Source organism: Labrenzia sp. VG12 (assembly GCF_002237595.1).
Classification (GTDB): Bacteria; Pseudomonadota; Alphaproteobacteria; order Rhizobiales; family Stappiaceae; genus Roseibium.
In genome coordinates this window covers 1-230,686 of record NZ_CP022529.1, presented here as the reverse complement: position 1 = coordinate 230,686, position 230,686 = coordinate 1, and the positions used below count along the sequence as shown (strand labels likewise).

General features: G+C 59.8%; 199 protein-coding genes, 2 tRNA genes and 2 pseudogenes (1 of these 203 cut by a window edge). 94 read left to right on the top strand and 109 right to left on the bottom strand.

Annotated elements, in window-relative coordinates:
• The 4 genes from CHH27_RS01005 to CHH27_RS00990 all read right to left on the bottom strand — a co-directional run.
• A protein-coding gene (locus CHH27_RS01005; RefSeq protein WP_094069919.1) for an adenylate/guanylate cyclase domain-containing protein crosses the window boundary here: on the bottom strand, positions 1–336 show its beginning. 1,545 nt of this gene lie to the left of the window's left edge; 336 of the gene's 1,881 nt are visible here — the first part of the coding sequence; the start codon lies at positions 334–336; its stop codon lies beyond the left edge, outside the window.
• 94 nt (positions 337–430) lie between these two features.
• Entirely contained in the window at positions 431–1,015 is a 585-nt protein-coding gene (locus CHH27_RS01000; RefSeq protein WP_094069918.1) for an NUDIX domain-containing protein, read from the bottom strand.
• A 15-nt stretch (positions 1,016–1,030) separates the two neighbouring features.
• The gene (locus tag CHH27_RS00995; protein ID WP_094069917.1) at positions 1,031–2,221 is read right to left on the bottom strand and encodes a CaiB/BaiF CoA-transferase family protein; all 1,191 of its coding nucleotides are present in this window, start codon (positions 2,219–2,221) and stop codon (positions 1,031–1,033) included.
• Positions 2,222–2,249: 28 nt separating this feature from the next.
• Positions 2,250–2,747 (bottom strand): class I SAM-dependent methyltransferase, encoded by a 498-nt coding sequence (locus tag CHH27_RS00990; RefSeq protein WP_094069916.1) that lies wholly within the window; start codon positions 2,745–2,747, stop codon positions 2,250–2,252.
• Between the two features lie 219 nt (positions 2,748–2,966).
• Between CHH27_RS00990 and pepN the strand changes: the two genes are divergently transcribed.
• Positions 2,967–5,609 carry an aminopeptidase N gene (gene pepN, locus CHH27_RS00985; RefSeq protein WP_094069915.1) on the top strand — a complete coding sequence of 881 codons (2,643 nt, stop codon included), beginning with the start codon at positions 2,967–2,969 and terminating at the stop codon, positions 5,607–5,609.
• Positions 5,610–5,766: 157 nt separating this feature from the next.
• Positions 5,767–8,115 carry a PAS domain-containing sensor histidine kinase gene (locus CHH27_RS00980; RefSeq protein ID WP_094069914.1) on the top strand — a complete coding sequence of 783 codons (2,349 nt, stop codon included), beginning with the start codon at positions 5,767–5,769 and terminating at the stop codon, positions 8,113–8,115.
• 282 nt (positions 8,116–8,397) lie between these two features.
• Here the strand turns inward: CHH27_RS00980 and CHH27_RS00975 are convergent, their stop codons facing one another.
• The 5 genes from CHH27_RS00975 to CHH27_RS00955 all read right to left on the bottom strand — a co-directional run bounded on the left by CHH27_RS00975 (position 8,398) and on the right by CHH27_RS00955 (position 16,069).
• Positions 8,398–11,388 carry a bifunctional [glutamine synthetase] adenylyltransferase/[glutamine synthetase]-adenylyl-L-tyrosine phosphorylase gene (locus CHH27_RS00975; protein WP_094069913.1) on the bottom strand — a complete coding sequence of 997 codons (2,991 nt, stop codon included), beginning with the start codon at positions 11,386–11,388 and terminating at the stop codon, positions 8,398–8,400.
• Entirely contained in the window at positions 11,348–12,799 is a 1,452-nt protein-coding gene (locus CHH27_RS00970; protein WP_094069912.1) for a HAMP domain-containing sensor histidine kinase, read from the bottom strand. The genes CHH27_RS00975 and CHH27_RS00970 overlap by 41 nt, the downstream gene beginning before the upstream one ends.
• Complete coding sequence (locus tag CHH27_RS00965; RefSeq protein WP_305773790.1) at positions 12,783–13,469, bottom strand: response regulator transcription factor; 687 nt, start codon at positions 13,467–13,469, stop codon at positions 12,783–12,785. Before CHH27_RS00965 ends, CHH27_RS00970 begins: the two co-directional genes overlap by 17 nt.
• A gap of 268 nt (positions 13,470–13,737) precedes the next feature.
• Positions 13,738–15,264 (bottom strand): Do family serine endopeptidase, encoded by a 1,527-nt coding sequence (locus CHH27_RS00960; RefSeq protein ID WP_094069911.1) that lies wholly within the window; start codon positions 15,262–15,264, stop codon positions 13,738–13,740.
• Between the two features lie 154 nt (positions 15,265–15,418).
• Entirely contained in the window at positions 15,419–16,069 is a 651-nt protein-coding gene (locus tag CHH27_RS00955) for a glutathione S-transferase (protein WP_094069910.1), read from the bottom strand.
• 129 nt (positions 16,070–16,198) lie between these two features.
• On the opposite strand from CHH27_RS00955, the gene CHH27_RS00950 reads away from it, so the two are divergent.
• Both CHH27_RS00950 and CHH27_RS00945 read left to right on the top strand, forming a co-directional pair.
• Positions 16,199–17,197, top strand: coding sequence for a DUF2336 domain-containing protein (locus CHH27_RS00950; RefSeq protein ID WP_094069909.1), 999 nt, complete (start codon positions 16,199–16,201; stop codon positions 17,195–17,197).
• Between the two features lie 261 nt (positions 17,198–17,458).
• Entirely contained in the window at positions 17,459–18,538 is a 1,080-nt protein-coding gene (locus tag CHH27_RS00945; protein ID WP_094069908.1) for a DUF2336 domain-containing protein, read from the top strand.
• 19 nt (positions 18,539–18,557) lie between these two features.
• On the opposite strand, the gene CHH27_RS00940 is transcribed toward CHH27_RS00945, so the two are convergent.
• The 13 genes from CHH27_RS00940 to CHH27_RS00880 form a co-directional block, all read right to left on the bottom strand.
• Positions 18,558–19,790 (bottom strand): bifunctional alpha/beta hydrolase/OsmC family protein, encoded by a 1,233-nt coding sequence (locus CHH27_RS00940; RefSeq protein ID WP_094069907.1) that lies wholly within the window; start codon positions 19,788–19,790, stop codon positions 18,558–18,560.
• 121 nt (positions 19,791–19,911) lie between these two features.
• Entirely contained in the window at positions 19,912–20,397 is a 486-nt protein-coding gene (locus tag CHH27_RS00935) for a cytochrome c-type biogenesis protein (RefSeq protein WP_094069906.1), read from the bottom strand.
• Between the two features lie 3 nt (positions 20,398–20,400).
• Positions 20,401–22,386 carry a heme lyase CcmF/NrfE family subunit gene (locus CHH27_RS00930; RefSeq protein WP_094069905.1) on the bottom strand — a complete coding sequence of 662 codons (1,986 nt, stop codon included), beginning with the start codon at positions 22,384–22,386 and terminating at the stop codon, positions 20,401–20,403.
• 37 nt (positions 22,387–22,423) lie between these two features.
• Positions 22,424–22,873 carry a cytochrome c maturation protein CcmE gene (gene ccmE / locus CHH27_RS00925; RefSeq protein ID WP_094069904.1) on the bottom strand — a complete coding sequence of 150 codons (450 nt, stop codon included), beginning with the start codon at positions 22,871–22,873 and terminating at the stop codon, positions 22,424–22,426.
• Between the two features lie 61 nt (positions 22,874–22,934).
• Positions 22,935–24,068 (bottom strand): c-type cytochrome biogenesis protein CcmI, encoded by a 1,134-nt coding sequence (gene ccmI, locus CHH27_RS00920; protein WP_094069903.1) that lies wholly within the window; start codon positions 24,066–24,068, stop codon positions 22,935–22,937.
• Between the two features lie 81 nt (positions 24,069–24,149).
• Positions 24,150–25,625 (bottom strand): hypothetical protein, encoded by a 1,476-nt coding sequence (locus CHH27_RS00915; protein WP_094069902.1) that lies wholly within the window; start codon positions 25,623–25,625, stop codon positions 24,150–24,152.
• A 114-nt stretch (positions 25,626–25,739) separates the two neighbouring features.
• A complete protein-coding gene (locus CHH27_RS00910) occupies positions 25,740–26,177 on the bottom strand; it encodes an RT0821/Lpp0805 family surface protein (protein ID WP_094069901.1) in 438 nt (145 codons plus the stop codon).
• A gap of 169 nt (positions 26,178–26,346) precedes the next feature.
• On the bottom strand, positions 26,347–27,774 hold the full coding sequence (locus CHH27_RS00905; RefSeq protein WP_094069900.1) for an ATP-binding protein: 1,428 nt from the start codon (positions 27,772–27,774) through the stop codon (positions 26,347–26,349).
• Positions 27,764–28,432 carry a response regulator transcription factor gene (locus CHH27_RS00900; protein ID WP_094069899.1) on the bottom strand — a complete coding sequence of 223 codons (669 nt, stop codon included), beginning with the start codon at positions 28,430–28,432 and terminating at the stop codon, positions 27,764–27,766. Before CHH27_RS00900 ends, CHH27_RS00905 begins: the two co-directional genes overlap by 11 nt.
• A 78-nt stretch (positions 28,433–28,510) precedes the next feature.
• Positions 28,511–28,789 (bottom strand): PepSY domain-containing protein, encoded by a 279-nt coding sequence (locus tag CHH27_RS00895; RefSeq protein ID WP_208988412.1) that lies wholly within the window; start codon positions 28,787–28,789, stop codon positions 28,511–28,513.
• A 159-nt stretch (positions 28,790–28,948) separates the two neighbouring features.
• Positions 28,949–30,244 carry a glycosyltransferase gene (locus CHH27_RS00890; protein WP_094069898.1) on the bottom strand — a complete coding sequence of 432 codons (1,296 nt, stop codon included), beginning with the start codon at positions 30,242–30,244 and terminating at the stop codon, positions 28,949–28,951.
• Positions 30,245–30,350: 106 nt separating this feature from the next.
• Positions 30,351–31,088: an HAD-IIB family hydrolase gene (locus CHH27_RS00885; RefSeq protein WP_208988411.1), complete on the bottom strand. Its 738-nt coding sequence runs from the start codon at positions 31,086–31,088 to the stop codon at positions 30,351–30,353.
• The gene (locus CHH27_RS00880; RefSeq protein ID WP_094069896.1) at positions 31,085–32,623 is read right to left on the bottom strand and encodes a glycosyl hydrolase; all 1,539 of its coding nucleotides are present in this window, start codon (positions 32,621–32,623) and stop codon (positions 31,085–31,087) included. The genes CHH27_RS00885 and CHH27_RS00880 overlap by 4 nt, the downstream gene beginning before the upstream one ends.
• Before the next feature lie 218 nt (positions 32,624–32,841).
• Here CHH27_RS00880 and CHH27_RS00875 point away from each other — a divergent pair, with 218 nt between their 5' ends.
• Positions 32,842–33,498, top strand: a complete 657-nt coding sequence (locus CHH27_RS00875) for a DUF1194 domain-containing protein (protein WP_247646174.1) — start codon at positions 32,842–32,844, stop codon at positions 33,496–33,498.
• Between the two features lie 14 nt (positions 33,499–33,512).
• Here CHH27_RS00875 and CHH27_RS00870 read toward each other — a convergent pair whose 3' ends face one another.
• On the bottom strand, positions 33,513–34,691 hold the full coding sequence (locus CHH27_RS00870) for a phytanoyl-CoA dioxygenase family protein (protein WP_094069895.1): 1,179 nt from the start codon (positions 34,689–34,691) through the stop codon (positions 33,513–33,515).
• 85 nt (positions 34,692–34,776) lie between these two features.
• Between CHH27_RS00870 and CHH27_RS00865 the strand changes: the two genes are divergently transcribed.
• A complete protein-coding gene (locus tag CHH27_RS00865; protein WP_094069894.1) occupies positions 34,777–35,799 on the top strand; it encodes a LacI family DNA-binding transcriptional regulator in 1,023 nt (340 codons plus the stop codon).
• A 15-nt stretch (positions 35,800–35,814) separates the two neighbouring features.
• Here CHH27_RS00865 and CHH27_RS00860 read toward each other — a convergent pair whose 3' ends face one another.
• Complete coding sequence (locus CHH27_RS00860) at positions 35,815–36,402, bottom strand: TetR/AcrR family transcriptional regulator (RefSeq protein WP_094069893.1); 588 nt, start codon at positions 36,400–36,402, stop codon at positions 35,815–35,817.
• Positions 36,403–36,728: 326 nt separating this feature from the next.
• Between CHH27_RS00860 and CHH27_RS00855 the strand changes: the two genes are divergently transcribed.
• Positions 36,729–37,781, top strand: a complete 1,053-nt coding sequence (locus CHH27_RS00855; protein WP_094069892.1) for a S9 family peptidase — start codon at positions 36,729–36,731, stop codon at positions 37,779–37,781.
• A 131-nt stretch (positions 37,782–37,912) separates the two neighbouring features.
• Here CHH27_RS00855 and CHH27_RS00850 read toward each other — a convergent pair whose 3' ends face one another.
• A complete protein-coding gene (locus CHH27_RS00850; protein ID WP_094069891.1) occupies positions 37,913–38,614 on the bottom strand; it encodes a YafY family protein in 702 nt (233 codons plus the stop codon).
• Positions 38,615–38,656: 42 nt separating this feature from the next.
• The gene (locus CHH27_RS00845; protein ID WP_094069890.1) at positions 38,657–39,031 is read right to left on the bottom strand and encodes a VOC family protein; all 375 of its coding nucleotides are present in this window, start codon (positions 39,029–39,031) and stop codon (positions 38,657–38,659) included.
• Between the two features lie 408 nt (positions 39,032–39,439).
• Here CHH27_RS00845 and CHH27_RS00835 point away from each other — a divergent pair, with 408 nt between their 5' ends.
• From CHH27_RS00835 to CHH27_RS00820, 4 genes are all read left to right on the top strand, one after another.
• Complete coding sequence (locus tag CHH27_RS00835) at positions 39,440–41,080, top strand: EAL domain-containing protein (RefSeq protein ID WP_094069888.1); 1,641 nt, start codon at positions 39,440–39,442, stop codon at positions 41,078–41,080.
• A gap of 131 nt (positions 41,081–41,211) precedes the next feature.
• Complete coding sequence (locus CHH27_RS00830) at positions 41,212–41,466, top strand: YdcH family protein (protein WP_094069887.1); 255 nt, start codon at positions 41,212–41,214, stop codon at positions 41,464–41,466.
• Between the two features lie 388 nt (positions 41,467–41,854).
• Positions 41,855–42,295: a hypothetical protein gene (locus tag CHH27_RS00825; protein WP_157738636.1), complete on the top strand. Its 441-nt coding sequence runs from the start codon at positions 41,855–41,857 to the stop codon at positions 42,293–42,295.
• A gap of 54 nt (positions 42,296–42,349) precedes the next feature.
• Positions 42,350–43,102 (top strand): SDR family NAD(P)-dependent oxidoreductase, encoded by a 753-nt coding sequence (locus tag CHH27_RS00820; RefSeq protein ID WP_094069885.1) that lies wholly within the window; start codon positions 42,350–42,352, stop codon positions 43,100–43,102.
• A gap of 8 nt (positions 43,103–43,110) precedes the next feature.
• Here CHH27_RS00820 and CHH27_RS00815 read toward each other — a convergent pair whose 3' ends face one another.
• The 3 genes from CHH27_RS00815 to CHH27_RS00805 form a co-directional block, all read right to left on the bottom strand.
• Positions 43,111–43,407, bottom strand: a complete 297-nt coding sequence (locus CHH27_RS00815) for a hypothetical protein (protein WP_094069884.1) — start codon at positions 43,405–43,407, stop codon at positions 43,111–43,113.
• A 113-nt stretch (positions 43,408–43,520) separates the two neighbouring features.
• Entirely contained in the window at positions 43,521–43,946 is a 426-nt protein-coding gene (locus tag CHH27_RS00810; RefSeq protein ID WP_094069883.1) for a secondary thiamine-phosphate synthase enzyme YjbQ, read from the bottom strand.
• A gap of 119 nt (positions 43,947–44,065) precedes the next feature.
• Positions 44,066–44,806: an ABC transporter substrate-binding protein gene (locus CHH27_RS00805; protein ID WP_094069882.1), complete on the bottom strand. Its 741-nt coding sequence runs from the start codon at positions 44,804–44,806 to the stop codon at positions 44,066–44,068.
• A gap of 275 nt (positions 44,807–45,081) precedes the next feature.
• Here CHH27_RS00805 and CHH27_RS00800 point away from each other — a divergent pair, with 275 nt between their 5' ends.
• Positions 45,082–46,377 (top strand): glycosyltransferase, encoded by a 1,296-nt coding sequence (locus CHH27_RS00800; protein WP_094069881.1) that lies wholly within the window; start codon positions 45,082–45,084, stop codon positions 46,375–46,377.
• A gap of 12 nt (positions 46,378–46,389) precedes the next feature.
• Here CHH27_RS00800 and CHH27_RS00795 read toward each other — a convergent pair whose 3' ends face one another.
• The gene (locus CHH27_RS00795; RefSeq protein ID WP_157738635.1) at positions 46,390–46,998 is read right to left on the bottom strand and encodes a substrate binding domain-containing protein; all 609 of its coding nucleotides are present in this window, start codon (positions 46,996–46,998) and stop codon (positions 46,390–46,392) included.
• Positions 46,995–47,261: a LysR family transcriptional regulator gene (locus CHH27_RS00790; protein ID WP_094069879.1), complete on the bottom strand. Its 267-nt coding sequence runs from the start codon at positions 47,259–47,261 to the stop codon at positions 46,995–46,997. The genes CHH27_RS00795 and CHH27_RS00790 overlap by 4 nt, the downstream gene beginning before the upstream one ends.
• Before the next feature lie 110 nt (positions 47,262–47,371).
• Between CHH27_RS00790 and CHH27_RS00785 the strand changes: the two genes are divergently transcribed.
• Entirely contained in the window at positions 47,372–47,743 is a 372-nt protein-coding gene (locus CHH27_RS00785; RefSeq protein ID WP_094069878.1) for a VOC family protein, read from the top strand.
• Between the two features lie 89 nt (positions 47,744–47,832).
• Complete coding sequence (locus CHH27_RS00780; protein ID WP_094069877.1) at positions 47,833–49,494, top strand: FMN-binding glutamate synthase family protein; 1,662 nt, start codon at positions 47,833–47,835, stop codon at positions 49,492–49,494.
• 46 nt (positions 49,495–49,540) lie between these two features.
• On the opposite strand, the gene CHH27_RS27505 is transcribed toward CHH27_RS00780, so the two are convergent.
• From CHH27_RS27505 to CHH27_RS00750, 6 genes are all read right to left on the bottom strand, one after another.
• Complete coding sequence (locus CHH27_RS27505; RefSeq protein WP_198338323.1) at positions 49,541–50,401, bottom strand: hypothetical protein; 861 nt, start codon at positions 50,399–50,401, stop codon at positions 49,541–49,543.
• A gap of 483 nt (positions 50,402–50,884) precedes the next feature.
• On the bottom strand, positions 50,885–52,729 hold the full coding sequence (locus tag CHH27_RS00770) for a flotillin family protein (protein WP_094069875.1): 1,845 nt from the start codon (positions 52,727–52,729) through the stop codon (positions 50,885–50,887).
• Positions 52,730–52,785: 56 nt separating this feature from the next.
• Positions 52,786–53,541 (bottom strand): YqiJ family protein, encoded by a 756-nt coding sequence (locus CHH27_RS00765; protein WP_094069874.1) that lies wholly within the window; start codon positions 53,539–53,541, stop codon positions 52,786–52,788.
• A gap of 2 nt (positions 53,542–53,543) precedes the next feature.
• The gene (locus CHH27_RS00760; RefSeq protein WP_094069873.1) at positions 53,544–54,227 is read right to left on the bottom strand and encodes a PspA/IM30 family protein; all 684 of its coding nucleotides are present in this window, start codon (positions 54,225–54,227) and stop codon (positions 53,544–53,546) included.
• A 164-nt stretch (positions 54,228–54,391) separates the two neighbouring features.
• Positions 54,392–54,898: a hypothetical protein gene (locus tag CHH27_RS00755; protein ID WP_094069872.1), complete on the bottom strand. Its 507-nt coding sequence runs from the start codon at positions 54,896–54,898 to the stop codon at positions 54,392–54,394.
• Positions 54,899–55,120: 222 nt separating this feature from the next.
• Complete coding sequence (locus CHH27_RS00750) at positions 55,121–55,966, bottom strand: helix-turn-helix domain-containing protein (protein ID WP_094069871.1); 846 nt, start codon at positions 55,964–55,966, stop codon at positions 55,121–55,123.
• A gap of 299 nt (positions 55,967–56,265) precedes the next feature.
• On the opposite strand from CHH27_RS00750, the gene CHH27_RS00745 reads away from it, so the two are divergent.
• Positions 56,266–57,357, top strand: coding sequence for a hypothetical protein (locus tag CHH27_RS00745; protein ID WP_094069870.1), 1,092 nt, complete (start codon positions 56,266–56,268; stop codon positions 57,355–57,357).
• Between the two features lie 9 nt (positions 57,358–57,366).
• Here CHH27_RS00745 and CHH27_RS00740 read toward each other — a convergent pair whose 3' ends face one another.
• Positions 57,367–59,250, bottom strand: a complete 1,884-nt coding sequence (locus CHH27_RS00740; RefSeq protein ID WP_094069869.1) for an ABC transporter ATP-binding protein — start codon at positions 59,248–59,250, stop codon at positions 57,367–57,369.
• A 27-nt stretch (positions 59,251–59,277) separates the two neighbouring features.
• Positions 59,278–59,904, bottom strand: a complete 627-nt coding sequence (locus tag CHH27_RS00735) for a metalloregulator ArsR/SmtB family transcription factor (RefSeq protein ID WP_094069868.1) — start codon at positions 59,902–59,904, stop codon at positions 59,278–59,280.
• A 380-nt stretch (positions 59,905–60,284) separates the two neighbouring features.
• Here CHH27_RS00735 and CHH27_RS00730 point away from each other — a divergent pair, with 380 nt between their 5' ends.
• Both CHH27_RS00730 and CHH27_RS00725 read left to right on the top strand, forming a co-directional pair.
• The gene (locus CHH27_RS00730) at positions 60,285–62,282 is read left to right on the top strand and encodes a bifunctional diguanylate cyclase/phosphodiesterase (RefSeq protein WP_094069867.1); all 1,998 of its coding nucleotides are present in this window, start codon (positions 60,285–60,287) and stop codon (positions 62,280–62,282) included.
• Between the two features lie 9 nt (positions 62,283–62,291).
• Entirely contained in the window at positions 62,292–62,603 is a 312-nt protein-coding gene (locus CHH27_RS00725; RefSeq protein ID WP_094069866.1) for a DUF2293 domain-containing protein, read from the top strand.
• A gap of 37 nt (positions 62,604–62,640) precedes the next feature.
• Here the strand turns inward: CHH27_RS00725 and CHH27_RS00720 are convergent, their stop codons facing one another.
• Together CHH27_RS00720 and CHH27_RS00715 are read right to left on the bottom strand one after the other, a co-directional pair.
• Positions 62,641–63,033: a RidA family protein gene (locus CHH27_RS00720; RefSeq protein WP_094069865.1), complete on the bottom strand. Its 393-nt coding sequence runs from the start codon at positions 63,031–63,033 to the stop codon at positions 62,641–62,643.
• A 44-nt stretch (positions 63,034–63,077) separates the two neighbouring features.
• Complete coding sequence (locus CHH27_RS00715; RefSeq protein WP_094069864.1) at positions 63,078–63,692, bottom strand: MOSC domain-containing protein; 615 nt, start codon at positions 63,690–63,692, stop codon at positions 63,078–63,080.
• A gap of 242 nt (positions 63,693–63,934) precedes the next feature.
• On the opposite strand from CHH27_RS00715, the gene CHH27_RS00710 reads away from it, so the two are divergent.
• On the top strand, positions 63,935–64,624 hold the full coding sequence (locus CHH27_RS00710; protein ID WP_094069863.1) for a type IV pili methyl-accepting chemotaxis transducer N-terminal domain-containing protein: 690 nt from the start codon (positions 63,935–63,937) through the stop codon (positions 64,622–64,624).
• A 116-nt stretch (positions 64,625–64,740) separates the two neighbouring features.
• The gene (locus CHH27_RS00705; protein ID WP_208988410.1) at positions 64,741–65,511 is read left to right on the top strand and encodes an ABC transporter substrate-binding protein; all 771 of its coding nucleotides are present in this window, start codon (positions 64,741–64,743) and stop codon (positions 65,509–65,511) included.
• A gap of 18 nt (positions 65,512–65,529) precedes the next feature.
• Here CHH27_RS00705 and CHH27_RS00700 read toward each other — a convergent pair whose 3' ends face one another.
• The 3 genes from CHH27_RS00700 to CHH27_RS00690 form a co-directional block, all read right to left on the bottom strand.
• The gene (locus tag CHH27_RS00700; protein WP_094069861.1) at positions 65,530–66,399 is read right to left on the bottom strand and encodes a hypothetical protein; all 870 of its coding nucleotides are present in this window, start codon (positions 66,397–66,399) and stop codon (positions 65,530–65,532) included.
• Positions 66,400–66,590: 191 nt separating this feature from the next.
• A complete protein-coding gene (locus CHH27_RS00695) occupies positions 66,591–67,412 on the bottom strand; it encodes a hypothetical protein (RefSeq protein ID WP_094069860.1) in 822 nt (273 codons plus the stop codon).
• Positions 67,413–67,569: 157 nt separating this feature from the next.
• Positions 67,570–69,672, bottom strand: coding sequence for an FUSC family protein (locus CHH27_RS00690; protein ID WP_094069859.1), 2,103 nt, complete (start codon positions 69,670–69,672; stop codon positions 67,570–67,572).
• Positions 69,673–69,727: 55 nt separating this feature from the next.
• Between CHH27_RS00690 and CHH27_RS28455 the strand changes: the two genes are divergently transcribed.
• The 3 genes from CHH27_RS28455 (at position 69,728) to CHH27_RS00680 (ending at position 70,825) form a co-directional block, all read left to right on the top strand.
• Positions 69,728–69,850: a hypothetical protein gene (locus CHH27_RS28455; RefSeq protein WP_256386418.1), complete on the top strand. Its 123-nt coding sequence runs from the start codon at positions 69,728–69,730 to the stop codon at positions 69,848–69,850.
• Positions 69,847–70,179: a DUF2834 domain-containing protein gene (locus CHH27_RS00685; protein ID WP_094069858.1), complete on the top strand. Its 333-nt coding sequence runs from the start codon at positions 69,847–69,849 to the stop codon at positions 70,177–70,179. The genes CHH27_RS28455 and CHH27_RS00685 overlap by 4 nt, the downstream gene beginning before the upstream one ends.
• 118 nt (positions 70,180–70,297) lie before the next feature.
• On the top strand, positions 70,298–70,825 hold the full coding sequence (locus tag CHH27_RS00680; protein WP_094069857.1) for an RICIN domain-containing protein: 528 nt from the start codon (positions 70,298–70,300) through the stop codon (positions 70,823–70,825).
• Positions 70,826–70,944: 119 nt separating this feature from the next.
• Here CHH27_RS00680 and ettA read toward each other — a convergent pair whose 3' ends face one another.
• Together ettA and CHH27_RS00670 are read right to left on the bottom strand one after the other, a co-directional pair.
• Positions 70,945–72,594 carry an energy-dependent translational throttle protein EttA gene (gene ettA / locus CHH27_RS00675; protein ID WP_094069856.1) on the bottom strand — a complete coding sequence of 550 codons (1,650 nt, stop codon included), beginning with the start codon at positions 72,592–72,594 and terminating at the stop codon, positions 70,945–70,947.
• 179 nt (positions 72,595–72,773) lie between these two features.
• Positions 72,774–73,754 (bottom strand): acyl-CoA desaturase, encoded by a 981-nt coding sequence (locus tag CHH27_RS00670; protein ID WP_247646172.1) that lies wholly within the window; start codon positions 73,752–73,754, stop codon positions 72,774–72,776.
• 222 nt (positions 73,755–73,976) lie between these two features.
• Here CHH27_RS00670 and CHH27_RS00665 point away from each other — a divergent pair, with 222 nt between their 5' ends.
• The 4 genes from CHH27_RS00665 (at position 73,977) to CHH27_RS00650 (ending at position 80,069) form a co-directional block, all read left to right on the top strand.
• Positions 73,977–74,342 carry a metalloregulator ArsR/SmtB family transcription factor gene (locus CHH27_RS00665; protein ID WP_094069854.1) on the top strand — a complete coding sequence of 122 codons (366 nt, stop codon included), beginning with the start codon at positions 73,977–73,979 and terminating at the stop codon, positions 74,340–74,342.
• 186 nt (positions 74,343–74,528) lie between these two features.
• On the top strand, positions 74,529–75,668 hold the full coding sequence (locus CHH27_RS00660) for a serine hydrolase (RefSeq protein ID WP_157738633.1): 1,140 nt from the start codon (positions 74,529–74,531) through the stop codon (positions 75,666–75,668).
• 118 nt (positions 75,669–75,786) lie between these two features.
• Positions 75,787–76,737, top strand: a complete 951-nt coding sequence (locus CHH27_RS00655; RefSeq protein ID WP_094069852.1) for a 2-hydroxyacid dehydrogenase — start codon at positions 75,787–75,789, stop codon at positions 76,735–76,737.
• Positions 76,738–76,973: 236 nt separating this feature from the next.
• Positions 76,974–80,069 carry an EAL domain-containing protein gene (locus CHH27_RS00650; RefSeq protein WP_157738632.1) on the top strand — a complete coding sequence of 1,032 codons (3,096 nt, stop codon included), beginning with the start codon at positions 76,974–76,976 and terminating at the stop codon, positions 80,067–80,069.
• Positions 80,070–80,246: 177 nt separating this feature from the next.
• Here the strand turns inward: CHH27_RS00650 and bla are convergent, their stop codons facing one another.
• Positions 80,247–81,143 (bottom strand): class A beta-lactamase, encoded by an 897-nt coding sequence (bla, locus tag CHH27_RS00645; protein ID WP_094069850.1) that lies wholly within the window; start codon positions 81,141–81,143, stop codon positions 80,247–80,249.
• A 157-nt stretch (positions 81,144–81,300) separates the two neighbouring features.
• Here bla and CHH27_RS00640 point away from each other — a divergent pair, with 157 nt between their 5' ends.
• On the top strand, positions 81,301–82,185 hold the full coding sequence (locus tag CHH27_RS00640) for a LysR family transcriptional regulator (protein ID WP_094069849.1): 885 nt from the start codon (positions 81,301–81,303) through the stop codon (positions 82,183–82,185).
• A gap of 21 nt (positions 82,186–82,206) precedes the next feature.
• Here CHH27_RS00640 and mnmD read toward each other — a convergent pair whose 3' ends face one another.
• Positions 82,207–82,935, bottom strand: coding sequence for a tRNA (5-methylaminomethyl-2-thiouridine)(34)-methyltransferase MnmD (gene mnmD / locus CHH27_RS00635; protein ID WP_094069848.1), 729 nt, complete (start codon positions 82,933–82,935; stop codon positions 82,207–82,209).
• A gap of 122 nt (positions 82,936–83,057) precedes the next feature.
• Between mnmD and CHH27_RS00630 the strand changes: the two genes are divergently transcribed.
• Together CHH27_RS00630 and CHH27_RS00625 are read left to right on the top strand one after the other, a co-directional pair.
• On the top strand, positions 83,058–84,218 hold the full coding sequence (locus tag CHH27_RS00630) for an FAD-binding oxidoreductase (protein ID WP_094069847.1): 1,161 nt from the start codon (positions 83,058–83,060) through the stop codon (positions 84,216–84,218).
• A 539-nt stretch (positions 84,219–84,757) separates the two neighbouring features.
• Positions 84,758–85,234, top strand: a complete 477-nt coding sequence (locus tag CHH27_RS00625; protein ID WP_094074437.1) for a YbaK/EbsC family protein — start codon at positions 84,758–84,760, stop codon at positions 85,232–85,234.
• A gap of 9 nt (positions 85,235–85,243) precedes the next feature.
• Here CHH27_RS00625 and CHH27_RS00620 read toward each other — a convergent pair whose 3' ends face one another.
• Positions 85,244–86,257 (bottom strand): NAD-dependent epimerase/dehydratase family protein, encoded by a 1,014-nt coding sequence (locus tag CHH27_RS00620; protein ID WP_094069846.1) that lies wholly within the window; start codon positions 86,255–86,257, stop codon positions 85,244–85,246.
• Positions 86,258–86,451: 194 nt separating this feature from the next.
• On the opposite strand from CHH27_RS00620, the gene galE reads away from it, so the two are divergent.
• The gene (galE, locus tag CHH27_RS00615; protein ID WP_094074436.1) at positions 86,452–87,441 is read left to right on the top strand and encodes a UDP-glucose 4-epimerase GalE; all 990 of its coding nucleotides are present in this window, start codon (positions 86,452–86,454) and stop codon (positions 87,439–87,441) included.
• A 27-nt stretch (positions 87,442–87,468) separates the two neighbouring features.
• On the opposite strand, the gene cysN is transcribed toward galE, so the two are convergent.
• From cysN to cysQ, 3 genes are read right to left on the bottom strand one after another with little or no spacing between them, the layout of a single operon-like run.
• The gene (cysN, locus tag CHH27_RS00610) at positions 87,469–89,403 is read right to left on the bottom strand and encodes a sulfate adenylyltransferase subunit CysN (RefSeq protein WP_094069845.1); all 1,935 of its coding nucleotides are present in this window, start codon (positions 89,401–89,403) and stop codon (positions 87,469–87,471) included.
• 1 nt (position 89,404) lies between these two features.
• On the bottom strand, positions 89,405–90,334 hold the full coding sequence (gene cysD / locus CHH27_RS00605; RefSeq protein WP_247646171.1) for a sulfate adenylyltransferase subunit CysD: 930 nt from the start codon (positions 90,332–90,334) through the stop codon (positions 89,405–89,407).
• Positions 90,335–90,391: 57 nt separating this feature from the next.
• Positions 90,392–91,234, bottom strand: coding sequence for a 3'(2'),5'-bisphosphate nucleotidase CysQ (gene cysQ, locus CHH27_RS00600; RefSeq protein ID WP_094069844.1), 843 nt, complete (start codon positions 91,232–91,234; stop codon positions 90,392–90,394).
• A 321-nt stretch (positions 91,235–91,555) separates the two neighbouring features.
• On the opposite strand from cysQ, the gene CHH27_RS00595 reads away from it, so the two are divergent.
• Positions 91,556–92,056 (top strand): PilZ domain-containing protein, encoded by a 501-nt coding sequence (locus CHH27_RS00595; RefSeq protein WP_094069843.1) that lies wholly within the window; start codon positions 91,556–91,558, stop codon positions 92,054–92,056.
• A gap of 89 nt (positions 92,057–92,145) precedes the next feature.
• Here the strand turns inward: CHH27_RS00595 and CHH27_RS00590 are convergent, their stop codons facing one another.
• The gene (locus CHH27_RS00590) at positions 92,146–92,742 is read right to left on the bottom strand and encodes a glutathione S-transferase family protein (protein ID WP_094074434.1); all 597 of its coding nucleotides are present in this window, start codon (positions 92,740–92,742) and stop codon (positions 92,146–92,148) included.
• A gap of 79 nt (positions 92,743–92,821) precedes the next feature.
• Between CHH27_RS00590 and CHH27_RS00585 the strand changes: the two genes are divergently transcribed.
• Complete coding sequence (locus tag CHH27_RS00585) at positions 92,822–93,529, top strand: YafY family protein (RefSeq protein WP_094069842.1); 708 nt, start codon at positions 92,822–92,824, stop codon at positions 93,527–93,529.
• A 32-nt stretch (positions 93,530–93,561) separates the two neighbouring features.
• On the opposite strand, the gene CHH27_RS00580 is transcribed toward CHH27_RS00585, so the two are convergent.
• Positions 93,562–95,484: an acyl CoA:acetate/3-ketoacid CoA transferase gene (locus CHH27_RS00580; RefSeq protein WP_094069841.1), complete on the bottom strand. Its 1,923-nt coding sequence runs from the start codon at positions 95,482–95,484 to the stop codon at positions 93,562–93,564.
• A 398-nt stretch (positions 95,485–95,882) separates the two neighbouring features.
• On the opposite strand from CHH27_RS00580, the gene CHH27_RS00575 reads away from it, so the two are divergent.
• Entirely contained in the window at positions 95,883–98,045 is a 2,163-nt protein-coding gene (locus CHH27_RS00575; protein ID WP_094069840.1) for a methyl-accepting chemotaxis protein, read from the top strand.
• Between the two features lie 323 nt (positions 98,046–98,368).
• Positions 98,369–99,775, top strand: coding sequence for a phosphatidylserine decarboxylase family protein (locus CHH27_RS00570; RefSeq protein ID WP_094069839.1), 1,407 nt, complete (start codon positions 98,369–98,371; stop codon positions 99,773–99,775).
• Between the two features lie 56 nt (positions 99,776–99,831).
• Here the strand turns inward: CHH27_RS00570 and CHH27_RS00565 are convergent, their stop codons facing one another.
• On the bottom strand, positions 99,832–100,374 hold the full coding sequence (locus CHH27_RS00565; protein WP_094069838.1) for a dihydrofolate reductase family protein: 543 nt from the start codon (positions 100,372–100,374) through the stop codon (positions 99,832–99,834).
• 60 nt (positions 100,375–100,434) lie between these two features.
• Here CHH27_RS00565 and CHH27_RS00560 point away from each other — a divergent pair, with 60 nt between their 5' ends.
• Positions 100,435–101,001, top strand: a complete 567-nt coding sequence (locus CHH27_RS00560) for a TetR/AcrR family transcriptional regulator (RefSeq protein ID WP_094069837.1) — start codon at positions 100,435–100,437, stop codon at positions 100,999–101,001.
• A gap of 635 nt (positions 101,002–101,636) precedes the next feature.
• Here the strand turns inward: CHH27_RS00560 and CHH27_RS00555 are convergent.
• Positions 101,637–101,711 (bottom strand) — tRNA-Gln (locus CHH27_RS00555).
• Positions 101,712–102,085: 374 nt separating this feature from the next.
• Between CHH27_RS00555 and CHH27_RS00550 the strand changes: the two genes are divergently transcribed.
• Positions 102,086–102,162: transfer RNA gene (locus CHH27_RS00550), tRNA-Pro, on the top strand.
• 259 nt (positions 102,163–102,421) lie between these two features.
• Positions 102,422–103,228 (top strand): ABC transporter substrate-binding protein, encoded by an 807-nt coding sequence (locus CHH27_RS00545; protein WP_157738631.1) that lies wholly within the window; start codon positions 102,422–102,424, stop codon positions 103,226–103,228.
• A 35-nt stretch (positions 103,229–103,263) separates the two neighbouring features.
• Here CHH27_RS00545 and CHH27_RS00540 read toward each other — a convergent pair whose 3' ends face one another.
• Both CHH27_RS00540 and CHH27_RS00535 read right to left on the bottom strand, forming a co-directional pair.
• Positions 103,264–104,520 (bottom strand): diguanylate cyclase, encoded by a 1,257-nt coding sequence (locus CHH27_RS00540; RefSeq protein ID WP_094069835.1) that lies wholly within the window; start codon positions 104,518–104,520, stop codon positions 103,264–103,266.
• Positions 104,521–104,864: 344 nt separating this feature from the next.
• Positions 104,865–105,707 carry a glutathione binding-like protein gene (locus CHH27_RS00535; protein ID WP_157738630.1) on the bottom strand — a complete coding sequence of 281 codons (843 nt, stop codon included), beginning with the start codon at positions 105,705–105,707 and terminating at the stop codon, positions 104,865–104,867.
• Positions 105,708–106,351: 644 nt separating this feature from the next.
• Here CHH27_RS00535 and CHH27_RS00530 point away from each other — a divergent pair.
• From CHH27_RS00530 to CHH27_RS00510, 5 genes are all read left to right on the top strand, one after another.
• A complete protein-coding gene (locus CHH27_RS00530) occupies positions 106,352–107,425 on the top strand; it encodes a GGDEF domain-containing protein (protein WP_157738629.1) in 1,074 nt (357 codons plus the stop codon).
• A gap of 433 nt (positions 107,426–107,858) precedes the next feature.
• Positions 107,859–108,521 (top strand): hypothetical protein, encoded by a 663-nt coding sequence (locus tag CHH27_RS00525; protein WP_208988409.1) that lies wholly within the window; start codon positions 107,859–107,861, stop codon positions 108,519–108,521.
• A complete protein-coding gene (locus CHH27_RS00520) occupies positions 108,514–109,536 on the top strand; it encodes a hypothetical protein (protein ID WP_094069831.1) in 1,023 nt (340 codons plus the stop codon). Before CHH27_RS00525 ends, CHH27_RS00520 begins: the two co-directional genes overlap by 8 nt.
• An 11-nt stretch (positions 109,537–109,547) precedes the next feature.
• Entirely contained in the window at positions 109,548–111,251 is a 1,704-nt protein-coding gene (locus CHH27_RS00515; protein WP_094069830.1) for a peroxidase, read from the top strand.
• Positions 111,252–111,278: 27 nt separating this feature from the next.
• Positions 111,279–112,622, top strand: a complete 1,344-nt coding sequence (locus tag CHH27_RS00510) for a cytochrome P450 (RefSeq protein WP_094069829.1) — start codon at positions 111,279–111,281, stop codon at positions 112,620–112,622.
• Positions 112,623–112,629: 7 nt separating this feature from the next.
• On the opposite strand, the gene CHH27_RS00505 is transcribed toward CHH27_RS00510, so the two are convergent.
• Complete coding sequence (locus CHH27_RS00505; RefSeq protein WP_094074433.1) at positions 112,630–113,673, bottom strand: LacI family DNA-binding transcriptional regulator; 1,044 nt, start codon at positions 113,671–113,673, stop codon at positions 112,630–112,632.
• Positions 113,674–113,787: 114 nt separating this feature from the next.
• Here CHH27_RS00505 and CHH27_RS00500 point away from each other — a divergent pair, with 114 nt between their 5' ends.
• The 4 genes from CHH27_RS00500 (at position 113,788) to CHH27_RS00485 (ending at position 117,338) form a co-directional block, all read left to right on the top strand.
• A complete protein-coding gene (locus CHH27_RS00500) occupies positions 113,788–114,345 on the top strand; it encodes a gluconokinase (RefSeq protein WP_094069828.1) in 558 nt (185 codons plus the stop codon).
• Positions 114,346–114,375: 30 nt separating this feature from the next.
• Positions 114,376–115,398, top strand: a complete 1,023-nt coding sequence (locus CHH27_RS00495; RefSeq protein WP_198338322.1) for a TRAP transporter substrate-binding protein — start codon at positions 114,376–114,378, stop codon at positions 115,396–115,398.
• Positions 115,399–115,470: 72 nt separating this feature from the next.
• Positions 115,471–116,022 (top strand): TRAP transporter small permease subunit, encoded by a 552-nt coding sequence (locus CHH27_RS00490; protein WP_208988408.1) that lies wholly within the window; start codon positions 115,471–115,473, stop codon positions 116,020–116,022.
• 53 nt (positions 116,023–116,075) lie between these two features.
• Positions 116,076–117,338: a TRAP transporter large permease subunit gene (locus CHH27_RS00485; protein ID WP_094074430.1), complete on the top strand. Its 1,263-nt coding sequence runs from the start codon at positions 116,076–116,078 to the stop codon at positions 117,336–117,338.
• Between the two features lie 77 nt (positions 117,339–117,415).
• Here the strand turns inward: CHH27_RS00485 and CHH27_RS00480 are convergent, their stop codons facing one another.
• The 9 genes from CHH27_RS00480 to hmgA form a co-directional block, all read right to left on the bottom strand.
• Positions 117,416–119,299, bottom strand: coding sequence for a sensor domain-containing diguanylate cyclase (locus CHH27_RS00480; protein WP_094069827.1), 1,884 nt, complete (start codon positions 119,297–119,299; stop codon positions 117,416–117,418).
• A 245-nt stretch (positions 119,300–119,544) separates the two neighbouring features.
• Positions 119,545–121,986, bottom strand: a complete 2,442-nt coding sequence (locus CHH27_RS00475; protein ID WP_094069826.1) for a methyl-accepting chemotaxis protein — start codon at positions 121,984–121,986, stop codon at positions 119,545–119,547.
• Positions 121,987–122,287: 301 nt separating this feature from the next.
• Positions 122,288–122,479: a DUF2783 domain-containing protein gene (locus tag CHH27_RS00470; protein ID WP_094069825.1), complete on the bottom strand. Its 192-nt coding sequence runs from the start codon at positions 122,477–122,479 to the stop codon at positions 122,288–122,290.
• The gene (locus CHH27_RS00465) at positions 122,476–124,095 is read right to left on the bottom strand and encodes an FAD-dependent oxidoreductase (protein WP_094069824.1); all 1,620 of its coding nucleotides are present in this window, start codon (positions 124,093–124,095) and stop codon (positions 122,476–122,478) included. The genes CHH27_RS00470 and CHH27_RS00465 overlap by 4 nt, the downstream gene beginning before the upstream one ends.
• 24 nt (positions 124,096–124,119) lie before the next feature.
• Positions 124,120–124,644, bottom strand: coding sequence for a DinB family protein (locus tag CHH27_RS00460; RefSeq protein WP_094069823.1), 525 nt, complete (start codon positions 124,642–124,644; stop codon positions 124,120–124,122).
• A 2-nt stretch (positions 124,645–124,646) separates the two neighbouring features.
• Complete coding sequence (locus CHH27_RS00455; RefSeq protein WP_094069822.1) at positions 124,647–125,606, bottom strand: MBL fold metallo-hydrolase; 960 nt, start codon at positions 125,604–125,606, stop codon at positions 124,647–124,649.
• A gap of 194 nt (positions 125,607–125,800) precedes the next feature.
• Positions 125,801–126,814: a fumarylacetoacetate hydrolase family protein gene (locus CHH27_RS00450; protein WP_094069821.1), complete on the bottom strand. Its 1,014-nt coding sequence runs from the start codon at positions 126,812–126,814 to the stop codon at positions 125,801–125,803.
• Between the two features lie 7 nt (positions 126,815–126,821).
• The gene (locus CHH27_RS00445; protein ID WP_094069820.1) at positions 126,822–127,691 is read right to left on the bottom strand and encodes an MBL fold metallo-hydrolase; all 870 of its coding nucleotides are present in this window, start codon (positions 127,689–127,691) and stop codon (positions 126,822–126,824) included.
• On the bottom strand, positions 127,688–128,992 hold the full coding sequence (gene hmgA / locus CHH27_RS00440; RefSeq protein WP_247646360.1) for a homogentisate 1,2-dioxygenase: 1,305 nt from the start codon (positions 128,990–128,992) through the stop codon (positions 127,688–127,690). The genes CHH27_RS00445 and hmgA overlap by 4 nt, the downstream gene beginning before the upstream one ends.
• A 563-nt stretch (positions 128,993–129,555) precedes the next feature.
• Between hmgA and CHH27_RS00435 the strand changes: the two genes are divergently transcribed.
• Positions 129,556–129,873 (top strand): hypothetical protein, encoded by a 318-nt coding sequence (locus tag CHH27_RS00435; RefSeq protein ID WP_094069818.1) that lies wholly within the window; start codon positions 129,556–129,558, stop codon positions 129,871–129,873.
• Positions 129,874–129,928: 55 nt separating this feature from the next.
• Here CHH27_RS00435 and CHH27_RS00430 read toward each other — a convergent pair whose 3' ends face one another.
• Positions 129,929–130,399, bottom strand: coding sequence for a DM13 domain-containing protein (locus CHH27_RS00430; protein WP_094069817.1), 471 nt, complete (start codon positions 130,397–130,399; stop codon positions 129,929–129,931).
• A gap of 215 nt (positions 130,400–130,614) precedes the next feature.
• Here CHH27_RS00430 and CHH27_RS00425 point away from each other — a divergent pair, with 215 nt between their 5' ends.
• Positions 130,615–131,022 (top strand): GFA family protein, encoded by a 408-nt coding sequence (locus CHH27_RS00425; protein WP_094069816.1) that lies wholly within the window; start codon positions 130,615–130,617, stop codon positions 131,020–131,022.
• A gap of 14 nt (positions 131,023–131,036) precedes the next feature.
• On the opposite strand, the gene CHH27_RS00420 is transcribed toward CHH27_RS00425, so the two are convergent.
• Together CHH27_RS00420 and CHH27_RS00415 are read right to left on the bottom strand one after the other, a co-directional pair.
• Positions 131,037–131,405 (bottom strand): hypothetical protein, encoded by a 369-nt coding sequence (locus CHH27_RS00420; RefSeq protein ID WP_094069815.1) that lies wholly within the window; start codon positions 131,403–131,405, stop codon positions 131,037–131,039.
• Between the two features lie 99 nt (positions 131,406–131,504).
• Positions 131,505–132,980, bottom strand: coding sequence for an ATP-binding protein (locus tag CHH27_RS00415; RefSeq protein ID WP_094069814.1), 1,476 nt, complete (start codon positions 132,978–132,980; stop codon positions 131,505–131,507).
• A gap of 393 nt (positions 132,981–133,373) precedes the next feature.
• Here CHH27_RS00415 and CHH27_RS00410 point away from each other — a divergent pair, with 393 nt between their 5' ends.
• Positions 133,374–134,189: an ABC transporter substrate-binding protein gene (locus CHH27_RS00410; protein ID WP_094069813.1), complete on the top strand. Its 816-nt coding sequence runs from the start codon at positions 133,374–133,376 to the stop codon at positions 134,187–134,189.
• A 149-nt stretch (positions 134,190–134,338) separates the two neighbouring features.
• Complete coding sequence (locus CHH27_RS00405; RefSeq protein ID WP_094069812.1) at positions 134,339–134,995, top strand: cupin domain-containing protein; 657 nt, start codon at positions 134,339–134,341, stop codon at positions 134,993–134,995.
• 10 nt (positions 134,996–135,005) lie between these two features.
• Here CHH27_RS00405 and CHH27_RS00400 read toward each other — a convergent pair whose 3' ends face one another.
• The 3 genes from CHH27_RS00400 to CHH27_RS00390 all read right to left on the bottom strand — a co-directional run bounded on the left by CHH27_RS00400 (position 135,006) and on the right by CHH27_RS00390 (position 137,257).
• Entirely contained in the window at positions 135,006–135,539 is a 534-nt protein-coding gene (locus tag CHH27_RS00400; RefSeq protein ID WP_094074429.1) for a DUF2867 domain-containing protein, read from the bottom strand.
• A 128-nt stretch (positions 135,540–135,667) separates the two neighbouring features.
• Positions 135,668–136,252 (bottom strand): nitroreductase family protein, encoded by a 585-nt coding sequence (locus CHH27_RS00395; protein ID WP_094069811.1) that lies wholly within the window; start codon positions 136,250–136,252, stop codon positions 135,668–135,670.
• A gap of 87 nt (positions 136,253–136,339) precedes the next feature.
• Positions 136,340–137,257 (bottom strand): DMT family transporter, encoded by a 918-nt coding sequence (locus CHH27_RS00390; RefSeq protein WP_094069810.1) that lies wholly within the window; start codon positions 137,255–137,257, stop codon positions 136,340–136,342.
• Positions 137,258–137,327: 70 nt separating this feature from the next.
• On the opposite strand from CHH27_RS00390, the gene CHH27_RS00385 reads away from it, so the two are divergent.
• Together CHH27_RS00385 and CHH27_RS00380 are read left to right on the top strand one after the other, a co-directional pair.
• Positions 137,328–138,290, top strand: a complete 963-nt coding sequence (locus CHH27_RS00385; RefSeq protein WP_094069809.1) for a LysR family transcriptional regulator — start codon at positions 137,328–137,330, stop codon at positions 138,288–138,290.
• 98 nt (positions 138,291–138,388) lie between these two features.
• Positions 138,389–139,744 carry an MFS transporter gene (locus CHH27_RS00380; RefSeq protein ID WP_094069808.1) on the top strand — a complete coding sequence of 452 codons (1,356 nt, stop codon included), beginning with the start codon at positions 138,389–138,391 and terminating at the stop codon, positions 139,742–139,744.
• A 45-nt stretch (positions 139,745–139,789) separates the two neighbouring features.
• On the opposite strand, the gene CHH27_RS00375 is transcribed toward CHH27_RS00380, so the two are convergent.
• Entirely contained in the window at positions 139,790–141,301 is a 1,512-nt protein-coding gene (locus tag CHH27_RS00375) for a malonyl-CoA synthase (protein WP_094069807.1), read from the bottom strand.
• A 223-nt stretch (positions 141,302–141,524) separates the two neighbouring features.
• Between CHH27_RS00375 and CHH27_RS00370 the strand changes: the two genes are divergently transcribed.
• Positions 141,525–142,178, top strand: coding sequence for a hemolysin III family protein (locus CHH27_RS00370; RefSeq protein ID WP_094069806.1), 654 nt, complete (start codon positions 141,525–141,527; stop codon positions 142,176–142,178).
• 68 nt (positions 142,179–142,246) lie between these two features.
• Here CHH27_RS00370 and CHH27_RS00365 read toward each other — a convergent pair whose 3' ends face one another.
• Positions 142,247–142,984: a L,D-transpeptidase gene (locus CHH27_RS00365; RefSeq protein ID WP_094069805.1), complete on the bottom strand. Its 738-nt coding sequence runs from the start codon at positions 142,982–142,984 to the stop codon at positions 142,247–142,249.
• Between the two features lie 160 nt (positions 142,985–143,144).
• On the opposite strand from CHH27_RS00365, the gene CHH27_RS00360 reads away from it, so the two are divergent.
• Positions 143,145–144,209 carry a dipeptidase gene (locus CHH27_RS00360; protein WP_094069804.1) on the top strand — a complete coding sequence of 355 codons (1,065 nt, stop codon included), beginning with the start codon at positions 143,145–143,147 and terminating at the stop codon, positions 144,207–144,209.
• A gap of 376 nt (positions 144,210–144,585) precedes the next feature.
• Entirely contained in the window at positions 144,586–145,353 is a 768-nt protein-coding gene (locus CHH27_RS00355; protein ID WP_198338321.1) for a GntR family transcriptional regulator, read from the top strand.
• A 170-nt stretch (positions 145,354–145,523) separates the two neighbouring features.
• On the opposite strand, the gene CHH27_RS00350 is transcribed toward CHH27_RS00355, so the two are convergent.
• The 5 genes from CHH27_RS00350 to CHH27_RS28035 all read right to left on the bottom strand — a co-directional run bounded on the left by CHH27_RS00350 (position 145,524) and on the right by CHH27_RS28035 (position 151,600).
• Positions 145,524–147,149: an ABC transporter ATP-binding protein gene (locus tag CHH27_RS00350; RefSeq protein WP_094069802.1), complete on the bottom strand. Its 1,626-nt coding sequence runs from the start codon at positions 147,147–147,149 to the stop codon at positions 145,524–145,526.
• A gap of 9 nt (positions 147,150–147,158) precedes the next feature.
• Positions 147,159–148,283 (bottom strand): ABC transporter permease subunit, encoded by a 1,125-nt coding sequence (locus CHH27_RS00345; RefSeq protein ID WP_094069801.1) that lies wholly within the window; start codon positions 148,281–148,283, stop codon positions 147,159–147,161.
• A gap of 13 nt (positions 148,284–148,296) precedes the next feature.
• Positions 148,297–149,220, bottom strand: a complete 924-nt coding sequence (oppB, locus tag CHH27_RS00340; protein ID WP_094069800.1) for an oligopeptide ABC transporter permease OppB — start codon at positions 149,218–149,220, stop codon at positions 148,297–148,299.
• 91 nt (positions 149,221–149,311) lie between these two features.
• On the bottom strand, positions 149,312–150,898 hold the full coding sequence (locus CHH27_RS00335) for a peptide ABC transporter substrate-binding protein (RefSeq protein ID WP_094069799.1): 1,587 nt from the start codon (positions 150,896–150,898) through the stop codon (positions 149,312–149,314).
• Between the two features lie 222 nt (positions 150,899–151,120).
• Complete coding sequence (locus CHH27_RS28035) at positions 151,121–151,600, bottom strand: BA14K family protein (protein WP_208988407.1); 480 nt, start codon at positions 151,598–151,600, stop codon at positions 151,121–151,123.
• Between the two features lie 202 nt (positions 151,601–151,802).
• Here CHH27_RS28035 and CHH27_RS00325 point away from each other — a divergent pair, with 202 nt between their 5' ends.
• Positions 151,803–153,614, top strand: a complete 1,812-nt coding sequence (locus CHH27_RS00325; RefSeq protein WP_094069798.1) for an ATP-binding cassette domain-containing protein — start codon at positions 151,803–151,805, stop codon at positions 153,612–153,614.
• Between the two features lie 12 nt (positions 153,615–153,626).
• Here CHH27_RS00325 and CHH27_RS00320 read toward each other — a convergent pair whose 3' ends face one another.
• The 4 genes from CHH27_RS00320 to CHH27_RS00305 form a co-directional block, all read right to left on the bottom strand.
• On the bottom strand, positions 153,627–154,127 hold the full coding sequence (locus tag CHH27_RS00320) for a GNAT family N-acetyltransferase (protein WP_094069797.1): 501 nt from the start codon (positions 154,125–154,127) through the stop codon (positions 153,627–153,629).
• A 53-nt stretch (positions 154,128–154,180) separates the two neighbouring features.
• The gene (locus CHH27_RS00315) at positions 154,181–154,738 is read right to left on the bottom strand and encodes a helix-turn-helix domain-containing protein (protein ID WP_094074428.1); all 558 of its coding nucleotides are present in this window, start codon (positions 154,736–154,738) and stop codon (positions 154,181–154,183) included.
• Between the two features lie 450 nt (positions 154,739–155,188).
• A complete protein-coding gene (gene fabF, locus CHH27_RS00310; RefSeq protein ID WP_094069796.1) occupies positions 155,189–156,451 on the bottom strand; it encodes a beta-ketoacyl-ACP synthase II in 1,263 nt (420 codons plus the stop codon).
• A 90-nt stretch (positions 156,452–156,541) separates the two neighbouring features.
• Entirely contained in the window at positions 156,542–156,961 is a 420-nt protein-coding gene (locus CHH27_RS00305; protein ID WP_094074427.1) for a MarR family winged helix-turn-helix transcriptional regulator, read from the bottom strand.
• A gap of 149 nt (positions 156,962–157,110) precedes the next feature.
• Here CHH27_RS00305 and CHH27_RS00300 point away from each other — a divergent pair, with 149 nt between their 5' ends.
• The gene (locus tag CHH27_RS00300; RefSeq protein WP_208988406.1) at positions 157,111–157,674 is read left to right on the top strand and encodes an HdeD family acid-resistance protein; all 564 of its coding nucleotides are present in this window, start codon (positions 157,111–157,113) and stop codon (positions 157,672–157,674) included.
• A gap of 256 nt (positions 157,675–157,930) precedes the next feature.
• Positions 157,931–159,049 (top strand): TauD/TfdA family dioxygenase, encoded by a 1,119-nt coding sequence (locus tag CHH27_RS00295; protein WP_094069795.1) that lies wholly within the window; start codon positions 157,931–157,933, stop codon positions 159,047–159,049.
• Between the two features lie 52 nt (positions 159,050–159,101).
• Here the strand turns inward: CHH27_RS00295 and CHH27_RS00290 are convergent, their stop codons facing one another.
• The 7 genes and pseudogenes from CHH27_RS00290 to katG form a co-directional block, all read right to left on the bottom strand.
• Positions 159,102–159,803 carry a pseudouridine synthase gene (locus CHH27_RS00290; protein WP_094069794.1) on the bottom strand — a complete coding sequence of 234 codons (702 nt, stop codon included), beginning with the start codon at positions 159,801–159,803 and terminating at the stop codon, positions 159,102–159,104.
• A gap of 324 nt (positions 159,804–160,127) precedes the next feature.
• Positions 160,128–161,171, bottom strand: coding sequence for a class I SAM-dependent methyltransferase (locus CHH27_RS00285; protein WP_094069793.1), 1,044 nt, complete (start codon positions 161,169–161,171; stop codon positions 160,128–160,130).
• 56 nt (positions 161,172–161,227) lie between these two features.
• Complete coding sequence (locus CHH27_RS00280) at positions 161,228–161,800, bottom strand: GDYXXLXY domain-containing protein (RefSeq protein ID WP_094069792.1); 573 nt, start codon at positions 161,798–161,800, stop codon at positions 161,228–161,230.
• Positions 161,797–163,158 carry a DUF2157 domain-containing protein gene (locus tag CHH27_RS00275; protein WP_198338319.1) on the bottom strand — a complete coding sequence of 454 codons (1,362 nt, stop codon included), beginning with the start codon at positions 163,156–163,158 and terminating at the stop codon, positions 161,797–161,799. Before CHH27_RS00275 ends, CHH27_RS00280 begins: the two co-directional genes overlap by 4 nt.
• Before the next feature lie 403 nt (positions 163,159–163,561).
• Positions 163,562–165,873 (bottom strand): annotated as a pseudogene (locus CHH27_RS00270) (DUF3141 domain-containing protein).
• A gap of 333 nt (positions 165,874–166,206) precedes the next feature.
• Positions 166,207–166,971: an enoyl-ACP reductase FabI gene (gene fabI / locus CHH27_RS00265; protein WP_094074424.1), complete on the bottom strand. Its 765-nt coding sequence runs from the start codon at positions 166,969–166,971 to the stop codon at positions 166,207–166,209.
• A gap of 418 nt (positions 166,972–167,389) precedes the next feature.
• Positions 167,390–169,564 carry a catalase/peroxidase HPI gene (katG, locus tag CHH27_RS00260; protein ID WP_094069791.1) on the bottom strand — a complete coding sequence of 725 codons (2,175 nt, stop codon included), beginning with the start codon at positions 169,562–169,564 and terminating at the stop codon, positions 167,390–167,392.
• A 278-nt stretch (positions 169,565–169,842) separates the two neighbouring features.
• On the opposite strand from katG, the gene CHH27_RS00255 reads away from it, so the two are divergent.
• The 6 genes from CHH27_RS00255 (at position 169,843) to CHH27_RS00230 (ending at position 178,328) form a co-directional block, all read left to right on the top strand.
• Positions 169,843–170,754, top strand: a complete 912-nt coding sequence (locus CHH27_RS00255) for a LysR substrate-binding domain-containing protein (RefSeq protein WP_094069790.1) — start codon at positions 169,843–169,845, stop codon at positions 170,752–170,754.
• A gap of 235 nt (positions 170,755–170,989) precedes the next feature.
• Positions 170,990–172,366, top strand: a complete 1,377-nt coding sequence (locus CHH27_RS00250; RefSeq protein ID WP_094069789.1) for an SWIM zinc finger domain-containing protein — start codon at positions 170,990–170,992, stop codon at positions 172,364–172,366.
• The gene (locus tag CHH27_RS00245; protein ID WP_094069788.1) at positions 172,359–173,780 is read left to right on the top strand and encodes a DUF5691 domain-containing protein; all 1,422 of its coding nucleotides are present in this window, start codon (positions 172,359–172,361) and stop codon (positions 173,778–173,780) included. The genes CHH27_RS00250 and CHH27_RS00245 overlap by 8 nt, the downstream gene beginning before the upstream one ends.
• Positions 173,777–174,853 (top strand): AAA family ATPase, encoded by a 1,077-nt coding sequence (locus CHH27_RS00240; RefSeq protein WP_094069787.1) that lies wholly within the window; start codon positions 173,777–173,779, stop codon positions 174,851–174,853. Before CHH27_RS00245 ends, CHH27_RS00240 begins: the two co-directional genes overlap by 4 nt.
• Before the next feature lie 21 nt (positions 174,854–174,874).
• Positions 174,875–177,151 (top strand): DUF5682 family protein, encoded by a 2,277-nt coding sequence (locus CHH27_RS00235; RefSeq protein ID WP_094069786.1) that lies wholly within the window; start codon positions 174,875–174,877, stop codon positions 177,149–177,151.
• Positions 177,144–178,328 (top strand): VWA domain-containing protein, encoded by a 1,185-nt coding sequence (locus tag CHH27_RS00230; RefSeq protein WP_094069785.1) that lies wholly within the window; start codon positions 177,144–177,146, stop codon positions 178,326–178,328. Before CHH27_RS00235 ends, CHH27_RS00230 begins: the two co-directional genes overlap by 8 nt.
• Before the next feature lie 6 nt (positions 178,329–178,334).
• Here the strand turns inward: CHH27_RS00230 and CHH27_RS00225 are convergent, their stop codons facing one another.
• The 3 genes from CHH27_RS00225 to CHH27_RS00215 all read right to left on the bottom strand — a co-directional run bounded on the left by CHH27_RS00225 (position 178,335) and on the right by CHH27_RS00215 (position 181,053).
• On the bottom strand, positions 178,335–179,501 hold the full coding sequence (locus CHH27_RS00225) for an MFS transporter (RefSeq protein WP_094069784.1): 1,167 nt from the start codon (positions 179,499–179,501) through the stop codon (positions 178,335–178,337).
• A gap of 84 nt (positions 179,502–179,585) precedes the next feature.
• Positions 179,586–180,260 carry a class I SAM-dependent methyltransferase gene (locus CHH27_RS00220; protein WP_094074423.1) on the bottom strand — a complete coding sequence of 225 codons (675 nt, stop codon included), beginning with the start codon at positions 180,258–180,260 and terminating at the stop codon, positions 179,586–179,588.
• A gap of 16 nt (positions 180,261–180,276) precedes the next feature.
• Complete coding sequence (locus tag CHH27_RS00215) at positions 180,277–181,053, bottom strand: class I SAM-dependent methyltransferase (RefSeq protein ID WP_094069783.1); 777 nt, start codon at positions 181,051–181,053, stop codon at positions 180,277–180,279.
• 227 nt (positions 181,054–181,280) lie between these two features.
• On the opposite strand from CHH27_RS00215, the gene CHH27_RS00210 reads away from it, so the two are divergent.
• On the top strand, positions 181,281–182,192 hold the full coding sequence (locus CHH27_RS00210) for a LysR family transcriptional regulator (protein WP_094069782.1): 912 nt from the start codon (positions 181,281–181,283) through the stop codon (positions 182,190–182,192).
• Positions 182,193–182,237: 45 nt separating this feature from the next.
• Here CHH27_RS00210 and CHH27_RS00205 read toward each other — a convergent pair whose 3' ends face one another.
• From CHH27_RS00205 to CHH27_RS00195, 3 genes are all read right to left on the bottom strand, one after another.
• A complete protein-coding gene (locus CHH27_RS00205; RefSeq protein WP_094069781.1) occupies positions 182,238–183,359 on the bottom strand; it encodes a serine hydrolase in 1,122 nt (373 codons plus the stop codon).
• A 216-nt stretch (positions 183,360–183,575) separates the two neighbouring features.
• Positions 183,576–183,914 (bottom strand): hypothetical protein, encoded by a 339-nt coding sequence (locus CHH27_RS00200; protein WP_094069780.1) that lies wholly within the window; start codon positions 183,912–183,914, stop codon positions 183,576–183,578.
• A gap of 153 nt (positions 183,915–184,067) precedes the next feature.
• Positions 184,068–184,976, bottom strand: a complete 909-nt coding sequence (locus CHH27_RS00195) for an alpha/beta hydrolase (protein ID WP_094069779.1) — start codon at positions 184,974–184,976, stop codon at positions 184,068–184,070.
• Between the two features lie 378 nt (positions 184,977–185,354).
• Between CHH27_RS00195 and CHH27_RS00190 the strand changes: the two genes are divergently transcribed.
• The 4 genes from CHH27_RS00190 (at position 185,355) to CHH27_RS00175 (ending at position 189,451) form a co-directional block, all read left to right on the top strand.
• On the top strand, positions 185,355–186,059 hold the full coding sequence (locus CHH27_RS00190; protein ID WP_094069778.1) for a ParA family protein: 705 nt from the start codon (positions 185,355–185,357) through the stop codon (positions 186,057–186,059).
• Between the two features lie 355 nt (positions 186,060–186,414).
• A complete protein-coding gene (locus CHH27_RS00185) occupies positions 186,415–187,371 on the top strand; it encodes an HlyD family secretion protein (RefSeq protein WP_094069777.1) in 957 nt (318 codons plus the stop codon).
• Entirely contained in the window at positions 187,368–188,306 is a 939-nt protein-coding gene (locus CHH27_RS00180) for an ABC transporter ATP-binding protein (RefSeq protein WP_198338318.1), read from the top strand. The genes CHH27_RS00185 and CHH27_RS00180 overlap by 4 nt, the downstream gene beginning before the upstream one ends.
• Positions 188,303–189,451, top strand: a complete 1,149-nt coding sequence (locus tag CHH27_RS00175; RefSeq protein ID WP_094069776.1) for an ABC transporter permease — start codon at positions 188,303–188,305, stop codon at positions 189,449–189,451. The genes CHH27_RS00180 and CHH27_RS00175 overlap by 4 nt, the downstream gene beginning before the upstream one ends.
• A 433-nt stretch (positions 189,452–189,884) precedes the next feature.
• Here the strand turns inward: CHH27_RS00175 and CHH27_RS00170 are convergent, their stop codons facing one another.
• Together CHH27_RS00170 and CHH27_RS00165 are read right to left on the bottom strand one after the other, a co-directional pair.
• Positions 189,885–190,805: a DMT family transporter gene (locus CHH27_RS00170; RefSeq protein ID WP_094069775.1), complete on the bottom strand. Its 921-nt coding sequence runs from the start codon at positions 190,803–190,805 to the stop codon at positions 189,885–189,887.
• Positions 190,806–191,027: 222 nt separating this feature from the next.
• Entirely contained in the window at positions 191,028–191,360 is a 333-nt protein-coding gene (locus tag CHH27_RS00165; RefSeq protein WP_157738628.1) for a hypothetical protein, read from the bottom strand.
• 344 nt (positions 191,361–191,704) lie between these two features.
• Between CHH27_RS00165 and minC the strand changes: the two genes are divergently transcribed.
• The 3 genes from minC to minE are packed head-to-tail and all read left to right on the top strand — an operon-like array spanning position 191,705 to position 193,659.
• Positions 191,705–192,523 (top strand): septum site-determining protein MinC, encoded by an 819-nt coding sequence (gene minC / locus CHH27_RS00160; RefSeq protein ID WP_094069773.1) that lies wholly within the window; start codon positions 191,705–191,707, stop codon positions 192,521–192,523.
• A 57-nt stretch (positions 192,524–192,580) separates the two neighbouring features.
• Entirely contained in the window at positions 192,581–193,402 is an 822-nt protein-coding gene (minD, locus tag CHH27_RS00155; protein WP_094069772.1) for a septum site-determining protein MinD, read from the top strand.
• Positions 193,399–193,659 (top strand): cell division topological specificity factor MinE, encoded by a 261-nt coding sequence (gene minE, locus CHH27_RS00150; protein WP_094069771.1) that lies wholly within the window; start codon positions 193,399–193,401, stop codon positions 193,657–193,659. Before minD ends, minE begins: the two co-directional genes overlap by 4 nt.
• 53 nt (positions 193,660–193,712) lie before the next feature.
• Here the strand turns inward: minE and CHH27_RS00145 are convergent, their stop codons facing one another.
• The 5 genes from CHH27_RS00145 to CHH27_RS00125 form a co-directional block, all read right to left on the bottom strand.
• Entirely contained in the window at positions 193,713–195,185 is a 1,473-nt protein-coding gene (locus tag CHH27_RS00145) for a diguanylate cyclase domain-containing protein (RefSeq protein ID WP_094069770.1), read from the bottom strand.
• Positions 195,186–195,473: 288 nt separating this feature from the next.
• Positions 195,474–196,754: an MFS transporter gene (locus CHH27_RS00140; protein WP_094069769.1), complete on the bottom strand. Its 1,281-nt coding sequence runs from the start codon at positions 196,752–196,754 to the stop codon at positions 195,474–195,476.
• Between the two features lie 184 nt (positions 196,755–196,938).
• Entirely contained in the window at positions 196,939–197,784 is an 846-nt protein-coding gene (locus CHH27_RS00135) for a metal-dependent phosphohydrolase (protein WP_094069768.1), read from the bottom strand.
• A 117-nt stretch (positions 197,785–197,901) separates the two neighbouring features.
• Positions 197,902–198,372 (bottom strand): GNAT family N-acetyltransferase, encoded by a 471-nt coding sequence (locus CHH27_RS00130; RefSeq protein WP_094069767.1) that lies wholly within the window; start codon positions 198,370–198,372, stop codon positions 197,902–197,904.
• A gap of 7 nt (positions 198,373–198,379) precedes the next feature.
• Positions 198,380–199,981, bottom strand: a complete 1,602-nt coding sequence (locus CHH27_RS00125; RefSeq protein ID WP_094069766.1) for a peptide chain release factor 3 — start codon at positions 199,979–199,981, stop codon at positions 198,380–198,382.
• A 186-nt stretch (positions 199,982–200,167) separates the two neighbouring features.
• Between CHH27_RS00125 and CHH27_RS27500 the strand changes: the two genes are divergently transcribed.
• Both CHH27_RS27500 and CHH27_RS00120 read left to right on the top strand, forming a co-directional pair.
• The gene (locus CHH27_RS27500; RefSeq protein ID WP_157738627.1) at positions 200,168–200,686 is read left to right on the top strand and encodes a hypothetical protein; all 519 of its coding nucleotides are present in this window, start codon (positions 200,168–200,170) and stop codon (positions 200,684–200,686) included.
• 57 nt (positions 200,687–200,743) lie between these two features.
• Positions 200,744–201,298, top strand: a complete 555-nt coding sequence (locus CHH27_RS00120) for a DUF2585 domain-containing protein (protein ID WP_094069765.1) — start codon at positions 200,744–200,746, stop codon at positions 201,296–201,298.
• Positions 201,299–202,099: 801 nt separating this feature from the next.
• Here the strand turns inward: CHH27_RS00120 and CHH27_RS00115 are convergent.
• The 3 genes from CHH27_RS00115 to CHH27_RS00105 all read right to left on the bottom strand — a co-directional run bounded on the left by CHH27_RS00115 (position 202,100) and on the right by CHH27_RS00105 (position 205,713).
• On the bottom strand, positions 202,100–203,716 hold the full coding sequence (locus CHH27_RS00115) for a di-heme oxidoredictase family protein (RefSeq protein ID WP_094069764.1): 1,617 nt from the start codon (positions 203,714–203,716) through the stop codon (positions 202,100–202,102).
• 292 nt (positions 203,717–204,008) lie between these two features.
• Positions 204,009–204,683, bottom strand: coding sequence for a GntR family transcriptional regulator (locus CHH27_RS00110; protein ID WP_094069763.1), 675 nt, complete (start codon positions 204,681–204,683; stop codon positions 204,009–204,011).
• On the bottom strand, positions 204,676–205,713 hold the full coding sequence (locus tag CHH27_RS00105) for a Gfo/Idh/MocA family protein (protein ID WP_094069762.1): 1,038 nt from the start codon (positions 205,711–205,713) through the stop codon (positions 204,676–204,678). The genes CHH27_RS00110 and CHH27_RS00105 overlap by 8 nt, the downstream gene beginning before the upstream one ends.
• Before the next feature lie 184 nt (positions 205,714–205,897).
• On the opposite strand from CHH27_RS00105, the gene CHH27_RS00100 reads away from it, so the two are divergent.
• The 8 genes from CHH27_RS00100 (at position 205,898) to CHH27_RS00065 (ending at position 212,887) form a co-directional block, all read left to right on the top strand.
• On the top strand, positions 205,898–206,911 hold the full coding sequence (locus CHH27_RS00100; RefSeq protein WP_094074421.1) for a TRAP transporter substrate-binding protein: 1,014 nt from the start codon (positions 205,898–205,900) through the stop codon (positions 206,909–206,911).
• A gap of 67 nt (positions 206,912–206,978) precedes the next feature.
• The gene (locus CHH27_RS00095; protein WP_094069761.1) at positions 206,979–207,509 is read left to right on the top strand and encodes a TRAP transporter small permease; all 531 of its coding nucleotides are present in this window, start codon (positions 206,979–206,981) and stop codon (positions 207,507–207,509) included.
• Positions 207,506–208,789 carry a TRAP transporter large permease gene (locus tag CHH27_RS00090; RefSeq protein ID WP_094069760.1) on the top strand — a complete coding sequence of 428 codons (1,284 nt, stop codon included), beginning with the start codon at positions 207,506–207,508 and terminating at the stop codon, positions 208,787–208,789. The genes CHH27_RS00095 and CHH27_RS00090 overlap by 4 nt, the downstream gene beginning before the upstream one ends.
• A 14-nt stretch (positions 208,790–208,803) precedes the next feature.
• The gene (locus CHH27_RS00085; protein ID WP_094069759.1) at positions 208,804–209,094 is read left to right on the top strand and encodes a putative quinol monooxygenase; all 291 of its coding nucleotides are present in this window, start codon (positions 208,804–208,806) and stop codon (positions 209,092–209,094) included.
• Positions 209,091–209,888 carry an N-acyl homoserine lactonase family protein gene (locus CHH27_RS00080; RefSeq protein WP_094069758.1) on the top strand — a complete coding sequence of 266 codons (798 nt, stop codon included), beginning with the start codon at positions 209,091–209,093 and terminating at the stop codon, positions 209,886–209,888. Before CHH27_RS00085 ends, CHH27_RS00080 begins: the two co-directional genes overlap by 4 nt.
• Positions 209,885–211,117 (top strand): 3-oxo-tetronate kinase, encoded by a 1,233-nt coding sequence (gene otnK, locus CHH27_RS00075; protein ID WP_094069757.1) that lies wholly within the window; start codon positions 209,885–209,887, stop codon positions 211,115–211,117. Before CHH27_RS00080 ends, otnK begins: the two co-directional genes overlap by 4 nt.
• Positions 211,114–211,761 (top strand): 3-oxo-tetronate 4-phosphate decarboxylase, encoded by a 648-nt coding sequence (gene otnC / locus CHH27_RS00070; RefSeq protein WP_094069756.1) that lies wholly within the window; start codon positions 211,114–211,116, stop codon positions 211,759–211,761. Before otnK ends, otnC begins: the two co-directional genes overlap by 4 nt.
• Before the next feature lie 10 nt (positions 211,762–211,771).
• Complete coding sequence (locus CHH27_RS00065) at positions 211,772–212,887, top strand: isocitrate/isopropylmalate dehydrogenase family protein (RefSeq protein ID WP_094069755.1); 1,116 nt, start codon at positions 211,772–211,774, stop codon at positions 212,885–212,887.
• A gap of 42 nt (positions 212,888–212,929) precedes the next feature.
• Here CHH27_RS00065 and CHH27_RS00060 read toward each other — a convergent pair whose 3' ends face one another.
• Positions 212,930–213,964 (bottom strand): LacI family DNA-binding transcriptional regulator, encoded by a 1,035-nt coding sequence (locus tag CHH27_RS00060; protein WP_094069754.1) that lies wholly within the window; start codon positions 213,962–213,964, stop codon positions 212,930–212,932.
• Between the two features lie 203 nt (positions 213,965–214,167).
• Between CHH27_RS00060 and CHH27_RS00055 the strand changes: the two genes are divergently transcribed.
• The 12 genes and pseudogenes from CHH27_RS00055 to CHH27_RS00005 all read left to right on the top strand — a co-directional run bounded on the left by CHH27_RS00055 (position 214,168) and on the right by CHH27_RS00005 (position 230,651).
• On the top strand, positions 214,168–215,691 hold the full coding sequence (locus CHH27_RS00055) for a sugar ABC transporter ATP-binding protein (RefSeq protein ID WP_094069753.1): 1,524 nt from the start codon (positions 214,168–214,170) through the stop codon (positions 215,689–215,691).
• A gap of 2 nt (positions 215,692–215,693) precedes the next feature.
• Entirely contained in the window at positions 215,694–216,710 is a 1,017-nt protein-coding gene (locus CHH27_RS00050) for an ABC transporter permease (RefSeq protein ID WP_198338315.1), read from the top strand.
• Between the two features lie 108 nt (positions 216,711–216,818).
• On the top strand, positions 216,819–217,775 hold the full coding sequence (locus tag CHH27_RS00045; protein WP_094069752.1) for a substrate-binding domain-containing protein: 957 nt from the start codon (positions 216,819–216,821) through the stop codon (positions 217,773–217,775).
• Positions 217,776–217,861: 86 nt separating this feature from the next.
• Positions 217,862–218,916 (top strand): annotated as a pseudogene (locus tag CHH27_RS00040) (sugar phosphate isomerase/epimerase family protein).
• 470 nt (positions 218,917–219,386) lie between these two features.
• Positions 219,387–220,547 (top strand): Gfo/Idh/MocA family protein, encoded by a 1,161-nt coding sequence (locus tag CHH27_RS00035; protein WP_094069751.1) that lies wholly within the window; start codon positions 219,387–219,389, stop codon positions 220,545–220,547.
• Between the two features lie 637 nt (positions 220,548–221,184).
• Complete coding sequence (locus CHH27_RS28575) at positions 221,185–225,249, top strand: LamG-like jellyroll fold domain-containing protein (protein WP_157738626.1); 4,065 nt, start codon at positions 221,185–221,187, stop codon at positions 225,247–225,249.
• The gene (locus tag CHH27_RS28235) at positions 225,203–225,766 is read left to right on the top strand and encodes a hypothetical protein (protein WP_198338317.1); all 564 of its coding nucleotides are present in this window, start codon (positions 225,203–225,205) and stop codon (positions 225,764–225,766) included. Before CHH27_RS28575 ends, CHH27_RS28235 begins: the two co-directional genes overlap by 47 nt.
• A complete protein-coding gene (locus CHH27_RS00020; RefSeq protein WP_094069748.1) occupies positions 225,714–226,061 on the top strand; it encodes a hypothetical protein in 348 nt (115 codons plus the stop codon). The genes CHH27_RS28235 and CHH27_RS00020 overlap by 53 nt, the downstream gene beginning before the upstream one ends.
• Positions 226,058–228,157 carry a LamG-like jellyroll fold domain-containing protein gene (locus CHH27_RS28570; protein WP_371681868.1) on the top strand — a complete coding sequence of 700 codons (2,100 nt, stop codon included), beginning with the start codon at positions 226,058–226,060 and terminating at the stop codon, positions 228,155–228,157. The genes CHH27_RS00020 and CHH27_RS28570 overlap by 4 nt, the downstream gene beginning before the upstream one ends.
• Positions 228,157–229,548, top strand: a complete 1,392-nt coding sequence (locus tag CHH27_RS00010) for a LamG-like jellyroll fold domain-containing protein (RefSeq protein WP_094069746.1) — start codon at positions 228,157–228,159, stop codon at positions 229,546–229,548. The genes CHH27_RS28570 and CHH27_RS00010 overlap by 1 nt, the downstream gene beginning before the upstream one ends.
• 359 nt (positions 229,549–229,907) lie before the next feature.
• Positions 229,908–230,105, top strand: coding sequence for a hypothetical protein (locus tag CHH27_RS28590; RefSeq protein ID WP_371681802.1), 198 nt, complete (start codon positions 229,908–229,910; stop codon positions 230,103–230,105).
• Positions 230,106–230,288: 183 nt separating this feature from the next.
• Positions 230,289–230,651 carry a hypothetical protein gene (locus tag CHH27_RS00005; RefSeq protein WP_094069745.1) on the top strand — a complete coding sequence of 121 codons (363 nt, stop codon included), beginning with the start codon at positions 230,289–230,291 and terminating at the stop codon, positions 230,649–230,651.
• Positions 230,652–230,686 lie beyond the last annotated feature (35 nt).

Sequence of the window (230,686 nt, the reverse complement as noted above, 5' to 3'; positions counted from 1 at the left end):
CGTGGTGATGTCGCTGTTGGACTTGAGCGCAATGGTCAGGTCCTCGAGCGTCCGCTCCGGGCGCTCGAAGCCGATCGTGCCATTGTCGAAATAGGGTTTCAGGCCGACGATGGCGTTTTCGATCGAGGAGAAATGCGTACGCAGCTGGGTTTCAAGCGCCTGGGTGCTCAGGATCGTCTTGTCGTTGAGGAGCGAGAAGGTGTTCTTGAAATTCGCAGAGACCGACAGTGCGAGCACAAGACCGATGGCGACGGCGACAAACGCACCGAAGCTCAGCCCGACGATGGTCGTCAGGGTCAGCTTGATCCGCTGGCGGCTGCGCTTGTCTTCCTTCATCGGGTCCGGGCCCTTGTTGTCTCCTGGCAGATTACCTGCCAGAGGCTTAGCGTCAAATTAAGGCAGGTGCCGCCAATCCAACGTGAAACAGCTGTCAGAGGCCGGCCTGCCGCAATGCCAGCTCCTGCAGGAGCACAACTGTTTTGGCGTCCGCGATCTCTCCAGAGCGAATCATGGCAAGCGCGTCCTTGAGCGGCACATGCATCACTTCGATGTCCTCGCCTTCGCTTTCTTCGCCGCCACCTTCCGACACCTTGTCCTTCAGATGGTAGGTTCCGGTGAAAAATGCCAGATATTCCGTGACCGACCCCGGGCTCATCAACAGATCATAGAGATGTTCCAGTTCGGAGATCTGGAAGCCGGTCTCCTCGATCAGCTCGGCCCGCATGCGCTCGTCCGGGTTCGCTCCTTCCAGCAAACCGGCCGGCGCTTCGATAACAAAGGGGGGCTTGCCGCTGAACCAGACCGGCAACCGGAACTGGCGTGTCAGAAGTACACAGCCGGTTTCCGGATTGTGGAGAAGACAGGCAGCGCCATGTCCGCGGTCATAGACTTCGCGGATCTGGTCCTGCCACGTCCCGTCCCGCCTGCGGTACCGGATCTTGTATTGGGTCAGCGTCCCCCATTGCCTGGACAGAACTTTGCTCTCGACGATATCCAGAAAGTCCGCTTCCTTCATTGGGCGCACTCCGGTTCAGTCTGAAACAGGCGTTTGCGGAACAAGCCCGAGTTCCGCCAGTATTTCATCGGTGTGCTCACCAAGTGCCGGCGCAGCGCGTTGCAAGACCAGTTCCCCGTTCTTGAACCGGATCGGCGTGCGCACGGATGCGACGGTGCCTTCTTCTGTTCCCGTCGCCGGCAGGTCGACCTTGAGCCCGCGGTGTTGAACCTGAGCGTCCTCAAACACGTCCTCGACGGAGTTAATCGGCCCGGCTGGGACGCCTTCGCCTTCCAGCGCGGCCAGAAGATCGTCACGGCTGCGCGTTTCCGTCTCGGCCGTCAGGATCGGCACGAGTTCGGTGCGGCAGGCGACCCGGGCAGCGTTGGTGGCGTATCTCGGTTCTTCTGCAAGATCCGGCCGGCCAAGCACGCCGCAAAGCCTCCGGAACTGGCCGTCATTGCCGACAGCAATGATCAGGTGGCCGTCGCTGGCGGGAAACACCTGATAGGGCACAATGTTGGGATGGGCATTGCCGAGCCGCCTGGGCGCCTTGCCGGAGACGAAGTAATTCAGCGCCTGGTTGGCCAGGACACCGACCTGGGCGTCGAGCAGGCCCATGTCGACCCACTCGCCTTCCCCGGTCTGATCACGGCGGCGCAGGGCCGCCAGAACGCCAATGACGCCGTAAAGACCGGTAAAGATGTCGGCAAAGGCAACGCCGATCTTCTGCGGAGCCCCATCCGGCTCACCCGTCAGATCCATGATGCCGCCCATGCCCTGGATCATGAAATCGTAGCCCGCGCGATGGGCGTAAGGACCGTCCTGGCCGAACCCGGTAATGGAGCAGTAGATCAGCTTCGGATTGACCCTGGCGAGGCTTTCATAGTCGAGGCCGTATTTTGCGAGACCGCCGACCTTGAAATTCTCGACCAGAATGTCCGCATCGGCCACGAGGCGGCGAACAATGTCCTGGCCTTCTTCCGTGCGGAAGTCGACCGTGATGGAGCGTTTGCCGCGGTTGCAGGCATGGAAATAGGCCGCATCCCGGTCTGACCCGGCGTCGTCTTTGACAAAGGGCGGGCCCCAGCCTCGGGTGTCGTCGCCCTGGGGGCTTTCCACCTTGATGACATCGGCGCCCAGATCCGCGAGCGTCTGCCCGGTCCAGGGGCCTGCGAGGATGCGGGCAAGCTCGACAACCTTGATGCCTGCAAGTGGCGCACTCATGAGATTCGTCCCTTGGTGAGCAGAAGAATCAGGCTTCGCCTGTCTTGCGGTAGACGTGGTAGCGGCCCGGGTGAATGCCTTCCGGCTTTTCCAGAGTCTCGAAATTGGCGAGGTCCAGCTCCAGAGCCGTCAGGACAAATCCACCGACCGCCATGCGCTGATCGATCAGCGGGGCCAGCCAGTTGACGATCGCCAGGTCGTTGGTCGGATCGGCCGAACCGATATCGATATGGGCAAAGGAGGCCTTGGCTTTCACCCGCGGTTCGCAGAAGGCCAGCGTGTCGCGGATATCCCCGAGGATCATGTGTTCTGCATCCGGAGCGCAGCTCGGGTGGCAGTTCATGGCAAAATCAAAAACGAAAATTTCCTTGTTCGGATAAATCTCGCGCAGATGGTCATAGGTCCGGCCGTTGCCCAGTCCGAGCTCAAGAACGGGGCCTTCAACTTCGTTGACCTTGTCGACCAGGTGTTCCAGCAGGATTTTCTGCGACGTCATGCGGCGGATAAAACTGTCCAAGCGGCTCATTCAGAAGGTCCCTGTAACTGATGTCGCTCCTCACATAGACAATGCCCTGCCCAAGGTCAAAACCCCCATGCTCGATTGACATGCGTCATTTGCAACGGGCGGTCAGAACTGTCACGACAGTCCAACAGCCCTTTGCCCCATTCCGCGATCATGGTAACGCGTAAGCCTTGCCCGCCAGGCTTCGGGTTTGAGGGCAAACCGACTTATCAGGAGACCAAGATGCATTCCGAAACGGCGCCGGCCATCCGGCTGGAAGATTATCAACCACCCGCCTATTGCATCGAACAAGTACACCTGACCGTTGACCTGGCTCCGAAGGCGACCAGGGTGACGGCTGTCCTGTCGGTTCGCAAAGAACCGGATACGGCCAACGGCACGCCTCTTGTCCTCGACGGCGACGATCTGAAACTGAAAACGATCCGGCTCGATGGGAACGCACTCGCCGAAGGCGCCTATGCAGCAACCGTTGACCGACTGGAGGTGCACACGCCGCCGGAAACCCCGTTCGAACTGACGCTGGAAACCGAACTCGATCCGGACAGCAACACCAAGCTGATGGGGCTCTACCGCTCTTCGGGCACCTATTGCACACAATGCGAAGCGGAAGGCTTCCGCAGGATCACCTATTTCCTCGACCGGCCGGATGTCCTGTCGGTCTATACAACACGACTGGAAGCGCCGAAGGCGGACTGTCCGGTGCTATTGGCAAACGGCAACCTAGCGGAGACCGGAGACCTTGAGCACGGACGTCATTTTGCTGTCTGGCACGACCCGCATCCCAAGCCCGCCTACCTGTTTGCGCTGGTTGCCGGCGATCTCGCCGAGGTTTCCGACCGTTTCACGACGGCCTCGGGCGAAAGCGTTGCCCTGAATATCTATGTCGAAAAGGGCAAGGAAGACCGCTGCGCCTGGGCGATGGATTCCCTGAAGCGGTCAATGCGCTGGGACGAAGACGTCTTCGGCCTCGAATATGACCTGGACGTTTTCAATATTGTTGCCGTTTCCGACTTCAACATGGGCGCGATGGAGAACAAGGGCCTCAACATCTTCAACGACAAGTATGTTCTGGCCGATCCGGAAACTGCCACCGATCAGGATTACGCCAATATCGAAGCCGTGATTGCCCACGAATATTTTCACAACTGGACGGGCAACCGGATCACCTGCCGCGACTGGTTCCAGTTGTGCCTGAAGGAAGGTTTGACCGTCTTTCGCGACCAGGAATTTTCATCAGACATGCGCTCGCGTGCGGTGAAACGGATCACGGATGTGCGGCTGTTGAAATCGCATCAGTTTCCGGAGGATGCGGGCCCGCTCGCCCATCCGGTGCGCCCTAGAATTTACCACGAAATCAACAACTTCTATACGGCAACGGTTTACGAGAAAGGCGCCGAGGTCGTCAGGATGCTGAAGACCGTTCTCGGTCCGGAGGGCTTCCGGGCCGGGCTCGACCTCTATTTTGACCGGCATGACGGCGAGGCCACGACCATCGAGGCGTTTCTTGCCTGCTTCGAAGAGGCGACCGGCACCGACCTCACCCAGTTCTCGCTCTGGTACGAACAGGCCGGCACGCCCGTCGTCAGTGCTGAAACCGAATATGATCCGGACCGCAAGACCTTCACCCTCTCGCTCAATCAGGAAATACCGCCGGTCCCGGGCCAGAAGTCCAGCAAACCGGCCGTGATCCCCCTGCGCTTCGGCCTGATCGGCCCGAATGGCAACGACCTGGACATCAGCGCTGCAAAAGGCGCTGAAGTGTCCGGAGACGTCCTGATCCTCAACAAGAGCCACCAGGACGTGACTTTCGAAAACATCGCCTCGCCGCCTGTCCTGTCCCTGCTGCGCGGGTTTTCCGCGCCGGTTCGCCTCAACCAGCAGCTGGAACCGCAGGAACTGGAATTCCTTGCCGCAAAGGATGCCGACCTCTTCAACCGCTGGCAGGCGGTCCAGACACTGGCCATGCTGGATCTCGTCCGGACCACAGGGCTCTACAGCCAGAACCAGCAGCTGACCTCTACGCAGACCCTGATCGATGTCTTCGGCGCGATCCTCAACGACAGCACCGTGGACGACGCCTTGCGGGCACAGGCTCTCACGTTGCCAAGCGAGGCCGACATCGCTCAGGAAATCGGCAAAAACGTCAACCCGGACGCCATTCACGCAGCAAGAACCTTCCTGCGCAAGGAAATCGCGACGGCACATGACCCGGTCTTGCGCAGACTTGCCACTGACCTCTCGCCTCCGGGGGCCTATTCCCCGGACGCTGCTTCGGCCGGAAAGCGCGCACTGGCCAACCGGGCACTCTATTATGTCGCCGTCGCAGACGATACGGCTGCTTCCGACATCGTCTGGCAAAGGTTTTCCAACGCCGACAACATGACGGACCGCCTGGCTGCCTTGACGCTTCTTGTTCACGACGACATGCCCAGGACGAATGCCGCCCTTGAGGACTATCTGGCCCGTTTTGAAGGCAACTCCCTTGCCATGGACAAGTGGTTCATGACCCAGGCAACCGCCCCGATATCGAATGCCGTTGCCCGCGTCCGGCAGCTCATGACACATCCCCTTTACGATGCCGGCAATCCCAACCGGGTGCGATCCCTGCTGCAGTCCTTTGCCACCGGCAATCCGACGCAGTTTGCGAAACCGGATGGCACCGGTTTCGAACTGGTTGCCGAATCAGTTCTGGACATCGACAGGCGCAATCCCCAAGTTGCCTCTCGGCTTTTGACCAGTTTCCGCTCGTGGCGCGCACTTGACCCACAGAGATCTGCCCTTGCTGAATCTGCTCTCCTGAGGGTTTCCGCATGCGAAGAACTGTCGAGAGACAGCCGCGATATCGTTGATAGAACACTGCAATAGTGTGCAATACTGAAAGAGGTTAACGCGAGACCAGAAAAACCGCGCCCGCGTTAACCATTTTATTCTTGGCCAGGTCTGGACAAAAACAAACGATTTGATTCAAATGGAAGTGATTCGGGGCGAGCTCCGAAGCGGCGGTTTTTGAGGCACACTTCCTATGGCGCGAGCATTGGCTAGCGACGCATCCACGCGGCGCGGCGATAAGGAGTCAGAACTTGAGGCAGGCACGGCCCCGTCAGGCCTGACCCTGCGCACTCTGACCAGTTCGTTCCGCAGCAGCCTCAATCGCTCCGACGGCGTCATGCGCCGCCTCATTCCAGGCCTTGCCATCGTTTTCATCATCGTCCTGGCCCTGTTCCGTGCCGGCGAGCTGGCTGGCGACTATTCCGAGACGCAGAGTACAGCCGAGACAACGCTTAGCCTGATGGCAAGCGTTGTTGCCGGTGGACTGATGTCTTCGGAAGAAACCCTGCCCGAGACCGGCTACCGAACGACACTGAAACGCATTCTCGCCGACAGCCTGCCGGCCGGAGCGACCAGCCAGGGCCGGATTTTCCTGGTCACGGACAACGCCGGTACGATCGTCGCCTCGGCACCCATCCAGCCTTCGCTTGAAAGCCGCCCCATCAGCGATCTGCTCGCCCCTTCCCAGCCGCTGACCGTGTTCGGAGCGCGGGCCGGAGTGCTTTCGGTGCCGGTCGTCTTTTCAACCGGGGGCGACAGCGAGCAATCGCTTGCCACGGTGCACCACCTGGACGGCCAGCTCGGCATGATCGCCGTGCTGCAGCCGGAAAGCGCCGTCTATGCAGACTGGCGTGATGACCTGTCGGCCAACGTGACCCTTTTTGTCGGCACCTCGCTTGTGCTGCTTGCGGTTATCTATGGCTTCTTCAGCCAGGCCAGCCGCGCGGAGACGGCCGACGACATGTATGCGGCAACGCGTGGACGCATCGACACGGCGCTCACCCACGGCCGTTGCGGCCTCTTTGACTGGGACCTTTCCCGCGGCCGCATGTTCTGGTCGTCCTCTCTTTATGAGTTGCTAGGACGGGAACCCAAGGACGATATCCTGAGCTTTGCAGACGTCTCGGACATCACCCACCCGGATGACATCGACCTGCTCGGCCTGGCCGAACACCTTCTGGAAAGCGGCGAGACCCTGGTCGACGAAACCTTTCGCATGCGCCACGCAGACGGCAGCTGGATCTGGCTGCGCGCCCGCGGTGAAATCCAGTCGGAAACCGGCCGCGCCGAACCGCATCTGATCGGGATCTGCATTGACATCACCGAGCAGCATGAGCTTGCAGAGCAAAGCCGCATGGCGGACCTGCGGCTCCGGGACGCGATCGAAACCATCTCGGAGGCTTTCGTACTTTGGAATGCCCGCAACGAGCTGGTGATCTGCAACTCCAACTATCAGTCTCTGCACAGTCTGCCGAATGCCGTGATCAAGTCCGGCACCCCCTACAAAGACGTGATGGCCGCTGCCGCCAACGCTGAAGTCGCCCCGCAGCCCGTCACTGTGCGTCAGCGCGGCGGTGCACCGGAAGGATCCTATGAAGCGCAGCTGGAAGACGGCCGCTGGCTGCAGATTTCAGAACGGCGTACAAAGGACGGCGGCTTCGTCTCTGTCGGCACCGACATCACGGCACTGAAAAAACACGAAGAAAAACTGATGGAGTCGGAGAAGCGGCTGAAAGCCACCGTGTCCGACCTGCAGAAGTCCCGCCAGACCCTGGAAATCCAGGCCCGCCAGCTTGTCGAAATGGCCGACAAGTACCAGGAAGAAAAAACCCGCGCAGAAGCCGCCAACCAGGCCAAATCCGAATTCCTGGCCAATATCTCCCACGAGCTCAGAACACCGCTCAACGCCATTATCGGCTTTTCCGACATCATGACCCAGGAAATGTTCGGGCCGCTCGGCACCAACCGCTATGCCGATTACTGCAAGGACATCTATTCTTCCGGCACCTATCTCCTGAACGTGATCAACGACATTCTCGACATGTCCAAGATCGAAGCCGGACGCATGTCCATCGAAACGGAGACGGTCAGCGCCGCGGCTGCAGCCGACGATGCCAGCCGGATCGTGACGGGGGCAGCCACGGAAAAGAACATTACGGTGATTGCGAAGGTCGCCGACACTCTCATGGTTCAGGCCGACAAGCGCGCCCTGAAGCAGATCCTGCTCAATCTTCTTGCCAATGCCGTCAAGTTCACACCGGACAACGGCACGGTCACCCTGACGGCCAGCCCGCGCGGCGACAAACTGCGCTTTGAGGTCAACGATACCGGCATCGGGATCTCGGAACGAGACATCGAGCGGCTTGCCCAGCCATTTGTGCAGGTCGAAAACCAGTTCACCAAGACCCATCAGGGTTCCGGACTGGGCCTTGCGATTGCCCGCTCCCTGGTGGAGTTGCATGGCGGCAAGCTGACCATTGAATCGAAGGTCAAGAAGGGCACGTCCGTGAGTTTCACGCTGCCTCTGTCGGATACCAAGTGATGGCGACCTACAGAATTCCAGCTTGAGATAGCGCCTGCAAACCGGTTGGCCCGGCAGGAAAGACCTCGTTCGACACGAGGTGCAAGGCGACAGGAAACTGTCCGGTTTTCAGAGATTTGCAGCAGCGCTGGCGGGCACAGTCACCTGATCCTGAAGGGCACAACGGCCACGACGTGCATCCCCAAACCGCATTGCCAGAACAAATTACCTGACTGTCGCGCTTTTTCTTGCAGTTTTTCGTGGTTTTCTGTGCCACTTCAGTGAAAGAGGCGCGTCCAGCCCCTACGAGGTCTCCACGACCTCGACTTCTCCAATCAATCGCACAAATGTCTGCCGCACTTTGCCCTGCAACTCCGCCAGCTCAACCTCCAGCCGGGAAAAAGTCGGGCTGCCGGAAGCCTGAACCAGCAAATCGAGCACGCCACCAGGGGCTTCTGCCGGCACGAATTTTCCGGAGAGCGTCAACCGCAGAACCTGGGTCAGGCGGTGGTAGAGCCGCAGCGCTTCCAGAAGCAGTTCGGCATCATCGAGCGGCAGCAGGCCGGCGTCCCGGGATTGTTCCAGAGCCCGTTCCGTCCCCTGGGCAAGTATGGCCGGATTGTCATGGGCGTTCGCCAGCTGCAGGAACTGGGCGATGAATTCTATGTCCACCAGGCCGCCGGGGATCTGCTTCAGGTCCCAGATATCCCTGGTGCCTTTTTCCTTCTCGATTTTCGCACGCATGGACCGGACATCGTCGGCAAGCTTGGCCCTGTCGCGCTGCTGAACCAGCGTGCCGCAGATACTGTCGTAGATCTTCTGGGCAAATTCCGGTGTGGTGCAGGCAATCACCCGCGCCCGTGTCAGCGCCATGTGTTCCCAGGTCCAGGCCTCGTTTTTCTGGTAGGAGATGAAGCCGTCCAGGTTGGTGGCGAGCGGCCCCGCGTTGCCGGAGGGGCGCAGGCGGAAATCAACCTCGTAAAGCAGCCCCTCGGCCGTCGGCGCAGACAGGGCCGTCACCAGGCGCTGTGTCAATCGGGTATAGTATTGCGTGATCGCAAGCGGCCTTTTCCCGTCCGACTGTTTGACCTCTTCGGGCGCCTCATAGAGCAGGATCAGATCCAGATCGGACGCGGCCGTCATTTCACGGCCCCCGAGCTTGCCCATGGCCAGAACCGCGACATTGCCCCCCGGCACCAGGCCGTGGCTTTCGGCAACATGTGCAATCACCTGCGAAAGCAGACGATCCACGACAACTTCTGCCAGCCGGGCCAGCGCAAAGCCGACACGATCAGCCGACAGGGTGTCGGATATGAGCCTCAAGCCGATGAGAAACTGCTGTTCCTGAGTGAATATCCGGGCCCGATCGAGCGCTTCTTCATAGAAACGGGACTGGGACAGGGTTCTGTCGATCCCATGCCGGAATTCCTGGACGCTCGGCATTGCGCCGAAGAAGGCGGGATCGAGAACCGCATCCAGCACATGGACTCGTTTCGACACTGTCTCGGCCATGCGCGGCGCAGCGCCCATCGTCGTTGCGAGCAAGGTGAGCAGCTGCGGATTGGATCGCAACAGCGAAAACAGCTGCACCCCGGCCGGCAATTTCGACAGGAACCCGTCAAACGCCCTGAGGGCCGCATCCGCGTTGTCGGTTGCCGCCAGGGCTCCGATCAGCGACGGGTGCATCTCCGTCAGCCGTTCGCGGGCCTTGGTCGAGCGCGTACAGGGATATCTCCCGAAATGCCAGGACTTGACGATAGCAGCCGCTTCGGCCGGCTGCTTGAAGCCGAGCCGCGCCAGTGTTTCCAGGGTGCCGGGGTCATGGTCATCCCCCGTGAACACGAGATTGCCGAGCTCTGAAGAGAGGCCCGGCTCGTCCTCGAAGAGTTCGGCATAATGATGCTGGACCTTTCGCAGGTGGTCGAGAAACGCGGCTTCAAAAGCCTCCAGGCTGTCAAATCCCATCAGCGAGGCGATCCGGGTCAGGCCGGCTTCATCCTTGGGCAACAATTGTGTCTGCTCGTCATTGAGCATCTGGATGCGGTGCTCCACATCCCGCAGGAACTTGTAGGCCGCCGCCATGTCGTCGCGCGTGCGTGCCCGGATCCAGTCGGCTTCACACAAGGCTTCCAGCATCTCGAGCGTGCGCCGCCCCCGCAGCGCCGGATTGCGTCCCCCCGCAATCAGCTGCTGGGTCTGGACAAAAAACTCCACTTCCCGAATGCCGCCGCGGCCCAGCTTCACATTATGACCGGCGACCGCGATGGTGCCATGGCCCTTGTGCATATGGATCTGGCGCTTGATCGACTGGACATCGGCAATGGCGGCGAAATCCAGATATTTGCGCCAGATGAACGGGGCGATTTCACGCAGAAAATCCTCGCCTGCGGGCAGATCACCGGCACAGGGCCGAGCCTTGATCAGGGCCGCCCGTTCCCAGTTCTGTCCAAGGGATTCGTAATAGACAAGCGCAGCAGGCACGGACATGGCGAGCGGCGTTGCCCCAGGATCAGGCCTGAGCCGGAGATCCGTCCGGAAAACGTAGCCGTCCTCGGTCCGGTCCTGCATGATCTTCACCAGGCGCCGTGTCAGGCGCACAAATTCAACGGGTGCTTCCGCCGACCCGGCCATCGGTGCCTTGGCCGGGTCGTAGAGCACGATCAGGTCGATGTCCGATGAGTAGTTCAGTTCATTGGCGCCGTGTTTGCCCATGGCAAGCACAATCAGACCGCTGTCGACTTCCGGCGCCTCCGGATCCCTGGGGGCAAACTTGTTGCGGCGGGCCAGATCCGTGAGGCAGAAGCGGATGGCCGCCGTCAGGGCTGCGTCGGCAAACCCGGCGAGCGCATTGGTCACCCGGTTCAGGCCGATCGCGCCGCAGATGTCTGCCAGGCCGAGTGTCAGCGCCAGATCGTGTTTCAGGTGCCGCAGGTTGCGCATGATGCCGGCTTCATCTTCGGCACGGGCGCTTTGCGCGTCTTCCAGAAGCCGCTTCAGCCGGGTTTCCGGCGCTTCCTGCAACAGGTCAAGCAGCCGCTCCGGGTCTGCCAGCATCAGGTCACGCAAATAGGGGGAGTTGCCAATGATGCCCGACAGAAACCCTTCCAGGTCGGGCTTGGACTGCATCAGGGCCTTCAGCCCCGCACCGGCACTTTCGTGATCCAGCAGATCCTTCAGGAAGAGCTGGGCACGCTCCGGGTCAGGGGCAACCGGGACAACAGCGATCCGGTCGGCGAGAATGCCCGCACCGCCGTCATCGCTGTTCCGGGTCTCCGGTGATGCCGCCTTGTTCATGCCCGCTCCTGCTGCTGGCCGGTGTCACCGGCTTGAGATCGACACGGGCGCTCAGGCCCTGTGCCTCATTCTTGAAGCGCAAGTCTCCCCCATGCAAGCGGGCAACCGCCTTGACGAGGCTCAATCCAAGGCCTGTTCCAGGTTCCGAACGGCTTTCTTCCAGACGGACGAACCGCTCCAGTACACGGCTCATGTCCTTGTCCGGGATGCCAGGCCCGTTGTCGCTGACGGCGACGATGACCCTGCCCTCCTCTTCCAGGGCGGTCAGCCGGATTACAAGTTCGCCGTCGGCCGGACGGCCATATTTCAGGGCATTTTCGATGAGATTGACCAGCACCTGGCTGATCAGGTCGCGGTTGCATTCGGCCTGCAGTCCCTCCGGAACGCCTGTCTCCAGCCGTCCGCCTTCATCTTCGACCAGCGGCTCGTACAGTTCTGCAATTTCGCCCAGCAGCCGGCTCAGGTCGGTTGCTTCCATCACCGACCCGGGCGCCATCGATTCTATCCGGGCAATGTGCAGAAGCGCGTTGAAGATGCGCAGCAGCTGGTCGGATTCGTCGAGCGTTGCTTCCAGCGCGGTGCGATAGCCTTCTTCGCCACTGGTTTCACGCAGTGCGGTTTCAATCCGCGTCTGCAAACGCGTCAGCGGCGTCTTCAGATCGTGGGCAATGTTGTCGGTCACATCCTTCATCGACTGCATCAGCAACTCGATGCGATCGAGCATGGCGTTGAGGCTGACGGCCAACCGGTCGAATTCGTCATTGGTGCCGGCAATCGACAGGCGTCCTGACAGATCTCCCTGCATGATGGTCTGGCTGGTGGCGGAAATGTCGTCAATGCGCTTCATCACCCGCCGGCTGACAAAGAGCCAGGTAATAGCCGCCATCACGATCACCACGATGAGCCAGAGCCGCAACGCATTGCCGAGCAGGTTGGAAAAGCGCAACTGGTCACCGAGGTCACGGCCGACCAGAAGACGAAAGCCGCCGCGCAATTCAAACGTGCGCACCATGGCCTGGCGTTCGACGTCTTCTGAATCCTGACCGAGCCGCGTATAGCGCACCCGGCGCAATCCGCCGTCGGCTTCTTCCAGAACCGTTGTCGGCAGACGGGCAATGTTGCCGACCAGGGCGTTGCCGGCAAAATCCGTCAGAAGATAGAGACTGGCATCCGGATGCCGGGATCGCCGGTCGATGGTCTCGACCAGGTCCCGCACCCCGCCGCGCACATAGACGTCGGCGAGGCCCTTGAGTTCGGAATCGACGGACTGGACCACCTGTTCGGACATTAGATGGTCGGTGTTTTCCGCGACATAGACAAGCAGAAAGCCGGACATCACCGTAAAAACGGCGATGTACAGCAGGGACAGCTTGAACGCTGTCGTTCGGATGAACCTAGTGAGCCGCGTCACGGATCGTGTATCCGGCTCCCCGGATTGTGTGCAGGAGCGGTGTCTCGAAACCCTTGTCGATCTTGCCGCGCAGACGCGAAATGTGAACGTCGATCACATTGGTTTGCGGATCGAAATGATACTCCCAGACATTCTCCAGAAGCATGGTGCGCGTGACCACCTGACCGGCATGCTGCATCAGGTATTCCAGAAGGCGGAATTCCCGCGGCTGCAGCGGAATGTCGATCTCGCCGCGGCGGCAGGAATGCGCCATCCGGTCCAGGGTCAGATCGCCGACCTTGTAGGTGGTCTCGATCTGGTTTGCCGATTTCGGGCGCCGGGCCAGGGCTTCCACCCGCGCCTGAAGCTCCGTAAAGGCGTAGGGCTTGGGCAGGTAGTCGTCGCCACCGGCCTTCAGACCCTTCACGCGGTCATCAACCTGACCGAGTGCCGACAGGATCAGCACTGGCGTGTGATTGTCGTCCCTGCGCAGCTCCTGGATGACCGAAAGGCCATCAAGTTTCGGCAGCATGCGGTCGACGATGAGAATGTCGTAACTGCTGTCGAGCGCCATTTGCAGGCCGGTCTGGCCGTCGCCGGCCTGATCAGCGGTGTGGCCGAGTTCGCTCAGTCCCTTGACGAGGTAGCTGGCAGCTTCCGGATCATCTTCAATGACAAGAATCTTCAACATGTAACCCTTTTACCTTGAGTTGCGTTCTAGGGCCAATCGACATTCCTGCAAGAATTAATGTCCGATACTCGGCTGTTTCAAATAGGCTGGCGGCGGCGATGGATGTGGGACGCCGCCGCCAGTCTGTCAGGGTTTGGGGCAAAACCCTTGGTCTATCCATTTGGAAGGCGGACAGAACCTTGGCGATGACCGGCCCGTCGGGGTTTGGGGGCAGAGGGCAGGCCGGTCACGCCGCACAGTTTCCGGTCCGGGCTGAACCGGAGACTGATCAGGCAAGGTTCATGGGCAGTGCCACGAACCGGGTGGTGTTGTTGCTCTCGATGCGGAACAGCACGGCCTTGCGGCCATCTTCTTCCGCCTTCTCGAGTGCTTTCATGACGTCGGCCGGGCTGTTCACCTTCATGCCGGCAACTTCCAGGATGACGTCACCATTGCTCAGGCGTTTCTCCGCCGCCGGGCTGTCCGGATCGATATCGGCAATCACGACACCCTCGCCGTCCAGACCGGCATCCGCCTTGGTGGTCAGTACCAGGCCGAGTTCATCCAGACTGGTCTTGACGTCTTCGGCTGCAGGCTGGACGGCAGCCGCCTGTTCCTGGTCCTGCAGACGGCCCAGGGTGACGGAAATGTCCTGCTCCTCACCATCGCGCCAGACGGTGATGTCGACCTTGGTATCGGGCGAATAGGCGGCAATGATCTTGGACAGGTCGCGCGGACCATCCACATTGGTGCCGTCGACCGCCAGAATGGTGTCGCCTGAGCGCAGGCCAGCCTTCTGAGCCGGGCTGTTTTCCTGCGCTTCCGCGACGATGGCGCCGCGGGCCTCCTCAAGGCCAAGGCTCTCCGCGATGTCGGCCGAAACGTTCTGAATCTGAACGCCAAGCCAACCGCGGACGACCTTACCGTCATCCTTCAGCTCCATGATCACGTCCTGGGCGGTGGAGGCCGGGATCGCGAAGGCGATGCCGACATTGCCGCCGGACGGCGAGAAGATGGCGGCGTTCACGCCGATCACTTCACCGTTCATGTTGAAGGCCGGACCGCCGGAATTGCCGCGGTTGACCGGGGCATCGATCTGGATGAAGTCGTCATAGGGACCGGCGCCGATGTCGCGGCCTCGGGCCGAAACGATGCCTGCGGTCACAGAACCGCCGAGGCCGAACGGATTGCCGATGGCGACGGTCCATTCGCCGACTTCCGGAGCATCATCAGCAAAGTCCACATAGGTGAAGGTCTTGTCGCTGTCGATCTTCAGCAGCGCAAGGTCCGTACGCTTGTCCGCACCGATCAGCCTTGCGTCATATTCGTCACCATTCTGGTCGATGACCGTGAATTCGGTTCCCTTGTCGATGACATGGTGGTTGGTGACCACATATCCGTCCCCGGTGATGAAGAACCCGGAGCCCTGGGACAGGCCGTACTGACGCGGCTGGCGGCGCTGCTGGTCGCCATTTTCGCCCTGTCCGCCAAAGTCGCGGAAGAAGCGTTCGAACGGGTGGCCATTCGGCAGGCCCTTGAAGAAGTCTTCAAACCCGTCCTTGCCGCCGAAATTCATCATGCGCGGCTCGGCAGCCTGTTTCACCTGCACGCTGACCACGGCCGGGCTGACGGTGCGCACGACATCGGAGAAATCCGCGGGAGCTGCCGCTTCGACACGGACCGGCTCGGCAAACGCCATCTGGCTGGGGACCATGGTCTGGGCGGTCAACAGACCGGCTGCGCCAAGTGCGACCACTCCTGCCAGCAATTTGGCGCGGCGAGACCGCAAAGGAGAGACAGAGCGTCGGTTTTCCATATTATCTTCCTCTATCGACTTTCGAACTGAAGGCCATTTTCTTGAAACGCACAGGGGGACTCGCGTTCCAGGTTCGAGGAAGAAAGTAGGTGACCCAGCCTTACAGGCGCCTGTCGGTCAGATTAAGGATTTGTAAGATTGACCTTTCCCCCAGTCAGGCGGCGGGAAAGCGCTTTGGCGTATCGCCAGACCGCCATTTCGGCCATTTGGGCATGACCGATTGAAACAGATCCGAGGCCTCGAACGCCTCCAGCCAGGCGCGCGTTGCGGTCCAGTTTTCCTGGTCAAACCAGCTGCGATCCGCGTTTGCGAACTGGCGCACGAAGGGCAGGATCGCAAAGTCGGCCAGGGAGGCCCTCGCCCCAAACAGCCAGGGCTGTCCCTGGAGGCGCGCTTCAAGCAAGCGGACAAACTCCGATGCCAGGGCCCGCTCCTGAGCGCGGTCTGCATCGGTATAGCGCGTGTCATACTTGTAGCGGTCGAGATGACGCTTGAAAGGACCGTCGCATTCGCCGACGAGATCAAGCGCCGCTTCCGGGCTTTCAAGTTCAGGCTGCAGCCAGCCGTCGGGATCCGATTTCCTGAGCGCCCAGATCATGATGTCGAGACTTTCATCGAGCACGGTATCGCCTGTTTTCAGGCAGGGCACCGTCGCCGAGGGGGACGTTTCCAGAAATTCCGGAGCCTTGTCCCGCAATACGATCTCGCGCAGTTCCACGGCTTCACCGGCCACGGCAATGGCCAGTCGGGCCCGAATGGCATAGGGACAACGGCGGAAGGAATACAGGATTGGCAGCTCGCTCATGCCCGTCACATGACGCAAGGACGCAAACACGTCAACACGGGGCCTATGCCGTGGTGTCAACAATCCGATAACCATCTTTCACCGGTTGTAAAGAAAATTTGGCGAAACTCCGGGCAATAAGGTAGCCCAATGACCGACTCTCTTCTTCAGCTTGCCAAGAAAAGTTCGACGGAAAAAAAGCACGAGCTCGCGGAGCACGTCACCGGTCTGCTGACTGCCCGCGCAGACGATGCCGGGTCCGAAGAAGCTCATCTTCTCAACAACATGCTCGAAGGCGTCTACGATTCCCTGGCCCACGAGGCCAAGGTGAAGATGTCGTCTGAGCTGGCCGAAGTCGATGCCACTTCCGCAAAGTTGGCAGCCGCCATGGCGAGCGACGAATTGCCGATCGCGCAAGCCATCCTCGAACGTTCGAAGTCTCTGACGGAGGCTGATCTCAAGAAAATCGCCGAAACAAAGGATCAGGGTTACCTGCTCGCGCTGGCGAAACGCGATCACGTCAGCAAGGACCTCAGCAGCATCCTGATCAAGCGTGGCGGAACGGAAGTCAAGCATGCGGTAGCCGCGAACCTGGGCGCCGAGATCACGATGCCGGTGTTCGAATCCCTGGTCAAGGACATGCCCAAGCAGCTGGGCGACCGTATCCGGCACCTGCGCAAATCGAATGAAGAACTGATCGAAGACCTGTTCAAGGATGACGGCGAGATTGCAGCTGGAACAGAGCTGGAAAAACGTCCCTCCAAGATCAGCCCCAAGGCCTGGGTCATGGGCATCCGCATGGGCAAGGCAACCCTGAACAAGGCCGTCTACCAGCTGGCACTGGAACACAATCTCCTCGATGTTGTTGCGTTGCTGTCCTTCTTCTCCGGCCTGGAGATGAAATACGTTCACAATCTGATGGTTCGGTACGATTCAACCGGCATCGCGACGGTATGCCGGGCATCGGGCATCGGTGCGATGGAGTTCCAGGCGATCTGCAAGGAACGCTGCAAGCATCTGAAGTTTCCCGAAAGCACCGGCAGCAAGTGGCTGACAAACTATCACATGCTGGACGACACCGACGCCCGCCGTCTCCTTGCGCTGATGAAGATGAAACTCAAGGCGGCCAAACAGGAAGAGGCGGCCTGAGTTTCGGACCTTCCGGGCCTTGTCCACACTCCCTGCCAGAACCGGTGCCATCGACACTCAAGAACGACCGCTTTCGGCCAGCCAGAACCGCATTCCGGTAGAGTAAAACCGCAACCACTACCAGTAATTATCCAGCCAACTTTCCACACCTGTAATTTATATCAATACTCTACAAGATTAATCCAATTTTTCAATCGCGCTTTAGACACTTGTAAACTGTCTCTGAGGTAGGTCTATGCATACAAAAACGGACGGCCTCAAATGATCAATGACCTTCTAAGTCTTGCACAGGACAGCACCCCGGAAAAACGTCATCAACTGGTGGAGCATGTGACAGAACTTTTTGTCACCGGCGCCGACAGTTACCAGACGGAAGAGATCACGCTCTTCAACACGGTGCTGGAAGGCATGCTCCCGACAATGGAGCCGGAGCAGAAAAAAACGATCTCGGAGCAGCTCGCTCCGATCGACAGCACGTCCAACAAGGTCGCTTATGAACTGGCCCGGGAAGAGATCGATATCGCCCGGCCGATGCTGACATCGTCCAATGCTCTCAAGACCGAGGACATCCTGCGACTTGCCAAGACAATGGGCCAGGGACACCTGCTCGCCATTTCCAAACGCAAGCATCTGGAATCCAATGTCACCGACGTGTTGCTGGAGCGCGGAGAAAGCCCGGTCAAGCAATCGGTCGCAGCCAATGACGGCGCCCAGATCTCGGATTGGGGGTCACGATTGCTGATCAAACTGGCCGAGCGCGACGAGAAGATCCGCGACGCCATGATGGAACGGGCCGACGTCACCGAATCCGACTATGACAGGCTGATCGAGCAGATGCCGTCCCAGCAGCAGGCCAAGATCCGCCAGATGCGCAAGGACAATGAGGACCTGATCAACGACCTGTTCCACAAGGCCAGCAAGGTTGTTGCCAGTTCCAAGCTGGAGCGCAAGGCCACCCGGATCAACGCCAAGGCGACGTTGAAGGAAATCCGGGCCGGTCAGCGTACGCTCGGCAAGGCGATTACCCAGCTGGCCCTTTCCAACAACCTGTTTGACATCTGTTTCCTCCTATCAGAGATGGCCGGCCTTGAACAGAAATACGTGACCAATGTCATGGTCCGATACGATTCCACCGGTGTTGCCGTCCTGTGCCGTGCCATGGGCGTTGAAAACAGCGACTATCATGCCCTTTGCAAGGCGCGCGCCATGCACAACAAGCAGCCGCAATCAACCGCCGAGAACTGGGCCAACGATTACCAGTCCCTGTCGGACCGGGACGCACGTCGCCTGCTCTCCTTCATGAAGATCCGTCTGCAGACCCTGGAAACCCAGGCGGCCTGAGACCGCCTGCTTTCAGTCTTCAGGTGGCCGGGCCTACTTCCCGCGTCACAACGGCGGCACCGGTCTCAAGCGTCCTGTGCACCGGACATTTGTCAGCGATTTCCAGCATCCGGGTTCTTGTGGCCTCGTCAAGATCCCCCTCCAGCGTGATCAGCCGCTCGAACCGGTCTATCCGTCCACCCTTTTCCTTCAATTCGTCCGTGCAATCGGCGGCATGAACCTTGCCATGCAGGACCTGCGTGCCGATCCGGTCGACCTGAAGCCCTTTCCGGTCCGCATACATGCGCAAGGTCATGACCGTACAGGCCCCAAGCGCTGCCGACAGGAAACCGTAGGGCGACAAGCCACTATCGAGGCCGCCATAATCCACTGGTTCATCCGCAAGCAACCGGTGCCCACCGCAGGCGACCATCGCCTGGAATTTCCCCTGCCCCGTCTCGACAACATCGACGCCTGCCTTTTCCGCTTTGTCTCCTCCTGACGCTTCTTCATCCAGGTATCCGCTTGCCCAGCCGGCGATCACGCGGGCTGCATAGGCGGCATCCACACCTCGCGACAGAAGGTGATCGGCCTTGTCCAGGGACACGAAACTTTTCGGATGTTTGGCCGCGACGAAGATATTGGTCGCGTTGTCGATCCCGACCGTATCATCCAGCGGCGCATGCATGACCAGAAGAGCCTTGCCAAGACGGGCAACCTTGTCACGAACCGACTGCTGTTCCAGATCGTCCAGGAATTCCTTGCGAATGGTGAAGGAGCGACCGGCCAGGTCGACTTCGCCAGCCCCGTCGCGACGGATCGCGTCCTCGGCTCCCTTGAAGTTATGGATCACATGATCGGCGTCGGACGGTGCGCCAATCGTGACAACGGCGCGCGCTTCCGGGATCTCGCTTGCTACAGACAGGACTGCGGCACCGCCGAGGGAATGTCCGATCAGCAGCTGTGGCGCCTGGAAGTTCTGCCGCAGGAAGTCCGCGGCCCGCTTCAGGTCTTCCACATTGGAGGAAAAGCCGGTGGACGAAAAATCACCACCACTGCCGCCGAGGCCGGTGAAATCGAACCTCAAGACCGCTATGCCTTCTGCGGCCAGCGCACCGGCGATGTGCCTTGCCGCCGGGATGTCCTTGGAACAGGTGAAACAGTGCGCAAAGAGTGCGAAGGCCCGGACCTTGCCGGCCGGAAGATCCAGCCGGGCTGCGAGCCTGGCGCCGTGAGCGCCATCGAATTCCAGTTTCTGCGGGCGATTTGCCATCTTCAATCCCTCCAGCTTCTGCTTGGCCAGAGGTAAGCATGAGGGCAAGTCATGCAAGTCACGCCTTGGTGTGAACACTGTGACCACAGCTCGTGGACGAAGCCAGAGCAAGGTGCTGGCGTCAGTCGTCCTTGTCCAGAAGGGCCTGCAAGCGGTGTTCTTCTTCCTCGGAAAGTTTTGCCACCGGTTCCGACTGCGCCCCTGCCAGGCGGGCCGAGCGTCCGCGCAGCGCCATGAAAATGGCTATCAATCCCGCAATCAGTGCCAGTGGCCCTGCGGCCCAAAGCACCAGCGTATGCCAGGCAAATCTCGGTTTGAGCAGCACGAATTCGCCGTACCGCGACACGAGGTAGTCGATCACCTGGCCATCGCTGTCACCAGCCACGAGCCGTTCACGCACAAGGACCCGCAGATCCTTGGCCAGAGGCGCATCGCTGTCGTCGATCGACTGGTTCTGGCAGACCATGCAGCGCAACTCGGCCGACAATGCCCTGGCACGTGCTTCAAGTGCCGGATCATCCAGAATTTCGTCCGGGGCCACCGCCAGTGCGGGTGACGCAACCAGGCCAAACGCAAGGATCAGACAGGAAAGGAAAGAACGGAACATGGTCTACTCCGCGGCTGCCGGCGATGCCTGCCGCTTGCGCGCCGGTTTCGGCGCCCCGATCCTCAAACGCCGGTCGGCCATGGAGAAAACCGCGCCAAGCGACATGATCACGCAGCCGATCCAGATGAGGGTGATCAGGGGCTTGTAGTAGACCCGCACGTCTACAGCGCCGTCTCCCCGGCTCTCGCCCAGAGACAGGTAGAGCTGAGAGAACCCGACCGTGTGAATGCCGGCTTCCGTGGTCGGCATCTGCCGCGCCGTGTAGACGCGCTTGGACGGATCGAGTTCCGCGACCACCGTTCCGCCCTGCCGGATGGTGAAATGGCCGACCTCTTCGGTGTAGTTCGGCCCTCGCCTCGGCGCTGCACCGTCGAAGGTGAACTGGTAGCCCGCCACCTTAACCGTTTCGCCCGGGCGCATCGTCAGCACCTGCTCTTCCTGGAAGGCCGAAGCGGTGACAATGCCGAGCACGGTGACTCCAACACCGAAATGGGCGACAGCCGTGCCCCAGGCGGAGCCTGGCAGACCGACCAGCCGGGCGACCCCGCGCTTCGGACCGATCTCGAAGAACTTGACGCGAGTGATGATCTCCGAAACGGCACCCGCCATGACCCAGACACCCAGACCGACACCCAGCGGCGCGAGCACCATGTCGAGCCCCCAGGCCCAGAAGGCAACCAGCGTCATCACGAGCGCAAGACCTAAGGCCGCGTAGAGCCGTTGGCAGGCAGCTGCCAGATCACCGCGTTTCCAGGACAGCACCGGCCCGAAGGGGATGGCCAGCAGAAGCGGCACCATCAGCGGACCGAAAGTCAGATTGAAGAACGGCGCACCGACCGAGATTTTTTCTCCGGTGATGGCATCGAGCACAAGCGGATAGAGCGTGCCGACAAAAACCGCTGCGCAGGCCGCCGTCAGAAACAGGTTGTTCAGGACCAGGCCGCCTTCACGGCTGATCGGCGCAAACAGCCCCCCCTGCTTGAGAAGCGGTGCCCGCCAGGCGTAAAGCGACAGGGACCCGCCGATGAAGAGGCAGAGCAACGCCAGGATGAACACACCGCGCGCCGGATCGGTGGCAAAGGCATGCACGGAAGTCAGGACACCGGAGCGCACGAGGAACGTGCCGAGCAGCGACAGCGAGAAGGTGAAAATCGCCAGAAGCACGGTCCAGACCTTGAGTGCTTCGCGTTTTTCCATGACGATCGCCGAATGGAGAAGTGCGGTGCCGGAAAGCCAGGGCATGAAGCTGGCGTTTTCAACCGGATCCCAGAACCACCAGCCACCCCAGCCGAGTTCGTAATAGGCCCAGTAGGAGCCCATGGCGATGCCGAGGGTCAGGAAACACCAGGCGAGCAACGTCCACGGCCGGACCCACCGCGCCCAGGCGGCATCAATGCGCCCCAGAATAAGCGCCGCCACCGCAAAGGAGAATGTGATCGAAAAGCCGACATAGCCGACATAGAGCAACGGCGGATGGATCGCGAGGCCGATGTCCTGCAGGATCGGATTGAGGTCCGCCCCCTCAAGCGGCGGATTGGCAATCCGGTTGAACGGGTTCGAAGTGGCCAGCAGGAACAGGAGGAAGCCGGCCGTGACCCAGGCCTGCACAGACAAGGTCACCGCCCTGAGATCTGCAGGCAAGTTGCGACCGAAGGCGCCGACCAGTGCCGCGAAGAAGACCAGGATGAGCACCCAGAGCAGCATCGAGCCTTCGTGGTTTCCCCAAACGCCGGTAAACTTGTAGATGAGCGGCTTTGCCGAATGCGAGTTCTCAACCACATTCTGGACCGAAAAGTCGGAATTGAGATAAGCGGCCGTCAGCGCGACGAAGGACAGAAGCACAAGGAAGAACATTGTCACGGAGACAGGTGGCGCGATCGCCATCAGCCGGTCGTCCTTCGACAACGCGCCCCAAAGGGGCAGAACGGACTGGACCAGCGCCAGGGCAAATGCCAGCACCAGAGCGTAGTGACCGAACTCGACAATCATGCGCGTCCCTCAATTCCCCTGCAAGCAGTCTAAAGCCTTAATTAGCGGTCTCTTCGCCGCCCTGCCAGTGCCCTTGATCCTTGAGCGCTTCGGCAACTTCCTTGGGCATGTAGTTTTCGTCGTGCTTGGCAAGGACGCTGTCGGCGACAAACACCCCATCAGGCCCGATGATGCCCTCGGTTACAACGCCCTGCCCCTCGCGGAACAGGTCCGGAAGGATGCCCTTGTAGGTGACGGCCACTGCGTTGGCGGTGTCCGTGACCCGAAACCGAACTTCCGCATTGTCCGAACGCACGACCGACCCTTCCTCGACCAGCCCGCCAAGCCGGATCCGCTGGCCATCAGGGATCGCCTGTTGCGTGATATCGGTGGGGCTCTGGAAAAACACGATCTGATCATTGAGGGCAAACAGGATCAGGCCCAGCGCAACCGCCAGAACCGCACCGGCAGACCCGATAAGTGTCAAACGTCTTTGCTTGCGTGTCATTTTTCAAACCGTCCGAAATTCAATCCTGACGCCCCGGTACTTGCACCCGTCCGGCTCGTCTTCAAGAGCCAGATAACCCGAGCTGACCAGCCGCGTCCTTGATCACCGACAATTGCTCCGGGCTTTCTTTGTAGGCTGCTAGAGCCTTCGCAAGGGCCGCTTCGGCTTCCGGCTTGTTGCCCAACACCATATAGGCGTTGATCAGGCGGTTCCATTCCTCCACTGAGCCGCCGTCACTGTCGAGACGCGACGCAAGACCATCGACCATGTTCATGATCATGGCCTGGCGGTCTTCCGCTGTCATGTCGCCGGCCGCGGCGATGTCTTCCCGCGAAGAGCCAGGTCGGCTCTCCCCTTCCGGTCCCTGCCAGGTGAGTGCAGCCAGTTCCTGGCGCGCTGCCGGCACCCAGATTTCCGTTTCATCCGCGCCCTCGAGCAAGGCCTGCCAGGCCGCCACAGCGTCTTCCTTGCGGCCTTCCTGGCCAAGCGCAATGGCAAGGAAGAAGCGGGGTTTCACAGCGGTTGGCTCGAGCTCCACAGCCTGTTCAAACGCCCGGCGCGCGTCCGCAGTCACCAGACCGCGGTTCGCAATCGTGATCGCCTCGCCCATGTCGGTCAGCCAGTCCTGCCGGGGTCCCAGCAGACGCAATGCGTTGGCATAGGCATTTGCCGACGCTTCCGGTTGTCCGCGCCTGAGGTAAACGGGCGCAATGACAGCCCATCCCTGGCCGTCTTCCGGATCGTTCGCAAGATGTCTTTCAACGCGCGCCACCAGCACGTCGACTGACTGGCCTTCCGCAGGAGCGGACAAACGCGCCTGCAGCGGCTGGTCGGGCTCGCCGGGAGAACCGAGAAACAGATACAGGCCACAGGCGGCAACCGGGAGAACAAGGAGCGCCACGCCCTGTGCCGCTCTCAGGCGTGCACCTTGATGAGATTGCCGGGGTTCGTCTGCCGCGCGCTGGTTTGCAGCCAAAAGCCGACGGGCTGTTTCGGTTCGCGCAGCTTCCGCAGTCTCGGCATCAATGAAGCCGCGCTCAAGTTCCGTTTCGATGGCGTTCAGCTGGTCGCGATAGACCGCCTCGTCCGCCTTTGCTGCCTCGGCAGTGTGCTGGCGGCCGCTCCGCGCCAGCGGCACCAGAACCGAGAGGGCGGCCAGAGCCGTCAGACATGCTATCAGAATCCAAAATACCATGAGCGCACTATAGAACGCTCAATGACGGCAAAAGCAAGAAGGCTATGATGTGACCGGCGGTCGCGGCTGCGTTTGTCCGCCCTAACGGCGCCCGAGGGCGTTCGCCACCAGTTTGCGTTCCGGATTGGAAACTGTTTCCGCGGCCCCCTTGTTGGCCTTGGACACTGCCGACTGCCGGCTTCTGCGAAGCTGGGCCGCATATTCATCGCCGAAATAGATTTCAGACAACAGAATCGCGACGTCCGCGGCGGCCATCTGGGCCTCCATCTGCGGTCCGCGGGCCTTGCCGATATCCGTGATCAGCGAACGTGTCAGGATTTCGAGTGTCTGTTCAACGGCCTGACGCGTCCGCTTGCCGATCTCGTTCACCGCGAAGGTCTCGGAAGCATTGCGCACCATTGTGACCACCCGCAGGGCTCTGACCGCGTCGTCAATTGCGACCTGATCTTTCTGAAGCGTACCGTTCTTGTCGAACTTCGGCACTTGCAGGGCCCGGCGAACGCTGCCATGCGCACTGTTGAGCTCACGCGTGACAACATTAGAAATGCTGCGCTTGGTCTCCGCAAGCTGCTTGTGCCACTTGCCGGTGACCGACAGATCCATGTCGCGTTCCACGCCCCTGACAAGCAGGTGGTATTCCGACAGGGCCTGGGAAAAGGCAACCGGATCCGGATTGTGATTGCGATGTTCCAGCGCAAGGATCTGCAACCGCTCCGCTTCACTCATTACCACATCGACGAACGGCGCGAATTGCGAGTTCGCGATGGCTTTCGGGTCGCTGTCGCCGTTGAGACGACCGGCAAAGGCACACAGGGCCGACGGCGCGTCGGCACGTTCCACAAGAGCAGCGGCGACGACAGGGACATGGTCTGGAAAGCGTGTCGAACACTTGTCGACCAGACGCAGGACATCCGTGTCCCGTTTCAGCCTGTGTTCGTTGATCCGCTCCGGAATGGTCTGCAGAAACGGCACCAGCCAGCGTTCCGCCGCGAAGATCTTCTGAATGTCCTTCAGCTCCGCCATGCCGCGGGCTCCACCCAGCTCGGCGGCAATCCGGCGATGTTCCTTTTCCGAGACTTCGGCCCGATGCAGCTTTTCGCCAATGGCTTCCACTGCGCGCGTCCGCAGGGCCTGAACCAGCGCGTCGATGCGCTCACCGCTGACAGAGGCGTTGCCGGCCTGCTCGAGAACGATGCGCACATCGGCAGCCATGACGTCCCTGCCGAGCCATTTCCAGACACGGTCGAGCATACCGCGGTAAATGCGCCCTTCCTGGCGGTGAGGCAGCATTTCGTTGATGAGGAAATCGTCGAGCGGCGCAAAGAACATGCGCTGGATCTGGCCGCGCCGCTGGTCCCCACCCGGCAAATCGGGTGTGACCGGCTGCGGCTTGCGCAACAGGGTGACGGCCGCCGACAGGATCAGCTGAATATGCGGGTCGGCGTCCTTTTGAACCTTTGCCCGCTCAAGGTTACGAACCAGGGCCTCAACCGCTTTTGGGCTCAGGCTGCTCAGGTAGTTCTTCAGTTTTGTTTCAAGCTGGTCCGAATAGGTCATTCACAGCGTCAACATCGCGATCGATAACCCGGCAATATTAACGCTGTAACACTTAAACAAGTGTTGAGAAAAAATGCAGAGATTTGAATGACCTTTGAATGATCAGGCGTCTGCTCAGCCAATCACTTGCCAGTTGCCACGTTCTGTTTCGCAAGCGGCGCCCCGCGCCTTGAGGACCCGGCCGTTCAGCACCATTTCATGGGTAAATTCTCGGCAGCTGGTGTCATTGACAAAATAGACCGGCCCCGGCCTGACCTGCCCGCTGCGCCCGGTGCGCTCGTTCTGCCAGGCGACGGACACACCGACACCCCGTGCACGCAGCGCCCGGTCCTGTGCCGCTTCGGCAGCCTTGCGGTCCGAAGGGTCCAGCGCGTCGCCGAACTCGTTGTTCACAAGCACCGATATCGCTGTGTTCGCTTCGGTTCCGGACACATTTGCATTGGGGTCGCCAAAAAAGGATCCCCAGCCGCCCGCATCCCTCGAACCGGATGTCATCGAACAACCGGCAAGGATCGTGGCAAGAGCAACACATGTGGCACCGCGCAATGGCATGCTGAACAGCTCCCAATGGGTGTTTGGACCGGCGATGCCGGTGGGTGAATCAGTGATATTTTCAATTTGTGGCCGAACTTGGCCACAACCTAGCCTTTATTCCTGTGATCTGCGTCACATTCTATCACAGTCCGGTCAACAGACGCTCCCGTGATCCATTTCCCATCCCCTATTCCCTGCGCAAGGCCGGAAGCACCAGGCGGGCCTTCAATCCACCCAGGTCCGATCCGTCAAGCGTGAAACTGCCGCCATAGAGCGCCGCCAGATCGGCCACGATCGACAGGCCCAGCCCGGTACCAGGGACGGTTTCATCAAGGCGGCGGCCGCGTTTCACGGCTTCGGCACGCTGGTCGGGGGTCAGTCCCGGTCCGTCGTCTTCAACAATGATCTCGAACATGTCCCGGTTGGTGGCGGGATCGTCCAGTGCAGCGACCCGAACACGGACCCGGGAGGCAGCCCATTTGCAGGCATTGTCGATGAGATTGCCGCTCATCTCTTCAAGATCCTGGGCTTCGCCTCGAAACCGGATGGAGGTTGCCTGGTGAAACTCCGGCTCGATGCCCTTGTCGCGATAGATCTTGCCCATGGCGCGAATCAGCCGGGCGAGAACCGGCTCGGTGTCGCAGGACACCCCGATGACCCGGCGCTGTGCAGCCATGCGTGCGCGTTCCAGGTGATGCTGGATCTGGGTCGACATGATCGTTGCCTGTTCGGAGACCTTTTCCGCCAGGGGGCCTCCGGAGGCGCGTGCCTCGTTCGAAATCACGGAGAGCGGCGTCTTCAGACCGTGGGCCAGATTGCCGACATGGGTCCTGGCACGTTCGACAATTTCCCTGTTGGAGACAATCAGGGCGTTCAACTCCACAGCCAAGGGTGCGATTTCCCGCGGCAGCGCCTCGTCAATCTTGTCAGCGTCGCCCTGGCGCACGGCCGCAAGCGACGCCTTCAGGCGAAACAGTGGCCGCAGCCCGACCTTGACCTGAAAGAAGATTGCCAGGATCAGGCCGAGACCGACAAGGCACAAGGTCAGGGTAACGAGGCGGGCGAATTCGGAAATGTCTGCCCAGAACCCGGCCGTCGCTGCACCAACCGCAATGACATAGGGCGTTTCCTCGATCGAAATCTTTTGTTGCAGGACACGGATTTCATCTCCGGTCGGCCCGGCAATAAAGCCTGCGCTTTCCTCCGCTTCGCCCATGGCCGGTGTGTTCAACGGATCGCCGACAAGTGAATCGGAGGCATAAAGAATGGCCTGGCTGTCGCCTTCCCGAACCGTCCAGTACCAGCCTGACAGTGGCAAGGAGAAGCGCGGATCACCACGATAGGTAGGTTCCGTGACGGTCGTCTTGGCGACACCCTTTACAAACGTCGTGTCGGTTTCGAGCATCTCCGCAATGAGGGCCTTGATATGCACGTCGAGCTGGGCATCGAACGCCCGCTCGCTCGAGCGCTGATAAAGGCTCACCAGGAACACACCGGCCAGGGCCAGGGCGATGATGGACCAGACCGCGGCCACGACGACCAGACGGGTGGCAAGTGACCGCTGCGGCCGGGCTGCCGTCCGGTTCGCGTCTTCTCCTGTAGGGTCAGTCGTCACTCGCCGCTCCGAGGCGATAGCCGAGGCCGCGAATGGTTTCGATCATGTCGGAGCCGATCTTCTTGCGCAGCCGCCCGACAAACACCTCCACCGTGTTGGAATCACGGTCGAAATCCTGGTCGTACAGATGCTCGGTCAGCTCGGTTCTGGAGATCACCTTGCCCTGGTGGTGCAAGAGGTAGGACAGCAGCCGATACTCATGCGAGGTCAGCTTCACGGAACTGCCGTCAACGGTGACCTTGCCGGCCCGCAAGTCAAGGCGAACCGGCCCGCAAGTGAGTTCGTTGGACGCATGGCCAGCAGCACGCCGGACAAGGGCGCGCACCCGCGCCAGGATCTCTTCCATGTGAAACGGCTTGGCGACATAATCGTCAGCACCGGCATCGATGCCGGCGACCTTGTCCGACCAGCGGTCACGCGCCGTCAGAATGAGAACCGGCATCGTGCGTCCGTCCCGGCGCCAGTTCTCCAGAACCGACAGACCGTCCAGCGTCGGCAGGCCGAGATCGAGGACGACCGCGTCATAGGGTTCGGTATCCCCCAGGAAATGGCCGTCTTCGCCGTCCGTCGCACTGTCGACCACGTAGCCCGCCTCTTCGAGCGCGGTGACAAGCTGGCGGTTCAGGTCGGTATCGTCTTCAACAACAAGGATGCGCATAAGGTCAAACTTTTCAATGAACTGGGCTGAAACCGGAGATCTTCCGACGGATGAGCGGGTACCTGACGTCCTTACAGGTTATCTGCTGGCATTGACTGTGACAGTTGTCACCTTGCTACCATTCTTGACCGAAACCACGTAGACGTAACCGCCTCCCTGCTGGCACAGTTGAGCCTTGAGGACCTCCCCCTTGACGCGGCCGCGCACGGCGCCAAATGTCGCCGCCTTGCCGCTTGCCACAACCTGCTGGGCTTCTCCCTGCGACAGGCATGCAGCCTGGGCGGGCGTGATCAGGGCAAAGATCAATACGAAAAAGGCGACAATCTGTTTCACGATGGTGATTCCGGTTCTGCTCACGAAGTCTTGTGCAAGGTGTATTCAATTCCACCTGAACGCAAGCTGAACCAGCCCTTCGATCTGTCGAAGAAGGTCCCCCATACGGGTCGAAGAATACGGTTTCGGGACAGAACAGGTTTCCCCTGAGCCCAATGACATCTGAACGCTCGCCCGTGTCTTCTACCCCAGCATGATGTCATCGGTCCTGAGATCATCGTAGCGGCCCTTGAAGTGCTCGAACACTTGCAACGTCCGGCGGGCGATCCCCGTCCAGCCGAAGACACGCCGGGCGAAGCGGGCTCCTTCAACGGAAAGCTTCTCACGCAGCCATGAGTATTGCATCGGCATGTTCAGCATGGCAGCGAACTCGTCCGGGCGCTTCGGATCGGCAACCAGGGCATGGCGGCCAAACTCGATCTGCTCGAACAGGCCCCCGTGGATGGTCACGACCGTGGGCGTGCCGCAGGCCATGGCCTCCACGGCCGTCATGCCGAAGGGTTCATAGCGCGATGGCAGCGCAAAGATCCCCGGACCGCGGTAATAGTCTGCCAGATCTTCATCCGCCACATAGCCACGCCAGCTGATCGCGTCCGAGACGCCCTTTTCTGCAGCGACCTGCTTCCACTGCGCCAGAAGCGCCTTGTCACTTTGCGAATTCGCCCCGGCAGCAAGCACCAGCCGCGCATCCGGCTGCAGCTTCAACAGGCTCGGCAGGGCCTCAATGACCAGATCATACCCCTTGTTCTCGGCCGCACGCCCGACAACATAGATGTCCGTCTCGCGAAAATCGTGCTTGCGACGCGCAGAGGCGACATTGTCCGGTGTCGCCGGCGTGAAACGGCCTTCGTCGATGCCCGGCGGGATCATTGTGATGTGATCCCGCGGCATCTGGTAGTGTTCAACGATCAGGTCTGTTTGCTGCTCTGTCGTGGCGATGACGTGATCGCAATTGCGATAGAGCACGAATTCCTTCTGTATCCGCTCCTCGAAGCGATACCCGGCCATTTCCTCGGCCCCCGCCCCGGCCATGTCATGCTGTTTCCACCAGCCCAATGAATGCGGCGTGTGGATATGGGGAACCTGCAGTTCCTCGGCGATCTTCTGGCCCGCAACACCTGCATCCCAGTAGTGGGAGTTGATGACATCATATTCCAGCTTGCGATGGCGGATCATGGCAAGTGCATTGGTCACGAAGTCACCGTACCAGTCATGCATGTCTTCCTTGCGGATGAATGCCTTGCCGCCAAAGGGAATCCGCACCACCCGAAGGTTCTCGTTGATGACATCTTCTGCGGGTTGATCCTCGAACTGCCGGGTCAGCACATCGACCCGATAGCCGAGCCGGGCAAAGCGCTTCGCCAGTTCGAGCACGAAGACAACCTGGCCACCCGTGTCCGGTTTGCCGAGCTCCGGCGACCCCGCCACATAGCCGTGCAGCGAGATCATCAAGAGCGATCCGATGTTCTGTTTGGTCATGCCAGTCAACCTTTCCTGTGAGCGTTGATCTCCGTCTTCCCAGGCAGTCTTGTTTGGCTCGATGTCTCCCGCCCGTTGCCGGCGGGTTTGGTCATCTCTTGGCGAATTAGGGCAGAATGCCGAGTGCAGTCAGCCCTTCTTCAACTCCGGCGGCGTGATGCGCCTTTGCCAGATAGGTCTTGTCTTTCGGCAGACTCGAGAGCAGTTCGCGCCGCGCATTGCCAACCGCAATGGCCTTGCCGGCAGCTTCGAACAGCGCAAGATCATTGCCGGAATCGCCTGCCGCCACCGTCAGTTCAACCGGAATGCCGAGCTGATCAGCCAGATAGCGCATGGCGACGTCCTTGCCAGCGCCCGGTGCCAGAATGTCGAGGTCGCTCCTGCCGGAGTAGATCGACCTGAAGTCGATGCCCGCTCTACGCAGGCTTTCCAGAACACGGTCGACATCGTCTTTTCCCGGGACAGCGAAACTCGCCTTGCCGCCTGTCTGGAAGATATCGTCGTGTGGAGCGTACCCCAGTTCCGTGACGATCCTGCGCACCTCCTTGTCGGGCCAGTCGGCAAACTGTTGCTGCCAGCCTTCCAGATGAGATCCCCCCAGGCGTATTTCGGTTCCTAGACCGGTGATCACCGCATCGGGCTGAAAGCCATCGGGGAAGTCATCCGCGAGCGTCTTATCAACACTGACCGCCGGACGGCTCGAGTTCAGGGCAAGCCGCAACCGGTCCTTCCGGGCTTTCAGGCTCTGCCACAGTCGATCCAGCGCCGCACGGTCACCGGTCAGCGTATCGTCGATGTCGCTGACAAGGAGCCATGGCCCGTCTTCGCTGCCGGGCTCCCTCACCAGCCTTCCGCCTCCGGGTCAGGGGCTCTGCGGGTCGCCGTATAAACTGCTTCCACGGCGTCTTCGGTGACGGGGCGGCTGAGCGTTTCGACATGCAGGTCCTTCAGGCAGACCGCGGCGCTTTCGGTGTAAAACCCGATCCCGCCTTCGGCAAAGCTGTCATCGACCAGCGACAGGACGACATATCCGTCGATGGAAAATTCGAGATACATGCCGTGGGCGACAACCTCGATCTGCCACGGGCCGTGGTCGCTGCCGCGGAAATGGGCCTCCTGGAGCGGCACGTAACGGAAAGCATGTTCGAATTCGGGTGTCGGATTGGCGCCCCAGGCGCGGATCTGGGCAATGCCGTTCACCAGGTCGAGCGACAGGTAATAGCCATCACCCTCGTCGTTCATGCGCAACACCAGTCCGGTCTTGCCAAGGCCCTCGAGCATCAACATGGATCTGAGGCGGAAATCCTCGTGCTGCCCCGGCAGGATGAAAGCCTCGTAGCCGCTCTTGCAGGACAGGTGCAGGCCATCGGGACGGTCGACGGCGTTGGCATGCGGGTTGTCATAGAGATATTTGACCTGGTAGGTCGCCGTGACGATTTCGCGTCCGGTGACCAGAGCGTCAAACCCCGAATTGGACTTCAGCTTCAGGCGCCCTGCCCTGTCTGTTGCCAGTTCCTTCGGTGGCGGCAGAAGTTTCTTGACCACTTCGCGACCGTAGACATGTTCGGTCTTGGAGAAGAAGTTGAACAGCAACAGACGGTCTTCGGCCTGGCAGATGCGGCCGGCATAGTTGCCCGTAGGCAGGATGACATTGTCGAAGAAATTCTGGTAGGGCCCTTCGATCGCTTCGGCATACCAATAATGGATCTTGGTGTCCTCGCGGATCGACCCCATCAGGTAGTAGCGTCCGTCGAGCTGAAACAGGTTCGGCACCTCGACATCGTCGTAAAGACCCGGCCGATACAGCGGCGCTTCGAAGGAAAACACGTCGGGAGCTGTTTCCCGCGCCAGTCCGACACATCCGCGGCGGATGACCGGCCCATCCTTGACCCGCGCGGCACTCAGCAGCAAGCGCTCGCCCGTCTGCGGATCCTGATAAAAGAAAGGGTCCCGGAAACTGACCCACTTCCGGCCTTCGTCAATCGAGCTTTCGTAATGGGGCGCCGGAATCTCAAGCGGATAATGGCCGTGGTTGCAGCGTTCCCACTGATAAAGATCGCTGGATCGCGCCAGGCCAACCCGCTGCACGCGGCCGTATTCCGACCGGGCCAGACCGGTATAGAACATGCGCCAGTCACCCGGCCTGTCGGGATCCGGCGTGACATGCATGGTCCAGAGCATGTCGTCGTCCCACTCACCCGGCTCGCCGACAAAAAGCGCGTTCTTGACCCGGCGCCAGGTCATGCCGTCCGTGCTGACCGCATGGGCTATGAAATCGTGATTGGGCAGCACCAGATGAAACAGATGATAGAGGCCGTCATGGAAAACGACATCGACGTCCCCGATGTCCGACCGCAGGAATCCGTGTGATGCATACATGCCCTCACCCTGCCGAGTTGTCCGTTCAGGTTCAAGGGTCAACCGGAAAAAATTTGCAGTGCAACATGACACTTTCCGGCAGAGGCGGCTTCTGAGTTTGCCAAGCCGGGTAACGGCCCTAAAATCAGGCCATGACGTTCTGTATGCAAATGCAAAGCCCGGAGCGTAGCGCTTCTTTTCTTCTTCGGTCCCTTGCGGCCGGACGGTTGCTTTGCCTTGTGACAGCCCTTCTGTTTCTTCTGCCCAATCCGGCCCGGGCCTGTTCGCTGGCGCTGGTGCTGGCGATGGACGGCTCGGCCAGTGTCGATGCGCGCGAACATGCGCTGCAGCTGAACGGGCTTGCAGACGCATTGCGCGACCCGGATGTCGTTCAGGCAATCGAGGCCGTGGGTGGCATCTGGGTCACAAGCTTCGAGTGGAGTGGCCGTTACCAGCAACTGCAACAGCTCGGCTGGAGCCATCTCACCGATCTGCAAAGTGCTGCGGTCGCGGCGGAGACCATCCGCAGGTCACCGCGCGGTTATACCGAATTTCCAACCGCCATCGGCTATGCGCTCGGACACGCCGCGGTGCAGCTTGGCGCCGCACCGCAGCCCTGTGCCCGCAAAGTCATAGACGTGGCCGGTGACGGCATCAACAATGACGGCTTCGGACCGGCAAGCGCTTACAAGGCCTTTGATTTTGAAGGTGTCACCGTCAACGGTCTGGTGATTGCCGGGCCGGACGCGGCGCCTGTGCGTTACTACCGCGCGAATGTCATCCGGGGCCCGGGTGCCTTTATCGAGACCGCCGCCACCTATCGGGACTATGCCGCTGCCATGAAACGCAAGTTGCTGCGTGAAATCTTCGGCAACGGCTATGCCTCGGTCCGGTAGGTCCGCGAAGTCTTTCAGGCCCGGCGCCGGTCCTGTTGAGCGTTCAGGGCCGTTTCAAACGCGTCTGCCGACATCCCTTCCTCAAGTGCCCTGAGAAACAATTGCTTCTGTGTTTCAGGCGCAAGGCCGCCCACCGGCGGATCCCGATCGAGATTGGTCGGGAAGGAATATCCTTCCGCGCAGGCGGAAAGGGTGGCCAGCAAACTGCTTCTACCCAGATCCCCTTTCGCGACGCGTGCCAGAAGAACCGGATAAAGCGCCTTGCACATGCTCTGCCGATCGACCGTCTCCATGGCACGACCGAAGGCAGAAGAGACCTGAAGCAGGTTGGCCATGCGCTGGATGTCACTGCTGGTATTCGCGCCGGCGGCATGAAACAGGGCCGGGTTGAAAAAGACGGCGTCCCCCTTGGCGAGCGGCAACTGGACACAGCGCTCTTCAAAGAGATCCTTGAAAGCCTCGAGGCGATAAGCGGCATAACCCGGCCGATACATCTGGGAAAACGGCAGCAGCTTGGTTGGACCGCTTTCAACCGGCATGTCGGTATGGGCGACCGCTCCCTGCAGGGTCATGACCGGCGACAGGTCGTGGACATGGGCCGGGTACCGGGCACAGGTCGCTTCGGACTGAAATCCGAGGTGATAGTCCCTGTGAGCCTGCTGAGCCTGACCGCCCGGCCGCACCAGATTGACCTGTGCCGTCATCTGGTAGTTCGGACCCAACCAGGCTTCGCAGACCGTGTCGATGGCGGTGTTGGCAAAATAGTCCGCAAAGACATCCGGGGCGCGAAGACATAGCTTCTGCAGGGAATTCCAGACACGATCATTCGCGCCGGCAGCAGCAAAATGATCGGCACCGCCCGCCGAACCGGCTTTTTCCTCGGCAATGACCTGCTCATAAACGGCGCTTGCCCGATCGATTGGCCCTGTGTCGGCATAGGCACCTTCCAGAACGAGCACACCGGACTTGTCCTTCAGGACCGAGGCCCACTCTGCCATCAATGAACGGCGCCCTTCTACTCCCGCCAAAAGGTCTCCAAGATCTGCGACCTTGTAGACAGGCACGTTTGCAACGATACGTCCGGCTTGCGGCGCGTCCTCGGGCTGCAAACTCCGCGAAATCAGTTTTTCAAAGTCGTCAATGTGGCAGCTGCCAGCATCGAAATAGGCATTTGCACGAACAAGTTGATCCATGGCCGTCCTCCCGGGCTGTGTTGTCTTCAAGGCTAGCAAAAAACGCGTTTGACGCTGACGGTAAAACCCATCAAAAATCCATCAAATGACCCATCGTTTTCCAGTCAAGGAGATCGCTCTCCAGTCGGGATTGAGCACGGCGACCATAGATCGTGTTCTAAACGACCGGCCCAATGTCAGTCCGCAAACGCGGCGGCGGGTGCAGGATGCGATCCGGGAACTGATTGCGCAGGAAGGACAGCTTTCCGCCAGGGGCCGCCGGCTGTTCTTCGACATCGTTGTGGAGGCTCCCAACCGATTCAGCCGGGAAATCCGGAAGGCCACCGAGACCATTTTGCCTGACCTGCATCCGGCAGCCATCCGGCCCCGCTTTGCCTTTGCCGAGACACGGAAAGAAGCGGATCTGAAAAGTCTCTTCAACCGGATTTGCAAGAGAGGCAGCCAGGGCGTCTGTCTCAAGGCCCGCAACACAGATGCCGTCCGTGAAGCCATCACTGCGCTGCGGCAAAAGAACATCCCCGTCGTCACGATCTTTACCGACTGTCCGGGCTCGGAGCGGATCGCCTATGCCGGGCTCGACAATTCAAGTGCGGGCCGGACAGCCGCCTATCTGATGCACAAGCTTCTGGGCACGCGCCCGGGCGCCGTGCTGATCACTCTCAGCCAACACGCCTTTCAGGGCGAAGAGGAACGCTTTCGCGGGTTTCGCGCAGAACTTCAACGGCTGCGCCCCGGTCTCGCAATCCTGGATGCCAGCGGCGGTGGCGGCCTTAATCCGGAGACAAGGGCCGAAGTTTCCCAACAGTTGGAAAACACGCTTGAAATCAGTGGTGTCTATTCCATGGGCGGCGGAAATCTGGCGGTTCTTGGAGCGCTTGATCGGGCAGGTGTAACGCCGGACGTCTATGTCGCGCATGATCTTGATGAAGACAATCTGGAGCTGCTGCAGGACGGCCGGCTGACCTTTGTGCTGCACCATGACCTGAAGGCAGACATGCGCGCAGCCTTTCGCCATCTGCTGGCCTATCACCGGCTCGGAACGGCCCCGGCCTCTTCTTCCAGCGACATTCAGATCATCACCCCTGCGAACCTGCCAAGGAAAACCTGAGCGACCACGCCAATTTCAGGCAACCTTCACGGCCCGCTCCACGAAGCCAAGCAGCGCCTGGAGCATGATGTCCTTGTCCTGGCCCTTCTTTCCGACCGCGTTCAGGCCTGCGCTTTCCACCAGGCTGATCACAAGCTCTGCTTCCGCTTCGCCCAGCGCGTCCGGCAGGCAGCTGCTGACTGCTGCGATCAACCGCATGCGCGACGCCTCGAAGGATACCGCGACGACCGGATTGCGAAACAGTTCCGCGATGATCTCGGCACTCAGGGCGGCATAGGCAGGAGACGAGGTCAGCTGAAAATAGCGTTCGACAAAATCCGAAAGCAGGTCCGGATCCGCCTTGCCAGCCGCTTCGAGCGGGCGCAACAGGGGCTCCAGTTCCTCCGCTTCCACATCCGCGATCGCGACGATGATGTCGCCCTTGCCTTTGAAGTGATTGTAGAGATTGCCAAGACTGATGCCGGCCCTGCCGGCGATGTCTCGCATGCCTGTTTGGTGAAAGCCCTTCTCGATGAAGAGCGCCGCCGCGGTTTCCACGATATGCGCGCGTCTCTCAGCGAGTTTTTCCGAACGGACGGAGTGTTTCAGGTCTTTTTCCGGCATCAATCTCTTTCAGGTTCCGCAACTCGATTGAAGGCCCTCTTTCACGAATACCAACCGACGATTGGCATTGGCGGGGAAGAGAGACCCGTTTCACGAATGGTCATTTCAGGTTCGCCCTGCTCTTGCAATTCAAAAACACTTCCCCAAGTAGAGAGCGAACACTCGTTCACTCAAGTTTAACATGGGTTCGAAGGCCGCGACAGCAAAGCCTTCCATGAGCCCGACCAGTGACGCTTGTGTCGGCGGGCTGCAAGACGTCTCAAGGCGAGGCAGCCTGGAGATCCGCGCTTTCCTGTGCCTTTGGTCAATTTTGTCCGGGAGCTTTCATGAAGATCAGCCTCTTTTTTGCAACGGTGTCCGGCTACATGGCCGCCTTCGGCATGATCGACCGGCCGCAAACACCTCAGCAGCGGGACTATATCGTCGAAGCCGTCAGTCTGCCCGGAGGGGCTGACGGTGTCCTGCTGGACGCCGAACTGACACTTCCAAAAGGCGATGACAAGGTCCCCGCGATCGTTCTGATTACCGGCTCAGGGCCCCAGAACAAGGATGAGGAGCTCGTTGGGCATAAACCTTTCCTGGTTCTCTCCGATCACCTCACGCGCGCGGGATATGGCGTCCTCAGATATGACGACCGCGGCCATGGCAAAAGCACCGGCGACTACGCGGCGGCGACCGCGTCCGATTTTGCCGCCGATGCCGCTGCCGCGCTGGCTTTTCTGCAGTCCCACCCACGGGTGAATGCGGACCGGACGGGGTATCTCGGCCACTCGGAAGGTGGCTACATCGCGCCCTTGGCCCAAATGCACACACCGGCCAGTTTTCAGGTGTTTCTAGCCGGCCCTGCCCTGCCGCTGCTGCCGGATGTCATGACCACCCAGGTCGCCGATATCGCCCGGTCGGAAGGTCTGGACGAAGAGACCATTTTGAAAGAGGTCAATCTCATCAGGGATCTGACGGAAGCGATACGGGCTGCAAAGACACCTGCGGAGCTTCACGCGACTCTGCCGCCGCTACTGAAGGAAGCGGGGGCGAACAAGGCCACAACAAAAGAGAACCTCGCCGCCTGGGCGACCCCATGGGCCATCGAATATGCCGACTACGACCCCCGGCCGTCTTTGAAGTCACTTGATGTGCCGGTTCTGGCCCTGTTTGGAGAACACGATCTCCAGGTGTCGGCATCTCAAAATGCACCGGTTATGCAGGCACTGCTGCAGCATCCAAGTTCGGAAACCCTCATCCTGCCTGGCTTGAACCATCTGTTTCAACCGACAACGACCGGACGCATTTCGGAGTATCTTCAGATCAAAACCACCATCGATCCCTCAGCACTGGAGGCCCTGACCTCCTGGCTTGACGAGGTGACGAATTCCCCTTGAAAAGCGGGACCTTAAAAAACTTGAACCGTACCGACAGGCAACGCATGTCAGATACGGTTCAAATTCCTGCAACAGAGGCTCGCGGCAAGGATGGTCATCTCAATGCAGCGGCCATGTCCGGTGCGAGAGGGTCAGCTACCAAGGCGCTGATACCCGTCTTGCTCCATGGATCTGTAGAAATCCTTGAGGGTCTTTCCCGGCTCGGCCTCGAACCTGTCGCCAAGGTCACGAAGTTCCGAGATCCGGTCCAGCCGGAACATGCGGAAGTCCTGACGCAGCTCGCACCAGGCCACCAGCGTCCAGACCTTGCCCCAGAACCAGAGCCCGAGAGGCCGGATGGAGCGGTGGCTCGGTTCACCCTTGCCGTCGCAATAGGCAATGGAGAGCCGTTTGCGTGCGTCCGAAGCTGTTTCGAGGAAATCGATATGCGCCCGCACCTGCGGTGTCATTTCGGGCGCAAAGGCATGGATTTCGACCTCGTTCTGCCGCACCCGCATCTTGTCGGGCAGAACCGCATCGATCTTGATCATGGCCTCTTCGGCCGCCCTGGCCATGGCCGCACCTCCCCAGGCGCGGATAAGCCTCGCGCCTGCCAGAAGGGCAACAATTTCATCGCGGGTAAACATGAGCGGGGGCAGCTCATAACCATCGCGCATGATATAGCCGACACCGGCGGCACCTTCGATCGGAACCCCTGACGCCTGAAGGTCGGCGACGTCGCGGTAGATGGTGCGTTCGGATACTTCCAGCCATTCGGACAACTGACGTGCCCTGACGAGCCGGCCGCCGCGCAGGTACTGCACGATCTGGAACAAGCGGTCGGCGCGCCTCATGCTGCCAGCTCCTTCAGGAGCTGGCGAGCTGCCCGGTCCCCGTCAGGCCGCGAACAGGCCGATCGAGTTGCCGTCCGGATCGATGCCGTAGGCAAATCGGCCCGCCGGAATGGCGACCGGATCGGAAATGACTTCGCCGCCTGCATTGGCAAATCGTTCCATGGTTGCTTCGAGGCTGTCCGGGCAGGCCAGATGGATGGTCGGCCCGGTTCCCTTTTCTGCCGGCTTTCCAGGGTAAAGATGACCGGCAACTCCACCCTGCTCTTTCGCAGGGAAGATTGCAAATTCGTTTGGTCCCATGTCAGTGACACGTCTAAGCTCCGTTTTGAAAACGTCATTATAAAAGCTGACCGCCCTGTCCAGATCCGAGACCGGAATCTCCATCCAGACGTTGAAGTGATCGGGTGTGAAAGTCATGGAAAGTCTCCCTTCGTGCTGTGATGAGGATCACCTTATCACCCCCCTGCTGACAGCCTTCTGTCAGGAGAAAGACACCTTTTCACTTTCCCCAAGGTCAAGTAATCACAAATAAAGACGGGTCTGATTTCTTTAGGAAAGATCTAGGATCAGGACCTTGTCCTCCCCTTGTCGTCCCTGCCAGATCAGAAACAGGCCGGAAGGAACCAGGGTCTGGCGTTCACAGGAGGCGAGCTTTTCATCGAGATTGCGCAGCGCATCACCGGAAAGTCGGCTTCTTACGACGAAAACCTGCAATTCGACCGAGCCGGGATACAATTTCCGGAGGTTAAGCATCGTTAATGCTACCAATTGACCTGATCTTAATCAGATAGGCGTTAGCTGGTTTTCCGAAAAGCTGGCAGATACATGACACGCCTTGGAAGAACGTTCATAAACCGACCGAAATTGACAGGCGTGCTCGCAGGCCTGGCGACGGTTGCCGTGATGATGGTTATGGCCTGGACGGGTCTGGCATTTGATGCGCAACGGGAGCTGCGCCAGCAGACCGCGGCGCTACTGGACGTCTGGCTCGCCAATATCGACCGCGGCAACCAGCTCTACGCCCATCTGGAAAAGCTGTCCGACGCAGATTGCGGCCCCGCTCATCTGAAGAAGCTCAACACGCTTGTCTTCAAGGACAATCATATCACCAATATCTGGTTTTTCCCCGACGGCGGCACCCGGGTAGCGTGCTCGTCAAGCTTCGGCCGGTTTGACCCGCCTCACGACTTTGGTGCGCCGGAAAAGGCGGTTCTGTTCAAGGACGGACGTGAAACCTGGTACCGCGTTCCTTTCAGCCATGCGGACGGTGTCGACAGGGTCACCCTGATCAAGAAGGGGCGCTACGGCGTGTCCTTTTTCCAGACCGGAAACCTGGCGACCGCCGAAGACGACCTCTTTTACGTCTCCGAGAAGGCCGATCCATATTCCGTGCGCTATCTTGCCAATGGCAATCCCGGGCTGCTGACCCATTATGGCAACAGTTTCGGGCCGGCATTCGGCCATGTCTACGCCCAGGCCTGCGGCCCCGGAGACATCAGGCTTTGCTACCTTACGATGGTTCCCGCCAGCCGGGTCTTGAAGGAAAATGGCCTGCTGCTCGCGATCTTCGCGATCTTCAGTTTCGTCACCGGATATCTCGTTTGCCAAAGAGTGAGCCGCACGATCCGCCTGCACAACAGTCCGACCGGCCGCATTCGGCGCGCGATTCGAAATGGCGGCAAGGGTTTCGAGCCGCATTTCCAGCCGATCGTGACACTCGCAACGATGAAATGTGACGGCTGCGAAGTCCTGGCCCGTTTCGAGGATGCGCAGGGCAAGCTTTTCCCGGACGAATTCATCTCCATAATCCAGGATCAGAACCTGACCTGGGAGTTCACCGAGATCATCATTCAAAAGGCGCTGGAGAACCTTATCCCCCTGCTTGCCGGGAGACCGGGATTCAAGGTCGGTGTCAATTTCTTCCAGGCGGACCTGGATGACGAGCAGATCCAGACCGTGATTCAGTCGCCGGTCTTCCAGACCGCAACCGATGCGCAGATTTCCCTGAACTGCGAAATTCTCGAGACCGGAATCGGAACCGGCACCAGCATTGCCAAATCGCTGGAATATCTGCGCAGCATCGGCTGCCTGATCTCGATTGACGATTTCGGCACCGGGTATTCCAATCTGGCCCAGATCAAGGCGCTGAACCCGGATCTCGTCAAGATCGACAAGATGTTCGTGGATGACCTTGGGTCGACCCTGGAAAGCACGCGCGGCGCCATAATCCATGCGATTCTGGACATCGCGGACGCCCATGGCATGCGGGTCTGCGCGGAAGGCGTTGAAACTTTTGAACAGTTGACCTCATTGCGGAACCGTAAGGTGGACTACGCGCAAGGCTATTATTTCGCCAAGCCGATGCCGATCCGGGATTTCTCGCTTTATCTGCTCGAGCAGAGTCTCAAGGAAAAAATGCCCGCCGAAGGCAGGCTGCCAAAGCTGTCCCCCGTACAGAACACGTGAGATTGCCGCCGCTGGCTGTTCACGCATGCCCCCCTCTGGAATTCACACGAGGGAATACGTCTCCGATTGATCTGTCTCAAGGTGCTTCAAAGCCGTTGGCGGCACTTTGAGGGTCTCAAAAGGAGGCAAGAATGAGCCACGTGCCACACGAACTTCATGAAGAATTCCCGGAAGCCGCAGAAGCTCTGCATCATCTGAAAGTAAATGATGCCCACTTCGCCCGGCTCGCAGATGAGTACCACACGATCAACCGCGAGGTGCACCGGATCGAGACGGATGTCGCGCCGGCATCGGACGAGGTCCTGGAGGACCTGAAAAAGAAGCGACTGCACTTGAAAGATCAGATTGCTGCCCTTCTGGCGGCTGCGGCTAACACCGCGTCCTGAGCCCCTCCTTTTCAGGCCGGTGTTAGAGCCCGCGCCGTCCCCGTCCGACGGCGCGGGCCACCACCTTCACCCCTCCACGACAAAGCCCCTGCCGTCCGAGATGCGCGGTGGAGTCTGATCTGCGGCAGGCGGAAACCTGCTCCGGGCGAAGCCTACAACAACTCGGCCGGCCAAAAAAGAAGGCGCCGAAGCTTTCACGAAAGCCCGGCGCCAGTCTGGGGAGGAACGACCCTCATCGTTCATGAAGAGATGTGGGAACGCCCGTCAATACTTACAAGGCAAGTGTGCGTGAAGCTTGCGTGAGCAAACGCCGCTCGCTGCATGTCTGCCTTGACGCGAATACCGCTCGACTGCTTAGCTCCGCATGCCCATCTTTCCGGAGCCAGTCATGGCATTTGCACGTTCACTTCTGATTCTGCTTCTGTTTCTGCCGTCCTCTGTCCTTGCTGCCGACCATTGTGTGACCGTTCAGTCGAAAAAGGGCTGGCAAACCCTCAACCTGCCCGGCGGCAAGATACGGAAAGTCAGTTTTTCCGGTAATTGGAGCGTGATTACCGGTCTCTACAAACCCGTCGGTCCACGCGGATATTCAGGTCAGGACGCCAAGAAGCTCGGACCTCTCTACGGCTACAAGTTCGATCAGTCCTATGCGTTCGGCGAGATGCTGGTGCGAGACCAGGCAGGCAGGATCGTGCCGTTTGCCGAATTTGCCGCCCTTGCGGTCAATTCAGCCGATCCCGCAGGTGTTTATGCCTTCCGCATCAATGATCAGGATGTGGCACTCTGGGACAATGCCGGCGCCATCAGGGTCTGCGTGTCCATGCGTTGACTGGTCAGCACCCCTCCCTTCCCTCTTCCCATCAGCTTATCGGATCCTCGCCCCATGGCTCTCAAAACTGCCCTCATCACCGGAGCGGCCCGCGGTATCGGGCTGGCAACCAGCAAATTGCTGCTCGGCAAGGGCTGGCAGGTCGCCATGCTGGATCGCGATCGTGACGAACTGACAAAGGCATCTGACGGGTTGGAAGGCGCCATGCCCTTTTTCTGCGATGTTTCAATCGCGTCGGACGTCGACAAGACGGTTCCGGCCATTCTAGAAGCTTTCGGCGGTCTTGACGCGGTGGTGAACAATGCAGGCGTTGCGGAATTCGGCCCGATCGACAAAACGGATTTTGCCATGTGGCGACGGGTCATGGAGACCAACCTGGATGGCGTCTTTCTCGTCTCCCAGGCCGTCACGCCGGCGCTGAAAGCAACTCGGGGCTCCATTGTCAACATCGCTTCCATATCAGGCCTGCGCGCATCAACACTTCGGGTCGCCTATGGAACCTCCAAGGCCGCCGTCATCCAGCTGACCAAACAGCAGGCGGCCGAACTTGGCGAATTCGGCATCCGGGCAAATTGCGTCTGCCCCGGCCCTGTGCGCACCAAACTCGCCATGGCGGTTCACAGCCAGGACATCATCGACGCCTATCACGACGCCATCCCGCTGAACCGGTATGGCAGCGAGATGGAAATCGCCGAGCTCATTGCGTTTCTGTGTTCAGATCAGGCCAGTTATGTCACAGGCCAGATCATCGCGGCCGATGGCGGCTTTGAAAGCACCGGGGTCGGCTTGCCGGCCTTGCGGTCTTAGCGGCAAGACTACTTTCGGAACGCTCCCTCCGGCCGGTATCGGTCCATGACCGTATCCAGAAGGTCGTTTGTGATATCCGGGTTGGCAGCCTGCAGGCACGGCAGAAGGATGGCCTTGTTGGCCCGCTGCTGCGCGCCGGCCGGATATTTCCCCGGCTCCGGATTGACCGGCTTGAAGCAATCGATGAAGACGGTTTCCTCAACGCCCAGATCCGCGGCGATCTTGTCCGTCGGCCGGTTCGGATCATTGTCGGCCAGCGCCGGTGCAGCAAACAGCACAAGTGCAAAAACCAGTAGGTGCCGCATTAACGGTCTCCTTTCGTGAAACAGGGGTTTCATCACGGTAGGCCGACCAGCAGCAGGTGGTGTGACAATCGTCACAAAAACTCTGAATTCGGTATATCTTTCAAGCGCACTCCTTAGCGGTCGCTCTGCAGATGAGCCACCACCTGGCGCTGATGCGGTCTGGTTCGATGTTCGAACAGATAGATCCCCTGCCAGGTCCCCAGCACCGTCCGACCGTTGCTCACAGGGATGGAGAGCGAAACGGGCATCATGGCGGCCTTGATATGGGCGGGCATGTCATCCGGGCCTTCCAGCGTGTGCGTGAGATAGGACATGGACGGATCATCCGCGGGCGGCACCAGACGCTTGAAAAAGGCGTTCAGGTCCTGTTGCACATCCGGATCCGCATTCTCCTGGATCAACAGCGAACAGGAGGTATGACGGACAAAGAGCGTCAGCAGCCCGTCTGCCGCATCGTTTTCTGCCAACCACCCGGCAACGGAGCCCGTGAACTCATAGAGGCCCTGGCCGGATGTGCGCAGGGAAAACGTTGTCTGCATGCGGGAGAACTCTTTTCGGGGGCGGAACTCTGCGGAGCGTGCAGCGTGCCCAATGGCACCCGTCCGGTCAAACTGCTTTTCTGATGTCCGGTTCCACAGGCTGGTTTTGGTGGAACCGGTTACCGGTACTTGGCGTGAATGGCTTCATAGGTGCCATCGCGCCGCATCTCGGCGAGAGCGTCATTGAAAGCCTCAACCAGTTTTTCGACACCCGGATAGGATTTTGAAAAACAGAAATGAAAGCTCTCCTGATCAAGCGGAATGAAGTCGAACTCCTCGGACAGACCGTTCTTCTTGATCAGGTATTCGGTGGTTTCACGGCCGCCATAGAGATAATCGAAACGCCGCGCCAGCAACATGTTCAATCCGTTCAACGTGTTGGGCACTTCGACCGGTTTCGCACCGATGTCCCGCAGGTCACGTAAACTCTCGTATCCCGCCATGGACGCAACCGGTTGGCCGATGACATCGGAGACTTCGCGAATGTCCGGACCGGCGTGCCCCCTGCGCTTGAAGAAGGCATCGGTATAGGTGCTGATCGGGTCGGAAAACAGGATGAAACGCTCGCGCTCCGCATTCCTGGCACAGGTCAGAATGCCCGCAGTGGTGCCGGTTTCAGCTTCATTCAATGCCCGTTTCCAGGGCAGAAAACGGATGGTCGGCACGTAGCCCATGCGCGTAAACGCCTCGACGGCGACCTCATAGTCGAAGCCGCGCAGACCGTTTTCTGCCTGTTGCATCTCATAAGGAGGATAGTTCTCCGTCACGATGTCGATCGGCACCTGCGCGGCACCGGGAGCAATACCCGAACTCATGCCCCACATTCCGATCGCGATCGCAAGTGCTGTTACAGCCTTCATAACCCGCCGTCTAATGGTCAACCCGCCAGCCAGTTAAGGCAAGGTCATGTTAAAAAACCACTCGCCAAGGGTAGAAACCGACAGAGTGCCACAGAAAACACGCCCTATGCGCGCAAGAGACGCGTTGTTCGGCCGAACACCTGTTCAATGGGTTTCACGCACAGAATAGCCAGCGGCTCAAGGTTCGCGCTGTTTCCCTTGAAATCAGGACTTCGGTTGCAATCGCTTCGGTCCGGAACCACCTTTAGGCAATCATTTCCGGACACATCCTTTCCATGACACACACTTCTCCAAAGATCCTGATTGCATCGCTCGGCACACGTGGCGACGTTCAACCTTATGTGGCTCTCGCAAAGGAGCTTGTTGCGCGCGGGGCCGACGTCGTGGTGACCACGGGCGAAGGCTTTGACGACATGATTGCGGCCGCGGGCGCGACATCACGCCCAGTGCCGATCAATTACCAGACCCTCCTCCAGGACAAGGACGTGCAAGCCGCACTTTTCACGTTCAAAGGCAAGATCAGGGCCGCGCGGCAGAATCTCGACCTGCAGAAGCACGTTGCCTGGCGCCTGTGGGAGATCGGGCTTGAGGAACAGCCGGATCTGATCCTGTTCAATCTCAAAGCCACGCTGATGACGCTGGTCGGCCGGCGGCTGAAAGTTCCGGCTCTTCCTACCGCATTGCAACCGGTCACGGCCCCAACAGGCGACTTTCCCCTGCCGTTGTTCGGCCTGCCGGATCTCGGACGCACGCTCAACCGGCTGACTTTCGGTGCCGGACGGTTCCTGATGAAGGCGGGACTTGCTCCCCTGATCAAGCCCGTCAAGGCGGCTGCGGAGGAGGAATATGCCAATCCGGCCCCCCTGATAGACGGCCACATGCCTGATGGCAGCACACCGCTTTCCCTGCAGGGATTTTCCCGCGCCCTTGTTCCGGTTCCTGAGGACTGGCCGCCAGAAGCCTGGACCTGCGGTTACTGGTTCACCGAGCCGGATGAGACCTATCAGCCACCGAAACCACTGGCCCGGTTTCTGGCGGACGGTCCCTCTCCGCTCTATCTCGGCTTCGGGTCCATGCCCAGCAAGGACCCTGAACGGCTGACGGATAACATCCTGGCGTCACTCAGGCTGACCGGGCAGCGGGCCATCCTTGCCAGCGGCTGGGGCGGGCTGACAGCGGGGGAGCTGCCAGACGGCATATCCGAGCGCGTGTTTCTACTTGAAAAGGCGCCGCACAGCTGGCTGTTTCCAAAATGTAGTGCGGTCGTTCATCACGGCGGCGCCGGCACCACACATGAAGCCGCCCGCTGGGGCAAGCCGTCCCTCATCTGTCCGGTCTTCGGTGATCAGCCCTTCTGGGGCCAGCAGATCCACAAGATTGGCGCCGGCCCTGCCCCGATCCGGCAGAAGAAGATAACACCGGACCTGCTCGCAGCAGCCCTCAAATCCCTGGAACAGTCCGACTACCGGGCAGGCGCCGAACGAGCGGCCTCCATCATGACCTCCGAACCTGGAGCGTCAGGAACAGCTGACCGATTGATGTCCCTGGTTTCAAGACAGACGATTGGCTGAAAAGTCTCCATTTCAGTCGAGCTCAAACGCGTCCCTGATCGCCGGGGTCAGAAACTGCATCAGGGCGCGCACGCGTTCCACCTTCCGAAGGTCAGGATGCGTCAGGAGCCAGACCTGATTGGCGGGGACATCGCCCAGCACAAGAACGCGTTGCAAGGATTGCGACGCAACATCGGCGGGCAAAAGCGCCAGTCCCAGTCCCTGCGATGCAAATGCTGCCATGGTCATAAGGTCATCGCAGCGACAAACCACCCCGGTTCGGTACTCCCGATCAATCATGGCAAAGCCGTCGCGCCTTGCCAGAGACCCCGTTGCACCGATCAGGTCGTGCTGACCGAGATCGGCCAGGTGCAGGGGGCGCCCGTTGCGTTCCAGGTAGTCTGCGCTGGCATAAAACCCCCATGGTATATCGGCCAGTTTCCGGCCGATCAGATGATCTGGCGGTGAATTGGTGACGCGCAGGGCGATCTCCGCCGCCCGCTGGCTCATGTTGAGTTCCTCGTTGGAGGTCAACAATTCCACCGAGATGTCTGGATAGTCCTTTCGGAACCCTTCCAGGAGACCGGGCAGGTAGCGGCAGGAAAAGCTTGCAGGCGCAGTCAGGCGGATACGGCCTTTCAACTGGCTGTCCACCCCCGACCCGCTGCGTTCGATGTCCTCAAAGGCCGCTGCGACGGTTTGTGCGTGCCCGAGGATCTCCGCCCCGCCTCCGTCAGGCTGTAGCGTCCTTGCACCTTGTCGAACAAGCGCGCGCCAAGGTCGGCTTCAAGGGCCTTCATGTGACGAAAGGCGGTTGCGTGACTGATACCCAGCCGTTCGGCGGCCCGGGCCAGGCTGCCGGTTTCCGAAACGGCGTGGAAGGTGCGCAGATAATTCCAATCCATGGATTTTCACTTATGCAAATTACCGCGCCAGTTTTGACTATTCTTTTCAATCCTGCAAGTCGCTAGATCCCTGTTGCCGGCACCACACTGCAACCAGCCAGGAACTGAACATGATCGGATACACCTCACTTGGAACCAACGACCTCAAGGCGTCCGCCGCATTTTACGACGCGCTTCTGAAAGGACTGAACGCCCGCAGAATCATGGAATTTGACGACTTCATCGTCTGGGGCACCGATGATCAGTCGCCCGCCTTTTCCGTGCATCTTCCCTTTGACGGGTTGCCGGCAACGGTCGGCAATGGCGTCATGGTCGCCCTGTCGGCCCGCGACAGGGCCCAGGTGGACTCAGTTTACCAGAAGGCGATGTCCCTCGGCGCAACAGACGAGGGCAAGCCGGGACAGCGGGCGGAGAACGGCTTTTACGCCGCCTATTTCCGCGATCCGGACGGCAACAAGCTAAATGTGCATCACATGGGCTGACCCCTCAGGGCGCTCGGCAGGGTGATCGGTGATACCGATCACCCTTTTCTTTTCGGCGCAGGCCTGACACAAATTGGTATCAGCCAGTGATGGAGGCCCGGCCCTTGTTTCCTGCCCGCTATACCGTTTTTGTGCTTTGCCTTGCACTTACCTTCCTGTTTTTCGTGTTGATGTTCGCCGTGAACATCCATTTTTTCTGGCCGTTTCTGGTCTTTGCCGTGTTGTCGGTCATCGGCTATATCGATACGCACCAGACGCGTCACGCGGTTCTGCGCAATTACCCGGTTGCCGGACATTTCCGCTTCCTGTTTGAGGCGATCCGGCCGGAATTGCGCCAGTATTTCTTCGAGAGCAACCAGGATGGGCGCCCGTTTTCCCGCGAGCGCCGCTCGATGGTCTACGACCGCGCGAAGAACATCGAGGACGTGCTGCCCTTCGGCACCGAGCTCGACGTTTACGACGGCTCCTATGGCTGGGTGAACCACTCCATCTGCCCGAGGCCGCATACCGATGGCGACATGCGCGTGACGATCGGCGGGCCGGATTGCAAGCTGCCCTATTCGGCATCGCTCTACAACATCTCCGCCATGAGTTTCGGCTCCCTGTCCGGAAACGCGATTTTGGCACTCAACAAGGGCGCAAAGGTGGGCGGCTTCTATCACGACACGGGAGAAGGCAGCGTCTCGCGCTATCACAGGGAAGGCGGCGGCGATCTCGTCTGGGAACTGGGCAGCGGCTATTTCGGCTGCCGGGCCGAGGACGGCACATTCGACGCGGAGAAGTTTCAGAAACAGGCAGCAGATCCCCAGATCAAGATGATCGAAATCAAGATGAGCCAGGGCGCCAAACCCGGCCATGGTGGTGTGCTGCCAGGACCGAAAGTGACGGAGGAAATCGCCGAGGCCCGCGGCATCCCGATCGGCAAGGACTGCATCTCTCCGTCGTCTCACTCCGCCTTTTCCACCCCACTGGAACTGCTCGACTTCATTGCCGAACTGCGCAGGCTTTCCGGCGGCAAGCCGGTCGGTTTCAAGCTCTGCATCGGCCACCGCTGGGAGTTCATGGCCATCGTCAAGGCCATGCTGAAGACAGGCATCAAGCCGGATTTCATCGTCGTCGACGGCGCGGAGGGCGGCACCGGGGCAGCCCCGGTCGAGTTCGCAAATCGCCTCGGAACGCCGCTGCGCCAGGGCCTGACCTTCGTGCACAATTGCCTGGTCGGCACGGGCCTGCGTGACGACATCCGGATCGGTGCCAGCGGCAAGCTGATCAGCGCCTTTGATATTGCCGGCGTCATGGCGCTCGGCGCCGACTGGGTCAATTCCGCCCGCGGCTTCATGTTCGCCGTCGGCTGTATCCAGTCGCAGAGCTGCCACACCAACAAGTGCCCGACCGGCGTTGCAACCCAGGACCCGCTGCGCCAGAAGGCACTGGATGTTCCGGACAAGTCCCAGCGTGTCGCCAACTTCCACCGCAACACTATCAAGGCGCTGAAAGACTTCACGGCCGCAGCCGGCTTCGAACATCCGAAAGATTTCAAGCCGGAACACTTTTATCTGCGCGAGGGCTTGCGAGAGATCCTGCCGGCCAGCGCAGCCCTGCCCTGGCTCAAGAAAAACGCCCTCCTGAGCGATGACCATGACATACCGGGCTATTCCACCTATTGGGCGATGGCGGAAGCGGAAAGCTTCCAGGCGTCCAAATCCGTCGAAGCGGCCAGGGCCTTACAGCATCACAAGGGGCATCACTAGGGGCATCACTGGGCCCCGCTTTGCCCGGTATGGCAGTTGAGGCAGCTCAACTGCCGATGGCGACGTCCTCAAACACGATCGTCTGCCCGTCGATGTTGAACTGCATCGACTTGTAACCGGCATTCGTCGGCAGTGGATCGAAGAGATGGAAGCGCACCACCTGCGGCCTTCCTTTCTTGAGGTAAGCTCTCGTGTGGTAGTGATGTACCTCGTCGCTCGCCAGGAGCGAAAAAGAGGTAAATCTCCTGACTGTGTTGCGTTGGGACCGCACGAAGGTCTTGTCTTTCGAAATGACCACCTGCCGCGCGGAAGGGCCCAGATTGGTCAGCCTCAGGTCACAAAACACCTTCTTCTTTCGAGCCGTGCAATGCTGTAGATCCACAGTGATGGCACCGGTTGTCATTTTGTGACGGACGGGCCCGGCTGCGCTTCGTTTAGCCGAGGCAGATGTCTGCACGGTTTGCCGATCTGCCGTCTCGGGTTCGCCGATTTTCAGATCCTTAAAAGCGAACGTTCTGCCGTCGATGTTGAATTGAACGGTCTTGAAGACGGCAACGTCGGCGGAAACGCCATAGAACTGAAATTGAACCGGCAGAGGCATGTTGCTGCTGAAAAAAGCCGTTGATCTGAAACGTTTCCTGTCACCAAGCACACCGATCTGAAATGAAGAAACACGATAGGTCGCCTGGTCATGGCCGGAAGCGAAACTATCCTTGTTGTGGATCACGATTTTCCGATTGTCATCACTCTGTGTCGAGACGACGAGATCGCAGAAAACGATCTGCTTGTCCCTCCAGCATTTTTCAATGTCTACCTCGGTGTGGCTCGCCTTCCGGGCCTGAGCACCTTGCATCTGTGTCGCCTTGCGGTCCGACCCGCCTTCGTCTTTTGGGGTTGAGCCGATCACCTTTCCATCCGGCCGGACACGGAGCGTGTCCACCTTTTTGGGCGTCACACCGGACAAATTGGAAAAAGGGGCCTTTTGCGTGGCCTTTGCGGCTTCGGGCTCCTCATCAGACCGTTGCTGAGGATCAGGCGGAGACCATTTTTCGGTATGAGCCGGCGCCGGTGGGATCGAACGTTCCAGGCGGCTTTCAAGTGCGGAGATCCGCTCGGTAAGCACAGCGTTTTGTTCGCCGAGATCACTCACTCTCAGATAGAAGAAATAGAACAGAAGACCGAACAGGACAAAGACCAGAAGGACAAGGAGGACCGCGATTTCCGTCAATCCCTTGTCCTTTGTTCCCCCGCCACTCCAATTGTTGTCATAGCTCATTCTTGATTTCACTGTTCTGCCAGGAATGTGTCATGAAATATCGGTGCCGAGGCTGTTCATCGGCAAGACCGGCCCGGCGCAAGCCGGGCCGGAACGTTACGTGTTCCCCACCCGTCAATCCGCAGCGAAGTTCTCGCCGGGATCTGCGTTGGGCGCTTTGACCGGAACAGCCGCTCTGGGAGTAGGAGCAACAACTTCCTCCGCGGCCGGAGCTTCCTCGTCCGATACGGAGGGCGCGTTTCCAAGCCCGGCCGTCAGACCCGACAGGCCCGAGCCGTCCAGACCGACTTCCTTCATCATCGCGTCCAGGAGCGGAGCCTGGGAGCGGTATTTCAGGGCCGAAGAGACCATCTGGTCGGCGAGATTGCCGCCGGATCCGTTGGTCGGTGCGCCGTTGGAAGCGCCAGCCGCACCACCGGTCATGCCATCGACCTGGATGATCTTGATGCCGTCGATCTGCTCCATCGGCTTGACGCTTTCGGCAATGATCTCAGGCAGCTGCTCCAGAAGCTTGATACGCACCTGCATGGCGATCTGATCCGCGGACAGCAGATTGGCTGCCTCGTTGATCGCACGCTGACCGGCCGCTTCCACTTCGTAGACAGCCTGCTGAGCCGCCGCCCGCAGCTTGTCGGCTTCAGAAGCACCTTCCGCCTCGATACGCAGCTTGGAGGCCTCGGCCTCGGCTGCAGTGCGAACCGCTTCGGCCTGATCGACGGCAGCCTGTTTCTGGGCTTCCGCACCGACCGTAATCGCGACAGCTTCCATTTCCGCTGCCTTGCGCGCCTCGATCAGCTCGATCTGCTTGTCACGCTCGGCGACTTCCGTGTCACGGGCCGTGACGACCTGCTCGGCAGCACGGGCGGCAATGGCGCGGGCTTCATCCGCTTCCGCCTCGGCCTCGGACTTTTCGCGGGATTTGGCAGCAACAGCGATGTCACGGTCCTGCTCGGCCAGCTCGATCAGCTTCAGCTTCTCGACATTGGCCGCCTCGACGCTGCGCTCCTTGGCGATCTCGCGCTCCCGCACCTGCTGGTCCATGGCGATCTGACGCTCGGTAACGGCCTGGTCGGACTCAATGCCCGCATGACGCACTTTCTGGTGGGCCATGATCTTGGCTTCTTCCGCCTCACGCTCGCGCTCAGCCTGCTGCTTTGCAATGAGCGAGGTCTGTTCGGCCCGGCGAATTTCCACCTCGCGCTGCTGTTCCAGCTTGGCGAATTCTTCGTCCCGGCTGATCTGCAGACTTTCCTGCTGCGCTTCGAGGTTTTTTCGACGGATCAGGACCTCCGTCTCCTGCTCGATGTCGTTGCGCTTCTTGCGACGCTCCTCGATCGCCTGGGTCAATTTGGTCAGACCTTCGGCATCAAAGGCATTTTCCGGATTGAAATACTCGCGGTTGGTCTGATCGAGTCCGGTCAGTGAAACGGATTCCAGTTCCAGACCGTTCTTCAGAATGTCTTCGGAGACGGCCGCCTGCACCTTCTGCACGAAGTTTACACGCTGCTCGTGCAGCTCCTCCATCGCCATTTCAGCGGCCACGGCCCTGAGCGCATCGACGAACTTGCCTTCCACCAGCTCCCGCAGGGCTTCCGGTTTCATGGTGCGCTGACCGAGGGTTTGCGCCGCATTGGCGATCGACTCGATGGTCGGCTGTACGCGGACATAGAACTCGGCCAGGACATCAACGCGCATGCGGTCCTTGGTGATGAGCGCCTGCTCGTTGGAACGGCGGACCTCCAGGCGCAACGTGTTCATGTTGACCGGGATGATGTCATGCAGCACCGGCAAGACCAGCGTGCCGCCATTCATGACAACCCGCTGACCGCCGAAACCGGTCCGCACAAACGAGACTTCCTTGGATGACCGGCGATACAGCCGGGAAATGATCAAACCTATGGCGAGAAGGGCGATAAAGCCCACGCCGACGAGTATGACTATGCCAACAATCTGGTCCATAACCATGCACTCCTTACTGCTTGTTTTTGTAAAGTTCTGGTGTCCGGCACCGGCCGTCAGCCGGCGCCGGACAGAGTTTCATTCGTGTTCCTGATCGCCGTGTAGGTGGCCCCGAGCTGACGCACGACGATGATCTCCGTGCCCTGCTCAAGCACCTCGTCGTCAATATCAGGCTCCACCTGCAGATAGTGGCTTTGACCCGTCGGATCGCGCAGGCGCGCCTGGGCAGGAAGCCCCTTGCGGGCATTGCCCTGGACGATCAGCGCCGGGCGCCCAACGAATGTTGCTCTGGAAACCGCGTCGCTCTCGTCCCTGGGCATGATTTTCGACAGGCCCAGGGCGGTGGTTCTGGTGAAGGGCAATGCGCCCGCAAAGGCGACACCGGACGCCACGAAACCGGGCAACAACCAGCCGGTAGTCGATTGCACCAGGCTTTGCACGATGTAACCGGCAAGGCCGAACCCCGTCAGGAACAGGACGAAGATGATCAGCGCTGGCACACGGCCGAAGCAGAGCCAGCCAAGCACCCGGCCGAACAGGCCTGGACCGGCGACACTGGAATCGGCGCCGGCACCGACCGCTTCCAGGTCCGCGGGAAGCGCCCCGCCGGAGATGTCCGCGTCGAAATCCGGTGCATCCACATCCGGCACGTCCACGTCCGGCAGATCGACTTCCGGCAGCAGGCTGTCGATCAGGCTCGACAGCCCCAGCCCCATCAACGTGCCGACACCTTCCGCCAGCGCGATTGCGATCATCAGTCCGAGCGCAACCGCAAAGGGCGTGTTCTGGTCCGCTAAGATGAAATCAATCATGCTCAGCCATCTCTCGCTGCGGCCTTCAGGGCAGCGAGGCGTTCGGACACGCGGTTCTGCCGTGCCAGCTCATCGAGTTCCGCCAGTTTGCCGGCACTGGCCATGTCTGCAGCCTGGCCGCTCGGCAGCCCGGTCGCGTTTTTCATGACCCGGTCAAAGGTTTCCTCCGCCTTGCGGGTCTTGCGTTCGACGCTGTTTTTCGGCGCCGCAGAACCGGTGCTGGCGGCATCGGCGACCGTTTGCTGCTGGGACCGGCGATAGTTGTCCAGCTCCGCCTCCATTTCCCGCTTGCGGGCCTGGAGTGCATCGATATAGCCCTCCAGCTCCTTTTCTTCCCGGCTGGCTTCCGACACGGCCGTTTCCAGAACCGGAATCTGGCTTTCCAGATCCAGCTGTCGGGCAATCGCCGCTTCAGCCAGTTCGTCCCGGCCTTCCTTGACTGCGAGCCCCACCTGCCCTTGCAACTCCTCGTGACGGGTGGTGGTGTCACCCAGCCTGGTATTGGCCAGATGCTTGTTGGCCAGCACAGCGGCAAGCTCGTCACTCACCTGGTCGATGGCCCGGTCAACCTCCCGGATCGCTTCGGCCATGACGGTTTCGGGAGACGCATTTTCAATGGAATCCACAAGTTGATTGACACCGCCAGAAACAAGACGGGTTACTCGTGTAACAAGACCTTCAGACATGATTTTCTCCCTTTCCGTTAAGCGTTACATGTTCAAATTCCGCCTGGCCCGGGCATCCCTGTCGAGACATCCGCACCCGGCTCCATAAAAGGGACCTGAGCAATCCACAGGCTGAGGCAGCGGCTCCTCCTGCAGGCGGCGGACACTGAAATTTCCGCCTTCACTCAGGTCCCGGACTGGCGCCTTTGGTCCAAGATCCGGGCGATTTCCAGGATAGGCTTCAGCCTTCTGTCCATCAGTTCCGGGTCGTAGGTCCGGCTTGGAGACGTCAGTCCAAGATCAAAAATTTCCTCAATCAGCGAGAACAGTTCCGCAGACAGATCCGCTTCAAACCGCCTCAATTCGTTTTCATCGCCGGTCGGTCCGGGCGCTGAGGCAACCAGCTCCGCGAACATTTCCGGCAACCGCTCATACAGCTTGATGACAAGGTCTGACCTGATCCCGGCCTCCCGCTGCAATTGCCGCAGCCCCTTTTCAGCCGGTCGCGCCATCGAACGGAGCAGGTCCTCACAGGACGACACGTCCTGGACACCCTCTTCCCGCTCGCGGGCCGCCTTCAGAATTTCCCGGAGCTTGTCGCTTGGTGTGCGCGCTCCCTGAACCTCGTAGCTTGCCAGGAAGGCGACATCATCGTCGCTGAGCCTGACACTGATCGGAATGCTCTTCGGCATTGGCCCTACCAATTCGTCATCATTTGTATCGATACGTTTACATATGTATTCATTTGTTACGGATTGTCAATGTTTTTCAATCAAGAATTCAGTTAAAGCGCACCTCAACCCAGGGACGCGCTACGTCACTTTCGTCATTTTTTTCGAGATTTCGGTGGGGTTTCAGCCGCGGACCGACCGCGTCGGCCCCTGTCTGCCCCGGCTATTGCCTGATGCCGGGGCTCAGACTTTCTTGCTCAGGTCCAACGCAAATTGCCCCGCTTCGTGAGAGCGGATCAGGGCGTGGCGGACGAGATCGTCGAAGTGACCCGCGAAAAGCTGGACATGCCGGGTGTTGGAAAACGCGAGATAGCGCTGCCCCAGATAAAGCGCCGCCCATTTCTGGCCGAAGACCGTAAACGGAGCTGAAAACCGGTCTGTTGCACCGAACAGATGAAGGCGCAACGACGGGTAAAGTTCGTTCAGCGTATGCCCCATGACGTCCAGCTGCTGGCGGCGTGCGGCCTCCGTCAACCCGGCCCAGAGCCCCTCGCCGCGCGCAAAGCCTTCCAGCGCTTCCTTGGAGAGCGCTATTTCCATGTCGGATTCCGCCCGGTGCAGCAGCGCGCGCTGGTCGCGCGTTCCTGTAATCGCCTGATCCGCCGTGCGCAGTGTTTCGCCGGCATATTCATAGGCCAGAACGGATTCAGTCTTGAGAACGTCCGGCAGGTTGGCCGGTACATGGCGGATCTTGGCGCCAACCGCATCGCGAAACCAGGCAAGCAGATGCTCATCCACCGGGTGGCGCTCTGTCTCCGCAACCTGCACCGCCTGATCGAGAATTTCCGCAGCGGCTCCTCGGTGTGTCGACAGACCAAGAAGCCAGTCCGAGGACACGCTCAACGCCGTTGCAATCGCTGCAAGCGCCTGACCATTGGGCAGGCGCGGCGCATCTTCCGACAGAAGCTGGGAGACCGTGGAGCGGTCCAGATTGGCACCGCGCGCCAGATCGCTGCGATTCATGTCCCGGCTGCGCAAGGCATCGGACAGGCGTTCCCGGAACAGATCGGCACGGTCTCTTTTATCCATGCGGGAGTATTGTCATCTACGTTTCGGAAAATCAACAGCGCGCCCTGGTGCTCACCCGGCACCATCCACGCCTATCTCGCCGGGACTGCAAAGCTCTCAAGATAGCGACTTTGCTTTGGCAGCCCACGCTAGACGCGAGATCATCGATCAGGCCGCTGCACGAGCATTTCCCATCAGAGACAATTGCTGCCGCCGCCGTCAATTCTTCCTCCCTCACGAGCTTAAGGTTGCAAGGCTGGCCCATGCCGAAGCATTGACACGAACCGGGCCCTGCCCGACCCTTTGCGCGGGAGGACGTCATGACGGATCAGAACAAGGGCGACCGGGCAACGGACGGGATGGTCGATTACAACGCCAATTCGACGGCCCAGCAGCAAAACGCACTCCGAAACGCAGGTGTGATTTCCGACCTGGCCGCACGAGTTGCCAAAACTTCCGAAACACTGACATTTGCCGACTTCGGCTGCGGTCCGGGACAAAGCACCATTGAGACCGTTCGGCCAGCACTGGACATCTGGCGGCAACGCGTTCCCGAAAAACCGATGACCGTCTGTCATGCCGACCAGCCGGGAAATGACTGGAATGCCCTGATCGGCCTGATCCAGGGCGACAGCGGCTATGCCAAAAACGCAAGTGCTGCGCTGGTCATGACCTCGGTCGGCTCCTTTTACGAGCGCATGATGCCGGTGGGCAGCGTTTCGCTGGCAACCTGTTTTTTTGCCAGCCACTGGCTCAACGGGCCCGTCCAGCTCACGGCCCCTGACACACTCTGGTTCGCCGATCTGACCGGACCGGCCAGGGACGCCATGTGGACGCGCGCCCGGTCCGACTGGGCCCTGTTCCTGCGTCAGCGCGCCAAAGAGCTGCAGCCGGGCGGTTACCTCTATGTCTCGGCGCTTGGTGCCATTCCCGAACCGGATGAGATCAATGGCACGGCGGCGGCTGGCCGTACGCTCTATCGGACCATGCAGGAAGTGACCGCCGGCATGGTCGATGATGGCCTGCTGGACAGGCAGGTCGCGGAAAGATTCGTGTTCGGGCTCTGGTTCCTGACGGCCCGGGAGGCCCGGGAGTGCATCGAGGCTGATCCGGAACTTTCGCAGCTTTTCGAGATCGACACGGTGGAAGTCATCACGGTCGCTCCCGGCGACATCTTTGCCGGATCTGCGGCGGACCCGGAAGACTATGCCCGTCGTTACACGGGCTATACGCGCGCCTTTGCCGCCTCGACATTGCGCACGCAACTGTTTGCCCCTTCCGCAAGTGAGACCATGAGTGCGGACCGGCTCGAGCAGATGTTTTTCGATCGCTACGAAGCCATTTACCGGGAGCGGACAAGCGCCCTGGCGCTGGAACAATGGCTGCTGGAGGTCATCTTGCGCCGAAAGTAGGCCCCTGCCTTACTCCGCGGCGCTGAGCGCCAGAAAGCCGCCTGACTGGCGCTCCCAGAGCGTTGCGTAAAGCCCGCCCTGTTGCAGCAGTTCCCGGTGACTGCCTTCCTCGATGATCCTGCCCTTGTCCATGACGACAAGACGGTCCATGGCCGCAATGGTCGACAGTCTGTGCGCGACAGCCAGTGTCGTGCGCCCTTCCATCATGCGCGCAAGGTTCTGCTGGATGGCCAGTTCCGCTTCGCTGTCGAGCGCGGATGTGGCTTCGTCCAGGATCAGGATCGGGGCGTCTTTCAGCAGCACCCTTGCAATGGTAATGCGCTGACGCTGGCCACCGGAGAGCTTTACGCCCCGGTCACCGACATGGGCATCCAGGCCTTCGCGATCCTTGCTGTCTTTCTGCGCTTCGATGAAATCCAGGGCTTCGGCAGCCCGGGCAATCTCGCGGATGTCCTCGTCCGAAGCCTCGGGCCTGCCATAGCGGATATTGTCACGGATGGAGCGGTTCAACAGGGAGATGTCCTGGGTGACGACGCCGATGCGGCTGCGCAGCGAGGCCTGGGTCACGCCGCGCACATTCTGGCCGTCAATCGTGATGCTGCCCGACGTCACGTCGCGCAGACGCATCAGAAGGGAAATCACGGTTGACTTGCCGGCGCCCGACAGGCCGACCAGCCCGACCCGCTCCCCGGCCTCGATCTTGAGGCTGAAATCTTTCAGGACCGGCTCGCGGTCACGCTGATAGGCAAAGGCAACCCTGTCAAAACGGATTTCACCTCCCTTGACTTCCAACTCGGCCGCCCCGGCCCGGTCTGTGATTTCCGGCCGGCTGGTCATGATCGGCATCGCGTCCCTGATCGTGCCGAGCGTGCTGGTGATCGACTGGCCAACGCCGATGAAACTGGAGGAAGCCCCTGACAGGGAGCGGGTGACCGTCAGACCGGCCACAAAGTCGCCGAGGGTCACAAAGCCCGACAGCATGCCCCAGAAGCCGATCACGGTGACCGACAGCAACAGCAGTACATTGAGGAAATAGACCGCGCTGTCGGTCAGGATGTAAGAGCGATTTTCGCTGTGGCGCGTGTCGATGGTTTCTCCCAGCACCCTGCGGATCGCACCGGCTTCGGAATCTTCAGCAGCGAACAGTTTGACCATGGCGATGTTGGAATAGACATCGGTCATGGCGCCGGTTGCCCGGGAATTGGCGGCAGCGACCTTTGCAGAACGCTGCATATACGCCGGAATGGCGGCCCAGGCGACCAGGCAATTGGCCAGGATCCAGAAGAAAACCGGAACCGCCAGCGGCCAGGCCAGGGCAAGCAACAGCATGAACGACCCGCCGAACTGGATCGTCAAGAACGGTATCGTGCCGATTGCCAGCATCAGCTGCCGGTGCACGGACATCGTCATCTGGGCGATGCGGGAGGCGACCTGACCGGCGAACGTGTCTTCGAAAAATGCCAGATCCTGGCTTTCCACCGCCTTGTGCGCCTGCCAGCGCATCGCGGCAGGCAGCAGGATGCGCACGGTCTGGGCGCCAAAGGTCTCACGCAGCAGGAAGACCAGCGGATCGACAATCACGAACAGGATGAAAAAGACGCCCATAAGCCAGGCATTTGCTTCCAGAAACGGCCGAACGCCTTCGCTGGTCAGGCCGTCGACAACAAAGGCAATGGCCCAGATCGCGGCCAGCCCCAGGCTGGACGCAAGCATGCCAAGAACAGAGACAATCGCCAGCTGCCAGCGGAACAGCTTGGCGAAGTGCCAGACAAGATGAACCGGCCCCTTGTCCGGCAAGGGGGTGATCGGCAGATCCAGCGGCTTGATCTGCGTCTCGAACGGCCGGAAATAGGCCTCCAACAGCCGTTTCAGAGCCGGCCCAACTGGTGACACGTCTGGTGGTCCTTTTGGAAGCGCCGATCAGGCGCGAGATTCAATCCTGTAAACGCAGCGGCGATCGCCGGAAAGCTGATGCTCTGTCCGTTCAACCTGTATGTCAGGACCCAGAACGTCCTTGAAGAGCTTCAGCTCGGAGCGGCAAAAGCCCTGGCAGGCAGTCGCAGCAGCGCAGATAGAACAATGATTCTCGATGAGAAGGTAACCGTTACCGTCTCTGGTCACCTCGGCCATGTAGCCTTCCTGTGTGCGCAGCCGGGCCAGTGCGTCCAGCTTGCCGGGAAGGTCAGCTACGGCCGCAACGGCCTCCGAGTAGGTTTTCCGGCTTTCAGCCTCCCTGTGGGCGATCAGCTTTTCAAGACCGTCTTCGCCGAAGATCTCGCTCATGCCATTGAGCAGACCCAGTACCAGGTTGGAATGGCTGTCCGGAAACTGCTGGTGGCCGGCGGATGTCAGGGCCCAGACCCGCTTGGGCCGCCCCACGGATCCTTTCACATCTTCAAAATCGACCAGCTCATCCTGATGCAAGCCATCAAGATGCTGGCGAACGGCAACCGTCGTCACCTTCAGCCCGGTCGCAAGATCTGCGGCCGTCTGCGGTCCGGACGACTTCAGCGCATTCAAGAGACGTGTTCTCGTTCGATCTGCCATGCGTTTCTATATAGCGCATTTGGCCGATAAAAAAATAGTCAGCTTTTCTTATTGTGAGCCAATTACCCGGTCCTGCGACAAAACCCTGACGCCCCTACGTAAACTTGTTAGGGTAAACGGGCGCGGTTTGCGAAAATCGGGTCAAGTCAGGATAGACTGGAGTAATTCTGCACCATTTGGTCGTAACTTGAACATTCTTCTGCATTCATTCGTGTATCAATTGCTCCTTGCCAAGGCCGACCCAAGGGCTTTCCAACGATCACCCAAGCTAAAAAATGCGATCACTCCGTAATCCGAAGTTTAATTCAAGAAACTGAAAGTTTTATCTCAAACAAATATTTACGTTCGCACTGATACAAGGATTTGTTGCGGAGGGAAGAATGGAAAAAGTCCGGGCTTTCATAAGATGGATGATGATTGACCCCAGTCGTCCAGACATTGCACAGGCGCAGTACAACGAGCTGAAGACCCAGATTCCGTCCCTTTACGCCTTGCTGATGGTCAATGCCATCGCTGTTTCCTATACGCATTTCGACGCCGCGCCACGCTATCTGACCGTCGGCATCCTGGCGCCGATCCTGGTTTTGACCACGGTTCGTCTCGCAGCCTGGATCCGCGCACGCAACGTGGTGCTGGGACCGGACGAGGCGATCCGGAAGATGCGTCAGACGGTCGTGCTCGGTAGCATCGTCGCCGTCATTTATATTTCCTGGTCCCTCAGTCTCGACAGTTTCGGTGGCCCCTCCGAACGCGGCCATGTTGCCCTGTTCATCGCCATCACGGTGATCGGCTGCATCTTCTGCCTGATGCATTTGCCCCAGGCGGCCCTGATGGTCATGTTCATCGTGACCGTGCCTTACCTGGTGCACTATCTCAGCCAGAACGAAGACGTCTACAACGCCATCGCACTGAACATCTTCCTGGTCTGCCTGGTCATCCTTCAGGTGCTTTTCAATGGCTACCATGGCTTCTGCAAACTGATTCAGTCCCAGTCGGACCTGGCAGCGAAGCAACGCGAAACCGAAAGGCTGAACGCGGAAAATGCCCGCCTTGCCCAGACCGACGCCCTGACAGACCTGCCCAACCGGCGTTATTTCTTCAACAGGCTGGAGGCGCTGATCGACCAAGTGGACGGCACTGACAGTGTGTTTGCGGTCGGGGTGGTCGATCTCGACCGTTTCAAGCCGATCAACGACACTTATGGGCACCAGCTCGGTGACCAGCTGCTGACCGAAGTCGGCAACCGGCTGAAATCCCTCGGACTTGATCAGGTCGAGATCTGCCGCCTTGGGGGAGACGAATTCGGATTTCTTTATCTCGGAGAGCTGGAAGACGCGGCAGCCACGGGCCAGACAATCTGCGACGTGATTTGCGAGCCCTACCGCATCGGCGATCTGCAGGTCTCGGTCGGAGCGTCCTGCGGCATTGCCTTTTACCCGGAAGCCGGTACGTCGGCGCACGTTCTGTTCGACCGGTCCGACTACGCGCTTTACAATTCCAAGACCACGTCTCGCGGCAGCACCACGGTCTATTCGTCCGAACATGAAGCCCGCATCCGGTCCGAACGCGCCATTGAAAGTGCGTTGCAGATAGCCGATCTCCGCAACGAATTTCAGGTCCACTTTCAGCCGATCGTTGCCCTGCCCGAACGTATCGCTATCGGCTTTGAAGCCCTTGCCCGATGGGACAGCCCAAGCCTTGGCAAAGTGCCGCCGGACAAGTTCATTTCAATCGCCGAAAGAACAGGTCAAATCCAACGCCTGACCGTCTGCTTGTTCGAGAAGGCGGTCGAGCAGATCCAGGCCCTGCCCGGGGAACTCAGCCTGGCTTTCAACCTCTCGGCTCACGACATTACCTCGCGGGAAACCGTTTCGGAGCTTCTGGACATCATTCGGCGGCGGGAAATGGATCCGCGCCGCATCACGTTTGAAATCACGGAAACTTCGGTCATCGGCAGCTACGAGATTGCCGAAAGCTGCCTGTTGATGCTGCGCGCCGCAGGCGTGAAGCTGGCGCTCGACGACTTCGGCACCGGTTATTCCAGCCTTGGATATCTGCACCGTCTGCCCATCGACTGTGTCAAGATCGACCGCAGTTTCGTCGCCGGGATCAAGGACCCGGTCGCATGTGGTGTTGTGCACTCCATCTTGAACCTGTGCCGGTCGATGCAGATCACCTGCGTCGTGGAAGGGGTCGAGGAAAGCCATCAGTGCGAATTGCTGGAGGCCATGCATTGCCGTCTTGTCCAGGGCTACCATTTTGCCCGTCCGCAGGCTTTTGACGACATTCGGGAGGCCGCCACCTCAAGCGGCGTTGTCCATGGACTGCCGCTTGCAGGCACCGAAGCTGCCGAAAACCAGATGCGCAGCCGAGCCTAGCGGTCGGCCATGACGGGGGGAACCAAACGGCAGAAAGAGATGCGCAAGGCGCTGCGTGCACTTCTCCCCAGAGTTCCCATGCACGATGCCGAGGCCATCCTTGCCGCCGCCCTTGCCGGTCATCTGCGCCACCTGCCGCCCTCCATTGCCCTGTGGCAGGCCACGACAAGTCATGTCCGGCACGAACTCACCGACTACGACACATTGCTGGAGGACGACTACGACCGGGACGCCGCCCGTTTTTTCGTTCTCGAAGACATGAACTCGGTGCTACAGGCCTGGGGCTGTAACAAGCAGGTCTCGGACGCACCGGACGACTGATCTCTGCGATCTGCGCACTCCAGCTTATGCCATTTGCTCAAGGACGTCTGGCCACAAGGTCGATCTCCACCAGGGCGTCCACCGCAAGTCCGGACACGCCGACACAGGTACGCCCCGGCAACTTGCCGGCTTCGAAACAAGACCGATAGGTTTCGTTCATCGCCTGGTAGTCGCGCTTGAATTCGGTCAGGTAGACCCGGACAAATGTGACATTTTCCAGACCAAGTCCAAGCCCTCCCAATACAAGCTTGAGATTGTCCATCACCCGCATGGTCTGGGCTTCGATTCCATCCGGAAGAGGAGCCTCGGGATCATCCGGCAGCGTCGGCATCTGGCCGGTCACAAAGACCCAGCCATCGATTTCGACAGCGTGGGAAAAAGGCGCAACAGGTTGGGGCGCTTCGTCAATCATGTGGTGGATCGGCAGCATCTCTGTCTCCTTGAGGAACTCTGGCTGCCGACCAGCTTATCGCCTCATGGCCGCGGGTAAATCCATTGTTCCGGAATATGCGCCTCGACGGCCTCGCCCTTTTTGACGGTTCCGGGTTTCTCGATGTAACCGACCAGCCCGCGCAGCCGCCTGGCCTTTTGCGGGAACAGAAGATCGAGCCCCTCGCGGCCCGGATTGTGCGCGGCAATGGCGGCGCCGGCAAAACGGCAAGGCGCGTTATCCCCATCCACCCGGATGACCGTTCCGCCCTCAAACACCAGGCGCGTACGCGGTGGCACAAGACTCAGACTGGCAATGCCGGACACGGCGATGTTGCCCCCGATCCATTCCGGCTTCAGCTCAGGAAGGTCCATGCGCCCTGCAATCTCTGCAAGTTCTTCCAGCGAGAGAATGGAAATCTGCCGTTCGTTGCACATTTCGGTGCCGCGGGGATACCAGGGTTCGCGCCCGCCGGACAGACGTGTGAAGCCGGCGTGCCGGTCACCTTCGATGCCCTGAAAGCCGAGGTCCAGCTTTTCCAGGGCAGCGGTCTGAAAATCCTCAGGCGACGGTGTGTGATAGACACCTTCCACCAGGCCGGCGACCTTGAATTTCCGCGTGACGTGGAGGTCCTCCGGCAAGAGGGCAAGCTGGTCCATATGAAAGCGCTCCTGTAAAAACTGCTCACTCATTCTAGAGACAGTCAGGCGCCAGAACCATCAAATCTCTTTCATGGCAGCCATCGCTTTCGTAAATCGATCAGGGAATTGCAACCTTCGTTCAATACTCGCTAAAATTTATGCAGGTTGCCCATGTTTTCCGCTTCCGCGTTCCTTGATGTCGCCTCAACCTGATTGAGGAAGAAATTTGATTCTCGTTTTGGATACTTGGTGCATTTGTGATGGCTGTCAGCGAAGACATCTATGGACGATTGATCAACATTGCCGGGCGGCAACGGATGCTGTCGCAACGGATCGGTTTTCTATTTTTGACGCTTTCAAATCAGGTCAACAACTGCGACCCGGCTTCCGACACACTCTGGACAATGCTGGAAGCCGCGCTTCAGGATTTCAGGAAAGGGTACCGCCTGTTGCTGCACGGTGATGAAGGCGCGGGCCTGCCGGCCCTGTCCTCTGACCGGATCCAATCGGTCCTCGACGGCAATGGCGGGCACAGCGGCCGTGTTGTCATCGAGCAGTTCCTGGGCGACGCACAACAGCACATGCAGACCCTGTCCCAGAACCGTGGTCTCGACAGGAAGACCTTCGACACCTTTTCCAGCTTCATGCTGGAAGACCTTCTGCAGACACTGCAGGCAATCGTCACGGCCCTGGAAGAAGACTTCGCCGACGAAATGAACCGGCGACGGGACCAACGCCAGGAAGAAGCGCTGCGGGTCATGCACGCGCTTCAGGAAATCCAGAAAGCTTCGAAATTCTCCAGGATGATTGCGCTCAACGCCAAGATTTCCGCCGACAGGGCAGGCCCATATGGCAAGGAGTTCGGAGCATTGACGGAAGAACTCAAGAACATTTCCACCGCCATCACCGACAGTTCCGAAGACATTTTGAGGCATCTGGAGAGGATCTGATGCCTGTTCACCAGGCGCCGGATGACAGCCGTTCCGCGAAAGCCTCAAAACAATCTTAACATTGCCGCTGCACACTTCGGTCCCTGACCCAACGGAACCACCTAACGAAGTTGAACATGCCCCTGTTTGTTCGGACATTGATGATCGCTTGGCTTGGCGTTTTTACGGTCGCCACGCAGGCGTCTGCCCAGGACATCGTACTGCTGCAGGACAATTCCTATCCGCCCTATATGTCGGTTACGCAGGACCAACCCGATGGTCTTTATGCAGCGATCATTCAGGAGGCCAAGCGACGTATCGGGAACAAGGACCTGGTTCTGCGCGCCGTCCCCTGGACACGTGCCACCGTGCTTGTTGAAAGCGGCAAGGCCCAGGCACTCGTCGGCAGCTACTACAAGCCGCAGGACCGTCCATGGATTCGCCACTGGTCGGAGCCGCTTTACCAGGAAGAGGTCAGCGTCTTTTGCAGGCAAGGTATCGCCAAGGCCGGCTGGATCTATCCGGACGACTTCAAGGGCCTGCTTTTTGGAAACGTTGCCGGCTACAAGGCGCCTGGACCACGTTTCTTCGAGATGGTCGAGCAGGGCAGTATCATGCTTGAGGAAGCCCAGACGACGGAGCAGAACCTTTCCAAACTGGTTCTGGGACGGATCGACTGTTACGTGGTCGAACGGCTGGCAACCGAGATCCTGATCAAGCGCGAAAACTACAAGAACGTCGAGATTGTCGCGACGGCCTCCATCGAACCCGCCTATATCGGCTGGACCGACAAGTGGACCGGCCCGGAAGCCGATGCCCTGATCGAGGCGATGGACAAGGCCCTCACCGCGATGAAGGCCGATGGCACGATCGACAGCATTGTTGCCAGTTACACCGGGTCTTCCTGAGTCTGCGCGCTACCCTTTTCAGAACTTGTGCCAATACTGGTCCGGGATCGCCCGCTGGCGCTCGGTCATCAGAGGATTGTCGACGTCGAAAGTCAGGCGTTCCTTGGGATTGGCCTGGTCGATCACCGTGCGGATCATCGGGTGGGACATGAAGTTTTCCATGAAGGCACCCGTTTCATAGGCGCGTTTCAGACCGGTCTCCAGAAGTCGCGCCAGATCCTCGTTGTCTTTCTGGACATAGAACAGATAATCGAAACGGTATCGGACCATGAGGTGCTGATCGACAACCAGGTTGCCGTGCTCCGGCTTGCGGATATCGATTTCGACATAAGCCTCGTGAATGCCCCTGTTGAACGTATTGATCCGCTCCTTCGCCAGCATCTTCCAGAGGTTTTCGTAACGGGATCGCTGAACCGTGAACCCCGCGGCCTCGAAGATACGCGTGTCCGGCCAGCCGTTGCCTGACCCCACCACTGCAAAGCGTTTTAACGCGTCAAGTTCCTTGATCGCAGCCAGGTCTTCGCTGAACCGGTCCGTGGTGACGAAGATCCTGTGCCCCAGGAGCCCTCGCGACAGGGGAATATCGATCTGGCGAAATCTGGCTTCGCGTTCCTCAGAAAACCCGCTGAAAAAGAGATTGAACCGGGCCCGGCCGCTCTCCAGTTCCAGAAAGGCCCGTTCCTGCGGCATGGTCAGCGGGGTGATCACCAGTTCCGTTTCCTGCCCGCTGTGTGCGAGCGCGAGCTTGAGCACGGAGATCTCATAGGCAAAGACCTGCTCACCGGCGCCGAGCAAACCGAGATGCACACTGACTTTTTCAGTTGATATGGCCGGACGCAGCGTCAGACAGAAGAAAAACAGGAAACTCAAAGCGAACACGCATCGCATGGGTGTCAGCTCCTCCTTACTCAACGCTGCGGCATCAGAATATATTACCGGCCGAGTATTAAGGATTTTCTTTCGAGATATGCTGCGCTTATACCCTGGCGCAGAAGTGCCCCCTCCAGAATGCAACTTGACTTTGAAACAAAAAAAGCCCCGCGTCCTGGACACGGGGCTTGCCTTGAAAAGCTACGCCTTTACTGCAGCTTGACGGTGCAGACCATCTGGGTGTGCTGGGAGTTGATCCAGCAATTGGGCGGCAGAGGACCGGTCGGGATCGGATAGTAGTAGTAAACCGGTTGCTTGCTGGCATTGGCAATCGCCGCGCCCGTTGCAACGCCTGCTGCATAGGCACCCGGATGGTAATAGGGGCCATAGGGCGGATACGGCGGATAGTAAGGATGATAGGGATGGTACGGATGGTGCCAGGCCCGGCAACGCGGATCCTGGGGTGAATGGTAGCAATAGGGCCCGTAGGGCTCAAACCCGACTCGTCCTGTCGTGGCGGACGTTGCGCCGGTCTGATGCGGGTGCTGATGATGCGGCCGGGCACTGCGATCAATGAAAAGCGCGACGCCCTTGGCACTCTCTGGAAGCTCGCCGCGCAGCAGTTTGACGCCATAGACCACAGATGCGCCCTCGGTCTTGGCCGACGTCAACTCGATCAGCGCCGGCGCCTTGTCCGTTGCTCCCAGGAGGCTCACAACCGCGTTCGGAGGATCGCCGGCGAACCCGTCCGGAGCGCCCCAGAACTCCGCGAAGTCCGCATTCGAGATCTGTCCCCCCACGCGGTAGGGACGATCACTGAAAAAGAGCACACCCGTGTTCGCGTCCGTCAGGGTGAGCGTGCTGCCGTCATAGGTCATCGCCCCGGCCTGCTGGACAAAATCATAGGTCGGCGGCGGTGTCGGGTCCGCGTTGACCGGTTGAACCTCCTGGGCTTGCGCCGGCGCGAGCGCGAGGCAGCCGACAAGGCCTGCTGCAAGCGTTAAACTGCGGGAAAATCTCAATTGCGTCATGCTGAATATCCTCCTGTCGGGCGAGGCCGAAGCGCACTTATTGCATGTCTGCGCGGAGCCGATTGTGACATGGAACACAATCTGCGGTTCAAATTGCAGCCGGATGAAGGCGCCAGGATGAAATCTTGGTAAGGCGCTTTCCCTCCTCCGCCGGCTTTCAACTCTCGTGAAGAGCCCCGGAAATGGGTGGCGTCAGGTCGGACGCGGTTCTCAACAGCCCGTCCTGACGCAGTCCGTCGAGACAGCGGACGATCTTGCGGGCGTGATAGAGCATGGCGACCCAGTTGGTCATCAGCTGCGGTCCGGCAGCCTCGGCATCCGGCATGGCTGCCAGCCAGTCGTCGGCCAGTCCGGGCACGGCCTGCTTGTCCCGTCCCTCCAGAACGGCAGCGATCTCACTGTTCACCCGGTCATCCATTCGAGCCACGAGCGATGCGATCGCCGTCTCCCTGGTGCCGGTCGCGGCCTTCATCACCACGGCCCGGGCCTGGCGGTACAAGATGACATAGTGGCCAAGTACGATGACCAGGACATCCAGGTCGCTGGTAGTCTCGGAATAGGACGACCAGGGCGCGACCTCAGCCCGGTAGGACCTTGCCGTTTTGACCAGGTTGCTCGCGCTCTGGCGCAGATCGGCAAAGTCCTGCTGGTCGTCCGCTGCCGTGGCGCCACTCTCCTGCAGAGCTGCCGCACAGGCCGACAGATAGGCCCTGGTCAGAGTGGAGATGGTTTCACCCGTGCGATTGGGGAACAGGATCCAGGCAACACTAAGCCCGACACCTGCGCCAATGATCGTGTCCCAAAGGCGCACCCAGAGAGCCCCAATCGGCAGACCGACGATTGCATGCAGCCCCGCCACGACCATGAAGCTGATGAACCCTGCTGCAATGGCGTAGTTCCGATCCATGAAAACGACGATGGCCGGGATGGACAGAACGATCAGCGCAAGACGGAGTTCAGGCAGCCCTGAGAGCAGCGGATCGACCAGCATGGCAACCCCGACACCCACAGCCGTCCCGCCAACGCGTTGCACCGTCTTCTGAACGGTGGTGCCCAGACTGTTGCACAGGATCACAACGACGGTCAGGGTTACCCAGTAGGCGTGACTGAGTTCGAAAAACCAGCCGATTGCCAATCCAAGCGACGCGGCGACGCCCCCCTGGAGCGCAAGCCGCCAGTCCAGCTGGCGGAACCAGGCCGCGCCGGTTCCAGGTTGCACCTTTTCTTCGGCCTCCAGCACGGGGTTTCCCCGCTCGGCAAGCAGCCAGAGCCGTTTGAAGGATTGTGCAATCCTCAGGATCTGAAACTGGTCCTGGGTCTCAAGGTCAGCATCCGGCTCTGCCCATTTCAGGTCAAGGTCAGGTGTCTCAGGTGCCTGTCCCGATCGCAGCTTGCCGGAAACCATGCCGAGGTCTGCCGAAAACCCCGCATCAGCGCGCAGTCTGCCGCACGCTTCTTCGGACAGATGCCCTGTGGCATCGCGAACCACCTCAAGAGCAAGCTCCATCATCGTTGCCGTTTCGGTGGAAAGACCACGCGCTGCCGGGGTCGGGCCGATCAGGGCAACACAAAGCTGCAACTCCATGCGCAATCGCGCCAGTTCACGAACGGGAATATTTGCATGCGGCGTTTGGCCGGTAAGGTCAGCTGCGACCTCCTCGAGATGGTCGGCAAGCGCTTGCCGGTTGGTCCGTTCGACCCTCAGATAAGTGCCTTCGCTGGACGGACGCCACAGGCCGATCCGGACCACAAACGCCACAACGGCACCGAGCACGGCGAGAACAGGCAGCAAAATTCCGGGCGATTCCGGCTGGCTGGTGAGGATGACAAACAGCCAGAAGATTGAGATTGCGCGGCCTGTCCGCTGCCAGAACCCGCCGAGACCATCGAGGGCAAAGCCAACCGCAATCACCCCGACCCAGGCCACCTGCAGAACCATCATGGCAGCCGTGCCCGCAAGCCAGCCAATCACCGCACCGACGCCAAACAAGGCGGTGACCACCATTCCCATGCGCAGGATGCTCGCCATTTCCTCCTGCCGGGTGGAAACCGGGGTGAAGACGAGGCAGTGGCTGCCCGCCGCAGCTGTCAGCACGGCCATGGTAAAGGCCGGCACCTTGTCCAGAAACAGCGCCAGTCCGTTGGCAAGAGCCACGCAGAGCAGCACGGTCACCATCAGGTGAAGCCCGCGTACCAACCGCAGCCCGCCGGGGTCATATCGCAACACCCATGTCAGGAAATCGGAAACTTGATGACGCATCGAAAAACCGGGACCGCATTCTCCAAATCGGTGACTGGGCAACTGGATGATCAGAATGGCAGGTCCCGGCAACGAAAGCCATCCAGACCATTTTATTCCCTTCAAGGGAATTGAGCAGCAGCCCCTCTTGTTTGAAAAGCTCGATACCGGCTCCAACGACGGAAACCAGACCTCATGAAGACCATCTATCTCATCGCTGCCATCGTCGGCACACTCCTCCCCTGGTCCTTCTTTGCCGCATTTCTTGCGCAAAACGGCATCGACCTGCCCCTGTTCCTTGCGCAGATCTTTGCAACCGGGCCGGCAATAGGTTTCACGGTGGATCTTCTGATCTCCTGTGCCGTCTTCTGGATCTGGTCTTTTCGGGATGCGCGAGAAAACAACGTGGCTGGCTGGAGGCTGACCATCCCGGCGATCTGGCTGGTTGGACTGTCGCTTGGCCTGCCGCTCTATCTGTGGCTACGGGAACGGGCCCTGGAGAAACAGCCCGGCCCTATCCACGCCTGACGCCGACAATGAGGGGCGCCTCAGAGACATTCCGTTACACTTTTGCAGAGGGGCGCGCTGTTGCCGCCCGGGCTTCGGATGCCCAGCGTTACAGAGCTTTCAAGTTCTGGAGTTGCTCATGATCCGCACCGGCCTTGCTGCAGTCGCAGCCGTTTTGCTGCTTTCAGGAACCCACAACGCCCAGGCGTCTCCGCCCGACCTGAAGACACCTGCCCCTGTGATCTTTCTGGCGGACAACCTGGATGAAAACCAGGAGCTCGGCTTCTGCATCGACACGGTCGGCCGCGGCCTGTCGGACCGTCTTCATGCCCATTCCTGCAAACCGCAAGGCGGTGATGTCCAGTTTCTCTACGACCCGAAATCCGGCCAGATCCGCTCTGTAACATTCGAGAACCTCTGCGCGGAACTGCTGCAACCGGCCGCAGCCGGTGTCAGCCTCGGTCTTCTGAATTGCTCAGATACGCCGCTTCAGGCTTTCACCTACGATGTGGGCAAGCTTGAGTTTCATCCGAAGGGCGCCGCCGACCTTTGCCTGGCGAGCCCTGGCGAAACACGTCAGGCCGGCCCGTTCGTGTCCCGCGACCTGGCACTTGCCGATTGCACGTCAACACCGGCACCAGAAAAACAGTGGGTGATCCAGGAGTAAGCCGCCTTTTGCGCGGTCCTGTCCGGCTCCTCTCGGCCCCGCTCACCAGACGCTGCGCAAAACCAAAAAAGGCGGCCCGATCGGGCCGCCTCTTCCAGTTTCGGTGTTTGCCGCTTCGCTTAACGTGTCAGCGGCTTGTACTTGATCCGGCGCGGGTCGGCGGCATGGGCCCCGAGGCGGCGAACCTTGTCTTTTTCGTAGTCCTCGAAGTTGCCTTCGAACCACTCCACGTGGCTGTCGCCTTCAAAGGCAAGCATGTGCGTTGCCAGACGGTCGAGGAACATACGATCGTGGCTGATGACCACGGCGCAGCCGGCGTAGTTTTCCAGCGCGTCCTCAAGAGCGGCCAGGGTCTCGGTGTCGAGATCGTTGGTCGGCTCATCGAGCAGCAGCACGTTGGCGCCCTTTTTCAGGACCTTGGCGAGGTGAACGCGGTTGCGCTGACCACCGGAGAGGTCGCCGACCTTGGCCTGCTGAGCCGGGCCCTTGAAGTTGAAGGACGAGCAATAGGCCCGCGAGTTGATTTCCTTGTCGTCGAGATAGATCACCTCGGCGCCACCGGAAATCTCTTCCCAGACCGTCTTGTTAGGGTCGAGCGCATCGCGGGACTGGTCGACATAACCGAGCTGGACGCTGTCACCGATGGTGACGTTGCCGCTGTCCGGCTTTTCCTGGCCGGTCAGCATCTTGAACAGGGTCGATTTACCGGCGCCGTTCGGGCCGATGACGCCGACAATGCCGCCGCGCGGCAGCTTGAAGGACAGGTTGTCGATCAGAAGCCGGTCTTCGAAGCCCTTGGAAACGCCGTCGACCTCGATGACGTTGGCACCGAGACGCTCGCCCACCGGGATGAGGATCTGCTCGATGGTCGGCTGACGCTCTTCCTGCATCGCGACCAGGTCCTGATAGGCCTTGATACGGGCCTTCGATTTGGTCTGACGGCCTTTGGGCGACATGCCCATCCACTCGCGTTCGCGCGAGATCGCCTTGGAGCGGGCCATGTTCTCGCGGCCTTCCTGCTCCATGCGCTTGGTCTTCTTTTCCAGATAGACCGAGTAGTTGCCCTCGTACGGAATGCCCTGACCGCGGTCGAGCTCCAGGATCCAGCCGGTGACATTGTCCAGGAAGTAGCGGTCGTGGGTGATGATCAGGACGGAGCCCTTGAACTCTCTGAGGTGCCGTTCCAGCCAGTGGACGGTTTCAGCGTCCAGGTGGTTGGTCGGTTCGTCGAGGAGCAGGAGATCCGGCTCGCTGAGGAGCAGTTTACAAAGCGCGACACGGCGGCGCTCACCACCGGAAAGGTTCTCAACGCTGCTGTCGGACGGCGGGCAGCGCAGGGCTTCCATCGCCATTTCCACCTGGCTTTCCAGGTTCCACAGGTCCTGGGCGTCGATTTCATCCTGAAGCTGGGCCCCTTCCTCGGCGGTCTCGTCCGAGTAGTTCATCATCAGCTCGTTGTAGCGGTCGAGCTTGGCCTGCTTGTGGGCGACACCTTCCATGACGTTTTCCATCACCGTCTTGGAATTGTCGAGCTGAGGCTCCTGCGGCAGGTAGCCGACCTTGGCGCCTTCTGCCGCCCAGGCTTCGCCGGAATATTCCTTGTCGATACCGGCCATGATCTTCAAGAGCGTCGACTTACCGGCCCCGTTCGGACCCAGGATGCCGATCTTGGCGTCCGGGTAGAAGGACAGATGGATGTTGTCGAGGACCTTCTTGTCGTTATAGGCCTTGGACAGGCCATGCATGTGATAAATGAACTGGCGCGCCATGGGGCTCCGCTTCTCCACTAAAGCTGACGGGATTCTTTGGAATTCTGCGGCGTCTTTTAGGGGAGTTTTGACCGTGGGGCAATGGGGGGAATTGAGGGGGGCCTCTCACATCGGAGCCCACCTCCACTGCTTCCTGACAAGGAGAGGCTTGCGGTACCCCTACCGCATCGCGACCAATCTCAGATCCTGGGCAGGGTTTTGAGCCAGAAAGGTCCGATCTCCGGCCTGTCTCCACCCCCGGAATTAACCGAGAGACCGGGCCGCGCCTCCAGGGTTTCCGGCGTCTTTACGTCCCAGGCAAGGCCAAGCCGTTCAAGGGTTTTCACCAGCCACCAGCCCGGATCTGTCTGCCCGGGCAAAATCCCCAGTTTCGCGGAGTTCGGGAACGCGTGGTGGTTTTCGTGGAAGGCTTCGCCAAAGGTGACAAGGCCAAGCCTCGGCAGATTGTAGCCCTGAACGCAGGCACCTTCGATGTAGAGCAAGTGGTCCTTGGGCTGATGCGCATAATAGCCGACCAGCCAATGCCCGATGAGCGACACCGAGACACGGCAGCACACACCCCAGATCACAAAGGGCAGACCGCCAAGGAGATAAAGCGGTACGGCAATGACCAGCTGTTGTGCCATCCAGGTGGCTTCGACGGACCGGTAAAACGGGTCGTTGGCAACATCGTCTTCGATCGTGAACCGGGGTTCCGTCTTCAGATTGATGCCACAACAAAGCTGCCACCAGGCATCATTCCAGAAGCCGGACCGATGGGAAAAGAAATCATGACAGTCTGGCTGTCGCTGGCCCCAGTCGCGAAAATCGTGAAGCCGGATCATGCCGAACGGGCCGGCCATGCCCACCAGGACACCGAGATAGACCAGAAACCGCTCTATGTTGCGATGTGTGCGGAAGGACCGGTGGATCAGGAGCCTGTGCATGCCAACCGAATGGCCGCCGCAGATCGTGATCGCGGTTAAAATGACAAAGACGGCGACAGCAGACGGCGTTGCCGTCAATGGGCCGGCCACCAGAGCGGCGGCCGTCATGCCGCCGATCCAGATGGCCTTGACGGGTTTGAAGACGACCTCGCCTTCTACCGGATTGGCGCCACCATCGGACGAAACGCGCTCCGTCGAGACGGCCTTCATCGAGGGATATGGAACTGAAGACATGATACTCCCCTCCTTCCCGGCAAACGGGCGCAGGTTCTCACCTTCCGGAGACCTCTCCGAAAGCATGCTGGTTTGGTTTGTGACGGATCCGCCGAAGTCAGCGGGTGCTTGCCTTTGGAACGGACGTCCATTATTTAGGCTGTAAGCTAATTACCATCTGTTAGATAATTAGGCAACCACCTAATTGATATTTTGAACCGTCAAGGAACCGGAGCGCAGAACATGAGTGACCTGCAGGAGTCTGTGAACGCGGCAGAGTCCGGTGGCATCCAGAAGATCTTCGAGGCCCTTGCCTCCGCGCCTCGGCGCAAGATCCTCGCCTATCTGTCCCACAGTTCGTTGACCGCCGGCGAAATTGCCGACCGTTTCGACATGTCCAAACCGTCGATTTCCCAACACCTGGGTGTATTGGAAAGTGCGGGACTGGTGCGCAAGGAAAAGCGCGGCCAGTATGTGCACTATTCCATCGTGCAGGAAAGCCTGACCAACACGCTCAACAGCTACGTTCAGGAAGTCTGCCCGGTGTCCCGCCCTCTCAAGAAGGAAAGCGCGGCCTTGAAGGACAAAACCAGGTTGAACGACAGCTGACCCGTTGCCGCTTGCACGCGCTAGCAGCCCGGTTCTTTGCGCCTTGATTCCGCCAACCAAAAAGACAACACCACCCGCAGCACACTTATAGAGAGTGCCATCAGGACTGATGTGTGAGACGATCAGGCTTGCGCCGGATCGTCTGCACGGCGTGCCCCTTTAAGGATGCCCAACCTGGAGCTCCGCTTGTTCTTGCGAAATGCCTACCGTCGACGATCATTTTATGCGCTCGGCTTTGCCTGTAGTGCCGTTCTTGTTGCCGGCCTTGTCTTTTTTGGGCGTCTGGCGGGGCAACCGGATCCAGCGTCATCTGCCCCCGTTCTTGGCATAGAGGCTCCCTTCGATGCCCGGCTGCAACATGCGCTCAGCAGGATCGCCGATGCCAACCTTCCCTTTGTTGTCGGCGTGTCTCACAAGGGCGGTCCCATTCGCGTTCAGGAGTTTGGCGTCCTTGACGAAGACTGGATCGACCCAGAAACGATGCAGATTGACATCAATTCCGTGACCAAGACGGTGACCGCTGTCATGGCTGCAAAGCTGGTTGACGAGGGCAAGGTCCGGTTCGACGAGACACTTTCGGAGATCTTTCCGGACGTTCCGGACGACAAGGCCGGGATTACCCTGCACCAACTGCTCACACATTCGGCCGGATTTGTCGAGGCGGTTGGAGATGACGAAGAGCCAATCGGAAGACAGGATTTTCTGGCACGCGCCTTTCGAAGCAAGCTCCTGTCGATCCCTGGCCAGACCTACACCTATTCCAATGTCGGGTATGGTCTCATTGCCGCAATCATCGAGCTGCGGTCCACAAAAACATACGAAGAGTATCTGCAGCAGGATATTCTGTCCGGACTCGGATTTGAGAACACCGGTTATCTCAGCACTTATGATGAAACCCGATCGATCAGGACAAAGAGCGGCCAGGGCATATGGGAAGCCAGCTGGGGCGGACACACCCCTTCCTGGAACCTGATCGGAAACGGCGGTCTTATCTCCACGGTTCCGGAGATGCTTCGGTTCCGCCGCGCCGTCCTAGAGGGGAAAATCGTTCGACCCGAAACACTTGCGGCAATTCACACCGCCCATATCGCGGAAGACGATGACGCTGTCAGTCACTACGGTTATGGACTGGTCGTGCAGGATATCAACGGGATCGGGCGGGTCTATTGGCATGATGGCGGCAACGATCTGTTTTCCGTCCAATGGGGTGACTATGCCGATCAGTGTGACCTGATCTTCGTCGCCGGTCTGGACGACGATCTTGGCAACGCCTTTGAAGCAATGCAGATAATCGAGACCTATCTCTACGGCCGAAAGGACGGGTGAGCCGGACCGATCCACAAGCCGACAAAGTTCCGAAGTTTGACTTTCCCTCCGCTTCGTTTTTTGTATCTTCACGGCTCCACGTCGCTCTTCTCAGTCTTCCCGCCACCGGATCCCTTTCATGACCATCGAACTCCTGATGCCCCGCCCGATGCTGCCGATCGTTCAGGAGCAGCTTGACGCGCGCTACACCGTGCACCGGCTCTATGAGGCGGAAGACCCGGACGCGATGCTGGCGGAGATCGGGCCAAAGGTCCGCGGCATCGCCATGGCCTTCGGGCCGGTCAACACCGCACTGCTCTCCAAACTCCCGAATGCGGAGATCGTCTCCAGCTTCGGCGTCGGCTATGACCATATCAACACCGACGATTGCCTGGCTGCCCAGGTGATGGTCACCCACACGCCCGACGTGCTGACCGAGGAAGTCGCTGACACCGCCCTTGGACTGATGTTGATGACGGTGCGCGAGTTCGGCCAGGCGGAAAGGTGGCTGCGGCAGGGCAACTGGGAAGCCAAGGGTCCCTACCCGCTGACCCAGGCCACCCTTCAGGGACGCACGCTCGGCATTTTCGGGCTGGGACGCATCGGCAAGGCAATCGCGAAACGCGCCGAGGCCTTCGGCATGCGCATTCACTACCATGGCCGCAGCAAACAGGACGATATCGCCTATCCCTATCATGCGTCCCTGACCGGGCTTGCGACCGCCTGCGACACGCTGATGGTGGTCGCACCGGGCGGTACAGCAACGCACCATGCGGTCAATGCCGACGTGCTTGAGGCACTCGGGCCGACCGGCATCGTGATCAACATCGGCCGGGGCACGGTCATCGACGAAGCCGCTCTGATTGCCGCGCTGGAAAACGGCAAGATCTACGGGGCCGGCCTGGATGTGTTTGAAGCCGAACCACATGTGCCGCCTGCGCTTCTGGTACTGCCGCGCGTTACCGTGCTTCCCCATGTCGGCTCTGCCTCCCAGGCAACCCGCAACGCCATGGGCCAGCTTGTGGTCGACAATCTGAACGCCTGGTTCGAGACCGGCAAGGCAGTGACGCCGGTTCCGGAAATGAACTGAGCAGACACGGTATACCCGGGGAAGACACGCCTTTCATCTCAACAGGAATGCAATGCGGTTGCACAAACACCCCGACACACTATTTGGCAATTTTCACAATCGATAGAATACTTATATTTCATAGACTTAGATAAATATTCAGATTTCTGAATTTTCATGACAAACGCAGCTTGGAAGTGAAAGGGACTGCTTCGGAAAGAGGCGACACCCGTCAGGATTTCAGGGACCAGTTTGACATGGGATTTCGGGAGACATCGGGTAAGCGGGTGACTGCGCTGCTGGCGCTGTTTTTGGTGCTGCCGCTCTGGGCGGCGTCAAGCAGCTGGGCAGCCCCAAAGGGCAAGGGAGCCCTGGCGGCACAAACCCAACCGCGGGTGGTGGTCGCCGCCGTGCCGGAAAACTGGCCACCGCATTACAGCCTTTCAGCGACCGGTGAACCGCAGGGTTTCGCGATCGACGTGTTCGATCATCTGTCAGCACAACTTGGTTTCACTGTTGAATACTCGGTTGCAAAAACCTTCGCCGAAGCCAATCGCCGGCTGGAAGACGGCACCGCAGATGTCGTTCCCAACAGCGGCATCGTTCCGCAGAGACTTGGTTCAAGCCTGTTTACAGATCCCGTTGAAACGTTTCGGATCGTCATCTTCGTGCGGGACGGGTCGGCCAGCGTCAACACGTTCGGCAGCCTGCATGGCAAATCCGTCGGTGTGGTGATCAACAATGTTGGCCTGTATCTCCTGCGGGATCGCAAGGACATCGATCTCACCGTCTACGAAGACCCAGAACATGCCCTTTTCGGCCTCCTGTCCGGATCAGTCGATGCCGTGGTTTATCCCGACACGGTCTTCTCGGGTCTTGCGCGACGGTTGAAGGTCGAGGACAAGATCAAGATCGTCGGCGCCCCAATGCGTGAAGTCCCGCGTGGCCTGCAATTTCGAAAAGACAGCGCAGACCTGCACGCGGCCTATAGCGCTGCCGTTACGGCGTTTCTGCTCTCGCCCGAATACAACGCCATCTACACCAAATGGTATGGCACGCCCGAACCTTTCTGGTCGCGCAGCCGGATCGTGTTCGCGATGAGCGTCCTGATGGCGGTGCTCTGCACCGGCTTTGTCATCTGGCGCTTCCTGTCCCTTCGCAACATGAACCGCACCTTGCGGAACACGCAGGCGAAACTTGCCACCCTCAATCTCGATCTGGAGAACCGGGTCAGGGATCGCACTGCCGACCTGACGCACGAGATCGAGCAGCGCAAACACTCGCAGCATGTCGTTGAGGCCTTTTTCAATCAGACCCAATCGCTCAATCTCGTGGTCGACTACAAGGGCAAGATCAAGCGCATGAACGACGCGTGGTTCGAGGTCCTTGGCTTCGGTCTGGAGGAACTTCAGTCCAGCCCCTTCATGTCTCTGGTTCATCCAGCCGATCTGGACAGGACGCGCGAAGCCTTTTCGGGCTTGCTGGAAGGCATTGACGTTGACGGTTTTGAGAACAGGTGGCGCTGCAAAAACGGCAACTACAGGAACCTGTTGTGGTCGGCACGTACGGACAGGACAGACGGGCTCGTTTATGCCGTTGCCAAGGACGTCACCCTCCAGAAGGAGGCCGAGAGCAAGCTCAAGCTGAGCGCAAGCGTGTTTACCGTGGCTGATGAAGGCATCATCATTGCAGACCCCAATGGCGTGATCGTCGACGTCAACGAGGCCTTCACGGAAATCACCGGGTACGACCGGCACGAAGTCCTCGGCAAGAATGCCAGGATGCTGAAGTCCGGACGCCACAACAAGGCCTTCTACAAGGACATGTGGCGCGCCTTGCAGGACGAAGGCGCCTGGCGCGGCGAAATCTGGAACAAGACCAAGGACGGGCGGGTCTATCCGGAAATCCTGACCATCAGCGCCGTGCAGGGCGCCGATGGCAAGACGGCCAACTTCGTCGGCCTGTTCTCCGACATTTCCGCAATCAAGGATCACGAGCAGGAACTGGAGCACCTTGCCCAGTATGACAAGCTCACCGGGCTGCCCAACAGGGCGCTGCTGGCCGATCGGCTAAACCAGGCCATGGCGCGCGCCAAACGTCATGATCACCATATTGCTGTTGTCTTCATCGACCTGGACGGGTTCAAAACGGTCAATGACACCCTGGGGCATGCTGCCGGAGACAGTCTGCTTGTTGCCACCTCGCGCCGCCTCAAGTCGATGCTGCGCTCCGAAGACACACTTGCGCGGATCGGCGGTGACGAATTCGTCGCCATCATCACCGATCTGAACGATCCGATGGATTGCATCGGAACGCTTGATCGGCTCAAAACCGCAGCGGCAGCCCCGTTCGACATTGACGATCACGCAGTGAAGGTGACAGCCAGCGCCGGCGTGACCTTCTTCCCGCAAACGCAGGCCATCGATGCTGACCAGCTGGAACGGCAGGCAGATCAGGCGATGTACGAAGCCAAGCTGGCGGGGCGAAACCAGTACCGTTTTTTCAATCCGGATCAGGACAAGGAAATCGCATCGCAGTTCGCGCGGGTTGCCGAGGCGCAGAAGGCGTTGGAGGAAGGAGAGTTTCTGCTCCACTACCAGCCCAAGGTCGACCTGGAATCCGGGCGCCTGCTCGGCTGCGAAGCGTTGCTGCGTTGGCAACACCCGAAACGCGGCCTGTTGCTGCCTGGTGATTTTCTTCCGCCGATCGAGCAGAACCCGTCCATCGCAGTTCCGCTCGGCAACTGGGTGATCGGCTCGGCGCTGCAACAGATCGAAACCTGGCGAACAAGTGGCCTTGATATAGGCGTCAGCGTCAATGCCAGCGCCGTGCATTTGCTGGCCTCCGATTTTGTCGGCAAGCTGGAAGCCCAGCTCGCCCGGCATCCGGACGCAGATCCAGAGCGGCTTGAAATCGAGATCCTTGAAACCAGCGCCATCAACGATTTCGACAAGATCGCCGACATCATCCGGCATTGTACGCAGCTCGGCGTGCGTTTCGCGCTTGACGATTTCGGCACCGGCTACTCGTCGCTGGTCTATCTGAAGCAACTTCCGCTGCATACGCTGAAGATCGACCAGGGCTTTGTCCGCGACATGCTTCACAACCGGGAAGACCAGGAAATTCTGAAGAGCATTGTCGGATTTGGCCGCATTTTCGATCTGGAAGTGCTGGCAGAAGGGGTTGAGACGGAAGAGCATGGCCGCATGCTGCAAAGCATTGGATGCCGCTTCGCACAAGGGTTCGCCATTGCCCGGCCCATGCCCGCGGAAGACATTCCAGGCTGGTGCCTGCAATGGACCCGCCGCTATGCGTGCCCAGGGCCTCGCTTGAAAAACCAAGCCACCGGTTGACCACCGTTCAGGGCAGCCGGAGAGCAGTCCAACGCAGGGTGCGAGGCCGCGCTGAGACTGCTCAACGCGATGTCGCAGGCGGTTTCGTCGCGTGTTTGCAGGTGGCAACGGCCCGAAAAGACCGATGCCACGCATTTGGTGGGAACACTGCCAGGCATCAACTCATGACGGCGACCTTCAGGGCGCGAGGCTTGCTGCCAGCGCCTGGCCGATATCGGCGATGGCCGCGTTGCGAGCCTTGAAGGAGGCTGCGGTCTGGGTGATGTAGATCGCGATCACCACCGGCTTGCGTCCTTCCGGCCAGATCACCGCGATGTTGTTGCGAGAGCCGTTGGCACCTGCACCTGTCTTGTCGGCAATGCGCCAGCCCTCAGGAAGGCCCGCACGCAAGGTCGCATCGCCGACCTTGTTGCCGACCAGCCATTTCGTCAGCAGCCGGCGTTCGGCATCTGGCAAGGTCTCTTCCAGGACCAGTTTTTTCAAGGTTTCAGCCGCAGCGTTCGGACTGGTCGTGTCTCGCGCGTCCCCGGGAATGCCGCTGTTGCTATCGGGTTCCCACCGATCGACGCGGGTTACCTCGTCGCCGATGCTGCGCAGATAGGCTGTCACGGCCTCAGGCCCACCAAGCTCTTTCATCACCAGGTTGGCAGCGGCGTTGTCGCTGATGGTCACAGTCGTCGCGCACAGCTCGCGCAGCGTGACAGGGGCTCCGTCGACCTTTTCCTTGGCGACCGGCGAATAGGACACGATATCGCTCTGGCGAATGACAATCGCCCGGTCCGGATCGACTGCTCCCCTCGCCCCTGCATCCAGAAACGCCGCGCACAGAAAGGTCTTGAACGTGCTGTTGGTCGGGAACCTCTCGTCCGCCCGGTTCTGCCACCTGGTGCCCGTTTCAAGATCGATCACGGAAACACCAACGCGGGCAGACAGACGTTTTTCGGCATCGAGCACAACAGATGCCAGGGGCGTTGCAACGAAGTCGGCCGCCCTGACAGCCTCAAAGGGTATCGACAGGGACAGTCCGGCAAGGACGGCACTTGCAAGGGCAACGGTTCGGGTCAATCGCAACATAGGAATCGTCTCTCCTGGTTTGGTCAGATCTGCTGTCGCCCGGTTGCCCCCCGGGGCGGTCGCAGAAGCAGGGTCAACGTGCCGTTGCCATAGATATTACGCAAATGATGATTACTCCGGTCTGACATGAGAGAAACTTGGTCATCTTGAGGGTTCCATGGATGTTTCCCAGCTGCCGCTCAACGCGCTTCGCGCCTTTGAGGCCTCCGCCCGGCTGACAAGCTTCACCCGCGCCGGGCTCGAGCTGCACGTTTCACAAACCGCAATCAGCCACCAGGTAAAAGCGCTGGAAGACCTGCTCGGCATCACGTTGTTCGAACGCCTTCCGCGCGGCGTCGCCCTGACCGACGAGGGCCAGGCCCTGCTCCCGGTGCTGACGGATGCCTTTCAGCGAATGCGGGCGGCGCTCAGCCGTATCGAAGATGGCAACTATCAGGAAGTGCTGACACTGGGCGTCGTCGGCACATTCGCCACCGGCTGGCTGCTTGCCCGTGTTCCCGACTTCTCCCGCACGCACCCTCATATCGATTTGCGGCTGAAGACCAACAATAACCGGGCCGACATCCTTGCCGACGGCCTGGATTGCTTCATCCGCTTCGGAGACGGCGCCTGGCACGGCACCAACGCCCTGCACCTGATGGATGCACCATTTTCACCGGTTTGCACGCCGGAAACAGCCGCCAGACTGAACAAACACGCGGATCTGCTTGGCGAACCTCTGCTGCGCAGTTACCGGATGGACGAATGGTCGAGATGGTTCCAGAGTGTCTCCCTGACACCGCCTCAGGCGCGTGGTTGGATGTTCGACAGTTCCCTGACCATGGCGGAAGCCGCCGCGCAAGGCGCAGGTGTTGCACTGGTGCCGGTCTGCATGTTCGAAAACGATCTTCGGTCCGCGCGGCTGGTGCAGCCTTTCAAGGCCAGCGTTTTGACGGGCAGCTACTGGCTAACCTGGTTGAAGTCCCGCGAGGAAAGCGCCGCGATGACACAGTTTCGAACCTGGCTCCAGGGAGTGTTTAAAAGCGAGCCCCGAACCGTTTGAGAAATCGTTCGAAGCCTGGTGTCAGACCTGCGTCTTCACACCGACAACCATTTCCCGTTTGCCCGCAAAACCCGGCACTTTCTCAATTTCAAACCCTGCGGCTTCCAGATTGCGGCGCACCCAGCCGGCGGCTGTATAGGTGGCCAGCGTGCCATCCGGTGCGGTCAGGGCAGCGGCGGTCTTCAAAAGGTCCAGGTCCCAGAGTTCCGGGTTTTTCGACGGGCTGAAACCGTCCAGATACCAGGCGTCGACAGGATCAAGCGGCGGCGCCTGCAGGATATTCTCCTTGTGCGCAGCGTTGATGGAGGAGATCAGTTCCCTGGCATCGCCGATGCCCAGAAGGAGCCGGGCGTCTGCAACGGTCAGGCAATTCCAGCCAGGCTGCGGTGCCCAGTTCCCAAGGAGCTGTTCCGCCAGATCGCCAAGCTCCGGAAAGGCAGAAAGGGCCCGGGCGAGCTGATCCACCGACATGGGAAACATCTCGAACGACAGGAAAGTCAGCGCCGGAGCGGTTTCCAGGGGGCGCAGCGCGGCCAGCGTTGTCAGGAAATTGAGCCCCGTGCCGAAGCCGAATTCGGCAATGGTGAAACGTGCACGCGCCGTAAAACGCTCAGGCAAGCGATTGCCGGCCAGAAACACATGGCGGGTTTCCGCCAGTCCTCCTGCCCTGGAAAAATACGTGTCGTCGAAGGCGCCGGCCCGCGGCACATCGCCCTCCAACCACTCCAGATCCGGCGCTTTGGTAGACATCTTGCCCTGTTCTGCCTAGAAGGTGCGGTTCCCGGCAAGGTCCTTCCAAGGCCCTGCCGTATTGCATGCGGTCTCATAAGAGACGCGGACCGAACATTCAACTTTCTGGGACGATTTTCGCCATGGCCCCTGCCGCCTCGGACACTTATGACGTTGCCATCGCCGGCGCCGGCATTTTCGGGCTGGCCATCGCACGTGCGGCGATCGAAGCGGGGCTGAAGACAGTTGTGTTCGACCGGGCCCATGTCGGGGCCGGATCAAGCGGCGGTGTCCTTGGCGCCCTGATGCCGCACATGCCGGCCCGCTGGAACCCCAAGAAGGAATTCCAGTTCCAGGCCCTTTCCTGCCTGGAGGAGCGTATCCGCCTGCTGGAAACGGAGACCGGACAGACCTGCGGCTATGCCCGCTGCGGCCGCATCCTGCCGCTGACCACGACAGACAAGCTTGAGCACCACCTGGAACGGGCGGAGGAAAGCAAAATTCGCTGGAAGTCGGAGGAAACCGGTTTCACCTATGTCGTCGAGACAGCAGGCAGCCGGTCGGACTGGCTGGACGCGGCCGCCGCGCCCCATGGCATTGTCTATGAGACCCTGGCAGCCCGCATTTCTCCGCGGCAATACCTTGCCTCTCTTGCCACCTTTGTCCGCCAACATGGCACCCTGCTGGAAGGCATCGAGGTGAGCGGCTTCGATCCGACAAGCTCAAGGGTTGAGAATGTCAATGGACAGGCGGTGGCAAGAGCTCGTTCACTTGTCGTCACAGGCGGCTTTGCCGCCTTTGACCTGATCGAGCGATTGACCGGCGAGCGCGTCGGACGGGGTGAAAAAGGGCAGGCTCTGCTTCTGGATGGAAAGGGCCTGGAAGACCGGTCTGCCATCTATTGCGACGGTCTCTATGTCGTTCCCCATGCCAATGGCACCGTTGCCATCGGCAGCACGTCTGATCGAGAGTTTCAGGACGATCTCCCGTCAGCAGACAGATCCACCGAACTGCTGCAACGGGCGACGGCATTCTGTCCGTCGCTCAAGGGGCGGAAGATCCTCTCCGACTGGGCCGGTATTCGGCCGCGTTGCCACAAGCGCGATCCCCTGGTCGGCCGTTTGCCTGGGCATGAAAATGTCTTTGCTGCGACCGGCGGCTTCAAGATTTCCTTTGGCATCGCCCATCTGATCGCCGACGCCCTCATAGCCGAGATTTCAGGAAAAAAGCCCGTCGTCCCCCTACCCGAAACGTTTCGGACGGACCATCATTTCGGCGCGAACCGTCTTGACGCAGATAGCTGACGATTTCAGCAGCTCAGCGGCTTTCAAGCTATTTTGGTTTTGACGGAAAAAGAATGAGGCAGCATTCACGCATACTGCGGACATCTGCCGACCCGCGATTGCAGGCAGCAGTCAGAGTGCAGCGACCACGGCATACAGCCCATACAGGCTGATCGAAATCGATCCCCAGAACAGGAGATTTTTTGCCACCAAGAGCGGCATGTTCATGGTCCCACCCCGTTTAGCCACACGATCAACATGCTCGTCTTTCTCCTGCCCAGGAGGACAAACTTGCGATGCAGCTGTCATGGCCCTTGCCATTGAGGCATTCCTTAAAAGACACAAACCGCGGAGGTCAAAGGATGATCCCAGTTCTCCGTCAATGTACCGTTTAAGTACCTAATGGTTAAAACCCGTTTAAGATTATAATGAATACATTGTTAAATTGGGACAGCCCGCAAATGCAGATATGCACAAATTCTTGGCAGACTTGCCAGATCGCACAGGTCACCTGTATTCATCCTTTTCGAGTTCCCGCCAGTTTGATGAAAGACTTTTCCATGAGCCTAGAAAGCGTCCGCACCCATCTGAGCGCAGTTGCTCCCGACCTTGAGGTCATCGTGACTGACGACAGCAGTGCAACTGTGGACCTCGCCGCCAAGGCGCATGGCGTGACACCGGGCCAGATTGCCAAGACGTTGTCCTTCCAGCTCAAGGACCGGATATTCCTGGTGGTTGCCCGCGGCGACGCACGGCTGGACAACAAGAAAGCGAAGGCTGCCTTTGGCGGCAAGGTGAAGATGCTGGGTCTGGACGAAGTCGAGCGCCTGACAGGCCATCCGGTTGGTGGCGTTTGTCCCTTTGGGCTGGCGCAACCGCTGCCGGTCTATTGTGACGTTTCCCTGAAGGATTTTGACATCGTGATCCCTGCGGCCGGTGCGACCAATGCCGCTGTCCGGATTTCTCCGTTGCGTCTTGCGGAGATTACCGCGGCAGAATGGGTGGATGTCTGTCAGCCACCGGTGACCGCCGACTGATCAGGCGTTTCAAACGCCGTAATAGTCGCGGTACCAGGTAACAAATTTTGCGACGCCTTCCTGGACGTTCGTTTTCGGGCGATAGCCCGTCAGCTTTTGCAGAAGATCCGCGTTGGCCCAGGTGGCCGGCACATCGCCGGCCTGCATCGGCATCAGGTTGCGCTCGGCCCGCTTGCCGGTGGCCGCCTCGATCGCCTCGATGAAATCGGTCAGCTGAACGGAATTGGAATTGCCGATATTGACCACGCGCCAGGGAGCAACCGGCGACAGGCTGTCACCTTTCGGCACGGCTTCGCCTTCTTCCAGCCGTTGGGGCACGGCGTCTATCAACAGGCGAATGCCCTCGACCAGGTCTTCCACATAGGTAAAGTCGCGCCTCATGTCGCCGTGGTTGTAAACGTCGATCGGGCGATCCTCGAGAATGGCCTTGGTGAACTTGAACAGCGCCATGTCGGGCCGCCCCCATGGACCATACACCGTGAAGAAGCGGAACATGGTGACTGGCAGGTGATAGAGATGCGCATAGGAATGTGCCATCGATTCCGTCGCCTTCTTGGTCGCGGCGTAAAACGACATCTGATGGTCGGCCTTGTCGGTCTCCGTATATGGCATCTCGGAGTTGGCGCCATAGGCCGAAGAGGTCGATGCCAGCAACATATGCTCCGGCGGGTAGGCTCTTGCCGCTTCCAGCAGTTCGAACGTGCCGCAGATATTGCTTTCCAGATAGGATCGCGGCTGTTCGATCGAATAACGCACGCCGGCCTGCGCTGCCAGGTGAATGACGACGTCGGGCGTTTCGGCGCGGAACAGCGACATCAGGAGATCCGGTGTTTCAACCCGGTCGTTCACCGCTGTGAAATGCTCGTGCTGCAACAGCATTTGCTGACGTCTCTGTTTGAGCCGGACATCATAATAGTCGGTCATCGCATCGAGACCGATGACCCGAAAACCATCCTGCAGCAAGCGGGTGCAGAGGTAATAGCCGATAAAACCCGCAGAGCCGGTCACCAGAACGGTTTTCATGTTGCGCCAAAGCCTTTCAAATCGGATTTTTGGTCAGAAAAATTCAGGTCAACGGCGTGGTCATAAAAGGCTTCGCTTCGCCGGGCAATCGGAAAGTCCCGCCGAACGCCGCTTTGTTCATTTGCTGCCCGCTACAGGAATCGCGTATCAGGGTCAGGTCTGGCGGCCGCGCTGACAGGAAGGGTGGAAAAGAGATGACCGTTCTGATTACCGGCGGAGCCGGTTACATCGGCAGTCACACCGTCCTGAGCTTCCTGGATGCCGGAGAGACGCCGGTGGTGATCGACAACCTCAGCACCGGCTTTGACTGGCTGGTGCCGGAAAACGTGCCGTTCTTTCAGTGTGACATCGCGGACAGGGCTGCCGTCGAGGACGTGCTGCGCACGCATTCCATTGAAACCATCATCCATTTTGCCGGCTCGATCATCCTGCCGGAATCGATCGAAAACCCTCTGAAATACTATCGCAACAACACCGTAAATTCACTCGGTCTCGTTGAAGCTGCCGTTGCCTGCGGGATCAAGCACTTTGTTTTCTCATCAACGGCTGCCGTCTACGGGCAACCCGACAGTGTTCCTGTGTCCGAAACAGCGCCGGTTCACCCCGAGGCACCTTACGGAGCGTCAAAACTGATGACCGAACGGATGTTGCAGGACACCTCAAGGGCCCATGATCTGACCGTAACAGCGCTCCGCTATTTCAATGTTTCAGGCGCTGATCCGGAGGGACGAGCCGGACAGGCAACCCGTGATGCCACCAATCTCATCAAGGTTGCGTGCGAAACGGCTCTTGGCAAAAGGCCTGCGCTCACGGTTTTCGGCCAGGACTATGACACACCCGACGGTACGGCCATCCGGGACTATATCCATGTCTCGGATCTTGCCGAAGCGCACAGGCTCGCCGTGGATCGGATGCGCAAGGGCGGCAGCAATCTGGTTGCCAATTGCGGGTATGGCCGGGGATATTCGGTTCTCGACGTGGTGCGCGCCGTCAAAACCGTGTCCGGCAATGACTTCACCGTCGAAATGGGCGAGCGCCGCGCCGGCGACTGCCCGGAGGTCGTCGCCGACAACCGCCTTGCCCGGTCCGAACTCAACTGGACGCCCAGGCTGGACAGCATAGATCGCATCGTGGGCGATGCCTACAGGTGGGAACAGGCGCTCGGCCGGCGTAACCGCGTCTAGGCGCGCGATTTCGCCGGCCGGGACCGATCAGATACCTTCGCCATCCACACCGAAGCTGCTCAGGAACCCGTTCTGGCGCAGGTAATCGACGATTTCCTCGGCAATTTCCTCAGGCTCCCGTCCGACATTGCGGATATGGATTTCCGGATTCACGGGGGCCTCATACGGGCTGTCGATGCCGGTGAAGTTCTTGATCTCGCCGCGATCCGCCTTGGCATAAAGCCCCTTCGGATCCCGTTTCCGGCATTCCTCGATGGGCGTATCGACAAAGACCTCGATAAACTCGCCTTCGGGCATCAGATCGCGCGCCAACTGCCGCTCGGACTGGAACGGCGAGATAAAGGACACCAGCGTGATCAGTCCCGCATCGGCAAAGAGTTTGGCGACTTCACCCACGCGGCGGATGTTTTCCACCCGGTCGGCATCGGTAAAGCCAAGATCCTTGTTGAGCCCGTGCCGGACATTGTCGCCATCGAGCGTATAGGTGTGCCGGCCATCGACATGCAGCTTCTTCTCCACAATCGAAGCTATGGTCGACTTTCCCGAACCAGACAGACCCGTGAACCAGAGAACGGCCGGTTTCTGACCGAGCTTTTCCGAGCGCGCGGCCTTGTCGACATCAAGGGCCTGCCAGTGAATATTGCTCGCCCGACGCAACGCGAACCAGATCATGCCTGCGCCAACGGTGGCGTTGGACATGCGATCAATCAGGATGAACGAGCCGGTCGTGTGGTTGGCTTCATAGGGATCGAACGGCACGGAGGACGACAGTGCGAAATTGCAGAACGCAATCTCGTTCAGCTCGAGCGTCTTGCCGGCGACATGCTCAAACGTGTTGACGTTGATCTTGTGCTTGATTTCCGAAACCGTCGCCGTGACCGTGCGTGTGCCGATCTTCAGAAGATACGGCCGACCGGGCAGCAAGGGTTCGTCGGACATCCAGATGACATGGGCTGCGAACTGGTCTGCCACCTCCGGCCTATGTGCCGTCGATGACAGAAGGTCGCCACGGGAGATGTCGATCTCGTCTTCCAGCGTGATGGTGACCGCCTCGCCGGCCCGGGCGGCGGACACTTCACCGCCTGCCCCGATGATCGACTTTACCTTGGAGATCTTGGCCGGTCCGGCGACAACAAGGTCATCCCCAACGGCAACGCTGCCGCTGGCGACCGTGCCGGAATAACCGCGGAAATCGAGGTTCGGCCTGTTGACCCACTGGACCGGGAACCGGAACGGTGCCTCGAGAACATGCTCGCCGACCTCGATGGTTTCCAGGTGCTCCAGGAGCGTCGGGCCGGAATACCAGTCCATCTTGTCGCTGCTGGCCGTGACATTGTCGCCGTAGCGCGCCGACATGGGGATCGCCTGCAGGGTCTCAAAGTCGAACCCATTGGCAAAGGTCTCGAATTCCTTGCGAATTTCTTCAAATCGTTCCTGCGAGTAGCCAACCAGATCGATCTTGTTGATCGCCAGCACCACATGCCGGATCCCCAGCAGGGAGGCAATGAAGGCATGGCGCCGCGTCTGGACCATCAGGCCATTGCGGGCATCGACCAGCAGCACAGCAAGATCCGCGGTTGACGCGCCCGTGGCCATGTTGCGGGTGTATTGTTCGTGTCCCGGCGTATCGGCAACGATGAACTTGCGCTTCTCGGTGGCAAAGAAACGGTAGGCAACATCAATGGTGATGCCCTGCTCGCGCTCGGCTTCAAGACCATCAACCAGGAGAGCGAGATCGATCTCCTCGCCGACCGTACCGTGTTTTTTGGAATCGCGTTCCAGTGCCGCAAGCTGGTCTTCGAAGATCAGCTTTGTATCGTAGAGAAGGCGGCCGATCAGGGTCGACTTGCCATCATCCACGGAACCACAGGTGAGAAAGCGCAGCTGGTCCTTGGTTTCCTGTGCCAGGATATAATCGGTAACCGCTGTTTCGGTGGAGGTCTGGATATCGGTGATGGTCATCTTAGAAATATCCTTCGCGCTTCTTCTTTTCCATTGAGGCGCTTTCGTCCTTGTCGATCAGGCGACCCTGGCGCTCCGACGTGCGGGCTATCAGCATTTCACGGACAATGGCGGGCAGCGTATCGGCGTCCGATTCAATGGCGCCGGTCAGCGGGTAACAGCCGAGCGTGCGGAAACGGACCATTTTCTCCTCAACCGTTTCACCGGCCTGCAGTTTCATGCGCTCGTCGTCAACCATGATCAGCATGCCATCGCGGTTCACCACTGGCCGCTTGGCGGCAAAGTAGAGCGGAACCATCGGAATGCTTTCCGTCAGGATGTATTGCCAGATGTCGAGTTCGGTCCAGTTGGACAGGGGAAAGGCGCGAATGCTTTCGCCCTTGGCAACCCGGGCGTTGTAGAGGCTCCAGAGTTCCGGCCGCTGGTTCTTCGGATCCCAGCCATGACTGGCGTTCCGGAACGAGAACACGCGCTCCTTGGCCCTCGATTTTTCCTCGTCCCGGCGGGCACCACCGAAAGCGGCATCGAAACCATACTTGTCGAGCGCCTGTTTCAGCGCCTCGGTCTTCATGACATGGGTGTGCACCGACGAACCGTGATCAAACGGATTGATGTTCTTCGCCAGCCCTTCCGGATTGGTATAGACGAGAAGATCCATGCCAAGACGCTTCGCGGTCTCGTCGCGAAACGTGATCATCTCACGGAATTTCCAGGTCGTGTCCACATGCAACAGCGGAAATGGCGGTTTCGAGGGGTAAAAGGCCTTCATAGCCAGATGCAGCATCACCCCTGAATCCTTGCCGATGGAATAGAGCATCACCGGATTGGAGAATTCTGCGGCAACTTCGCGGATGATGTGGATGCTTTCCGCTTCCAGCCGCTTCAGATTGCTAAGGCGCTCGGGTGTGATCCCCTGAGATTGCATGTTCATGTTCGCTTTTCCGTTGGGCCGTTGAAGCGGCCGTCGTCATCAGGTCCGGGAGGTCTGTCAGGCGGCGGGTGCCAGGCCTTCAAGCAGTGCCTTGTTGCTCACGGCAAGAAAATGCGGGTTGCGCAGATCGTCCTTGGTTGCATTGCGGGGCACCTGGTAACTGAAATCCGCACCGTTTTCGGCATAGACAACCGCGCCACCTGCTGCGCGCACGACAGCGTCGCCTGCCGCGATGTCCCACTGCATTGTCAGTGCAAGGCGCGGATAGAGATCTGCGCGACCGGCTGCCACCCAGCACAATTTCAGGGAAGAGCCAACGGACAGCTGCTCCGCGACCTGAAAATTGCTGATGAAGGATGCCGTTTCCTCCGACATGTGCGACCGGCTGGCCAGGACGCTCAGGCCTTCTGCAGGCGCTGTCCGCACGGTGATGCGCTCCGTGCCGGACACCGCGCCACCTTCGATCCTGCCCTTGAACGCGGCGGTCTGCGTCGAACCGTTTTCTTCCAGACGTCCACCCCAGAAAATTTCGCCAAGCGCGGGAGCCGACACCACACCGAAGACTGGTTGACCGTCCTCGATCAAGGCGATGTTGACCGTAAACTCGCCGTTCTTCTTCAGGAATTCCTTGGTTCCATCCAGGGGATCGACGAGGAAGTAACGGTCACCGACAATCGGCAGGTTTCCCGCTTCGACGCTTTCTTCGGCAACGACGGGAATGTCGGCAAAGCGGTCTGCCAACCCCGCCAATATGATTTTTTCCGCAGCTGCATCGGCCTTGGTAACCGGAGATCCGTCCGTCTTGTTCTCAACCTCGAAGGGCTGAGCATAAATTTTCAGGATTTCCTCACCAGCGCGGATCGCAAGCTGGTTCAAAAAGGATATCTGGTCTTCGGTCATCAACGCCTCAATCTTGGCGGAAATCAAACGATTATCCGCGCCTTTCCTTCGTTTGGCTTGCCCGTAAATAAAGAAAGAACCTGTATCAATTCAAGGAATGGTGTTCCACGAATGCCCGCGAAATGAAAACGCTCAGGTTTCTCTTCCCCTCGCTTACGCCGTTTTATTGCAAATCGCAAACGGATGGGCCGATTTCGGGGGCGCATGGGAATTCTTGGCGGCGGCACCAGAGATTCACGGATTGGCAAGGCATTTGTTGTTAAACTGGCTTCCGAGTAGGGCGGAAACCGTCCAATGAGGCACGTTAACCGTGAGATGACTATGTCGGACGCCAAACCAGTCCCGCACCATGTTGCGGATGAAAGCGCCAGCGATCAGTTTCCTCGGGCGCGGCGAGCCCGCGTGTTCAAGAAAGGGAAAATGGTCTTCCAGCACGGCTTGAGATCCATCCCCTGCACCGTGCGCAATATTTCTGACGGCGGCGCCATGCTCGAATTCGAGCAGGCCTTCATGCTGCCGAAGGAATTCGACCTTCACATCGATCTGGAAGACTATGAAGTGACCTGCGAACGGCGCTGGGAAGAAGGCCTGCGTTGCGGTGTGCAGTTCATCAGTGAAAAACGCCCGGTGTCGGCGCAGCGCGCGCAGGTGCTGAAAACGTCTGAAGAGGCGCTGAAGAGCGAACTTGATGAGCGGCGCGACAGCCCGGACAACTTCTTCCAGCGCAAGCATTTCAGCGACCCGCAAGGCGTGCCGCAAGGCCCGACCCGCAAGGCGCGGCCGACAGGTGGCGGCAAACCGACTTTCGGCAAACGGCGCTGAGGCCGACGCTTTCGCGTCGTCTCTTTCCACGAGGTTGGCCCTTTCGGCATCTGCTGAAGGGCCTTTTTTGTTTCTGCCATCCGGGCCGATCAGGCGGCCCTTTTGTCCTGCTCCATTATTCTCCTGACAGCCGGCCTGTCCGAGCAGCGTGCCACCCAATCACGAATGGCCTGGTTGTCCGGCATGAGATCCGGCGCCCAGTTGAACGGGCTGCTGCAGAGGAGATCCGCCGCCGAATACCGGTCGCCAAGCAGATAGGGCTGGTCCTCAAGGGCCTCTGCAAGTCGCTGGACCATGGTATCAAAGTCCCGGAACGTGGCCGTCAGGGCCGGATGGGTCAAGCCGGTGAAGTGAAAGACGCCAACAGGTTCCATGATGCCCTGGTAGTAGAACAGCCAGGACAGGTACTCACCGCGGCCGGGTTGTCCCTCGATCGGTCCGAGACCTGCCTCGGGGAACTTGTCCGTCAGATAAAGAACAATCGCACCGCGCTCGCGGATTTTTTCGTTTCCATCCACGAGATAGGGCACTTTCTTTTCCGGGTGCGGGTTCAGCGGGTCGGGTCCGCCGCTGCCGTCATTGCGAGTGATCGTCACCTCCTTGATGTCGACCGCCGCGCCGAGTTCTTCGACGAGTGCAACAAGGGAAGACGACCGGCTGTTGGGAGAGTGGTAAAGCGTGGTCATGAAAATGCTCCTTTCGAATTGGACGGAGAAGCTATAGCGTCCCCCTGCTGACATTTTCCGGCAGGAGGAAATCGCGATCATGGCCCGCACCGACAGACTGATGCGCCTGATGGACACGCTCCGGCGGCTGCCGCAACCGGTCACAGCAGCCCGGCTTGCGGAAGAAAGCGGCGTGTCGCTGCGCCAGCTTTATCGGGATATTGCAACATTACGGGCCGGCGGCGCCCTGATCGATGGGGCAGCCGGTGTCGGCTACACGCTGACGGAAGACACGTCCCTGCCGCCGCAGAGCTTTTCCCGGCTGGAGATCGAGGCGCTCGCACTTGCCCAAAGTGGATTGGAACAGATCGGCGACACCGCCCTGATCGAGGCCGGGCGCACCGCGATTGCCCGGATCGTCGCCACCCTGCCCGATGCCCAGGCCCGCCAGGCCATGCACACCGTGCTGCGGAGCTGGCGGCGACAGGATCAGCGCCCGCCGGTCGCGATTGATCTGGCGCTCCTGCGCGAAGCCTGCTGGCAGGAATTCAGCCTGCAAATTTCGTATCGCGACATGCAGGAGCGGGTGACGAACCGCGAGATCTGGCCGCTCGGCATGTCCTATGGAGAGGACACGCTGCTTTTGCTTGCCCATTGCCGCCTGCGGCAGGACTTCCGGCATTTTCATGTCAGCCGCATCGAAACGATGACACGCGGCACTGAGAGCTTCCGGCCGAAACGGGTCAGCTTGCTCAGGGACTATGTAGCCGGGCGACGCAACAGGACTGCCTCCGGCGCACAAGGCTGAAGGCCGATCAGCGTCACGCAGCGTGCCTCAGATCACCCCCGGCCGTCCAGAAACGACTGTGCCGCGTCCCGGGTCTCGTAGATATGCGATGCGCCCTGAAGCGTTTCGCCGAGTTTCAGCCGAAGGAAGGCGGAGCCTGAGTAGCGCGTAACGGTTCCATAGAACCGGTTTTCCAGATCGGCGACCATTTCTGCGTAATCATTGCTCACGTCATCGTCCAGGTGGAACCCGTCATAGTTGACGATGACATCGACCCGTTCGCCGAAGGGGCCGCAGACCCGCTCCACCTGATCGCGAACCTGCTCGACTTCCTCCGTGGTGCGAATGCGCATCTTTTCGAAATTGATGAAGAGACGGTTTTCCGCGCTGTCGAGCGCGATCCGTTCCGGAAGGTCGAGATGCAACAGCTCCCGGCGCAGGTCCATCGGTCCGTCGGCAAACAGACGCGCATCCATCGGCTCGATCTCGCCGATGATCGGCCGGAAGGACATCTGACCGAGGATGTCACGCTCGATGTCGACCCCCGGCGCGACTTCCTTCAGGACCAGGCCCTCCGCGCTCAGCTGAAACACACAGCGCTCGGTCACATAAAGCACAGGCTGCCCCAGACGCGCGGCCCGGCGCCCGGAGAAGGTCACCTGCTCGACATGATCCAGGAACTTTCGAGAGCTGCCTTCCTGCCGGATGTTCATGCGGCCTTCGTCCAGCTGCACGTGCAGCCCCTTGGCGGTGAAGGTGCCGGCGAAGACCAGGGACTTGGCGTTCTGGCTGATATTGATGAACCCGCCTGCCCCGGCGAGACGAGGGCCGAAACGTGAAACATTGACGTTGCCGTCCGCATCGGCCTGGGCAAGGCCGAGACAGGCCATGTCGAGCCCGCCGCCATCGTAAAAATCGAACTGGGAATTCTGCGGGATCACCGCGTCCACATCCACGGCCGCGCCGAAATCGAGGCCCGAGGCGGGCTGACCGCCGACCACTCCGGGTTCCGCGGTCAGTGTGACGTGGTTCAGGAGCCCCTCTTCCGCGGCGACGGCAGCAACCCCTTCCGGCATGCCGATGCCGAGATTGATCACACCATTGACCGGGAGTTCGAAGGCGCAGCGCCTTGCGATGATCTTGCGCGGACCGAGTTCCATCGCCGGGATCTCGCCATCCGGCGGGCGGATCCGGTTGGTGAAGGCGTGGGAGAAGGCTGTCTTGTAGGTCTGCATGTGGTTCTGCGGGCTCGCCACGACCACGGCATCCACCAGAATACCGGGGATCTGGACCTCGCGCGGCTGCAGACTGCGGCTGCGCGCCAGCCGCTCCACCTGCACGATCACCACGCCACCGGCATTCTTCACGGCCATGGCCTGGGCCAGATTGTCGATCACCAGTGCCTCGCGCTCCATGGTGACATTGCCGGCTTCATCCGCCGTCGTGCCGCGCAGAAGCGCCACGGTCATTTTCGGAGCAGGATAATAGAGCACCTCTTCGCCACCGAACTCCATCAGCTCGACCTGGGGTTCCGTGGAGATGTCGTTGATCGCACCTCCGCCGTTTCGTGGATCCACAAACGTTTCCAGGCCGACCTTCGAAAGCATGCCAGGCTTACCGGCTGCCGCATCCCGGTATAATTGACTGATACAACCCTGAGGCAGGTTCCAGCCCTTGATCTTGCCCTCAACGGCGAGTGCCGCCACTTTCGGGATCAGGCCCCAATGGCCGCCAACCACCTGTTTCAGAAGACCGTCATGTCCAAGCCGATTGAGACCCCGGTCCTTGCCGTCCCCCTGCCCGGCCGCAAACACAAGAGACAGGTCACGCGGCGTTCCACGCGCCAGAAACCGCGCCTCGATCGCGGCCAGCAACTCGTCCGGCACCCCAATGCCGACGAAGCCGGATGTTGTGATGGTATCCCCGTCCTTGACCAGCGCAGCCGCGTCCGCCGCGGAGACAACTTTCCGACGCATAGGTTCCTCCCGATTTTTGCCAGCAGTGTGGACCGGAAGAACGGCGGGCGTCCAGTAGCGCTATCGTCTAGGGTGTGGACTCACTCATTTGATCGCAAGCGCGCAACAAACGGCGGTGAGCTGCAAAGGAAAGCACGAAAAGCAGGCTTCAAGCCCGGTTGAGTAGTTGGACGCGGCCGATCCTCCCAACATGAACATCCCGCGCGCATTGGCCAGGACATCTATTTTACTTTGCCAGCTAATTGACCTTAAGTTTAACCAAGTAATTTTTACCCTTATAAATAATTACAGTGGCCTTAATAACTAAGTAAATCTTTTAAATAACATTTAGCCCGACTTTATTTGAGCAAATTCAGAAGCTTCACGGCGTCGCTTTTCAATGGGGGGTGAAAGCGCACATGCTGGACAACATCAGATTTTCGAAAAAGGTCCCGGCCATCATGCTGGGCGCCACCGCAATCGTCGGCCTTGTGCTTGGCATAGGTGGATATGTGACCGCCTCGAGCAGCATCGAAGAGATTACGAATGAAAGGCTGACAGCCGCAGCCGAAGGGGCAAGAACAACTGCGGAAGATTTTTTCAACCAGATCAACACGGATATCGACCTTCTGGCGCGCAATCCTTCGACCACCGAGGCCCTGCGGGAGTTCACGGATGGCTGGAAAAAATGGAAGCTCTTCCGCGGTGATCCGTCCAAGCAGATCTCGGACGCCTACCTGAAGAACAATCCGCACCCGGAAGGGAAAAAACATCTTCTGAACGTTGCCGAATCCGGGACGTTCTATGACGAAGTCCATTCCCGGTATCATCCGATCTTCCGCGAAATCCAGAACCAGAGCGGGTTTGCCGACTTCTACCTGTTCGACACCAAGGGCAACCTGGTCTACTCCGTGCAGAAACAGGAGGACTTTGCCGCCAATTTCAGGAAGGACGACAGCCTGTTTGCGACCTCCAGACTGGCCGAAGTCTATGGGGCAGCCCTCGCAAACGTCGAAGACCTGACCAACCATTTTGCCGATTTTGCACCGTATGCCTTTGCAGGAGATGCCCCATCGGCTTTCATATCCAGGGTTATCCTGAAAGAGAACGGCAAGCCGCAAGGCGTTCTGGCCTTGCGCATCCCGCCGGATCGCATCGACAAGATGATGCAATCGGCAACCGGTCTGGGAGACACCGGGGAAGTCGTGCTGGTCGGGCAAGACGGTCTTTTGAGAAGCAACTCCAAGGCCACCGAGACCTCGCAGGATATCTTGAAGACCTCCTTCTCCCTGCCCGAGCTTTCCAGTGCCTTTGAGACCGGGCAGGCTTCGGCGACCACCCCGGTCTTCGGCGAGGAGACGATGCGGGTCGAGATCGCCGGCTTCACCTTCTCCGGCCTCCCTTACGCAGTGGTTGCCATGCAGTCGCTTGCCGAGGCCAGGGCTCCTGTCAGGACGCTGGCCTGGCGGATGGCCGCCATCGGCGGCGTATTGCTTGTTGTCGTTGCCTTCATCGCCTGGCTGACCGGCAACGGCATTACCCGACCCATCAAGCGACTGGTGGCGGACATGGAAAAACTGGTCGCCGGCAATACAGAGATCAGCCTGTCGGGCAAGGACAGACGCGATGAAGTCGGCGATATGACCCGTGCCGTTGCCGTCTTTCGGGACAACCTTGTCGAACGGGCCAACCTGACGGAACAGAACGCGGCAACGGAACGCGAACGGCAGGTCAGGCAGACCCGGATCGACACGCTTGTCACCGAATTTGAGACTTCCATCGAAGCGTCCCTGGAGGAATTCGCACGAAATGCCTCCACCATGACCGACGCCTCCGACCTTCTGTCCAACCTTGCAAACAATGCCCTGGACCGGGCGTCTGCGGCAGCCCGCTCGACCCAGGAAGCATCCCAGAACGTCCAGACCGTTGCGCATTCGGCCGAAGCCCTGACCACGTCCATCAACAATATCGGACAGCGGGTAACGGATACCAAGGACACGGTCGGAACAGCGGCCCGGACCGCCCACTCAACGAATGAGCAAGTGGCCAGCCTGTCGGAATCGGCCAAGGGCATCGGTGCGGTCATCTCGCTCATTCAGGATATTGCCGAACAGACAAACCTGCTTGCGCTCAACGCCACGATCGAAGCCGCGCGTGCCGGCGACGCAGGCCGGGGCTTTGCCGTCGTTGCCTCGGAAGTCAAGCAGCTCGCCGAACAGACTGCCAAGGCAACCGAGCAGATCTCTTCCCAGATCAACGACCTGCAATCCTCGACATCAGCTTCCGTGAACGCGATTTCCCAGATTTCCGGCACGATGGACGAGGTTGACGGCCACACCCAGGCCATCTCCGCATCGATCAACGAACAGCGCGTCTCAACGGAACAGATCAGCCAGAACGTGGCCGAGGCCGCAACAGGGACCGAACAGATCGTCGTCAATATCGAGGCGGTCACCGAATCCATTGGCGACACCCGCGAAGCCGCCCGCAATGTTCACGAGGCCGCCGATGCCGTCAGTGATCACACCCGGCAGCTCTCCGACAGGATCCAGAGATTTCTTTCGGAAGTGGCGGCTGCCTGACCCCTTTTTCAGTTCTGGCCTCTTCGCAGGTACAAGCGACCTTGCCTGCGCAGAGGCCACGACGGCAGGGGCCGCAAGGTGGACGTTTCGACACTCCACGCAAAGCTTTTACGTGCTAGCAAGTGAATTTCAGCTGAGCGCCCAATGTAGCGACCAGGCGTTCCTCCACCAGTCGTTACATGGGGCGTTCCACAAGGTCTAAAACTACTTAAGATTGTATATATTCAAAATTCACTTCTATAATCGGCTTCGCCGCATGTGCAACGCCCGGCAGTGACCGGAAACGTGTCCCCGGCTCCTTAGAACAAGAGGAGTGTTTTCCAATGCATCTTCGCGCAGCTTCCGCATTTTCCCTCGTCAGTCTGATCGCAGCCTCCGGCGCCCTGGCCGCCGACTGCCCGGATCCGGGCCGCCAGCCGGCCACCGAAGCGCTGATCGCGCTTGTCGAGAGCGATCCTGCCTTGCAGGAACAGCTGACCCGGTCCATTGCACTCGGGCAGATCATCAATTCCGATCCGACCACCAATCCGGTGGCAAGCCTTGAAGACTATTACGATTTCGTCGATGCGCTGGTGACCTATCCGCCGCAGAACATCAAGACCGGGGTCGTAGACGATGGCATTCGGGTCAGTATGGACGGCAGCAATTACTGCAACTGGAACATCCTCGATATTCTGTCCTACAGCTATTTCCTGGTGGATCGGCAATTGACCACCGATCCGCGCGGCCAGATCCAGTTCGAGAACGATGCCTTTTCCGCCTGGATGCGCGACATTGCCGTTGAATGGGGCAAATATCTGGAAACCCCTCCATCTGCCATACATGTCCCGGACTTTACCAGCGATCCGAATTTCGGCGACTGGTATTGCCCGCCGGAAGGTGGCTACGCGACCTTCCAGGATTTCTTCGTGCGCGAACTCTGCGCCACAACCTTCCCGACCGGCTCCCGCCCGGTTGAGGGATATGACGACCCTGCAACGGTGGTCTCCATCGGCGACAGCACCTCCGCCGGCTGGTGGCCAATCAGCCGGGACGGCAAGCTGGTCACAACCTATGACGGCATCTCCCAGGCCGGTGAGATGATCAAGGGTCAGCTCTACAGCAACGTCTTTGAATTCATTGAAGGCAAGGACGGCGAGAAGGTCATTGAGAGCTTTGGCTCCATAGACCCGACGCTTTTTGCAGGCGGAACCTGGACCCACCAGTTCCTGAATGTGAACAACTACCACCGGCTTCATGTGCCGGTCGCCGGCAAAATCGTATATCTCAAGCATCTGCAGGCGGGTGTCCGGATGAAATCCGGTTGGGCCGAAGCCCGGCAACCGGGCGAAGTCAGCCATTATGACCCGCAGGACACCGCCGACTGGCAATTCGGCCAGACCCGGATGGTGATCGGCATCGAGACTGAAGATCACGGCATGGTCGTCATCTCACCCATGGGCATGGCGCAGGTGTCGTCGATCGTCAAACGCAACTGGGTCACGGAAGGCGCCCAGGCTGACAAGGGCTGGGAATTTGCCAATTTCGCCTTTGGTGGCTCGGACTTCGTGGTGATCTTCCAGGAAGAGGCCGACTTTGTCCTGACCGTCGACACGCTCAAGGAACCGGCTCCGGGTGCCGGCGTCAACTATGCCTCATCGCTGCAGGGCCAGAAATATGGCTGTTTTGGCGGCGTAACCACCTGCAGCGCCACGCCGGAGACCCCGCCGGCACCACCCGCGGACAAATAACGGCTGCTCTTTTACCGCGACAGGGCAGCGGCCGGAAAGCCGCTGCCAAATATGTTTCAGGCCGTCTCTCCGGACGCAAAAACATAGTGCAGACGCACACAGCCACGATCCATGGCCTGGACGCTGGCAAGTCTGGGAGACGCTTTCAGGCCGATTGCGGGAAACAACGGCACCCCGCCACCGATCAGCTCCGGCATCAGATAGATCTCGATTTCGTCAAGCGCGCCGTGTTCCAGGAAAGCCATCTGCAGCCGGCCGCCGCCAACCACCCAGACATCTCCGTCCTCCAGCGCTCGCAGCTGGCCGATGAGCGTGTCGACGTCCTGGCAGATCTCCAGCGGCCCGGCAGGTTTCTCGATCGGCCTTGAGGTGACCACATAGGCGCGCTTGTCGCCATAGGGCCAGGGGAACCCGCAATTGGCAACAAAGTCATAGGTTGCACGTCCCATGACAACCGTTTGAATGCTCTGCAGGAAAGCCGGGAACGCATGCTCACCAAGGTCCATGTCATCGTATTTTTGCAGCCAGGTCATGTCATCCGCCTCGCCGGCAATGAAGCCATCCAGGCTTGCTGCTATGTAACCGCGGATTTTCGCCATCCAGAGCCCTCTTACGCAATACGCTTTATTTATAAACAAATATATGTTTATAAATAAAACATGGCAAGACCCAGATCCCTCCCCGACGAAACCGTGCTTGACCGGTTGTTGCAAACCCTGTCCGACTGCGGTCCCGAAAACCTGACGTTTCAACGGGCTGCCAAGGGTGTCGGCCTGTCGGCGGCAACGCTGGTGCAGCGTTTCGGCAGCCGGGATGCCATGGTTGAAGGGACGCTTCTTTATGCCTGGGACGGTCTCGATGAAGCCACACGGCTTGCGGACCAGGACCACGACCTGACACCGGACGGCGCCATATCGCTGCTGCTTGACCTGATGCCGGCCGACACGGACGAGGACAGCACCATCGATGGCCTGCTGCTGTTGCGGGAAGACATGCGCAACCCTGCCCTGCGCAGCAGGGGCGCCGCGTGGGGGACGAAGCTGGCAACGGTTCTGGGGCGCAGGCTGACGCAAGACCCTTCGCAGCAAGACAGGCTCGGCCGGCAGATGGCCTGTCTCTGGCAAGGCACAATACTCTGGTGGGGGTTCGACCGTTCCGGCTCTGCAAGGGACGCAGCCCGGCGCGCCCTGGAAGACTGGTGCCGGTCGGCTGGTTTGATGCGGTGATGAGGCCAAAGACAACGGCGCATGACAAAAGGGTGCCGGTTTGCACCAGCACCCCCCTGTTTGGAGCAGAATACTTGTTTTGAACGCACGTCCTTTCAGACAGGCCCTCAAAGCGACCCTGATCTCCGACGGCTTCACCTCCCTCCGGGAGCATCAGCCCATGACGCCAAGGCCTGGCAGGCTTTGATGTCACGCCGGTCCCACGGATAACCCGCCGTAACCGGATTGCCGGGGCGCTATCCGCGGTGCGCAACCGCCAGAAAGCGCGTCCCATGTGGTGGCCCGAGAACCGACCGGTCAGACCTTCCCGAAAGAAAGACCGAAAGAACAGCTTCGGCATGGGCTACTGAGATCCCAGTTCGGAGAACCGATTACCAAGTCGGAACCGATCTGGCTCAGTAGTTATTAAGATAATGCCGGTGGAGTGACCCTACGTCTACTTCACTTTTGGCTTTTCAACACCTGCAGAACTTCGCCTGTTAACAAGCTGTTAACAGTTTTCCAGAGAATAAAATATCGCCTTTCAGGGCAGAGACTTAACAAGATCAAGCCGAATATTGGACAAGCCACTGCTTTCCCCAAAACCGTCCGGGTCCTGGAAGGAGCACTTTTCATCAGATCTGGTCGGAGAAGACTGGCTGGGGTGGAAGGATTCGAACCTTCGCATGGCGGTACCAAAAACCGCTGCCTTACCGCTTGGCTACACCCCAAGGCCGTGGAGACGCTGTATAACGAGACCGGCTGCGGAGCGCAAGAGGCTGTAAGGGCAAAGTTCTGGCCCTTCGGACAGGTTTTCCCCAGAAGGGTGAACAGGACCTGATTTTCTCGCAGGGGCGCTCAAGTCGCCAAGTCGAGACACGGACGTTTGAGACGCCAGATGCGGGCCGTCCCGCATGCCCCACCCAGGATTTTTCGCGAATTTTGTCGCTATCCGACTGAACTTGTTCACAGTTTCAAAAAAATGCCCGCCCCCTCACCAAACCCCTTGCGGGAACAGGTCAGCTTTGCTAAATGACCCTCCACGCAGCGCGGCCCTGCCACGCTGTTCCCGATGGACCTGTCCTGACAGATCCAAGAAACAAGTCGGAGTGTAGCGCAGCCTGGTAGCGCACCTCGTTCGGGACGAGGGGGTCGGAGGTTCGAATCCTCTCACTCCGACCATTTCTTTCTTTTTGAAACTGATTTGCAGCGTTTTCAGGCCGCCGAAATCCATGCCGGTTCTCGATGTATCCGGGCCAAGGTTCGGTGCGGGCGATAGAACTGTATCAATTCCTTCAGACAAGCGAACACGGCATTCCAGGTCTGGTGCAGACAGGCAGACCGCTCGTTGGTATCTGCCCTGCTGGACAATAATGACAGCTGGCTGACCTCCTTTTGCATGCGTAGAGTCAGGGTTTCCGACTGGAGACCCAAAAAACGCATGAAGAAGCGCTTCAGCACATCCTGGTTATGTGGAGTTATGCTCCTCGGCCTGACTGCAGATGCTGTCCAGGCCGAGGACGAACGGCCCATTTTCATCACCATGCAGCAGGAGCCCTACAGTTACCTGGACAAAAACGGCAATATCGACGGTTATCACTATACGATCGCCAATCTGATCCTTGAAGAAGCCGGCTTCTCCCACAAGGCAACAACTGCTCCTATCAAGCGCATGGTCGTCGAACTGACCAGCGGCACGGCCGACTGCTCAATCGCTGCCCACTCTCCTTTCGCGCAGGAAAACTTCATGCATGTTGCCGATATCGGCTATGAGCTCAGGGTCGGCATCATCCCTCGCAAAGGTATTGACCTGGAGAGCTATGAAGACCTGAAGGGCCTGAAGATCGGTGTTCCTGCCGGCATGAGCATCGGCGATCCATTCGACAGCGATGAAACCCTCGACAAGGTGCAGACCCCCGACTACGAAAAAAGCGCAAGAATGCTTGAGGTCGGCCGAATTGACGCCATCATGGGGGCCATTGAAAGCGTTCGCTACAGCGCCTTCATGAAAGCGAATATCGCTCACGAAATCTTCGGAAAGCCCCTCGTCACCACGCAATACCCCTTTGTGCTGATCTGCAGCAAGACGTTGCCCGAAGACGGTTACGTACTGGCATTGAAAGAGGCGACGCAACGACTGAAAGCGCGTGGTGACATTGATGCGGTCATCCGCGACTTCTTCTCATTCTCGGTCAGCGCCGCGCCAGACATGCTGCAGGACGCCCCGCCCGCCACAAAAGTGAGATAGGACGGCTCAGGGCCGCAGGTCAGACAACCGTCGCTTCAGCGGGCGACGGCCTGCTCATTCCAGCGCGAACTGGCGGCCGACAAGGATCGATAGGCGGTGTCGTTTTGGCCGCGCTTCTTTTCATCTGACAGGAAAACCCGGTTCCGGCCGGCCTTCTTGGCTTCGTAGAGAGCTTCATCTGCCTTAAACAGGGCTGCACTCAATTCTGTCTCTCCCGTCGGACAATGCGAAATACCGGCGCTCAAGGTCACCGGCGTCTGCAGGTCTTCGATGGAAGGCGTTGCCTGTTCGAATTTCTTGCGCAGTCTGTCGACCAACCGGAAGGCCTTTTCCCTGGACCCGCCCGGAAACACCAGGACGAACTCTTCGCCCCCGCTGCGCCCGGCAATGTGACCCGGATCCAGTCCCTGCTCCAACAACCTTCCCAGAAGGACGAGAACCTTGTCGCCGCAGGAGTGACCGTAGGTGTCGTTGACCTGCTTGAAATGGTCGATATCCACCATCGCCAGGCTGTAGGACTGGGCCGCGTCTCCAGGACGATTGCCTGCAATAGCCGTTTCGGCATCGTCAAACAGCGCCCTCCGGTTGCGCAGGCCCGTTAATGCATCTCGCTGTGCGGCGCTGCGATGCCGTTTTTGCTGAAACTCGATGACAAGGGCATAAATGAGCGCATATTTCATCGAGACATAGATCAGCATGAAGATGAGATGCGCCTTGACGAGCGGTCCGTCCATGGCCAATTCGCCACCACCCGAAAGAAATGAAGACGCACCTGCGTAAACCACATTGACGCCTGACAGAGCCGCCCAGAAAGACAGACCGTAGGCGGCGACCAGATGGCGCGCATTGTAGTGGAAGTACAAATAGGCGTTCCAGAACGCCAACCCGCCGCCCAGCAGAGCGAACACTTGCAGACGCCCGGCGGCAGTCGCCCCGATCTCGGTGTAAACACCGAGGCCAAGCCAGATGAACAGGGGTGCGAAAACAACGGCAAGATAAGGCTTCAGGTCAAAGAACAGGCGCGCCGCCAGGATTGCAAAGCCGACCGAGGCGTAAACCAGCGACTCACGCAAAATCATCGCCAGCCACGGATCATAGAGATAGCTGGTGATCTCGGCGAAATTGGAAGCACTGAGGAGCAGCAGGCTCGCACTGGAAGATATTACGCTCAGGGAAATGTGCCGCTCACACTCCCGCGTCAGCCACAGAGCCGACAGAAGTGTGATGCCACAAATCAGCTCGATGACGATGAGTGCGACCCGTGCCGTATTCACATCGAAGTCAAAGGTCATTCTATGCCCCTGCCCGATTCCTCACGACGCGCGATCCCGACCAGATATCACGGGCTCGAACCTCAAACACGAAAGTGAGCACATGTACTTCCACATCAGACACAGGTGTAGTTCGCAGGTGTTATTAAATGGTTGCAGGCCTTGATGCTTGCCGGAACACGCAAGAGCCGCCGCCTCTATTCTCCACCATGCTACCACACCCGGCCAGATTGGCCTTCAAGACAATTGTCTATCGCCCCTTCCTTACCGCCGGTAGCGCTGTCACGCAAACTTCCCGTCGCAGAGGAGCGTGCGGCATGACCGCTCCCCCTCCATGCCCCTCATGAACACGCCACCTCCGACACCTATGCAGCGCGCCTTTCCTCCACCGAATTCAGTGGCTCCGTAACGCCGCGCTCATGGCTGGCAATCGATTGCACCGGCCGGTATTGATCATAGATGCGCTGGATGAACCGCCCGGTCGGGCTTTCCCTCATTTTCTGGATTACAGGCACCATCTCCGGCGGGCAAATCGCCTGATTGGGCAGCATGCCCTGATAGCCTTGGGCCAGAACGATCGGCGCAAAGGAGGCGGCCACCGCAAAGTCGGCCAGTGTCAGGCGCCCACCAACCAGAAATTCCCTTCCATCGGAGAGCATGTTGTCGATGCGCTCCATCCCGGCATAGGTGTGCTGCAAGGCCTCCTGCGCGTTTTTTGCGTTCAGTTTCAAGGCGTAGTTCATCAGACGCCGGATCACCGGCATGCCGACAAAGACACCCGCCTTTTGATAAAGCGGCACGCCGGTCGTGATCGACGGCCAGATGGCCTTGCGGTTCTGCAGGAGATGATAGTAGCACCAGCGGTCCAACTCATCGCCGATCGTGCTTCTGGCATAGTGCTGCAGATCCATGACCTCAAAATGCTCATCCGGCTCCCTGTCGGGATCCGGGATGAGCCCCTGGTCGAAACCCGGTACGGTTTGCAAATAAGTGAGGATGTCGTCAACGCCGGAGTATCGCGCTTTCCCCTTTTCCGGGACGAAGAGAATGTAGCGCGAAGCCGGAGCTCTCCACATCCAGAAAACCAGCTCGTGGAACACAGGTGCATTCGGCTCTTCCCGATAGGAAACGCCCGAATGCTGCAACAGCCACCGACCGAGATCCACGTCTGTGGATGGCAACAGCGTAATTAGCCGATTTTGTTTCATCTCTGATCTTCCCACACAAGATTCGCAAGACTTCTCTCGATCAGCGGCCAGGCTTCCTGAAAACACTCGAAATCGCTTCGATTATTGCGCGACGAATTCTCGAAATACAAAGCAGGCTGAATAAAACGGCGCCCGCACACATGCCTGTTCGACGACAACATCGCAAAAAGGAAACGGTTTTACGAAGGCCCCACCAATACTTAACCACTGATTGTCAAATATATTGACTCAATCTTGTTAAGAAATGATGTAGTCATTTTTTTCAATATCGGTTATCAAGATCTTCAACTTGAGGACTGAGTCGCGTGATTGATTCAAGTCTTTGAAATTGTTCCAGCAGCAGGAACGCTGCGCGGTGCAATGCTGAGCTGCCGAAAGGGAACTTGGCCCGATATCGAAAATAATCGGCTTCCATGTGGAAGCATATTTGAAGGTCAGAACTTCAAACTGACATTCTGAACTATGTTATAATTTGCTGTCGTCTAATTTGGATGCGGAGTAGCGGTGTGCTGTCAAAAATAAACTCTGACACCATGGGGTATATTCTTGCAATAATAGAATATATTGGCGCTCTGATTTTGTTCATTTCGCTGTTTTCCGTCAAAAATCTCCCGAAAAATGTCCGCTCGAGCATCATCATCAACATGTTGACGCTGACATTGATCGCGACCGCGACCATCATGAACAGGCACGGAGATTTCTACATCAGGATCTCTTCGTTCCTGTATCTGATTTCGAGCGGACTGTTCGTTCTGTCGGCGCAAGTGTTTTACCGCCTGCAGCCAAGGTTTATCCTCGTTTTCGTTCCGGTGGTGCTCGCGCTTGTCATCTATCTTTTTCCGGACCTGCGCGACAGCTTTGTCGCCAGATCGCGCGTCAACACATCGCTGAATGCCCTGCTTTGTGCCTGGGCGGCCTACCTTTACGCGTATCACAACGAAAACAGGCTCGTGAGCGCGCGACTGCTTTCCGCCGTGTTCGCGTTGGGCTCGCTGTCGTATCTGGTGCTCTTTTCAGGGTCGTTCATCCAGTCCGGAGCCTGGGTTGCCGCGGCCTATAACAGTATTGTCTTCAAGGCCAATTACTTCCTGCTCTTGATGGTGATCCTGTCCCTGGCCCCGTTGATGCTGGCACTGGTTCTTGAAAACCACAGCGCAAAGTACAAGAAACTTGCCCGGATAGACGCCCTGACCGGCATTCGAAACCGCCGCGCCTTTTTTGATGACGCGGACCAGATGCTGGAAAGTCTGTGCCGCGAGGATGGCAGCCGCAGTGTCAGTGTTGCCGTGATCGACATTGATCACTTCAAGAACGTCAACGATACGTTCGGCCATGCCGCGGGCGACAAGGTGATTGCCTACCTGGCCGAGCTAATGGGCGAGGTCATAGGCGACAAAGGCGTTTTCGGCCGCACCGGCGGAGAAGAGTTTTCCGTGTTTCTGCCGGATATGGAGAGCGCGGCCGCAACACGCCTGCTGGATCGCCTCCGCACTGCCTTTGAAGAACAGGCGGGCCGGACGATAGAGAACGCCCAGGCCATCACACTCAGCGCCGGTGTCTTTGCGGTAAGAGCTCAGGTTTCAAAGCTGGACGACGCGATCAGCAAGGCCGACGAAGCGCTTTATCAGGCCAAGCGAATGGGACGGAACCGCATCGAAAGGCACCATACCGAAGGCGTCCAGCCTGACCTGGCGAAACCTCACCTGATTACCCAGTGATCCTCCAGCTTCGCGACCAAACCGGGCCGGCTTGAATGCGGGACGATGGCTGCGAAGCGCATTGGCGGACACCGTGACCCCGCCCAAAAAGGGGCTGTCAGGTTCAGCGCCAACTCCAGCAGACCTGCGACGATACATTGACTGCCAAGAAAACCTGCTCAAAAAGGCGGCATTTCTTGACGCAGAACTCAATACAACCGGCAACTCAATTAAAAATTGCCGGCATAAAAAACAGTAAAATTTGCAATAATTCAGAAATTTCAAACAAGAATTATAAATCTAGACCTAAAACACAGAAAACGAAGGCAAATTATTCCAGTTCGATATTGCACGCTACGACGGCTTGGCGTATGCACTAATATATCTGGTTTATGTTGCTTTTTTTGCTACTCATAGGTGCTTCTTGTCAAATATCGCTGGCAAAGCTTATGCAATGAACGTTGTGACACCCAGCCACCCGCGCAATACCTGGATCAACCGGCTTCTCTTCATGGCCTCGCGGGGATTGCCCGAAAACCTTCTGGGACTGCTGGGCCTGTCGCTGATCCACTTTGCACGCTGGGTCATTCTGAAGCCGGCGGACTGGCCGAACCTTGGACAAGGCAAGGAGGAGCTGCAGAACGACTACGTGCTCTTCTGCTCCAACTTCAACGGCACCTGGGACCAGTATATCGATGCCTTTTCCGATGGCATTCCAAGTGGTCTCGACCTCTTCTGGTACTCGGCGATCAAATACCCCAAGTCCATTCCGATCACGCCGTTCAAGAACTACATCACGTTCAACCAGATCGACACCGACTACTACTACAATGCCACGCCGGGCAGCGCCCAGCGGGACATCAAGACGAGCCTGGCAATCTACGACCAGGTGTTGAAGCTTGTAGACCTTCACAAGCACTCTTCTCCCGAAGAGTTCGCCGCCGCCTTCCGCAAGGCCGCCTACAACATGCAGATCGGACTCGGTGACCCGGGCTTCGGCCCCGTGGCAAGCCTTGCGACTGAAGCCGCCGACGAAAACCGGAAAGACTATGTCGAGCGTTCCCAGGAACGTTTTCAGGGTCTCCGGTCGCTCAGAAAGGAACAGAAAAATGCCTGATCTGGATACCGGCCATCTGTTCCTGACAACACTCGCCCCGATCAAACCAGGGGCTCCTGTCGACGACCTGCAAACTTCCCATGTCCAGCTGGCACGCATTGCGCTTGCCAAACTGCCGACAGCCCACCAGTCGCCGGCCACCAACGACACCAAGTACAACAGCCCTTTTGCCCGCAATCAACGCAACCATCTGGCGCGCATGTTCGTGCTGGAAGACGTGGTCTATAACGGACGCAATACGCAAAACCCGATCCTGGCGCGGATCGAAGGCAACGACCAGACCAAGCCGCAACCGGTCGACCGGCTGAACGCACCCTACCTCGTCTTCTGCGCAGATATTGACGCGATCACGCAGGATGGAGACCCGCTGCCAACCAATCTGACCGCGGAAGCACAGCAGGACGTGCGCAAGTCCTATGCGCGCAAATTATGGGACACGATGGAGGAGGAACTCACGGAGATCTACTCCAACTGCTACGGCTTCGAGACCGTCAAGACGGCCGATCAGTTCGCCGATTATCTGGACCGGTGCCACGTGGAAACGACGATGCCTTTTCACGACTACTATCTGGAACTTCCCAAGTTTCACAACCTGCCCTTCAAGACGCTGCTCTACGGCGTGCTTGCACCTCTTGTCGTAGGGCTGCTCGCGCTGGTCCTGTGGCTCATCGGCGTCTCGGACGTGCCGCTTCTCGGCTGGTCGACACTGGCAACCTGGATCATCGCCATCGCTCTGGGCCTGCTGCTTGCATACGGGGCAATCCGGTTTGCCCTCTGGAACGGTGAAAAACCGCTTCCACCCGGCAAGTATGACGACCTGCCCTCCGTGCTGAAGGCCCTCTACGTGCAGCAGAAGATGTCCGATCTTTACGTCGACAATCAGGGGGCATCCGATCAGGACCTTTATGACGCGTTCGGCAAGTTCATCGAGGAACACAAGCCCTATGACCGGAAATCAATGACCCAGACGCCCGGGGTGATCTCGTCAGAATCACCGAAAAACGTGACCCCTTGAGAGGCTGTGAGATGACCCGGAAACTCGACCTCAACGACATTCAGGGAAATGTCACGCGCGCCTATGGCCGCTATTCGTTTCCATTTGCCCGCTATTACTTCTTCCATTTTCCGGACCCGGCTTCCGGTCGCGCCTTTGTCGACAAGGTACGCACCGTCGTGACAACGGCGGCCCGCTGGCCAAAAAAGGATCAGAAACCGGAAGACCCGTCCATGGTGCAGCCGAAGCCGGACTGCACAACCAACATTGCCCTGTCCTTCACCGGCCTGTTGGCACTGGGGCTCCCCGTGAGAACCCTCCAGGCTTTTCCGGATGAGTTCATCGAAGGCATGAAGGCACGTGCCTTCATACTCGGCGACCGCGACCCCGGTGAAACCGAAAGGGCTGCAGAGAAGAACAAGTGGGATGCCCATTGGGACCCGATCTGGCAGAACAACCGGACGTCGTCGGCACCTGCCGAAGGAGACGTGCACATGCTGGTCACGCTCAATGCCCAGCTTGCGCCGGACACCACGGACAAGCCACACCCGGCTCTTGCAGAACGCGCCGAGTGGCTACTGGAGGCAGCCAGGAAGGCAGGTGTGCGTCACCTTGGCGGCATCGGCGCCAAAGGCGATGAGGACTATCAATCCGCATCCGCGGTCTTTGAGAACGTTGGCGGCGTCAATCTGCCCACCCGCAAGGAACATTTCGGCTTTACCGACGGCATCGGAGATCCCGTGTTCGAAGGCCAGCTCAGCGCGGAAGACGAGGCAAAGGCCGTTGTCGGACGCGGCAAGCTGATGGGCGAAGGCTGGCAGCCGCTTGCCACGGGAGAATTTGTCCTCGGCCATCCGGACGAAAGCCAGGAACTGCCGCCGACGGCCCCGCCTTACGAATTCATGCGCAACGGCACCTTTGTCGCTTTCCGGAAGCTTCACGAGAATGTCGGCACCTTCGACCGGGTTCTGAAGGAAGAAGCGAAACGCTATGCCAACGTTGCCAATGTCGGCGACGTGGAGGCAGAAGAAACCTTGCGCGCCAAGATGTGCGGCCGCTGGAGCGATGGGGTGCCGCTGGCGAAGGTTCCGACCTATCAGGACTGGCGCGCCTTCCAGAAGCAACACAAGTTCGACCCGGACACACCGGACCTTGAAGCCTACAAGAACCATGACGTCTATGTGCGCTCGGGCGAGGCCCGGGACTTCCGCTACGCGGATGACATGCCAGGTTACAAATGTCCCTCCGGTGCCCATATCCGCCGGGTCAATACAAGGGACTACCTGGATCCGCTCAACAAGACGGGCAAGGATCCGGAAACCGGAAAACCGCACGAGAACCCCGACGCCACCAGTGCGCTCAACAAACGCCGGCGCATTCTCCGCCGCGGGCTGCCTTACGGCCCTTCGAACAACGAAGCCAAGGACGACAGCACCGAACAGGGCGTGATCATGCTGATCATGTGCGCCAGCCTGTTTCGCCAGTTCGAATTCGTGCAGCAGCAATGGATCCAGTATGGCCTGGACTTCCACCAGGGCAACAACACCTGCCCTCTGCTTGGCCGGCACGACAGGCACAAGCGGCACACAATTCCTGAAAATCCGGAAAGCGGGAAACCGCCCTATGTCATGAGCAAGCTGGACACTTTCGTGGAGTGCCGTGGCGGCGACTATTTCTTTGTACCGTCCATGACTGCCCTGCGCATGATGGCCATGGGGATCGTCGACCCGACATAAGCGTCCGGGACGAAGGGAGAGACAAGAATGCTCAGTGCGGTCACCAATATCTTTGTGGCAATTTTTCAAAGACTTGTCATCTGGGGGGAAAGCCTCTGGGCCCTCGTCCTGTTGATCGGCCTGGGCCTGAAGGCCCTCTTTGAAGGCAAGGTGGCCGCGTTCTTTCTGCAGCCGCTGACGCAACGCCGGGTCTTTGCCGTACTGCGCGCCTTCGTGCCCAATATTTCGCTCAAACGCCAGGTGATGAAGGCCTATGAAAACACGGGCACGGCCGTCGTCACCCGGCGATCGGACGTGCTGGATGTGCTCAACCGCAATGCGGATTTCGAGGTTGTCTACGGCCCGCGGATGCGCAAGCTGACGGCCGGAGAGAACTTCTTTCTCGGCATGCAGCCCGGCTGGGACTATACGCGCGACACGTCCGCAATGCGTCTTGCGGCCCGCATGACCGATGTTGCTGAAATCGTGCAGCCGCGCGCAGCGGAACTGGCGCAAACCATCGTCGAGAACAGCGGCGGCAAGATCGACATCGTGCCGACCCTCACGCTCGAAGTGCCCTGGGATATGACGGCCACCTATTTCGGTGTCGGCGGCGAACGCAGGCAAATGCAGGAATGGACTACCAATCTCTTCTGGTACCTGTTCCAGGATCTTGGCGCCGATCCGCAACTGGATGCTATCGCGATGGGCCAGGCCTCGCAGCTACGCGACTATCTCGACGGCGCCATCGCCGAGCGCAAGGCCAATCCGACAACGACACCCGACATCCTGAACCGGTGCCTTGAACTGCAATCGGCAGATACACCGGGCATGAGTGATCTCGGGATCAGAAACAACCTGCTTGGTCTTCTGATCGGGGCCATTCCGACAATCTCGAAGGCCAGCTGTCTTGCACTTGATGAACTTCTCAATCGACCGGATGCGCTGGCATCCGCCCAGCAGGCGGCACGTGCCGACAAGGACGACTTGTTCGCCCAGCATGTCTGGGAGGCCCTGAGGTTCAACCCGTTCAACCCGGTGATCTACCGCCGGGCAACGCGCGACACGACGGTGGCTCCCTCCACCTTCAGGGGCATGAAGGTCCGGAAAGGGCAGATTGTCTTTGCCGCCAACTTTTCCGCCTGTTTCGACCGTCTCGACATCAAGTCCCCCAACAGTTTCAAGACCGACCGGCCCTGGGAGGATTACATCATCTGGGGCTACGGCATGCATGAGTGCTTCGGGGCGACGATCAACAAGGCCGTCATTCCCACCATCCTGAAACCGCTGCTCAAGCAGAAGAACCTGCGCCGCGCGCCCGGAACCGAAGGGCAGATCGACACCGGGACCTCGAATTTTCCGCAGCATTTCCATCTGGAATTCGACGTCTGAACGACGTTCAGGCAGGAACGGGCTTAACCGTGCCGTGCCTTGCGGTGCTCTGGCGGCCGACAACTTCATAACCCAGATCGATCAAGGCCTGCCCGGGCTCGTTGCCACCCAGCGCGCGGGTCAGCATTTCAAACGCCTCGCGTCCCATATCCAGACGGTAGGTCCGAACGCTGGTGATGGACGGGTTGGCTGCCGCCATCATCTCCAGGTCGTTGAAGCCGCAGATGCCGAAGTCTTCCGGAACGCGCAACCCCCGGCGCTGGCATTCGAACAGGGCGCCAAGCGCAAGGTCATCGTTGTTGCACAGGATGGCATCGGTCTCAGGCGCTTTTGACAAGAGATCCGCCACCAACTCGCAGCCGAGCGTTACAGTCGAGGGACGCGGTGTCGTGACAATCCGACCGGCGGAAAAGACACCGGCCTTCTCCGCTTCGGCCTTGAAACCTGCCAAGCGGCGCTGACTGCGCGGGTCGAGCCGGGCGGCAATGTAACCCGGCCGTCGATAGCCCTCTTCCAGCAGGTGACGCGTGGCAGCGGCCGACGCTTCGACATGGGAAAAGCCGATCATCATGTCGAAGGGGTCAGGCCCGCATTCCATGATCTGGACGATGCGGCAGTCCGCACTCATCAGAAGTTTCGAGGTTTCGTCGGACTGGTCGAGACCCGACAGGATCAGCCCGGCCGGCTTCTGACTGAGGAAGGTACGGACGAGATTTTCCTCTTCCAGCGGCGAATAGCGGGAGTTCCCGAGCTGGATCTGCCATTTGGAGCCCTCTGCCACTTCATAAACACCGCGCATGACGTCGGAAAAGACGTTGTTGGTGACGGATGGCACGATCACGCCAATCACGTTGGTCTTGCCGGCCGCCAGCGCGCTCGCCGCCGGGTCGGGGACGTAGCCGAGGCGGTCAACCACCGCCTGGATCTTGACCCGCGTTTTTGCCGAAACCTTGTCCGGGTCGCGCAAAGCGCGTGAAACGGTCATAGCGCTAACACCAGCTTCTCTGGCGACATCGGCAATTGTTGCTCTCAAATTACCAAACCATTTCATGCGTTTAATTGGCGTATTCGATTGCTTCGAATGATAGGCCAGAAAAAAATGTTTGACAAATGTTAGCGCTATCATTTTGAATAGCGACAACAGAAACATCCAACGGGGACACTTATGCAGGCTGAACTGCCAAACGCCGGATCCAAGATCGCCATCGTCGTCATGGGCGTGTGCGGCGCCGGCAAAAGCCGTTTGGCTGAACAGCTGTCCGCGCAGCTTGGTGTCGGCATGGTGGAGGCAGACGACTTCCACAGCCCCGAAAACAAGCGCAAGATGGCAGGTGGCGAAGCCCTTACCGATGCGGACCGCATGCCCTGGCTGGACGCGGTCGCCATGGCCGCCCAGCTGCAGCTCTATTGCACCGGCGGCGCCGTGGTCGCCTGTTCGAGCCTGAAGCGCACCTACCGGGATCGTCTCAGGGCGTCCCTGCCCGCCTGCCGGTTTGTTCACCTGGCCGGGCCGCGCGCCCTGATCGCGGAACGCCTCACCAATCGCCAGGGTCATTTTGTCGGCGAAGCGCTGCTCGACAGCCAGTTGGCGACCCTGGAACCGCTCGAAGCCGGCGAAACGGGCTTCACCCTGGAAATTTCAAGGCCTGTCGATCAGCTCGTCGACAGTGCCCTGGAAAAACTGCGGCACGCTCCGCCGCCGATTGAAACCATCGCATCGTGATGAACGCGGTGCCTTGAACGGGAGGAAAACATGCTGAAACATCTGAAGAGAACCGCCCTTGCTGCCGTTGCGGCCAGTGCCCTTGCCACCTCTGCCATGGCGGCGGATTTTTCGTTCCGCTTCCAGTCGTCCGACCCGGCGGGCAACCCGAATTTCGAACTGCAGCAGGGCTGGACGGAAGCCGTCAAGGAAAAGACCGGCGGCCGCATCGAGATCGAGCTTCTGCCGGTGGAATCCATCGTTGCCCACAACGAGACCCAGGATGCGATCTCGGCCGGCATTCTTGATGGCCACATCACCGACACGTCCTATTTTGCCGGCAAGGACCCGGCCTTCGGCCTGATCGCCAACCCGGTCGGCGCCTGGTCCTCCCCGGATGAGATGTTCGCCTTCATGGCTGACGGCGGCGGCAAGGAACTGATGAACGAACTGGTCGAGCCCTATGGCCTTCATTTCATCGGAGCAACCACGCCCGGTCTGGAAGCTTTTGTCTCCAAGAAGCCGCTCAATGGCGTCGACGACCTGAAGGGCCTGAAGATGCGGGCACCCGAAGGCCTCGTGCAGCAGGTCTTTGCCGCGGCCGGTGCTGCACCGGTGAACCTGCCGGGCTCCGAGGTTTTCACCGCTCTCGACAAGGGCGTGATCGATGCAGCCGACTATACCGTGTTCTCGACCAACCATGCCCAGGGCATGCACAAGGTCGCGCCGAACCCGGTCTATCCGGGCTTCCACTCCATGCCGCTCGTGGAAATCTCCATGAACAAGGCCAAGTGGGATGCCCTGCCGGCGGATCTGCAGACAGCGCTTGAAGAAAGCGTTGCCGCGTTTGCCAAGGCCCAGGTGGCCGCACTGGCCGACCGGGACCTGAAGGCCGTGGCAGAAGCCAAGGCCAGCGGCGAGGTCACGGTGACCGACTGGTCGGCCGAGGAACGTGCCAAATTCCGCACCATCGCCACCGGCGAATGGGCCAAGGTCGCTGAACGCTCCGACAATGCCCAGAAGGTCTATGACGTCCTGACCGGCTATCTGAAAGAGAACGGCCTGATGCAGTAAGCTGCCCTGATAGCAGCGGTTCGACGGGCGCCTGCGGGCGCCCGTTTCATAAGGAATGAACGGGAGGACACCGTGGCGGAAATTACAGACGGACCAGAGGAAAAGGTGGATCCCGGCGCGATTGACGAAGCCGGTCTGCTTGGCCGGTGGATCAACAGGGGCGGCTTGCTGTTCGCCGGTGGCATCGTGATCTCCATGGTCGTGCTGCTGAACGAAGTCGTGCTGCGCTATGTCTTCAATGCGCCGACGATCTGGGCCCATGAAACCACCATCTTTCTCTGTGGCATGGCTTTTCTTTATGGCGGCCTTTATTGCACGGCCCGCGACCGGCACATTCGTGTCGTCCTGATCTATGACAGCCTTCCGCCCCGCCTCCGGCGCGTCTTTGACGTGGTCATCTCGCTGATCTGCATGGTCGCCAGCGGCTTTTTTGCCTATGCGTCCTGGCTGATGGTGCAAAAGGCGGCGTTTCGCCCGGATGGCAGCTTCCGTCTGGAACGGTCCGGCAGCGCCTGGGATCCGGTCTATCCGGGCCTGATCAAGGTCTTCCTGTTGGTTGTGATGACGGTCATGGCCGTCCAGTTCCTGATCCTCGCAGTCAATTACGCCAGGGGGCGCAAGTGATCGATTTCTTCGGCTCTCTCCAAGGCCTCGGCATTGAGGTCGGCACCCTGCTCATGTTCGCGATGCTGCTGGTGCTCCTGGTCTCCGGCATTCCGCTGGCCTTCGTGACCCTTCTGGTCGCCCTCATCTTTGCACTCGGCTGGTTCGGACCGATGGTCGTGCCCCTGATCACCAGCCGGGTCTATTCCTTTGTCGGGTCCTTCGTCTTCGTCTCCGTGCCGATGTTCGTGCTGATGGCGGCGATCCTCGACCGGTCCGGCATTGCCAGAGACCTTTTCGACGCCATGAAACTGGTGGGCGGACGCCTGCGCGGCGGCGTTGCCATCCAGACCATCGTCGTTGCCGTGATCCTGGCTGCGATGAGCGGCATTATCGGCGGTGAGGTCGTGCTGCTCGGGCTGGTCGCCCTCCCCCAGATGCTGCGTCTCGGTTATGACAAACACCTTGCCATCGGCGTGGTCTGCGCCGGCGGTGCGCTCGGCACCATGGTGCCGCCCTCCATCGTGCTGATCATTTACGGCCTGACTGCCAATGTCTCGGTCGGAGACCTCTTCACCGCGGCTTTCGTCCCCGGCCTGATGCTGGCCGGTTTCTACATCACCTATGTTCTGATCCGGGCCTATCTCAATCCGAATGTCGCGCCGGTGCCGGAAGGCGATCCGGTGCCGACAGCGGAAAAGCTGCGCCTGCTCAAGGGGCTGTTCCTGCCGCTGCTGGTGGTTGCCGGCGTGCTCGGCTCGATCTATGGCGGCGTTGCCAGCGTGACCGAAGCCTCCGCAGTCGGCGTTGCCGGCGTGTTGCTGTCAACGGTCATCCGGGGCGAGTTCTCTCTCGGCCTGCTGAAGGGCGCCGCCCTGCAAACACTTCAGACCGTCGGCATGATCGTCTGGATCGGCATCGGCGCCAGCGCACTGGTGGGCGTCTTCAACCTGATGGGCGGGATCAAGTTCGTCTCCGCCCTGATCTCCGGCATCTCGGAGAACCCGACCATCATCCTGCTGTTCATGATGCTGATCCTGTTCGTGCTCGGCATGTTCCTGGACTGGGTCGGGATCGCGCTTCTGACGATGCCGATCTTCGTGCCGATCATCAAGGATCTGGGCTACGACCCGGTCTGGTTCGGGGTTCTTTTCTGCATGAACATGCAGGTATCCTTCCTGTCGCCACCCTTCGGACCGGCCGCGTTTTACCTAAAGAGCGTGGCACCGCCTGGCATAACCCTGGCAACCATCTTCCGCTCGCTGCTGCCGTTCATTGCCTTGCAGATCCTGGCGGTCGGAATCCTGCTGTTCTTCCCGGGCATCACGGGACGGTAACCGACTGGCCGGACCTTGACAGTCCCTTCCCCGGCACTGCCGGGGAAGGGATCCGTTCTCAAAAACACGGTTCAGGCCTATGCCTGCCCGGCCTTCCTGGTGTCGGGAGTTTCAAGATCATCAAACGAGACCGTCTGGTTGCGGCCGCCGTGTTTGGCCGCATAAAGGGCCTTGTCCGATCGAATGATGAAATCATCCAGGGAAATGGTCACGTCTTCGGGGCTCCAGCTCGCCTGACCGAGGCTCGCGGTGACGGAGATGGTCTCACCACGGTGCTGTATCTCCGTTGCAGCAATGCGCGTCCGGATACGTTCTGCAACAGCCACGGCTCCCAAGCTGTCGGTCGACGGCAGCAGAACAGAAAACTCCTCACCGCCCACGCGTGCTGCCAGGTCGATCCCGTCGCGCACTTCAGCCTCAATGATACGGCTGACCGCCTTGATCGCTTCATCGCCCATGTCGTGGCCATGGGTATCGTTGACAGATTTGAAATGATCGATATCCAGCGTCAGCAGGGACAGGACTTGATCGTAACGTTTCGCGCGCGCGGCTTCGTCTCCCAGAACATCCATGAACCGACGGCGGTTGGCCAGGCCAGTCAGCGGGTCCGTCGTCGCCAATTGTTCGAGCTTGCGGCGCAGTGCCTTTTCTTCCGTGACGTCGACAGCGGCTCCGACAATTGATGGGTGCTCTTCGCCATCCAGCGCCATTCTTGCCTTGTAAATGATGACATCACGTTTCGGCTGTCCATTTTCCGGATCGATCTGGCGTTCGTAGACATGTCGGTTTTGTGCGCTGGACAACAGATCCCGATCCGTCTCATCGATCCATTTGGCGACATCCTCGCCATATATCTCTGCCGTCGTTCGCCCCAGAATGTCGCTGGCGTTTCGGCCGAGAAGTTCAGTGTATGCCTGATTGATCAGGTCGGTACGCCCCTCGCTGTTGCGGCGGTAGATGGGCACGGGAATGACATCAATCAGCGTCTGGAGCGAAAGCCGATCCCGTTCGGACTGTCTCAACAGGCCTGCTTTTTCTTCGGCGGCTTTTTTCCGAGCCTGCTCAGAAATCACGTACCAGAACACCAGGATACCGAGAAACGCCAGGATGAGCACGACACTCAGGGCCGTGTTGCGTACGATCCGTCCGCTGGTCTCGCCGAGATAGGCCAGAGACGGCAGATAGGCGACCTGCCACCTTGTTCCGGCGATATCCACCCGCGCGGGTATGGACCCGGCTTCCACCTCGTCCAGCGTTCCTTCACGTCCGAAGTTTTCCCGCCACCCTTGCGCTGTGGCTTCAATCAGGTCGGGCCGGTCGCTTCGCAACAGGACGAGGCGATGATGCGGCAATTCGTGACCCTGGAGGATGCGCACCAGTTCCTGCGGCCGGAAGCTGATCATCAACAGACCACTGGTTTCATCTTCTGCGGTCCAACGTGCACTCAGATCGAAATGATAGTTGCCGGCTTGCGGATGAATGAAAGGATGGTAGTCGGCTGCAACGGCCGTTCCTTCATGTTCGTGCAGTTTCTGGACAGCTGATACCAGCGCGAACTCGTGCATGTCGGTGCGGCAGGCCTGGCCGACAAACTCGCCCAGGTCATCTGGAACAAACTCTCCGTCAGACCGCCTCGCAACATAGGTGAAATGGCCTGGAAAATAGTCACTGATCAGCGCGCGAATACGTGCGTCATAGTCTTCCTCGTCCGGGTTCTTGACCAAGGTGTTGAGCATTTCGGCATGGTTCTTGGCAAAGGCCTGAACGAGAACCTTTCGCCGCTCGACAAAGTCTCGAATATATTCGGCCGCATCCTGGGTGGAGCGCTCCATGGCCTCGTATTCATCGGCCCGGAAAGCGCTGACTTCCCGTTCTGCCGACACGATCAGAAAGCCGGCGGCAACAACACCGCCCAGAACAGACGCAAGCAGCAACGGCAACGTACTTGTTGACCTGAACATAGCTCCCCCAGATTTCTTCGAGGGAAGCTTAGAGGCTATTTCTTACGAAATAGCCAAAACTCCAGAAAACTACATTGTCAATTCTACAGAGCAAAGTAATTGCTGGAACGACGTTCATAGAGGGACTGAAGCGTCTGAACGGATCAGCCGTTTGCCCCGTTGCCGGCACAAGTCCTCCGGAGTTGACAACCGCCGGCAGATTGCCGGCGGTTGTTGGCGGAGCAGTGAACGGGTGGGGACCGTCGCTACGCCGCTGCCACGCGGTTCAGGAAGGTCTCAATGCCCTGTTTGAGGGCGCCGCTACGGTCGCTCAGGTCACCCGAGGCGGATTGAACGTCGCCGGAAGCTTCGCGGGTTTCGTCAACCGCCTGGGCGAGCCGTGCCATGTTCGACTGGACCGCCTGCGTGCTCTGGGCAGCGCGCTGTACATTGCCCGAAATCTCGTTCGTGGCAGCGCCCTGCTGGCTGACGGCAGAGGAGATCGCCTGGGTATAACCATTGACCTCTTCCATAGTGTCGGAAATCGCCCCGATGGCCGCCACCGCTTCGCCGGTGGAGTTCTGGATGGTCTGGATCTGGGAGGAGATCTCTTCCGTGGCACGGGAGGTCTGTGTGGCCAGTTCCTTCACCTCGGCAGCCACGACGGCAAAGCCCTTGCCCGCCTCGCCGGCTCTTGCCGCCTCGATGGTGGCGTTCAGGGCCAAGAGGTTGGTCTGCTCGGCAATCGCCTGGATCAGGGTGACGACTTCACCGATCTTGGAGGCCGCTTCGGCAAGACCCTGGACCTTGTCGTTGGTTTCATGGACCGCGCTGGTGGCAGACGTCACGATATCGGAGGAACGGCGCACCTGATCGCCGATCTCTGCAATGGATGCAGAAAGCTCTTCGGCGGCGCCGGCAACGTTTTCAACGCTCATGCTGGCATCTTCACTGACCCGCGCCGTGTCGCCCGCCTGTTCGGCGCTGTTTTCGGCAATGCCGCCGAGCGCCGATGACGTCCGGGACATGCTGTCCGCCGTTTCATCCAGCGCACCGAGCAGTCCCTGAACCTCCTCGCGAAACCCCTGGATCAGGCGCTCGATCTCGTCCTGACGTTCGCCCTGGGCTTCACGATGCGCATTGGCTTCGCTCGCAAGGCGCACCCGTTCACGGGCGTTTTCCTGAAACACCTGCACGGTCCGGCTCATGTCACCGATTTCGTCGCCCTGCTCGGTAGACGGAATGACAACGTCGATGTCTCCTTCCGCAAGCCGGCCCATGGCTTCGGTGAGCGCACGCGTCGGACGGGTGATCACCAGCGACAGGACAAAGGCCAGCAATCCGCCGACAATCATTGCCGCGACCAGCGCAGCCGCAATCAGGCCAAGAGCCGTGTCCGCGCGGGCATAGGCACTTGCAGACTGGGCCTCCGTCAGACCGGCAATCACCCGTCTCACGTCGGCGGAGATCGCCACCAGCGCCTCGCGTTTGATGTCGAAGGCCTCCTTGGCCGTGACCATGCCCGCGAACTCGGTCTCAAAGGTGGAAACTTCCTGCTCGATGGCTGCGACGGCATCGGTGATTTCAGGAAAGGCCGCGCTGTCCGCCTTCAGGAGATTGGCAAGATAGCGCAGGGTCTCGATCCGGTTGACGACCTCGTCGGCCCCCATGGATTCAAAACCTGCAAAAAACTCCATCGTCGCAGAGCGGATTTCCAGGGACGCGCGCAAAAATTTCGACGCGTTGACGTTGACCAGATCAACGATCCCCAGCTTGGAGGACGCCTTGCCGGCGACCTTCTTGGCCTCATCCGTTGCCGCATAAACTTCCTTGCGCAGGGCAGAAGCCTGATCGTGCAGGTCTTTCAGCCCCCGGGCGAGCTCCCCGGCAACAGCAGCGGTAACCGGAGCAATCACAGCCCCCTCACCCTCAGCCTTCGGCATCTTGTCCAGAAGGGCCTTTGCCGCGTCCGCCAGGCTGGTCAGGCGCGCCTTGTCGATCCCGTCCACTTTCAGCTTGGCGGATTTCTTCGCCGTCTTTGCCATTGATGCGATGGCATCCTGAACGGACTTGCCGGTCTCGGGGGGGAGATCCGCATTTTCGCCCGTCCCGGCAATCATTGCTGCGGTTTCTGCGGCAGTGTCCTCGATGTCCGACAGGCCGCGGCCGATCTTGTCGGCCCGGTTGCGGGTTCCGGAGGCCTTTTTCGCAGCGCTGCCGGCGTCTCTCTGGATCTTGGTCATCTGGTCGGTGATGCTGATCGCCTGGGTTTCCAGCCCGACAGCCGACCGCAATAGCTTGTCGACCTGTGCCTTGCGGTTGTCGACCGCAACAACGACCCCGTTGAATTCCTCGTGCAGGCGGTCAACCAGCGCGATCGCTTCGGCCGTCGCTCCGGTGTCCCCCTGACCGGAGACTTCGTCGAGAGCCACCAGTGCCGTTTCCAGATGTCCGATCTGGGCTTCGGCGGCCGCGGCCAGTTCCGGGCTGCGTGCGGACAGATAGGCTTCCTGGGCCTGGGCCACCTGCTGCAAGTTGGCCATGGCCGCTGTTGCCTTGGCACTGACGTCGGACTGCGCCCGCAGTCCGAGGATCGCGGCTGTGCCGACCGCTCCAACCGCAGCGGCAACCAGGATCATGGTGACAAACCCGCCGCCGACCTTCGCGGAGAAGCGAGCATTCTTCAATGGTGTGAGTAGCTTGGACATGTTTCCCCCGCACTTTCCTAAATTGAAGACGTCGGGGGTTAATGAAATGATGAAGAGTTACGGCCTGACCTTTTGTTTCTATTGGCGAAATAATTCGAACGCATTTTTGTCTTTGCCAGCAAAGAGATGCTTCGTGATTTTTACTTAGATTTTTTTGCCCGAAAAAAATCAGAAGCCCTCACGCAGCAAAACCCGGCCCAGAATTACTACTCAGGATACTTTTTATGATTCGTCTGCAACCGACTTTTGATACCGCAAATCGTATGTCTTGCTCGCCGGCAGACGCTGCCTGACAGCCGTCTCACTTCCGTTTGGCCGCCTCCATCAGTGCGTCCAACTCGCTCAGGTCGCCAATCCGGTTGGCCATCAGCAGGATCAGCCGCGCGTTGAAAGCATCGCTTTCCGCCTTGCTGAGCCCTTCATGAGCAGCCAGCAGCCTGGCGTAGAACTCGTCCGGCTTGTCCAGGTTCGGGGCAGTGACCACGTCCGTCATTGAATTGCTTCCTTCTTGGCCAGTGCGATCGCCAGGGCCTCCCTGACGGCGGTTTCATCGTAAACCGTCCAGCGCGCGGCAACATGCTGGTCCGGGCGGATCAGATAGACCGCAGAATGTACCTCGCCGAGATAACGGTGTTTCAGATCGCGGTTGAGATCCGAAGCGGAGAGTGAGAGGCCCGTCAGGTCCATTCCGTCGAGTTCCGTTTTTGCGGGAACCTCGACGCCCAGGCCCAGAAGATGAAATCCTTCACCGAGCCCGTCAAGCAGCCAACCGTCCTTCAAAGGTGCATCGACCGCCGGGCTGCCCGGGCGAGTCCGGGCCGGCAAGCCTGCGACATCCGGGCCATTCAGCGGAGAACCGTCATAGGTGCAGGGCACCGAGAGCCTGCCGGAGTTGACCAGCGGCCGGGCGAACTCGTAGTGCTCGGAGAGATCGAGCACGGCGTCCCGGAAGACCCGGCTGATCTCGGACTTCGGCGTGATGAAGTCGGTTGAGCGTGAGCTCTGCCGGATGTTTTCGTCCGCTGCATATTCGCGCTCAACGGAATAACTGTCGAGCAGGGTGTCCGGCGCCTTGCCCTCCAGAACGAGTTTCAGTTTCCAGCCGAGATTGTCCGCATCCTGGAAGCCGGAATTGGCACCGCGTGCACCGAAGGGCGAGACCTGGTGGGCACTGTCACCGGCAAAGATCACCCGGCCATGGCGGAAGTTTTCCATGCGGCGGCACTGAAAGGTGTAGATCGACACCCATTCCAGGTCGAACTCGACATCCGGGCCGAGCATCTGTTTCAGACGCGGAATAACGTTTTCCGGCTTCTTCTCCTTTTCCTTGTCGATGTCCCAGCCGAGCTGAAGGTCGATGCGCCAGACGCCGTCGGGCTGCTTGTGCAGGAGGGCCGACTGATCCTTGTTGAAGGGCGGGTCGAACCAGAACCAGCGCTCCGTCGGGAAATCGGCCTTCATGATCACGTCTGCAATCAGGAAATTGTCCTCAAAGACGCGGCCAACAAAATCAAGATCGAGCATGCGGCGGGTCGGTGATCCGGCACCGTCACAGGCGATCAGCCAGTCGGCTTCAAGATTGTAGGCGCCTTCCGGTGTTTCGACGGTGACCAGCGTGTGGTCGTCATATGTGTGCAGATTCTCCACCCGGTTGCCGCCCCGGATCTCGATCGGCTTGCCTTCGGCCTGCAGGGCCCGGATGCGTTCGACCAGAAAGAGTTCGCAATAATATTGCTGGAGGTTGATGAAGGCCGGGCGCTTGTGGCCGTCCTCCGGCAGAAGGTTGAAGTCGTAGACCTGGCGGTTGCCGAAGAAGACCTTGCCGACGTTCCAGACGACCCCCTTGTCCTCCATCTCGTCGCCGCAGCCGAGCCGGTCGAAAATTTCCAGCGAGCGCTTGGAAAAACAGATCGCCCGCGAGCCGACACTGACCTTGTCATTGTCGTCCAGAACAACAACCGGCACATCGGCCTGGGCCAGGTCGATCGCCGTGGCGAGCCCTACCGGACCGGCCCCGATGATGACCACGGGATGGCGCACCGGCGACGGCGCTTCCTGATCGCTAGACCATTTGTAGGGATAAAGCGGCGCTTCGAACAATTTGGTCACAGGGTCTCCCTCCCGGCTCCTGCGTCAGAGATATCTTTCGGCCGCCGGATGGCGATCGAAATCCAGAAAAAACTCGTCAAGCTGCGGCGGGGCGACATTCGTTCCTGCCAGCATGGCATGCACCTGCCCCCGATGATGGATCTGGTGCTGGAACAGATGCAGCAGCGTGTTGGCGATGGTCTCCTCGAACCGGCCGTTCCTGCCGCGGTCCTGCACAACTTTTCGGCTCAGGTCGGTCTTGGTCAGGCTGTCGCAGAAACCGATCAGCATCCGGTCAAGCAGCGCCTGGGCCTCCTTCAGTTCCGAGGCTGTTTCCAGATGCGGCGCGTCGAAAACGCCAAGGCCCCTGCCCTCTTCCCGGAGTGCATCCAGATAGTAACGGTCGACCTCCCAATTGTGATTGAGGGTCTCCCGGATCGACGGAAAGAAATTGGTCCGCTCCGCCACAAACGCCTCTTGAGACAGCTGGCAGCAGGCCTCATGGAGACGTTCGTTTGCATAGGCGTTGTTGCGCGCCATCAGGTGTAGGTGATCGAGGGCCGTGGTCATGCCTAGCCCTGCAGGTCCGCCCACATCTTGGCGTCGCGTTCGGCCGTCCAGATGCGCGGCGTGTCGATGCCGAGCGCTTCGTCATAGGCCCTAGCGACGTTGAACGGCAGGCAATGCTCGTAGATCGCATAGTCCTTGAACTTCGGATCGCACTCGGCGCGGCAGGCGTCCCAGGCTTCTTTCAGCGATCCGCCGCCCTGGGCGACCCGGGCTACCGGCCGGTAGGTCGAGGACACGAAGTCGGCCGTGTTGGTCAGCGCCTTGCCCACCATTTCCTTGCCGACCAGCGCGTCGCCGCGGCCCGGTGCGATGGCCTCCACATCAAAGGACCGGATGGCCTCCAGCGTCGTCGGCCAATCATTGAAATGGCCGTCGCCGCAGTAGCAGGCCGAGTGGTACTCGACGATGTCGCCGGTGAACATGACATTCTGGTCCGGCACGTGGATGACGATGTCGCCGGCCGTGTGAGCCCGGCCGAGGAAACGCAGATCGACGCGGCGCTTGCCGAGATAGACCGTCATGCGATCATTGAAGGTCGTGGTCGGCCAGGTCAGCGGCGGGATGTCGTTGACATTGTCATAGCCCATGAACAGGCGCGGGAAGCGCATGAATTCAGATTCCCGATCTTCCGCGCCACGCTCCACGACCATGGACCGCGCCTTCTGGCTCATGATCACGGTCGGCGCCTGATAGGCGGCAGCGCCCAAGACGCGCACGGCATGATAATGGGTCAGCACAAGATGGCTGATCGGTTTGTCGGTGACGGAGCGCACCTTCTCGATCACCTTGTTGGCAAGTTCAGGGGTCGCCTGCGCCTCGATGATCATGACGCTGTCATCGCCGATGATGACGCCGGTATTCGGGTCGCCCTCGGCGGTAAACGCCCAGAGGTCCTTGCCGATCTCGGTGAAGGAGATCTTCTTTTCGCTCATGTCCCCGACGGACGCGAATTGCTTGCTCATGATTTTTCCTCAATCCGTTCTCGTGTCATGCACGTCATGCCAGACAAGTGAGGCCAGGCCGAACGCTGATCTGGCATCCAGACATCAGCGTGGGCTTGCCCACACAAATTCAATTTGGCGCGCTTGCGCGCGGCAGAACCGCTGGATTCCGGATCAGCATGCAGCTTCGCTGCACTTGTCCGGAATGACGGCCGTTACTTCTGATATTTCTCCACCGTCTGCTCGATGGCGCCGAAGATGGAGTGGCCTTCGCCGTCCATCATCTCGATGCGGACCGTGTCGCCGAATTTCAGGAACGGCGTTTTCGCCTCACCAGTGTCGATGGTCTCGATCATGCGGATCTCGGCGATGCAGGAATAACCGACACCGCCCTCGGTGACCGGCTTGCCCGGACCGCCGTCCAGCTTGTTGGAGACCGTGCCTGAGCCGATGACGGCGCCGGCGCCCAGCGGGCGGGTCTTGGCGGCATGGGCGATCAGCTGGCCGAAATCGAAGGTCATGTCGACACCGGCATCGGCGCGTCCGAATGGTGCACCATTGAGATCGACATGAAGCGGCAGGTGCAGCTTGCCGTCCTTCCAGGCATCGCCCAGCTCGGCCGGGGTCACGGCCACGGGCGAGAAGGCGGAAGACGGCTTGGACTGGAAGAAACCGAAGCCCTTGCCAAGCTCGGCCGGGATCAGTCCGCGCAGGGAAACGTCATTGACCAGAAGGATCAGACGGACCGCCTTGAGCGCCTCTTCCGGGGTAGCGCCCATCGGTACGTCGCCGGTGATGACGGCGATCTCGCCCTCCATGTCGATGCCCCAGGCTTCTTCGCCCATGGTGATCGGATCGCGCGGCGCCAGGAACGTGTCGGAGCCACCCTGATACATCAGCGGATCGGTCCAGAAGCTTTCCGGCATCTTGGCACCGCGCGCCTTGCGCACCAGCTCCACGTGATTGACATAGGCCGATCCGTCCGCCCACTGATAGGCGCGCGGCAGCGGCGACAGGGCGTCATGCTCGTGAAAGCGCAGCGTCGGCACGGCTTCATGAGAGAGGCTCTCGGCCAGGAGCTCCAGCTTCGGCGCCACCTGGTCCCAGTTGTCGAGCGCGGCCTGCAGCGTCGGTGCGATGTGGCTTGCATCGGTGCAATAGGTCAGGCGGTCGTTGACCACCACCAGTTTGCCGTCGCGCGTGCCGTCCTTGAGCGTTGCCAGTTTCATGAGGTTCTCAGCTCCTTGTGATCGCCAGGCCGTCATGGCTGACGATGGTTTCTCCCTGGAAGCCCTTGGTCGCTTCCAGCCATTCTCGTTTTTCAAAGCCCGGCAGGTCCGCCGGAATCAGGTGATTGAGCACAAGCGTTTTCGCCCCGGCTGCCTCTGCGATCTTCGCAGCATCGGGCGCCATGGTATGGCTGGCCAGAAGATGCTCGCGCAGGCGCTCGCCATTGCCGGTAATTTCCACGATCCTGTCGACACCGCGGGCCAGCATAGCCTCATGGACCAGCAGGTCGCATCCCCTGGAAAAGTCTGCAAGCGGCGGAAAATAGGCGGTGTCGGCCGAAAAGACGACCGACCAGCCGTCGACCTCGAACCGCAGCGCGTAGCAGTCCACCACAGGCGGATGATCGACCCGCAGCGCCTTGACGCTGAGATTGTCGTCTTCCAGCGGAACGTCGCCTTCCTGCAGCAGGTGGATCTCCACCAGATCGCGCAGGTCCGGCCGCCCCTCGTCCTCGATCCGAAGATCGATGTCATAGCGCATGGAACTCAGGAACCCGTCCCAGTACTCGATGAGATCCGCCGGGCCGAAGACCTTGACCGGTGTTGCCAGACCGGTGGTCCAGGCGGTGTGGATCAGCGGGCCCAGCTCCAGAACGTGATCGGAATGCATGTGGGTGATGAAGATGAGATCCAGCTCCTTCAGCACCACACCGGCGTCGATCAGGCCGCGTGTGACACCGAGGCCGCAATCGACGACGCAGCGCCGACCGCCAATATCGATCAGGGAACTGGTCGGCGACGGGCCGCCCGGACGGATGGCCGGCCCGCCCTTCGAGCCAAGGATGACCAGGCGGTCCGGAAAGTCTGATGTGCTCATTTCTTGTTCCAGGTCCCCTCAGGGGTGCCGTCGAATTTCTTCTCAAGCGAATCCCAACAGTCGATGTAATCATCCTGCAACGGCGCGTCCTTGGCGGCAAATTCCGTCAGGTGCTGCGGGAAGCGGGTCTCGAACATGAAGGACATGGTGTTGTCGAGCTTTTCCGGCTTGAGATCGGCGTTGGACGCACCTTCAAAGGCATTGTTGTCCGGACCGTGCGGCAGCATCATGTTGTGCAGGCTCATGCCGCCGGGCACAAAACCCTGCGGCTTGGCATCATACTGGCCGTAGATGTTGCCCATCAGCTCGGACATGATGTTCTTGTGGTACCAGGGCGGACGGAAGGTGTCTTCCATCACCATCCAGCGTTCGCGGAACAGGACGAAGTCGATATTGGCCGTTCCCGGCACACCGGACGGGGCCGTCAGCACGGTGAAGATCGACGGGTCCGGATGATCGAACAGGATCGAGCCGATCGGACAGTAGTTTCTGAGATCGTATTTGCACGGCGCATAATTGCCGTGCCAGGCGACCACATCAAGCGGAGAGTGGCCGATCCTGGTCTCGTGGAACTGGCCGCACCATTTGACCGTCACCGTGGAGGGGGCTTCCCGGTCCTCGAAATGCGCAACCGGCGTCTTGAAATCGCGGCGGTTGGCCATGCAATTGGCCCCGATCGGTCCCCTGCCCGGCAGTTCGAACTTCTGACCGTAATTCTCGCAGACAAACCCGCGCGCCGGCCCCTCGATCACCTCGACCCGGTAAACAAGGCCGCGCGGCAGGATGGCAATTTCCTTCGGCTCCAGCTCGATGACGCCGAGCTCGGTGCAAAACCGCAGAACACCTTCCTGCGGCACCACGAGCAGCTCGCTGTCGGCACTGTAGAAATAGGCGTCCTCCATCGACTGGGTAACCAGATAGATATGGCTGGCCATGCCGACCTGTGTGTTGACGTCCCCGGCGGTGGTCATTGTGCGCATGCCGGTCAGCCAGGTCAGGCCTTCGTCGGAATGAGGCACGGGGTCCCAGCGATACTGGCCGAGGGAGACAACATCGTCGCAGACATTCGGGGCCGATTTCCAGCAGGGCAGATCGATCTTCTGGAACCGGCTGGTATGTTTGACGGACGGGCGAATGCGATAACACCAGGTACGCTCGTTCTGGTGGCTTGGCGCCGTGAAGGCCGTTCCGGAGAGCTGCTCACCATAAAGACCAAAGGCACATTTCTGCGGGCTGTTCATGCCCTGCGGCAAAGACCCCGGCAGGGCCTCGGTCTCAAAATCATTGCCGAAGCCCGGCATATACTCCAGGTCGGCCGAATTTCGACCGTTTTCCGCAATGTTCTGACTGCTGTCCGCTCTATGATCCATGACAGGCTCCCGCTTCGGAGATGAATTTAGTTGCATATGTAACCATTTTGATCCCGCGGATCAAGCCGCGTTTCAAATGATGCCCTATATCTAGGGTCAGGACCCAGTCATTTGAGTGAAATGGTAGGGATGAATTTGTTCGGATACGAAGCGCAAAGCTGCAGGAAACCGTCCGGTTTCCAAAGAATTGCAACGACGTTGCCGGGCAAATTCACCCTATCCCGAAGGGACGCAAAACCGGCTTTGATCTGCTGCGTCAAACCGCGTGGGCCGGGCAAGAAGCCCGCTTATCGCGCTCTTCCTTGCAGCTCATTGCCGTTTACTGCGCCATTTCGATCAAATGAATGGGCCCTGACCCTAGAGACTATCAGACTTTTTCACACGTCCAGATGGCCGAACCATGGTCCGGCGGATCCCGGAAAGGAGAATCCCGGTTGATCCTGAAACGCTTCTGCACTAAAAAGAACAAATAGAGAACATTTATGAGGTGAGTGATGCGGCTGGCCAACCTGTCCCCCAAGCATACTGCTGCGGCAATGACCGCGCTGCCGGTATCTTCTGAAACCGTCCGGACGACAAATGTCACGCCAGAGGACGTGCGTGCGATGATGCTGTATCTGCGCAAGGCGCGGGACAGGGCGATTGCCATACGCGACCGCTCGCCGGGCGGCAGCTATCTTGAAAGCGTCTTGACCCGCACCATCGACGGCATCGCCCTGGAATTGTCCCAACTGGACTATCTGCTTGCCCAAAAACCCGCCGTTGCCGTTCCGGCACGGAGCTGTGGCAACCGCATGCGCCCGGCTCTTTGACGGGAAATCAATCAGCCGTCCTCATGGCCCATGTGGTTGAACCGGATTGAAAGCGTCAGCGGTACCTGGCGGCCGTGATGAATTCACCAAACGCTTCGCACCAGACCAGAACTGTCGAATAATCGTCGATGTTCACCCCTTCCGGGACATCGACGATGAACCCGTCAAAGGTTTTCACGTCACCGAGTTGAACTGCAGTGTCCTTGACCACCTGAAAACCGGCTTCGTCTTCAACGAATTCCTTGACGAGATAAAGCTTGTAATCCGGTCCCGGCGCGAGTTCGCCCTTGTGCACGATCTGGGCTGGAGACAGGCTGATCGTTCCCTCGCCCCAATGCAGGAAGTCACTGCCTTTCAGATCGCGTGTCAGGGTGACATCATATTTTGCCTGTTCGGCCGCCGCCGCCAGGGCCGCTTCGCCCGGGCCTTTCGGAGCCGTCAGGATTGGCAGGAAATAGACACCCAGTGCAAACCCGACCGCCAGCATGGCACCATGGGAACACAAGAGCAGCAGCCAACGAAACATGGTTCATCCTCGCATAAATCGATCACAGCCAGACGTAGGGTGCATTCCTGCAGGCACAACAAACGACTGATGACATTCCCGTGCCAGATGGTTTACCGCCTCGCCCACAGCGCAGCAGCTAAGGCGTCTGGTACCCAGCTCATCCCAGCTTGACACTTTTCTCTACCCGGCGTACCACGCCGCCCCTTCTCCACCAAGGCCAGGAAAGGTCGATCATGTCCTCAATGCACACAGGATCCTGTCTCTGCGGCAAGGTTTCCTTTCAGGTCGAAGGCACGTTTGAGAGTTTTTTCCTCTGCCATTGCAGCCACTGCCAGAAGGACAGCGGTTCGGCACATGCCGCCAACCTGTTTTCGACAACAGCCCGGCTGACCTGGGTGTCCGGCGCCGACAACGTCACCTGCTTCACGCTTCTGGGCTCCCGCCACACCAAGGCGTTTTGCAAGACTTGCGGGTCCGCCGCCCCGTCCTTGCAGATGGATGGAAAACTGTTGGTCGTCCCCGCGGGCAGCCTGGACACCGACGTTGCCCTGCAACCGAATGCGCATATCTTTGCGGCCAGCCGGGCCGCGTGGGACAGGGATCTGGAGGCTCTGCCCGCGTTCGAAACCTTCCCGGGTTGACGCGAAAATCGGGCTCAGGTCCCGTCCTTCAGCGGTCCGAAAAATCCGAGCACCGCCTTCAGTTTGCCGGACTGCTCATCGATTGAAACAATGTCCAGTCCATCTGGCAGTGCGGTTCCATCGGCCTTGACCAGCCGCCAGGCAAACCGGGCCATGTCATGATGTGCATCGATGCCACTGCTGCGGACAATCTTGGCCCCGACACGCCCGGCCAGAACCCCCGATATGTGATCAACCAGGTCAGCCCGACCGCGCACATCCGTTTCCGGGTCGGTATAACGAATGTCGATGGTTACGACACGATCGAGCAATTCCCGGCGATAAGCCGGATCACGCTCCGACCAGGCCGCGCAGTAGATGTCGATTGTTTCTTCCAGGGTCATTCGCGCCTCCCTTTTTGCAAGGATGCGTGAAAAACGGGGAACTTGCCAGAGCTTCCGGGTTTTCCCCGCGGTCTCGACACTGAGCACCGCCTTCGCCCGTCAGGCGGCGGCCTCGTCTCCCGGTTCGGTCTGCCAGCCGAGATCGGTCAGCGTGACGATGCGGTTGCCGCGCAGATCGGTCGCGCAGACGAGAAAGCCGCGCTCTTCCATATGGCTGAGAAGCCAGCGCGCACGTCCCGGCGACCGGGTGCCATAGGCTGTCGCGATTTCAAGATTTCCGGGACAGGGCGCCTTGGCGAGGGCGGCCTTGGCCAATAGCAGATAGACACCGCGCATGTCTTCGGGCAGCTCGGCGGCGATCAGTTCCGCCTGCGCCCAGGCCCCGTCATCCATTTCGCCCTTGTCGACACCTGCACGGGCGACAGAGAGTTTTTCGCGGAATGTCTGCAGATCCGGAGCGCCACCGGGCAATTTGGTGATCCGGCAGCGGACCTGAAAATCCTGGTAGAGCGAGGCAATGGGCTGAAAGGCCGCTTCTTCGTCTTCCAGGATACCGGCGATGATTTCTGAGATCTTTTCTTCCCGTTCGCCGAAATCGAGCAGGCTTTCGGGCTGCGGCGCCGCTTCTTCGCTGGCGCGTTCAGCACTGGTCAGCTGGTCGAGAACCTCGCCAGTCGAGGCGACCGGTTCGACGAAGCGCTGGCGCACCGGCTGCACCTCGTCGGCGCCCGGCGTGAAGATCAGATCCTTGGCCTCTTCCTTGGGCTGCTCCGGCAGCGGCATCAGCTTGGGACTGCCACCACGGCCCATGGTTTCCACCGGACCGATCTTGACCGGTACCGGCCGCCTGGACATGGCGGGCCCAAGCGCGATGAAGTGACCGCGATCCAGGTTCCGGAACGCCTCCGCCTGTCGCCGTTCCATGCCGAGGAGATCCGCGGCACGGGCCATGTCGATGTCGAGAAAGGTGCGGCCCATCAGGAAGTTCGAGGCTTCGGCGGCGACGTTCTTGGCCAGTTTGGCGAGGCGCTGCGTGGCGATGACGCCGGCCAGGCCACGCTTGCGGCCACGGCACATCAGGTTGGTCATGGCGCCAAGAGACCGGCGCCGGGCTTCTTCCGTAACCTCTCCGGCGGCAGCCGGTGCAAACAGCTGGGCCTCGTCGACCACAACGATCATCGGGTACCAGAGATCCCGGTCCGCGTCGAAAAGACCATCCAGAAACGTGGCTGCGGCTTTCATCTGGCGGTCGGCGTCGAGGCCTTCCAGGTTGAGCACCACCGAAACCCGGTGCTGCCGGACCCGGCCTGCGATCATCTGCAGGTCCTTTTCGGTCCCGACCGCATCAACGACCACATGACCGAACTTGTCGGCAAGCGAAACAAAGTCCCCTTCCGGATCGATGATGGCCTGCTGCACCCAATTGGCCGACTGCTCCAGAAGCCTCCGCAACAGATGCGATTTGCCAGATCCGGAATTGCCCTGCACCAGAAGCCGCGTCGCCAGCAGCTCCTCAAGGTCGAGCCCGGCCCGTTTGCCGCCCGTCATTTCCCCGATATCGATCTGAACCGTCATGCTTTTTACTTTGGTGCAGCTTCGGCAGCGCTGCGGACACCCCGTTTTCCGCGACTTCGTGCAGTGCGGTAGTCAGCACGATTCCGAGCGGCTTGCAAAGCCGTCTAGCCTGGAAAGCGCAGTTTTCCCTGAATTCCACCGTTTGGACTTAAGCGTCACGGCAGGCACGGCCCCTCTTCGCCACTTCTGACAAGCGTGTCAAGCCATTCCGGAAAAGCAGACGCTGTTCTGCAGTCACACGCTTACGGCCGGCTGTAAAAGGCAGAGGGTGTCTGCCCCTTCACGAGCCCCTCTTCCAAACTTAGAAAAAGCCAATTTTATTAGATTGCCTGAGTAAAAAATTAGTCTTTCGAAAGCACACTTAAGAATGCAAACAATTCCCAGGCAAAGAAAATGCAATCCATACGCTATTTCATACTTTCAATTATATTCTGGATTGCTGCCTCACCTGTCAGTTTTGCACAAGACAGTTCGTGCGCCGAACCGCTGAAAATTCGTTTTTCCGCAGACTACCTGCCATTCAGCCACCTGGAGAGCGACGGCACACTCAGCGGAATTGACGTAGAGTTTATCGAGGGATTGTTCCAGGAAATCGATTGCCCGGTCTCCTTTGTGGTGATGCCATTCAAACGCGCGATTTTCGAACTGGCAAATGGTGACATCGACATGATGCCCTTTGCATCGATCACAGAAGAACGAAAGTCATTTGCCTTTTTCTCAACCCCCTACCGGAACGAGACCGTCGGCATGGTGTTCCGCAAGGAGGATGTCGACAAGTACCGGCTAACATCGCTGGACGATGTGATCGAACGGGGCCTGGTGCTCGGACACGAACAATCGGCCTACCGTGGCGAGTTCTTCAAGGCGTTTCTGGAGAACCCGGCCTCCAAACCGCATGTGTTCAACGTGGTTTCCGCCAGCGAGGGCATCAAGATGCTGAGCGCTGGTCGGATCGACGCGATGGTGGAAATGCCCGCCGCGACCCTGGCGATGGCCGCAAAAATGGGATTGCCCGACCGTTTTGCCGAACACCCGCTGCTGCTCTGGAGCGACCCGGTGCATTTCATGTACAGCAAGAAGTCGGTTTCGCCCGAACTGATCGCCAAGGTCGACAAGGCCCTGAAGGCGGCAGTCCAGGAGAAGGCCTACAAGACCCTTTACGGATCCATGGGCATGCATGTCATCGACCCGAAGGCCGCCCTGAACTGAGCTGCTTCTCACGTCGGTTTCCCCAGGAAAACAGATCAGGATCAGCCGCTCGAATTGTGCCACGTCGTGGTCGGCAATACGCTCCCTTTCAAAACCAGTTCTCCTGCCCCATCTCTATTGTCAGCGACATAGAAACGGGACCAAAGGCCATGAAAATCCACGCAGACCTTGCTGAACGCGCAGTGGTCGACAGTGCGACGCTTGATTGGGTGCCCTCGCCCATGGCCGGTGTCGAGCGGCGCATGCTGGAGCGCGATGGAGAAGAAGTCGCCCGGGCGACTTCCCTGGTGAGATATGCGCCCGGGTCAGCCTTTTCCGCACATACGCACGACATGGGTGAGGAATTTCTGGTGCTGGATGGGGTTTTTTCCGACGAAAGCGGCGATTTTCCGAAAGGCATGTATGTGCGCAACCCGCCGGGCTCCAGCCACGTCCCGTCAAGCGACCCTGGCGCCGTCATTCTGGTCAAGCTGCGCCAGATGCAGCCGGATGACGAGGCTTATGTGCGGGTGAACACGCTCGATCCGGCGGCCTGGCAGGCCGGGCGCCCCGGCGAAACCATCTTGCCGCTCCATATTCGTCCGGACGAAGAGGTCGTCATGCTCGACTGGCAACGCGGCTCCCGTTTCGACGCCCAGGACTTTCCAGGCGGCGCTGAGTATTTCGTCGTCGAAGGCAGCTTCGAGGATCAGGACGGACGGTATGACCAGGGCACCTGGCTGCGTCTGCCGCCCATGAGCCGGCAACAGATCAGCACGTCACAGGGTGCCCGCGTCTGGCGCAAGACAGGCCACCTGGAAAGCTAGGGGCAGGACCTTACGCGGACGCCAGCCTGCTTGTGACCGCCTTGTCCAGAACCGAACGTGCAATCAGCTTGTGAAACGGCAGGATCAGGGCCAGGTAGGCGTAACCGGCGAGGTTGTGGCGCTTGCAGCAGGTGCTTGCAAAGACCCTCGGCGACCGGCCGGTGGTGCGCAGCACAGACAGGCGGAAGTCCTGGTGCCAATCGTCTTCCCCGAGGACGATCTCGTTTTCCGATACCGAATAGATCTTGAAAAACTCTACGCGATCACCGACCTGCCGCTCTTCCAGCGGCAACCCGCTCTGTTCCAGCGCAAGTTTGTCCGTGGTTTTCATGCCGACAAGACCGGTCAGTCGGTCCCGAACCGTCAGTAAGCCTCGCATCCAGCTGATATCGGAGTTGAGAATGTGGTTGGCCAGCACTCTCATGTCGGCCTCCAGCAGGTCAGGCCTGCTGCGCAGCGAAACGGAATAGCAGTCGAGAAAATCGCCCTTCGAACGATAAGCGTTGAGGCGGCTTTCCGCGGGAAGAGTGTCGCTCTGGCTCATGGTCTTCTCCATCGGTCTGAGGCAACGGAACGACCATACCGGACCCACGAGCGGGACGCCCTCACGCGGATTGCCGCAGGAAAAACGGCGTCATGCGCCGTTTTTCGCTTTCCGGCAGGGTCGATGCCTCAGGCCCAGGCCCCGGCATGGGCAACTTCGTCCAGTGTCATCCGGCTGCTCGGGACTTCGCGGGCCTGAAGGCTTTCCGGCAGTTCGCTGACGTCGCCTCGTTTGCCGATGATGAAGGCGATTTGCGGCTGGTAGCGTTCCGGCACACCCAGCTTTTCGTGGATCTCCTCCTTCAGAATGCCGGCGACGCCATGGGCGTGATAGCCAAGTCTGGTCGCCTGCAGGGCGGCATGTGTCCAGGCTGAACCGGCATCGAACGCATGATACCCGTTCGGCCGTCCCGGCTTGCCGTCCTTGCCGTCCACCTCGGTGTCCGAAAACAGGTAGACAAGCGCTGAGGCGTGCTGGCCCCAGTCCCTGTTGAAAGGATTGAGCAGGTCGACCAGCGTCTGCCAGCTCGCGTCACCGCGCCGCGCATAGACAAAGCGCCAGGGCTGAATATTGAAGGCGGACGGTGCCCAGCGGGCCGCCTCCAGGATGGTTTTCAGATCGGCTTCCGGCATCTCGGAACGGTCAAAGGCGCGGGGTGACCAGCGGTTGACAAACAACTCATCGACAGGGTGGTCAGGGGTACGGGCAGTCATGTCGTTTCTCCAAAGTCCTTCCGGGCTTCTAGCCGCCCGGGCAAGACGGAGATAGGTGTTTTTATCTTTATATCAAGATACTTTTTTTCAAGATAGTTCAGCGGCCACCATTTTTCGTCTTCCGCCGCTGATGGCGGGCGCGATCAGGATGGCACCGAGTACCAGCAGGGCCGAGAACATTTCTCGCGCACCAAGCTCTTCTCCGAACACCCACCAGCCAATGACGAACATGGTTGGTAATTCGAAGCTGCCAGCCGCTGCCGAGCGGACAGGACCGACCTTTTGGCAAGCGACGGTGAAAACCAGCTGGGGAACAAGGGCCGTCAGCAGTCCCATGGCCAGAACCAGGCTCCACTCCGTGCCGGTGGCCGGCAGAAGTGACCCTTGCCCCTCTTGCAATGCCAGCGGCAACAGGCCGATGACCGATCCGAACAAACCGCAGGCCGTCCGCTCAAGCGAATTGAGCTGACTGGCGAGCCCACTCAGGACAACCACCAGAAACCCGAAGGCGACCGGCGCCGGAAAGGCCCAGACCAGTGCCTCGAACACTTCTGGTGACAGGGACGACGGGTCGAGCAGCAGGGCTGCAGCAAGAATGACCAGACCAGCGGCGGCAAAGGAGCGCCAGCTCAGCGCCTGTCGAAGCAGCAGAAACGCAAACAGGGCCGCAAAGACCGGGTAGGTCATGTAAACGACACCAGCGGCGGCAACCGGTGCCGTCACCAGCGCTTCAAGGTAGCCGATCAGGCTGAGACTGAAGACAACGCCCGCGCCGATCAGCAACAGCGCTCCCCCGCGTTTCGACTTTTCCAGAGGCAGAAAAGGCAAGAGCAACAGAGCGGAAAAACCATAGCGATAAAGTGCGATAGTGGCTGGTCCCGCCCCGAGCCCCTGGAGTTCACGCACAAAGAGCGGCACGAGGCCGAAGCAAATGGCGGAACCGGCGATGGCAAGCGTTGCGCTTGCACTGCCGAGACGAAACTGGGGCGACTGAAACTGGGTCATAGCCCGTTGGTACAAAGAAAAGAATTGAAAACAAAATTCCTAGTTTTCATCCTCTTCATGAAATGATTTCATGCACCTCATGATCCCGCGCCTTACGATCAACCATCTGACTCTCCTCTCCACGCTGGCCGATACCGGCAGCATGACGGCTGCCGCCGCGCGTCTCGGCGTCACCCAATCCGCCGCGTCTCACCGCCTGCGGGAAGCAGAACGCAGGCTCGGTGTCCGGCTTGCACAGCGCACGGAAAGCGGTATCTCGCTGACGGCTGAAGGCGAACGGCTGAAACATCTCGGCGATGCCTTTCTCGCGGACCTGTTCCGCCTCGAACAGGATCTGGAAGCCTCCGCGAGGGACGCCAAGACGCTTGTCCGGCTTGGTCAGGCCACCTACAGCCGCTACCACTGGTTCCCGGCCTTTCTCGACTATCTGGAAACGGCAGATCCTGGCCTGACCGTCGACCTGTCCGGTCGCGCCACCTCCCGTCCGCTGGCCAGCCTTCTCGACGGCTCGGCGGATGTCTCCCTGGTGTTCGGCCGCGAACCGGCCTTGTCGCAGTTTCACTCCGTCAAGCTCGGCACGGACCCGATTGTTGCGGTGCTGTCAAAGACACATCCGCTGGCGGCGGAACCGGTCGTCAACAGCATCAACATGGGCGATGAACGTTTTTTCGTTTACCCGCTGACCGCCGAACCCGGTTTCGACTGGACAACGCTCCTGGGCACACCAACCAAACCGTTCCGCAAACTCACGCCGATGCCGACACCGGAAGCGGTGATTGATCTTGTCCGCGCCAGCTTCGGCGTCGCCATCTTCAGCAAGTGGGCGATCGAACCGGAACTGGCGGACGGCACCCTCGTCTGCCGGCCGATCGACGTGGATGGTGTTTCCATGGACTGGTGGTGCGTGCGCCGGGCGTCCGACCCGGATGACAGCCCGGCCGCGCGTCTTGCCAGCGCCCTGGCCAACTGGAGCCGCGAAACGGACCGCGCCCTGTCGACGCTGGCCTTTGGCGCCGGATCTCAGCAAAGTTGAGCAAACGGTGCCCCTTCCGCTACTCAGAAATCATCTATGGTCCACCTTCAATCTGGCCTAAGCTGCCGGCAGGGATCTGAGTTCGTTGGGGGAGACACATGGCGGGACTGTCTGACAAGGATCGCAAGCGTGGACTTGTTCTGGCCATGGGCGGTCTTGGCGGCCTGGTCATGCTGGACGAAACGATTCTCGGCGTGTCTCTCCCAGCCATTCGATCAGAACTCGGAATATCACCGACCACCGCCCACTGGATCATCAATTCCTACATGCTCGCCTTCACCTGTTTCGCCGCTATTGGCGGCAAGGCAATCGATCTTTTTGGCTTGCGTCCGGCCCTGATCGTCAGCTGCGTGATTTTCGCTCTCGCCAGTCTGCTGGCCGGATTCGCGGACGGTGTTGCCATGCTGATCACCATGCGGGTCATCCAGGGCCTGTGCGCCGCCATCATGTTCCCGATGACGCTGGCGGCCGCAACCCTGACCTTTGACGAGAACGAACGTGGACGGGCCATCGGCATTCTAGCCGGCATGGCCACGATTTTCCTGGCGGCCGGACCGCTGCTCGGCGGCATCCTCACCGACTTCCTGTCCTGGCGATGGGTGTTCTGGATCAACATTCCGATCGTCATTGCCGGCAGCGCACTTGCCTGTATTCTCTGGCGCAACCCGGAGGTGCCCCGGCCGAGGCCTGTCATCGACCGTATCGGACTTGTCTTGCTGCTTATCGGGCTCACCGGTCTGATTTTCGGCCTGATGGAAGGCCCCGATTTCGGCTGGACGAAAGCGGCGATCATCGGGAGCCTTGTCGCCGGTGTGATCGGCGTGGCCGTATTCATCTCTTATGAAGCCCGCCAGGCGAAACCGCTGATCGATGTCCGGCTGTTTCGGCTGAAGCCCTTTCACGCCAGCGCCCTGGTCATTCTGCTGACCCAGATGAGCAAGATCACGGTTGCGATCTTCGTTCCGCATTTTCTGCAGCTGGATATGAAATACACGGCGCTTTGGGCCGGTATCGCAACGGTGATTGCCGTTTTTCCGTTTCCCTTTGTGGCTTCGCCTGCGGGCAAATTCGCCGACAAGCACGGTTCCCGCAATCCGGTTCTCATCTCCCTTGCCGTGCTGGGGATCGCCAATATCGCGATCGGCGGCCTGATGCTTCTTGAAAACTATTGGGCTCTTGCCCCGGCGCTCCTGATCTGGGGCGTTGCCCTGCCCCTTGCGATGATCCCGACGGGCCGCATTACCGCAAACGCGGTTCCCAAGGACAAACAGGGCGAAGTCAGCGGACTGGTCATCACCGCAAGGCTGGTCGGCGGAACCCTGGGCGTCACCATGGGCAGCGTGCTTCTGGCCATGGGCGAAGGTTTCAGCCTCATCTTCTGGGTGATGGGCGCGATGATCCTCGCCTGCTGCGCCTATGGCGCCACCGCCTTTGACAAGGATGCGCCAGCTTGAGACCAGTTCTGGGCAGTCTCCATGACGCGCCTTTCCGGACTTCAGTCAGGCAAAATCGCTTTCATACTGGTCCCGGAGCGCATTTTTCTGGATCTTGCCCATGGCATTGCGTGGAAGTGCTTCCAGGACGTGGACCTTTTTCGGCTGCTTGAACCTGGCGAGCGTTCCACCCAATGCGGTCAGAATGGCGTCCTGGTCGAGGCTTGCCCCGTTCCTGGGCGCCAAGACGGCAACCACCGCCTCACCGAAATCGGGATGCGGCACACCGATCACGGCGCTTTCGGCAACGCCCGGCAGTTCATCCAGCAAGGCCTCTACCTCGGCCGGATAGACATTGAAACCGCCTGAAATGATCAGATCCTTCGACCGACCGACAATGGACACATAGCCGTCCTCGTCGAGCCGTCCCATATCGCCGGTGATAAAATAACCGTCGGCCCGGAATTCCTGTGCAGTTTTCTCCGGCATGCGCCAATAGCCCTGAAAGACGTTTGGCCCCTTGACCTCGATGATGCCGACATCACCGGCCGGCAATTCCCGGCCGGTTTTCTGGTCAACGATGCGCAGTCCGACACCGGGCAAAGGGAAGCCGACGGTGCCCGGGCGCCGCTCGCCATCATAGGGGTTGGACGTGTTCATGTTGGTTTCGGTCATGCCGTAGCGCTCCAGGATGGCATGTCCGGTGCGGGCCGAAAACTCCTTGTGAACTTCAGCCGAAAGGGGTGCTGATCCTGAAATGAACACCCGCATGTGGCCGACAAGATCTTTCGTGAACCGGTCCGAACCGAGCAAGCGCGAGTAGAAGGTCGGCACGCCCATCATGGCCGTTGCCTTCGGCAGCATTGCCAGGACCTGATCCAGATCGAATTTCGGCAGGAATTGCATGGAACCGCCGGCCATCATCAGGCAGTTGGTTGCAACAAACAAACCATGCGTGTGAAAGATCGGCAGGGCGTGCAGAAGAACGTCATCCTCGGTGAAGCGCCAGACCTTGACCATCGTTGCGGAGTTGGACGCCAGATTGTCGTGGCTGAGCATCGCCCCTTTCGATCGCCCTGTCGTGCCCGAGGTGTAGAGGATGGCTGCAAGATCGTCGTCTTGCCGGGGCCTGTTGTCGAAGTCGGTCGGCATTTCATCTGCCAGTTGCCGGAGACTTCCCTCTCCATCGGCATCCAGGGTCTGCAGCCTGGCACCTGCCTTTTGTGCCGTTCCGGCCAACGCATCAGCCCTTGCCGGATCGCAAACAAAGACGGCCGGCTCTGCATCGCCGACAAAATAGGCAATCTCATTCGGCGTATAGGCCGTGTTCAAGGGCAGGAAAACACCACCGGCGCGGATCGTGCCCAGATAGACCATCAACGCTTCCGGGGTCTTGTCCACCTGCACCGCCACCCGGTCGCCGGCTTTCACGCCAAGCTTGTGCAGGGCCCCGGCATATTGCGCCGAACGGGCAAACATGTCGCGGTAACTCAGCGTTGCGCCGCTCGCCAGTTCCAGAAAGGTCTTGTCCCTGTCGGGAATGAAGGCGGTCAGGGCGTCAAAAAGATGATTGCTCATGATTGAAAATCCGGACTGGCAGGCACGAGATGGTTAAATTTAAAGCAAGTCTCCGGACCTTGAGCAAGTGCCGCAACGGCAACCAGGCACCATTACGTTTTCCTAAACCTTTGCCTTCATGCTGATACATGGCCGTGTATTGCTTTGCCCAAATACGAACGCGCCCGGTTGAAACTTTGCCCCTCAGGCTTCGACCGGCGCAGCAGACACGCAAGGATCCCCCATGTCGACCAACAGGCCGCTGACTTTCGCCGAATTTGTTGCTGATGGCGCCATTCACGTCATCGGCATTTGCCTGGGCCTGACGGCAACCATCGTTCTGGCGGTAACCCTGTGGGACACGGACGACGCCGCCCGCCAGGTCACCGTGATGATATATGCGGCCTGTCTGATGGCCATGCTGATCTGCTCCGCGCTGTACAACATGTTTGCCCGCGACCACAAAACCGGGATCTTGCGCCGTCTCGACCATGCGGCAATCTTCCTGTTGATCGCAGGCACCTACACACCGCTGGCCGCCATGATCATCGGTGGCTGGACAGGAGGCATCCTGCTTGCGGTCGTCTGGACCGGCGCTCTGACCGGGGCCATCGTCAAGCTGCTGCATCTGCAGGGCCTGGAAAAACTGACCGTCCCGATCTATCTCGGTCTCGGCTGGATCGTCGTGTTCGCAGCCAATCCGCTGATCGAAAATGCGTCCACCTTCGGTTTCTACATGATCCTGGCCGGCGGTCTTCTCTATACGGTCGGCACGGTGTTCTATGCCTGGAAACGCCTTCCCTTCCAGAACGCCATCTGGCACGCCTTTGTGCTGGCGGCAGCTGTCTGCCACTTCACGGCCGTCTTCCACGACGTTGCGCTGGCGCACGCGTTCTGATCGGCAGCTTCAAAAAAAAGGGCAGCCCACCGATGGAGAGCTGCCCATTCCATTTATCAGCTTGATGCTCAGGCTTCCGCGTTCGGATCCTTCTGAAGGACCACGACCTTGGTTCTGAGCGGAACCCGGTTGAAGAGATCGATCACATCCTGCTGCCACATGCGAATACAGCCGGAGGAGACGCTCTTGCCGATGGAATTCGGCTGGTTGGTCCCGTGAATGCGGTAGAGCGTGTCTGTCGCTCCCTGCCACAGATCCATGGCGCGCGCGCCGAGCGGGTTGCGCAGCCCGGGGGGGAAACCTTTTTCCCAATAGCGTTCAAGAGAGGGCTTGCGCGCGATCATCTCCCGTGGAGGACGCCAGATCGGATGCGGACGCTTGACTCGGATCAGAGCCTCACCGGACCAGGCAAAGCCGGCACGACCGACACCAATGCCATACCGCAGTGCCTTGCCGCTACCAAGCGTCCAATAGAGGAAGTTGTTGTAGGGGTCGACGATAACGGTACCGGGACGTTCGCGGGTCTTGTATTCCACGACCTGACGCCAGTACTTCTGATCGAATTTCTTGTAATTGATAGCCGGCCAGGTGAAATCGCCATCCGGCAACGCAGCATAAGCGGCCGCATAATCGAATTCTTCATCCGGCAATGCCGGCTGATCCGGCAGGCCCACCAGGTCGGCCGTCTGGCAACCAGCCAGGGTCAGAGCTCCAAGAGCAAGCCCGCCGGTCAGGAAACCACGGCGGCTGGGCCCGGGGCTCGCGAACTCGGCAACTGTCTCGGTCTGCGGTTGACTACGCTTCATGGCATCTCTCATCGGACCTGCGAAAATTCAGGCTCCTTCTTGAGCCAGCTTTCCAACAGTTTCAAGTCACATTATCTATGGCGCCTTACATTCTCCCAACGAGTGTCTAAATTACCAGACACCTCCGGCTTCGACGCCGCCCAGTTTTCAAGGCTCATCCGTGACAGACACTGCACTCAAATCGCCCTTTCCCATTTTCGACGGCCACAACGACACGCTCCTGAAGCTCGAAATCGAAGCCATGAAAGGCCGGGACATCAGTTTTTTCGATCGCCTGGACAGTGGTCATATCGACAAGGTTAGGGCCGATGAAGCAGGATTTGCCGGCGGCTTGTTCGCAATATTCGTGCCTTCGAAACCCGACCAGGATTTTTCCAGGCCTTTCGATCCGAAGGATCCCTCGAACTATGAGCCGGTTGCCCAGAAAGAAGCGCTTGATTTCACCAATCGGCTGATCGAACGCGCCGAGCGGATCGAAGCGACCTCGGAGGGAAGCGTTGTCATCTGCCGGACGGCTGAAGAAAACCGCATGGCGATCGAAGCCGGCCAGATGGCTGTCAGCCTCCACATCGAAGGGGCTGAAGCCATCGACACGAATTTCTATGCCCTTGAAGACCTTTACCGCCGCGGCCTGAGGTCGCTCGGCCCGGTCTGGAGCCGCGAGAATGACTTTGGCTACGGCGTACCGATGGCTCATCCCGCCTCGCCCGATATCGGCCCGGCTCTGACAGGCGCCGGCCGCGACCTTGTGCGGGCGTGCAACCAGCTCGGCATCCTCCTCGATGTTTCGCATCTGAATGAAAAAGGGTTCTGGGACGTGGCGCGGATCACGGACCGGCCGATTGTCGCAAGCCACTCCAATGTCCATGCGATCTGCGCCAGCAGCCGCAACCTGACCGACAAGCAGCTCGATGCCATCAAGGAAAGCGGTGGTCTCGTGGGCATCAACTTTCATGTCGCGTTTCTGCGGCCGGACGGCGGTTATGGCCGCGACATGGCCCTCTCCGTCATTGCAGATCACGCTGCTTATCTCATTGATCGCCTGGGGGAGGACTGCGTTGCGCTCGGGTCGGATTTCGACGGCTGCATGCTGCCCAGAGATCTTGGTGATGTCACCGGATTGGGCCGCCTGATGGAAACGTTCGACGCCCGCGGCTTCTCTCACGCCGTTCTGGAGAAGATCGCCTTTCGGAACTGGATTTCTGCTCTTGAGAAGGCTGCCTGATAGTTAACCGGCTCAATTTCTCCCGAGCTGGCACAGCTGCTCGCGAACTTGTTACCAATGCCCACAAGTTAGCGATTGCATTTGCATAATGACGGCGGAACAATGCATTTATTGTTATTTTTCGCAGTCGTTCAAATACACAAACCGGCCTGTAACAGCCTGTCCTCACGCCCCCGCAGTTGCGGTCGGGACACCAGTCAGTCAGGTACAGAAACCGGCAAGGCGGCTGAAGAGAGTTGGCACGCCCCATCGACCGTTCCTTCGCAAACGCGTATGATCGGTTACCGAGGAGAATGAGACTGCAGCCGGTGAAGCCGTCGGCTGCAGTCTTGATGTGTGTTGCCAATAGATCGCGATGCCATTGGGGGGCAACGACGTGAACGCAACAGTCGCTGCGGAGGGCAGGAAGGAGCCGGGCGCTGCGCGCGCAGGAAAGCGCGCCAGAAAGTCCGAGTCCGTCTACCAGGATCTGAAACGCCAGATCCTGACGGGTGAAATGACGTCCGAAAGTCCGATCACCGAACAGGCCCTTGCCCAGGACTATGGTTGCTCCCAAAGCACAATCCGCGAAGCGCTGATGTCGCTCCAGGAATATGGCCTTGTTGTCCGTCGTGGGTATCAGGGAACATTTGTCACCGATCCGAGCCTCACCGAAGCCAAGCTGATGCTGAAGTTGCGGCTGGACATCGAAGCAACGGGCGCCGCGGAAGCGGTGAAGCTGATCAACCGGTCCCAGCTGGACGAGCTTTATGAGCTCGATCGGCAGTTTGAAGAAAGCCGCGCCCGGAAAGACGTGTTTGGCTGCGCGGAAATCGATCGCGCCTTGCATCTGAGATTGTTTCGGATCGCACAGATGCCCGTGCTCGAACCGATGCTGCTGCGCACTTTCATGATCCTTCAGCAGGTGATGCTGTCGAAGCCCCGGCCGGAAACCTCGTGGAGCCGGCCCAATGTCACCCCGCACACAGAGATATTCGACGCGCTAGCGGCACAGGACACCGATACCAGCCTGCGGGCGCTGCGCTCTCACATCCTGTCCAGCGCCGTGCTTCTGGCGCCGCATTTCTACGGGACCGACATCACCCAGCTGCAGGGACAGGTCGAGACCCCACCGGCGCAGTCGGCAGGTTTCACCGGGCGCTGAGCCCGGTTTCCCTTATTTCCAATACAAGTTATCGAAACCGATCCCTTCAAGCCTTCTGGAAAGGGTCTGGGTCAGATTTTGGATCCGGTCCACCTGCCACCAAAAAAACATCCCGGCACGCCAGGCGCACCGGGATGAGAACATGACAAGTGGCACTCGCCGCTCGCGGTTCAGGCGCTTTCCATCATCTGTTGCTGGGTCAGCATGGCCGCACCGATCAGCTCTTTGGTGTAGTCGCATTTGGGCGCTTCAAAGATCGCATCCGCGGACCCAGCCTCAACGACCTTGCCCCGCTGCATCACCATCACCGTGTCAGACAACGCCCGAACGACCGCAAGGTCGTGCGAGATGAACAGGTAGGTCAGGTCATGCGCTTTCTGCAGATCGCGCAAGAGTTCAACCACCTGTTTCTGGATGGTCCGGTCGAGCGCGGACGTCGGCTCGTCGAGAACGACCAGTTCCGGTTTCAGCACCATGGTCCGTGCGATTGCAATGCGCTGGCGCTGGCCGCCTGAAAACTCGTGCGGATAGCGGTTGCGCATGATCGGGTCGAGCGACACTTCCTCCAGAGCCTGGCAGGCACGCAGATCCCGGTCCTTGGCCGAAAGCGACGGTTCATGCACCAGGAGGCCTTCGGAAATGATCTGCCCCACGGTCATGCGCGGGCTGAGCGAGCCGAACGGATCCTGGAAGATCAGCTGCATGTCCTTGCGCAGTGCCCGCATGGCGTTGCGGTCCTTGCCGGAGATCTGCTGTCCCTGGAAGACCACCCGGCCACCGGCCGGAAGCAGGTTCAGCACCGCGCGTCCGAGGGTCGACTTGCCGGAACCACTCTCGCCGACAATGCCAAGCGTCTGTCCCTTGCGCAGAGAGAAGCTGATATCGTCGACGGCGCGCAGAATATGCTTCGGTTTGAGGAAGCCGCTGTCGAGTTCGAACTCGACCTCGACCTTCTGCGCTTCGAGCAGAACCGGGGAACTGTCGGGCACCGGCGGCTTGTGGCCGGTCGGCTCCGCATCCAGCAGCATCTTGGTATAGGGATGCTCCGGCTGGGTGAAGATCTGCTTGGTTTCGCCGCTCTCCACCACTTCGCCGGTTTTCATCACGTAGACACGGTCGGCGATCCGCCGGACGATGCCAAGGTCGTGGGTGATGAAGATCACCGCCATGCCGAGGCGTTTCTGCAGGTCCGCGAGCAGGTCCAGGATCTGGGCCTGCGTGGTGACGTCCAGCGCGGTTGTCGGCTCATCTGCGATCAGGACGTCCGGATCATTGGCAAGGGCCATGGCGATCATGACGCGCTGGCGCTGGCCACCCGACATCTCGTACGGATAGGCCTTGATCTTGCGCTCCGGCTCGGGAATGTTGACGAGCTTGAGCAGATCCAGCGCCTTGGCCTTGGCCGCCTTCCAGGACAATCCGCCATGGACAACCATCGGCTCCGCCAGCTGGCGGCCGATTGTGTAGAGCGGGTCGAGGGAGGTCATCGGCTCCTGGAAGATCATGGTGATCTTCTTGCCGCGGACCTTGTTCAGCTGGCTGATCGGCAGGCCGAGGATGTTGCGATCTTCGTAGATCACCTCCCCTTGCGTGCGGCCGTTGGAGGCCAGAAGCCCCATGGCAGCCATCATGGTCTGGCTCTTGCCGGAGCCACTCTCGCCAACAATTGCGACGGTTTCCCCGGCATCGACGTGGATGTCCACGCCGCGAACCGCATTGACCGTACCGGTGGCCGTCTCGAAATCAACGACCAGATCCTTGATGGAGAGGACCGCTTTCTTGCTGTCTTGTGTCATGGTCACCTCCTATCGGTCTTTCGGATCCAGAGCATCGCGCAGGCCGTCGCCGATAAAGTTCAGCGCGAACAGCGTCGATGTCAGGAAGATCGACGGGAAGATCAGCATCCAGGCGGCGCCCTGAAGGTTCCTGGCACCTTCGGAGATCAGCACACCCCAGCTGGTCATGGGCTCCTGAATGCCGAGGCCCAGGAAGGACAGGAAGCTTTCCAGGAGAATGACCTTGGGCACCAGGAGGGTCATGTAGACCACCACGGGACCGAGCGTGTTCGGAATGATATGCCGACGAACGATGCCACCGTCGGCAACCCCCATGGCTTCCGCGGCCTGAACATATTCCTGGCGCTTGATGGACAGTGTCTGGCCGCGGACGATACGGGCCATGTCGAGCCATTCGACGGCACCAACGGCGATGAACATCAAGATGAAGTTCCGACCGAAAAACACCACCAGCATGATCACGAAGAAAATGAAGGGCAGCGAATAGAGCACGTCAACAACACGCATCATCATCTGGTCGACCCGGCCGCCGAGATAACCGGACGTTGCGCCGTAGAGCACGCCGATGGAAATCGCGACAACGGTCGCCAGCAGGCCGATGGTCAGGGACACGCGGCCGGCAATGAACGTCCGGGTCATCATGTCCCGGCCGTTGGCGTCGGTGCCGAAGTAGAAGTGCATGAAGTTGATGTCGGCCTTCAGCGTCGCCTGTTTGTTGTCTGCGGAGAAATCGCTGATCTCGGCATTCTTGAACAGATCGCTGCGGTCGATATAGCGCGTGGTACGCGGGTCGATTTCCCGCTTGGAGCTGATCCGGGCAATCACCTGATCGCCGTCGCGCTCAAAGCTTTCCAGCGACACACGTGCCCGCTTCACCGCAGTGGCGAAACCCGGCTCGACCTGTTCTGCGCGGGGATAGGCTTCCAGGCTCGCCGGAACCTTCACGTAATCGCGGTAAACAGTGTCAAATTCATGCGGCGACAGGATCGGACCCAGCACCGACAGCAATGTGATCGCCAGCAGGACGATCATGGAAGCGACGGCTGCGCGGTTGGCCAGAAGCCGGTCGCGGGCGTCGTCCCAGAGTGAGCGTCCCTTTGCGGGCGCTTCGTTCGTGGCAAGAGTCATGGTCATGGCTCAGCCCTCCTCAATCGTAGCGCACGCGCGGATCGAGCAATGCATAAAGCAGATCCACCACGAGGTTGAACAGGATAACAAAACAGGCGACCACGACCACGGTGCCCATCACGAGCGTATAGTCGCGGTTGAGGGCTCCTTGAACGAAATAGCGTCCGATACCGGGAATGCCGAAGATGGTCTCGATGACCACGGAACCGGTAAGCAAGGCAGCCGCTGCCGGACCGAGATAGGAGACCACCGGCAGGATCGCCCCTCTCAGGGCATGAACGACGATGATCATGTAGGACGTCAGACCGTAGGCCCGGGCGGTTCGCACGTGATTGGAGCGCAGCGCCTCGATCATGGAGCCACGGGTCAAACGGGCGACCACCGCGACCTGCGGCAATGCCAGGGTGACGACGGGCAGGATCACGTTGACAAAGGCACCGCCATTCCAGCCTCCCACGGGCAGCCAGCCCAGCCAGACCCCCAGGATCAGTGTCAGGATGGGTGCGACGACAAAATTCGGAATGGTCACGCCGAGCGTTGCCGCAGCCATGACCGTGTAATCGGCCGGCCGGTTCTGGCGTAGCGCCGCTGCAATGCCGAGGATGCCGCCCACCACCAGCGCCAGGCAAAGCGCTGACAGGCCAAGCTGGATGGAAATCGGCAAGGACTGGGCGAACAGCTCGTTGATCGAGAAGTCGCGGAAATAGAAACTCGGCCCGAAGTCCAGCTGCGCGATGCTCTTCAGATAGAGCAGGTACTGGTTCCAGAGCGGTTCATCCAGATGATAAATCTTGTTCAGATTTTCCATGACCTTGGCTTCGAGAGGCCGTTCCAGGTCAAACGGGCCACCCGGAGCGATCCGGATCAGGAAGAAGGAAATCGTGACAATCAGAAAGAGGGTCGGGATTGCGCCGAGCAATCGACCGAGCACATAGCGGTGCATAGGCTTTGCCCCTGTTGTTCAAACGGTGGTCTTTTGTCGCCACCTTGCAGAAACCGGCAGGGAAATCCCTGCCGGCTCTGTGGTTTGAAGGTTACTCGGAGATGCTCATCCAACGGGTCGGATGGATGTTGAGGAGGTTGTCCTCAAATCCGGCGACCTTGTCGGAGACCAGGTTCATGGAGCCGTAGTACATCAGCGGGATGAACGGCAGGTCACGCATGAACATCTCTTCGGCCTTTTTCAGGATGTCGGCGCGCTTCTCCAGATCGACCGTCGCAGCAGCTTCATCCATGAGCGCATCATATTCCGGGTTCTCGTAGCGAGCGTAGTTGAAACCGGTGTTGTCGCTCTCGACCATGAACAGGAAGTTCTGCGGGTCGGAGTAGTCGCCGATCCAGCCGGCGCGGGCGACGTCAAAGTCCTGACGGTCACGCAGCATGGCATAGTGGGTCTTGGTGTCGGTGTTGACCATCGACACTTCCACACCCAGCGGGGCCCACATGTCGGCGATCGCGACCGCCGTGTTCTTGTGGTTTTCCGAAGTGTTGTAGTTGATGGTCAGCTTGACCGGATTGTCCGGGCCATAACCAGCCTTTTGCAGGAGCTCGATCGCTTTTTCTTCACGGTCGATCTGGGACATGTCCTTGTAGTCCGCGAAAGCGGATTCGCCGTAGTTGCCGATTCCCGGCGGTACGAAGGAATAGCCGGCGACCATGGTGGACGCCCAGATCTCGTCAGCGAGGAACTCGCGGTCGATCGACATGGAAAGCGCCTGGCGCACGTCCGGATTGGACAGAGCCTCGTCTTCATGGTTCAGGGCGTAGTAGTAGGTACCGAGATACGGCGCCACGCGGAACTGGTCGCCCAGGTTCTCACGCATGAAGGCCACCTGTTCGGTCGGCGCATCGTTGTTGGTGTGCAGCTCACCGGCCTGGAACCGGCGCATTGCGGCACCGCGGTCTTCGGTCGGGTAGAAGAAGACGGTGTCGATCTTGACGTTGTCCGCATCATGGAAATGCGGGTTCTTGGTCGCCTTAACATGCGCGTTCGGGATGAACTCGGCCAGGGTGTAGGCACCGTTGGTGACGATGTTTTCCGGCTTCACGAAATCCGTGCCATGGGCATCAACGGTTGCCGGGTGAACCGGCAGGCCGGTCTGGTGCGCCAGCAGGTCGATGAAATACGGGGTCGGCTGCTCGAGCGTGATTTCGAGCGTCTTGTCGTCGACCGCCTTGACGCCGAGATCTTCCGGCTTCAATTCGCCCTTGTTGATCTTTTCGGCGTTCTTGATCGGGTAGAGAACGGTTGCGTATTTCGCACCGGTCTCCGGCGTCATGATGCGGCGCAGGGAATATTCGAAATCGCCGGCAACAACCGGGTCGCCGTTGGACCACTTGGCGTTGTCGCGCAGGGTGAAGGTGTAGACGGTGCCGTCATCGGAAACGGACCAGTCGGTTGCCACACCCGGGATCACCTTGCCTTCGGCGCTGTAGGACACCAGACCTTCGTAAAGGTCGCGCAGGATATGCGCCTCATAAGTTGTGGAGGTCTTGTGCTGGTCCAGGGTTTCCGGATCAGCCGTATTGCCGCGGTGGTAGACCACCTCGGCCATTGCCGTAAGAGATGTGGCAGCCATCAAGGCAGCCGCCAACGCTGTCACACGCATGGACTTGAACATATCGCTCTCCCCTCTGGGTTTATAGTTGAAGCAAATGGAACGATGGGGCACAAGATTCCACGCTCTTTGCGCGCAATCAAGCATCCCCCAACGGCACATTTCGACTTAGGTCGCAAAAAGGCGATGTTTTTGCGGAATTCTGACAAGGAGAGGAAATTTTTTCCGCAGTTTTACTGTTTGGTCAAACAGGTTGACCGCCAGACACGCAATTTTGTTTCAAAGTCAGCGGCAAAAGCGATATTTTCCACTGTAGGCCAGATAGGTCCCCGTATTGGGGTTGAACGACTTGAATTTCCGCGAGCAATAGGCAACCCATTGCGGCGTGAATGGCGCCAATCCGGTCTTGGTATGGGGAACACGCTGCGGTTGTCCCCGGTAGTGGCGCGGTGGGTTGACATAGACGCGCGACCGGTAGGGATAGGCGCGCATATCGTAGGGATGATAATAATAGGGAGCGCCGTAGGGACGGTAGGGCGGTCCATAAAGACCAGGACCGAAGAAAAACCCGCCTCGATAGCCATAGCCGGTACCGAAGGCGATACCAACACCGCCGCTGCCGATATAGACCGCGTCGGCATGCGCCGTGTCGACCAATGGTATCAAGGCAGATGTGCCGGCTGCGGCAACAGCCAGAGCAAGACAGATCCTGCGGGTTCCGCGAACCAATCCGCGGATGACGGGACCGGCGTTCCAGACAGACATATAGCTTTCTCCCGGCAGCCCCAAGGCTGCGCTCTTGTGGTCAGCCCTGTCCACTTGTTGGACATTATATCCGATTTAAGTGCGGAAATCTCGGATCGGCCGATCAAAAATGTCAGAGCACCTTTCCGTTTCGCTTGCGCGGCCCTCGCCCGCCCAGTAAACCGGGCGCCGATCACAAACCGAGCACCCGTTCAAAAAATACATGGCCCCGCCTCTCCTAACGCTTCGCGACGTCCACCTGACCTTCGGCGGCACCCCGCTTTTGACCGGCGCTGACCTCTCCGTCTCCGAAGGCGACCGGCTGTGCCTGGTCGGCCGAAACGGCTCGGGCAAATCCACCCTGTTGAAGATTGCCGCCGGCATGGTGGACATGGACAAGGGCGAGCGGTTCTTCCAGCCGGGCCGGACTGTCCGTTACCTGCCACAGGACCCCGATCTTTCCACCTACGCCTCGGTGCTCGACTATGTGAACGAAGGCCTGACGGAGGGCGACGATCCCTATCGCGGCGCCTACCTGCTGGAGGTCCTTGGCCTGACTGGCAAGGAAGACCCGCGCTCCCTGTCCGGAGGAGAGGCACGCCGGGCGGCGCTTGCCAGAACACTTGCACCCGAACCTGATATTCTGCTGCTGGACGAGCCGACCAACCACCTGGACCTGCCGGCCATCGAATGGCTGGAAGACGAACTGAAAAGCCTGAAATCGGCCCTCGTGCTGATTTCTCACGACCGCCGGTTCCTGGAAAATCTCTCCCGCGCCACTGTCTGGATCGACCGCGGCACGGCCCGGCGCATGGACAAGGGCTTTGCCCATTTTGAAGCCTGGCGGGACGAGGTGTTCGAACAGGAAGAGATCGACCAGCAGAAGCTTGCGCAGAAGATCAAGCGCGAAGAACACTGGATGACTTACGGCGTCACCGCGCGGCGCAAACGCAACATGCGGCGTGTGCGAGAACTGGCCGATCTTCGCAAGCAGAAGCGTGAGCATCGCGGCCCGCAGGGCACTGCGAAGCTGAGTGCGACCGAGGCGGAAGTTTCCGGCAAACTGGTGATCGAGGCCAAGGGCATTTCCAAGACCTATGGCGAGCGCACCATCGTGAAGGAATTTTCCAGCCGGATCCAACGCGGCGACAGGATCGGATTTGTAGGCCCCAATGGCGCCGGCAAAACCACACTTCTCAAGATGCTGACCGGAGAGCTTTCCCCCGATACAGGATCAACCCGGCTCGGCACCAATCTCGAAATGGTGACGCTTGACCAGAAGCGGGAAAACCTCGACCTGAACGACAGCCTGTCTTCCGTCCTGACCGGTGGCCGCGGCGACATGGTCATGATCGGCGACGAAAGCAAGCATGTCATGTCCTACATGAAGGACTTCCTGTTCTCGCCGGAACAGGCCCGCACCCCGGTTCATGCGCTTTCCGGTGGCGAGAGGGCCCGCGCGATGCTGGCCAGGGCGCTCGCCAACAAGTCCAACCTGATGGTGCTCGACGAGCCGACCAACGACCTGGACCTGGAAACCCTCGACCTGCTGCAGGAGCTTCTGGCCGACTATCCGGGCACGGCCCTGATCGTCTCGCACGACCGTGATTTCCTCGACCGGGTCGCAACTTCCGTGATCGTCTCGGAAGGCAAGGGCCTCTGGCGCGAATATGCCGGCGGCTATAGCGACATGCTGGCGCAACGTGGCGAAGGCGTCACGGCCCGAAAGGCCGAAAAACAGGCACCGGCTAAGAAGGAAAAGGCCGCAACGTCAAACGGTTCGGCCGCCAAGCCGCAGCAGAAGTCGAAACTCAGCTTCACGCAGCAGCATCTTCTGAAGACGTTACCGGACACGATCGAGTCACTTGAAGCACAGCTTGAAGCGCTTCAGGGCGAGATGAACGACCCGAACCTCTTTGCCAGGAACCCAGACAAATTTGCCAAGATATCCCAGCAAATCACTGACCTGACAGCAGAAAAGGATGCTGCAGAGGAACAGTGGCTGGAGCTGGAGATGCTGAGCGAGGAAGGCTGAGAGCTTAACTGATCAGCGCAGGTCCTTGAAAAACACGGTCGTCGCATCCAGCGTGCCGTGGCTGCCATAGGCATAGTCCGGGATGATGCCGACTTTCTCGTAGCCACACGTCGGGTAAAGGGTTTCGGCGCGGTCGCCAGTGACGGTGTCGAGCACCAGGAGCCAGCGGCCCAGGGACAATGCCAGACCATCGATCGCGGCCATCAGCTTGCGGGCGAGCCCTTTGCGGCGGTGGTTCGGATGCACCATCAGCTTGGCGACCTCCGCCCGGTGACGACCATTGTCCTGTGGTGCAAGTGCCAGCATGACGACACCTGCGATGTCGTTGCCGTCACGCGCAATCATGAGAAATGCCTCCCCCGCTTCCAGTGACGGCAGCTTGCTCTGCCAGAACGCCTCCGCCTGCTCCTGAGACATGGGCAGAACAAAGCCGATGCCCGCTCCATCTTCCACGCAGGCCGTCAGCAGAGCGCCGAGTTGAGGCACCAAGGTTTCGGCGTCCTCCGGTGTCATCAGCTGAATCGGTGCCTCAGGCTGAAATTTCTTAATGTGTGCGTCAGGCAAAGTCATGGTGTGATCACTGTCAGGAGATAGCGGGCATTTTGAGGTCCGGGCGCGTGATAGGCGTTGGCGGCATTCAGGCGGAAGCGCAGGCAATCGCCGGGTGAAAGCGCGTGTCGTTCATCGCCAAGCGTCATCACCAGGGCACCGTCCAGAAGCACAAGGTGATGTTCCAGGTCCGGCAAAGGCGGTACCGAATAGGAAATCGTCTGGCCTGCCGGCAGCTCACCTTCGATGATGCTGCCGCGAAAGCCGCTCGCGGCCGGTGACACGCTGCGGCGGCAAAATCCGGTCTCCGGGTCCTGCCAGACCGGTTGGTTCTCACGGGCGATCCGAGCATCCAGCGTCGGCGCACCAAAACCGAAAAGGTCCGCCATGGAAAGCCCGAAGGCCCGGGCGAGCTGCCCGAGCGCGACGGCTGTTGGGCTGGTATCACCACGTTCGATGCGCGAGAGGGTCGCCCGGCTCACGCCGGACCTGTCCGCCAGTTGATCCAGCGGCCAATTCCGCGCACGGCGCAGCTCGGCAATTCGCTGGCCGATGTCTTGATCGAGGTCTTTCATGTCAATTCCCATATTTGAGATTTTTCTCATAAATGGGAATTTATGAATTGCCAAGTGAAAATCGTGGACTGGTACCGCCGGCGGAAACTTGGCGGAGTTTTTGATCGAGCCCCGTCGTCCCATGGCTCGACCATGGGATGACGGCTCAACGTGTTGCAATTTCGACAGGTTATTGTTTCATTTCGATAGCTGCGCTTCTCTTGATCAGGGGCACGCAGAGCCTTTCCGCTTGCGCCCCTCTCCCCCCTTGAGGGGGAGATGTCCGGGAACTGGACAGAGGGGGGCGCAGCGGGTCCTCAAATACAGAAAAAGGCTTGCATGCGGAGAAGCTGCCCCCCCTCTGTCTCCTATTGGAGACATCTCCCCCTCAAGGGGGGAGACTGGAACAAGTGGCGAAGCCAGTGTGTGGGCGGAGGCTCCGATTTGTCCGGACAACGGCTAGGCAAGCCATTACACCCGTGAAAACACTGCGCTGGCATTGACGCCGCCAAAGCCGAAACCGTTGGTAAGGATGTGGTTGACCTCGCGGGCAATCGCCTTGCCGGGGACAAGTTCGAAGCGCTGCATTGCATCGTCGGCATTTTCCAGATTGCGAGACGGAGGCAGCAGACCGCTCATCAGCGCCTTGACGCAGGTGATCGCTTCCACCGCGCCAGCAGCACCGAGCAAATGACCGAACATGGATTTGGAAGACGAAACCGCCAGATCCTTGCCGCGTCCCTCGAAGAGGGTGTTCAACGCAGCGATTTCAGCCGCATCTCCAACCGGGGTCGAGGTTGAATGCGCGTTGACATAGCCGATGTCGGCAGGCGACAGGTTGGCGGTCGACAGCGCCTGGCGCATGGCCCGCAATCCGCCTTCGCCGTCCGGTGAAGAGGCCGTGACATGGAAAGCATCTGCGCTCGTGCCATATCCGGAAAGCTCTGCGTGGATGGTCGCCCCACGGGCCTTGGCGTGTTCATAGTCTTCCAGGATGAGAATTCCGGCGCCCTCCCCCATGATGAAGCCATCGCGGTCCTGGTCAAACGGACGGGAGGCATGGGCCGGGTCGTCGTTTCGTTTGGACGACATGGCCTTGGCGGCGCAGAAACCGGCATAGGAGACCTTGTCGATACAGGCCTCTGCACCTCCGGCCACCATCACGTCCGCTTCCCCGCCGCGGATCAGGCGCGCCGCATCACCAAGGGCCTGAAGGCTGGCGGCACAGGCTGTCACAGGCGCACCGATCGGGCCCTTGAGGCCGTGCCGAATGGAAACCTGGCCGGCTGCCAGATTGGCCAGGAAGGACGGCACCAGGAACGGCGACGCCCGGCGTGGCCCTTTTTCATCCACCAGCCGCGTGCCCGCAGTCATCGCCGGAAAGCCGCCAACGCCGGTGCCGATGATCGTGCCGGTACGTTCCTTGTCCCGGTCGGTTTTCGGCTCCCAGCCGGCATGGGCGAGCGCTTCCTGGACCGCGCCCATGGCAAAGTGAATGAAGCGGTCAGACCGGCGCTGTTCGCGCGGCTCCATCACGGCATCGACATCAAAGCCGAACTCGTCTTCCGATTTGGCGGGAACTTCTCCGGCGACCTGGCAAGCCAGGTCCCCGGCATCAAACTGGCTGATCTTGCGAATGCCGTTTTCCCCGGAGGAGATCCGCTTCCAGAACCCGTCCAGGCCCGTCCCGACCGGAGACACCACACCCAAACCCGTTACGACAACACGGCGCATACCCTACCTCACTTGTCACTTTTACGATGTGCAATTACACACATCTATTCAGAAAACGGCTGACGATCATCTGTCTCAGCCTGGTTTGCCTCAAAGCTCCGACAGGCGCTTCAAGGTATCGATAGTCTTGTAAAAATCTTCCGTCCCGAGCAGTTCCCTGACATCTCCCTGCGCCTTTCGCCAAAGCGGAAGGGCTTCTTCAAGCAGGCGGGCACCTCGCTCGGTCAGGAGATAGGTTTTGCCCCTGCCCTCCCGCAAGGGGCCGGCCGTCACAAATCCCTTTCGTTCCAGAAGCGCAATGTTGCGCACCAGCGTTGTCCGGTCCATGGACAGCCGGGACGCCAGCTCTCCGGTCGTCTCCTGACGGGTCTGGCGGATTGCGACCAGAACCGAGAATTGACCGGCCGTCATACCCACCTGCCGCGCCAACCGGTCATAATGCCGGCTGACAGCCCGCGCCGCCTTGCGCGCATTGTCCAGAACGCAAAGCGAAAAATCGTCCTCTTCCATGCCCTCCTTGTGTGCATATACACACACATTGTCAAGGCTTTGTCCGCGCGGCCACGTGTCCATTCGATTGTCATCAGCATATTGCGTTTATTTGCGAAGGGGTTACCGTGTCCGAATTGAACGCTCAACCGGTGCGTGAGGAGGTCAAGATGACAGATGCCGTTCAGGCCGTGGAAGACATGAAGAAGAAGATCCAGGAAAACTGGGGCTGGTTTCTGGCACTCGGGGTGGCCCTTGTGATCGGTGGCATGATCCTGATCGCCGCACCGCTGGCAACGTCCATTGCCGTGGTCTTCCTGATCGCCGCTGTGCTTTTCATCGGCGGACTTGTGCAGATCTACAATTCCTTCAAGACCAAGGGTACTTCCAGTTTCCTCTGGAACCTGATTACCGGCATCATCGCCGTCATCGGCGGGATCGTGATCTATGTGAACCCGCTTGCCGGCACCTTCGCCCTGACCCTTGTGATTGCCGCGATTTTTATCGCCCAGGGCGTGACGCAGATCCTGCTGGCCTTCAAGCTGAAGCCGCATGACGGCTGGGTCTGGGTTCTGATTGCCGGCATCGTCTCCCTGGCGGCCGGCGGCATGATCTGGATGGAACTGCCGAGTTCCGCCGCCTGGGCGCTCGGCCTGATCGCCGGCATCTCGGTCTTGGTCAATGGCTGGAGCTATATCACCATCGCGCTTGCGGCCAGGGCTTCCAGGTCCTGAAACAGCCCGTTCAAAAACACATGTACACCCGGCAAAATCTGTTTTGCCGGGTGTTTCTTTTGATGTAACGTCAGCGCAACGTTGATCTGCGGGCCATGTCCCGCGAACAGGCATGATCCTTATGTTTGCAATTCTCGGGCGCAACCCCGGCAATCCGCATGCAAAAGCCTACTGGTGGTGGCCGCCCCCCGCCAGCTGTTGATGTTTGCGTGCCCGGCACGCCACCAGATTCTGACATCGACGGACGATCAAAAAAATGACAAGCCTTACCCTTCGCGGCGATGACCGCGTGCTTCATGTTGCCTGGCCGGACGGAACCCAGGCAGACTTTCCCTTTCTCTGGCTGCGGGACAATTGCCCAAGCGGCTTTCATCCCCAGACCCAGGAACGGCAATTCGACCTGACCAGCATCCCGATGGACATCACCATCGACCGCGCCGATCAGGATGATGGCGACATCGTGCTGACGTGGGCCGGCGACGGCCATGTCAGCCGCTATCGGGCAGAGTGGCTTCTGGCGCACCGCCCGGGTGTCGGCCTCGCCGACCCGGCCAAGGTCGATCCGGTTCTCTGGCGGGGCGATCTCGACCCGGCATCGCTGCCACGCGCGGCGGCCAGGGACCTGATGACGAGGGACGACGCCCTGCTCGACTTTCTTATCGAAGCCAAGAAGACCGGCCTTGCGCTGGTTGACGGCATGGCGGACGACACCGAGGCTGGAATGGCCATGGCCCGGCGCATCGGCTTCCTGCGCGAGACCAATTTCGGCACCACTTTCGAGGTCATGTCGAAACCGAACCCCAACAATCTTGCCTATACGTCGCACGCGTTGCCGCTGCACACGGACCTTGCCAACCAGGAACTGCCGCCGGGCTTTCAGTTCCTGCATTGCCTGGCCAATGAAGCGGAAGGCGGCGGCTCGACCTTCTGTGACGGCTTTGCCATTGCCTCTGACCTGAAGACGGCGGATCCGGAGGCTTTCAAACTGCTGGCGGAAACGCCTGTTCCGTTCCGCTTCCAGGACGAAGACTATGACATCCGCCGGCACCACAGGGTGATCGACCTGGACCCGTTCGGTGATCTGCAGGAGCTGCATTTCAACGCCCATCTCGCGGGCATCTTCGATCTGCCGGCCGACCGGATGGAGACCTTTTACGGCGCCTATCGCAAGCTGATGCAGATGACACGCTCACCGGACTACGTCATCACCACGCGCCTCAAGGGCGGTGAAATGGTGATCTTCGACAATCGGCGTGTCCTTCACGGCCGGGCGGCCTTTGACCCCAATACCGGCTTTCGTCACCTGCGCGGCTGTTATGTCGACCGGGGCGAATTCGACAGCAGGATCCGTGTGTTGAGCCGGTCAAACGCCTGATCACATTCAACAAATGATCGCCCGGCCATCTGGTCGGGCGATGTTCCAGTCATCAGGCGCTGAAAATCAATACCTTGTCTTCTTCGGACAGGATCTTCCAGCCGCCCTCGTCAAGACCATCAACACCGAGCCTGCCGACACGGGTTCTGGAGAGGTCGGTGACGTGATTTCCCGTGGCTGCGAACATGCGGCGGACCTGATGGTACCGCCCTTCATGCAGGGTCAGACGGGCCTTGTTCTCTCCCAACACTTCGAGTTCCGCCGGTTTCAACGGCTTGACCTCGCTTTCCAACATCATCTCGCCGGAGGCAAAGAGCGCTGCCTCGTCCCCGGTCAGCGGCCGGTCCAGCGTGACGTCATAGACCTTGGGCACTTCCGACTTGGGCGAAATCACCTTATGCAGAAACGTGCCGTCATCGGTAAACAGCAACGCCCCGGAGGTTTCCTTGTCGAGCCGGCCAATGGTCGACAATGCCGGCTTGCGCATGCGGTAACGATCCGGCAGCAGGTCATAGACAAGACGTCCCTGATCCTTGGTCGAGCAGGTGTAGCCAAGCGGCTTGTTCAGCAGGATCACCACGCCCTGTGCCGGATCAAGCGGCTCGTCGTCGAAGAGAATGTCTTCATGCGCCGTCTTGGTGTCCGCTTTCAGCCGGTTGCCCTCCCGGTCAGTCACCCAGCCGTTGCGGATCGCCTGCTGCATTTCCTTGCGGCTGCCATAGCCGAGATTGGCGAGGAGTTTTACCAGGCGCATGACGTGCCTCCAGACAAAGGACGCCGAGCACCCGTGCGAGCCGCGCAAGGCATCGGTCTGTAGCGACGTGAATTTTTCAAAAGATGAAAGCCTTGCCACTTGTGCCCCTCTCCCCCCTGGAGGGGGAGATGTCCGCGGTCGCGGACAGAGGGGGGGACCGGGCGGCTGCGGTTGATCTCAAAGTCGTTTGTGCGGACGTTCTGCAGCCCCCCCTCTGTCACCTTGCGGTGACATCTCCCCCTCCAGGGGGGAGAGGGGCGCCGATGTATGGCTCCATTAATTGCCCTACTGACTTGCTTGGGATTGATCACCTGTGGCATCGGCTCACCGCCCTCCCTTGGCCTTGACGGCTCGGATGACCTTGTAACCGCCTTCATCGGCCAGTTGCTTGACGTCACCAAAGACGGCGCCCAACGTCTGCTCATAGGGCAGGTGCCGGTTGGCAACGAGAAAGAACTCTCCGCCGGGGCGAAGACCTGCAGCGGCTGCCCGGATAAACCCCTGACCGACATCGGCCCGATCGGCCTTGCCAGCCTGGTGAAAGGGGGGATTGGAGACAATAAAGTCGTAGGGACCTTCAATCCCTTTGGTCACGTCGGACCAGATGCCGTTCATCGCCCGCTTGCCCTTGAAGCCCGCAAGATTCTGTTCGGCAAGATCAAGGGCTCGCTTCTCGGCCTCGTAAAGATCCATCCCCGTGACTTTCGGTGCCTTTTCGAAGACGGTCCTGCTTAGGTACCCGAAACCTGCTCCGAGATCGGCGCCCTTTCCTTTCAACGTTTCCGGAAGATGATCTGCCAGCAACCGGGAAGCCGGATCAATGCGGTCCCAGGCAAAGATGCCCGGACGGCTGGTCCAGCTGCCCTCCATCACCGGACGCGGCGCGTCGAGCGTCAGCCAGTCGGCCATCAGCTCCTGGTCAAGCCGGCCGGGTTCCACCGACTGCCAGACAACACGGCATTTGTTCTTGGTCAGCTTTTCCGCGCCGCCCAGAAGGTCCCCGAGATCCTTCTCAAGGGTCTTGGCCCCTTCCGTGTTCGGCGCGCAGGCAATGACAAGACCGCCTTGTCTGGTCTTGGAGGCAGCTCTCGCGAGCTGGGCCCGCGCTTCCTGGCGCTGACGACCCGGCAGGACGAAAACAGCATCGAAGCCATCGGATTGCGTTTCCGCTTCCACGGACAAGCCGGCTTTCTGCAAGGCGTCCCGGTCCGGAGCGAAACTCTGTTCGCACAGCACATCGAAGTCGGAAAGGCTTGAAAGGGACCGTCCGGCCCGCGCGCGCAGGAACAGGCAGCGCGCACCGGTTGGCAGATCGACTTCGCCGCTTTCAAGCGGCAGCAGAAGAGTGTCGAGCGCAGGATCGGTCATAGAGAACTTTCAGCTGAAAAGGGGTGCTGCGCTCATACTCCCCTCTTGGCGAAACGTCAAAAGATCGCGTCGGAGCGGAACTGTTTTCCATCAACCAGAAGATTGACCGGCAGGGACCGGCCGTCGTTGGTGACGGCCACTTCCAGCAGGATACGGTCCGTATCCATGCGCTCAATCTCGAGGCCTTCGCCTTCAGGCAGGAAAAACGCATCGATGCCGTAGTCGATCCGGATCGCTTCGGCTGTGGCGGATTGCACCGTTCCGGCGATTGCCAGAGACCCGAGTTTCGATCGATCCGTTGAGAGCGCAACCGGGGTGGCGGCGCCATCTCCCTGCCGGTCAAGCTCCACAAAAACACTGTCGCCGACGCGCAGGTCCTCGCTGCCAGGGAGGTCTGCCGACACACGCGCGATGGCCAGATTGATGATGACGTAGTCGCCGCGCAGCAGATCGCGCGGGTCGACCGGAACGACGGCAAGCGGCACCAGGGCCCCGCTCGTCTGCACCTGCAGGCGATCTGCAAGCGGGATCGCGATCAAACCGAGCTGGATCAGCGCCAGCAGCCCCCAGCGAAGCCAGGGAGACAGAAACGGTTTCTTGTCGCTCAAGGGGTGGGCGGCCGCAGTCATGAGCGCACCTCCCCGGTATCAACGACGGGTGTGGCGGGCGCCTGCCTGCGCCTGAACAGACGCGCTAGCCAAAGCGCCATGGCAAGCAGAACCAGCCCGGCCACCAGGAAAAACAGCGACTGGCCAAGCAGGGATCCGATGGTGACCTGCAAGAGCCAAAGCGCCTCGGCCGTCAGGGCCAGATAGGCACAGAGCATCCAGAAACGGTTGTTGTACCAGGTGCCAAGGGCGCACAGCCCGATAAGGGCTGCCAGGGAAACCGCGGCCAACAGCAGGACATTGGTTGTGACCACAGGCATCAGCACCGAGACCAGCGCCAGCCCGGTTGCCGCAAACAACACACGCGCCTTTGCGGTCTGAAAGGACAGCAACAGACCGACCGCCGTCAGCAGCAAGGCGGCTGCAAGCGGAAGCAGGCCCGGCAGCGCAAGCAGGCCGTCACCGGACAGGTCATCGGCTATTTCAGGAACCAGCACCAGAGACAGGACCACAAGGATCGACAGGACTAGCATGCCGACATCCTGCAGCGACCGGGCCATAAGCCAGTGGCCGTGGCCGCGCGCGGGCAGATCGCTGGACCATTTCACGTAAAGATCGGCGACGGCGTCGAGCTGCAGCATGACAACGCTGAGCCCGCCGGCACCGGCCAGCAGCATCGCGACCACAACGTCGTCTCCCCCGGACAGGATATCTGCCGTCTCGCCGAACCATCGGCCATAGGTCACCCAGAGCAAGGCGATCGCCGCCCAGCGCGTCAGACGCGAGGGATGAAAGACCGGATGCAGAAACACGGCAAGGGTCAGCACCAGACCGATCAGTGAGGCAGCAAGGTCGGGCGCCCCGATGTCGGCGCGCATGACCTGCCACGTAATCGCGGCCCCGGCCGCCACCGTCAGCGCGGTTCTGGATCCGGTCAGCCAGGCCCCGGCCAGTCCGCCGAGGCAAACCAGGAAGGCGCCCCCCGCCCAGTCGGACGGCAAGTGGAAGATCTGACCGACAAGCGCCATGCCACCGATAAAGACCAGCGTCGCAAAACCGGTCGCCAGATCTGCTATTCCGGAGCGGCCTCTTGTGGCTGCGACCGCGGCAAGCGCGTGGCTTGCCACAATAAGCAGGGCGATCCCGATCAGCTTCACAAGCTTGGGGATCGCATCCCAGTTGGCCGCGATAAAGGCCAGAACCGCCAGGGCAACGCAGATCACGCCAATTCCGGCCAAGGCCATCGGCAGTCTCGAACGGCCGTCGTCCTGATCCTGATCCTTCAGGATCGCTGCCGCACCTGAAGAGCTGACCCAGCCCTTGGCAATCCAGTTTTCCAGATCGTCCTTCAGACGCTTCTTATAGGCCCAGTCGAACATGTGGTTGTCCGAACTCCTTTGGTTCCGTCGGCTCAGTCACCAGCCAGTCGCAGCCTTGCGACACCGTTGTCACTGGCGAACATAGGGGCTCTTGCAGTCTAGCGGAAGGATGAGAAGAAGCTCAGTACACTGCATATCGAAAAAAACGCAATGAATTCAGCATTGCAATTTTTTCGGATGTTTTTCTCCCCCTCAAGGGGGGCTCAAGGCTTGTGACGAGAGGCGTTCTTGCTATGCTGTCTTGGCAATTCTACCAAGACGCGTCCCGATATTCCCTGGAGCACAAACCGAACATGCCATTCGCCAGCTAGGCGGAACATCGTTTCAGATCAGAGCCGAACTCCAATAAAAATTCCAGGGGGGCTCTGTGGGGCGTCCGAGAGGCCCGGACGCCCCTTTTCATTTATTCAGCCGGTTCTTCCGACTTTTTGGGTGTGCTGCGCGGCTTACGGGTTGCTGTGGGTTTGCCGGCAGGTGTCTTGCTGGCCGTTGTCTTACGCGCAGCGGGTTTGCGGGCAGCCGGCTTGCGTGAGGTGGCCTTCTTCGGAGCTTCGGCTGCGGCCGCTGCCTTGACCGGAGTCTTGACGACCGCTTCCTGAACATCTTCCGCGACCGGATTGGTCTGCTCACTCTTCGCATCGCCGACGGCCAGCGGATCCTCGGTAATGTCTCCGGAGACCGGCGGCAGGTCGAGCACCTTGTGGAAACGCTGCAAGGTTTCCAGCGTATGCGGCGTCATTTCGTCGATTGCACCTGGAATATAGCGCACGACTTTTGAAGCCGTTTCCCGCTCCTGTTTCGTTTTCAAGAGCTTGGGCAAGGCCTCAATCGCCTTTTCAGGCGCAAATTCGCAGATCAAGGTCTGTTCCTGAAGCATGAAGCTGCGTTCGTCCGGGGTCAGCGACCTGAACGGTTCGTCCTGGGTCAGAACCCGGGCGGAGCGTTCGAGACGGTCACGACGCACATTGCCGCGGCTTTCGGCCAGCAGGATCAGCATGCGGACCACCGCCTCGCGGAAACCGCCTTCCTCGACATGCATCAGCGCCGATTGAACGGGCGGCAGGCTGCGCAATTCGTCCTTGCGTTTGAGCGTGCGGCCCGGCTGGTGCGTGCGGCCAAACCAGCGCATGAAAGGCGAGCCCCAAAGCGTGAAGAACATGTTCTCGTAAGCTGTATCGCGCAGATCACGGAAGAGATCCATCGACTGCTCGATCAGAGCAGCGTTGACGCGTTCCAGCTCGACAAACGGGTTCTGGCTGTCGACCGGTGCGCGCTCGGATTTGGTGCGCTCTGCCAGGTCAGGAAGCCAATGCAGGAACGGATTGAGGCTCGACATCATCGCCCGCTGCATCCGAAGCGGATGGGTTTGACGGCGCAGCTCCGCGCTCTGTTCGGTCACACCGACCTGGACAAAGGGTCGAACGCAGACATCGTAGAATTCCGCCTGCTGCTCGGAGGCTCTTGCAACCGCGGCAAACGGGATTTCATCCTCCCGTCCGTCGTTTATGGCCTCAAGGTCTTCCATGGTGCGTTCGTGGAAGCTGACCGTGAATTCGCGCTCCAGTATCTCGCCTTCATAGTCGTCGATGGTCATCTCATAAAGACCGGGAGGCAAGGCCTCGATGGTCTTCAGCGTCGACGTGACCTCGGTGTGTTCCTTCTTCGCGATTTTGGAGGAGACAAAGATGCCGAGATGTCCGACCTGGTCATGGATCATATAGATAATTCGCTGCCCCGAATGGCGATTTCACGCTCATCGGTGTAGGTGTCCAGGATCCAATCGAGCGCCTGTTGCGGCGGTGTGATGTTGTCGCCCCAGCTGGCAAAGACAATGATCGGTGCCCGGATCTGCTTGATGTCGACATTGCGGCCCGGTTCCAGTTGCGCTTCGTTCTTGGAAAGTCGATTGCCGACAAAAAGCTGCTCGACAATCCACTTCATCTCCGCCTCGTTGAGCAGGAAATAGCCGCCCCACCAGCGTTCGAAGTCCAGGAAGCGTTCCGGCTCGGTGTCGACCTTGGCATAGAGATCGTAATATTTGCCGAAATAGTTGCGGGCTGGGTTGAGCAATTCGAAATTCTGGACGATGTCGGCCCCGTCGAAGACGCCATGTCCGAGATCGGAATAGTACATGGCGTTCCAGGTGCCGCCCAGGATACCGGCGTTGTAGCGCATCGGGTTTTCACCGACCCGCCCGGACCAGGTGGCGACGGGGGCACCGTTCAGGATGATCGGGCCGGAAAGATCCGGATTGGTGGCTGCCAGCAGAAGTGTCGCCCAGCCGCCCTGGCAATTGCCGGTGACAACCGGATTGGGAGCCTCCGGGTGAAGTTCCATGACCTTGCGCACGAAGGCCGCCTCGGAATGGGTGACATCGGCCAGTGTCTGGCCTTTCTCCGGCATGCGCTTGAAGGCGACAAAATAAACCGGATGACCATCGCGTAGAGCAACGCCCACCTGGCTGTCCGGCTTGAAGCCGCCAATGCCGGCGCCATGACCGGCCCGTGGGTCGATGATGATATAGGGCCGTTTCCAGGGTTTGGGTTCACGGTGCACGGCATCCTTCGGCGGGATGATCTTCAACAGCCTGTAGCAGGAGGGCCTCGGCAGATCGGCGCCTTCCAGCACGACCTCGTAGCCATAGACGAGAACCGGCGGACAGCCCTCTTCCTCGTGCTCCAGGAAGATGTCACCGCGCTGACGGAGCGTGTCCATGGTCAGCACCATGCGCTGCGCGGCATCTTTCCAGTAACTCTCCAGATTGCCCGAATACGACCCGTCCTTCTGTGCGGTTCCCAGGTCTTCCATCGCCTTGCCAAGCGCCGCCATGTTCTGCTGCCAGCGGGTCTTGTGCACCTCGGTGATATTGGTCAGGTGCTTGGTCAGTCCCCGGCCCATCAGTTCGGTGAGGTTGCTGAGTTCCGTTGCCTGTGCCTGAAACCGTGTGAACTGCTGCGAAGGTCCCCAGGCAGTCGCATCCTGGAGCGAGTTCAGGAACTCGTTGTGGCCCTTTTCAAACGCATCAAAAATGTCCTTCATCAGGACCTCCTATCCAAGAATGCTGTAGCCGCCATCGATGGCATGCACGGAACCGGTGACGTTGAAGGCCTCTCGGCTGGCAAGGAACGCGGCATAGGCGCCGACATCGTCGATCGTCGCCAGATGATGGGTCGGTGCCCGGGACGCCGCGTCATTCAGAAGGGCGTCAAACTCGGCGATGCCGGAGGCAGCCCGGGTTTTCAGCGGTCCCGGCGACAATGCATGGACCGAGATACCCTTCGGCCCCATTTCCGCAGCAGCATAGCGCGTCGCCGCTTCGAGCGCAGCCTTGACCGGCCCCATGACGCCGTAATTTTCGACCACCTTCTGCGCGCCCATGAACGAGACCGTCATGCAGGTTCCCCCTTGCGGCATCAACGGCTCGGACCGGCGGATCAAGCGGAGAAAAGAGTGAACCGAAATGTCCATGGCCAGCCCAAAGCCGTCCGCAGAACAGTCGACCACACGCCCGTGAAGGTCTTCCTTTTTGGAAAAGGCTATGGAGTGCAACAATGTATCGAGCCGGCCCCACTTGCCTGCAATCTCTGCGAACAAGGCATCCATCTGGCTGTCGTCGCGCACATCCAGGGGCGCAATGATTTCAGCATCCAGCTGTTCGGCCAGCGGGCGGACAAAGGATTCGGCCCGCTCGTTCAGATAAGTGATTGCGAGATCGGCCCCTTGCGCGCGGAACGCCCTGGCGCAGCCGTAGGCGATGGACTGGTCATTCGCGACGCCGACAACAAGGGCCTTATGTCCCGTCAAATCAAACATATGAACACAGCTCCTGACATTCAGGACCGGCCGTTGCCGCAGCATTTCCGTCCGGCCACCACGTAGCGCGGCCTCAAGTACAACTTGAACCTGCTTCGCAGTGCAGCATGAACCTTGTGACGGAACAATGACTTTTCAAGGCAAATAGGGGTTCTTGCGGATGATTTTGCAATATGACGCAGTGCGAAATTGCGTCGCTGTAACTTGCCATGTGCTCGACCGCCCAAGAGACAGCCGTTCGTCATCCCGTGGCTTGACGATGAGATCCATGACATCGCCCAGACCTCAGGCTGAAACATCCGCGAAAGGTCATTGCAGGGCTTGCGGGGTCAAGCCATGCAATGACGAAGACGAAAACATAAAACGGCGCACCGAATACTCGGTGCGCCGTCCAGTCGCAAAGGATATCGATACGGGCCTACGCAGCCAGATCGAAGCGGTCCGCGTTCATGACCTTGGTCCAGGCGGCAACGAAATCCTTGACGAATTTCGCGGCATTGTCGTCCTGGGCATAGACTTCGGCATAGGCCCGCAGGATCGAGTTGGAGCCGAACACGAGGTCGGCGCTGGTGGCCGTCCACTTGAGGGTGCCGAGCTTGCGGTCACGGATTTCGTAGGTTCCGTCGGACGCCGGCAGCCAGCTGTTGGCCATGTCGGTCAGGTTGACGAAGAAGTCCGTGGTCAGAGCGCCTTCCCGGTAGGTGAAGACACCGTGCTTGCTGCCGCCGTGATTGGCGCCGAGCACACGCAGCCCGCCGACCAGAACCGTCATTTCCTGGCCGGTCAGGCCCAGGAGCTGAGCACGATCGAGCATCATCTCTTCCGGGCTGACGGCGTAGTTTTCCTTTTCCCAGTTCCGGAAGCCGTCAGCGAGCGGCTCCAGAACCTCGAAGGATTCTGCGTCGGTCTGTTCGTCAGTTGCATCACCGCGGCCTGCAGCAAAGGGAACGGCAACGTCAAAGCCGGCGGCCTTGATGCCCTGCTCCACACCGACATTGCCGGCCAGAACGATCACATCGGCAAGCGACGCACCGGCTTCAGCGGCAATCGACTCAAGCGCCGCCAGCACCTTGGCAAGACGCTCCGGCTCGTTGCCGGCCCAGTCCTTCTGCGGCGCCAGACGGATACGGGCGCCATTGGCACCGCCGCGCTTATCGGAGCCCCGGAACGTACGGGCACTGTCCCAGGCCGTTGCGATCATCTCGGAAGCGCTGAGACCGCTGGCTGCGATCTTGGCCTTGACGGCATCAACATCATAGGAGGTCGAGCCGGCCGGGATCGGGTCCTGCCAGATCAGGTCTTCCGCCGGCACGTCCGGACCAAGATAGTTGGCGCGCGGGCCCATGTCGCGGTGGGTCAGCTTGAACCAGGCACGGGCAAAGCAATCGCGGAAATAGGCCTCGTCCGCCATGAATTTCCGGCAGATCTCGTTGTAGACCGGGTCCACTTTCATGGCCATGTCCGCATCCGTCATCATCGGATCGTGACGGATCGATGGGTCGGTTGCATCAACCGGCTTCTGGTCTTCCGGCATGTCGACCGGTTTCCACTGCCACGCCCCTGCCGGAGACTTGGTCAGTTCCCACTCATAGTTGAAGAGGTAGTCGAAATATCCCATGTCGAACTTGGTCGGCTCTTTCGTCCAGGCACCCTCGATGCCCGAAGTGAAAGCCTTGGAGGCCTTGCCGTCCTGGTCCGGGTTGGCCCAGCCGAGACCCTGCGCTTCGACGCCGGTTGCCTCGGGTTCGACACCGATGTTTTCGCCTGCACCGCCACCATGCGCCTTGCCGACCGTGTGACCGCCGCAGGTCAGGGCCGCGGTTTCCTCGTCGTTCATGGCCATGCGCTTGAAGGTTTCGCGCACATGCGCACCGGTCTTGGCCGGATCCGGCTTGCCGTCGACACCTTCCGGGTTCACATAAATCAGACCCATATGCACCGCTGCCAGCGGGTTTTCGAGGGACGAAGCATCGTCGGTGCTCTCGTAGCGGTTTTCAGCAGGTGCCAGCCACTCTTTTTCAGAACCCCAGTAGACGTCGGTCTCCGGACCCCAGATGTCCTCGCGGCCAAAGCCGAAGCCAAAGGTTTTGAAGCCCATGGATTCGTAAGCCATGTTGCCGGCGAGAATGATCAGGTCGGCCCAGGACAGCGCATTGCCGTATTTTTTCTTCACCGGCCACAACAGACGACGGGCCTTGTCGAGGCTGGCATTGTCCGGCCAGGAATTCAGCGGAGCAAACCGGATGTTGCCGGAACCGGCACCACCACGGCCATCCTGCATGCGGTAGGAGCCCGCGGAGTGCCAGGCAAGACGGATCATCAGGCCGCCATAGTGGCCCCAGTCAGCCGGCCACCAGTCCTGGCTGTCGGTCATCAGGGCGCGGACGTCGGCCTTGACGGCTTCATGGTCCAGCCCCTTGACCGCTTCGCGGAAGTTGAAGTCCGGATCCATCGGATTGGTGCGGGCACCATGCTGGTGCAGAATGTCGAGGTTCAGGGCATTCGGCCACCATTTGGTGACAGGCTTGTCCATTGCGGTATTGCCGCCATGCATCACGGGGCAACCGCCAGATTTATCGACCTTAGCGTCCATTTTCCTCTCCAATTCGATTGTTGGTGCTTGGCACCGGCTTAGACAACTCCGATCCGGTGTCAGCAATTTGACAGACGGACGGGGCATTCGACGGGAAACGCCGCGGGACCAGGCAGGGGATACGGGCCACGACGGTTCAAATTCTCAGGAAAAGAGCAGGTTTCAGGCTGCCGCTGAACCACCAGAGGCTGCCGTCCCACTCTTTACAAGTTCTAAAGTAGCAAAGCTTTTCAATCAGAAGAAGTTGAATTTTCTGATTGATTTGATAAGAAAAAATTATGATCAATATCACGCTCAAGCAACTCCGCTATTTTGAAGCGCTCGCCCATCACGGTCATTTCGGACGCGCCGCAGAAGCCTGCGCGATCTCGCAGCCGGCGCTGTCCATGCAGATCAAGGAAATGGAAGAAGTTCTTGGGGCTGCCCTGTTTGATCGAGGCGCCCGCCAGGTGCAGCTGACCCAATTTGGTGAAGTGGCGGTCGAGCGCGCAAGGGACATATTGCGGTCCGCGGACGAGCTTGGCGATCTGGCCCGTGCCTCCAGGGACCGGCTGGTCGGTCGGCTCCGGATCGGGGTGATCCCGACCGTGGCGCCCTATCTGTTGCCGAAGGTCATCGGCAACCTGACTGCGCGCTATCCGGAGCTCGATATCCATGTGCGCGAGACCGTGACGCCGAAGCTGATTGAAGAACTCGGGGCAGGCCGGCTCGACACCGCTATCGTTGCCCTCCCCGTCTCGGAACACTCCTTGCAGGAAACACCGCTCTTCGACGAGCGCTTTGTTCTGTTGCGCTCCGCACGCGAGGCAAATGCGCCGCTGCCGAATGCAGACAGTCTCAGGGAGATGCGCCTGCTGCTTCTGGAAGAGGGGCATTGTTTTCGCGATCAGGCGCTGACGTTCTGCAACATGCCCTCCGGACCGCCGCGCGAGATGCTGGATGCCAGCTCCTTGTCAACGCTGGTGCAAATGGTCAGCGCCGGCATGGGCGTGACTTTGATCCCGGAGATGGCCGTGCCTGTCGAAACACGATCGGCGTCTGTGTCCATCTCCCGTTTCGAGGCACCTGAACCAAAGCGCACCGTCGGCATGGTTTGGCGCAAATCCAGTCCGCTTGCCGGTCAGCTGTCCGAGATCGCCGAGCTCGTCCGGCAGGCCGGCCTCTCAATGGCTGACAGCCAGGCGCTTTAGACGCGAAAAAGGCGCAAGGAAACACAACGCACTTTCGGCCGATGTCAACTGCTGTCCGCAGACATTGCTCAACCACAGATTTTCCGGAAGGCGCGATTTACAAGCACAGCGATTTTTGCCTAAATCGCGAATGTTCATCAGTGTTATTGTTACCTAATACCCGCCTCCGGGTGTTTCCCCGGATCTCGTGACATCATCCATTTGCCTGGCAACGCCTCAAAGGTTTTTCCCTCCGATGCCACTGACACACGATGTCATTACCGCGCTCGCACCGGACCAGTCGTCGCTGAAAGCAGCGAATGGCTTGACCAAGGCGTCCAAGTGGCCATTGCGCGAGATCTCCACCGCCGACCAGCTGATCTGGGGCGAGTGCCAGGGGTCTGGGGCCAATCCATACCGGACGGTCGTTGACACCGGAGACCACGGCTACAAGTGCACCTGCCCGTCCCGCAAATTCCCCTGCAAGCATGCCCTTGCGCTGATGTGGATGTATGTCGACGATCCTCAGGCCTTTCAGCAAGGCAATGTTCCGGAATGGGTCAACGACTGGTTGGGGCGCCGACGGACATCAGGCGCAGCGACAAAACCGGAACTCTCAAGAACAGGCAAGTCGCTCACGGCCGCCAGGATCCCGGTTGCCGAAAAAACCGAGGATCCACAAGCCGAGTCTCGCCGAAAGGCGGCTGCCGAAAAGCGGGAGAAAGACACCAGAGCGGCGTTGATCGCAGCCGCCGACGACCTGGAACAATGGATCGCCGATCAGCTTCGCACCGGTCTTGCCGGATTTCTAGACGACTGCAGCAACCGCTGCAGGGCGATTGCCGCGCGTCTGGTCGATGGCAAGGCTCAGGCGCTCGCAGGCCGCCTCGACGAATTACCGGCGCGGATCATCAAACTGCCCACCGAAGAACGGTTGGAAACGGTGCTTCAGGAACTGGGCAAAATCGTTCTTCTGCTAAGGGCATGGCGCAGCGCACCGGAAGACAAGGAACTGCGGCGGGCCATTTCAACATCCGAGACACGGGACAGCCTGATCGACAATCAGGATGCCCTCAAGGTCACATCCCGGTGGGAAGTGGTCGGTGAAGACATTTCGACCCGGCGCGACGGGCTGGTGAGCCAGGCCACCTGGCTGATGAATCTTGGCAAAGGACCCGCTTTCGCCGTCCTGCTGGATTATATTCCGGCAAGTCTGGGCAAACGCGCAAGCGCCTTTGCGCCCGGCGAACAGTTTGAAGCCGAGTTGATCTTCTATCCCGCCCGGGCGCCGTTGCGCGCGGTTCTGGCAACACGACAGCCTGGCGGCGAAAACGATTTGCCATGGCCGGCCGCTCCCGAAGGCGATCCATTGCAGCCCTTTCTGATCCAGCAGGACATCGCTCCCTGGACATCTGAAACGCCGCTGCTGTTGCCGAATGGCCGCCTTTTCAGATCCGGCAAGGCCGTCTGGTGGCAGTCCAGCGACGAGGCGCATACGCTTCCGGTCCAGGATGCTCCGGCCCAACAGTTTGCCGGCATGGAACTGAATCAAACCGCTGCACTTTGGGACGGACGGCGCCTGAGACTGTTCAGTGCCCGGACCGACTGGGGAAGGGTCCAGCTGGATGACTGATTTCCTGCAATCCCTTTCCAAGATCAAGGGCCGCTGGATGGTCGGCGGGTCCGGCATTGACGTGGTCCCGGCAGAGATACGCACCTCTCTTTCCGGGCTGGACCAGCCAGAGCTGGCCCTGCTGGCAATTGCCGCCCAGGCGGACCAGGTCGCGTTTCGCGCCGCGCCGGCCGGTGCCCTGGCGCCATTCCCGAGCTTGCCGAAGCTCGATCTCCCGCCGCTGCCCGATGCCTGCCGGGTCCTGTTCAGACGCTTTTTCACGCTGCACAAACTGTCGGACGCGCAGAAGACGCAGCTTCTGCACTTCATGGCCCTGCGCGGGTTCACGACCCATCCGGCGGACTACATGCCGGACCGCTTCGACGACCTGCCTGCGTGTTATGCTCCATGGGACAGCTGGAACGAGCGAGACCCGGAGCTGGCTGCAGACACCTTGAACGAACAGACCTGGGATGATTTCCTGCCGGCAGAGCGCGGCCATGCACTTGCAGCGCTTCGCCTCAAGGCTCCGGAGGAGGCGCTGCGACTGGTCGAGGCCAAGGCTGAAAACCTGCCTGCGGAACAACGTCTCAAATGTGTTGCTGCGCTCGCGGCCGGACTTTCCAAATCCGATAGTACCTATCTGGAAAAGCTCTATCACAAGGACCGGTCGTCCAAGGTTCAGGCCCTTGCCGGCGCCTTGCTGGCCCGGCTTGGCGGCATACTGGACGAAACGGAAAATGCGGCCGAGCTGGCAGATTTCCACGAACTGGCCAAAAAGGGCCTGATCAACCGCAAGACCATCGTGAAGGTCCGGAAACTCAAGACCGGCGCACAACAGGCCCGGCGAACCGAACTGTTTGAAACGGTGAGTCTTCCCGGTTTCGCGGCAGCTCTTGGCCTGACTGCGGAGACCCTTGTCTCAAGCTGGAACTTCGGGAACGACCGTGCGGATTACGAATTCAATTGCCAGGTCGCCCGGACCGGTTCTGAGGCCGCAATCCGCGTGCTCACCGAGCGCATCGTATCGGAAGTGTCGGCAAGAGCCGGTTTGTTGCAGCCACTGCTGGACCGGCTGACTGCTGCTGACCGGTGGCGGCATCTGCCGGAGATCCTGCGGCAGGCCACGAATAGCCTGGATGGGGTGCTGTTTTGCGCGGAGGGCAATTTCGGCCGTCTGGATGGCGAGACACTCATCGCGGCCCCCGCCGTCAAGATGCTGCTCAAGTCCGTGAAATCCGAAGCGAACGACGATGGCAAGAGCGTTGACGCCACCGGCCGGCAACACATGCTGTTCCAGCTTGGCCTGATTGCCGACCAGCGTGCCGCGCAAAACCTCATTCAATTGTTCCTAGAGGCGGGCAAGAGCCGGACGGACGCGTCCTTGCTCATGTTGCAATTCAACGCCGCCCTGACACCGGGAGACCCCTTATGAGCGACATCCAGCGGCAACCTGCCGAAGTCACTTACGCCGACGAGATTGCGGCCCTGAAGGCTGTCGATACCAAACCCAAACCGGAAGGCTGGGTTCTGTCTCCGCAAGCGGTGATCACCTATCTCATGGGCGGCCAAGCCGGCGACACCGAAATCAGCGCCAAATATGTCGGCAACCGCCGGCTGATCGAAACCGCGGTGGCGACGCTTGCAACCGACCGGGCCCTGTTGCTTCTGGGAGTGCCCGGCACGGCGAAATCCTGGGTTTCGGAGCATCTGGCGGCAGCTGTTTCCGGCAACTCGACCCTGGTTATCCAGTGCACGGCGGGAACCGACGAGAACCAGGTTCGCTACGGCTGGAACTATGCCCAGCTCCTGGCAAAGGGACCCAGCCGGGACGCCCTGGTGCCGACACCGCTTTACCGCGCCATGGAAACGGGCAAGCTCTGCCGCCTGGAAGAATTGACGCGCATGGGGTCCGATGTTCAGGACACCCTGATCACGGTTCTTTCGGAAAAGATGCTGCCGATCCCGGAGCTCAACGAGGCTGTCTATGCCACGCGCGGCTTCAATCTGATTGCAACGGCCAATGACCGCGACAAAGGCGTCAATGACCTGTCTGCCGCCCTCAAGCGCCGCTTCAACGTCGTCGTGCTGCCGCTTCCGGACGACATGGACGAAGAGATTGCCATCGTCAGCAAGCGTGTCGGCGAAATGGCCCGATCCTTGGATCTGCCCGCACCAAAGAACGTGACGGAGGAAGTCAAACGGCTCCTCGCCATCTTCCGGGAATTGCGCGCAGGGGAAACACTGGACGGCAAAACCACCTTGAAGAAACCCTCCGGCACGCTGTCGACCGCAGAGGCGATTGCCGTCACGGTGGGCGGTCTCAGCCATGCCGCCTTTTTCGGTGGCGGAGACCTGACGGCGGGCAGCCTGGCGCCGAATGTTCTTGGCGCCGTTCTAAAGGATCCAGTGCAGGACAAGGTGGTGCTGGAGGAATATCTCGAGACCGTTTTGAAAAAGCGCAGGGATTACGCCGATTATTATCAGGCCCTTACCGAGCTGGTCTGACGGAAACAGGACGGCAACCTCGTGACAGCCAACGTCTCCTATTTCGGTATCCGGCATCATGGACCCGGCTCTGCAAGGCGGTTGCTTGACGCGCTGGACGATTTGCGGCCGGCCGAAGTGCTGGTGGAGGGCCCTGCCGACCTCAGTGCCCTGCTGCCGACCCTGGCCAGCCTCTCCATGAAACCTCCCGTGGCGTTGCTGGCGTATCCGGTCAACGAACCGGAGCGAGCCGCCTTCTGGCCGTTTGCCGAATTCTCCCCTGAATACCAGGCCGTCTGCTGGGCGGTGTGTAATCACGTGCCGGTGCGTTTTATCGATCTGCCCGTTTACTGGAATTTCCAGCCCGACGAGGCCGAAGACAGCGCGCAGGACAGCGATGCCGAAGAAACAGGCGATGTTTTGCAACTGGCCGACCGGGACGACGCGTTTTCTGACAGGGACCAGCAGTTGCGCCGCGACCCGATCGGCGCGCTGGCAGAGGCTGCCGGATACGAGGACGGCGAAAGCTGGTGGCAGGACGTCATCGAAGAAAACCCGGCCCCAGGCCCGGTATTCGAGGCGGTTGCCGATGCCATGTCCACTCTTCGCGCGCATGCCGGTGAGCTGCCGGGCCGTGAAGCGGCGCGCGAAGCGCATATGCGCCTTGAGATTGGCAAGTCACTGAAGCAGGCAGACGGTCCGGTCGCCGTGGTCTGCGGCGCCTGGCATGTTCCCGCGCTTCAGGCCAAACACACAGCGAAGGCCGACCGCGCCTTGCTCAAGGGGGCGTCGAAGGTCAAGATCGCCGCCACCTGGGCTCCCTGGACGGCGCCGCGCCTGGCCACATCGAGCGGTTACGGCGCTGGCGTTGCAGCGCCCGGATGGTGCCTGCATCTGTGGCAGACGCCCGGCGACGACAAAACGACCCGCTGGATCGCACGCATCGCCAAAGCCCTTCGGGCCGAGGGCCAGATCGTCTCGACCGCGTCGCTGATCGAAACCGAACGTTTGGCGGTGTCACTTGCCGCCGTGCGCGGTCGGCCGCAGCCGGGTTATGAAGAGCTGCGCGAAGCGGCAATTTCCTGCCTGTGTTTCGGCAATCCGCTGATTTTCGACACGATATCGGCCGAGTTGCTGATCGGTTCCGATACCGGTGCGATACCGGACGATGTGCCGCTGGCGCCGCTGCTTGAGGACCTGCAAAGGCAGCAGAAGAAGGCACGGCTGAAACCCGAAGCCCTGGAACGGGAACTGTCTCTGGACCTGCGCTCCGACAGCGGCCTGTTCCGCTCAACGCTGCTGCATCGGCTGAGCATTCTCGATGTGCCCTGGGGGCGTCCATTAGATCCGGGCAAAAGCCGCGGCACCTTCCGGGAACGCTGGGTGCTGCGCTGGGAACCGGTACATGCCGTGCAGCTGGTGGAAAACCTTGTCTACGGTGCATCAATCGAACAGGCTGCGTCCGGCAAGACAAAATCCAGATTGCGGGAAAGTCATGCGCTCGGCGCCCTGGCTGACCTTGTGTTCGGCGCGATGACGGCGCAGTTGAGTGATGCCGCAGATGAAGGCGTCCGTCTGCTTGGCGCGCGCGCGGGCCAGACTTCCGATTGCAGCGAGATGCTCTCGGCCTTGCCCGCCCTGGCAGACATCCTGCGCTACGGCGCGGCCCGCGAGATCGATACCGTCCGGCTCCATGCGCTGTTCGATCGGATTGCCACCCAGGCCGCGCTGTCCCTGCCCTATGCAGTGCGCAATCTCGATGCCGAAGCCTCGCAGGCCCTGCGCAGCCAGATCCAGGGCGCCGACGGAGCCATCCGGCTGCTGGACGACCAGCCGGACCTGCAAGGCATTTGGCAAAAGGCGCTGGAGGCGATCATCGAAGAGCCCCAGGCCAACCGGCTGATCTCCGGGCTTGCCGCGCGGCTGCTTTATGAGGCTGATCTTCTGTCTTCGGACGCTGCGGTCGATCTGCTGGCACGCATGTTATCCCCCGGCACCGCTGTCCAGGACGCGGCCGCCTATTTTGCCGGGTTTCTGGAAGGCGCCGGCCAGCGTCTCTTGTATGACGACGGCCTGCGCCGCTGCGTCGATACCTGGTTGCTCACGCTGGAGGAAGACGACTTCACGGAGTTCCTGCCGCTGTTCAGACGCGTTTTTGCAAGCATGGACAAGACCGAGCGGCGACGACTGATGGATGCCCTGTTCGGCAATTCGGTTTCCGGCGGATCAAAAATGATTGCGACACCAGATGCTGAGACCCGCTGGCCGGCCCATCTGGACATCCTGACCCGACTGCTCAAGGGAGAGGCACATGGATGAGCGTGGACGTCGGTGGCGCCTGGCGCTGGGGGGCGATGACGACGGGCTGGCCGGGCGCGATCAGCGCCTCTCCGCCGCCCTGAGCGCGCTTTACAACCCGGAAGACGGCGGATCAGGCGGCAAGGGCGGTAAAGGCAAACGCGGCGGCCTTGGCGGTTCCGCGACGAAAGTGGCCCGCTGGCTCAGCGAAATACGAGAGTTTTTCCCCTCTTCCGTTGTTCAGGTGGTTCAGAAAGACGCCTTCGACCGGCTCGGCCTGAAACAGATGCTGCTGGAACCGGAATTCCTGGCGGTGATGGAAGCGGACGTCAATCTGGTGGCCGATCTCGTTGCCATGCGCGGTGTCATGCCGGACAAGACCAAGGACGCCGCACGTGAGGTGATCGCCAAAGTGGTCGCAGAGCTGATGGAACGGCTGGAGAGGCGCACCGCCGAAGCGTTACGCGGCGCCGTGGACAAATCCAAACGCACCTTCCGGCCGCGTTTTGCCGATATCGACTGGTCCCGCACCATTCGGGCGAACCTGCACCACTACCAGCAAGAGCACAACACGGTGGTGCCCGAAAAACTGATCGGCTTCATGCGGCGGCAGCGCAGGATCGTCGATCTCGACGAGGTTGTCCTGTGCGTCGACCAGTCCGGTTCAATGGCCTCTTCCGTGGTCTATGCCTCGATCTTTGCGGCCGTCATGGCCTCCTTGCCGGTCGTTAAAACAAAACTGGTGTGCTTCGACACGGCAGTCCTCGATCTGACCGACGATCTTTCAGATCCGGTGGAAGTGCTGTTCGGGGTACAGCTCGGAGGCGGCACCGACATCAATCAGGCCGTGGCCTATTGCGAGGACAAGATTGAAAAACCGTCCAAATCGCATCTCGTCCTGATCACCGATCTCTATGAAGGCGGCAACGCCAAGGAGATGGTCGCCAGAATTGCAAGACTGACCGGACAGGGCGTGAATGTCATTGTCCTGCTCGCGCTGACCGATACAGGCAATCCGTTTTACGATGCCCAGATGGCGGCGACCATCGCTGCGCTCGGTGTCCCGGTCTTTGCCGCCACACCGGACCAGTTCCCCGATCTCATGGCCTGTGCCCTGCGCCGTGAGGACATCCAGCAATGGGCGGCTTCTCAGGATATCAAGACCATTCGGGCAGACGCCGCCGATCACGAGAGCTGAGCGGGTTCAGGCCCGGCGAAAGGTTGCCAGACCAAGCAGCGCCATGACGGCGGCCAGGCCCAGCAGCACGGCCCTGGCATCGTCGCCGGCGGCAAACACGGCCACAATCAGCCCTGCCAGAGGCTGCGAGAGGTTGTTGAGGCAGATGATGGCGCCGGTGGTCTTGCCGAATTCCGCAGGTGGAATGATCTCCTTGCGCAAGGTTCGCACATAGATGTTGAACATCTTGTCGAAACCCGCAATCAGCAGGAAACCGAGGGCATAGACAAGCGGATGCGCCCCGAGCCCGGTCAGGATGGCGCCAACGCAGATCAGGGCATAGGCGGTCAGACCCAGCGTCCTGAGCCCCAGATGCACATGTGCGGTCAAGGTGAGAACGGCCAGCGTTGCCAGGGCACCGCCCACCTGCAGCCAGGCATAGACCTGCTCGCTTTGGGCGAAGAAACCGGTCACCATCGCAGCAGCCGTTGCAAGGGTCGCCCCTATGATCAGATTGACACCGGCGGCCTGCAGGATGGCCTGCATCAGGCCAGGCAGACGCCAGATCAGGGCCAGTGCGTGTTTCAGGTCCGCAATCGGGTGACGTCTTTCCCCGGTGCCGGGCGCTGCCTGCATGCGTGCCTGTCCGGGCCAGAGCATGAAGGCCAGGTCGGCCAGCAGGAACAGCACCGTCGCCAGCACGACAACAGCTTCCCAGGGCCAGAACGCCATCAGATAGGCCGCTGTGAGCGGCCCCAGCACCACGCCCATCTGCGAGGCGAGCTGGCCGTAGCTTGCCACTTTTTCAAAGCGCTGGTCGGCAAAAGCCCTGACAAGGACCATCTCCAGCGCCAGCATGCCCTGAGTGGTCAGAATACCGACGACGGCGGACAGGCCGATCAGCCACCAGACGCCGCCAAAGAGGATCTGCCCGGTAATGCCGATAATGCAGGCCACGGCCCTCAGGACCCGGCTGATCCTGAGCAGGAGGATCGGCGAGATCCGGTCACAGAGGATCCCGGCGACCGGAAAGGTCAGGTAACGCGGCAGGGTCTCGAAGAAAAAGGCCAGCCCCGACCAGGCAACGTTGCCGGTGATCTGAAAGATCACCAGCGGCACAAGGAACAACAGGATCTGGTCGGCCAGAACCGTGAGGAACATGGACGCGAAGAACGCGCGGTCGCGGACAAGCATGAAGGCGCTTTCAGGAAAAGCGTTTTAGGTGGGATCTAACTCGTAGCATCGCACCTGCTGCACCGCAACCGCCAGCTGTACCAGTCAGGCTTTTCGGGCAACCACGAAACGGCTGCGCGGTTCCGGGTAGGTTCCCGTTTCTATGATCTCGAACCCGGCACGGCGGATCTTTTCTTCAACGTCCTCGAACGAGAACATGCTCACATAGGGCGCCTTGCCGAAGAGCTGCATAACCTTGATCATGGGACCGAACAGCCAGGCACGGTCCTTCAGGCAAACCGTCTTGGAAATGTAGAGGCCGCCCGGTCTCAACAGATCACGGACACGCGCCAGCAGGTCGTCCGGGTTCTCCACCAGGTGGAAGAAGTTGAAGGCCAGGATCGCATCATAGCCTGCGCCCTGTTCCTCGGGCAGTTGAACGCGTTCATCGAATGCGTCCGCCGTCAGGAAGCTGAGCCCCTCATGGGCAACACCGCTGTTTCTCTCGGCCGCCAGCTTCTCGTTGGCGATCTCGATCATGCCCGGTGCGAAATCCGTGGAGAGGAACGACTTCACGTTCTTTGCCAGAAGAAGGGCGGTCGACCCGGTGCCGGCCCCAAGCTCCAGAACGTGGTCTTCCGGCCCCAGGTGTTCCGTGGTCCGCTCGAGCGTTTTCTCGTATGCGGCCTGATCCTTGATCTTTGACGCCGCATATTTGCGGGCTGCCTTGTCCCAGAACCTTGTCGAAGGTGTCATGTCATTCGTCCATGTGATGGCCATGGTGTATCTTTCCATATCATGCTGTTCGTCGAAACGGCGCAGCTGAGTTGTCTTGCAGCGCAATTGACGCTGCTTCGTTTTTCCTCCCGGCAATCGCCGTGCTCCAGAGCCGTGTCCAGGCTCCGGTCCCGACCGGCAATTCTTCAAGGTCTTTCAGGCCGCACTGTTCCAGCCAAGTCTTGACCACCTCCGGGTCCAGACGCTGCGTGCGCCACTTGAGGTGAATGTAGGCTCCAAGCGCCGATTTGCGCGTTACCACCAGAAGCAGCTTGCCGCCCGGCCGGAGCACACGGCACATTTCGCTGATCGCTGCCTTCGGAGAGCCAAGATGCTCGACCGTGTGTGCACAAATGACCCGATCAAAACTGTCTGTCTCAAAGGGCAGGCTGTGCATGTCGGCAATCTGCCCGTCAAAACGCAGATTGAGGTCCGACAGGTTCCTGCGCGCTTCAGACAGCATGCTTGGCGAAATATCCACGGCCGACAGATCAAACGGCTGTGCCACCTCATGCGCAAAAGCTGCGGACAAGGCTCCGGTTCCAACCCCGCAATCCAGCACACGAAACGGCGTGCCGCCAACCAGGTCATCCCCCTCTGTGAACTCGGCCATGACCTTCCGGTATGCCTCCAGAAAGCCAAGTTTCATCAGCTTGCCGGTCCACATGGGGGCCTGATCATCATAGGCCTGGCGAAGATCGTCCGCCGAAAACCCGCGCCGGTTGACGGAAATCTGCCAGGTACCGAACCAGCGCTCATAGACGGGTATCTTCGGCTTGTGAGTTTCCAACGTCATTTATTGCCGGAACCCCGATTGCGAAGGCCAATCAGCTCGAGGAATTCCCGGCCCATGTCCCGTCCACCGCCCGGGGATGCGAGAAAACACAGGACGGAGAAACCGATTTTGAGAAGCTGGACTGTCAACGACTGCAGGCTCATGGTGCGATCCTTTCGCCTCTCAGATAACCCCTAAATAAACGAATATAAATTGCGAAAATCCGGTTAGTTGATATACATATTTGCATGAATTGGCAGACGATCACCTTTGACTGGAACCAGGCTCGCGCCTTTCTCGTAACCGCCGAGGAAGGCTCCCTGTCGGCAGCAGCCCGAGCCCTCAATCTGACACAGCCCACCTTGAGCCGTCAGGTCGCGGCCCTGGAAGAAACCCTCGGTGTGACCCTGTTCGAACGGGTCGCGAAGTCGCTGATCCTGACCGATGCCGGGCTGGAACTGGTCGAACATGTGCGGGCCATGGGAGAAGCGGCCAGCCGCGTGTCACTGGCCGCCTCCGGCAAGGCGCAACAGGTCGAGGGCCTGGTGACGGTGTCGACCACGGATCTGACGGCCGCACATATCCTGCCCGATATCTTAAGGGACCTGCGCGACCTGGCGCCCCGCATCGAGGTCAAGCTCCTGTGCACCAACAGTCTCAGCGACCTGCGCCGCCGGGAAGCCGATATCGCCATTCGCCACGTCTCTCCCGACCACCCGGATCTTTACGCCCGCAAGCTGCGCGACGCGCCTGCACGGATCTATGGCGCCCGGTCGTATGTCGAACAGTTCGGCCGGCCGCTGGCCCTGGATGATACCAAGAGCCTCGACTTTGTCGGCTATGACAACAACGAGGAACTGGTCGGCTACCTGCGCGCGTTTGGCCTGGATGTCAGCGAAGGCAACATCCGGCTGGGCTCTCCCAACGGGGTGGTCGCCTGGGAGCTGGTCCGGCAGGGCTTCGGCCTGTCGATCATGGCCGACGAAATCGCCGAGCGGTTCCCGGAAATCGTGCCTGCCTTTGCCGGCGTCAAGCCGGTCACGTTCCCGATCTGGCTGGTCACGCACCGCGAACTCCACACCAGCCGGCGCATTCGCGTGGTGTTCGATCATCTGGCGGAGGGGCTGCTCAGGCTCAGGCCGCGCAGGACCTATGACTGATCGCCGTCCGGCATCTGCAACCACGGGCCTGGACCGGTCTCCGGTCTAAAGAGAGTTCCAGACCGAATAGAGCGTTGAATGCAGCAGCGAGTGCCGGTCGCCGAAGCGGACAACGACCAAATCCTTGTCGGGCATCATGTAAACGATCTGCCCGCCCTGCCCCATCATGTAGGAAAAGCTGCCTTGCAACGCTTCGCCCTTGCGGTCGAGGACGTTGTGGCGGATATGCGTCCCATAAGCCCCTTTGGTGCGGGCCTTCGGTGAAAGTCTGGTGCCGAAATAGAGGTTCCAGAGCTCCTCCGACAGGAAAGGGCGCTCCGGGGTTCCGTTTTGCGCCAGAAATCTGCCCACCTTGAGCCAGTCGCTCGCAGTGGCATAGAGGCAGCAATAGGCGGTGACACTCCCCTCTTCGCCGTGGCGCAGCCAGTCTGCCCGGGCAGCTCCTGCGGGCAGCCAGACACGCTCGACAAATAAATGATCAAGCGGCCTGCCATGAACCTTTTCAAGAAGATGCCCCAACACGGCCGTGTTGACATTCTGGTAGGCGAATTGCCCGACCCGGTCGGAGCGGACCTGCAATTCGTCCTCAACCGACCCAAGGCCTCCTGCGTGCAGCCGCGCCAGCCTGCCAAACGGATTGTAGGTCACCAGCCGGTCCTGCTTGTCGGCGCTTTCCTGTTCAAAATCGAGACCGCTGCGCATTTCCAGAAAGCTGCGCACACTCTGCTGCCCGAAGCGCTCGGAACCGAAACCCGGCAGGTAGGCGCTGACCGGATCGTCAAGGCTCGCAATCCTGCCCTCGGACACGGCCTGAAGCACAAGTGCGCCGACAACGCTCTTGATCAGCGAATAGGAGTTGAAGCGCGTGTGCGGGCCATAACCATCCGCATAGGTTTCCAGCACGATACGGTCGCCGCGCAACACCAGAAGGGCGTGGCTGCCGGCGTCTTCGAACAGGTCCTGCCCGCGCGGGTTCAGTGGTGCCAGGGCCGAAGCGTAGTGCAGCGGTTCCGGTTGGCCCGAGATCGTTTGAAACGACCCGAGCGCCGGCCAGACCGCCCGCGGATAGGCCGCCTGCAGCGGCTCGAACAGGCCACTGGCATAGGCCACCGCCAAGCCACCCAGGCCAGCGCTGGCCGTCAGAAACAGGGCTTTCAGAATTCGCATGATCTTTGGTCTTCATCAAAGGCCCATCAAGGCAAAGGATCGTGTCGGAAAAAGGACAAGGCCTTCATTAGCCGACAGAAGCTTGAGACCGGTTGTGACCATCAGCGTTCCGCACAAGCTTGCGCCTTGATTGAAAGAACAGCGAAGGGTGTTCGAACATGAAGAGGTCCAGCCGAAAAGCGCTTACTCCTCGCCAGCCGAAACAACAGCCGCCCATCAACTCTCGCCAGCGTTCGCCTTTTCCAATACCTCCTGTGGCAAGCCGGCGAGCTTCTTTCTGACGACAAACAGCATGACCGCGCTCAAGACCGACAGCAGGATGTAGAGCACGCCAACCCCGGCGCTCACATAGCCAGCGCCCGTCACCAGCCACTCGGGAAGAAAGCTCAGGGTCGCGGCGATATCAGAGGCATGGGTGATCAGCAGATAGCCGATCACGGCATTGCCGAGGCCGGTCAGAAGGTGGCTGATCGACTTCCTGCGCAGGTTGGACAGTTTTTCATTAAGACTGGTCCCAGCCGTCTGATCAGCAGGTCTATGGTCCTCGAAGGTCATCAACTCTTTCCATCAAAATTGGGCAAGCCCTTCAACTGGGCTTAGAACCAGAAAATCAATGGAACGAAATAAAGAGCAGAAACTCGCCCAGGACAATGGTTCTGCAGCGCACAGCAGCCAAATGCTGACAGGTTGCTGGCAGGACTTTCAGGTTCACCCCAACATCCAGTTCAGCACCAGCCGCCAGTCGGTCATGCGGATCGGGGTGCCGTGGGTGCCGGTGTCGAACAGGGTGAACCTGATCGGGTAGTTGGGCGCGCGGTTCTTGATCTGCTTGTAGAAATTTGCCTGGTCTTCCCAATTGTAGACCCGGTCGAGCGTGCCCTGGCCCATATAGATCGGTACATTGCGGCGCAGAGCGCTGGAATTGAGGAAATTCGGATCCTTTGGCGAACCGAGCAGCATGATGCCGTTGATCAGGCTGGCGTAATTGCCGTTCTTGACCAGGTTCCAGCAGATGATGCCACCCATGGACCCGCAGGCCACCACCACCTTGGCGCCAGGCGAGAGCTGCTTCTGATACTGGATCAGCGCCGCGACATCCGCCGTGCCGGACTTGCCGAAATTCTTGATATCGACGGTCAGATATGCACCGCCATTGCGGACCATCAGGTTCTGGATGCGATTGAAATTGCCGCCAAAGGAAACGTCGTTCATGCCCTGGAAGCGGTTGCCGCCCTGGCCATGGATATAGATGACGATGGCTTTTGCCCCACCCTTCCACTTGCCGGTGCCCATGTAGTTGATGGTACGGCCATTGGCCTGCAACTCGCCGCTGCCCCGGCTGCGCTTCGGTTTGTAGGAGACGTAATTGCCATAGACCCGGCGCTCGTCGACCTCGTCGCGGTCGCGCAGGTCCCGCTGCTTTGAGTATTCCACCACCAGGAAATCGCCGCCATAAAGCGTCTCGTGGATCTTCTTGTAGCGAAACAGCCGGTCCTTGTAGGGTTTCAGCGCCTCTGCCTGCGCCAGTCCGGCGCTTCCGCCAACTGCAATGACAGCACCAAGCAGCAGGGCACCGAGGGCCTGTGCATGGCGGGCCTTGATGATCCTGTGCAGCATGGGACGTCCTTTGTTCGGCAAATCACGCAGTCGGCCCTACCCTAAGCATCGCCCCTGAGGCTTTCAATCGGCTGCAGATCAAAAACCACTGCTGATCCTTGCCCCCAGCGGATCTGCTTTCATCAGCTGCCAGAGCTGTGATCAGGCCGGACGCGCCACCACGTCACTCAATACATTCGGCACGTTTCCGTTCACCCTTGCAAATTGTACCAAGAAAAACTGCGCGTTTTATCCACAAGGACGGCAGGGCACTGAATAACCTTGATGCAAAATGCGAATTTAAGAATTTGGTAACCATAAAAATCCAAGAGTGACAGGGAGATAAGTCCAAGAAGGACCCTCATTTAGACAATGCATGGCCAGGTCAGGAGAGCCAAGATGCCAGTCATTTCCTTCGCAAACGCAAAGGGCGGCGCCGGAAAGACCACCGCCGCACTGCTGCTGGCGACAGAAGTCGCGGCACGGGGAAAACGTGTCACCATCTTTGATGCGGATCCGCAAAAATGGATCTCCAAGTGGGCCGAGCTTCCCAGGACCTGTCCGGGCATCAGCGTTGTCAGCGAAGTGTCGCCGGCCTCGATCACCGAACAGGTCACCTACGCGGCTGAACACTCCGACTACGTGATCGTCGATCTGGAAGGCACGGAAAACCTGATCGTTGCCAACGCGCTCTCGGTATCGGACCTGGTGGTGGTGCCGATCCAGGGATCGTCCATGGATGCCCGCGGCGGCGCCAAGATCCTCTCCCTGATCAAGAAGCTGGAAAAGATCGTCCGGCACGACATCAAGCACTGTGTGGTGCTGACCCGCACCAATGCGGCCGTGACCACCCGCGCCATGAAGGCCGTGCAGGACTTCCTGTCGGCGCAGAACATCGATGTCCTGATGACCCCGATTGTCGAACGGGCCGCCTTCCGCGACATGATGGAATTCGGCGGAGGCCTCGCCGATCTCGATCCGAAACTTGTCAGCGGCGTTGCCAAGGCCCGCGAAAACGCCGGTCTCTATGCCGCCGAGCTTCTGGAGCGGGCCATCACCGTGCCGAAAAAGCGCTGGTACAACATCTTCAAGCGGGCAAGCTGACGCCAGGAGTTCCGCGATCCCAAAGAGCCGGGCGCTTCCCGGCTCGGCTTTTTGAAACGCCCAGCTCGTCATTCCGGGCAAGTGCAGTAAAGCTGCACGCCAATCCGGAACCCGGCAAATCAGCACGAGCAATAGCGAGCACAAAACCAATTAGGTTTCCGGCATTCCAAATAAGGACGTGCCTGCGAGACAACGCTGACGCGCTTCTTCAGGAGGAAGCCGTGGCTGTCGCTTACTTCGCGTAGCTAAAATCCTGAAGCCGCCAACGGATGGCCCTCTCCTGGAAGTCGCGCTAAGGTCTGGACACGACTCAACCGGGTTGTCCCATCAGCCGCCGATTTTACCGGAGGATGCCATGTCTTCGCCCCTCGCCCGCCTTGCCGCTTCCGGTCTTGCCTGCCTTCTACTTGCCGCGTGTTTTGGCGAGGACGGCAATGTGGCGCTCGGCAATCTCGAGCGGGACCGGGTGGCGTTGACGGCAACGGCAAGCGAAGTGCTGATCGCGCTGCCCGTTGCCCAGGGAACATTTGTCGAAAAAGGGACCGTGCTGGCGCAGCTCGACCCGGCCGAACAGCAGGCCGTCGTCAACCAGGCGCGCGCGGAAGTGCAAAAGGCAAAAGCCAACCTTCTGAAACTGGAAAACGGCTCCCGGGAAGAAGATATCGCCAAGGCCCGCGCCAGCGTTGCCGGCGCCAAGGCCGAACTGGTCGACGCGGAAGCCAGCTTCAAGCGCTACCAGGACCTGACAGAGCGCGGCACTACGAGCCAGGCCCAGTTCGACAGTGCCCGAGCGAGCCGGGATGCGGCGCTGGCCAGCCTGGACAGCTCCGAACAGCAACTGAAGGAACTTGTCATCGGCACGCGCCCGGAGGATCTGGACATCGCCCGGGCGGAACTGGCCGCTGCCGAAGCCAGCCTTGCCACCCAGGAAAAGGTGCTCCAGGACCTGACCATCACCGCCTCGCGTGACGGCGTGCTCGACAACCTGCCCTGGAACCTCGGTGAACGGGTCACGGTCGGCAGCCCGGTCGCAGTCATGCTGGCGGGCGAAGCGCCCTATGCCAGGGTCTATGTGCCCGAACCGCACAGGGTGAAGATCAACGAAGGCGACACACTTCAGGTCAAGGTGGACGGGCTGGACAAGCCCATCGAGGGTTCCGTGCGCTGGATCAGTTCCGAGCCGTCCTTTACGCCCTATTACGCCCTCAACCAGTCCGAACGGGCCCGGTTGATGTATGTGGCGGAGGTCCAGCTGCCGGACAGCGCCAAGGACCTGCCCAATGGCGTTCCGGCCCAGGTTGTGCTGCCGTGACGGAGCCGGAGAGCGACATTGTCGTGCGGGCCGAGGGCCTGGTGAAAAGCTTCAAGGGCTTCCGCGCCGTCGACGGCCTGGATCTCACCATCGAGCGCGGCATGATCTACGGCTTTCTCGGCCCCAATGGCTGCGGCAAGACCACCGCCATGCGCATGCTGACGGGCTTGCTGACACCGACCGAGGGTACGGTGGAGGTGCTGGGCCTGTCCGTCCCCAAGGATGCGGAGACCCTGAAATACCGGATCGGCTACATGACCCAGGCCTTCTCGCTTTATGGCGACCTGACGGTCCGGGAAAATCTCGATTTCATGGCGACGATCTACGGCCTTTCTTCCAAAAAGCGCAAGCAGCGCATCGGCGAGGTCATGGAACGTTATGAGCTGAGCGACCTGGGCAACCGCTTTGCCGGCAAGATGAGTGGCGGCCAGCGACAGCGACTGGCGCTCGCGACCGCCGTCCTGCACGAACCACAACTGCTCTTTCTGGACGAGCCGACCTCTGCCGTCGATCCGGAATCCCGCCGTCACTTCTGGGAACAGCTGTTCGACCTTGTTGATGGTGGCACGTCGATCGTGGTCACGACCCATTTCATGGACGAAGCGGAACGTTGCCACAAGATCGCGATCCTGGAGGCCGGGCAGAAACGGGCGGACGGCGCGCCGAAAGAGCTGATGGCCGGCATGGGCGCCAATGTGGTCGAAATCGAAGGACCGAACCTGCGCGACATCCGCAGGCATCTGCTGGGCACGGACGGCATCATGGCCGCGGCCCAGTTGGGGGCGAGGCTGCGCGTTCTGGTCAGGCAGGACGTTCCCGATCCGGCCGATTTTCTTCAAAAACGGCCGGAAACAGACGGTGCGACACTGATCGAACAGGTCCGGCCGAACCTGGAAGATGTCTTCGTGACGGCAACGGGAGAAGGACGGCAATGATCAGATCCCTCTCGCGCATCGGTGCGATCTTCTCCAAGGAACTGGCCCAGCTGCGCCGGGACCGCATGACCTTCGGCATGGTCATCATGATCCCGCTGATCCAGCTGATCCTGTTCGGCTATGCCATCAATACGAATGTGCGCGACATTCCGGTCGCGGTTGTCGACCAGAGCCAGACCGGTCTCAGCCGTATCCTGATCCAGATCGTCGAGGCCACGACCGTGGTTGAGGTCACCGAACGCCTGAGTTCGGTGGAGGAAGCCGAAGAGGCAATCAAGGCGGCTCGGGTCCGGGCGGCGTTCATCCTGCCCCCGGACCTCTCCCAACGCATTGCGCGCTCACCCTCCGTCGGGCTGGGCACACCGCCATCCACGGATGAGGAAACCAGCCGGCCGGTGGCGCAGTGGATCGTTGACGGCTCCGACACGATGATCGCCAGCGCAATCAAGTCCCTGCGCAGCATGCCGCTGTCGGAGCTCAACCGGCAGGCTCCCAACCGCTCGACGCCCACGTTTGAAGTTGCGCTTTTCTTCAATCCGGAACAGCGGACCGCCATCAACATCGTGCCGGGCCTTGTCGGCATCATCCTGACCATGACGATGATCATGTTCACCTCCGCCGCCATTGTCCGCGAGCGCGAGCGCGGCAACATGGAGATGCTGATCAACACGCCGGTCAGGCCGATGGAGCTGATGATCGGCAAGATCATCCCCTATATCTTCATCGGGCTGTTGCAGACCGTCATCATCCTCGGCCTGGGGCATGTGCTCTTCAATGTGCCCTTCGGTGACAAGATGGTGGATCTCTTCATCGGCACCCTGCTCTTCATCGGGGCCAGCCTGTCGCTCGGCCTCGTGCTGTCGACCATTGCCCAGAGCCAGCTGCAGGCGACCCAGATGACGGTCTTCGTTCTGTTGCCGTCGATCCTGCTCTCCGGTTTCATGTTCCCCTACGAAGGCATGCCGCTGATCGCGCAATATATCGCCGAAGCGTTCCCGGCGACGCATTTCATGCGCATGATCCGTGGTTTCGTTCTTCGGGACGCAGGCCTTGTCGAACTGCACCGCGACGTCCTGTGGATGTGCGGTTTCTTCGTGCTGGGGCTGATCGTCGCCGCGCTCCGGTTCAAGAAACGGCTGGACTGAGTTTTCCAATTCCATTGGATGGTGGCTCTGCACACGACAACCTCATCCTCAGAGTCTGGCCCGAAAGTGATGGCCGGGGCGAATGCTTCAGTCACATTTGTCATTCCCGCGAAAGCGGGAAACCAGGACTCCTTGAGGGTAGACTTAATTTATAGCGCCGATTCATGAGGTTACTGGGTCTCCGCTTTCGCGGGGAAGACAACCGAGAGGGGGCGAGTTCGTGCCAGGAACGATGAAAGCTGCGTCCTAGATCACTTTCGGGCCAGTCTCTGAGAAGGACCGCCAGGGCCGTCTCGAAGGATCCGCGGCTTGCTCCGGTTCGGACCGGGCTTGGCAAACGGCCGCTCCTTCGAGACGCCGCGACGCGGCGCCCCAGGATGAGGTTGATGGGTGCGGCTGCCGTTCCAAGGCGGACAACACGGCTTTCCCCGCCCTACTTTACCTGCGGCCCAGTGTCGAAGCGCGGGTTGGCGGTCTTGAGAACCGGCGTCTGTTCGGAAACATTCTCCCGGCTCTCGCGCCAGACGACAAAGATGCCCGAGGCGATGATCACTGCCGAACCGATGCCGACATAAAGATCCGGCGTTTCGGAGAAGAACAGCATGCCAAAGAAGGTTGCCCACAGGATCTGGCTGTATTGCAGCGGTGCGACAACGGCGGCCGGAGCGGCCTTGTAGGCAGAGATCGTGCAGAACTGGGCGATCACGGACAAAAACCCGATCGCGGCCATCAGGCCAAGGTCCACCAGTTCGACCGGAACGTAGACCGCCGGCAGGGTCATCGACATGGCCGCCATGGACAGGATCATCGGATAAAGGATCAGGACTGCCGGACGTTCCTTGCCGCCGAGCTTGCGCACCAGAATGGTCGACAGGGAATTGGCAAAGGCAGCCGTCAGCGCCGCCATATGGCCGAGAGAGAGCTCCGTCACGCCGGGACGTAAAACGATTAAAACGCCGATGAGACCGACGATCACGGCAGCCCAGCGTTGCGCCCGCACAGTCTCTCCCAGAAGCGGCACCGAGAGGGCCGTGATCAGAAGCGGCATGGCAAAGAGCAAGGCATAGACTTCGGCCAGGGGCAGAGCCGTGAAGGCATAGAAGCCACAGGACATGGCAATGATGGCAAGCCCGGCGCGCGCGACAACCAGCCAGGGGTGCTTGGGTCGGAAATTTGCCTCCGCCTTGTCCGCCATCATCATCATCATCATCGGCACGAAGGCGAACAGCATGGAAAAGAAGATGATCTGGAACACCGGATAGTCGGACCCAAGCGCCTTGATCAGGGCGTCATGGGTGGAAAACAGGGCAAACGCGATGAGCGCTGCGGCAAGTCCCTTGAGCGTTGCTGACATGGCAAGGCCTATTGTTCGGGTTCAGATCGAGCCCGCCGCAAAAACGGACTTCATGATGAGGGAAAAGGCGCCCCGTGGCCGTCCCACGCCTAACGCCGGAGGCCAGCGGATAAATGACCCGGAAATCTAGTTAGCAGACTTTTCCGGTTCACCAAAGAGGCACGATGGCTCTTCGATCTGTGCGCAAGAGCTTCAGCTCACATCTGTCGCGCAATCCGGTCCTTACACAAACACCCGTGCAAGCGCTGCCACGGCGAGCGCGGTCGCGGCCCGTTTCGGACCGGCAAATCCCGCTGCAGCCTGGCCGGGCACCATCAGGTTGACTCGGTTGAGATCGGCCGCTTCCAGATGATCGAGATCGGCCGACTTGGCGGCCTCTTCGGCTGCAATGCGGACTTCATCGAGCATGCGGACCAGGCCCTGCCAGATATGGATCGGCGGCGCCTCATCCGTGCTGCACCAGCGAACAATATCAGATTCAGGAACGTTCAAAGCCATGGCCGCCTCGGCCGGTTTCAAACCAAGATATCCCATCACATCACTGAAATTACTCATATAAATCCCCAAAGACGCAGAGCGCCCCGACTACCCGAGGCTCAATACTGCACTGCAATATAGCGAAAATCCAGCACTTTACGGAATCTGAGTTAACTTGTGCACCGGCAAACAATTTCCTGCTGGCTCGTCAGCCGGCAAACACAGGCATGGCCTTGGCAAGACTGCCATGCTTTGTCTCCGCCCCTGACCAAAAACACTTAGGCAATCCACCAATTATCTGAAAAACCTAGTGAAAATTGATATCGGTGGAAAACGACGGGCTGCCCAATTGTGCGGTACGGTTAATGATAGGTTTATTCAAGCAAATCACTTTGACCGCTGACGCCGCCGGACCTCTTTGGATGAAGTTCAAGGGAAAATCCTTCATTGCCATCGTTCTGAGCCCGGAACCGCCTTTCACGGGGTGGCTTCAGGAGATCGACCGCATCATTGCGCGCTCGCCGGGCTTCTTCATCGACCGGCCGATCATTCTCGACGTGCGCGGCAGCAAGATCCCGATCGAGGAACTCGAGCAGCTGCTGGAGGAACTGGGCAACCGGTCGATCCGGGTCATGGGCATTGACGGCGTTGCCGGCACCCGGCTCAAACCCGGCATGCCGCCAAGTTTTTCCGGTGGCCGGCTTGCGTCCGACATCGACGTGCCGACGCCGACAGAAGCAAAATCGGAACACGAAGAGACCGCCGCGGCGCAGACAGCCAAGGCATCCGAGACCGGTGAGAGTGTGTTTGAAGGTGAGGCTGAACCACCCGCGCCCAAAGGCACGAAAGCCGGCGGCAACGGCACGCCGGACACTCCCGAAAAACCGGCCGCGCCCGCCAGCATTGCCAGCGGATCGTCGATCGTCATCACCGAACCGGTGCGATCCGGACAAAGCATCCTGCACCCGGACGGGGACGTCACCGTGATCGGCTCGGTCAGCTCGGGTGCGGAAGTGATCGCCGGCGGATCGATCCATGTCTACGGCGCGCTGCGCGGCCGGGCACTCGCCGGCGTGTCCGGCAAGGACTGCGCACGCATCTTCTGCTCCAAGCTGGATGCGGAGCTGGTGTCCATCAATGGCCTCTACAAGGTCGCTGACGATTTCGAGAGCACCTTGCGCAACGCGCCTGCGCAGATCCGTTTCGAAAACGAGACCCTGGTCTTTGAAGAACTGAACTAACCCCGGTTCCCGCCGCCTCCGGGCGACGGGTCCGACAACAAAAACAGGACGAACACCATGAGCAACGCCACTGTCGTTGTGGTCACGTCGGGCAAGGGCGGAGTGGGCAAGACCACGACCACCGCCGCCATCGCCTCGGCGCTTGCCAAAGAGGGCTACCAGGTCTGCGCCATCGACTTTGATGTCGGCTTGCGCAATCTGGACCTGATCATGGGTGCCGAGCGCCGGGTCGTGTTCGATCTCGTCAATGTGGTCCGCGGCGAAGCCTCGATCAAGCAGGCCCTGGTGCGTGACAAGAAGCTGAACAACCTCTATCTGCTGCCAGCCTCCCAGACGCGGGACAAGGATGCGCTGACGGAAGAAGGCGTTGCCAGCGTCATCAGCGAGCTGCGCATGTATTTCGACTATGTGATCTGTGACAGCCCGGCCGGCATCGAACGCGGTGCCACGCTCGCCATGCGTCATGCGGACGAAGCCATCATCGTCTCCAATCCGGAAGTCTCGTCGGTGCGTGACTGTGACCGGATCATCGGCCTGCTCGATGCCAAGACCAAGATCGCCGAAGACGGCGGCCGCATGCCCAAGCACCTGATGATCACGCGTTATGACACGGAACGCGCCAAGACTGGCGACATGCTGGCCACCGATGATGTGGTCGACATCCTGTCCGTGCCGCTGATCGGCGTGGTGCCGGAAAGCAAGGACGTGCTGAAAGCCTCCAACGTCGGCCTGCCGATCACCCTGTCGGACGAAAACTCGCCGGCGGCCAAGGCCTATACGGAAGCCACGAGACGGCTCCTGGGAGAAAACATCCCGGTCACCATCCCGGAAGAGAAGAAAAGCCTCTTTGGCAAGATCTTCAAAGGGAGGGCCGCATGAACCTCCTGAGCCTCTTTGGCAAAAGGGGCGAAAGCGCCTCCGTTGCCAAGAACCGGCTGCAAATACTCCTGGCGCATGAACGGGCCGATGACGGCTCCGACGCGGTTCTGATTTCCAGCCTGCGGGAAGACATTCTCGCCGTTGTCGCCAAGAGGGTCGAAATCGATCCGGATTCCGTGCGCCTTGAAATGGACCGTTCCGGCGATGTCACCACGCTCGGCATCGACATCGAGCTGCCCTCCGCCCGGGCCTCCTGACACACAGCCTTGAGACCGGTCGCCACGCGGCCGGTCTTTCCCGAGCCGCCAGATCAGGCGTGCTTGGTGTCCGACTGGATCGGCACATGCCGAAAGTCGAGCAAGTCCGCCGAATAGACGGCCACCTGCCCCCTCCCCCGCCGCTTGGCAGAATAAAGCGCAACATCGGCCTGCCGGAGCAATTCCGACGGATTTTCCGAAAAGGCAATGCCAACGCTCGCGCCGAAGGAATAGGTGGCACCGTCCAGGTTTATCGGCCTGCTCAGCTGTTCCACGATGGCGCGCCCGGCCGACAGCACCTGCTCCCGCTTGGCGCGCCCAAACACGATGACAAACTCGTCGCCGCCCAGGCGAATGACCGTGTCATCCGCATTGGCCAGGTCCCGAAGGGCTTCGGCGACGTATTGCAGAACCAGATCGCCCGTCTCGTGTCCATATGTGTCGTTGATGTCCTTGAAGCGGTCGAGGTCGACATAGAGCAGCGCATGTCCGTCAGGCAGGGGCCGCTGCTCCAGGAGCCGCGCGATCTTTTCGTCAAGCATGCGACGATTTCCAAGGCCCGTCAGCGGGTCGCTCCTGGCCTGGTTTGCCAGCATCTCGCGTGTTTTCTCCGCCTCCAGTTTGGCGGTTTCCAGCTCGTGAACGGTCTCGCTGGCCCGTCGGAAAAACAGGCGTGCGGCTAGATACATGCAGCCAAAGACCAGCAGAAAACCCGCCCCCAGAAGCGGCAGGATGCGATGACCGGCCAGCGTCGGGTTCCAGACAAAGTACCCGAGTGTCTGCCCTCCGATAGACCGAATTTCGAAGCCGGCCTGCCAGAGATCTGGCGGGTCTTCCGTCAGTTTCAGCCCCGGCAGCCCATATTTGCCGGACAATTCAGTAAGTGTTTCTTCGCTTATGGGCTGAGCGAAAACCAGTATGTGATCCGTGCTGGTGTCACTCTCCTCATCGTATCCGGTGATCAGCACGGCGCTGGCCAGATACAGCATCGCGATATCACCAATCAGGCCGGTCGCCGGTTTCGGCGCCTTGTTTTTCTCGGTCTCGCGGGCCTTGGCAACCAGCTCTCCCAAAGACGATCCGTAGCGGGCCTGCAAATCGGCATCTCTCACGATATCCTTGATGACATGGAGCGTCGGCACACCTGCACCGTCGAAGACATGTACGCCTTCGATCTGCAATTCGGCCTGCATGTAGTTCACGAAGGTTTCGCGCACCCAGCCCATATTGACCTCGGGAACGAGATTCTCGACAGAGTCGTTCCAGTAGCCATATTCCAGCGTGATGTCGGACAGATGCTCTGTCCGATCGCCGAACATGGCGGAAAAGATCTTCTCGGAGGAGACGATGGAGTTGCGGTCGAGCGTGTAGGACAGAAACGACACGAAGGCCATGAGGCTGATTGCGCTGATCAGGATCGTGGCCCAGAACGGCCGTGAGAGGCGCCTGATCTCAAACGCCTCGGAATTTCCCGTGCCCGGCTGAGGGGCATGTGGCGAACCGTGCCTGACAGGTTCGTGGCGCACGCGAGCTTTCACCCCTTAGTTGCAGAACAACGAACTTTCGCATTCGTGAATTTAGATCAATCTTATTGAGCAAACACTCTTCATTCAATTAATAAAAACCTTGAGACAACAAATGCTTAGGAAGCATCGTTAAATAACTCCATCCCTCCCTCTACACTTAGTTACAAATCGCGATATAAGTTATTTGATCGTCTAAATATTCATCGATAAAAATGTCATATTCGCTGCAGCGCCGATGAAATTCGTCTTCCAACAGAAGATGCGGCGTCCGCCTGAAAACAGCATACGTCAGGTTGAGGTTTGCTTCTTTCCAATCAGTTTCGGCAACCGCCAGATAACGGGAAGCGACACAAGAGTGGCCGCGATCATGTAATAGACCGGCGCAAAATCGTCACCCGTCCGGCTGACGAGATAGGTGGCCACCATCGGCGTCGTGCCACCGAAGATCGCCAGACAGAAATTGTAACCAAGGGCGACAACGCTGCAGCGCAGATGATCGGGCGCCATGCGGGTGAGCGCCGTGATCGACAAGGCCCAGCCGGCGGTGCTGGCGAGGGTCAGGCCGAACTGTCCCAGAAAGACCAGGCCGACGGTTTTGTCGTGCATCAGCCACCAGCACGGCCCGGCGAGAACCAGTGTGGCAATCGCACCGGCAAGAAAGACCGGGCGGAGACCGAACCGGTCCGCCGCCCAGCCGCAGACCGGCACGAACAAGGCCATGATGATCAGGTTGATCGTGGTGATGTCGAGTGCGTCAGCCGATGAAACACCCGGTTCGCTGCCGAGATAGGAGACGGCGTAGACATAGATCACGAAATAGATGACCGAGGTCGGGATCAACAGCAGAACCATCTGCAGGATCAGTCCGAGATGGTCTCTGAGGCTCAGCCAGATCGGCGAGGGTTTGAAGGCCTCATCCGCCGCGACGACTGTTTCGGTCAGATGCCGGCGCAGGATCGCGCTGAAAATCGCCACCAGCGCACCGATCAGGAAAGGCAACCGCCAGCCCCAGTCTGTCATCTGTTCGCTGCTCAGAACCGAACTGAAGGCGGCCGGGACCGCCGATCCCAGCACACAGCCCCACATCATGGCAAAGGCCACCCAGGCACCTGTCAGCGCCTTTCGGCCCGGGCGCGCCTGCTCCACCAGCAAGACTCCGGAAGCCGTGTATTCGCCGGCCACAGAGATGCCCTGAACGATGCGGATGGCCACCAGGAGAAGCGCCGCGGTCACCCCGATCTGGTTATAGGTCGGCAGGACCGCGATGGCGAGCGAGCCCGCCCCCATCATCAGCACGGAAATCATCAACGCCGTCTTGCGACCGATGCGATCGCCGATATGACCGAAGATCACACTACCGATCGGCCGTGCAGCATACCCCACGGCGAGCACTGCAAACGCTGACAGGAGTGAGGCGAACCTGTCCTCTGAGGGAAAAAACAGTGTCGCCAGCGTTGGCGCCAGAAAGCCGTAGACCGTGAAGTCGTACCATTCCAGGACATTGCCACTGGCAGCGGCCACAATGGATTTTGGCTTAAGTTTGGTGACCGGTTCCGAAGTCGCCGACACGGGCAATTTCCTTCAATCCAAAGCTGTATGACGGGATCGACTTTCCCTTTTGACGGCATCCTATGGCGATGCGTCCAGCAGGGCCACCGGAATTGCATGACAAAACGGACAGGGTCGGAGGAAGCATCACAGTGCATTGTCGGTAGCCGTCATACCGCAATTTGCGGCTACCGGTTCGGCGGGCCTACCGTTGCGGCCCAAGCAGAGCCATGTCGCGTTCGGCGAGAAACAGGTTGGAATAGAGATTTGCGATCCACTGGCGGCCGGAGGCCGTGACCTTCAGATACTGGATTGCCTTCTGGATATAGGGGGCGACGCTATTCCAGTAGAATTGTGGGTAGCGATGCACCAGATCAGCCGGCGTGTCATAGCCCAGTTGCCGGTTGAGGCCGGCTTCCTCGAATTCGAAATAGAGCGCATTGGCCTTGCGGATGTAATGGGGATCGCCCAGCTGGCCGATGAAATCCGCGGCCCGGACCAAATTGGCATCCTCGCACAATGCCTCGTGTGCGTCCGGGATCGTGCTGGGAAACCGCGACCCCTCAATCGCGTTGGCGACGCGCTGCGGATCGAGAAGGCCCGTGCCGGTCAGGCGCTCGAACACGTAGAGCTTGGAACGGTCGACATGATAGGGCGTCAGCGCGGCATCCGAAGCCCCGCGCGGCAATTTCACCGTTTCTCCGGCCTCGTTGATCACGTAGCCGTCCGGCGTATCCTCCGGCAGTATGCCGCGCACATAGCCGATGTCATGGGTCAGGCAGGCAACGATGACATGGGCATAGTCTTCCGGCGCCATGTGTGTGTGCAGCGCCCTGCCCCGCAGGATGTCGTGACCGGCCATGGTGACCAGCATGGTGTGCTCGATATTGTGATAAAGCGCATCGCTGTTGCCGATACATTCCATGGCAATGCGAGCGAGCGAAGGCACGAGTTCGGCCAGTTCCGGTTCCGACTTGCCAAAGCGCCGTTGCACATAGGCGGTCAGGAAATCGCCCAGTGCGTCGGCCGCAAGTTCCGGCAAGGTGATCATGATACGGCCCGTCCCAGACTGGTTGCTCGCAAGGCTAGATTGGCCCCTGATTTGGCACCCTTGCGGAACGCGATGTCAAGTTCGTGAAAAACCGAAGGAAAATGTCGTTCAATAGGGTCAGGAAAGCACTGGCAATCGTTTTGCCATCTCGGACGTCTGCACCCAGCCGTCTCTTTCGTAAAGCGGCCGCGTCTTCTGGGTGGCGTGCAGAATGGCAAATGCAAGACCTCGGCGACTGAACTCGGCCTCCGCTTCCGCCATCAGGCGTTTGGCGATGCCCTGACCGCGTCTGTCCGGCTCGACAAAAAGATTGAGCACATAGCCGCGCCGCGCCTGATCCGGATGGAGCGGATGCGGCGGCCAGGCGATTTCCATGAGCCCGATGCCACCGACGGCCTGACCTTCCTGTTCGGCGATGAAGCCGTAATAGCTGCCGTCGCCCAGGCTCTTTTCCTGCCAGTCCCGGTAAGGGCCGGCCATGGATTCAAGAACGTCTTCCCCATCGCCCGCAGACCGGAACATCTCTTCCCGGTGACGACAGACGAGATCGAGATCACCGGGTGCAACCGGGCGAAGAGACAACGACATGAGCGGCCTAGGCCTCGTAGACGATCTCGCGGGTTTCGCGGAAGGTCACATCCGGGAATTTCTCGGTGACATGGCCAACTTCCCAGGCATTCTTGAACAGGAACACCGGTTTGTCGTCGCGGTCGTTGGCAATCGACATGCGATGCCCTTCCAGCATTTTCTGCAGGGTCTGGCTGTCGGTCTCGATCCAGCGCGCCGTGGTATATGGCACGGTCTCAAAGCCGATCTCGGTGCCGTATTCCGCCTTCAGCCGGTCGACAACCACGTCGAGCTGCAGGGCGCCAACAACGCCGACGATCCAGTTGGAGCCAAGATCCGGCTTGAAGATCTGAACCAGACCTTCTTCGGCCAGATCCTGCAGGCCCTGGCGCATCTGCTTGACACGCATGGTGTCGGAGAGACGCACGCGGCGCAAGATTTCCGGGGCGAAGGCAGGCAGGCCGGTCACATGAATGTTCTCGCCTTCCGTCAGCGTATCGCCGACACGGAGCTGGCCGTGGTTGGGCACGCCGATGACGTCGCCCGGATAGGCGAGATCGGCAATCTCGCGCTCTTCGGCGAAGAAGAAGATCGGCGCAGAAACGGCGATCTGCTTGCCGGCACGCACGTGTTTCAGCTTCATTCCGCGCTTGAACGTGCCGGAGCACAGGCGCATGAAGGCAATCCGGTCGCGGTGCTTCGGGTCCATGTTGGCCTGGACCTTGAAGACAAAGCCGGTAACCTTGTCCTCTTCCGGCATGATGGTGCGCCCGCCGGTGGCCGGCTGGGAATGCGGCGGCGGTGCGAATTCGGCGATGAAGTCGAGGATTTCCTCAATGCCGTAATCGCGCAGTGCGGACCCGAAAAAGACCGGTGTCAGATGACCTTCCAGGAAGCTTTCCTTGTCGAAGGCCGTGTAGCCTTCCGCGCCCAGTTCCACATTCTCGGTGAGTTCGTCCATGATGCGGTCGAAGACCGTGCCGGTCAGGATCTCGTCGTCGAGGCCGGAGACGGTCTTGGTCTCGGCATAGGGTCCGCCGCGCTCGCCTTCGGAGGTATGGAACTTCTTGTTCTGCCAGTCATAGACGCCGAAGAAATCGGAGCCCATGCCGACCGGCCAGGTCTGCGGGCAGACATCCAGCGCCAGCGCTTCCTGGACCTCGTCGAGGATTTCCAGGGCGTGACGGCCCTCGCGGTCGATCTTGTTGACGAAGGTGATGATCGGAATGTCGCGCAGGCGGCAGACCTCGAACAGCTTGCGGGTCTGGGTCTCGATGCCCTTGGCGGCATCGATCACCATAATGGCCGCGTCAACGGCGGTCAGCGTGCGGTAGGTGTCTTCGGAAAAGTCCTCGTGGCCCGGCGTGTCGAGCAGATTGTAGACAATGCCCTTGCGTTCGAAGGTCATGACCGACGAGGAGACGGAAATGCCGCGTTCCTGTTCGATCTTCATCCAGTCCGAGCGCGCGCGGCGGCGTTCGCCGCGGGCACGGACCTGACCGGCGGCCCGGATGGCGCCACCAGACAGGAGCAGCTTTTCCGTCAGCGTGGTCTTACCGGCATCCGGGTGGGAAATGATCGCAAAGGTGCGCCGGGCCTGGTAGGGCGCAACACCGTTCTGACTGGCCATAAAGATCTCCTGATCCGCCGGTCCGGCGAGGCTGCGCCAACGCTGCGGGAAACCCGGTGCGCGCCTTCACTCACAAAAGCCGGACGGATTGATGTTTCGTTGGCGCAAGGTCATAAAAGGAAAGCATGGTTTTTTCCAGTCTCAAGGTGTCTCGAAGGCATAAACAATTGATCGTGACTGGAACGAATGACAGATTTCGGGGATTTCAAATTGATCTTTGCACCCTCAACGCGCCCCATAGCCGCGTCTATTTTCGTTGCAAGTTTTACTCTTTTCCTACTAGCGCCGACCGGATTCACTTTTTCGGAAGCAAATGAGTCCTTAGCCAGTTCGAGTTGTCCAACGGCCTGGCTAAGTATCATTGAAGAGGTAGCCACCGTTGGCGTGACACTTCCAAAAGACAAAAATGTAATTCTTTTTTCAGGTCCAGATGGGCGTGTCTTTAATTGCCTTGATGCGAAGATTTCAATGGCGGATTTCGAAGCAGTAAGCGCGTATCAAAGTGGTTTAACACTAGCTATGGCGCAGAGAAGGTTGGAAGACCCTAGCACTGATACGGGATATTGCGATTATGGTTCTTTCCCACATCCGACGGCAACCATTCATTACATGATCAATCTGCCCTACGAGGGCTCGGAGCTTCGCAGCGAGAAATGCTCAAACCGACTTAGAACATATCTGAAATTTCTGAGCGAAAAGAAATAGAGACATCGACTCGGCTGCAAAGCCCGCAAGCTCAAAACCAAAAAGGCAAACCCGCATATGAGCCACAGCAAATGCCTGATCATCGGCATCCTCATGATTGCCGCCACCGCCGCCATTCTTCTGGCCATGGGGCGGATCCCGATCTGTGACTGCGGCTATGTGCTTTTGTGGACCCCGGCGGACGATCTGGCTGGGTCCTCGCAGCACATCGCCGACTGGTACACCTTCTCGCATATCATTCACGGCTTCATCTTCTACTGGGTGCTGTGGCTCGCCTTCCGGCGGCATTCCGTCTGCGAACGGGCGCTCGGGGCGATCTTCATCGAGGCCGCCTGGGAAGTTGCGGAAAACAGCCCGTGGATCATCGACCGCTACCGGGAGGCCACCATCGCCGTCGGCTATACCGGCGACAGCGTCCTCAACTCGGTCTTCGACATTATCTGGATGCTCGCCGGCTTCTTCTTCGCCTGGCGCATGCCGGTCTGGGTGACCATTCTGACGGCCATCGTCTTTGAATTACTGGCACTCTGGGTGATCCGGGACAATCTCACACTGAACGTTCTGATGCTGGTTTACCCGGTGGAGGCGATCAAGGTCTGGCAGGGCGGATAGGTGGTCTAACAAGTTCCGCTGTCGTGGCATTCAGTTTCCCTGCCCTGGCAACCTCACTGCTGTCATCCCGGCCAAGCGTAGCGCGAGCCGGGACCCAGTAAACGCCCGGCGACCGCGCTGGACGTCCAACGGCAAATCCCGGTGAGTACTGGGTCCCCGCCTTCGCGGGGATGACAATGGAGAGGTCGGGGCAATCAGCGTGCCTTCTATGCGTGGGCAATCTTCGTTTGGTCGCGCAAATCGGTTCACGAGATAGCCCGTTCTTCCTGCCCACCCTTGTCATCCCGGCCAAGCGTAGCGCGAGCCGGGCCCCAGTAAACGCCCGTCGCTCCCGTTGGATGTCTTACGGCAAACCCAGATGGTTACTGGGTCCCCGCCTTCGCGGGGATGACAAAGGAGGGGTTGGAGCGTGCGGGGGGGCCTTTTTTGGGTCTAAGAAACCTTCGTCTGGTCGAGCAGGTCGTATCACCAGAAGGCCCGTTCTTCCTGCCCCCTTGTCATCCCGGCCAAGCGCAGCGCGAGCCGGGACCCAGTAGAAGCCCAACGCCCGCGTTGGATGTCTTACGGCAAACCCAGATGGTTACTGGGTCCCCGCCTTCGCGGGGATGACAAAGAAGGTGTTTCAGCCCCCTTTTCTTCGTCATTGCAGGACTTGATCCTGCAATCCAGGCCGTGACCGACCTTCGAAGCACAGCCTGGCAGTCAACGGGTTCAACGGCAGGGTTCCCATGGTCAAGCCATGGGATGACGGAGACAGGGGTGGAAAGGCCGGTTTTCAAAAAAGCCGGCCTTTTCCCGGGTCTAGGGCTTGACCGGCGGCACGACGTCGACCATCAGCGACGCCCTGCGCATGGTTGCCGGCTCGGCGGCCGTGTTGCCGGCGTGATCCTCTTCCTCGTCTTCCGGATCCAGATCAATGAGGATCAGGTTCTCAAGGAAGGCGATCAGCGCTGCGCGGTCGCTTTCCTCCAGCGCTTCATATGCCAAACGACTGGCTTCTGCTTCACCGCCATGGGCCAGGATGGCCTCCTCCAACGTGGTCGCGTTGCCATCATGAAGCCAGGGACCGGTGGAGCCGACACCCGCCAGTGACGCCGTCGGCCAGACGGAGGCGCCAAAGCCGTGCACATCGACCGCATCGGCCAGTTTCGGGCCCATATCGTGACGTTTGAAGTCCGAATACCAGGCGATCAGGGCCGAGCCGTTCTCGTCCGTCGGAAAAGCACCCAGATTGACCGTCTTGCCGCCGATCTCGACATGGTTGTTGGGCACATCCTTGGTCAGGTCGAACCAGATGGCCGTGTCGCCTGACAGCCCTGCGTCCAGTGCCTTTTGTCCGGAGGGCAGGACGTCCTCGCGAAACCCCTCCTGCAGGCTCGGTTCGCTGAAGAGCGGCGTGGACACCTTCATCACCGGAAGATGACAGCCGGTGCACTTGGCCTCCGCCAGGACCTTCTCACCGCGTTCGATGCGGGCTTTCTCGTCGGGCTCAAGGGACAGTATGCCCTTTTCATGCAGTTCCAGTTTCGAGACCGGCCGCTCCAGCGCCGCCATGTAGATCGAAAGCGCCGTCAGGTCGCCGACCGTGAGCTCGCCGGTCACCCCGTCATGGTCGCCGTCGTGGCTGCCCACAAGCTCATCAGCCTGCATGCCGAGTTCGTTGTGGGCCGCGTGGCGGGTGAAGGCGCGGATCGTGGAATGCGTGCCCTTCCAGCCAAACATCTTCACGACCAGGTCTTCGTCAACGCCCTCGACCGCCGTCCGGTCATAATCGGCAATGCAGATGCCGGATTGAGGGTCGCGCATGGGATGGGCCGACAGCGTGCCGAAGCTGACCGATTTGGCATGCAGCTCGATCGTCGCGCTTTGATTGAGCGTGCAGACTTCCTGTTCAAGCTTGGCTTCCTGCGCCTTCAGGCTTTCCGTCATTTCCTCCGCGATACGCTGCACGGCGCCAAGCGCAAAGAGATGAGGTGTGTTTCTGTGCAGATACTTGGACGGATCGCCCATATGCAGCGGGTCAACCACGCCATTGAGCGGGTTGGACCCGGCGCCGTTGGCATAGGGCGCGGAATGACACGAAATGCAGGACTGGGCGACAGGGCCGGTCTCGCGCCGGGGCAGATGGGTGGTCCATTCCCCGAAGGCCTTGAGGTCAGCGCGCGGCATGCGCGTGAACCGGCGGCCGTCCTGGCTGACCTTGGCCCCGACACCCCGTTGCGCGGAGAAAGAGGCTTCGGTCAGTTCATCCCCGGCCTCAAAGGCCTCGATAAACGCTGCCTGGGGGTCTTCCTGAACAAGCGCGTTGAGATGGCCTTGTTCCACTGGCTCCGGTTCCTCCGCAAGTCCCGTCCCCGACAGACCACAGGTCAAGATCGCACACAGAATTCCGAGCTGGCTTTTTGCTGGCAAAAACATGATTCCCGCCCTTTTGTTTTCATTTCGAGAAGTAAGGGAGGTCACAATTATGTGAGATTTAGGCAAAAAGAGGGAGTAAAAACTTTTATTACTTTTTCAATACTTCAAGGAATAAACCCGAGTTATACGTGTTATGCAAATGGCGGAGTTTATTTCTGGAAAAAAACAGAAACAAACCAGAAGAATTCTAGCCCTTTGCGCGCCCGACTGCTTGTCGGCCGGGTGGTTTGCTGTGCGCGATGGGATGCAGGTCCCTGGACACTCTTCGGCTGCGGAACGCCGAACGGCCCGTTCAGAGCTGAAACAGCTTGTGTTTCTTCAAAAGCTCGATCAGGACTTCACGGGCATGCTGGCGGTGGCTTCTGTGGCAGTCCCGCGCCCTTTCAGACTCGCCCTTGCTGATGGCGTCATAAACCGCCCGGTGGTCATCGTTGGACTTGACCGGAAGCGGCCGGATGTAAAGCGTCATGGCGCGGGCACGGCGGACCTGGTTGGCCATCATCGACACGATGGACTGGACACGCGAATTGCCGCCGAGGCGGACCAGTTCCGCATGAAACGCATCATCGGCCAGCGCCCAGGCTTCCCGGTCTTCGCGTTTCAGCGCCTCTTCCATCGCCTCAATGGATTGCTTCAGGGCCGCCAGATCCTCATCGGCATAACCCTTTTCGGCCGCCTCCTCGGCGGCCAGCGCCTCCAGCTCGGTCAGAACGGCATAGATCTCTTCCATGTCTGTCAGGGACAGGGTCGCGATCCGAACGCCCTTGCGCGGCCGGACTTCCAGGAGCCCCTGCTGGGCCAGCATCAAGGTGGCTTCGCGCACCGGTGTGCGCGACATGCCGAGCCGGTCGGCCAGTTCGCTTTCAAGGTGATCAGACCCGGCAGCCAGTTCGCCGTCAAAGATCAGCTGGCGAATCTGTTCCATCGCCTGGGTGGTGATGGTTTTCTGTTTTGGCGCTTCAAGCATGGCCAAGCTCCCGGATTTTCCGTCCCAAACTGTCCGACTCGTAGATTGCCTGTTCGATGGCGATCACCTTGAGATAGTCCCGCGCTTCGTTCTCCAGCGGCGTTCCGTCGAGCAGTCCGTCAATAACATGGCTTATCAGATTCTTGACGCAGTCACCGCCAAAGCCGGACCAGTCCTGTGCAGCCAGCAGAACTGTGGACTTCCGATCACCGAAATGACGAACGTGAACAGACCCGTCTCCCTGCAGCAACAACGTGCCCCTGGTGCCTTCAACCAGAGCCTCTCCCAGTGTCGTTCGGCAGTTTTCAGCGGCATGATCCAGCAGCCGGTTGCCGTCGAACAGAGCACGCACGCCATTGTCATAGTCGAAGATGAAGTACCCGGCGTCTTCCCCCTTGATCACGGGGTTGAGCTTGCGCAGGTCTGCGTAAACCGCGGCCGGCTCGCCAAGCAGATAACGAAACGTATCGATCCAGTGCACACCGGTTTCGTGAATCAGCAGCTTTGGCATTTCCTGAAAGTAGGGCTGCCGATCGAGATAGGCTCTAGGTCCCTGTCCGTCTCCGGTGCGCAGACGGAAGGTCAGCTGTAACAGATCGCCGATCAGTTGCCGGTCGAGGGCCTGGCGTATGGTCCGGTACCAGGGCTGGAACCGGAAATTCTCGTGAATGACGATGGTGACACCGGCCGCCTCGGCGATTTCCGTCACAGTCCGCGCCTCTTCCAGGGACGTGCAGAACGGTTTCTGGCAGATGATCGCCTTCACGCCATGATCGATGGCCTGACAGATGGCGGCCCTGTGTGTCGACGGCGGCGTGATGATGTCGAGCAGATCAGGCTTGGCCATCTTCAGCATGCAGTCCAGCTCGCCAAACGCGGTCAATCCGGTCGCCTTGGCCTTGTCACGGTCGTTGTCGCAAGCCCCGACCAGGCGCACACGATTGCAGCGCCGCCAGGCGTCATAGTGAAACTGCGCGAAGTATCCGGCCCCCAGACAGGCAACCCGCAAGGTGTCCGCGCCGTTTTTCATCTTTTTTCAAACTCCTGATCCAGGGCTGCCTTGCAGCTTAGCCCGCGTATTGCACCGGGTCTCCGGCGAACAATGGATTTTTTGATAGTCGACATTCGCCAAGTTGACAAGGGATTGATTTACGTATACGCAATCGAATGTGTAAATCGATACGGCCTTGAAGCGGCCGTCGGAGGAGACCGAAATGCTTGACAAGAAATCACTCAACCGCCTGCTTTTGAGCGCGGCGATCCTGGCCGCCGGCATCGGAGGCGCCGAAGCCGCCGAAACGCTGCGCTTCAGCCACACGGACAATCCCGGCGGTTCCCGCCAGGCGGCGGCCGAGGTGTTTGCTGAAAAAGTCGCCGAGTACACGGATGGTCGCTATGAAGTGCAGATCTTCCCGTCCGGCCAGCTGGCCAACGACCCGAAGGCGATTGAGCTTCTGCAGCTCGGCGGTGTCGATTTCACCGTCTCCGCAACCGGCAGCTATGCAACCCACCTGCCCTCGCTGAACCTGACGGCGATGCCGTTCCTGGTCGACACCTACGAGCAGGGCTGGGAGCTTTACGACAATTCCGAGTGGCTTCAGGGCGAGTTCGACAAGCTTCCGGAAAAAGGGTTCCGGGTTCTGAGCACCTGGGAAGCCGGTTTCCGCAGCTTCACCACCAATGAACCGCTGGCGTCTCCGACAGACGCGGAATCCATGAAGATGCGGGTTTTCCCGAACGACATGATCCGCTGGTCGATGGAAGCCATCGGTTTCCAGACCGTCGTCATGCCCATCACCGACGTCTACATCTCGATCCAGCAGGGCATTGTCAACGGCCAGGAAAACCCGGTCGACACCATCAAGTCCCTGCGCTTTTACGAAGTCGCGCCGAACATCACCCTGACCCGGCACGTCTACAGCCCGCTGCCGCTGACGATTGCGGAAAAAACCTGGCAGTCCTTCTCCGATGAGGACAAGGAAGCTGTTCTGAAAGCGGCGGCTGAATCCGCAGCTTTCAGCCGTGACCTCGTCAAGAGCTCCGTCGACAGCCAGCTGACCGAAATGCAGGAAGCCGGCGCGACGGTCAGCGTTCCGGAGATCGGACCGTTCCGCGAGGCCGTCCAACCGGTCTACGCCAAGGCCAAGGATGTCTATGGCGCCGAAGCCGTCGACAAGATCCTCGCAGATGCCGCTGCCATCCGCGAAAAACTCCCGGCTCAGAACTGATCAAGCATTCTGAGTGAACCTAGCCGGAACCTTCGGGTTCCGGCCCTTTCTTAAAAAGAGAAGAGCCTTGGATTACCGAGAGCATTATCCGGCTGCGCTGCGCTGGCTCAGCCACATGGTCGACTTTTGCCTGGCGCTTGGCGGCTTTGCCATCGTGGCCCTGGTGTTCTGCAACGCTTCGCTGCGCGGTTTTGCCGGCTTCGACCTTGCCTGGTCACTTGAGGTCACCAGTTTCCTGCTGCTGTGGAGCACATTCTTCGGCTGTGCGGCCGCGATCGCACGCGGCGCCCATATGCGGGTCACCGAAGTTGTCGAGAAGCTGATACCGCATACCGGTCAGCGGATCCTGTCCATCGGGATCGACGTCATCATCGCCGTTCTGCTGATCAGCCTGATCTATACCGGCTACAACATCTCCGCCCACACCTGGGCGCAGAAAACCACCGTGCTCTACTGGCCGGTCGGACTGCTGTACGCCTCGATGCCCGCCGGCATGACGCTGTCGCTGATCTTCCACCTTTACAACATGGTGTATGACATCAAGAACCCTGTTGTGCCCCATGCCACCCATTCCGATGGCGGCGAGGCCCTGTCATGATCCTGCTCTTTGTCGTTGCGGTCTTTCTGACCTCTGTCTTTCTCGGCATTCCCCTGGTCTGGGCGATCCTGATCACGGCCGTCTTGCCTATTATCGTCTTCGATCTCGGCTACCCGCTGCAGGCGCTTTTCCTGAATTTCATCGGCGGGGTCGAACCGAACCACTTTCTTGCAATCCCGCTCTTCATCGTTGCCGGTGAAATGATGAGCCGCGGCGGTGTCGGCCTGCGCATCATCGGTTTCGCACGTGCCGCCTTCGGCTTCATGGCCGGCGGGCTCGGCATGGTCGTTGTCGGCGCTTCCATGATTTTCGGCGGCATCTCCGGTTCTGCCATTGCAGATAGCGCCGCCATCGGCTCGGTGATGATCAAGAACATGTCCCGCGAGGGATACAACACCGCATTCGCGGCGGGGCTCGTGGCAGCCGCCGGGACCATCGGCATCATTATCCCGCCGTCGATCCCGATGCTGATCTACGGCTTTGTCGGCAATGTCTCGGTTGCGGACCTGTTTATCGCCGGCATGGTTCCCGGCATACTCTTCGGTGCCATGTTCATGGCCGTTTGCTACTATGTCGGCAAATCGACCAATTGCGACCCGGGCGGACGGACCACGACCTTCAAGGAACTGACCAGTTCCTTCATCGGCACGGCTCCGGCACTGTTCATGCCGGTCGTCATCCTGGGCGGGATCTTCACCGGCTGGGTTACCCCGACCGAAGCCGCCGCCCTCGCAGTGGTCTACGGTCTTTTCGTGACCACCGTGATTTACCGGGACTTCAAACTTAAGGACCTGCCGCGTCTTTTGATCGACAGTTTCGTCACCAGCGCCGTCGTCATGGTGGTGATCGGTGCAACCACCGTGCTCGGCTGGCTGATCACCCTGGAGCAGATGCCGCAGATCCTGGTCGGCTTCGTGCAGGACTTTTCCTCCAGTCCCTGGATGTTCCTGCTGCTGGTCAACATCGTCCTTCTGGTGCTCGGCCTGGTGCTGGATCCGGTGCCGGCGATCCTTCTGACCGCCCCGCTGTTCCTGCCGACGGCCCAGGCCTTCGGTATCGATCCGGTCCATCTCGGTGTGATCATGACCTGTAACGTAGCGGTCGGCCTGTTCACGCCACCGGTCGGAGCAACGCTCTATGTCGCGTCCCGGATCTCGGGCGTCGGGGTGCTATCGATCGCCCGGAAAATGGCCTTGCTTTACGCAGCCGCCATCGCAGCCCTGCTCGCCGTCACTTACTTCCCCATCGTTTCCATGGGTATGGTGCATCTGTTCCGGTGAGGAGAAAGCAAGAAATGTTCGCAGTCACAGTGCTGTTTCAGATCAAGGAGGGGCAGATGGATGCCTTCATGCCCCTCATGATCGACAACGCCCAGGCCTCCATGCGTTTGGAGCCCGGTTGCCGGCAATTCGATGTCTGCTGCGATGCGGCCAGACCTCACGACGTTTTTCTCTACGAGATCTATGATGACGAAGCGGCCTTCAAGGCTCATCTTCAAACGGCACATTTCCTGAGCTTTGATGCCGCGGTTGCCGACATGATCCGGGAGAAGACGGTCCGCACATATTTGCAGGTAGCCCAATGACACCCTGGGAAGTTTTTGCAGTCAAATATGCAGACCGGAATGCGCGCACGCGCAAGGACAGCTTTCTGTTCGATGACAATCACGACCAGCCCCATGACATGGACTACTTCATGTGGGTTCTTCGCCGGGGCAGTGACGTCCTTCTGGTCGACACGGGATATGACAGCGAGGAAGGTGACCGGCGCGGCCGGCCCATCCGGCTGAACCCTGTGGAGGCGCTGGCACCTCTCGGTCTCCAGCCGGAGGATATCGGCACCATCATCGTCACGCATCTTCACTATGACCATGCTGGTGGCCTGAAGCACTTTCCCAATGCGACCATTCACCTGCAAGCTGCAGAAATGGCCTTCGCCACAGGGCCCTGCATGTGCCACGGCACGCTCAATGCCCCTTTCACGGCCGACCATGTCTGCGAGGCCGTGCAACGGCTTTATTCGGGCCGCGTCATCTTTCACGACGGCGACGGCGACGTTCGTGAAGGCGTCACGGTGCACAGGACCGGCGGTCACAGCAAGGGCCTTCAGGTCGTACGCGTTCTGACAGACGCAGGCTGGATGTGCCTTGCCTCCGATGCCTCGCACTACTACGAGAATTTTCTGGAAGGGAAACCTTTCCCGATTGTCGTCGACCTGGACGACATGTTCAGAGGATTTTCGATCATCCAGTCCCTCGCCAGTTCGAATGACCTGGTCATTCCGGGGCACGACCCCCTGGTGCGTGAGCTTTTCCCCTCACACGGCCCGGATCACATTGTCCGGCTGGACCGCGGACCGCTGAAAGGGATTGGATCATGAAACTCGGTGTCATAGCCGATGACTTCACCGGAGCGTCCGACATTGCCCTGATGCTGTCGGAAGGAGGCATGCCGTCCGTCCAGTATGTCGGGATTCCGGACCATCCATCCGGACACGGCGTTGAGGCCGGCATCATCAGCCTGAAGTCGCGTACGGAACCGGCGCGCGATGCGATAACCCAATCGCTTAAGGCCTGCGACTGGTTGCTTGATCAGGGCTGCACGCAGATTGTCTTCAAGATCTGCTCGACATTCGATTCCACGGACAAGGGCAATGTCGGCCCGGTGACCGAAGCGCTCGCTGACCGGCTCGGCGAGACCAATGTTCTCGTCTGTCCGGCCTTTCCGGAAAACGGACGCTCCGTCTATCAGGGCCACCTGTTCGTGAAGGACAGGCTTTTGAATGAAAGCGGCATGGAGAACCATCCGCTGACACCGATGTACGATCCGGATCTGCGACGGGTCCTGCAACGGCAGACCTCCTGGTCTGTCGGTCATGTGCCCATCGACGCAGTGTGGCGCGGCGCTGACGACCTGGACGGAGAGGCAAGAAAGGCAGGAAAGGCGATGATGATCGTCGATGCCATTCGCGACGATGATCTGAGAACGCTCGGACGTGCCGCCGCAGAGCGGAAACTGCTGACGGGAGGTTCCGGCATTGCGCTCGGCTTGCCGCAGAATTTCGGCTTTGAGGCGTCGAACTCGGGCTGGGCTGGCGTCTCGGGCGAGGCGGTCGTTCTGTCCGGCTCCTGCTCCACCGCAACCCGGGAACAGGTTGCTGTCTACAAGGACCAGGCCCCGTCGCGAGAGCTTGTTGCCGACGACATCATCGCCGACAGACTGTCGCTGCAGGAGTTGGTCGAGTGGACCCTCAAGCAGGAGCGCCCGCCCCTTATCTATTCTTCCGCCGATCCGAAAGTCGTCTCGCTGGCGCAGGAAAGGTTTGGCCGCGAGCGGAGCGCTGCGGCAATCGAGCGCCTGTTTGCCAACCTGGCGGCCGCATTGTCCCAGGCAGGCGTCAAGAGGATCGTCGTTGCAGGTGGTGAAACATCCGGTGCCGTCGTTTCCGGGTTACAGGCCAACAGCCTGGAAATCGGCCCAAGGATCGCCCCCGGCGTTCCTGCGCTGAAGGTCGCCGAGCGGCCACTCGCACTGGCGTTGAAATCCGGTAATTTCGGCGGACCAACGTTCTTTTCCGAAGCGCTTGCGGTGCTGGAGGGCGCCCAATGAGCGAGATCGCAGACAGCCGCGAACAGATCTGCAGATTGTCGAAATCCCTCTTCGACCGCGGTCTGAGCCATGGATCCACCGGCAATATTTCCGTACGCCTTTCGGATGGAAGTTTGCTTGTGACACCGACCGGTTCTTCAATGGGGTTCCTGCAACCGGACCGCATCAGTCACCTGTCGGCGTCGGGTGTGCTTCATTCCGGCGATCCCCCCACAAAGGAACTGCCGCTGCACACGGCATTTTACGAGACCCGCCAGCAGACCGGCGCAGTCGTGCATCTCCATTCCTGTCACTCCGTTGCCCTGTCGATCCTTGCAGATGTCGATCCGGACAACGTTCTGCAGCCGCTTACGGCCTACGGCATCATGTTGCTCGGAAAGGTTAAACTGTTGCCGTTTTTCGTACCGGGCGACCCGGAAATGGGCGAGGCAGTCCGGCAGCTCGACGGCAAGCGTTCCGCGGTGATCCTCGCCAATCACGGCCCGGTCGTTGCGGGCAAGGATCTGGCAACAGCGGTCAATGCCACCGAAGAGCTGGAGGCAAGCGCCCGGCTCGCCCTTTTGCTGCGTGGCGCGCCTTTAAACGCCCTGAGCGCGGCCCAAACACAACAGATTGTCGACCGGTTCGACGTCGATTGGACTTAAGGATTTTCCGATGAAAATAGCCCTGATCAAAGGTGACGGTATCGGCGTCGACGTGGCCGAAGCGGCCATGACCGTTTTGGAAGCGGCTCTTGAAAAAACCGGGCAACCGCTTCCCGTCTACGATGAAATCCTGGCCGGTGCCAGCTATTTCGCAGAGACCGGCCGCGACATCGAACCTGATGGGGAAGAGCGCGCGGAAGCGGCCGACGCGATCTTTCTGGGCGCCATTGGCCTGCCGTCCATTCGACACGCGGATGGCACGGAGATCTCGCCACATCTGCGCCTGCGCGACCGGTTCGGACTTTATGCCGGTGTCCGCCCGGTCAAGGCCTATCCGAATGCGCCGCAGCGTCTTGCCGATCCCAGAGCCGCCGGCATCGACCTGGTCATCTTGCGGGAGTCGACGGAAGGCCTCTTCTATTCCGCTGCCGCTCACAAGCGCAGCCTTGTGGTCAGCGATGACGAGGTCATGGATATCCTCAGGATCACCCGTGCGACCACCACCAAGCTGCACGACTTTGCCTTCCGCCTTGCTGAAAAACGCCGGGAACGTGGCCGGCCGGGTCATCTGACCTGCGTGGACAAGGCCAACGTGTTCACATCGATGGCGTTCTTCCGTCAGCTGTTCGACGAGGTAAAAACGGGCTTCCCGGGCGTGCCGGTTGGCTACAACTACGTCGACGCCATGGCACTCGACCTGGTTCGAAAACCGTGGGATTTCGACGTGCTGGTGATGGAAAACATGTTCGGCGACATCTTGTCCGACCTGGCCGGCGGCCTCGTTGGCGGGATGGGCATGGCTGCCTGTGGCGAAATCGGCGATACAACTGGCCTGTTCCAGCCCGCTCATGGCAGTGCGCCGGACATCATGGGCGAGGACAAGGCCAATCCGCTGGCTGCCATTTTGAGCGGCGCGCTCATGCTTGACTACCTGGCGGAAAAGCTCGACAGACCGGCACTCACCGACGCTGCGGAGCTGATCAATGATGCGGTCGAAAGCGGCTTTCACGACAACGCGCTGAGGCCGATGGAATTCGGCGGTGACATGGGGACGAGAGCCGTCACCAACGAGCTCCTTGCCCGGGTCACCGGCCTGGAGCATGCCCAAAAGACCCTTAGCGCGTGACTGGGTGGCGCCTATCGGGCGGGCGCCTCCTACCTCCCTCCATCAAGAGCGACCTCGCGACACGCCGGCACAGCTTTCGCGCACGATTAGGTCGCCATGCAGCAGATGGGTCTGGTTTTCGAGGCTGCGGTTGGCAAGGCGGTCGAGAAGGATCGTCATCGCCTTTTCGCCGATATGGTGTCGCGGCTGGCGGATCGTGGTCAGTCCGGGCGTGAAATTGTTGGCAAAGGGAATGTCGTCAAAACCGAGTACGGAGAAGTCTTCGGGCACCCGATAGCCCCGAAGCTGCAGGGCCGAGATGACGCCAATTGCGGTGTTGTCGTTGAAACAAAAGAAGGCCGTCGGTAGATCGTCCTTGATGAACAGGCGCTCCACGGCAGCACGCCCGCTTTCGGCAGTGCCTTCCCCGTCGACACGCCAGTCCCGCAGGGCCTCCGGCGATTCCCTCAGCCCCTGGCGGTAGCCGGAGTGACGCAGGTCGCTGCGCACATCCGAAGGTCCGCCCGAAATGTAGGTGATGCGCCGATGCCCCAGCGAGATCAGGTACTCGGTCGCCATCTTTGAAGCAGCAACATCATCCACTCCGACATAACTCACATCCGTACGGGACAGCGGACGTTCCGTTGCAACGATGGGCGGCAAGGAGGCGAGTGGTGCCTGGGGCTCTCCGGCCACCGGAATATGCCCTGTGAGCAGCACCAGCCCATCGGCCATGCCGGTCGACAGGAAACGCATATAAGACTGCTCGATCCCGGTGGTTCCCTCCGTATTGCCGATCAGCACTCCGTAGCCCCGGTCCGCAGCGGCCTTTTCCAGCCCGGTCAGGATACCGGCAAAGTTGGGATCTGCGATGGAGGAGGCCAGAACCAGTACCATCTGCGACCTTTGCATGCGCAGGTTCTGCGCCATCGCGTTGGCGGTGTAACCGGTTCGGGCAATCGCGGCGGTGACCTTCTTGCGCGTGCTCTCGGCGACCTTCTCCGGCGATCGCAAGGCCCGGCTGACGGTCGCGATCGACACGCCCGCAAGTCTTGCAACGTCTTCAATGGTGGCCGGCCGGTCTACCGGTTCGCTCATTTTTTCGGTCCCGCGATGGTGCAGCGCAAGACGGGAATAAAGCCCTGATTCTCAACGCCATCTATGCTGTATAGAGCGCATCGCACCTTGTGAAAAGGTTTTCACAGCTCAATGTAAAGGTTTACATGATCTATGAAAACGTTTACACAAACATCATGGCGTGAATGTGGAGGAGAACATTTTCGCCCGGGAGGATTCAGAACATGAACGCGCAAGCGTCCACACCGACGGCGGTCATCGAGGCCGTCAACATCAGTAAATCTTTCGGCCCCGTCCCGGTGCTTTTCAGCGTCAGCATGGATGTGCGGTCCGGTGAGGTGCATGCACTGATCGGCGAAAACGGCGCCGGCAAGTCGACACTGATGAAAATCCTGTCCGGCTTCCACGACCCGACCTCCGGCCAGATTCGCCTGGACGGTCAGAAAACCGCCCTGCCCCCGAACGGGGCAGCCGAGAAGCTCGGCATCGTGCTCATCCACCAGGAACTCAACCTCGCCGAACAGATGACAGTCGAAGAAAACGTCTTCCTGGGTCGCGAAATTCGGTCCAAGGGTTTTCTCGACAAGGCCACCATGCGGGCCGCCGTTCAGACCTATCTGGACGAAATCGGTCTCGATATTGCCCCGACAGACCGTATCTCCGACCTCACCATTGCCCAGAAACAGATGGTTGAGATCGTCAAGGCTGTCAGTCGCAACGCCCGCATCCTGATCATGGACGAGCCGACCGCCGTCCTGACCGAAGAAGAGACGGAAGTCTTTTTCCGTCAGGTGGAAAAGCTGAAGGAAAGCGGTGTCGGCATCGTCTTTGTGTCTCACAAGCTCAATGAAGTGAAGGCGATTGCCGATCGGGTCACGATTTTGCGTGACGGCCAATGGATCGACACGCGTTCCTCCACCGAGCTGACGCCCGACATGATGGCTCAGATGATGGTGGGCCGGGAACTCTCTGACCTTTACCCACCGATGCATGAAGCCGATGTCGATGCCCAGCTTGCGCTGGAAGTTGACAGCCTTGTTGCCCCAGGCATCGGCCCTGTCAGCTTCTCGTTGCGCAAGGGGGAAATCCTTGGATTTTCCGGCCTGATCGGTTCCGGGCGGACAGCCGTCTTTGAGGCGATCTGTGGCCTGAGCCCAATTGAAAGCGGCTCCGTCAGGCTGTTTGGCCGCGACACCAGCCCCCTCTCCGTCGCAGAAGCGCGTGATCTGGGCCTTGCCTATCTGACCAAGGATCGGAAAGAAAAAGGCCTGCTGCTCGACAAGAAGATGCAACCCAATCTCACCCTGTTCGCCCTGCCGAAATTCGTGAAGAATTTTGTGCTGAACGGCAAGGTGGAAGAAGACGCTCTCAGCCGGGCCATTCGTCGCTTTGACGTCCGATCCAAGGACCGGAACATCACCGTCGGGAAGCTGTCGGGCGGCAACCAGCAGAAACTCTTGTTGGCGAAGATCATGGAATGCGATCCCAGGATCGTCATCATCGACGAGCCAACACGGGGCATCGATGTCGGAACCAAACAGCAGATCTATCACTTCATTGCCGCGCTCGCCGCGGAAGGCGTGTCGGTCGTCGTGATCTCATCCGAAATGCCGGAAATCATCGGCATCTGCCACCGGGTCGTCGTGATGCGCGAAGGCCAGATCACCGGCGTCCTGACGGGCGATCATATCAACGAAAACGAAATCATGCGCTATGCCGCCGGGCTGAAACGTGAGGACCTCCATTGACCATGATGACCGCATCCAACGAGCAAGCGGCAAAGCCGGCCAAGCGGCCTTCCGTGGACTTCAAGACCATCGGGCCGGCCCTTGCCCTGTTGATCCTGTGTATCATCGGCTTCCTGCTGAACCCGGCCTTTATCAGCGAGGGCAATCTGACCAACTTGCTGACTAGGTCGGCCTTTATCGGCATCATTGCCGTCGGTGCGACTTTCGTCATCACTGCCGGTGGCATCGATCTCTCCGTCGGCTCCATGGCAGCCGCCATAGCCGGTGTCATGATCATCATCATGAACAGTGCGGTTGAAACCATGGGCACGGGTGTTGCAACAGTTCTGCTCGGCTGCGGCTGCGCCCTTGTGCTGGGTGTTGGTGCCGGCTGGATCAACGGTGCTCTGACCACCAAGGGCAAAATCGAGGCCTTTATCGTCACGCTTGGAACCATGGGCATCTACCGCTCGCTGGTGACCTATTTCGCCGATGGCGGCACACTGTCGCTCAACTTTGACATCCGGGGCACCTACCGGCCGGTCTATTACGACAGCTTTCTCGGCCTGCCTTATCCGGTCTGGGTGTTCATCGGTGTCGCCATCTGCGGCTGGCTGCTGTTGAACCGGACGGCCTTCGGTCGCTATTGCACGGCAATCGGCTCCAACGAGGCGGTGGCCAGATACTCCGCGATCAATGTCGACCGGGTGAAAACGCTCACCTATGTCATCCAGGGTCTGTGCGTCGCCTTTGCCACCATCATCTATGTACCGCGCCTTGGCTCAGCTTCTGCATCGACCGGCGTGCTGTGGGAACTGGAGGCCATCGCGGCGGTGATCATCGGCGGCACGGTCCTCAAGGGCGGCTATGGCCGGATTGGCGGCACCATCCTCGGTGCGCTGATCCTGACCACCATCGGCAACATTCTGAACTTCACCGATCTGATCTCGAACTACCTGAATGGAACCATGCAGGGCCTGATCATCATCGTTGCGGTTCTTCTGCAGCGCAGCGACTGGAAGCTCGGCAAGAGCAAGTAGGCCGCCCGCACTGAACTCAACCGAATAGGGACCCGTCCCCAAATCTGAACCGGCTCGCACCGGACGGGAGAGGTGCGTCCAAACGGAATGACATTGGAGGAGGAAACGATGTTTATGAAAAAAGCTCTGGGCGCAGTAGCCGCCGTTGGCCTGTTGGCCTTCGCCGGAACCGCGATTGCCCAGGACAAGATCAAGATCGGCGTCAGCTACCCGACACCGACCCATGCCTGGGCCGCCGGCATGAACTGGCACGCGGAACAGGCTGAAAAACGGCTCGAGGAGCTTTATCCGGATGTGGACCTGATCCTGGTCAACTCCCCGGACCCGGAAGCCCAGGCCAGCGCGCTGGAAGATCTGGTTTCCGTCCACCAGATCGATGCCCTTGTTGTTCTGCCGTTTGAATCCGAGCCGCTCACCGACCCGGTTCTGAACGTCAAGAAATCCGGTGCCTGGATCACAGTTGTTGACCGTGGTCTCAGCCAGCCGGGCATCGAAGACCTTTATGTTGCTGGCAACAACCCGGAACTCGGCCGCGTTTCCGCACAATACATGAAGGGCCGCCTGAAAGACGGTGACAACATCGTCGTCCTGCGGGGCATTCCGACCGTGATCGACAACGAGCGTTTCGATGCGTTCATGGCGGAAATCGAGGGATCCGGCATCAATGTGCTTGACCACAAACACGCCAACTGGAACCGCGACGACGGCTTTGAAGTGATGCAGGACTTCCTGTCCCGCTTCCCGGACATCGATGCCGTCTGGGCACAGGATGACGACATTGCCATCGGTGTTGTTGCTGCCCTGAAACAGGCCGGCCGTGACGGTAACGGCATGTTTGTCGTCGGCGGCGCCGGCATGAAAGAGATCATCAAGGGCATCATGGATGGTGACGAACTGATCCCGGTCGACGTTCTTTATCCGCCGGCAATGATCGCAACCGCCATGGATGCAACGGTTCAGGCCTTCAAGTCCAACGGACCGGTTGCCGGCCGCTACATTCTCGGTGCGACGCTGATCACGAAAGAGAACGCCGAAAGCTACTACTTCCCAGACTCGCCGTTCTAAACAGCGAGCCACCTTGAGGCCGGGACTTGGTGCGATGGGACCCGGCCTCTTTTTTCCCTTCCTTGCCCATTTTCGGGAGGCACTCCATGAAAACGATAAAAGGCCCTGCCCTGTTTCTCGCCCAGTTTGCAGGGGACGAGGCCCCTTCAACTCCTGGGCCTCGATCACGAAATGGGCGGCAGACTGCGGCTATCTCGGTGTTCAGGTGCCGAGTTGGGACGGCCGGCTGATCGATCTGGAAAAGGCGGCCAGTTCCAAAACCTATTGCGAAGAATTTGCCGGCATAGCGCAGGAGAACGGGGTCACGATCACGGAGCTCTCGACCCATCTTCAAGGACAGCTTGTCGCCGTTCATCCGGCCTATGACACCGCGTTTGACGGCTTTGCAGCCCCCCATGTACAGGGCAATCCGGCTGCCAGACAGGCCTGGGCGGTGGATCAGGTGAAACTGGCGCTGGCTGCCAGCCGCAATCTCGGCATCACGGCTCACGCAACTTTTTCAGGTGCTCTGGCCTGGCCCTATCTCTATCCCTGGCCGCAACGTCCTGCAGGCCTCGTCGAGACTGCCTTTGACGAGCTGGCCAAACGCTGGCGGCCGATCCTCGACTATGCAGACGATATGGGGGTCGATGTCTGCTATGAAATTCATCCGGGCGAAGACCTGCATGACGGCATAACCTTCGAGATGTTCCTGGAGCGCGTGGAAAACCACACGCGCTGCAAGATGCTTTACGACCCGTCCCACTACGTCCTGCAATGCCTCGATTATCTGGACAATATCGACATCTACAGGGACCGGATCGGCATGTTTCACGTCAAGGATGCCGAGTTCAATCCGACCGGACGGCAAGGCGTCTATAGCGGCTATCAGCCGTGGGTGGAGCGGGCCGGCCGGTTCCGCTCGCTCGGAGACGGTCAGGTCGATTTCGGCGCTATTTTTTCCAAGATGGCCACCAACGACTTTGACGGCTGGGCTGTTGTGGAATGGGAATGCTGCCTGAAACACCCCGAGAACGGGGCACGCGAAGGCGCGGCATTCGTTCGGGATCATATCATCCGCGTCACGGAAAAGGCCTTTGACGACTTTGCCGGCGGCGGCAGCGATGAGGCCGCTAACCGCAAAATGCTGGGGATCGGGTGAAGCTGAGACCAGTTTGAGACGCCGCAAGCGACTATTGCATGGAAGCAACCACACTTTTCTGCCTCATCCCGAGAGCCTGACCCGAAAGAGATGGCCGGGGCGAATGCTTCACTCACATTTGTCATTCCCGCGAAAGCGGGAAACCAGGACACCGTGAGGTAAGATCCAAATTTATAGAGCCGATTCATGAGTTTACTGGGACCCCGCTTTCGCGGGGATGACAACCGAGAGGGGGCGGGTTCGTGCCAGGAACGATGAAACTGCGTCCTAGAGCACTTTCGGACCAGACACTGAGGAGGACTGACAGGTCCGTCTCGACGGACCGGCCGCAGTCTCCGGAACAAGTGGCCCATCCTCCGACAAAGCACCAAAGCGCTTCCTCAGGAGGACGCAATTGGGTATGTAAACTCTTTATGTAATCGATTACAGTGCGTAGAACGACGCATCATCAAAGCTTCAGGAGGAACACCATGGCCATCGAAGGCAAAGACAACACGCAGACGCGCCCGATCCGGCTTGGCATGGTCGGTGGCGGCAAGGACGCTTTTATCGGCGCTGTCCACCGCATCGCCTCGCGGATCGACGGTGATTATGAGCTTGTGGCCGGTGCGCTTTCCTCAACCCCGGGAAAGGCCTTGGAGTCCGGACGCGCGCTCGGCCTCAAGGAAGACCGGATCTATGGTTCTTTCGCAGACATGGCCAAACGGGAAGCACGGCTGAAGGACGGTATCGAGGCCGTGGCGATCGTAACGCCGAACCACATGCATTATCCGGCGGCGAAGGAATTCCTGAAACGCGGCATTCACGTCATATGCGACAAGCCGCTGACCTCGACGCTCGCGGACGCAAAGAAATTCGCCAAGGCGGCGGAAAGCTCAGACGCGCTGTTCTTCCTGACACACAATTACACCGGTTATCCGATGGTCCGTCAGGCCCGTGAGATGGTCGCCAAAGGCGATATCGGGACGCTTCGGGTCGTTCAGGTCGAATACCCGCAGGACTGGCTCACCGTGGAACAGAACAACAAGCAGGCCGACTGGCGGACTGACCCTGCCCGGACAGGCCTCGGCGGTTCCACCGGCGATATCGGCACGCATGCCTTCAACCTGGCTGCCTTCATTACCGGAGAAACCCCGGAAAGCCTTGCCGCGGATCTGCAATCCTTCGTGCCGGGCCGGCAGGTTGATGACAATGGTCACGTGATGATGCGTTATGCCAGCGGCGCTCGCGGCATGCTGTGGTGTTCGCAGGTAGCTCCGGGCAACGAGAACAATCTGAAGATCCGTGTCTATGGCGACAAGGGTGGCCTGGAATGGCACCAGGAAGACCCGAACTACCTGCACTACACCCCGTTCGGCGCACCAAAACAGATCCTGACACGCGGCGGAGCGGGCATGCTGGACAGCATTGGCTCCGCAACCCGTATCCCGCCAGGCCATCCGGAAGGCTATCTGGAAGGGTTTGCCAATCTCTATAAGGACGCGGCTGAGGCGATCCGAGCGCACAGCCAGGGCAAGAACATGGAAACGCTCGTGCCCGGAATTGGCGACGGCCTGTCAGGCGTCCGCTTCATTGACGCCTGTGTGCGATCTTCTGCAAGGAACGCTGCCTGGGTGAAGCTGGAGAGCTAAGCCGCCTGCCCGCAGTTCAACCCGGCCGAGATGGCCGGGTTTTCCTTCGGATCTTTGCTCTGGGTTAACCGCTCATATTTCTTAACAGACAACGCAGCTTGAGCCGGTCGAATCGAGAGCAATCGAGCACCGCTGCTTGCCGCTTCATCGCCGTAAAGACCATTGTCAGTCCTGACAGAGCTCGGAAGCCGCGTTCGAACACGGATTTCATGCCCCCCGAAGACCACAACCGGCACTCAACCGCCCGCAGTTGATCCGGCGCCTTCCCGAGTGAAAAAAACCTTCAAAAAGTTTTCAGGCAGTGGAACAGCACCACCTGTTTTCAGTCTTCTGCCAGAAATCAAAAATATTCTCTAAGTATTATCCAGCTTCACACCAGCAAATCGATTACGCCTTAAAAATCATACGCTTAACAAAATTCAATTTGTTAAAAATTTACTTAAAATACTTCCAACAAATTATTATCTAATTATTGCAATTTTTTCGCCTTATTTGATCAATTTTTTCGCCAAATTGAGGCGAATACATTAATCCCATAACAACACACCACTGAAATTAATCACTTGGGCACCATACTTTTTAACGCCGTGGGCAAGCCGGCGTAGGGGATTCTTTTACCTTGTGGGAGGTCAAAATCATGCAATCGACTGCTGCGTCCAGCACCCTTTCTCCTGTCTTTTCCATTGAAGGCGATACTGAGTTTTCCGGCGAGAAAGGCGATTATCTCGACGCGGGCAATCCAGATGCGCTTGACCTGACCAACGGCACCGTGGCGCTCACCTTCAATGCAGACACTGTTGATGGAACGCGTGCGCTGTTTTCCAAGGACGGCTCAGGTTACGACGATGGCGGTCACCTGACCGTCTGGGTTCAGAACGGTCGCCTTCTCGTTCGTCAGCAGTCAGACGACAGCACCGAGTACCTAAAGGTTCCCGACCTCTATCTGACCGCCAATACCGACTATCACCTCGCCGTCACTTTCGGCGAAAACGGCCTGATGGTCTATGTCAACGGTCAACTCTTGGCAGCCGAGCCCGAATTCAAGCAGGGTATCGACATGAACGAGCGCGCCTTCCTGGTGGGCGCTTCGGGAGCCTGGCGCTCCAGCGACGGTCACACGGCGCATCAACAGTTCGACGGCACCATCTCCGATGTCATGGTCTTCGACGAGCAGATTGCCGGCGAAGACATGGCGGCGTTGGCCGGCGAAGTCGATCCGGCCTTTGCAACGGCTGCCCTGGAGGCCCTCGCCCAGGACGACCTGATGCCGGCCTTCCAGCAGCTGCATCACGGCTCCGACGAGGCAAAGGCCCTGGCCATGGCCTACGGCTTCAACCATGACGGCGAACTGACCACCGGTGCCACATATACTGAAGGCACCGACGCCGACGAGACACTCGACGGCACGGACGGGGCCGACGCCATCAATGCCGGCCTTGGCGATGACACCGTCAACGGCAATGGCGGCAACGACGTCCTCCAAGGCGGCTATGGCAATGACGAGCTCAATGGTGGCGACGGCAATGACGTGCTTGACGGTGGCCATGGCGAGGACCTCCTCAATGGCGGGGCCGGCAACGATCTGCTGATCTCCCGCTCCGACGGACGCGAGGGACCGGTCGCCTATGACCCGGACCGCGACGAAGGCGATCCGGATAACGAGCTGACCAACGGCAAGCTCTATCCCGATCAGCCGATCCCGGCAGACGATGTCCTGACCGGCGGTTCGGGCGGCGACGTCTTCTACTTCCAGACGCTCATCAATGCCAAGGAACGCTTCATCGAGGAACATACCAACGATGACGGCTCCATCCGCTGGCACGGGGTGGCTGGCGAGAACGCCAACATCCACGACCACTGGGTCGACATGATCGGCAATGATGTCATCACAGACTTCAACCGGGACGAAGGCGACCGTATCGTCATCGAAGGCCACACCACCAAGATCCGCTCAATCACCTATGGCGACAGCAATGGCGACGGCGTGGTCGATCACACGGTAATTGCCCTTTATTCCGACCAGGGCTCCGGAGGCGGTGCCCACAACAACGACGATCTCGGCACCATCACGGTCTATGGCGATCTTGTCACCCAGAACGACATCTCCACATCGGCCAAGCCAGCCTATGGCATCGTGCGCTCCATCGCGGATCTCGAAGAGGCATTGCAACCCATCGAGATGGGTGAAGACCGGGGAGACGTCGCGCCACCAGCCGATCTGCCCGCTGTCGATGACCTGCCCCTGCCCGCTGGCATGACGCCGGTCTTTGCAATCGCAGGCGACAATGAGTTCTCCGGAGAACGCGGGGACTACCTGGAGGCGGGCAATCCGGACAGCCTGGATCTGGCCGATGGTACCATCGCCCTCACTTTCAATGCCGATACCGTGGAAGGAACACGCGCGCTGTTCTCGAAGGACGGCTCCGGCTATGACGATGGCGGACACCTAACCGTCTGGGTTCAGAACGGACGCCTGCTCGTTCGTCAGCAGTCGGATAGCAAGACCGAATATCTCAAGGTACAGGATCTCTCCCTGACGGAGAACACCACCTACCACCTTGCCGTTTCCTTCGGCGACGATGGCCTAATGGTGTACCTGAACGGTGTGCTTGTTGCGGCCGAGCCCGAGTTCAAGCAGGGCCTCGACATGAACGAGCGCTCCCTGGTGGTCGGCGCGTCCGGCGCCTGGCGAAGCGATGACGCCCATACTGCGTCCCAGCAGTTCGACGGTACCATCTCCAATGTCATGGTCTTCGACGAGCAGATTGCAGGCGAAGATATGGCGGCCCTTGCCGGGGAAGTCGATCCGGCCTTTGAAGACGCTGCCCTCGCCGCCCTCGCCCAGGACGATCTGATGCCGGCCTTCCAGCAGCTGCATCACGGCTCCGACGAGGCCAAGGCCCTCGCAATGGCCTTCGGCTTCAACCATGACGGTGAACTGACCACCGGTGCGGCCTATCAGGAAGGCACCGATGCCGGCGAGACCATCGAGGGAACCGAAGGGGCTGACGCCATCAATGCCGGCCTTGGCGATGACATCGTCAACGGCAATGGCGGCAATGACGTCCTGCAGGGTGGCTATGGCAATGACGAGCTCAATGGCGGCGACGGCAATGACGTGCTCGACGGCGGCCATGGCGAGGACCTCCTCAATGGCGGGGACGGCAACGATCTCCTGATCTCCCGCTCCGACGGACGCGAGGGACCGGTCGCCTATGATGCCGACCGCGATGAAGGTGACCCCTATAACGAGCTTACCAACGGCAAGCTCTATCCCGATCAGCCGATCCCGGCGGACGATGTCCTGACCGGTGGTTCGGGCGGCGATGTCTTCTACTTCCAGACGCTGATCAATGCCAAGGAACGCTTCATCGAGGAGCACACCCAGGACGACGGCTCCATCCGCTGGCACGGGGTGGCGGGTGAGAACGCCAACATCCACGACCACTGGGTCGACATGATCGGCAATGATGTCATCACCGACTTCAACCGGGACGAAGGCGACCGTATCGTCATCGAGGGCCACACCACCAAGATCCGCTCCATCACCTATGGGGACTCGAACGGCGACGGCGTGGTCGATCACACCGTGATCTCCCTTTATTCCGACCAGGGCTCCGGCGGCGGTGCCCACAACAACGACGATCTCGGCACCATCACGGTCTATGGCGATCTCGTCACACAGAACGACATCTCCACATCGGCCAAGCCAGCCTATGGCATTGTACGCTCCATCGCCGACCTCGAGGAAGCCCTCAAGCCGATCGAGATGGGTGAAGACCGCGGTGACGTCGCTCCACCGGCCGATCTGCCCGATGTCGACGACCTGCCCCTGCCCGATGGCATGACACCTGTCTTTGCCATTGCCGGCGACAACGAGTTCTCTGGTGAACGCGGGGACTACCTGGAGGCAGGCAATCCGGACAGCCTGGATCTTGCCGATGGTACCATCGCCCTCACCTTCAATGCCGATACCGTGGAAGGCAGCCGGGCGCTGTTCTCCAAGGATGGCAGTGGCTATGACAACGGCGGTCATCTGACTGCCTGGGTCTACAACGGCACCATTCTCGTTCGTCAGCAGTCTGACAGCAAAACCGAGTATCTGAAGATCAAGGACCTGAACCTTGAGGCCAACACCGACTACCACCTTGCCGTCACCTTCGGCGAAGATGGCCTGCTGGTGTACCTGAACGGGGAACTCGTGGCGGCAGAGCCCGAGTTCAAGCAGGGCCTGGACATGAACGAGCGGTCTCTGGTGGTCGGGGCCTCCGGCGCCTGGCGCTCCGACGATGCCCACACCGCGTCCCAGCAGTTCGATGGCACCATCTCCAATGTCATGGTCTTCGACGAGCAGATTGCCGGCGAAGACATGGCGGCGCTGGCCGGCGAAGTCGATCCGGCTTTCCAGACCTCTGCTCTTGAGGCGCTGGCCCAGGACGACCTGATGCCGGCCTTCCAGCAGCTGCATCATGGCTCCGACGAGGCCAAGGCCCTCGCCATGGCCTATGGCTTCAACCATGACGGCGAGCTGACCACCGGCGCCACATATACTGAAGGCACCGATGCCGACGAGACCATCGACGGCACGGACGAGGCCGACGCCATCAATGCCGGGCTCGGCGACGACATCGTCAACAATGGCGTCAACGGCCTCCATGGCGGCAATGACCCTCCAGGGCTGCAATGGTGGCGACGGCAATGACGTGCTTGACGGTGGCCATGGCGAGGACCTCCTCGATGGCGGGGCCGGCAACGATCTGCTGATCTCCCGCTCGGACGGACGCGAGGGACCGGTCGCCTATGACCCGGACCGCGACGAAGGCGATCCGGATAACGAGCTGACCAACGGCAAGCTCTATCCCGATCAGCCGATCCCGGCAGACGATGTCCTGACCGGCGGTTCGGGCGGCGACGTCTTCTACTTCCAGACGCTCATCAATGCCAAGGAACGCTTCATCGAGGAACATACCAACGATGACGGCTCCATCCGCTGGCACGGGGTGGCTGGCGAGAACGCCAACATCCACGACCACTGGGTCGACATGATCGGCAATGATGTCATCACAGACTTCAACCGGGACGAAGGCGACCGTATCGTCATCGACCACAAAGATCCGCTCCATCACCTATGGGGATTCGAACGGCGATGGTGTAGTCGATCACACCGTGATCTCCCTTTATTCCGACCAGGGATCAGGGGGCGGTGCCCACAACAATGATGACCTGGGAACCATCACGGTCTATGGCGATCTCGTCACCCAGAACGACATCTCCACATCGGCCAAGCCCGCCTATGGCATCGTCAGGTCGATTGCGGATCTCGAAGAAGCCCTCAAGCCGATCGAGATGGGTGAAGACCGGGGAGACGTCGCGCCGCCGGCCGATCTTCCCGATGTCGACGACCTGCCCCTGCCCGATGGCATGACACCTGTCTTTGCCATTGCCGGCGACAACGAGTTCTCCGGAGAACGTGGGGACTATCTTGATGCGGTAATCCCGATGCGCTTGACCTGACCAACGGCACCATAGCGCTCACCTTCAATGCTGATCATGTCTGGGGGCAGCAGGCGCTCTTCTCAAAGGACGGATCCGGCTATGACGATGGCGGTCATCTGACCGTCTGGCTCAAGGATGGCTACCTCTATATCCGGCAACAGTCCGACGACAGCACCGAATATCTGAAGGTCAGCGATCTCAAGATCTCTCAAGACACCGACTATCATCTCGCAGTGACCTTCGGCGACGACGGTCTGATGGTCTATGTCAATGGCCAGCTCTTGGCCGCCGAGCCCGAATTCAAGCAAGGCCTGGAGATGAACGAGCGCGCCTTCCTTGTCGGCGCTTCGGGAGCCTGGCGCTCCAGCGACGGTCACACCGCGTCCCAGCAGTTCGACGGCACCATCTCCGATGTCATGATCTTCGACGAGCAGATTGCCGGCGAAGACATGGCGGCGCTGGCTGGCGAAGTCGATCCGGCCTTTGAAGACGCTGCCCTCGCCGCCCTCGCCCAGGACGACCTGATGCCGGCCTTCCAGCAGCTGCATCACGGCTCCGACGAGGCCAAGGCCCTCGCCATGGCCTACGGCTTCAACCATGACGGCGAACTGACCACCGGTGCCACATATACTGAAGGCACCGACGCCGACGAGACACTCGACGGCACGGGCGAGGCCGACGCCATCAATGCCGGCCTTGGCGATGACACCGTCAACGGCAATGGCGGCAATGACGTCCTGCAGGGTGGCTATGGCAATGACGAGCTCAATGGCGGCGACGGCAATGACGTGCTCGACGGCGGCCATGGCGAGGACCTCCTCAATGGCGGGGACGGCAACGATCTCCTGATCTCCCGCTCCGACGGACGCGAGGGACCGGTCGCCTATGATGCCGACCGCGATGAAGGTGACCCCTATAACGAGCTTACCAACGGCAAGCTCTATCCCGATCAGCCGATCCCGGCGGACGATGTCCTGACCGGTGGTTCGGGCGGCGATGTCTTCTACTTCCAGACGCTGATCAATGCCAAGGAACGCTTCATCGAGGAGCACACCCAGGACGACGGCTCCATCCGCTGGCACGGGGTGGCGGGTGAGAACGCCAACATCCACGACCACTGGGTCGACATGATCGGCAATGATGTCATCACAGACTTCAACCGGGACGAAGGCGACCGTATCGTCATCGAGGGACACACAACCAAGATCCGCTCCATCACCTATGGGGACTCGAACGGCGATGGCGTGGTCGATCACACCGTGATTGCCCTTTATTCCGACCAGGGCTCCGGGGGTGGTGCCCACAACAACGATGATCTCGGCACCATCACCGTCTATGGCGATCTCGTCACCCAGAACGACATCTCCACATCCGCAAAACCCGCCTATGGCATCGTTCGGTCGATTGCGGATCTGGAAGAGGCACTGCAACCCATCGAAATGGGCGAAGACCGGGGAGATATCGCTCCACCGGCCGATCTGCCCGATGTCGACGATCTGCCCCTGCCCGATGGCATGACACCTGTCTTTGCCATTGCCGGCGACAACGAGTTCTCCGGAGAACGTGGGGACTATCTTGATGCCGGTAATCCCGATGCGCTTGACCTGACCAACGGCACCATAGCGCTCACCTTCAATGCTGATCATGTCTGGGGACAGCAGGCGCTCTTCTCAAAGGACGGATCCGGCTATGACGATGGCGGTCATCTGACCGTCTGGCTCAAGGATGGCTACCTCTATATCCGGCAACAGTCCGACGACAGCACCGAATATCTGAAGGTCAGCGATCTCAAGATCTCTCAAGACACCGACTATCATCTCGCAGTGACCTTCGGCGACGACGGTCTGATGGTCTATGTCAATGGCCAGCTCTTGGCCGCCGAGCCCGAATTCAAACAAGGCCTGGAGATGAACGAGCGCGCCTTCCTTGTCGGCGCTTCGGGAGCCTGGCGCTCCAGCGACGGTCACACGGCGCATCAGCAGTTCGACGGCACCATCTCTGACGTCATGGTCTTCGACGAGCAGATTGCCGGCGAAGACATGGCGGCGCTGGCCGGCGAAGTCGATCCGGCCTTTGCAACGGCTGCCCTTGAGGCCCTGGCCCAGACGCCCTGATGCCCGCCTTCCAGCAGCTCCATCATGGGTCAGATGAGGCAAAGGCCCTCGCCATGGCCTATGGCTTCAACCATGACGGCGAGCTGACAACCGGCGTCACATATACTGAAGGCACCGACGCCGGCGAGACCATCGACGGCACGGACGAGGCCGACGCCATCAATGCCGGGCTCGGCGATGACATCGTCAACGGCAATGGCGGCAACGACGTCCTGCAGGGCGGTTATGGCAATGACGAGCTCAATGGCGGTGACGGCAATGACGTGCTCGATGGCGGCCATGGCGAGGACATACTCAATGGCGGAGCAGGCAACGATCTGCTGATCTCCCAGTCCGACGGACGCGAAGGACCGGTTGCCTATGATGCCGACCGCGATGAAGGCGATCCTTACAATGAGCTCACAAACGGCAAGCTCTATCCCGATCAGCCGATACCGGCGGACGATGTCCTGACCGGCGGCTCGGGCGGTGACATCTTCTACTTCCAGACGCTGATCAACGCCAAGGAACGCTTCATCGAGGAACATACCAACGATGACGGCTCCATCCGCTGGCACGGGGTGGCAGGCGAGAATGCCAACATCCACGACCACTGGGTCGACATGATCGGCAATGATGTCATCACCGACTTCAACCGGGACGAAGGCGACCGTATCGTCATCGAGGGACACACCACCAAGATCCGGTCCATCACCTATGGCGACAGCAATGGCGACGGCGTGGTCGATCACACGGTAATTGCCCTTTATTCCGATCAGGGCTCCGGGGGCGGTGCCCACAACAACGATGATCTCGGCACCATCACGGTCTATGGCGATCTCGTCACACAGAACGACATCTCCACATCGGCCAAGCCAGCCTATGGCATCGTCAGGTCGATTGCGGATCTCGAAGAGGCATTGCAACCCATCGAGATGGGCGAGGCGCGAACAGAAGAACCAGCGTTGCCGGATGGACCAGGCATTGATGACCTGCCCCTGCCCGATGGCATGACACCTGTCTTTGCCATCGCAGGCGACAACGAGTTCTCAGGAGACTGGGGAGATTACCTTCAGGCGGGCAATCCGGATGCACTCGACCTGACTGATGGCACGATTGCCCTTACCTTCAATGCGGACAAGGTCACCGGCTCGCAGGCACTCTTTTCAAAGGATGGCAGCGGCTATGAAGATGGCGGCCATATCACCGCCTATCTGTGCAACAACAAGCTCTATATCCGCCAGCAATCCGACGACAAGTCAGAGTACCTCAAGGTGCAGAATGTCGAGATCGCCGCAAATACCACCACCTACCACCTTGCGGTGACCTTCGGTGAAGACGGGCTGATGGTCTATCTGAACGGTGCCCTTGTGGCTGCCGAGCCCGAGTTAACAGGGCCTCGACATGAATGAGCGCGCCCTGTCGTGGGAGCGTCGGGCGCCTGGCGCAAGACCGACACGCAAACGGCCGGGCAGCAATTTGATGGCACCATCTCCGATGTCATGGTCTTTGACGAGCAGATTGCAGGTGGAAGACATGGCGGCGCTGGCCGGAGAAGTCGATCCGGCCTTTGCAACGGCTGCCCTGAGGCCCTCGCCCAGGACGATCTGAGCCGGCCTTCCAGCAGCTGCATCACGGCTCCCGACGAGGCCAAGGCCCTCGCATGGCTTCGGCTTCAACCATGACGGCGAACTGACCACCGGTGCCACATATACTGAAGGCACCGACGCCGACGAGACACTCGACGGCACGGACGGGGCCGACGCCATCAATGCCGGCCTTGGCGATGACATCGTCAACGGCAATGGCGGCTGATGTCCTGCAGGGTGGCTATGGCAATGACGAGCTCAATGGCGGTGACGGCAATGACGTGCTTGACGGTGGCCATGGCGAGGACATCCTCAATGGGGGCCGGCAACGATCTGCTGATCTCCCGCTCCGACGGACGCGAGGGGCCGGTCGCCTATGACCGGACCGCGACGAAGGCGATCCGGATAACGAGCTCACCAACGGCAAGCTCTATCCCGATCAGCCGACCCCGCGGACGATGTCCTAACCGGCGGTTCGGGCGGCGACGTCTTCTACTTCCAGACGCTGATCAATGCCAAGGACGCTTCATCGAGGAGCACACCCAGGATGACGGTTCCATCCGTTGGCACGGGGTCGCCGGCGAGAACGCAACATCCACGACCACTGGGTCGACATGATCGGCAATGATGTCATCACCGACTTCAACCGGGACGAAGGCGACCGTATCGTCATGCCACACACCAAGATCCGCTCCATCACCTATGGGGACTCGAACGGCGACGGCGTGGTCGATCACACCGTGATCTCCCTTTATTCCGACCAGGGCTCCGGCGGCGGTGCCCACAACAACGACGATCTCGGCACCATCACGGTCTATGGCGATCTCGTCACACAGAACGACATCTCCACATCGGCCAAGCCAGCCTATGGCATTGACGCTCCATCGCCGACCTCGAGGAAGCCCTCAAGCGATCGAGATGGGTGAAGACCGCGGTGACGTCGCTCCACCGGCCAATCTGC

Excerpts from the sequence above, each read along its gene's own strand:
- CHH27_RS28590 (WP_371681802.1), top strand. The coding sequence starts at position 229,908 with ATGCCGGCCTTGGCGATGACATCGTCAACGGCAATGGCGGCTGATGTC.
- CHH27_RS00290 (WP_094069794.1), bottom strand. The coding sequence starts at position 159,803 with ATGCGCCTGGTAAAACTCCTCGCCAATCTCGGCTATGGCAGCCGCAAG.
- CHH27_RS00980 (WP_094069914.1), top strand. The coding sequence starts at position 5,767 with ATGGCGCGAGCATTGGCTAGCGACGCATCCACGCGGCGCGGCGATAAG.
- CHH27_RS00800 (WP_094069881.1), top strand. The coding sequence starts at position 45,082 with ATGACACACACTTCTCCAAAGATCCTGATTGCATCGCTCGGCACACGT.
- pepN (WP_094069915.1), top strand. The coding sequence starts at position 2,967 with ATGCATTCCGAAACGGCGCCGGCCATCCGGCTGGAAGATTATCAACCA.
- CHH27_RS00500 (WP_094069828.1), top strand. The coding sequence starts at position 113,788 with ATGCAGGCTGAACTGCCAAACGCCGGATCCAAGATCGCCATCGTCGTC.
- CHH27_RS00120 (WP_094069765.1), top strand. The coding sequence starts at position 200,744 with ATGAGCCACAGCAAATGCCTGATCATCGGCATCCTCATGATTGCCGCC.
- CHH27_RS00200 (WP_094069780.1), bottom strand. The coding sequence starts at position 183,914 with ATGACCTTCGAGGACCATAGACCTGCTGATCAGACGGCTGGGACCAGT.
- CHH27_RS00995 (WP_094069917.1), bottom strand. The coding sequence starts at position 2,221 with ATGAGTGCGCCACTTGCAGGCATCAAGGTTGTCGAGCTTGCCCGCATC.
- CHH27_RS00430 (WP_094069817.1), bottom strand. The coding sequence starts at position 130,399 with ATGTTTCGTTGGCTGCTGCTCTTGTGTTCCCATGGTGCCATGCTGGCG.
- CHH27_RS00365 (WP_094069805.1), bottom strand. The coding sequence starts at position 142,984 with ATGAAGCGTAGTCAACCGCAGACCGAGACAGTTGCCGAGTTCGCGAGC.
- CHH27_RS00285 (WP_094069793.1), bottom strand. The coding sequence starts at position 161,171 with ATGACCGATCCTGCGCTCGACACTCTTCTGCTGCCGCTTGAAAGCGGC.
- otnK (WP_094069757.1), top strand. The coding sequence starts at position 209,885 with ATGAAACTCGGTGTCATAGCCGATGACTTCACCGGAGCGTCCGACATT.
- CHH27_RS00670 (WP_247646172.1), bottom strand. The coding sequence starts at position 73,754 with ATGTCTTCAGTTCCATATCCCTCGATGAAGGCCGTCTCGACGGAGCGC.
- CHH27_RS00400 (WP_094074429.1), bottom strand. The coding sequence starts at position 135,539 with ATGAGCCAGAGCGACACTCTTCCCGCGGAAAGCCGCCTCAACGCTTAT.
- CHH27_RS00560 (WP_094069837.1), top strand. The coding sequence starts at position 100,435 with ATGGCAAGACCCAGATCCCTCCCCGACGAAACCGTGCTTGACCGGTTG.
- fabI (WP_094074424.1), bottom strand. The coding sequence starts at position 166,971 with ATGTTTGATTTGACGGGACATAAGGCCCTTGTTGTCGGCGTCGCGAAT.
- CHH27_RS00390 (WP_094069810.1), bottom strand. The coding sequence starts at position 137,257 with ATGACCCAGTTTCAGTCGCCCCAGTTTCGTCTCGGCAGTGCAAGCGCA.
- CHH27_RS00870 (WP_094069895.1), bottom strand. The coding sequence starts at position 34,691 with ATGGATCAACTTGTTCGTGCAAATGCCTATTTCGATGCTGGCAGCTGC.
- CHH27_RS00010 (WP_094069746.1), top strand. The coding sequence starts at position 228,157 with ATGCCCGCCTTCCAGCAGCTCCATCATGGGTCAGATGAGGCAAAGGCC.
- CHH27_RS00060 (WP_094069754.1), bottom strand. The coding sequence starts at position 213,964 with ATGAGCGAACCGGTAGACCGGCCGGCCACCATTGAAGACGTTGCAAGA.
- CHH27_RS00535 (WP_157738630.1), bottom strand. The coding sequence starts at position 105,707 with ATGAAACAAAATCGGCTAATTACGCTGTTGCCATCCACAGACGTGGAT.
- CHH27_RS00750 (WP_094069871.1), bottom strand. The coding sequence starts at position 55,966 with ATGGATAAAAGAGACCGTGCCGATCTGTTCCGGGAACGCCTGTCCGAT.
- CHH27_RS00495 (WP_198338322.1), top strand. The coding sequence starts at position 114,376 with ATGCTGAAACATCTGAAGAGAACCGCCCTTGCTGCCGTTGCGGCCAGT.
- CHH27_RS28035 (WP_208988407.1), bottom strand. The coding sequence starts at position 151,600 with ATGTCTGTCTGGAACGCCGGTCCCGTCATCCGCGGATTGGTTCGCGGA.
- CHH27_RS00890 (WP_094069898.1), bottom strand. The coding sequence starts at position 30,244 with ATGACCAAACAGAACATCGGATCGCTCTTGATGATCTCGCTGCACGGC.
- CHH27_RS00780 (WP_094069877.1), top strand. The coding sequence starts at position 47,833 with ATGGAGGCCCGGCCCTTGTTTCCTGCCCGCTATACCGTTTTTGTGCTT.
- CHH27_RS00650 (WP_157738632.1), top strand. The coding sequence starts at position 76,974 with ATGGGATTTCGGGAGACATCGGGTAAGCGGGTGACTGCGCTGCTGGCG.
- CHH27_RS00215 (WP_094069783.1), bottom strand. The coding sequence starts at position 181,053 with ATGACGTTGGAAACTCACAAGCCGAAGATACCCGTCTATGAGCGCTGG.
- CHH27_RS00820 (WP_094069885.1), top strand. The coding sequence starts at position 42,350 with ATGGCTCTCAAAACTGCCCTCATCACCGGAGCGGCCCGCGGTATCGGG.
- CHH27_RS00510 (WP_094069829.1), top strand. The coding sequence starts at position 111,279 with ATGCTCAGTGCGGTCACCAATATCTTTGTGGCAATTTTTCAAAGACTT.
- CHH27_RS00595 (WP_094069843.1), top strand. The coding sequence starts at position 91,556 with ATGTCGGACGCCAAACCAGTCCCGCACCATGTTGCGGATGAAAGCGCC.
- CHH27_RS00210 (WP_094069782.1), top strand. The coding sequence starts at position 181,281 with ATGAATTGGCAGACGATCACCTTTGACTGGAACCAGGCTCGCGCCTTT.
- CHH27_RS00880 (WP_094069896.1), bottom strand. The coding sequence starts at position 32,623 with ATGTATGCATCACACGGATTCCTGCGGTCGGACATCGGGGACGTCGAT.
- ccmE (WP_094069904.1), bottom strand. The coding sequence starts at position 22,873 with ATGACACGCAAGCAAAGACGTTTGACACTTATCGGGTCTGCCGGTGCG.
- CHH27_RS28455 (WP_256386418.1), top strand. The coding sequence starts at position 69,728 with ATGGCAGGTCCCGGCAACGAAAGCCATCCAGACCATTTTATTCCCTTC.
- oppB (WP_094069800.1), bottom strand. The coding sequence starts at position 149,220 with ATGCACCGCTATGTGCTCGGTCGATTGCTCGGCGCAATCCCGACCCTC.
- CHH27_RS00545 (WP_157738631.1), top strand. The coding sequence starts at position 102,422 with ATGAAGAAGCGCTTCAGCACATCCTGGTTATGTGGAGTTATGCTCCTC.
- CHH27_RS00585 (WP_094069842.1), top strand. The coding sequence starts at position 92,822 with ATGGCCCGCACCGACAGACTGATGCGCCTGATGGACACGCTCCGGCGG.
- CHH27_RS00275 (WP_198338319.1), bottom strand. The coding sequence starts at position 163,158 with ATGTTCGACTGGGCCTATAAGAAGCGTCTGAAGGACGATCTGGAAAAC.
- CHH27_RS00130 (WP_094069767.1), bottom strand. The coding sequence starts at position 198,372 with ATGTCGTTGTCTCTTCGCCCGGTTGCACCCGGTGATCTCGATCTCGTC.
- CHH27_RS00965 (WP_305773790.1), bottom strand. The coding sequence starts at position 13,469 with ATGTTGAAGATTCTTGTCATTGAAGATGATCCGGAAGCTGCCAGCTAC.
- CHH27_RS00320 (WP_094069797.1), bottom strand. The coding sequence starts at position 154,127 with ATGACACCGGAGGACGCCGAAACCTTGGTGCCTCAACTCGGCGCTCTG.
- CHH27_RS00475 (WP_094069826.1), bottom strand. The coding sequence starts at position 121,986 with ATGTCCAAGCTACTCACACCATTGAAGAATGCTCGCTTCTCCGCGAAG.
- CHH27_RS00305 (WP_094074427.1), bottom strand. The coding sequence starts at position 156,961 with ATGGAAGAGGACGATTTTTCGCTTTGCGTTCTGGACAATGCGCGCAAG.
- CHH27_RS00515 (WP_094069830.1), top strand. The coding sequence starts at position 109,548 with ATGACCCGGAAACTCGACCTCAACGACATTCAGGGAAATGTCACGCGC.
- CHH27_RS00170 (WP_094069775.1), bottom strand. The coding sequence starts at position 190,805 with ATGTCAGCAACGCTCAAGGGACTTGCCGCAGCGCTCATCGCGTTTGCC.
- CHH27_RS00680 (WP_094069857.1), top strand. The coding sequence starts at position 70,298 with ATGATCCGCACCGGCCTTGCTGCAGTCGCAGCCGTTTTGCTGCTTTCA.
- CHH27_RS01000 (WP_094069918.1), bottom strand. The coding sequence starts at position 1,015 with ATGAAGGAAGCGGACTTTCTGGATATCGTCGAGAGCAAAGTTCTGTCC.
- CHH27_RS00445 (WP_094069820.1), bottom strand. The coding sequence starts at position 127,691 with ATGAGCACATCAGACTTTCCGGACCGCCTGGTCATCCTTGGCTCGAAG.
- katG (WP_094069791.1), bottom strand. The coding sequence starts at position 169,564 with ATGGACGCTAAGGTCGATAAATCTGGCGGTTGCCCCGTGATGCATGGC.
- CHH27_RS00565 (WP_094069838.1), bottom strand. The coding sequence starts at position 100,374 with ATGGCGAAAATCCGCGGTTACATAGCAGCAAGCCTGGATGGCTTCATT.
- CHH27_RS00345 (WP_094069801.1), bottom strand. The coding sequence starts at position 148,283 with ATGACCATGACTCTTGCCACGAACGAAGCGCCCGCAAAGGGACGCTCA.
- CHH27_RS00975 (WP_094069913.1), bottom strand. The coding sequence starts at position 11,388 with ATGAACAAGGCGGCATCACCGGAGACCCGGAACAGCGATGACGGCGGT.
- CHH27_RS00085 (WP_094069759.1), top strand. The coding sequence starts at position 208,804 with ATGTTCGCAGTCACAGTGCTGTTTCAGATCAAGGAGGGGCAGATGGAT.
- otnC (WP_094069756.1), top strand. The coding sequence starts at position 211,114 with ATGAGCGAGATCGCAGACAGCCGCGAACAGATCTGCAGATTGTCGAAA.
- CHH27_RS00105 (WP_094069762.1), bottom strand. The coding sequence starts at position 205,713 with ATGAAAAACGGCGCGGACACCTTGCGGGTTGCCTGTCTGGGGGCCGGA.
- CHH27_RS00050 (WP_198338315.1), top strand. The coding sequence starts at position 215,694 with ATGATGACCGCATCCAACGAGCAAGCGGCAAAGCCGGCCAAGCGGCCT.
- ccmI (WP_094069903.1), bottom strand. The coding sequence starts at position 24,068 with ATGGTATTTTGGATTCTGATAGCATGTCTGACGGCTCTGGCCGCCCTC.
- CHH27_RS00900 (WP_094069899.1), bottom strand. The coding sequence starts at position 28,432 with ATGCGCATCCTTGTTGTTGAAGACGATACCGACCTGAACCGCCAGCTT.
- CHH27_RS00520 (WP_094069831.1), top strand. The coding sequence starts at position 108,514 with ATGCCTGATCTGGATACCGGCCATCTGTTCCTGACAACACTCGCCCCG.
- CHH27_RS00735 (WP_094069868.1), bottom strand. The coding sequence starts at position 59,904 with ATGGCAGATCGAACGAGAACACGTCTCTTGAATGCGCTGAAGTCGTCC.
- CHH27_RS00640 (WP_094069849.1), top strand. The coding sequence starts at position 81,301 with ATGGATGTTTCCCAGCTGCCGCTCAACGCGCTTCGCGCCTTTGAGGCC.
- CHH27_RS00425 (WP_094069816.1), top strand. The coding sequence starts at position 130,615 with ATGTCCTCAATGCACACAGGATCCTGTCTCTGCGGCAAGGTTTCCTTT.
- CHH27_RS00935 (WP_094069906.1), bottom strand. The coding sequence starts at position 20,397 with ATGTTCCGTTCTTTCCTTTCCTGTCTGATCCTTGCGTTTGGCCTGGTT.
- CHH27_RS00570 (WP_094069839.1), top strand. The coding sequence starts at position 98,369 with ATGCATCTTCGCGCAGCTTCCGCATTTTCCCTCGTCAGTCTGATCGCA.
- CHH27_RS00410 (WP_094069813.1), top strand. The coding sequence starts at position 133,374 with ATGCAATCCATACGCTATTTCATACTTTCAATTATATTCTGGATTGCT.
- CHH27_RS00035 (WP_094069751.1), top strand. The coding sequence starts at position 219,387 with ATGGCCATCGAAGGCAAAGACAACACGCAGACGCGCCCGATCCGGCTT.
- CHH27_RS00480 (WP_094069827.1), bottom strand. The coding sequence starts at position 119,299 with ATGTTCAGGTCAACAAGTACGTTGCCGTTGCTGCTTGCGTCTGTTCTG.
- bla (WP_094069850.1), bottom strand. The coding sequence starts at position 81,143 with ATGTTGCGATTGACCCGAACCGTTGCCCTTGCAAGTGCCGTCCTTGCC.
- CHH27_RS00225 (WP_094069784.1), bottom strand. The coding sequence starts at position 179,501 with ATGCTTGTCCGCGACCGCGCGTTCTTCGCGTCCATGTTCCTCACGGTT.
- CHH27_RS00055 (WP_094069753.1), top strand. The coding sequence starts at position 214,168 with ATGAACGCGCAAGCGTCCACACCGACGGCGGTCATCGAGGCCGTCAAC.
- CHH27_RS00945 (WP_094069908.1), top strand. The coding sequence starts at position 17,459 with ATGATCAATGACCTTCTAAGTCTTGCACAGGACAGCACCCCGGAAAAA.
- CHH27_RS00065 (WP_094069755.1), top strand. The coding sequence starts at position 211,772 with ATGAAAATAGCCCTGATCAAAGGTGACGGTATCGGCGTCGACGTGGCC.
- CHH27_RS00855 (WP_094069892.1), top strand. The coding sequence starts at position 36,729 with ATGAAGATCAGCCTCTTTTTTGCAACGGTGTCCGGCTACATGGCCGCC.
- CHH27_RS00700 (WP_094069861.1), bottom strand. The coding sequence starts at position 66,399 with ATGCGATGCGTGTTCGCTTTGAGTTTCCTGTTTTTCTTCTGTCTGACG.
- CHH27_RS00370 (WP_094069806.1), top strand. The coding sequence starts at position 141,525 with ATGTCGACCAACAGGCCGCTGACTTTCGCCGAATTTGTTGCTGATGGC.
- CHH27_RS00185 (WP_094069777.1), top strand. The coding sequence starts at position 186,415 with ATGTCTTCGCCCCTCGCCCGCCTTGCCGCTTCCGGTCTTGCCTGCCTT.
- CHH27_RS00785 (WP_094069878.1), top strand. The coding sequence starts at position 47,372 with ATGATCGGATACACCTCACTTGGAACCAACGACCTCAAGGCGTCCGCC.
- CHH27_RS00250 (WP_094069789.1), top strand. The coding sequence starts at position 170,990 with ATGCCACTGACACACGATGTCATTACCGCGCTCGCACCGGACCAGTCG.
- CHH27_RS00385 (WP_094069809.1), top strand. The coding sequence starts at position 137,328 with ATGCACCTCATGATCCCGCGCCTTACGATCAACCATCTGACTCTCCTC.
- CHH27_RS00990 (WP_094069916.1), bottom strand. The coding sequence starts at position 2,747 with ATGAGCCGCTTGGACAGTTTTATCCGCCGCATGACGTCGCAGAAAATC.
- CHH27_RS00245 (WP_094069788.1), top strand. The coding sequence starts at position 172,359 with ATGACTGATTTCCTGCAATCCCTTTCCAAGATCAAGGGCCGCTGGATG.
- CHH27_RS00710 (WP_094069863.1), top strand. The coding sequence starts at position 63,935 with ATGGCTGTCAGCGAAGACATCTATGGACGATTGATCAACATTGCCGGG.
- CHH27_RS00580 (WP_094069841.1), bottom strand. The coding sequence starts at position 95,484 with ATGCGTCGGAAAGTTGTCTCCGCGGCGGACGCGGCTGCGCTGGTCAAG.
- CHH27_RS00195 (WP_094069779.1), bottom strand. The coding sequence starts at position 184,976 with ATGCTGCACAGGATCATCAAGGCCCGCCATGCACAGGCCCTCGGTGCC.
- CHH27_RS00575 (WP_094069840.1), top strand. The coding sequence starts at position 95,883 with ATGCTGGACAACATCAGATTTTCGAAAAAGGTCCCGGCCATCATGCTG.
- CHH27_RS00915 (WP_094069902.1), bottom strand. The coding sequence starts at position 25,625 with ATGACCTATTCGGACCAGCTTGAAACAAAACTGAAGAACTACCTGAGC.
- CHH27_RS00730 (WP_094069867.1), top strand. The coding sequence starts at position 60,285 with ATGGAAAAAGTCCGGGCTTTCATAAGATGGATGATGATTGACCCCAGT.
- CHH27_RS00770 (WP_094069875.1), bottom strand. The coding sequence starts at position 52,729 with ATGGACCAGATTGTTGGCATAGTCATACTCGTCGGCGTGGGCTTTATC.
- CHH27_RS00715 (WP_094069864.1), bottom strand. The coding sequence starts at position 63,692 with ATGGACCAGCTTGCCCTCTTGCCGGAGGACCTCCACGTCACGCGGAAA.
- CHH27_RS00815 (WP_094069884.1), bottom strand. The coding sequence starts at position 43,407 with ATGCGGCACCTACTGGTTTTTGCACTTGTGCTGTTTGCTGCACCGGCG.
- CHH27_RS00335 (WP_094069799.1), bottom strand. The coding sequence starts at position 150,898 with ATGTTCAAGTCCATGCGTGTGACAGCGTTGGCGGCTGCCTTGATGGCT.
- CHH27_RS00810 (WP_094069883.1), bottom strand. The coding sequence starts at position 43,946 with ATGCAGACAACGTTTTCCCTGCGCACATCCGGCCAGGGCCTCTATGAG.
- CHH27_RS00930 (WP_094069905.1), bottom strand. The coding sequence starts at position 22,386 with ATGATTGTCGAGTTCGGTCACTACGCTCTGGTGCTGGCATTTGCCCTG.
- CHH27_RS00455 (WP_094069822.1), bottom strand. The coding sequence starts at position 125,606 with ATGAGCAAGCAATTCGCGTCCGTCGGGGACATGAGCGAAAAGAAGATC.
- CHH27_RS00805 (WP_094069882.1), bottom strand. The coding sequence starts at position 44,806 with ATGAAGGCTGTAACAGCACTTGCGATCGCGATCGGAATGTGGGGCATG.
- CHH27_RS00115 (WP_094069764.1), bottom strand. The coding sequence starts at position 203,716 with ATGTTTTTGCCAGCAAAAAGCCAGCTCGGAATTCTGTGTGCGATCTTG.
- CHH27_RS00955 (WP_094069910.1), bottom strand. The coding sequence starts at position 16,069 with ATGAGCGAGCTGCCAATCCTGTATTCCTTCCGCCGTTGTCCCTATGCC.
- CHH27_RS00790 (WP_094069879.1), bottom strand. The coding sequence starts at position 47,261 with ATGGATTGGAATTATCTGCGCACCTTCCACGCCGTTTCGGAAACCGGC.
- CHH27_RS00460 (WP_094069823.1), bottom strand. The coding sequence starts at position 124,644 with ATGACCACGGCCCTCGATCACCTACACCTGATGGCGCGCAACAACGCC.
- CHH27_RS00590 (WP_094074434.1), bottom strand. The coding sequence starts at position 92,742 with ATGACCACGCTTTACCACTCTCCCAACAGCCGGTCGTCTTCCCTTGTT.
- fabF (WP_094069796.1), bottom strand. The coding sequence starts at position 156,451 with ATGCGCCGTGTTGTCGTAACGGGTTTGGGTGTGGTGTCTCCGGTCGGG.
- mnmD (WP_094069848.1), bottom strand. The coding sequence starts at position 82,935 with ATGTCTACCAAAGCGCCGGATCTGGAGTGGTTGGAGGGCGATGTGCCG.
- CHH27_RS27500 (WP_157738627.1), top strand. The coding sequence starts at position 200,168 with ATGACAGATTTCGGGGATTTCAAATTGATCTTTGCACCCTCAACGCGC.
- CHH27_RS00760 (WP_094069873.1), bottom strand. The coding sequence starts at position 54,227 with ATGTCTGAAGGTCTTGTTACACGAGTAACCCGTCTTGTTTCTGGCGGT.
- CHH27_RS00845 (WP_094069890.1), bottom strand. The coding sequence starts at position 39,031 with ATGACTTTCACACCCGATCACTTCAACGTCTGGATGGAGATTCCGGTC.
- CHH27_RS00255 (WP_094069790.1), top strand. The coding sequence starts at position 169,843 with ATGATCAATATCACGCTCAAGCAACTCCGCTATTTTGAAGCGCTCGCC.
- CHH27_RS00415 (WP_094069814.1), bottom strand. The coding sequence starts at position 132,980 with ATGACGGTTCAGATCGATATCGGGGAAATGACGGGCGGCAAACGGGCC.
- CHH27_RS00220 (WP_094074423.1), bottom strand. The coding sequence starts at position 180,260 with ATGGCCATCACATGGACGAATGACATGACACCTTCGACAAGGTTCTGG.
- CHH27_RS00165 (WP_157738628.1), bottom strand. The coding sequence starts at position 191,360 with ATGAGTAATTTCAGTGATGTGATGGGATATCTTGGTTTGAAACCGGCC.
- CHH27_RS00205 (WP_094069781.1), bottom strand. The coding sequence starts at position 183,359 with ATGCGAATTCTGAAAGCCCTGTTTCTGACGGCCAGCGCTGGCCTGGGT.
- CHH27_RS00940 (WP_094069907.1), bottom strand. The coding sequence starts at position 19,790 with ATGGCAAATCGCCCGCAGAAACTGGAATTCGATGGCGCTCACGGCGCC.
- CHH27_RS00755 (WP_094069872.1), bottom strand. The coding sequence starts at position 54,898 with ATGCCGAAGAGCATTCCGATCAGTGTCAGGCTCAGCGACGATGATGTC.
- CHH27_RS00350 (WP_094069802.1), bottom strand. The coding sequence starts at position 147,149 with ATGACACAAGACAGCAAGAAAGCGGTCCTCTCCATCAAGGATCTGGTC.
- CHH27_RS00620 (WP_094069846.1), bottom strand. The coding sequence starts at position 86,257 with ATGAAAACCGTTCTGGTGACCGGCTCTGCGGGTTTTATCGGCTATTAC.
- CHH27_RS00280 (WP_094069792.1), bottom strand. The coding sequence starts at position 161,800 with ATGACTGCGGCCGCCCACCCCTTGAGCGACAAGAAACCGTTTCTGTCT.
- minD (WP_094069772.1), top strand. The coding sequence starts at position 192,581 with ATGAGCAACGCCACTGTCGTTGTGGTCACGTCGGGCAAGGGCGGAGTG.
- CHH27_RS00435 (WP_094069818.1), top strand. The coding sequence starts at position 129,556 with ATGCGGCTGGCCAACCTGTCCCCCAAGCATACTGCTGCGGCAATGACC.
- CHH27_RS00525 (WP_208988409.1), top strand. The coding sequence starts at position 107,859 with ATGAACGTTGTGACACCCAGCCACCCGCGCAATACCTGGATCAACCGG.
- hmgA (WP_247646360.1), bottom strand. The coding sequence starts at position 128,992 with ATGCCGGGCTTCGGCAATGATTTTGAGACCGAGGCCCTGCCGGGGTCT.
- CHH27_RS00315 (WP_094074428.1), bottom strand. The coding sequence starts at position 154,738 with ATGAAAGACCTCGATCAAGACATCGGCCAGCGAATTGCCGAGCTGCGC.
- CHH27_RS00175 (WP_094069776.1), top strand. The coding sequence starts at position 188,303 with ATGATCAGATCCCTCTCGCGCATCGGTGCGATCTTCTCCAAGGAACTG.
- CHH27_RS00865 (WP_094069894.1), top strand. The coding sequence starts at position 34,777 with ATGACCCATCGTTTTCCAGTCAAGGAGATCGCTCTCCAGTCGGGATTG.
- CHH27_RS00690 (WP_094069859.1), bottom strand. The coding sequence starts at position 69,672 with ATGCGTCATCAAGTTTCCGATTTCCTGACATGGGTGTTGCGATATGAC.
- CHH27_RS00395 (WP_094069811.1), bottom strand. The coding sequence starts at position 136,252 with ATGACTGCCCGTACCCCTGACCACCCTGTCGATGAGTTGTTTGTCAAC.
- CHH27_RS00530 (WP_157738629.1), top strand. The coding sequence starts at position 106,352 with ATGTTGACGCTGACATTGATCGCGACCGCGACCATCATGAACAGGCAC.
- CHH27_RS00485 (WP_094074430.1), top strand. The coding sequence starts at position 116,076 with ATGTTCGCGATGCTGCTGGTGCTCCTGGTCTCCGGCATTCCGCTGGCC.
- CHH27_RS00420 (WP_094069815.1), bottom strand. The coding sequence starts at position 131,405 with ATGACCCTGGAAGAAACAATCGACATCTACTGCGCGGCCTGGTCGGAG.
- CHH27_RS00860 (WP_094069893.1), bottom strand. The coding sequence starts at position 36,402 with ATGCCGGAAAAAGACCTGAAACACTCCGTCCGTTCGGAAAAACTCGCT.
- galE (WP_094074436.1), top strand. The coding sequence starts at position 86,452 with ATGACCGTTCTGATTACCGGCGGAGCCGGTTACATCGGCAGTCACACC.
- CHH27_RS00300 (WP_208988406.1), top strand. The coding sequence starts at position 157,111 with ATGACAGATGCCGTTCAGGCCGTGGAAGACATGAAGAAGAAGATCCAG.
- CHH27_RS00325 (WP_094069798.1), top strand. The coding sequence starts at position 151,803 with ATGGCCCCGCCTCTCCTAACGCTTCGCGACGTCCACCTGACCTTCGGC.
- CHH27_RS00080 (WP_094069758.1), top strand. The coding sequence starts at position 209,091 with ATGACACCCTGGGAAGTTTTTGCAGTCAAATATGCAGACCGGAATGCG.
- CHH27_RS00765 (WP_094069874.1), bottom strand. The coding sequence starts at position 53,541 with ATGATTGATTTCATCTTAGCGGACCAGAACACGCCCTTTGCGGTTGCG.
- CHH27_RS00835 (WP_094069888.1), top strand. The coding sequence starts at position 39,440 with ATGACACGCCTTGGAAGAACGTTCATAAACCGACCGAAATTGACAGGC.
- CHH27_RS00960 (WP_094069911.1), bottom strand. The coding sequence starts at position 15,264 with ATGGAAAACCGACGCTCTGTCTCTCCTTTGCGGTCTCGCCGCGCCAAA.
- cysN (WP_094069845.1), bottom strand. The coding sequence starts at position 89,403 with ATGACCATCACCGATATCCAGACCTCCACCGAAACAGCGGTTACCGAT.
- CHH27_RS00825 (WP_157738636.1), top strand. The coding sequence starts at position 41,855 with ATGGCATTTGCACGTTCACTTCTGATTCTGCTTCTGTTTCTGCCGTCC.
- CHH27_RS00100 (WP_094074421.1), top strand. The coding sequence starts at position 205,898 with ATGCTTGACAAGAAATCACTCAACCGCCTGCTTTTGAGCGCGGCGATC.
- CHH27_RS00230 (WP_094069785.1), top strand. The coding sequence starts at position 177,144 with ATGGATGAGCGTGGACGTCGGTGGCGCCTGGCGCTGGGGGGCGATGAC.
- CHH27_RS00705 (WP_208988410.1), top strand. The coding sequence starts at position 64,741 with ATGCCCCTGTTTGTTCGGACATTGATGATCGCTTGGCTTGGCGTTTTT.
- CHH27_RS28235 (WP_198338317.1), top strand. The coding sequence starts at position 225,203 with ATGGCGGCAATGACCCTCCAGGGCTGCAATGGTGGCGACGGCAATGAC.
- CHH27_RS28575 (WP_157738626.1), top strand. The coding sequence starts at position 221,185 with ATGCAATCGACTGCTGCGTCCAGCACCCTTTCTCCTGTCTTTTCCATT.
- CHH27_RS00725 (WP_094069866.1), top strand. The coding sequence starts at position 62,292 with ATGACGGGGGGAACCAAACGGCAGAAAGAGATGCGCAAGGCGCTGCGT.
- CHH27_RS00380 (WP_094069808.1), top strand. The coding sequence starts at position 138,389 with ATGGCGGGACTGTCTGACAAGGATCGCAAGCGTGGACTTGTTCTGGCC.
- minE (WP_094069771.1), top strand. The coding sequence starts at position 193,399 with ATGAACCTCCTGAGCCTCTTTGGCAAAAGGGGCGAAAGCGCCTCCGTT.
- CHH27_RS00505 (WP_094074433.1), bottom strand. The coding sequence starts at position 113,673 with ATGAAATGGTTTGGTAATTTGAGAGCAACAATTGCCGATGTCGCCAGA.
- CHH27_RS00630 (WP_094069847.1), top strand. The coding sequence starts at position 83,058 with ATGGCCCCTGCCGCCTCGGACACTTATGACGTTGCCATCGCCGGCGCC.
- CHH27_RS00405 (WP_094069812.1), top strand. The coding sequence starts at position 134,339 with ATGAAAATCCACGCAGACCTTGCTGAACGCGCAGTGGTCGACAGTGCG.
- CHH27_RS00125 (WP_094069766.1), bottom strand. The coding sequence starts at position 199,981 with ATGGCCAGTCAGAACGGTGTTGCGCCCTACCAGGCCCGGCGCACCTTT.
- CHH27_RS00240 (WP_094069787.1), top strand. The coding sequence starts at position 173,777 with ATGAGCGACATCCAGCGGCAACCTGCCGAAGTCACTTACGCCGACGAG.
- CHH27_RS00655 (WP_094069852.1), top strand. The coding sequence starts at position 75,787 with ATGACCATCGAACTCCTGATGCCCCGCCCGATGCTGCCGATCGTTCAG.
- CHH27_RS00625 (WP_094074437.1), top strand. The coding sequence starts at position 84,758 with ATGAGCCTAGAAAGCGTCCGCACCCATCTGAGCGCAGTTGCTCCCGAC.
- CHH27_RS00045 (WP_094069752.1), top strand. The coding sequence starts at position 216,819 with ATGTTTATGAAAAAAGCTCTGGGCGCAGTAGCCGCCGTTGGCCTGTTG.
- CHH27_RS00540 (WP_094069835.1), bottom strand. The coding sequence starts at position 104,520 with ATGACCTTTGACTTCGATGTGAATACGGCACGGGTCGCACTCATCGTC.
- cysD (WP_247646171.1), bottom strand. The coding sequence starts at position 90,334 with ATGAACATGCAATCTCAGGGGATCACACCCGAGCGCCTTAGCAATCTG.
- CHH27_RS00135 (WP_094069768.1), bottom strand. The coding sequence starts at position 197,784 with ATGATCACCTTGCCGGAACTTGCGGCCGACGCACTGGGCGATTTCCTG.
- CHH27_RS00850 (WP_094069891.1), bottom strand. The coding sequence starts at position 38,614 with ATGAGGCGCGCCGACCGCTTGTTCCAGATCGTGCAGTACCTGCGCGGC.
- CHH27_RS00830 (WP_094069887.1), top strand. The coding sequence starts at position 41,212 with ATGAGCCACGTGCCACACGAACTTCATGAAGAATTCCCGGAAGCCGCA.
- CHH27_RS00950 (WP_094069909.1), top strand. The coding sequence starts at position 16,199 with ATGACCGACTCTCTTCTTCAGCTTGCCAAGAAAAGTTCGACGGAAAAA.
- CHH27_RS00720 (WP_094069865.1), bottom strand. The coding sequence starts at position 63,033 with ATGCTGCCGATCCACCACATGATTGACGAAGCGCCCCAACCTGTTGCG.
- minC (WP_094069773.1), top strand. The coding sequence starts at position 191,705 with ATGAAGTTCAAGGGAAAATCCTTCATTGCCATCGTTCTGAGCCCGGAA.
- CHH27_RS00745 (WP_094069870.1), top strand. The coding sequence starts at position 56,266 with ATGACGGATCAGAACAAGGGCGACCGGGCAACGGACGGGATGGTCGAT.
- cysQ (WP_094069844.1), bottom strand. The coding sequence starts at position 91,234 with ATGACCGAAGACCAGATATCCTTTTTGAACCAGCTTGCGATCCGCGCT.
- CHH27_RS00450 (WP_094069821.1), bottom strand. The coding sequence starts at position 126,814 with ATGAAACTGGCAACGCTCAAGGACGGCACGCGCGACGGCAAACTGGTG.
- ettA (WP_094069856.1), bottom strand. The coding sequence starts at position 72,594 with ATGGCGCGCCAGTTCATTTATCACATGCATGGCCTGTCCAAGGCCTAT.
- CHH27_RS00295 (WP_094069795.1), top strand. The coding sequence starts at position 157,931 with ATGACAAGCCTTACCCTTCGCGGCGATGACCGCGTGCTTCATGTTGCC.
- CHH27_RS00190 (WP_094069778.1), top strand. The coding sequence starts at position 185,355 with ATGCCAGTCATTTCCTTCGCAAACGCAAAGGGCGGCGCCGGAAAGACC.
- CHH27_RS00910 (WP_094069901.1), bottom strand. The coding sequence starts at position 26,177 with ATGCCATTGCGCGGTGCCACATGTGTTGCTCTTGCCACGATCCTTGCC.
- CHH27_RS00110 (WP_094069763.1), bottom strand. The coding sequence starts at position 204,683 with ATGCTTGAAGCGCCAAAACAGAAAACCATCACCACCCAGGCGATGGAA.
- CHH27_RS00375 (WP_094069807.1), bottom strand. The coding sequence starts at position 141,301 with ATGAGCAATCATCTTTTTGACGCCCTGACCGCCTTCATTCCCGACAGG.
- CHH27_RS00665 (WP_094069854.1), top strand. The coding sequence starts at position 73,977 with ATGAGTGACCTGCAGGAGTCTGTGAACGCGGCAGAGTCCGGTGGCATC.
- CHH27_RS00685 (WP_094069858.1), top strand. The coding sequence starts at position 69,847 with ATGAAGACCATCTATCTCATCGCTGCCATCGTCGGCACACTCCTCCCC.
- CHH27_RS00470 (WP_094069825.1), bottom strand. The coding sequence starts at position 122,479 with ATGACGGACGTGGTCACTGCCCCGAACCTGGACAAGCCGGACGAGTTC.
- CHH27_RS00695 (WP_094069860.1), bottom strand. The coding sequence starts at position 67,412 with ATGACGCAATTGAGATTTTCCCGCAGTTTAACGCTTGCAGCAGGCCTT.
- CHH27_RS00090 (WP_094069760.1), top strand. The coding sequence starts at position 207,506 with ATGATCCTGCTCTTTGTCGTTGCGGTCTTTCTGACCTCTGTCTTTCTC.